This is a genomic window from Paenibacillus hemerocallicola, from assembly GCF_006265175.1.
Classification (GTDB): Bacteria; Bacillota; Bacilli; order Paenibacillales; family NBRC-103111; genus Paenibacillus_AB; species Paenibacillus_AB hemerocallicola.
Genome location: NZ_VDCQ01000005.1, coordinates 1 through 227,447, shown reverse-complemented (window position 1 = coordinate 227,447; position 227,447 = coordinate 1). Strand labels below are relative to the sequence as shown.

Below are 227,447 nucleotides of genomic sequence, written 5' to 3'. Positions count from 1 at the left end.
TTTAAGATTTTAGCGGTTACAACACGATTGTAAAGTCAACCGCTTCGCTTTCCGCACCTTTCCCCCACCTCTTTTTGTATGACAATTCTCTCTTTTTGACTTTTTCAACAACCAGATGTTTACATCTAATTCGAATTGCCCATCGTCTTGTTGAAGGTTCGGCAATGCCCCTCTTGTGTGAGCGTATCCGGGCGAAGCACTCAGCCTTGCTCCACTTCCGGGGGACCTAATAATAGTCCTGGTTCGTTACCGTCTCGAGCTTTTTCGTTTCCCCGAAAATCGATTCGGCCATTCTTACCGCCTTTAGCATGCCCATCGCTTTATTGACCGTTTCGTTAAATTCCATTTCCGGCACGGAATCCCATACGATCCCCGCCCCGGCTTGCACGTAAGCTTTGCCGTGCTTGAAAATGAGCGTGCGGATCGTAATGCACGTATTCAGATTGCCGGAGAAGCCGAGATAGCCGATCGCGCCGGCGTAAGCTCCCCTCGCCTCGTTTTCCAAGTCCGCGATAATTTCCATCGCCCGCAGCTTCGGAGCTCCGGATACGGTACCCGCCGGCAAGCAGGAAATGAAGGCGTCGAAGAAGTCTTTGTCCTCCCGCAGCTTGCCGGATACGTTCGAGACGATATGCATGACGTGAGAATACCGTTCGATTTCCATGAACATATCGCATTTCACGGTGCCGAATTCGGCCACCCTGCCGATATCGTTGCGGCCGAGGTCGACCAGCATCAAGTGCTCCGCCCGTTCCTTCTCGTCGGAGAGCAGCTCCTTCTCCAGCGCCTCGTCCTGCTCGGGCGTTTTCCCTCTGGGGCGCGTTCCCGCGATCGGTCGCGTCTCGACCCGCTCGCCGTCCACTTTGACGAGTGCCTCGGGCGAGGTGCCGACAATGACCTCGTCGTCCATTTTCAAATAGTACATGTATGGCGACGGATTCATCGTGCGAAGCACCCGATACACGTATAGAGGATCGATCTCCGTCTCGATATGGAACCGCTGGGAAAGGACGACTTGGAAAATGTCCCCGGCGCGGATGAATTCCTTCGCCTTCTCCACGTTGCCGATATATTGCTCCTTCGTCAAATTGGAATGTACCTCTCCCAATTCGATGTCCGACGGAATCGCATTTTGCTTCGTTTTCTGCGGCACCGGCTGCTGCAGCCGTTCGATCGTGGCGTCTATCTTGATGCAAGCCTGCCGGTACGCTTCGGCGATTTGCGCGTCGGTCGCATGCTTCTCGATATGCACGTTGCCGATGACTTTGATCTGCTGCTTGAAATGGTCGAACACGATGACTTGATCGCAGAACATGAATTCGATGTCGTTCATATTCAAATCGTCATGGCGGTGAGCCGGCAGCTTCTCGTAATATTGCAGCAGATCGTAACCGAAAAATCCGATCGCTCCCCCGGTGAACGGCGGGAAGTCCGGCAGAGCCGGGCTCGAATAGCCTCGCAGCAGCCCTTTCAATATATCAAGCGGCTTTTCTTCCACGACTTGGCGGACGCCGTTCAGCTCGATCTCCATCCGGCCGTGTTTGCCTTTCACCATCAGAAACGGATCCGTACCGATAAACGAATACCGGGCCCATTTGACGCCGCCCTCGACGCTTTCGAGCAGAAAGGCGCGTTGCTCTTCGTAAAAATGCTGGAATACGCGGATCGGCGTCTCCGTATCGGCCATCAGGTGGCGAACGACCGGGATCAGGTTGTGCGTTTTGGCGAGACGAATCACTTCATTCAGCTCGGGCGTATACATCGTCTTCATCTCCTTGGCGGCTAAGAGCCTGTAAAATGCAAAAAACCTCTACACGGGGTAGAGGTTGAGTACGTTCTGATCGCAGAACCAGGCAAATGCTCATACAACGGAAGCAACCGGAAAGAGGATTCGGTATTGCAAGCACACTACGCATGCTTAGCCGAAATCGACGAAATCCCGATTATCTTGGAACGAAACGGACGCTATCGCGCCAACCGTCGCCTGTTACCCGCTGCACTGAACTCCGAAACGCACTACCGGTCTGCGGCTGCGCTTCGCTGCCTTACACTCTACTCTGCTCGACTCGCTCAAAACTCTACTCTGCTCTCGACATGCTCTTGCTTTGTTAACACTATACTACAATCATGCGCCCGGGTCAAACGGTTTTGGTTCGGACTGCTGTCGTGTCGTACCTTCCGGATGCTCCAGATTAAGCACGAATCCATCCTTCGTTTGCTTCCATTCCACTCTAATGACGCCATATGGCGTCGGAATCCGGCCTTCCGCCTGATGAAAGACCGATATCACCGGCTCGATCCGGAATACTCGGAATCCGGGCTCAACCGGCTTGACTCCCAAAATGTAGGCATAATAAAAATAAACGGGAATGGCCGACCACCCGTGGCACAAGCTTCCGGCCTGCCCGAACGCCTCGGCTCCCTCCTTCGTCTCCCAGAAGCTTGTCGCCCCGCTATACAGCATATGCCCCCAATCGTCCGCAATCGCATCGAACACCATTTGGCCGTACGCTTCCGGCTCGTCAAGCAAAGCTTTGAATTTGAATAAAGCATAGCTTAGCGTAACCGGCACCAATCCGTTGTCTCGACCGGACAACCTTTTCCTTAACGGGGCCGCCAGCGGCTCCGGACAAGCTCGGGCGCATAAGGCCAGCGATTGGGTCAATTCCGCATAATGCTCGCCTTCGGTTCCCCCCAGATACGTGCGATAAGCGCGGGCGGCGGAATCCCAAAATGCTTCGTGTATCGCGGCTTTCACTCCATCCGCGGTTTCTTGATAGTGCCGGGCTGCCATACGGTTCCCGCAAGCGTGCGCCATTCTGCCCGCAGCCTCCAAAGCCATTACGAAGAACAGATTAAGCGGCGCGTCGAATCTCGTGCCTTGCAGCCCTTTGTAGTCTGGCGCAGTCGCGCTCGCTCCGTTAAGGCCGCGTTCCCAATCGTAGAAATTCCAATAGCTTGAGCTGCCGGGAGTCAGCAGCAAACCGTTCCGTATGTTGCCCATATGCTTTTCCATCATCCGAATTACGGTTCCGATCATCACTCCTGCCTGCCCGATATCGCCGCTGTACAGCAAATGCTCCTCCAATTGAACGATCCATATGAAGCTGAACGAAGGGATGGTGAACGGACTCCTCGCCGGAGCGGTCAGCTCCAAAAAGCCGTCCTCTTTAAGCCCTTCGCCGAAAAGCCGATTCGATGCGGCCGGAAAATCGTATTCGCCGAAGCAGTAATACCCGCACAATGCCTGATTTCTGGAATCCATGGCGTATAGAGCCTGCTCGCGCCATGGCGTATCCTCGTAATGCTCGTGCATGCACAAATGAAGGGTGCGCACGGCCACCTGCTCGATCTTCCGATGGAGCCGGTCCGGGCAGCAAAATTCGCCTTTATTTTGCACCGGATATTCAACTGCCCTCAGACCGGCATAGTAAAGCACGAACTTTTCCGTAACGCCGCTGATATGAAGCTGCAGATAGCGACCTGCCCATCGTTTCATATAATGGGTAAAGGTTTGCCGTCCTTTGCCGCAACGGTAACGGGTTGCGAAATGCTTGCCGCGGACCGACGCGCGGACCCGCAGATCGTCCAGATGCTCGCCATGGGCGATATCGAGAACAACACCTTCCTCCGCATCCAGCTCCAGCTCCAGAAAACCGCACTCCTCCCGCTTCATATCCAAAACGAGGTAAACGCCGCCGTTTTCATGAAACATTCCCGGTCTGATCGATAGTCCTTCCGACGAAGGAAGCGACAACGAACCGCCGACTTCGAATAGGGACCTGGACAGCCGATGGGACAAATAATCGCACTGCATCAATTCCGCCACGATGGCATCCGCTCCTGCGTTTTGTCTCTCATACACTCCCTGGGTCGTCACATGGGACCGGCAACGATTCTTCACATCCAGCTTTCGTATCGGACGCTCATACAAGCTTGGATAGATTGCGTCCGGCGCCGCTACCGTATCGAATCGTTTCCACTCCCCGGACATCCGGTATCCCGATTCGATCCAGCGATCGTTGTGCGCCGCATCGTACTCGAACGTAAAGCCCAATTGGGCCGTGCTCATCGGCATTTGCCCGGAAGTATATGCGGGCGATTGCCGGTAACTGGCATCGCTGCCGCTTCTTATCGTCATTTCTTCCGTTTCCAGCGCATAGATCAGACCGGGTCGGCCCTTTATATACTGAAAGCTGTTAACCCCTTGATAATACGCCAAGATGCATAGCACATTCTCCCCCTGTTGGAGCAGATGTCCGATCGGCAATCCATCGTAAGCTTTATGATCCGGAAAGTCGTCATACTGCCCGCTATCCGCAAACCTTCCGTTGATCCATACCGCGTATTCCGAATCTGCCGAAATATATAGCTGCGCATGCTCCGATGCATTCGACAACGTGAACTCATGACGGAACTCTACATATTGGTTGACATTGTCGCACCCTCCGTCGCTCCATATCCAGACCGACTTTTCTAACGGATTCATAGTCGAACTACCCCCATTTTCCACCATTGCCTTCCATTCGGAAGGGGCAGGATAATCCTGCCCCCACCGCTTGCCCGATCCATTCAATCGTTGGCGATTTCTCCGACATACAGATCGTCAAACCAAGCGGTACCGTTCACTTCCGTGTCGGACATCAGATAAACTTGCAAATACTTGGCTGTCGAAGCCGGCGTTACCTCCAGCTCGTAGTACGTCCACTCCGAGCCGGGCACAATCGCCTTCCACGTGTAGCCGATCGTGGACGAACCGTTCTCCCTGACCTGCCTCAACCCTATTGAGACATTGCCCGCGGAAGAGCCGTTCTTGACCCATCCTTTCAATACATGCTTGACTCCGGAGTCGATGGCGAGAAGATCGGAATTGATGACATTCCAGGCATTCGCCGCATCGGGCAGCAAGGAAACCGCATATACACCGCCATATACGGCATCCTGTACCCAGGCTCCTTTGCGCATCAACCAACCGGCCGGCCCCGTTCCTTGAACGTTAGCCTGCTCGAAGCCCGGATTGCTCAGCACATTTTTATCGACATGGACCCGGAGCGGCATCGACCGGACGACTTTCCCGTCCGCCTTCACCCGGATCGCCGCCTCGTACACGCCATCGGTAACGCTCATCGGCAAATATACCGTACCGCTTACCGTTGTTTGCTGATTTCCCGGCAAAAGAAATGGAGCGGGCAGCTGAACCGTCATTCCCGATGCCGATGCCGATGCCGATTCGAGCTCGACCTGAACATTCTTCGACACGTTGCTCTCGAGGCGCATTGTAAACGGGTAAACGCCGCCTTTATTCGCTTTTATCTTTTCAGGCTCCGTTGCCGCGTCAAGCAGATCCATATAGGGAGAATCTATAAACGTTTCGACTGAAATCGGGACTCCCGGATAGTCGGAATACTCGAACCCGATAACGACCTTCAAACGATAACTTTTTTGCGATAAAGGCTCCGCGATGCGGAATCCGAACGTCTCGGCAGCGGCTTGACCGCTTCCGAGCGGGGAAATAAGCCGGGTCATCGGCTCCAGAGCGAACGGCACCGGAAACTCCAGCGTTGCCCGAACGTTTTGCAGGGAGGATTCCGCTTCGTTGTGCAAGGAAAAGGACAGCTCATTCCATTCTTCCTGTCCGATCAACGGACCGCCTTCCACATGGAGTTCGCTTTGCGCATACGAGGCAGCAAGCGGACCCGCGTTCTCTCTTATTCGCGCGAGTGCCGTCAACATTTCCTGCTTCGCTGCGCCGCTGCCGTTCTGCTCGGCCCAATCCGACAATTGGTCGACCTTTTTCAAAGAATGAATAGCCGATCGGACGGCGGCATCAGGATCGGGAGCGACGCCATCCAAATTGTTCCGGATCGCGTTCAGCTTGGCTTCAAGCTGGTTCATGCGGGATGTCCATTGTGCGTCCGTGGAAAGCGCCGAAGCTTCGGTCACGATCCCCAATGCTTCCGAAATCATGTCCCTGTACGGGGTAACTCGGTACATGAGAGCTTGCATCGGGCCCAAATCGACGTTCAACTCATCGCTTTGCCCATTCATGACCGAGCGCGAGTCCCCGTGCAGCAATTGGGCGCGATAACCCGTGATGCCAAGCGGTATCGTCATTTGGCGGTTCTCTTCGCTCGTATTGACGGCCGCGACGTACAGAATATGTTCATGCTCCCACACCGCCCAGCGGCCGTCTTCCGTTTCCCCTTGGTCGATCAAACTACCCTCGGTCGCCAACCGGTCGAACAGCTCCAGTTCTTCCCGGAAATCGACCATACCGAGCCACAGCTCGGAATTGCGCAGCTGAAACGTATTTTCGTTGATTGCGTAATAGGCTATGCCCTGCAGACCGTTCAGCATCGATTGATAGGCCGCATTGCGTAGCTCGCCGATCGTCGGCAGGATCGGCCAATTCGGCGGATTGTACATCGCTTGCAAGACGTTCCAAACCGGCTTTCCTCCAGCCGCCTGCTTGGCCAAGGCGGTGCGTTCGCCGACCAAAGAGACCGGTGCGTACGGAATGGTGTACACGTCCGTGACCAAAATATCCGTCGCTTTGGCTGTCGTCGCATAATAAGGCGGCAGCGCTTCGACCATGTATGTCGGGTGCGCTTTATCGATCGAGCGAATCAACCGGTAAGCATCGGCAAGCTCATCCAGCGTTTTGCCGTTTGAGAACGGTTCGTCCATAACCATCCAGGCTAGCACGGCCGGATGAGTTTTGAACCGGGTTACGAATTGCTCGGTAAGCGACGCATTTTCTTTTACCATCATATTGTAGTACAACGGCACCATAACCTTCAGTCCGCTCTGCTCGGCGGCATCAAGCGCGCTCTGCAGCGCATCCGCATTATTCGTTACGATGCCTTGCACGGTATTGATTCCCGCTTCATCGAGATAAGGGTAGTCGGTCGGACGCACATGGTAGGCCGCTACGGGGAAAAACGGCTCCCCATCCACCATCACGGTTCCATCCTCCCGAAGCATCGTAGGACGGTCGAAGCGGTACACCGATTTCGTAACCGTTTCCAAAACCGTACTCGATTCATTCAGAAGACGAACCTCCACCCGGTATGGCTCCTCCTTGACCATCAGCGTCGGATCGAATGGGAAGCTCATCGGCTGCGCGGCATTGGCATGGGCATAAGTCGCAAGGACGACGCCGGTCGACTGACGACTTAGGCTTGCTTCCGCATGCAATTGGTCCAGCGGGACGTCCGGCGAGTAAAAGGCGGCCTCTATCTTGCCCTCTTCCGCATCCGAGTAATAAAAAATTTGGTCGGTCGTCACATCGATCATCGGCCTTTGCTTCGTCAGCACGAAGGAGACGTCGTCAAAATGTACGGTTCCGGCCCCGTACATCCGCAAGTAAAACAGGACAAGTCCAGCCTCCGGCGGTACCGTAAATTGAAACCGGAGATTTTGCCAATCGCCCGTCAAATCGCGGGCCAATATATTTTTCGTCATGTCGTATTGACTTAACCGGTTCGCGGGGGCTCTCGTTTGGCCTTTAAAATATTCGAATTTTACCCCGATTCCGCTGCCGGTTACGCCGGACGACTTCAACCAGACCGATACGTCGTATACCGCACCCGGCTCGATGAGCACATCCTGGGCGATCCAAGGATTCGTGGCCTGATTCGTTTCAATCCTGACGCCACCCGTACCCGAGCGCGCCGCCGCGGGAGTAAGCGAGATATCGGGATTGTTCCAGCCTCCCATCGCCAGCCAAGGAAGAGGCTTCCCTTCGGACGACTGTTCGAAGCTTCCGTTTTGCAGCATATCGTCACCGATCGTGTAGGCCGCTGCCCGCGGTGCTGCCGCTGTCAGCATAAGCAGCTGCAGCAGCAATGCGAACAGGAGTAACATCGCGATAGGTTTCTTTGCAAATATCGATCGCCAATCGGGCCGCCATGAATCGAATCCATTCATTCCAATCCCTCCGTCGTTTCGGAAATGGTCTCGCCGACTATTTTTTGAGCTTCGCGTCGGCTATCGTTTTCTCGGCCTGCTCCTGCGCTTCGCGTAATGCCGTATTCAAGTCCTTCTTCCCTTCCATCACTTGCTGCACATAAGGGGTAAATACTTTCTCCACCGACAGCAGGTACGAATTTTTCGTTACGGCCGGAGCGATCTGGTTGTAATACAACGCACCCCAGTTTTTGTCCTTGAACGGCGTATCCTGGGCGAACGACTTTTTCACCGCATCGCTGGTCAAGACCGGCATATTGCCTTTCTTTGCTTCGGCAATTTGAGCTTCGTCCGATGCCAAATATTTGATGACCTCCATCGCCGCGTCCTTGTTTTTGGCCATCGAGGTAATGCCGAACACGACCGGCATCGATTGCGAACCGACTTTCGGTTTGTCCTTGAAGGTCGGAAGGGCGACCAAATCCCAATTGATCGCATTCATATTCGGAATCGAGAACGGGAAGCTCGAATTGAACACAAACATGCCCAGTATCGGAGTATCGGTAAATTCAAGCCGGTACGGCAGCTTCTTTTTGCTTGTCACAAAATTTTGATAGCTCGGATTTTTCCCCGGCTGCAAAAAATACGTATCGATCAGCTTTTTCCAAGCATCGTCGAGAAATGTCGGCTTTTCCGTCTTCGCATCCACATAAGGAACGGAATATTGATTGTTGCCCAAAATATGTGCCGGAGATGCTGTAAATCCGATATAGGAGGTCCCCCCGTCTTCCCGGTCCAGCTTCTTGGCCAAATCCATCGTTTCATCCCAGCTCATTCCGTCTTTCGGATAAGGCACGCCGAATTTATCGAAAAGCCCCTTGTTGTAATACATGACCTGAATCATGTTGCTGACCGGCAGCGCATACAGCTTGCCGCCGCCCGACGTTTTCAATCCTTCGATCAATTGCGGCTCGAACGCGCCTAGATTGACTCCGTGTTTTTTGGCCAAATCGGTCATGTCGAATTGTAATTTGCCGCTTTCCGCCAATTCGAAGTAATAGGAATCGGTTTGAAATAAAATGTCGACACGCTGCCCGGTCGCGAGGAGGTCCTGCAGCGTGCTGCCCGCTTTGCTCTGGATGTAGTTGATTTTGTAGTCGGGAAATTTCTTGCGTATCCGATCCCCGTAGTTGGCGTCGAAGCTCTCCGCCGTTCCCCCGTTGTTCGTATGAATGACAAGCTCGACCGGTTCGGCGGGTACGTTTTCCTTCTTGCCGCTTCCGCTGTCCGGATCGGCATTCCCTTTCATCTGCCCGCCGCTTCCCGAGCAGCCGGACACAATCCATACAATTCCGGCGATAAATGCCGGCATCCAATAGACGTTCAATTTCTTACGCTTCGTTCCCACTTTTCATTTCCCCCAATTTCCATAATAGAACTGCATTCGTAACGGACAACCCGATCTTGCAACTTCGTGTTCTGCCTTACCTTACCGCTTACATCCCTCCAGCTTCAGAGTGCCGGTTCGGATTGCTACAGTGTTTAGAAATCGATTACCTGTCGGCAGCCTATAAACTGAATCCATGATCACCCCCGGGTTTCTTTCTACGTTCTATCATAATGCCAGGCCAAGGGCAGAGCTTTGCCGCAAAGGTCAAACGTTTTGTCATTTCGGTCAACGCATTTTTTACAGGCCAAGCAACCTCCGGCATTTTCCCGTTCCTGCCTGTTTCAGCAGCTCGAACAGCCGGATTATCGATCGATTCTCCCCCTTTTGTAACGTGGCAAGTATGAAATATAATAAGAACAAATCGGTTTGCTCCTTTGTCGTCCGGGTCGAACATTTTCATTTTTGTCGGGAGGAATCTGGGTGATGCGTCCGAGATACGTTTTGAAGGAAGAACTGACCATTCATAAACTGGTCACGTTTTATTACAGGGAAATGTCCAAACATTTTTATACGGGAGGGGAAAAGCACGACTTCTGGGAATTCATTTATGTCGATAAAGGCGAAGTCGAGTTTTTTACCGATCTGGGGACTTATCACTTGCGACAAGGGGATATCCTGTTCTTCATGCCGAATTTGTTTCACGGCGGCAGAGCCTTGAACAAGACGACCTCCAGTATCATCATCCTGTCGTTCGAGTGCGAGTCGGCCGGTATGTCCGTATTTGAGGGAGAGTGCCGATTCCGGCTGCAGGAGGACGAGTACCGCATTTTATCCTTTATCGTGCAGGAAGGCTTGCAAGCGTTCGACCCGCCCGTCAACTCGCCCAATATATCCGGATGCCCGCACGAGAGCGACGATGCCATGTTCGGCGGAGAGCAGCTCATCCGCAATTATTTGGAGATTTTATTGATTCGACTCATTCGCAGAAGAAAAGCGGAACGGAATGCCAACGGCACCGCTGCATTGGCCGGAGAGAAGCAGGGCGACGAATCGATTGCGAAAATGATCGGCTATTTGCAAAGCCATTTGGACCGGAACTTCACCCTCGATCAGTTATGCGACATATTCGCGATCAGCCGTACGGGACTGAAGATGATATTCAAGGTTCATACCGGCATCGGAGCGATGGAATATTTCAATCGTCTGAAGATCGATCGGGCCAAGCAGCTCATCCGCGAGGAAAACGGCAACTTCTCGGCCATCGCCGAAAGCTTGGGCTACAGCAGCATTCATCATTTCTCCAAGCAGTTCAAACGGATTACGAACATGACTCCGTCCGAGTATGCCAGATCGATTCTCGCTCGCACGCGCAGGATCGGCGGTTGAAACGAAAAAGCCGGCCCCTTGTACCCGATAAGGAGACCGGCTTTCGTAATCGTTCCGAAAATGGATGGAATATGGAAAAATCCTAGTAAACCGTTTTACCGGCTGCTGTTAAAATTTCGTCGCCTCGGACAAATCGGGACGAAGCTTGATCGCATTGTTCAAATAAACGTGCCGAATTTCCTTCTGTGATTTCTCGGTGTTGACGGATACCATAAGCCGTATGCATTTCGGCAAACCGCCGGGAACCGAAATTTCCAGCGCGCACATGAGCGGCACCAGCTCCCACCCTTGCATCTCGCGGATCACTTTGGCCGGAAACGCCGCGTCCAAATCTTGTGTCACCGTTACGAACACGCTCGCGATGTCCTCGGGATAGATGTTGTTGTCGGAGACGATTTGGCCGAGCAGCTCGGCCGTAGCATTCAAAATTTCCGTTTCCTCGTTGCGCTCGACCGTAATGGCCCCGCGTATTCCCCGTACGTACATGTCGGCTTAATCCTCCCTTTTCAAACGCTCAACGACTTCCCTCACCGACTCGATCGATACGGTCTTATTGATCTCGACCTTGCCGATTTCCGTCGGGATGATGAAGACCATGGTACCTTCCAAAAACTTCTTGTCATGCATCATCGCACTCATGATCGCATCCGTATCCATATGCGCGGGTATGCGCACAGGCAGACCGAATTTACGCAATATCCGTTCCGTCTCCACAGCGATCGAACCCGGATTGCCGAGCTTCTCGGACAACCGTGCCGCGCCGACCATCCCGATGGCGATCGCTTCTCCGTGCAGCAGCTCGCCGTAGCCCGCTACCGCCTCGAGGGCATGTCCGATCGTATGGCCCAGATTCAAGATGGCGCGAAGGCCGCCTTCCTTCTCGTCCTCTGACACGACTTTGGCTTTGACGCCGCACCCTATGTAGAGAGCGTGCTCCAATGCCTCCGAATCGAGAGCCAGCAGCCGTTCGGCGTTGGCGTCGCAGTATTCGACGAACCCCCTGTCGAGAATAAATCCTTCCTTTACGAGCTCGGACAGTCCTGCGCGGACTTCCCGTTCCGGCAGCGACTTCAGCGTGGCGATATCGTACAGCACGAATTCGGGCTGATGGAAGGCTCCGATGACGTTTTTCGCCAGCTTGTGGTTGACGGCCACCTTTCCGCCGACGCTGCTGTCGTGAGCCAGTATCGTGGTCGGGATTTGCACGAATCGGACACCGCGCATATAGCTCGCGGCGACAAAACCCGCCAAGTCGCCGACTACGCCGCCGCCCAAAGCGATGACAGCCGAGTTGCGGTCGAGTCCGGCTTCCAAGGCGACAGTAATAATATCCTCCATCACGGCGAGCGACTTCGACTTCTCGCCCGCGGCGACTACGGCAGTCGCAACTCGATAACCTCCGGCCTCCAGCAGCGACTTGACCTGCTCCAAATAAAGCTTGGCGATATTCGTGTCCGATACGAGCAGCAACGGCGACTTCGTTCCGATCTTATGCTTCGCAAGGGTCGTCGCAATGTCGTTCAGCAGACCATCCCCGACATAGATCGGGTACGATCGTTCTCCCAGCTCCACCTTCAGCTCTTTCATATTAGTAACGCCCCACTTGAGCGAGGTAATTGTCGTAGTTGGCGCGAATCTCTTCCATCGAATCTCCGCCGAACTTCTCCATGAACGCTTTGGCGACTTCCCATGCGACGACGCTCTCCATAATGACGCCGGCTGCGGGCACCGCACACGTATCGGAACGCTCCACCTGCGCCGAGAACGGCTGCTTCGTATCGATATCTACGCTTGCGAGCGGTTTGTACAAAGTAGAGATCGGCTTCATGACGCCGCGTACGATGATCGGCTCGCCTGTCGTCATACCGCCCTCGAAGCCTCCCGCGCGGTTCGAGCCGCGGCGGAACCCGCTGTCCTCCGCATACAATATTTCGTCATGGACCTTCGAGCCGCGGCGTTCGGCCGCCTCGAAGCCGATGCCGAATTCGACTCCCTTGAACGCCTGAATCGAAACGACCGCTTGGGCAATCCGTCCGTCCAGCTTGCGGTCCCATTGTACGTGGCTTCCGAGTCCGACCGGAACGCCTTCGACAATGACTTCCACGATACCGCCCAGCGTATCCCCGTCAGCCTTCGCTTGGTCGATCGCCGCGATCATGAGCGCTTCCGCCGCCTTGTCTACGACGCGAACCGGCGACTCCTCGGTGCGAAGGATCAATTCGTCGATCGGCAGCTCTTCGCGCTTCGCCACCGTCTCGCCGATCCGGATCACTTGACCGGCAATCTTGATGCCGAACTGGGCCAGAAACTGGCGGGCAATGGCGCCTACCGCCACGCGCACCGTCGTCTCGCGGGCGCTCGAGCGCTCCAAAATATTGCGCAAATCTTTCTGATTATATTTCAAGCCGCCGTTCAAGTCGGCATGCCCAGGACGCGGACGGTTCACGCGGCGTTTGCCCTCGCTGCCTTCCTCCACATCCTCGATGCTCATGACGGTCGTCCATGCTTTCCAGTCGTTGTTGGCCACTACGAGCGCAACCGGCGCTCCCGTCGTCTTGCCGTGACGCACGCCGCCAACGAGCTGAGCCGTATCCTTCTCGATTTGCATCCGTTTGCCGCGTCCATGACCTTTCTGGCGGCGGGCCAGCTGCTCGTTTATCGGCTCGCCCGTAAGCGGCAAATTGCTAGGCAATCCTTCCACGATCGCGGTCAGCTGCGGTCCGTGCGTTTCTCCTGCTGTCAAATATCTCATAAACGGTTGTCCCCTCTCATCCTGTTCCCCTAACGGCGCCCGGCAATAAGCTTTAGCGCTTTTACGCACCGAATTTCCTTTGCTAATTATAGTATAGCGTCCGGGGTTTGACAAGAAAGAGGGAGCTACAATTGTACGTGCGCGGAAAATGCCGGTGATAGAGAAAGTGTGAAAAAGAGTTGGCGCCGAAGGAACAACCCGAAAACCGCGCCATATTCGAGATCGCTATTTTTTCGCGGCAAACTCCCCGTCGATCGCCTGCTGCACTCTGGTTTGGACGGCCGACAAGCCGACGTCGACGGTTTTCCTGTCGTACAATATATCGTTCATTTCCTCTCTATAGATTAAATTGACTTGCTGAGCCAGCTGTTGCGGCCAGCCTTCGCCGCCCATTACGGTTGTATGCGCATAGAAGGCGTCGAGCTTGCGCCCCTCGAAGGCGAGCATCGTATCTTTTCGCGTCGATAAAAGGTGCGGCTTCGTTTTCGCAAGCTCGGCCGCCATGGCGGTTCCGGTAATTGTCTTGATCACTTCCCATGCGGCAGCCTTATTCGGCGAATCCGCGGCAATCGCGAACGGATCCGATATGAAGATTCCGAATGACGACTGACCAGTCTTGGCCGGATTAACCGGCTCGGTGACGATGTCCCACTTGAAGGAAGGGATCCCCAATCCGGCCGCTTCGGTCATCGTACCGAGCAGACTTGGATTGTAGAAGGCGAGAGCCGCCTCGCCGGATATGAACTTGTTTCGGAGCATAGCCTCGGTTTTGGTTACCGAGCCTTCGTTTTTTTCCGGGGGCAAGTACAATATACCGGATCGATAAGCATCGATTGCGGTGTTAGCTGCCGCCCGGGGGGCGCCGGACGTATAGTTCACGGTCCGCCTGTCTTCGCTGACAAAAGGCGCTCCTACGCCGTCCGCATAAAGAGAAACCATAGTTAACGGCGTCGTAATCGTATAGATCCCGTAATGCTGCTTCCCGTTCTCGTTGCGCACGAACTTTTTGGCCAATTCCATCATGCTCGCCCAACTCATATTATTCGTCGGATAGGCGACTCCAAGGCGATCGAACTTTTCTTTGTTATAGAACGTTGCCGTGGACATAAAGGTGGGCGACAGGTTGGTCAGCTTGCCGTTCCCCATCTGCCTCATTTGTTCCACGGCCAATTCCGTAAACACGTTCATATCGAACGCCTCCTGCTTGATGAGCGACGATAATTCCATCGCTTTCCCGGAATTGCTTAACTCCATGATCAGAGGCCCCCCGCTTAACAGATCGGGCTTCTGTTCCATGATTTTGGCCGAGTCGATAGGCATGGCGAAGCTGTTTGTCACTTGAATGGACGGGATTACCTGGAATTCGATATCCGGCAGAAGCTTCTTTAACGTATCCCCGTAGTCTCTCATAAATTGCTGCTGATTGAAGTACGCGACTTTCAATGTGGTTTTCACTTTTTCCGTCGGCGTTTTCATTGCGGGCTCCGCCGCTTCCTCGGTACAACCCGTGATTGCAAGAATAGAGATCAAGCCGATCACAGCGAATTTTCCGATCGAATTTGGACAATTTTTCATCGTATACCATCAACCTCCGTAAAATAAGCAAATATGGTTCGCTAATCATCAGCAAAAGGAGTTGTGCCAAGTACGCCATGTCATTCCTTTATTTCTTCATCGCAAATTCGTCCTCGACCGTCTGCTCCGCTCTTTTCTGCAAGGACGACCGCCCTTCCGCCACCGTCTTTCTGCCGTAAATGATGTTAGTCAGCTCTTCGGTCCTGAAAACGGATATTAGTTGGGAGAGTTGCGCGGACCAAAGGTTTAGCTGATTGCCGCTTATAGTTTCCAAACCGCCCAGCGCATAGAAAGCGTCCATCTTGCGTCCGTCTACGGTCAGTACGTGATCTTTGCGGGTGGACAGCACATAAGGCTTTGTTTTGACTATTTCGTCAGCCATCTCGGGTCCGGTGATCGTTTTAATTAAATCCCATGCCGTCTCCCCAGTCGGTATCACTTGAATGTCGATTTCAGGTCTGATTTTTTTGAAGGAATCCCCGAACTCTCTCATGAACTGCGATTCGCTAAAATACACAACCTTCAATCTTTTCTTAACCGTCTCGACCGGAACCTTTTATCACCGGCTCGCTTGGCTTGCCTGGACATCCCGTAAGCGCTGCCAAAACAGTTATGCCGGTCAATGAGCTTCTAGCATCCGATGTCGTTTTTGCATCGTTATCCCCCGTTCCTTTCGATATGGTACGCCCCCAATAATCTTGTTCAAGACTAACAACATATACAAATAATGGTATCATATTTGCGCCAAAAACTGTACAATTTGTTCCAAGCGAATCGGAGCCTTTGAACGTCTCTTCAGACCACCGCCACGATCTGCGAAACTCCCCGGAACACAAAAAAGCATGCCCCTCGCGGGACATGCTCTGCGATCATGATCGTTGCATTTGCTTGCGCTTCAGCCGTTGACGGGCTGCGGGTAGATCCGGGACGGCTCGGTCTGCTTCTGATCGTTCACCATGCCCATCACCTGTGCCGAATCGATCCCGAGAATTTGCGCGCACTCCTGGATTGTAATAAATCCGCGCCGGTACGCCATGATGACCTTCCGTTTATCCATAAGGGTAAAACCTCCTGATCGTTCTACGCCTTAGTATAGGAATATATGGAAGCAATTATACATGAGCGATCCGTTTCCGATAAATGAACGTATCCGCCGTCTCGAACTCGTACTGGCCCGGCGAGAAAATTTGCTCCGTGCTGCCGACGAACAGCAAGCCTCCCGGCTTTAGCGCCCGACTGAATTTATGATACAGCAAATGCTTCGCTTCTTCGGTAAAATAAATCATTACGTTGCGGCAGATGATCAGGTCGAATTGGGTGTCGAACGGATCGTGAAGCAGGTTTTGCTTCGAGAACCGGATCTGTTTTTTGAGCGGGTCGACGATCGAGAACGTCATATCTTTTTGGTGGAAATACTTCTTTATATATTTTGCCGGCACGTCGCGCAGGGAACGATCCGGATAAATAGCCCGTCTCGCCTTCTCCAGCGCCCCCTCGTCAATATCGGTCGCGAGCAGCTGCGACGATTCGAGCACCCCCAGCTCGGCCATGATCATGGCCAGCGTGTACGGTTCTTCGCCCGTCGAGCATGCGGCGCTCCAGCATTTGAGCCTGCGCGACGCGCGAGCCATCTCCGGTATGAACTTGCTCTCCAATATTTCCCACCGGTTCGGATTGCGCCAAAATTCAGATACGTTGATCGTCATTCGATCGAGAAACTCGTAGTACAGCTCTTTATCCCGTACCATCGCATCAAAAAAAGCCGAGAAGGATGCAAAGCCTTTCTTCGTGTATAACGTCGTGAGCCTCCGTTTCATTTGCGCTTCCTTGTACTGGGACAAGTCAATCGCCGAATATTGCTTCACTTTCTTAATAAACAAATTAAAATCCTGGTCTTCCACCCTTGTCACCCCTAAGAAGAATATGCGTTTGCATACAAAAATCCCGTATGCAGTTAATTCCATGCATACGGGACTTTTTCCTCCTTCGAAACGCGAACGGTGTCGAAAAAATGTTAAATCCATTTTTGGATCGTCTTCGAATAGTCGAGCAGCTCTTCCGGCTCGAAAAAGATGTTGATTTCCCTGACCGCGTTTTCCGGGGAATCGGAGCCGTGAATAATATTGCGGTTCGTATGTACGGCGAATTCGCCCCGGATCGTTCCCGGTGCCGCCTCGAGCGTATTCGTCTTGCCCATCATCTGTCTGGATAAAGCAATCACCTGATCGCCTTGCCATACCATCGCGAATACGGGACCGGATGTGATGAAGCTCATCAAATCGTCATAGTAAGGCCTGCCGTGATGCTCGGCATAGTGCGCCTCCGCTTTTTCCTTCGAAACCGTCATCAGCTTGCTCGCGATCAGCGTAAATCCTTTGCGCTCGAAACGGCCCACAATTTCTCCGATGAGGCCCCGTTGTACACCGTCCGGCTTGATCATCAAAAACGTTCTCTCCATACTATTACCCCTCCACTCCAGCAAAGTGTATCAACCAGTGTTGGCTGTTTGACCCGAAACCATACGCAGACGATAACCGTCAAGGATTGTATGCGTTCAATAAGAACGGTCGCCTATAAAATGGGCGATATCGACCAAATCTCTCTTGGCCCTTATGTCCGGCAGAACGGACAAAGCGTCGATCGCCCGGTCGATGTAACGGGAGGACAGCTTGTCGGCTTCCTCTATGTAAGGTCCGTTCCGGATCATCTTGAGGAACGGAGTCACATCCGTCTGTCCGTCGGCGATGCGAATGCGCTCGATCTCGGCGAGCAATACGCCGCGGATTTGCGGGTCTTCCAGCGCATAGAGCACCGGCAACGTAATGTTGCCTTGGCGAATGTCGCTGCCGGGAGGCTTTCCCAGTTCTTTCTCGGTTCCCGTCAAATCCAAAATATCGTCGCGGATTTGAAAAGCCATGCCCACATTATAGCCGAAGCGGTACAGCACGTTGTGCACGTCCTCGTCCGCTTCCGAGGCGACAGCACCGAGCTGACAGCTGATCGCGATCAGCAGCGCCGTCTTTCGCTTGATACGAAGCAAATAGTGGCGCAGCGTCTGATCCGTCCGATAAAAATAGCGGATTTGCTCGATTTCCCCGACCGTCAGCTCGACGATGGCCGAAGACAAAATTTGATGAATGCGCGGATCGTTCAGCTGCGCCGCAATGGTAAGCGCTTTGGCAAAAATATAATCGCCGGTATACATGGCGATACGGTTGTCCCATTTCGAACGAACGGTAAGCTGTCCCCTGCGGGTATCCGCATCGTCGATGACATCGTCATGGACGAGCGTCGCCATATGGATCATTTCGAGCGGAACCGCAATATGCTTGATTCTATGCAGGTCGTACCGCCCGAATTGGGCGGAGAGCAGAACGAAGACGGGTCGTATCCGCTTGCCCCCCGCCTTCAACAGATGAAGCGAAGTCTCCTTCAGCATCGAATGATCGGTATGAACGCTCTCCTCCAGCTCCCGCTCGACGTAAGCGATGTCTTTTTTCATACGTGCATAAATATCCAATAGTTTCATTACGTCACCTGGTTACGGAATTATCGGTCCACATATGGAGCGGAGCCGGCTCGGGCAGCAATCCAAGCTCGTTTGCGTAGCGGAAATACAAGCTCAGCCCCCGGCGCTGCGCCGGACCGAAATCATGACTCAAATTGCGGAAATAGCCGCGCCAATAATCCAGCGTTCCGCCGATCACGGCTTGCGCATGACGGACGATCGACTCCGGATTGTTCAAGCCGGCCGCCTTGCTTTGCATAAAAGCTTCGTGCACCGCCGCGACCAGCTCGGGATATTGCCGGATCGTCTCCTTGCGGACGGCCCATACCGCGAACGACATCCACTCTCCCGTATAGTGCTGCCAAAGAGCGCCCATATCGGACACCTCGTACGGAGCGTCGGTCCAGCTGGCACGGATCGCATCGTCGCCGATTAACAACGCGGCGTCCGCATGTTTCATCATTGTATCCAAAGACGGCGCCGCGTACACATAATTTGGAGTTACGCCGACGAATGCTCCGAGTATAATTTTAAGCAAGTTGACCGTGGTAGCCGAAGTCGTCGGCAGCACGACCGTGCAGCCGTCCAGCTCGCGGAGCGGCTTTTTGTGGAACAGCAGAAGTGAACTCACTTTGCCGTAGGCGCTTACGGAAAGCTCGGGAAAAAGCTCGTATCGGTCATGCGACTCCCCATAAGCAAAGGAAGAAATCGCTCCCATATCGACTTCCCCGGCCAGCATCGCCCGGTTTAACCCGGTCGGAACTTGCTCGATCCATTCCAGCTTCGAGCCGAATCTCTCGTGCGGAAAAAAGTGATAGATTGGCCAAACGTTCGTGTAATTGATTTTCCCGATGCGTATTAGCGAATCTTGCTGCATGTTCAAGCATCTCCCCATCGTTGAAACAATTCATTGTCGATTCCCATGTTGTCCATCACTTTGCCGACCATGAAGTCCACGAGCTCGTCCATCGAGAGCGGCTTGTGATAAAAAGCCGGCATGGCCGGGACGATGCTCACGCCCATCCGGGCCAGCTTCAGCATATTTTCCAAATGGATGGCGTGAAGCGGCGTTTCTCTCGGCGCCAGTATAAGCTTGCGTCCTTCCTTCAGCATCACGTCCGCCGCGCGCTCCAATAAATTGCCCGATGCTCCGTGGGCGATACCGGACAGCGTGCCCATGCTGCACGGCAATATAACCATGCCGGCCGTTCGAAACGAGCCGCTGGCTATGCTTGCTCCGATGTCGCCGATCGGATAATAGCGAGGCTTGAGCGCGAAACGCTCGAACTTCTGGTCCAGCGTCCTCTGGCGATGCGACGCCTCCCAGCCCAGCTCCTCGTGCAGCACCCGCCAGCCTGCGTCCGTTATGACGAGATGGACAGCCAGTTCCCGCTCGAGCAGCGCCTCGCACAGTCTGACGCCATAGACGGCTCCGCTTGCCCCGGTTATGCCGACTACCCACCCGTGGCGGCTCTTGCTTTCTACCATAAGTAGTGCACCACCAGATCGATGAATGTGAAAGAAAACACAACCACGCTCAAAACTCCATTCATCGTGAAGAACGCCGTGTTGAGCTTGCTCAAGTCGTTCGGGGACACGATGTAATGCTCATAGAACATAATGGCGTACGATACGAGCAATCCTACTAAATACCACCAGCTCAGCTCTGTCATCAGAAAGAGACTCATCAAGCCGATGGCCGTCATGACGTGGAAAAGCCGGGCGAGCAGCAAAGCCCGTCCAATTCCGAATCGGCTCGGAATGGAGTGAAGCCCTTCCTTGCGGTCATAATCCGCGTCCTGGCAAGCGTATATAACATCGAAGCCTGCCGTCCAAAATGCGACGCTGATATACAGCACGATGGCCGCCCAGTCGATATTGCCGGTAACGGCAACCCAACCGCCGAGCGGTGCGAGCGCGATCGTCAAGCCGAGAATAAGATGGCATGCCCATGTGAATCGCTTCGTGTAAGAATAAATTACGGTCATAAAGACGGCTATCGGCAGCAGCTTCATGGCTAACGGATTAAGATTCGCCGCGGCCCAGAACAACAGTACGAACGAAAGAATGATGAACAGCAATACCTCGATCGACGATAGCAGCCCCGCTGGAATGGCCCGATTCGCCGTACGGGGATTTTTTTTGTCTATCGCTTTGTCTATCAGCCGGTTAAGCCCCATTGCGGCGCTCCGGGCCCCGACCATCGCCAGGATGATCCAACCGATCTGCGGCCACGTGGGAAGAGCATCGAACCGAACGACAGAACCGAGCAGGGCACCCATGAAGGCGAACGGCAGGGCGAATATCGTATGCTCGAATTTGATCATTTCCAAAAAGATTTTTACTTTATTCCACAAGACCGGCACCCTCCCGTTTTCCTTTTACCCCGATATGAAGCGCGGCGACCCCGCCCGTGAGCGGATATGCGCGAACGTCCTCGAGGCCGATACGCCGGAATATGTCGGCAAGCTGTTTATGGTCCGGAAAATGAACAAGCGACTCGGGGAGCCACTTGTACTGCTCGTACCGTTTGGCGACCAGCTTGCCGATCAACGGGAGCACGCGTTGGAAATAAAAGTAATAAACCGATTTGAACGGCTGCCAGGTCGGCTTCGACAGCTCGAGGGATACGACAAGCCCCCCCGGCTTGACGACCCTCTCCATTTCCTGCAGCACCTTCTCCAGATCGGGCACGTTGCGCAGCGCGAAGCCGATCGTCGCGTAATCGAAGCTGTTATCCTCGAACGGCAGCTGCATCGCATTTCCGTGGATAAGCGATATCTGCTTGCTCATGCCCAGCTTGGCGATTTTCTGCTCGCCAAGCTCCAGCATGTTGCGGCTGAAATCGAGTCCGATCATCTTGCCGGTTCCGCTCGCCTCCGCCAGACTTACGGTCCAATCGCAAGTTCCGCAGCATACGTCGAGCGCGGTCGAGCCCGGCTTGACGTTCATATGCCTCATCGTGAACTTGCGCCATGCCTTGTGACGGCGGAAGCTGAGCAGATCGTTCATCAAATCGTATTTGGGAGCGATGTTTTCAAATACGGAGTGCACGAACCGTTCTTTTTTCGTCTTCATCTCCATTATCGGTTCACCTCACACTTCTTCCAGAGCCCGCGTAGCCGTCAGCGCCCTTGCAAACGGATCGCCGATCCGGATCAACTCGCTTACCAGTTTGTCCGAGTCGAACTGCCGGATCTTGTCCGACAGCAGCTTGAACTGGTATTCGAGCATTTGGAGCAAAGTCGCCCGGACGTTGTATTTGTGGAGAAGCGTGCGCAGCTTGCCCGGATCGGTCTCCCCATGCCGCAACAGCTTCTTCTCCTCCTTCGTACCGACTTGCAGCAAATGCCAAAAAGCCCACCCGGACCGAACTTCGTTCTCCCGATCAAGGCGGCGCAGCTCGTCCAGCAGCACTTCGCAGCGCGTATATCCTTGCAGCATATCGTGCCAGCTGTTCGGCTTCAGCCCTTCCAACACCCGGGAGAACGTCAAGTACAGCTGCATCTTGATGCTGACGGAAGCCTGTACGTACTCCTCCGCCGTCATTTTCCACTGCCGCATCCGGACGTATAGATTCATCTTCAGCTTGTTCACCTCGCAGATGGCTGACGCCAAATGCTTGGTCATCTCCACTTGGCCCGCTTGGGCGAGAAGCTGGTAAAAGTGGCTGCTGAAATAATCCCCCGCCAGCACTCTCAGCTGCCGGGAACGGGCTTCCTTCTTTTCTTTGCGGTCGTTCGTTTCCGATACGAGGTCATGCGTATCGAGTCCCATTTGGGCGAGAGACACGACGATGGCGTATAGCTCGCTTTTATCGACAAGATCCGTTCTTTTATTCAGAAACGCATACAATAGCTGACTGCGAAAATTCGGAAGCTCCGGCAGTTCCGTATTGTCCCGGATCATATCATATTCGGTGTAAGGTTTCGTCGCATCCGCAACCGAGTAACTGTTCATACATGCCTCCGTACCGCCGACAAGCGTCAAATTGCGTTCTTCCGTGCATCCAAATCATTATATCACAACAGCAAGCGCAGCGCACAATCTATTGTACATCGTCAGCGGCGATGCCGGTCAAGCCATTTATGCGTATAAGTAAGGCTAAAATGTGAACTTAAAAATTGCTCCTTGGTTTCCTTCACGGCCATGCCCGATTGAGCCGCGACACCGGGACTAAGATCGGACCGCTTGGCATCCATCGCCAGCAGCAGCTGCGGATTGCCCGTCCCCGCCGGCGCATGCTCCATCACGCGAATCAACAGCTGCTTCACGTTTTTCGTGCCCGCGAAGCCAAGACGGGCCAGCTCGTATAAATCGTCATAAATCAGACCGGTGGCCGTTTCATTCGGATTGGACTTCAAGTCCACCGATAATATCGTATCATTCCATTCGACGTGAGAAATATCCAAATGAAGCGGATGTCGGACGAACAAATCGACAAGGTTGCGGTCGGATAGGGCAAGGGCGGAATCGGTGCGGAACACGGGGGAGTCCGACCCGGCAGTCTGCACGGTACGGTCCAGCTTCGGCACTATGGAAAGCGCGGCGGCGAATCCGATGGAAATAAGCAAAGCGATCAACACCCGGTTATGCGATTTCACGACATATCCCTCCCGAAGCGGCTCTTCTCTTCATTGTACATAATAAAAAGGCAAGCTATGCCTGCCTTTTCGTACGAATTCGGATAAGTTATTCTTCGGTATTCACCGTGCCGTACCTCGTCATGACGATCGCTTTGCCGCGGATTTTCACCGCCGAAGTATGTTCCGTAAACTGCGCGATCATAATTTCCCCTTTGTCCAGCTTTTCCGTATGGTGAAACCTCGTGTCGTGACCGCGCGTCAATCCGATAACGTGTACCCCGTTTTCCTTGGCCTTGATGACGAAATAATCGCCCTGAACCGTCTCATTGCCCATGATCAGCTTCATCCTCTCTCTTCTCGTCTCGGCTAATGCCTGTTCCCGACTCTCTTCAATTCTTATCATGCGAAAAATAAAGGCCGATGTCAAACGTTCATTCGTCATAAAGACCACTTCCTCCGTGTATGCTCGGATACAAGGAAAAAGCGGCCTTCGCCTGGAAACGTGCTGCAGCCCTTACCGTTTTCATCAACTGAAAACGATAAGGGCTGCAACGAATATCGGAGTAACACGATTTGAACGTGCGACCTCACCCACCCCAAGGGTGCGCGCTACCAGGCTGCGCCATACCCCGACAGTAAAGCGCTGCGGAACGTTGTCCATAACACGGAATGTTAAGATTTCGTTTCTTCGGCAAAAATATATTACCACATAGTGGGGGATGTTGCAACCGGGATTCCGGATATCCCCCACTCCTCAGGATTAGCGGACCTAATTGTTCTGCGGTGAACCGTCCGTGCAGTGTAACTCCAATGACGGCGTGCCGCGTACCAAACCCGAATCAGTCCGAATACCCGTCCGGATGCGCCTGATGCCAGTTCCACGCGGTACGGATGATCGTTCCCAAATCGTCGTACTTCGGCTGCCAGCCGAGCACGGACCTGGCTTTGTCGGAGGATGCGATCAATACGGCAGGATCTCCCGCGCGGCGCGGCGAGACGTTGGCCGGAATCGGATGCTCCGTTACGCTTCGGGCGAGCTCGATCACCTGCTTGACGGAGAAGCCGGTACCGCTGCCGAGGTTGAATACGTTGCTCGAATGGCCGGCGCGCAAATGCTGCAGGGCAAGCCAATGGGCATTGGCCAAATCCATTACATGAACGTAATCCCGGATACACGTTCCGTCCTCGGTCGGATAATCGTCGCCGTAAATGCCGATCGCTTCGCGCTGACCGAGCGGTACTTGCAAAATAATCGGAATCAGATGGCTCTCCGGCTTATGATCTTCGCCGATCAGGCCGTCCGGATGGGCGCCGCAAGCGTTGAAATATCGGAGGGAAACGAACTTCAGTCCGTAAGCCCGGTCGCACCAGCGGAACATGTTCTCCATCGCCAGCTTCGTTTCCCCGTAAGGACTTTCCGGATGGGTCGGGGCCGTCTCTTCGATCGGCACCCGTTCCGGCTCCCCGTATGTAGCCGCCGTCGACGAGAATACGATTTTGTGCACTCCGTGCTCCACCATCGCGCTGGATAGCGAATATGTTCCGAACAAATTGTTGTCGTAATAGGCCAGCGGCTGCTGTACGCTTTCGCCGACCAACGAGCTCGCGGCGAAGTGAATGACCGCTTCGATTTCGTTTTCGCCGAATACCTTTTTCAAAAAAGCGGCATCGCGAATATCGCCTTCATAGAAACGCGCGGCCGATGATACGGCCGAACGGTGTCCCGTGCGCAAATTGTCTACGACGACAACCTGTTCGCCGTGGGACAGCAATTCAACTACCGTATGACTGCCGATATATCCGGCGCCTCCGGTTACGAGAATGGCCATGCTTAAGCTCCTCCTGACTCCCGATTAAACTTCCAGCTCCTTGGCCCCGTCCCCGATCTCGCAAACATAGAACGACGGCACGAGTCCGGTTTTGGCCGTATAGCGCTCGGCAACGGCGCGTTGGAACTCGTCTACCGCCTCGTTGCGTACGATGCTGACGTTGCAGCCGCCGAATCCGGCCCCGGTCATCCGCGTTCCCACGCAGCCTTCTACCGCGCTCGCTTCCTCATACAGCGTGTCCAGCTCGAACCCCGTCACTTCGTAAAGGTCGCGAAGCGATTCGTGGGAAGCGTTCATCAGCTTGCCGAACGTGACGAGATCTCCCTGCTCCAGACTGGCTCTCGCCTTCAGCACGCGATCGTCCTCCGTGACGACATGCTCTGCGCGGCTGCGGATGAGAGGATCCGGAATCGCGCTCTTGAGCTGCTCCCACTGCCCGAGCGACAGCTCGCCGAGGCTGCCCAAGCCGGGCAGTTTTTCCTTTAACCACTTTAACCCATCCTCGCATTGCTGTCTACGTTCATTGTATTTGGAGTCGGCCAATCCTCTGCGTTTGTTCGTGTTGGTGATGACGAGCTTGCAGCCGTCGATGCGGAACGGCACGTACTGATAGTCGAGCGTATCGCATTTGAGCATGACCGCATGATCCCGCTTGCCCATTCCGACCGCGAATTGGTCCATTATGCCGCAGTTGACGCCGACGAAGCGGTTTTCCGCACGCTGGGACAGCTTTACCAGCTCCAGCATCGGCACGTCGATTTGCGCCAAGCTGGAGAGCGCCAGCGCGGTTGCCAGCTCGATCGAAGCGGAAGACGACAAGCCTGCGCCGTTCGGCACATCGCCGAAGTACAGCAGATCCGCCCCATTCATTTTGGGCGCGTACGCTCCGTCTTCCAGCTTCAGCAATTCGGCCAGCACGCCCTTCGGATAGTTGGCCCAATCGTCCTCTTTACGGTAAGTTACATCGGATACCGCAACATCCGCCTCGGCGGCAAATTGCAGCGACCGGAACCGGTAGACGCCGTCATTGCGCGGCTTTACCAGAGCATAGGTCCCGAACGTCAGCGCGGCAGGGAATACATATCCGCCGTTGTAATCCGTATGCTCGCCGATCAGATTGACTCTCCCCGGGGCGAAGAAGCACCGGACTCCGTCGGCATCCCCGAACCGTTCGGCGAATGAACGGCGGAGCTCCCGTATATCGATTGTGGTCAAAGTCATCCCAATCTCCCTTCCTTTCGCAAATAGCGCTCGTACGCTTCTCTCATCCTGGGGGCCGTTTCTTCGACGGCCATCGGGTTCGCCGCAGCCCATGCGCCCATTTCCGACGAGGCGTACCATTTGATTTTATCTTTGTCGCGAAGCGGCGGATAAAACTCGATATGAAAATGATAGTACGGCTCGACGTCGTCGCCGTTGACCGGTCTTTGATGAAGCACCATCATATACGGAAACAGCTTGTCGAACAATTGATCCATAGTGCCGGTCGTGTCCTTCAGCATCTCGGCCAAGGATCTTTTCTCATCGGCCGTAAAATCGGGCAATGCCGTCATATGCCGCTTGCTGACGATAAATACCCCGTAAGGATAATCGGTAAAGTACGGAAGATAGCACAAAAAATGCTCGTTCTCGATAACGATCCTTTGCCGGAATTCCGCTTCGTTTTTATTCATGTCGCAGAGCAGGCAGCTTCCGTTCTCCTCATGGTGAATGCGGCAGCTCTCCAGCTCGGTTTTCAGCTTGAGCGGCATGTGCGAGTAAGCGTAAATTTGCCCGTGCGGATGCGGCATCGTCACCCCGCATTCTTCCCCGCGGTTCTCGAAAATCATCACGTACTGGTGGCGGGGATCTTTCGACAGCTCGACGAACCGTTCCGTCCATACGTCGATCAGCTTGCCGATATGCTCGACAGGCAGCTCGGGCAGCGTTCTCGTATGGTCCGGCGAGTAGAGGACGACCTCGCACTTTCCGTACGATTTCGCGGCTTTGTAAAGCGTCGTCTCCACCGGATCGGGCTCCGGAGGATTCGGGCTGAGAGCGGGAAAGTCGTTCTCGTACACATGCACGTCGTAGTGATCCGGCACTTTGCCGGAGCCCGGACAAAACGGGCAATAGCCTTTCGGCATATGCGGCCGGTTTTGCCGGTTCGAAGCGACCATGATCCAGTCGCGCAGCAGCGGGTTAAATCGTAATTCAGCCATTTGGCATCCTCCTGGCCCGTGGGGGCGAACTTACTTTATTAATTAATTTAATAAAGTTTGCATATTCTAATAGTACCCGCACTCCCTCCGAATTTCAACAACATTTTATCAAACATGACTTGTTGTCGATCTTATCGGCCTTTCCGCCTCTCGATTGCGCAATGCGACTTTATTAGTTATTCTAATTAAGATATATAATATGAACAGACGAGGCGGGATCGGAATGACGAAGCCGTTAATCGGCAGCTTTCAGTTGATGAAATCTTTGAACCGTTCGCTCGTCCTGACGACGATCCGGAATGAAGGACCGATCTCGCGCGCGGATATCGCGAAGCGGATTGCCCTGACGCCGCCGACGGTAACGAATATCGTAAACGAGCTGCTGGAAGAGAAGTTTATTATGGAGAGCGAGGTCGGCGCCTCGAGCGGCGGCCGCAAACCGATTTTGCTGAGGCTGAACTCGCGGTCGTTCTCGATCATCGGCGTTGACGTGGGCGTCAATGCGATCAAATCGATACTGACCGATCTCGATGCCGGCGTCATTCGCGAAAACCGCAGAAGCATGCCGCCGTGTCCGGACGCGGAAACGTTTCTGGCGGAGCTGAAAGCTTCCATCGACGATCTGATGGGGGCGGCCGGATCGGAACGTCCGGTGATCGGGATCGGGATCGGGATGCACGGCTTGGTCGATCCGCGGGAAGGAGTATCCGTCTTCGCGCCGAATCTGCGGCTGAGGAACGTCCCTATCCGTCAATCGCTCGAAGAAGCGTTTGGCCTTCCCGTTTATGTGGAAAACGACGTAGTAGCAATGGCGCTGGGAGAGCAGTGGTTCGGAGGCGGACAAGAAATCGATCATTTTATTTGCGTCAATATCGGGGTCGGCGTAGGCGCCGGCATTATTCTGAACCGGCAAATATTTCACGGTAGCAGCTACTCCGCCGGCGAGATCGGCCACACGACCGTCGATTTGAACGGTCCGCGATGCTCCTGCGGCAATTATGGCTGTCTGCAGACGCTCGTATCCGGTCCCGCCATCGCCGAAACCGTGCAAAACGAGATCGCTCTTGGACGGCGCAGCAAGCTCCAGCCATCGGCTGCCGGCAGCTTGCAGTCAATTACGGGCGAGCATGTGTACGAAGCGGCAATGGCCGGTGACGAGCTTGCCGTGGAAGCGTTCCGCAAAGCCGGCCGGTTGCTAGGCATTAGCCTGACGAACATGATTCATACGATTAATCCGCAAAAAATCATTTTGGGGGGCGGCGTGGCACTTGCCGGACCGTTATTGACCGAGCCTTTGGAGGAAACGGTGAAGGAGCGGGCTCTCGAGTCCTCCGTGCTTCATCTGACGATCGAGACGTCCACGCTCGGGCACCGCGCGACGGCCATAGGCGCCGTGACGATCGTCTTGAGCCGATTGTTTGCCGAGCCGCATTTGCCTAAGGAGCAGGTCGCCCGGTAATCCGGTCTGGCCGCCATCGCCCGGACAACGTGAAAAAGTGCCTGACGTGTAAGGACAGGCACTCGGAATTGCTGGAGATAGTTCGGATTGCGCTAGCTATTGCCCGTTATTGCAAATCATTGCGCGCATACGTCGCGCAACTGCTTGCCTGGCTTAAAGGCCGGCACTTTGCTGGCCGGGATGTCGATTTCCTCGCCCGTCTGCGGATTGCGTCCTTTGCGAGCGGAACGTTCACGAACTTCAAAGTTCCCGAATCCTACGAGTTGCACCTTATCCCCGCTTTGCAGTGCCTCCGTAATCGCTTCGAAAACGGCGTCCACCGCTTTCGTAATGTCCTTCTTGGACAAGTCGGTCGTCTCGGCCACTTTGGCGATCAACTCCGATTTATTCATGCCATTCACCTCCCCCCACGAGCTTTTGCCGTTATTCTCTGTGTTCACCGTTTCGCGCCAAAATATACGTGCCCGCGGCAAAAAAACATGCGGCCCTTCTCCGTTATGGAGAAAGGCCGCATCGCGAAAGCCCCGGTTACAATATGATGGCAATCAGGCCGCCCGAGCCTTCGTTAATAATTCTGCCAAGCGTTTCCTGCAGCTTGTAGCGCGCATTGTCCGGCATCATCGCCAATTTGCCCTGTATGCCTTCCCTTACGATGGAGTTCAGCGAGCGTCCGAAAATGTCGGAATCCCAAATTTTAAGCGGATTTTCCTCGAAGTCCTGCATCAAATAGCGGACAAGCTCCTCGCTCTGCTTCTCGGTGCCGATAATCGGGGCGAATTCGGACTCTACGTCGACCCTGATCATATGGATCGACGGCGCCGTCGCCTTCAGTCTCACTCCGAAGCGCGAGCCTTGGCGGATCAGCTCCGGCTCGTCGAGCGACATATCCTCCAGACTCGGCGGCGCTATGCCGTAGCCGGTCGTCTTCACCATCTCCAGCGCTTCGGCAAACCGGTCGTACTCCCGCTTCGCATGCGTGAATTCCTGCATAAGCTGAAGCAGATGGTCTTTGCCGCGAATTTCGACGCCGACGACTTCCATCAATATTTTATCGTACAATTCGTCCGGCGCGTACAAATCGATCTCGGCCACGCCTTGCCCCATGTCCATGCCGGCGAGTGCGGCGCGATCGATAAAATCGTACTCGTCGAACTGGCTGACAACGCGGTCCACGTCGCGCAGACGGCGAATGTCCTTGACCGTGTTGCGGACGGAATTTTCAAAGTGCGAACGAAGCCAGTGGTTTTCGCCCAGAACCATAACCCAGCTCGGCAAGTTTACGTTTACTTCGTGTACGGGGAACTCGTAGAGCACCTCGCGCATCACTTGCAAAATATCGTCTTCCGTCATCGTGGCAACGCTCGTCGCCATGACGGGAATGTCGTATTTGGCAGCCAGCTCGTTGCGGAGCTCGATCGTCTCCGGGCTGGAAGGCTTGATCGAGTTTACGATCAATATGAACGGCTTGCCGACTTCCTTCAGCTCGTTGATGACCCGCTCTTCCGCCTCCACGTAAGAGGAACGCGGAATTTCCGCGATAGAACCGTCGGTCGTGACGACGACCCCGAGGGTCGAATGCTCTTGAATCACTTTGCGCGTGCCGATTTCCGCCGCTTCCTGGAAAGGAATCGGCTCTTCGAACCATGGCGTCGTAATCATGCGAGGGCCGTTCTCGTCCTCGTAGCCTTTTGCTCCTTGAACGGCGTAGCCTACGCAGTCCACGACGCGGATGTTGACGTTCAGCCCTTCGGCGACATTCAGCCTGACGGCATTGTTTGGTACAAACTTCGGTTCGGTCGTCATAATCGTCCGCCCTGCCGCGCTTTGCGGCAGTTCGTCGGTCGCCCGGATCCGTTCGGCTTCGTTCTGGATGTTCGGAAGCACCAGCGTTTCCATGAACCGTTTAATAAACGTAGATTTCCCCGTCCGGACCGCCCCTACGACACCAAGGTAGATGTCCCCCCCTGTGCGTTCTGCGATGTCCTTAAAGATATCCACTTTCTCCAATGAGATCCCCTCCTAGGCAGGATAATGAACGAAGCAGATGTCGCAATCGGATTGTTGACGGCTGCCGGCCGTAGACTTACCTCGCAGTGCGACGATACTCGTACATGTTTTTTAACTACTAAAACTATATGTACTAGGTTTGACGATTATGATTGTTTCATTTTAAAAGTTTTGGTTCGCTTGCTCGCTTCGGAATCTATCGATCTACCAACCCCTTCAGCGGGAATACCACACCCCTTTATCACTGTATGTCGAGAGCAGCTCACATATTCGGGACATCGCGGGAATGTCGGTAAAGAAAACGAGAAAAGCCCCTTCGCGAAAAGAGGCTTCTCCGTCCCGGTTTTATTTTTTCTCGTCGGCAATCTGCTTCTTGATATCTTCTTCCGCCTTGCGCAGAGCGGTATTCACATCGTCTGGCCCGTTAGCGAGCTTGTCAACGATCTGACTGAACCGGGAACGGGCAATTCCGTCAAAGGCGGTTGCCGGTACCGGACCGGCGATTTTCTCGGATACGAACGCTTTCATATTCTTTCCTTTCAAAATATCGAGCCCTTGGCCGAATTCCGCCATAATCTGCTCGTTGCGCAGAACCGAGACGTGTCCCATCCGGGAGTTCCAGGACTGAATCTCGTCGGATACCAAATAGGCGAGCACCTCGAACACCTCATCCTTATATTTGCTCGTCGGAACCATCGCATAGAACGGAGCGTTCATCTGCGAGCCTTTGTCCTTCATTCCTTCGAAATGAGGCAGAGAAACGACGTCCCAGTCCAAACCTTTCTGCACGGCGGCCGGCAGCTGGTCGAGCGGACTCGGGCCGGCCATCATGGCCAATGTTTGCTTGCTGAAGAAATTGGCCGTATCGTCGCTGGCCGGCTGATTGCCCGGTATCGTATACAGACGGGTCATCGTTTCCAGCCATTTTTTCCAAGACTCATTGTTGACGGTCGGCTCGAACGTTTTCGGATCGACGAAGGGCAATCCCAGCTGGTTCCGGTATACGAGATTGAGCGCATTCAGCTTGATTCCTTTGTAGTTGACACCGCCGTCCTCTCTCGTCACCTTGCTCGCCAAATCGTAGATCTCGTTCCAGGTCATGCCGTCCGTCGGATAAGGGACGCCGAACTTGTCGAAGATCGTTTTGTTGTAGATCAACGTCGTATTGTTCAATTCATAGGGCATGAACAGCATTTCGCCTTTGGCCGAATACGAGCGGACCGCCTCCAGAACGCCCGGCGCAAACCGGTTCAGATCGAACTTGTGCTTCTGGATGTACGGCGTCAAATCGGTCATAACCTGCCACTTCATCGCCGCGAACACGCCGCCAGCCGAGCGGGCCACCGCGTCAAGATTCGTCCCGGCTCCGATAACGTCTTCCATCGTCGTGCCTTTTCCCGCTTCCAGCATTACATTCAATTTGATATGCGGAAACTTATTCTCTACCTTGCTTTTCTGTTCTTCGACGAGCTCTTTGGAATATCCGTTGTACAAAAAAGTAAGCGTGACGGGCTCCTTCGCGGCCTTCGCCGGAATATCGCCGACCTCCCCCTGTACGGCGCTTCCCGCCTTGCCGCCGCAAGCGGATAACATCGCGACTGCCAGAGCAGCCGGGATAATGGGCCACAGCTTGTTTGCTTTTTTATTTCTGATTCCGTTCAATGTCGTTCCCCCTTCGGTTGGACGTGCACAATGTTCGCGCTTTCATTGTACCGTCTTCGCCCAGGAGAATCTTTCCTATTTTTGATCACTTATTGGAGAAAATTTTTGATGTCCCCGAACGACCGGATGCGGCCGACCGTTCCGGCGATATTCGCAGCATTCTCCGGATCGCGACCGTCTTTCCATATTTGCCTATTTTCGCAAACGTAATCTATAATGCTTAACAAACGCCATTCGCATGGAAAGGGGCTTAATCGATGAGCGTGGATTTGAACCTGATCAATCATGTGCCGGTAGCGAACCGGATCGTGGAGCGGCATTTTAGCGAGTTTCCCGTCTATCTGCGCAAAGAGTCTATTAGAGCCCACCGATACAAGCTGCACGTGCAGCCGGGGATCGAATTCAATCTCAGTTTGACCGGAACGGCAACCTACGTGATCGGGGACCGCATCTACCGGACGGCTCCCGGACAATTGCTCGTCTTCCCCGGCTGTGTACCTCATCAAGTATTTGTCGACGACAACGCTGCCTACAGAAGAGCCGTTATTTGCGTCGACGATGCGACGCTGCGGCAAGGAGCATCGCCATATCCCGGTCTTCCGTCCACGCTGCATTGGTTCGATAACGATTGCTGCCGCCAATTTCAGCTGCAAATGAACAAGTTTTCCGCAATCAAACAAATCGCGCTCCTTATGCACAAGGAGCGGAAGGAGCAAAAAAAGGGCTGGCAGCAAATGCTGCTCGCCCAATTGCTGAGCTTGACGGTAATCGTGGAGAGAATGGTGGAGGAGCAAGCAGTCGCATGCACCCGCGCGGTGCCGCGATACGCTACCCGGGAATTGGCCGATCGGTGCTGCAGCTATATCGAGGCGCATTTATACGAGGATCTGTCCTTGAATAACGTGGCTCCGGTGTTTCACGTCAGCCCCGAGCATTTGACTCGGACGTTCAAACGGGAAAAAGGCGTAGCGTATTATCAGTACGTACTGCTGCAGCGCATACAAGAAAGCAAGCGGCTGCTGCTGGCCGGCGACGACACGTCCCTGACCGATATCGCGTACGCCTTGGGATTCGCTTCGTCCTCTCATTTCAGCCGTACGTTCAGAAGCGTGACCAATCAAACGCCGAGCGAGTTTCGCCTGCAGTCGCATTCCGGGACGCCGTGCTGAGACGCGTCTCAACGAGCGGACGGCTTGGGCTCGTTGTCCAACCAATAATAAGGAAAAGACTTCGCGGGAACGTACGGGGATTCGGCCACAAGCAGCGTCCTGAGATCGGTCGAGGCATCGGCTGTTTTCATCCCCTTCCGCTGCATCGCCTGCATGATTTCGGGCGCATAGTCGATGGCTACCGTTCCGTCCGCGCTGACCAAATAGCTTAAATACGTCCTGGAATACATACTTTCCGTCTGTGCCGCCTTTTTGCCGAGCTTGTCAAAATCGAGCCTGAACACGTCTTGTCCCGCAGGATTCCCTTTCGGGATTGCGCCGTTATTCGCTTTGGCGTACTCGTCTACCCATTTCTGGATATCTCCCGTCTTCTGGTAACCGGTCAAGTCGAGCAGCTTCACCTCCGGCTTGACGTCCGGGTTGACCAGCACGAACAAATTAGAGCCGCCCATCTCGAAGGCAGTGCCCGGCACCTGTCCCAAATACGGGCCGTGGGTCAGCTTTTTCATATCAAGCACGTACTTCTCGTAGATCGGCGTGCTCATCTCCGAATTTTTGATCGGCAGGATGCCGTTCTTTTCTTTGTACCGATCCACCGCATTTTGCACGACAAGGATGCTCTCCGTTGCGGTGACCTGATTTTCTTTGCGCATCTCCTTCGGATACATGCAACCGGATAAAACGGGAAGCAGCGCGGCCAAAGCGACGATGCCCGCTACCCTTCCGGCCAGCCGCCGCTCGCCTTTGCGGAATATGCGGGATGCTTCGGATCCATATCGAACTAACGCTTCACGGCATCTTGCCAGCGCCAACATCGTTTCTCCCCTTTCAAACCTATTGCGACTCGGATTACCATTGCTCTTCTTCCCGCTGCTTGGCCAATTGGGCGCGTACCGCCGCCTTCAACGGATCCTCCGGCACATGGACCGTACAGCTGCGCAGCGCTTTCGCCTGGCAAGCCAACCGATAGCCGCGTCCGATCAGCTCGCCCAGCTTCCTCTTCTCGTTGTCTCCCGGGGCGCTCAATCCCGTCCCGTCTTCCACCGTCACCTTGCACATGAGACACGCGGCGTTCCCGTCGCACCGGGTTCGGATGTGGACCCGGGCCTTTTTGGAGGCGTCGAGCAACGTCGTGCCGGGCTTTATCTGGATTTTTTTGTCATCGGGCAAAAATCGGATTTCAGGATTCATCCTCCGACCCCTTCCGGCCTGACGATACATGCAGTAAGTCGTTCAATCGGTCGGCATAACGCTTTCCGATCCGATTCGTTCGCAGCAGCTCGTCAAGTGCGGGCAAATGTCGTTCCGGGTGTCCTCTCATCGCTTCGGCGAGAGGCTCATAGCGGTCCCGCCGATCGCGGAGCACATTGAACACCAACTCGTGAACGAGCGGCATAAACCGGATCGTCGCCCCTCTTATAAGTCCCGCTTGCGCAAAGGAAGCGAGCAGCGATTGGACGCGGACCTCATATTCGCCTTCATCCAACCGCACCTGCAAACTGCCGACCAGCTCCACCTGAACCCCTTCTATCGAATAATGACTGAGCAAGGAACCATACATGCCCGTTTCGCTATAGGTCTGGTCGTCTATGGAGTATGGCGCAAGCGCCCGGTGGACCGTTTCCGCGCGGACTGCATCCACGTACACATCGAGATCGCGCGGAACGGCATTCAGCTCCACGCCCTGCAGCAGCACGCCGCAGCTTCCCCCTACGAGCCAGGTCGGCTCGCAATTCCCCAGCCGATTGCCCATGACGAGCAATGCCCGCAATACGGCTTCGGGAACGTTTGTCGTGTACGGTTCAAAAATAAGGTTTGTTTTGGACGGCAATCGTTCCATCGCTATTCACCTTCACTTGGCACCCAAGCCGATATCCCTGCTCTAGCTCCTCATCGTCCAAGCCGACAAGCTCCGCTTTCGTCGGCTCGTTCAAGTGTTCCATTCCGCTCAATACGAGACAACGGCAACGGGAGCATGTCCCGCGCGTGCAATTGAATCCCCAATCGACGTCCGCCTTCAACGCCAGCTCGAGTATCGTGCGTCCTATTGCGGCTTCCGTCGTTTTTCGCTTGGTCCGGCCTATCAACTCGATCAACTGCGTTCCCTCCGTCTTCCGTTATAAAATCGATAGCAGCATATACACGACGGACACCAGCAAGATGACGAAGGCGATCACGGACACAATGCCGCGTACGACGCCCTTCAGTTTGATTCTCGCAAACGTAATAATAAACGAAGCCAATACCATTAGCCCCATTCCGATGAAGGAGGCCCACATTTTATCCATACTGCTCATGCGATCACCCTATATATTAGTTCTATCGCCCCTGATTATAGCATTCCGCTACCCTTTTGTGAAATCGACGAATTCGCGAACAATGCCGCTTCGATCCGAAACGGCAAAGAACCGCAGGGGGAAATCCCGCGCGGCTCTTATCGTCCTTCCCCGTCACTTAGCCTTATAGGCATTCGCTCCGAAGGCAACGATACTCGAAAAAACGATATAATCGGTTCTGGTGGCGAACGGCCCCCTGTTCCCGCTCTGGATGAACGGATATGCACCCGTGCCGATTCCGTTGGAGCGATTCTCGTACCAAGCAATGAAATCGGCAGCTTCGGCGGCAGACAAATCGTATTCCTTACCATCTCCGCCGGCAAGCGATATGTTCAGAAGCACGCGGTCCGGAACGGCCGCAATCGGAACGGCGGCTGCAGCAGCGCTCGGCATACTCTCTCCGGCACCGTTTAGAGCCGTTACGATATAGGAATAAGTACTCCCGTTCGCCAATGAGCCGTCCGTATAGTAGCCGTATACGCTCTGACCGACGGTGGCGTAGCCGCCTCCGTTCGGCCCGTTTCTCTTGATGTTGTAATAGACGGCACCCGTAACGGTCTCCCATTGGAGCAGAACCTGGCCGTCTCCGGGGACTGCTGTCAGGCGGGCGGGCGCGGCCGGAGCCGATTGATACGGATATGCCCATACCGGCGCGGAGTTGGCGCTTTCTCCGAACTCGTTGAAGGCGGAGACCGTATAATAGTAAGGGGTTCCGTTGACAACCGACTCGTCCCGGAACTGCGTTCCGTAAACCGTTTGGACGACCGAATAAGGGCCGCCGGCGTACGGAGAACGTTTCACACGGTAGCCGGTGGCGTACAGCTCGGGATACCAATGGAGCTGCACGGCTCCGTCCGATCCGATTGCGCCGAGTCCGCCCGGAGCCAAGGGTGCGATCGGGGCAAGCGAACCGTATACGTCAAGCTCGTAAACCCGAATTGGCTGGCCAGGGTTGCCGGAAGTCAATCTTACCGATTTCACCTTGGACACGTCGATCGCGAACGGCGCGGCCGGGATGGTCGTCGACGCTCCTGCCGCCGCCGTCACCATTCCATACACATCGATCATGTACAGCTGGGCGTCCGGCGAATCCGCATAGAAGATAAAACCGGTCAAATCGACAGGTCGAGCGAAGCTCCACACGACCGATTCGTTCGATAAGGTTTCGAACGTCTGCCAATTGCCGTCCGTCGCGGCGAAATAAGGCGCCGAGGGAGGTGCGGCCGGAAGCCATCTCAGCATTCCTGGCGCGGGATTCGCATCCGCATAGGCGGACATCCCCGAGAACAACAAGCTTAATACGAGCGCGATCATACATACCGACTTTCTCATCCAGTTTCTCTCCTTATAAAATGAATTGTATGCGAAAGGAACATACGTTCTCATTATAGGAGACACCTTAAGAAAGGGACAACTTGTCGATACGGACGATTCGGACATAAACGTCCGACATCCATTCGACTGCGGAACCGAAAAAAAACAAGCCCCCAATCAGGAGCTTGCCGGCTTGCACGGATGAACTACTTCTTCATCATCATCTTCATCAGCGCTTCCATATTATTCGGATTCATGCCGCTTTTTTGCACGGCGCTGACGATCTCATTGACAGTCGACTCCGATACGGGCACCTTGACCATGCTCGATACTTGCTTGATCAGCTGCCGGAGCTGCTTCTCGCTTTGTACGGTAGACGGCTTGACGCCGCTTGCCAGCTTGTAGATGTCTTTCTCCGAGACGTTTTTGCCCGCTTTTTTCTTTACGGTATTGAGCACGTCCTTCGATATTTCTTTTCCGCTCATGCCAGACCTCCTCACGGTGACTTACCGTATTGTATGAGGTCGGCACCCGTAACGTGTAGGCGGTATTCCTTGTTAAAGTATCCATTTCTCGCCGAAAGCGTCGGCGATTTCTTCGATTTCATGGGTGCGGACCCGCCCCATCAAATGGCCTACCGCCAGTTGTGGCTCCTTGCCCGCAAACAGCACCTCGTGCAATTGATCGGTGATCGGCATCGACACCCCGTACTGCTTCGACATCGTATAAGTCGTCTTGGTCGTTTTGACGCCTTCGACCACCATCCCCATCGTACGCAGCACTTCGTCGAGCGGCTTCCCTTGGCCGAGCATGTAACCTGCTCTCCAATTGCGGCTGTGCTTGCTCGTACACGTAACGACAAGATCGCCGACGCCGGCAAGCCCCGAGAACGTCAAGGCATGACCGCCCATAGCCACGCCCAATCGGGCGATTTCCGCCAATCCGCGAGTCAGGAGAGCGGCTTTCGCATTGTCGCCGAAGCCTAGCCCGTCCGAGAGACCCGCTCCCAGGGCGATAATGTTTTTTAGCGCTCCGCCTACTTCGACGCCGGTCACATCCGGATTCGTGTACACCCGGAAATACGAATTGATAAGCGCGTCCTGCGCCTCTTCCGCAGCGTCCAGCCGTTCCGCAGCTACCACTACCGTAGTCGGGCAGCGCTGAATGACCTCCTCCGCGTGACTCGGACCGGACAGCACGACGAGATTGCCGGGATCGATCTGCGGCAGCTCTTCGGCGAGAACGGTCGTCATGCGTTTCATCGTCTCCGGCTCGAAGCCTTTCGTCGCATGGATTACCGCTGCCGTCGGCGACAAGTAAGGTTTGGCCTGGCGCGCCACTTCCCTCATGGCATGAGAGGGGGGCGCGAACACGACAAGGTCCGCGCCGGACAACGCTTCCTCCATCGATACCGAAGCGCCTACGTTCTCGGTCAGGCGGAAATCTCCGGTGTATTTCCGGTTCTGACGGTCCCGATTAATCTCGTCGGCATGTTCTTGAGTACGAGTCGTAAGTATCACCCGGAAATCATTATCCGCCAATACGGAAGCCAATGCCGTTCCCATGCTCCCCGCAGTGATGACAGCCGCTTTGCGTAAGCTCATCCCGCTTTCTCCTTCCCGCCGGACGACGCGCCCACCTTTTGACCGATTTTATTTTCCTTGCCTTTGACCAGCTTTACAATATTCGTCCTATGACGAACGATAGCAAACAAACCGATGAGCAGCGTCGCCCAGAAAATGTCGCTCGGAAAATCCATAAACCATACGAGTATCGGAATAAGTGCGGCAAATACAAGCGAGCCGAGCGAGACGTAACGGGTCAGCACGATAAGCAAAATGGCGGCGGCACCGGCGATTAAGGCCGGCACGATGCACAATGTCGCGGTTACCCCGATCGTCGTGGCGATTCCTTTGCCGCCCTTGAAGCCGAAGAAGACGGGCCAGTTGTGGCCTGCGATCGCGGCGAGTCCGGCCAGCACCGGTATATAGGAGACTTCCGCTCCGGCGCCCAGCCACTTGCCGATCCATACGGCCGCCACGCCTTTTCCCGCATCGAGCAGCAGCACCGCTATGGCCGGCCCGACGCCGATAACGCGCAGCGTGTTCGTCGCCCCCGCATTGCCGCTGCCGTGCTTGCGGATATCGATTCCTTTGAACCATTTCCCGTACAAAAAACTGAAGCTGATCGAGCCGAGCAAATAAGCCAGCAATACCGGAACGAACGTATGCACGAGCGACTTCTCCCCTATTCGTCGTCTGATTTTTTGCGCGTAAACAAGCGGATCGGCGTTCCTTCAAATCGGAAAGCCGCACGGATGCGGTTCTCCAAATACCGCTCGTACGAGAAGTGCATCAATTCCGGATCGTTGACGAACAGCAATATGGTCGGCGGTTTAACCGTAACTTGAGTCGCATAATTAATTTTGAGCCTTCTGCCTTTGTCGGTCGGAGGCGGATTAAAGGCGACGGCATCGGAGACGACGTCGTTAAGCAGATGCGTCTGAACGCGCATCGCGTGCTGCTCGCTCACCTCGACGACAACAGGCAGCAGCTTCTGCAGCCGTTGTTTGGTTTTGGCGGAGACGAATACGACCGGAGCGTACGTCATAAACAGGAAATGGTCGCGTATCTTTTGCGTAAACTGCTGCATCGTTTTATCGTCTTTATCGACGATATCCCATTTGTTCACGACAAAAATGGAAGCCTTTCCCGCTTCGTGCGCGTATCCGGCTATGTGCTTGTCTTGCTCGATAATGCCTTCTTCGCCGTTGATGACGACCAGTACGACATCGGCCCGCTCGATCGCATGCATAGCCCGCATCACGCTGTATTTCTCGGTCGTTTCATATACTTTGCCGCGCTTGCGCATGCCGGCCGTATCGATGAGCACATACTTCTGCCCGTCCTTCTCGAACGGCGTATCGATCGCGTCTCGGGTCGTGCCCGCCATATCGCTGACGATAACGCGCTCCTCGCCCAATATCGCGTTGACGAGAGACGATTTCCCGACGTTCGGCCTGCCGATCAAGGCGACGCGGATCGTATCTTCCCCGTATTCCTCTTCTTCCTTCTCGGGCAAATTATCCACGACTGTCTGGAGCAAATCGCCGATTCCGATTCCATGCGAGCCCGATATGCCGATCGGATCGCCGAAGCCGAGCGAGTAGAACTCGTAAATATCGTCCTGCCGTTTCAAGTTGTCCACTTTATTTACGGCCAAAATAATCGGTTTCTTCGCGCGGTACAAAATCTCCGCCACTTCCGAATCCGAGGAAGTCATGCCCGACTTGGCGTCGACCATAAATATGATCGCATCGGCCTCCTCGATGGCAAGCTCGGCCTGCATCCGGACCGATTTCAAAATCTCGTCTTCCCCGTCAATCTCGATTCCGCCCGTGTCAATAACGCTAAACGATGTGCCCATCCATTCCCCGATTCCGTATATCCGGTCACGCGTAATGCCGGGCTTGTCCTCTACGATCGCCAGCCGATCGCCGATAATCCGATTAAATATGGTCGATTTCCCGACGTTCGGGCGTCCTACGATCGCCACGATGGGACGTGCCATGCCGATTCAACTCCTACTTCATAATCCCCCCGGCAAAGGCAACGGACCCGCTAGCACGCTCCGCTTCCTCCCCGGGGATTCCCTGCTCAAAAAATGATCACGCCTACCATCATAACAAATTCGTCCTACAAAGTGAAGGAGTACCCGCATCCGCGCGGCAGCCGGACCGACACGAAATGACGGCGGCGTTCGACTGACGGTCAATCCTTGTGATCGACCAGGATCATCGTACCGTTCTTCAGATCATGGGCGTTGCCGTCCAATATTTTTTCCAATAAAAAAGCGACAGCCTGTTGTTCCTCCTCCGTTTCGACAATAAATATGGGGGCGCCGCCTCCCACCCGCTCCGGCATTGTCGAAACGACGGCTAAAATTTTCCCCATCGATCATGCACCGCCTTTCTTTGCCTGCGCCCCGGATTCCGAAGGCATTCTTACCGCGCTTTCCAGCAACGGCACCCTTAGCAGCACTTGTCTGGCTTTCTCCGCATCCCGCTCCTGCGGCAATACGAACAAAGCCAGCCGGCCGTCATTCATATCCAGCTTCCCTAGCGGAACGAGCGTCGGCTCGCCGGAATCCCGGTAAACGCCCAGAATCGTCGCCAAATCGTGCAGCATCGCCTGCCGTTGTCCCAAATTGGCCAGCGACACCCGGAAATTGCGGTTTTTCGGCTTCAGAATAAGGCCGAGCGCATGCTCGCGAATGATATCGCGATCGGCGGACAAGCCCACGTTCATTATATAGATATCGCCAACATACAAATCGGGCCCTTCAAGAATAACATCGGCTATTTCTACTTCCGCAGCATGAGATACCGATTTCCCCGATTTGAACCATTGGGAGATGAGAATGGCGGCGGTACCAAACACGCTCCCCCAGTAAGGGCCCCACAATATCGTGAACAGCGATCCGGTAAAGGCCGTAAAAATGACCAAATAATTGCGGCCTTCGAACACCATCGCGATCCCCTCGATATAGGTCCCGCCGCGAGGAACCAGCTCCATCTCGTCCAGCTTTGTCAACGTGTTACGCTCCATATTGCGCACATCGCGGAATTGTTGGGCCGCCACCGTCAGAAACGTAATGGCCGTATAATTTTTATCGAAGAGAGAAGGCACTGCTACGGCCCCCAAGGCAGCCGCTATGACGCCGAGTGAAATGTGGATGATCCTCCCGTGCGGGTAGGTCGGATATTGCCTATAGTCGGTCCGCAGCATAGTAAGCCTTGCCAGCATGCCGAATACGACGCCAACGATAATGCCGGCCGTATAACGGTGCTCGAACAATTGATCCGTCATTTTCTCAATCCTTTCCATCGCTCTACCAAGCTTTTGGATGCGGTTCGCACCGCATCGGTCGCATATTCTCCCGTCATGGAGAACATTCTCGCCGCAACGACGGTCAACCACCATTCGTCCTGAAAACGCAGCCCGCCGAACGGAATCGCCAATCGCTCCGGATGCACGATCCGGTAAAACGCGCAGCCGAACAGGAGTGCCAGACTAAGACAGGCAATCTGATCTTTCGCTTTCCGGATCAGCATGGACCCCAGCAGAGCAACGACGATTGCCGTTCCGGCCCAGCTTCGATAAGGAAGGAAGAACGGATCCAAATCTCCGAGATGCTTCAATAAATAATAGACAGACGCCAAAAACAGCCCGAGCGATACGTAGTGCAGCCCGCTTAATACCGACCGGTGTCCCAATAAGACGATTGCGATAACCAGTGAAAGCAGAGCGACCGTGCCGTTAATCTCGGTCCCGTCCAACCATTGGAAATGAAACAGACTCGAAATGCACCATGCGGTGAAAAACAATAGGATCGCATAATGGGGGATGCCTCGCAAAAGCGTTTGTCTCCATCCGCTTGCAAGCAAAATGAGCGAAATGGAAACGAGGATCAACGACAAAAAACCTGGATTCATCTCACATCACCTAAACGTTTGGATTGTTATGCTTGTTAGTATTTGTGAATCGTTCCCGTTTTAAGCAGATCGATGGAAAAAACGGAAGAAACGGCTTTGCCTGAATAAAAAGACAAAAAAAAGAAACGGTTTCTCGCGGAAACCGTCCCTTGCGCTTTTTATTTGAATTTGCTGAGCTTGTCGCCGAACCGTTCGCCGAGCGTCAAGTTCAAGCTTTCCCGAGGCGGAATCGGTTCGTTGCTGTGACTGCCGCGCGAACCGCCGCGCTCGCGATCGGATTTCCGCTCCGGCTTGGCTGGTGCTTCCGGCGCTTCTTCCGTTTCCTTGATGCTTAACGAAACGCGTTTCTCGGCAGGATTGAAATCGAGAACTTTAACGCTGACATCTTGCCCTTCCTTCAGCACCTCATGCGGAGTGCCGATGTGGCGGTGGGCGATTTGCGAAATATGAACGAGCCCTTCAACTCCCGGAGCGATTTCGACGAAAGCTCCGAAGCTGACCAGACGTTTGACCGTTCCCGTCACGATTTCGCCGGGTTGGAATTTATCGGCCGCTTGCTGCCACGGCCCCGGTTGGGTTGCGCGGATGCTCAGGCTGATCCGGTCGTTCTCAGGATCTACCTTCAATACTTGCACCTGTACTTTGTCGCCTTCTTGTACGACTTCGGAAGGCTGTTGGACGTGATGCCAAGCCATCTCCGAAATATGAACAAGGCCGTCGATGCCGCCGATATCGACGAACGCGCCGAACTGGGTCAGCCGTTGAACGGTGCCGTCCAGCTGCTGGCCGACTTTCAGCTCGCCCATCAGTTGTTTCTTGCTCGCTTCGAACTCTTCATCGAGCACGTCTTTCTGGGAAAGGACGACCTTATTTTTCTCGCGGTCAAGCTCTTTCACCTTCAGGCGGAGCGTACGGCCTTTATAATCGGCAAAGTCTTCCACGAAATGACGCTCGACCATCGAAGCCGGCACGAAGCCGCGAAGTCCTACGTCCACGACGAGACCGCCTTTCACGACATCCTTGACTTGGGCTTCGATAATCGTGCCGGCATCCAATTTCGCCTGCAGATCCGTCCAAGATTGCTCGCTGTCCACGGCGCGCTTGGATAGAAGCAGCTTTTCTTTGTTATCGTCCAGACTGAGCACCTTCAATTCGAGCTCCTGTCCGATTTCTACGGCTTCGGAAGCGTTGTCCAGGCTTACGTTGGACAACTCCTTGAGAGGGATTATGCCGTCGTATTTGTAACCAATATCGACAATGGCTTGGTTATCTTCAATTTTAACGATTTTACCTTTGACGACATCGCCTTTTTTGTAAGCTACTACATTGGACAAATCTTGATCTGCGGATTCCGCGGTTTCTTGAACTTTAATTTCTTCTGACATTTGATTACCTCCTCGACTGACAACCCTAACTGCTAACCAAACATATTGCTTAGTATAATTCCAAGATACCATTTCCATACGCGCGAATCAACGTATGGGGTGCGTCCGGAGCGGGAACGTTACGAATTGGCCTCGATCAATTTCCTTATGGATTCCATAATATGCTCGGTAGCTTGTTCCAGCGATTCCGAATTGGATGCTTCCCTCATGGCGGATAAGTCGACCGGCTTGCCGTATACGACCTTCAACTTGCCGAATAGCTTGTACTTCCCGATAATCGCGACGGGAATGACCGTAGCGCCGGAACGTACGGCCAAGCTCGCCGCCCCTTTTTTGCCCATGCCGCCTCCGCGCGTCCCCTCCGGGAATATGCCCAGTACGCCGCCTTCGCCGAGCAATTGCAGGGCGTGACGGATCGACTCCTTGCTCACGCCCCCCCTTTTGACGGGAAATGCGCCGAGATTGGCGATAAGCGGACCGAACAGCGGAACTTTGAACAATTCCGCCTTGGCCATGAAATACACTTTCCGCTGAAGCGGCGTACCGACGAGCGGCGGATCCAATGTGCTGATATGATTCGAGCACAAAATAACCGCTCCATCGTCCGGAACGTTAGACTGGCCGGACGCTTCGATACGATAAAAGGTTTTGAAGAAGACGCGGCACACCCATCTGCCGAATCGGTACAGCTTCGTCATTATCGGATCCCCTTGCTTGCAGCCGATTTCGCCAGCTCCAATATTCGCTCCGCCACTTGCGGAATGGACATCCCGCTCGTATCCACCAGTACGGCGTCCTCCGCCTGCACCAGCGGCGAGGCTTCGCGCTGCTCGTCCATTTTGTCCCGCTCGGCGATTTCCTTCTCCAACTGCCCGAGCGTAACGTCCTCTCCCTTGGCTTTCATTTCCAGAAATCGGCGCTGTGCCCGTTCCTTTACGCTGGCAGTCAGAAATATTTTCAGTTCGGCGTCCGGCAGAACGTGCGTTCCGATATCCCGTCCGTCCATTACGACGCCTTTAGCCTGCGCCATCTCCTGCTGCTTGGCAACGAGCAGACGCCGGATTTCCGGTATGGCGGAAACGGCCGAGACGTTTTTGTTGACCATGGCGGAACGGATCAAGTCGGTAACATCCCCGCCGTCCAGCAGCACCTGTTGGGATTGTTCGCCGGGGAGCAGCTCGATTCGCAACTCGGATGCCATGCGCGACAATTGCTCCTTACGCTCGGGAGAAATACCCGATTGAAGCGCTTTCCACGTAACGGCGCGGTACATGGCTCCGGTGTCGACGTACACGAATCCCAACTGCTTGGCCACAAGACGGGCAACGGTGCTTTTGCCGGCGGCTGCCGGACCGTCGATCGCTATATTAAATTTTTCCAACGGAAAGCGTCCTCCTTGCGGGTCGTTCTCGCGATGAAGTGGAAAAAAGCAGGCCATGCCTGCATCTCGATGAAAATTATACCACACCGACGGAATCGTTGCAAAAGAAGTCTCGTCCAAGCGCGGTCGGCCGGCAAAACGAAACAAAAAAATTACGGCCCTGAATCGGGGCCGCTTCGTTCGAACGGTATTCCTTCCAAACGTTCCACCTTTACCGCCAAATGCCGTACGGCCGGGATCGTCAGGAGCAGCTGCGCCGCCACGAGCAGAGCGATTCCGGCACAGATCGCACCGCGCAGCAGCCGTTCCATACGGTCGGACAATTGTACGAAACGCTCCTCGTATTCCTCGTCTCCCGCTAGCCGATTGTTATCCTGCCGTTTCTCGCTGCCGGACATTCGATGCTCCCACCGTTCTTTCGTTTTGAGAAGCAGTATGCCCTATATGCTGACTATTAAAACGGTCTTTCGTATCCCGTTACCTTTTTCGGAAATCGAGCTGGCGTTCGAAGCAATACCGGATGATGCGCTGCCGCTCCATGTCGACGATCTCCGTAAATTGGACCATGACGATCAGCTTGCCGCTCTCCAGCTGTTTGATCCGCACGATTTCCCCTTTGAAGTTGGCATGCTCGATCGTTCCGTTGCGATAAGGTACCAGCAGCCAGCAATTCAACATATCGTGCGTTTTGATCGGAATGCGGCTTTCGCAAAGAAACGATATGCCGCCGCCCCCCACGTCGTCCGTCATCGCCGTAAACATAATTTGCTCGGTCACCTTGACGGCTATCTCCAATTCGCCCGGCACCCGCAAAAAGTTGCGGCGCTGCACCTTCGTAATCTGGTCCGGTTCAGGCGGCTTGATCAGGACGAGCCGGATGACTTCCTCCTTGAAGCCGAGAATGACGGTGTTGAAATAATTTTTCACTCCGCCTTCCGTAATGTAGTGGGCGTTGATCTGATCTCCCGCATACAGCCTTTTCAGTTTGCCCGTCCCTACCTGCAGCGGAACTTCCATGGAAATATAATTCGCGTTGACGTCGGCAATACGCGATTTGTACACCAACTGGGCTTCTTCAGGGTCGATAGAATTCACTTGTATATATAAAATTTCATTCACCTTTGGAAGCACGTCAAAGGACCTCCCAATCCCGTATGTAATACTTTAGTCCTATAATTGCTGATGTAGTCCTATTATACCATGGCCGCCGCGAGATAGAACAACAAAATAATGAATAGCCGGCGGAAAACGGCAAGCCTAATGTTAAAGCAAAGAAGAGAAAGCCGTCAAGAAGGGCTTTCTCCCCGATATTGCCGAATGCATTATGAAGATACTTCCGCATCCGTCTGCTTCAGCTGCTCCACTTTTACTTCTTCGCCTGTGTCGCCATTGATATAGATCCGATACAACGAGCCGTTAACGCGTCCCGTAAACTGATAGCACAGCACTTCCTGATCGATATCGTTTTTGATAAGCGCGAGGGAGTCCCCGCTGCTCTGGAAGTTCGAATTCAACGACTTTTTCGCTTGCTCGAGCGACAATGTCGGCTTTTTCAGCTCGCGTTTTTTGTGCTCGAATATATAATCGGCGGCTTGCAGACCGACGACCTCCGCATTGTCGAGAGCCACTTTGACAGTCAATTTGTCCGGATACACGACAACGTCGTCTTGCTTGGCCGCGAATGTCAAGTTGGCGACATTTTGGAACGCGTCGTAGCTGACCGGCGTCAAGCCCTGATAGTCATGCGCATCCAAATACGACTGAGCCGATTGACGAGCCTGGTCCGGATTGACATTCGTCTCGCCTATTGCGCGGGAGTCCATGAACCAAATCAATTGGCCGCCTCTTTTCGTAAAATCCATGGCGACTTCGCTGCCGGTTTCATTTTTCGCCGACAAGCTGTAAGAATTATATTCCGTACCGTTGCCGTTCTCCACGACTCGCACATCCGTCAACGGCCGTCCGTTCATAAGCTGCTCCGCCTTCTGTCTGATCTCCTCTTCCGTCGTTTCGTTGCCGGAAAGCGCCGTATACGTACGCTTCTCGAACATGGCGGACATGGAAGGCCCCCAGTTCAGCTCCTCATATTCGCTAACCTTTTTGTCTACAGTCTGGAATCCGTCGATGATCGTATTGTCGAGCATTTTCTGTTCGGAAGCAAGCGCCGATTCCACATCCATCCAACGCAAGCTGCTCGCTATGACTTTGGTCTGAACATCGCGCAAATCATTGGTGATTTCTTTGGAATGCTCGTATAGGGCGGTCAACGTTTTCATTTCTTCATCATTCAACGGCTCGTTCGTCAAGTCCCGCACCGCCGCCCGATACGAAAAATTGGAAATGTTGCTCAGCAGCTCCTCCGTCTTGTTGAACGGCAGCAAAGTTAACGGCAATTGATTGATCTCGCTTTGCGCTTGACTGGTCAGCCTCCACACGTTAACGAGACCTTTGCGCTGCGAAGCGTACGATGCCGAATTCAGGGCGAGCGTGTTGCCGAGCTCGGTGTGCAGCTTGTCTACGTGAAACGATAAATCGTGGAACGCGCGCTGGTACTGATTTTCCGCTTTGATCAGGATCGAGTTTTTTTCCTGGTTGACTTGATACCCCCATAACACCGCTCCGATCAGCAATACGGTCATGATCGGGAACATAATGGCGCTCAGCCTTCTGTACATATTCAGCTAACTCCTTCCTTTTGCCACATTTGAGATTAGCTTTCGCCGGAGGAGATAGCTTTATGCACGAGGAAGATGCTCCATCACAGCTCACGGATGAAAACGCGAGAGCCTTCATTCCCGAACACAAAAAAAGAAGCCTTGCCGTATGCAGGGCTTCTACGTGCGTTACTCCATCTCGATGTCGAAGTCTAGCTGATTGTTGCACAAACATTGCTTAAATCCGGTTTCGACGCGTTCCTTATCTTGCCTGCCGCGCAAAACGAACTTTTCTCCGCAATGCCTGCACCGTATTCTCACTTTGACCCGCGCTGCTGCGTTCATTGAAACCTCCGAATGGCTTTTTCCACCTTTACTGGAAGTATGGCCCTTTTCGTCACGTTTTAATCTCTTCCTCTCGGCGAACGGCGCGAAAAGGAGACTTCGCATTAGCCCGATTAACGTTGCCCATGCCGCGAATCCATAAGAATACCATCAAAGGTACGATAAACCATATCCAATACGTCTTTGATTGAAGCAATATATAGTCGAACAGTCCGTGCCAAAAAATCGGAATCGCCAGCGATTTGATCAATAGCCAATTCGTGCGGGCGGGATCGCCGAACTTCGCTTTCCCCATATAATATCCCATCATGACGGCAAATAAAGCATGGCCCGATACCGGCAAAAAAGCTCGAAACAAAAGCGCCGAGAATGAAAACTGATTGAGCAGCGCATAAATAACGTTCTCCAGCGTAGCGAAGCCCAGCGATACGGACACCGCATAAAGAATCGCGTCGTAAGGCTCGTCGAACACCGTATGCTTGTATATCGCATAATATAAAATGAACCATTTCAGAAATTCCTCGACGGCCCCCGTTATGCCGAAAGCGAATAAAAAAGGATTTTCCCCCAATCCGACTACGAGAGTACGTTGGAGCACCATCGTCGGAAAAACGAGAAGAACCCCGTACAAGAAAACGCGGGCGACCATATGGACCGGCTCGGAGTGATACAGGTCTTTCAAGTAGAAATATACGAGTAGTGCGATACCTGGCGCCACGGCGGCCGTGATGACCGAGAGCCACTCCATACGTCTTGCCCTCCTTTCTGTGCTGAACATGGGAAAAAGCATCCGCAAAAACGTTCGTTTTCGAAGATGCTGTTTATCCGGATTCGAGCAAACTCGATTTATGGTGACCCGCGGATCATTTATGGAAATGCTCGCAAAGGACGCGGATCGCGGATTCGTCGATGACCCGTTTGCCATACTCGTCCAACACCGCAGTAGTCACCGAGGTGGCGTCCCCATACTCGGACAAAATGGCGATGAGCGCCTGATACTGCGGTTCTTCCATATGCTCGGGGTCGATTTGCAAAATCCACTTGTTCTTATAGGAATAGAGAACTCCTTCGGTAACGCCGATTCGCGACGCTACGTGGGAAGCTTCCAGCAAAAATTCGAAGTCATGAAACGCATACGTGATGACGTCGCTCTGCTCCAGCGTAACTTCCATCTCGTATACTTCTTCCGCTTCTTCTTCGTCAACCGGGTCCGACGCGTTCTGCACCTTGCCGCGGGTCACGATTACGACCATACCCTGTGCCTGAAGGGAGAACACTTCTACCGCGAGCGGTCCCGAAGCATCGAAGCCGAGCTCGGAATGAGCTTGCTCCATCATTTCGCTGAACAGCTCATGGACTTTCGGAATTTCGCGCCACATGTCCTCTTTCTGTATACCGCGCTCCGTTAGGTCGTCAAATGTCAGGAAAATCCTTATCTTATCCACACTCAAGCGTTCAATTCTCATGACAGGACCTCCCTCCCACTTCTGTGTTAACAGAGTATGATGCGATACGACGATTGGTGAGCCAAAGATATCGGGCATGTATAGACTATGTTACCATGTTTTTAAGGGTGATGCACTATAAAACTTCGTTATACTTTATCGTCCGGATGCCCTTTTTTTTGCCGGTCCGGAGAAGCGAATCCGTCATCGTTTTTTCCGGCCATTTCTATTTATTACGTTGCTTTTCATGATTCGTTTCGCTATGTATGGGTTAAAAAAACAAAGGTCCGGCTCATGGAAGAGACCGGACCGTTACCTTGCATATAGCTTATTGGGTCATGTACGATTTTTCCGATTTGTTCATGATTTCATCGACTTGAGTTTTGACGGTCGGATCTTTTTTGATCAGCTCTTCCACGTCTTCGAGTCCGGCGCCGTTCCATTCGGAACCGGAAAATTTGTTGCCGGTCGTGTGCGTTTGCGTCTTGCCCGATCTGGCCGTTTTGCCTGCCGATTGGTTCGAGCGATTCGACAATCCGGCGAATGACAACGATCTGCTGTTGTTGAAATAAACGACGGCGGCAGCGCCTACCAAGCCGCCAAGTAAAAATGCGCCCATTTTCATTGCTGTCCCTCCTGATTATCTTGTATGGCGATCACCGTTAGCTTATCCGTTTGACGGAAAGACAATGCTTTTTAAAAATTAGGAGGTGCAAATGAGTTTAAATTCATAGCGGATATGTAACAATATGGACAAAAAAGCACAACACGACAAAGGGAGGCGATGTGATGTTAACGATAATTAGACCGCTTGCCCTTATTATCGCTATGGCTGCACTGCTTGCATGGATACCGGCATGCCGGACAACCCCGGCGGCAGTCGAGCCGCTTGCCATTCCCAATCCTGCCGCTACCGGAGCTCAGGACCAGCCGCCCGCAGCCCAGCAACCGGAAACGGTTTCCGAACCGAATGGGCCTGTCCAACGCGAAATTGCCAAATCGTATAAAATGAACAAAAATTACGATATCGTTCCGATCGATCCGTCGGGCAACGGCAAAGTCGTCCTATTGTCATTCGACGACGGCCCTAAGGAAAAAACGCAGATCGACCTGCTTTTGGCGGCTCTGGATAATCATAAAGCGAAAGCGATTTTTTTCGTCAACGGGTATCGGGTTCAGAAGCAGCCCGAGCTGCTCAAGCTGCTTCACGAGAAAGGACAAGCGATCGGCAACCATTCCTGGGACCATATCGATTTAAAAAAAGAAAAAGCGGAAGAAATCGACCGTCAAATCAAAGATGTCCAGCAAATCGTCACGGCCACGATCGGCGAAGCCCCGAAGTTTTTCCGTCCGCCGTTCGGCTCATCGAACGATTATGTCAAGAGGCGGGTCAAGGACGAAGGCATGCTGTTCATGACTTGGTCCAACGGCTCGGAGGATTGGCTTTCCACGAACCAGAAGCCGGAGGGCGTCATCAAGCGGGTGCTCGAGCAGCTTCACCCGGGCAGCAACATATTGATGCACGAGCTGCCCTGGACTGCCGAAGCGCTCGACGAACTGTTGACTAAGCTGGAGGAGAAAGGTTATTCCTTCGTCGATCCCGACTCGATCGATACGGCCCTCTCTCCTTTTCCATCCAGTTAAAAAAAGTCCCTTGCGGGACTTTTTTTATATAAGTTTCAGTGTCCCGCAAAGCACCTGCATAAACATCGAGCAAAAGCGCCGCTTTGCGGTTTTTTTTATGCCTCCCCATATACCTGATACCAAAAAATGATGCCCATCGTAAGCAAAATAAGCAGTACGACCAGGCTCGCATGAAAAATGCGCGTCGCTTTGGCGTTGTCCGATGAATGGATGACGCGTCTGGGCGGAAGACGCATATCTTCTTCGCTCGGCGGCTTCTGCGTCGTATTCTCGGAATAGTCAGCCTTCTCCATCCTCTTCATCCTTCCTGTATCGTATCAGGCAGCCCATCACGAAGTCGATTATGAAATGAGCCGCGATCGGCGCCCAAAGCGAGCCTGTCAGCAAATACAATTTGCCGAGGCCATAGCTGATCGCGAATACCATCCCCGTCATCAACCAATGGCGCAAATAGCGGATATGGATCGCGGCGAACAAAATACTCGTCCAATACGGTCCGAACGCATGTTGAATCGCGCCGCGGAACAACAGCTCCTCGCATACGGCCACTATGAACGAAATAACCGCAATGTGCCATAACGGACGGCGCCCGAACAGCTTCTTGTTGATTCCCCCGTCGTCGGTCACTTCCTCCGGAACCCATCTGGCGATAAGCCAATCGAATACCAGCACTCCCGCCGCAAAGAGGGCCGCCCATCCCCAAACGGACAACCGTTCGGGCAAGCGGATCAGAGCAGTCAAATGTTGGGACTGAAATAAAACGATCGAAATGCCGAGAATAAATGTAATGGCTTGCGTCAAGTACAAGTTGACGAGAAGCATGGAATCGTCCAGCTCGCCAGGATCGACTTTGCGGATCCGGATGTTTCTGAAGTTTATTTTTTTCATGTTTCCTCCGGGATACACGGTTCACTTTTTGGGTAAATTCACCTATACTTATTTACAAAACTAGTCAAGGAGTCATGGCATGAATAAGCGTCTAAACCGTTCGGACTATTTCTTCTCGCTCACTTTCGTCTTTCTGCTCGTCTGCGTGGCCGGCGCTTTCTTTTTTGGAGTCGAGATCGGACAAAGTCGTACGGTAACCAAGTACGAGGCCATGGCGGCCAAACAAGAAGAAGCTTCCAAAAAGCCTGGAGCTTACGACCAGCAGCATCTTGTATCGTTTTATCATACGATCTATGCGCCTTACCGGGAGTTCAGCAACCGGTGGTTCGACAAGCTGAAGGAGCTCGAGCTGCAAGGAAACACTTCAGATGCGGCAGCTGCAATGAAAGATCTATCGAAAACGGCGGATGACAAGTACGACGCCATATCGAAAGCCGTTACGCCGGAAACGTCTCCGCTTCTCGGCGAAGCGCACCAAAATTTGCTGAAAGGCCTGAAGCTGTTTTCCGATACGGCGAAAAAGTATCAATCGAAAGCCAATTCCATTCACCCGAGCGTACTGCTGACGGAAATCGACAAAGACGCTTTTTTTCAAGGGGCCAAAACGTTTGCTCTTCAAGGCCAACAGCAATATTATAACGCAATCGTCAAATGGAACGAATCCGTCGAGCCGCAGGTGCAAGGCTCCAACTTGCTCGGACAATCCGCATTTACGCTAAAAGATTGGAGTCAAATGAGCCTGAATGTGAAAAATGTCGTAGTCGCCTCCATCCTGCTGAGCGAGAAACGCTATTTGCCGCTGTATCCGCAAGATTTGACGGTTCGCATCGACGAAATGATCACGAACGGTCAAGCCAAAAAAATGAATTTGAACGATATTCAGGCGATCGCCGATTTGCTGTCCGACACGAACGCGGCACGCAAAGGCGACTTCATTGCACGCAAGGACAAATGGTACGCCGAAGAAACGAAGCCGCAGCTCCCCTTCTTCTACGAAAACAAATAAAATGGCGTTTCAATTTTGCGGGTGACTCATTGCCTTCCATTTGAAGATATCGAAAAAAAACGCCGAGTTCAAGCGTATGCGGGCCGAAGGACGGTATTGGCGTCCGGACGCCCCGCAATATGTGTCCATTTTTTGTCGGTAAACGTTTTCCAACCTTTTCTGCTGTCACAAATATGTCTTAAAATAATTGACACCCCAAACCTGACATGATAAAGTAAGAAAAAAATGAAATCACTATTAAAATGAAAGATCAGAACGACAATGACGGAGAATAGTATAACTGAAGCCTACAGAAAGCCGGTGGTCGCTGCGAACCGGTGGCGTCCCTTATACGATCCACTCCCGAGTCGATGCGCGAACAGATTCTGTCTTAAGCGCAAACGGGAGAGCCCGTTAAAGCTCCCGGTCTACCGTCGATTAGACCGAGAAAGGCCGGGTGCGCGAGCGTCCGGCGAATTAGGGTGGCACCGCGAACCGAGCTCTCGTCCCTATATACGGAAATCCGTATTGGGACGGGAGTTTTTTGCATTTGTTTAACTCATACTGTAGGTAATCACAAGGAGGAGCATGAACATGTACAAAGTATTGGTATCGGATCCGATCAGCGATTTGGGATTGCAGCAGTTAACGGATGCAAGCGATGTGGAAATTGTCAAAAAGACGGGACTCGGCGAAGACGAAATCGTTGCCATTATCGGCCAGTTCGACGCGCTCCTCGTCCGTTCGCAAACTAAAGTGACCCGCCGCATCATGGAAGCCGGTACGAATCTGAAAGTAATCGGACGCGCCGGAGTAGGCGTCGACAACATCGATCTGGAGGCGGCTACCAGCCTTGGAATCGTCGTTATCAACGCACCGGACGGAAACACGATCACGACTTGCGAGCATACGTTTGCCATGATTATGGCATTGGCCCGTCATATCCCGCAAGCTTATATGAAAACCGTAACCGGCGAATGGGACCGCAAATCCTTCGTTGGCGTCGAGCTGCGCAATAAGACGTTGGGCGTGCTCGGGCTTGGCCGAATCGGAGCCGAAGTGGCCAAGCGCGCTATCGCGTTCGGCATGAGCGTGCTCGGCTACGACCCGTTCATGACGGAGGAGCGTGCGGAGAAGCTCGGAATCAAGCTGGCGACGGTGGATGAAATTATCCGGAACGCCGACTTTATGACCGTTCACACACCGCTTACGAACGAGACGCATCATATGATTGCCGGTCCTCAATTCGAGGTGATGAAAAAAGGAATGCGGATCGTCAACTGTGCGCGAGGCGGCATCATCGACGAAATGGCTCTCGTCGAGGCGGTCGATCAAGGCATCGTTCACGGAGCCGCATTCGACGTCTTCGAGAACGAGCCGCCGGCTGCGGATCATCCGTTCCTGAAGCATCCGAAAATTATCGTCACCCCCCACTTGGGCGCTTCCACGATCGAAGCGCAGGAAAACGTCGCGATCGACGTATCCGAGCAGGTCATTCATATTTTGCGCAACGAGCCGTTCAAAAACGCGGTCAACATGCCTCCGATTCCGGCAGAGCTGTTAAACAAAATTCAGCCGTATTTCAAGCTTTGCGAGAAGCTCGGCAATTCGCTCGCGCAAATGACCGACGGTGCCGTACGCGAAATTACGATCAATTACTCGGGGGAACTGGCCGATCTCGATACGAACCCGCTTACCCGTTATGTGCTGAAAGGCGTGCTGTCCCACCATCTGGGTGCCGAGCAGGTCAATGCCGTCAACTCGATGCATCTGGCCAAGCAGCGCGATATCAACATCGTAATCCAAAAGTCGATTTCGACCAAAGGCTTTACGAACCGGATCACGCTCAGCCTGAATACGAAGGTGGAAGAGCGCTGGCTGTCCGGCTCGCTGCTCGCGGGCTTCGGCGAACGCATCGTGCAAATCGGACCCTACCCGGTCGATATCGCTACCGAAGGCAATCTGCTGCTAATCTCTCACACCGACAAGCCGGGTATTATCGGCCGGGTCGGCACGCTGCTCGGCAACAACGACGTCAATATTGCGACGATGCAGGTCGGACGTACCGATGTCGGCGGCTCCGCGATCATGGTGCTGACCATCGACAAACAAGCGCCGAAAGTCGTCTTGGAGCAATTGTCCGGTATGCCTGATATTAAGCGGGTACGCGAAATTACGCTTGGCTAACGACAAAACGATGAAATTGTTTCACGTACAACAAGATTAGTCGCGGTCGTTCAACATATTCCTCCAAAAGAAATGTTAATCAGTGAAAAACGGTGATAAGAATACCGTCTATCGACGTATTTCGACGACGTCATTTTCGACTCCCCCGATACGATGCAAACAGGGATAGCCCGCTAATAGCGGACTATCCCTGTTTGATGATTTCGATACCTTATATTCTTATGCGGTTCGGAATTTTAATGAAAAACGTAGTGCCGGAGCCGAGCTCGCTCTCCGCATTGATCGTACCCTGATGCGCATCGACGATATTTTTGACGATGGCGAGTCCGAGCCCGGTCCCTCCCGAGGAACCGCGTGTCCGCGCTTTATCCGCCTTGTAGAAACGTTCGAAAATGTAGGGCAAATCTTCCCTCGGAATGCCCCGGCCTCTGTCCATGATTTCGATAAGAACGCTTTGCTCCGGAACGGTTTGCGGATTGACGCGTATTTCGATCACCGCGCCTTCCGGCGTATGGCGCACCGCATTGTCCAGCAAATTCGTCAAAACCTGCTCCAGCCTGTCTTCGTCCGCATAATGCAGCGTAATGCCCGTATCCGGATAAGACAGCTTCAGCACGATGCCGCGTTCCTTGCAGAGCGCTCCGAACTTGCGATGCACTCTCTGGATTAGCGGCTCCATATCGAACTCGCGAAAATGCAGCTCCATATGACCTGCTTCCATCCTAGCCAAATCCAGCAGATCCTTCACGAGCCTGCCCATCCGCAGCGATTCGTCGTGAATAACCTGGGCCAGCTCGCGACGCTCTTCCGGCGTCGCCGCGATATCGTCCAACAGCGCTTCGCTGTACCCCTGCAGCATCGAGAGCGGCGTACGAAGCTCATGCGAGACGTTGGCGACGAAATCCTTGCGCAGCTTGTCCAGCCGATGCTCTTCCGTAACGTCGCGGAGTACGGCCACCGTTCCCCGCAGCCCTTCCATCGAGTACAGCGGCGCCATGACGACGGAGTGTACATTGCTGTGCACGTGTATCGTCGACGTAATTTCTTTATTGCCGCTCACGACCGACGCAAACAACGATTGGAGCGGTCCCGGTGCGCGCGCCCCTTTCTCCAGCTGCTCGCCGCCTTCTTCCTCCCAACTGAGCGCACTCCATGCCTCGACCAGCCGCTCGCCTTGAGGATTGGTCAAGATCACTCTTCCGTCGGCGTCCAGCGTGATGACCGCATCCGTCATACTGCGCAAAACGCTGGTCAAATGCTCCTTCTCGTGGCTCAACGCGTTGATCGTCTCGTCCAGCCGACCGGTCATCTGATTGAACGCATTCGCCAGCTCGCCGATTTCATCGGAAGACGTTACCGGAACACGCGTCTTGTATTCGCCCAATGTAATAAAGTCGGCCGCCTTTTTCATTTGCAGCAATGGCTGCGTGATCCGGGTCGACAAGAAAAACGCGAACAGCGTCGTAAGCAGAAATCCGATTACACCCGCAATAATGAATAAGTTTTGAAAATAAGCCTGCGTGTAATCCAGAGATATTTGCGCCTGATACAAAATGACGACTCCCGTCATTTTGCTGCTGCCGGCCTCCCGCTGGGGAACGGCGACGGCCAAAAATCGTTTGCCCGAATGCGGATCGTAATAGATGGCCGGTGACGTTCCGCCCTCCAATACTTTCCCGAGCTTCTCGGGTTCGAACAAATCGTATGCACTCAGCTTCGGAATTTGCGTGACCTTGGAAGCCGGTATCGTCTCCTCCAGCCGGCTGTTCAACACGATCATCGCCGCATCCTGGGCGTCCAGCAATTCCGCAACCGCATTGACGTACGAAAACTCCTCTTTATGAAGCGTAAGATCGCCAGACACTTTCACCGCCATCTTCTGCAGGCTGCGCTCCTGATCCTTGGAGTTGGCGAAATTCGTATCGAGAAATTGTCCCATAAAGACGCCGTTGATCACGAGAACAACGGCGACTAATCCGATTATGGTCATCCACAGCTTGCCGACTACGCTTTTCCAAAGTTTCACTTTATTTCGGCACCTCGAGCTTGTACCCTACGCCCCATACGGTCGTAATCATCGAGGCCGCATCGGGCGATACTTTATTCAGCTTCTCGCGAAGCCGTTTTACGTGCGTATCGACGGTGCGCAGGTCGCCGAAAAATTCGTAGTTCCATACATCCTTGAGCAAATCCTCGCGCGAGAACACTTTATCGGGCGATGTGGCCAAATAATGCAGCAGCTCGTACTCCTTGGGCGTTAACGCCACTTCCTGCCCGCCCGCGGTGACGCGATGCGCGTCATGCTCGATGATAAGGTGAGGGAATACGATATTATTGCTCGCATGAATCGCGTCCTTCGCCAAGTAGGCGGTCGCCGAGGACCGGCGCAAAATCGCCTTTACCCGATAAATCACTTCCCGCGGGCTGAACGGCTTGACCACATAATCGTCGGCGCCGACCTCGAAGCCTTGCACCCGGTTGGCTTCCTCGCCTTTGGCCGTCAGCATGATGATCGGTGTCGCCTTCACCTGCCGAAGCCGGGCGCATACTTCCGTTCCGTCGATGCCCGGCAGCATCACGTCGAGCAGAATCAGATCGTAATCGCCCTCCAACGCTTTCGTCAGCGCCGTTTCCCCGTCCTCCGCCTCGTCGATGATGTACCCTTCCTTCTCCAAATACATCCGCAGCAGGCGACGAATCCGTTCCTCGTCGTCCACCACCAATATGCTCGCTTTCAAGTCAACCATGCACGTTCACCCTCCTTAAACCTTATACGCCCGCGTACGAGTGAAGACCCGCTATAATCAAATTGACGCCCACATTCGTAAACATGACGACGACGAAACCGATAACGGCCATCCATGCCGATTTGCGGCCCTGCCAGCCGCGCGATAGCCTGAAGTGGAGATAGGCGGTGTAGTATAGCCAAGTAATAAGCGCCCATACTTCCTTCGGGTCCCAGCCCCAGAACCTTCCCCACGCCTCGTGAGCCCAAATCATCGCGAAAATGAGCGCGCCCAGCGTAAACAGCGGAAATCCGATGGCGATCGCCCGGTAGCTGATTTCATCCAAATCTTCCGGATCCATCCCGCTTGTGGCCGGCTGGATCGCCGCCCCGATTTGCTTGCGCAAGATCAGTCGCAGCAAAACGTACAAGATCAGCCCCGCTATGAGCGACCATATAAACGTGTTCAGCTTGCGTCCGGCATTGATCCCGTTCATCCAGGAAGGCGCTTCGAACAGGGGCTCGGATATGCCGAGAAACGGCTGCATCGATTCGGCCGTACTGTTGAACGGCTTGACGATCGGCGGCAGCACGTAGTCCACGTTGCTCTTCTCCACGTATTCCTGGCCGTTCTGATCAATCTTCGTAACTTCGCTTACAAACTTCGCTTCATAGCCCATTCCCTTGAACACGAATACGGTGATAACGAACGCCACGGTCGTGAGCACGACGAAGATGACTACTTCCACCCCGCGACGCTCGCGGCGGTCCGCTTTCGACGTGCCTTTGAAATTGACGACGCGCAGCAAGTACATCAGCCCCGCGGCGAAGCCGACCGCGAAAAACGCTTCGGAGAATGCGGCCGTCGTAACGTGAATTTTCAGCCAGTAGCTTTGCAATGCCGGGATAAGCGGCTGAATGTCCGGCGGAAACACGAGTGCATAGGCGAGAATAATAACGCACACCGGCATCGCGAACATGCCGAGCACGGTTACGCGATAGATCGAATAGACGATGACGAACGCAAGGGCGATCATCATCGAGAGGAACGTCAGAAATTCGAACATGTTGCTGACCGGGATATGCCCCGCCGCATACCAGCGTGTAAAGAAATAGCCAAGCTGCGAGGCGAAGCCGACCAAGGTCAGCACGAGTCCGAGCTTGCCCCACCTTTTCGCGTGGGTCTCCGGATCGCGGGAGCTCCACTTTTTCCCCGTAACGGCGATACCGTACACGACAAACGACAGCGTATACAGGATAAAGGCTATCAATAGAAATGTTCCGCTTAACGATTCCGTATTCAAGTTTTGTTCACCTCATTGGACAACTGCTTCGGAGCGATTTCGATGCCCATCTTGTTCAGCATCCCCGCTACTTCGTTGCGCAGCCCGTACCAGTTTTTATTCGTATGCGCGCCCAGCGACATTTTGTTTCCTTCGTCAAATCGGATCCAGATGCGCCGATGCTGCCAATACAGCCCCATGACCACGCCCACCAGAAATAACCCCGCACCGGCAAAAATGTAAGGCAGCGCCGTATCTCTGCGGATGTTCAAATAGCTCGTGAAGTTGGCGATTTCGACATCGGCCATCGAATTGACGGAAATATCCCACTCGCTTCCGAAAGCCCCGTTGATTTTGTCCTGGCTGTATTTCTCTTTGTCGATCTCCCGGGGAAAGTACAAGTAAGCTTGTCCGTCCGCCGGAATTCCGGGCCCCGTAATCGTAAAGACGAAAGCCGGTGCGTTTGGCTCGTTGGATACCGTAATCGGAACCCCTTTATCGTTGATCGAGAAATCGGGGAAATAATCTTTCAGCTTAAGCTTGTAGGGTCCGGCATCGTACATATCGACCGGATTTTTCATCTTTAGAGTAAACGGGCCGTAAGACTGTCCGGTTTGCTTGTTTTTGAGCAGCGGCTTGACGGACAGCAGCCGGGGCGTCTGCGAATAATCGAACTGATAGGCGAGCAGCCCTTTATAGTTCAAGGGGTGATTGACGGTAATGCTTTGCCGGGTAAGCTCCTTGAGCTTGGGCTCGCCGTTCGTTCCGTCGCAATCGGCCGTACATTCGTACAATACCGCCTTCGTCTCGTAAAGCTTCGCGACCGTTTGCCCTTTATCGCGAAACTTCTCGGTCATTTCGTCCTCGGTATAAAACTCCACGTTGAACTGCTCGTTTTTCAGAAAATAGTGGGTTTCCGGTATTTTCGTCGGCTCGCCTTCGAGAAACCCGACATACTCGTCCAATTGCCAGCCCGGGAGCCCTCTCATCAAAACGGCGAGCAAAAAAATGATCAGCCCGATATGGTTGACGTACGGTCCCCAACGGCTGAATCGATGTTTCTCCGCGAGCAGCGCGGCGCCGTCCGTATGGACCCGATAGCCTTTTTTGCGCAGCTTGGCAGCCGCTTCCTCCACCCAGGCCTCTGCTTTCGCCGGCTCGGAACCGATCGACGGGATCGTGTCGGCGTAGACGATTTTTTGCCGTAAAATAAAGTTCAAATGTTTCCGAATTTGCTGCTTGCTGAGCGCGCGGTACAGCGGAAGCACCCGATCCAGGCTGCAGATGACGAGCGAGGTTCCGATGCACACGAGCAGACCGATAAACCACCAAGAGCCGTACGTGTCGGACAAACCTAGCTTGTAATACAGATCGCCCGTCCAGCCGTACGTGTCCTTGTAGTACTTGGCCGGATCGATGTTGAGAAACGTATTTTCCTGCGGGTATATCGATCCCAGTATGGAGCCGACCAGCGTGGCCAAAATGAGATAAATCGCTACCTTGACCGACGAGAAGAAATTCCATACCCGATCGAGCACGGACGGGTTCGCCTTCTGGGAACGACGGGCGACGCCGTCGTAACGCATTTCGAGCGGAGCGTCCCCCAAGTCGTCATAAAGCGGTTTCCCGCACGACTCGCACAATACGGTTCCCACATGATTTTGGTGCCCGCATTCGCATTTCGTGTTCACAATCACGGGGTGTATCGCTCCTTTACAGTTTCAGCATCGAACGGACCATCTGCTCGATGTAATCGTCATCCATTTCCAATACCGCGATTTTTACGATTTTACCTGCCGGATCGATGAAGAACGTTGTCGGGTAGTACCGGACCGCATACCGGTCCCTCATGCGCAGCTCCTTGTCGAACAGGATCGGGAACGTCACGCCGGTTTGCTTGACGTAGCTTTGTACGGTCACTTTGCTTTCGTCCAAATTAAGGCCGAGCACGACGAGCCCCTTATCTTTCCACTTCTCGTATTGCCTTTGGATGGCCGGCATTTCGCGGATGCACGGCTCGCACCAGGAACCCCAGAAATTGACCATAACTGCCTTGCCCCGATAGTCGGACAGCTCGGTCTTGGTTCCGTCGAGCCCTGTTAACGAAAAATCAGGAGCAGTGCTCCCTTCCCTCGGAATATCGTCCTTGGCGAACAGGCTGCTCCCTATCGTATATCCTCCGATCAGCAAAACCGCGGTCAATATGATGCCTTGAATCCATTTCTTATGCTCGCGCACCTGCGGATCACCTACATTTCGTAATATGAATGCGGCTACACCCATTATAGCGAAATCGTTCAAGAAAAAACGCCGTCATTCCGGACTTTTTTGAACATTATGTGACTGTAGAGCGCTCTCTCGAAGCTCCTCGATTTCCGCCTTGCCGAGCGCGCGGTGCTTGCCTCTCTGCAGGCCGGCCAGCAGCAAAGTTCCGAACTGGATGCGCTTCAGCTTGATGACCGGATACGAAATCGCCTCGAACATGCGGCGCACTTGACGATTGCGGCCTTCGTGGATCGTGATGGACACGATCGTTTCGTTTTTGTCCGGATTGATATCCACATACTCGACTTCGGCAGGCGCGGTGATGCCGTCTTCCAGCTTGATGCCGCCCCGCAGCTTGTCCAGCAAATCGCCGTGCGGCACCCCTTTGACCGTAGCGTGATAAGTTTTCGGAACGTGATGTCTCGGGTGAGTGAGCAGGTTGGCCAGCTCCCCGTCGTTCGTCAGGAGTAGAACGCCTTCGCTGTCATAATCGAGACGTCCGACCGGATATACCCGCTCCTTGACGTCCTTGATGTAGTCGCTTACGACATTCCGTCCTTCCGGATCGGAGGTGCTCGTAATGACGCCCTTCGGCTTGTTGAACAGCAAATATTGCATGCGCTGCCGGTTGATCGGTCGCCCGTCCACTTTTATCGCATCGACGGCGGGGTCGACTTTGGCCCCAAGCGTCGTTACCGTCTCATCGTTCACTTGCACCCTGCCCGCTTCGATATATTCCTCGCATTTGCGTCGGGAAGCTACGCCCGCCTGGGCCAATACTTTTTGCAATCGTTCCATTGAATGGTCACCTCAACCTAATGATAACCATCCTTTGGAGAAATCACAAGTTCGGACCATGGAAAGTGTTTCCCCGGACATTTGTCCGTATGCGAGATCAAATCGACAGGCTGAAATCCGAACGTCTCCGATATGCGCTGAACCAGTTTCTGCAAAATGAAAAACTGCTCCTCCATCAAGCCGGACACCGTTTCCTCGGGGCGTGAAAAGTCTCCCTCCACGCAAATATGGATTCGGGTCGGGTCGGTCGATTCGGATGCCGGGATAATCGTTCCGTCGCGCGTAATATAGAAATCGTAGCCTTTGCCGTTAATCGCCGTGCAGACGGACTGATGGATCGTGATGCCGGTCGGCCGCATCCGTTCTTCACCTCGCCTCTCCTAGAATACCAATGATTAGCTCCGCTGCCGGTTTGGAATGTGCCTCCGATCGTCGTTGTTTCCGGATTTTCCGATTCCGGATACAAACACGAACGCTAACGCTTCTGCGGCATTGCTCCAAACCTTCCGCTCAGTTAATCACCGGCATTCAAGCGCTGCTTCATTATATGGAGGCAGACGTCCGGTGGTGCGCGCGATTCCCGTCAAGCCGCCCAAAGCAAACAGGCCGACCCTTTTGTGGTCGACCCGGTTATTTCTTTATGTGCATCATCCGGCCGTCGTAAAAACGATCAAGCAGATGGCCACTGCCGCGACAAAGCCGACCAAATCGGAGAACAGTCCGACCTTGAGCGCGTACCTTCCCTTGCGGATGCCTACCGCTCCGAAATAGACGGTCAGCACGTACAAGGTCGTATCCGTGCTCCCTTGTATAGTAGAAGCGATGCGCCCGATCATCGAATCGGGACCGAATTGCCCGATCAGATCTGCCGTATAGGCCAAAGACCCGGAACCGGTAATCGGTCTCAGTATGGCTAGCGGCAGCACTTCTCCCGGCACGCCGACAAGCGCCAGCGCCGGCTTCAGCCAGCCGATCATCAAATCCATGGCGCCGGAGGCGCGGAATACGCCGATCGCCACCATCATGCCGACAAGGTGCGGAATAATTTTCACCGCCGTATCGAAGCCGTCCTTCGCTCCCTCGACGAACGATTCGTATACGGGCACTTTTTTGTATACCGCATACAGCGGAATGAGTACGATCAATACCGGAATAGCCCAAGCGGACATAACGGAGACGAGCGAGTACAAGCGCGATCATCCTTTCGGCACGGTTTTGGCGAGCAACCGCCTTCGGCACCATCGGTCGGCCAGTATGGCCGCCATCGTCGCAATAGCGGTGGCGATTAGCGTCGTACCGACGATTTCCGCTGGATTGGCGGAATTGTAGTTCATCCGGATCGCAATCAGCGTAGTCGGAATGAGCGTAATGCTGGCGGTGTTGAGCGCTAGCAGCGTGCACATGGCCGGACTGGCGGTATCTTTGTCCGGATTGAGCGTCTGCAGCTCCTGCATCGCCTTGATCCCCATCGGTGTGGCGGCATTGCCCAGTCCGAGAAGATTGGCGCTCATATTGGACATAATGTAGCCGACGGCGGGGTGGTCCTTCGGAATGTCGGGAAACAGCAGCCGGACGACGGGACGAAGCAGACGGGCCACTTTGCGCAGCAGCCCGGAATCCTCGGCTATCCGCATCATGCCGAGCCAAAACACGAGAATGCTGATCAATCCGAAGCTGATCGTGACACCGCTCTTCGCACCGTCGAATACCGCCTTCGTTACCTCCTCGATGTTGCCCTGCGCCGCAGCGACGGCAAATCCGGCAGCGATGAAAAACAACCATATCCAGTTAACGATACCGATCTCCCCCTCGCGTCAACCGTTCTACTCCCACAGGATGAACAATCTGCGTACGACCTCCTGCAACTGAAGCTGCCACAATAAGTAGCGCGAAACGTAATACTTCTCGCTCTCCTGAAAGCTCGAGGCCGATTGCTCTTTGACTGCGAGCTGCGGGCTGTTCTCGGCATATAGCGGAACCGAACCGATCTTCGTCCCCCCGAGCGTAAAGGTGAGCGTCCCCCGTTCCCCGAGCTTGTAGGAGGAAGAATTCGGATCCAGCAGCAGCGCGTCCTTGCGCACGGCGCCGCGCTCCTCCTCCAGAAGCGGATAAGCGAAAGATTGGCCGATGACGATAGGCATATTCTCGATCCGGTCGCCCTTCTTGACTACTTGCTCCGGCTCGTAATACCGGAAGCCGTAGTCCAGCAGCTTGCGGTGATCGAGCCAATCGTCGGGGTCATTCAGCGTCACGACCGCCAGCTGCTGCCCGTCTCTCGTAGCCGAGGAGACGAGACAGCGCTTGGCCAGCTTCGTATATCCGGTTTTGACTCCGTCCGCTCCATCGTAGATCGATAGCATTTTGTTTTTGTTCGACCATTTGTAGTCCCAGTCCTCATTAGGGTTTGGCGCCGTTTTCGATTTCGTCTTGACGATATCGCGAAAGACCGGATTTCTCATGGCGTAAGCGGTCAGCCTGGCCATGTCGTTGGCCGTGGAATAATGGCCTTCCTCATCGAGACCGCTCGGATTTTTGAACTGCGAACGCGCCATCCCGATCATCCCGGCTTTCTCGTTCATTAAATGAACGAAGCCTTCGAGCGAGCCCCCCACATGCTCCGCGATCGCCGTAGCCGCATCGTTGCCCGAACGCAGCATGAGCCCATATAGCAAATTTTCCAGACTCATCTCTTCCCCGGCCTTCAAATAGATCGAGGAGCCTTCCTTCCCCGCCGCCTTGCTGCTGACCTTGACCAAATCCGACAACGTCCCGTGCTCGATTGCCGTAATGGCGGTCATAATTTTCGTCAAGCTGGCGATCCGCATTTGCTTGTCCCCGTTTTTGGAAACCAGCAGCCGTCCGGATGATACGTCAATCAGCGCCGCACCCTCCGCGCTCGTATGCACGGCCGGCGGCGCGGCAAGCGTCACCCATGGGAAGACCAGCATCAGTATAAGCGACGCCCCGACGATCCGCAGCGCGATTTTGCCATACCGTTTCATGTTTCGCTTCTCACCCCGATCTTGGCGTCTGGCGCCGATTGGTACAAGTATATGCTTATCCGATACCGATATATGAACAGATTCGTCCGTTCGAAGCCGCTTGCGCGATGAAATTGTCCGAAATGGAATCCGCAAAACGACTACTGAGTTTTATTGCATCGCAATTTATAATCATGAATAGCAGTGATTTGTGATTTATTTCACATCATAGTCCAACCTTACCGGGTAATATTGCATCGCGACTCGCCTCCACATGCCGGCAACGGGAACGGACGGGGCGGACAGCGCCCGAATTAGATCGCCTCCTTGATCGGAATCCGAAACGACGAATGAAAAAATAGTGCTTTCGGTACCTTGTACTTATTGACTTTCCGGGGCAAACATGAATAAATAGTAAAAGTGACGACATTACCGGAAAGTGGGAAACTTCGTTGAACATCATTCGTCTGGAACGATCCGGGCCGGCAAGCGGCTCCGTCAAAATACAAGGATCCAAAAACAGCTCGCTCTCCCTTATGGCCGCTTGCTGCTTGTCCGATGCTCCGGTTACGTTGTCGGGCATTCCCGACATTTACGATATACGCGTCATATGCGAAATCGCCGATCGTATAGGGATGAAGACGGTGCGCCACCCGAACGGCGACATCACCCTCGATCCGACCAAAATCCATAACGCCGACATCGACAAGGAAAAAGCTTCTTCGTATAGAGCCTCCTATTATTTTGTCGGCGCCCTGTTGGCCAAATTCGGCAAGGTGAGCATCGGGTTTCCCGGCGGCGACAATTTCGTATCCAGACCGATCGATCAGCATGTGAAAGGCTTGACGGCGATGGGCGCCGAATTTTCTTTCCATGAGGATCATTACACGGTTACCGCAAAGAAGCTGACCGGCGCGGATATTTACTTCGACACGATTACGTCCGGAGCCACCATCAACTGCATGCTGGCTGCCGTTCTGGCGGAAGGCCGCACCGTGCTGCGGGGAGCGGCTAAAGACCCCGAAGTCGTGGACACGGCGATTATGCTCAATGCGTTCGGAGCGAAAATATCCGGCGCGGGCACGGATACGATCCGCATCGACGGCGTCCGATCGCTCGCAGGCGGACAACATACGGTTATACCCGACAGATTGATCGCAGGAGCATTCTTGATGACCGCGGGCATAACCGGCGGATCGGTAACCGTGACCGATGTCATACCCGACCATCTCGGCTCCTGCATCGCCAAATTGACGGAAATCGGACTGCAGTTCGAGTTTGGCGACCAAAGCATCACAGCGGTTTCTACGGGAACTTTGAAGGCTACCCGGGTGCGGACCGCAATGTATCCCGGATTCGCGACGGATCTGCAGCAGCCTTTGACCGCGCTCCTTACCCAAGCGCAGGGCAGAAGCATCATCAACGAGAAAATTTATCCGAAGCGGTTCCAGCATGTCGCCCAATTGCGTCGAATGGGCGCCGACATCGACATGCGCGGAAGCGCGGCGTTCATTCGCGGAGGGGCGCCGCTGAAAGGCAGCTGGGTGCATGCTTCCGATATCCGGGCCGGCACATGCCTCATACTGGCAGGACTCGCCGCCGACGGCCCTACTCATATAACCGGCGTGGAGCATATCGAACGCGGCTACGAAGACGCGCTCGCCGCTTTCCGCTCGATCGGGGTCCGGCTGAGCTTGGAGCAGGTCGATGCCGCCCATGCGGAAGAGAAGCTTAGGATCGGATCGGCGAAGCTATAGTTGTTGCCGAATATTGATCTGCGCGACAGAAACCCGGTAAATAATGAACCAAATTTTACTGACAATGACCCTATGTTCGCTATTAGTAAAATTCGGTTCATTATTGTCGGCACCTCCCGCACGTTCAACCTGCCCGACCTCCCGACCGACATTTCCGCTCATTCACGCCTTCCGAAACTCCTCCGACAGAGCCTTTCTTATCGCCTCTCGCCCGATATTGGATTAAAAACTTGCATGTAACGCCTATGATTTGGTGAAATACAGATTCAGATCGTCATCGACACAAACCTGGGCGCCGGGGAGTACGGGCTGTCCGTTGTACATCACGCCCCTGCCATCCGGTATATAGCCCCTTTTTGCATACATACGCTGTGCGCTTCCGTAGCTTTGATACAGACCGACGCCTATCCCGACGATTCCGTGTTGCTCCAATGCAAGCTTCTCGGCGGCTTCCATCAGCGCGTTCCCGATTCCCATTTTTCGCCTTGCAGGAATAACATTAAAATCGTTAATCTCCGGAATACCGTTCTCTGCAAAATACGGATATTTGGATAAAGCCAGAAGATGCAAGCTTCCTGCAAATTGCCCGTCGTGAAAAGCGAGCAGGGTGACTCTTTCGCCGTATTTATTTTCGTCCCAACACCTCTTGACGTAATCTTTGGGCTTTCTAATACGGTTCTCTGTGAAAACCCGGAACACGACCTCTACGTCTTTGGCCGTCATTTGCCTTATCTCGATCATCACAACACCCCATTGGCAAGATATATACGGATTTTACCATGCGAGCAGACGCGGCAGCCGTTCTTTTATAGCTATAACGAAACAATCCTTACGCCTGTACAACCATACAAACTTTCCTGCCGCTCTTGCATTTAATGTAAGACTAGGGAGAGGAGAAGTGATATCGTGGCAAATAAGAGAATTATGTTATCGACCGGTATTTTGCGTAGGCCAAAGAAAACCAGGTTTGCCCTGGCGGATATAGTCAACCTGAATAGGAGCCGTTCGCGAACCGTTACGATACAAGTGTTCGACTGGTCGACGGGGGCGCCGGTCCCTTTGAAGGTAAGTCCTTGCGGTACTAAAAGGTGTACGGTAACGGTACCTGCGAATAGGTCCGTTTTCTTGTTTGCGGATGTATCGAAAGTAGGCTTTAAATACGAGGTTCGCATTATGCAGCATGAGGATCGCAGGCTTATAACCAATGTATTTGGCGTAACGAAATCTCCTTTTACGCCTCAAGAAGGCGATACGGTGCTTCAACGCGATCTGGTGAGGATCCGTACCCGTTTAGCATGAAAGCCGGAATTGCTTGGGGAACGGGCGAGCCGTTGCGGCACCTGCCCGTTTCTGCTTTCGAGATCATCGTTCTCCGTTTTCCGCTTCCGCAATCGCCTTGTGCAGTACGCCTTCCACTTTGCCCAGATGCGACATCATCGCCCCGAAAGCCCGCGTCTCGTCCTTCTCCCGGATTGCCTCGAAAATGTCGGAATGCTCCCGCAGCAGCCGGTTCGCTTCCGCCCGTTCTCCGTAAAACCACAGCTTGCGGGACTCGCGCATACTGTCATGAAGCCGTTCGGACATCGACTCCATCATCGAGATGAGCAGAGAGTTGTGCGTTGCCCCGGCCAGCTTCAGGTGAAACCGGACGTCCGCTTCTTCCCCCTTCGCTTCGTCATGCAAGTACGTCTCCATCTGAAGCAGCTCCTCCTCGATCGAGCGCAAGTCCGCTCCCGTCCGGTTGCGTGCCGCGAGGGACGCGCACCCGGTCTCCAAAATTTTGCGCACCTCGAGCAGCTCGCGGATCGACTGCGCGTTTGCGAACAGCGCCGCGCCGTCCGCTGAACCCGGTTCCTTCGGCAGCTCCAAGCAAACCGTGGTGCCGCCTCCTTGCCGGATTTCGACAAGCCCCATCGCTTTGAGCGCGCTCAAAGCTTCCCGAATCGTAGAACGTCCAACGCCGAAGCTGGCCGCCAAATCGACGACCGAAGCAAGCTTCGTTCCCGGTGCGAACTCGCCGGACAAGATGCGCCCCTTCAGCTGCTCCATCACGAGCTCGTAGCCTTTAAGCGGCTTAACTTGATCGAATGCCATGAATAGACCGATCCCCTTCCGCACCGGACCAATTTCGCCGGAATTCCTTATACGGCTGATCCGAATTTACGGTGCCGCCCCGCTCCACATTTGGGGATTTCATATATACATCCATTCTATAGTAAGCTATAATGAGAGAAAAGTCATCTGATGACCTGATTAATTTTCAACATTTTAGGAGGACCGGGTATGCTGGAACAGTCTATTCGCGCCAAGCTCATCGATATTGTCGGCGCTTCGTGGTTTAAAGACGACATGGAAGCATTGGTCAGCTATTCGTATGACGCCACCCCGATGCAGCAAGCGCTGCCGGACGGGGTTATTTTTCCGTCTTCGACGCAGCAAGTATCGGGTATATTGAAAATCGCCAACGAGCACCGCATTCCGATCGTGGGACGGGGCGCCGGCAGCAATCTTTGTGCAGGTACGGTACCGCTCGAGGGCGGACTCGTGATGGTCATGAACCGCATGAACAAGCTGCTCGAAATCGACGCCGATAATTTGACCGCCACGTTCCAAACCGGCTTGAATACGAAGCAGTTCCATCTGGAGGTCGAGAAGCTGGGATTGTTTTATCCGCCGGATCCGAGCAGCATGATCATCTCCACGCTGGGCGGCAACATTATGGAATGCGCGGGAGGACTTCGCGGACTGAAGTACGGGACGACGAAGGACTACGTCATCGGCTTGGAGGCCGTTCTGCCAAACGGCGAAATTATCCGCACGGGCGGCAAGCTGTACAAGGATGTAGCGGGCTACGATTTGACGAAGCTGCTGGTCGGCTCCGAAGGCACTCTCGCTATCGTAACGGAAGCGACAGTCAAGCTTATACCGGCTCCGAAATACAAGAAAACGATGGTCGCCATGTATAAGGACATTTATGCCGCTGCCCGATCCGTCTCCGCTATCGTGGGCAACCGGATTATTCCCGCGACGCTGGAGTTTCTGGATAACGCCACGATCCGCGTCGTCGAGGGCTTCAACAAAATCGGACTTCCGATCGAGATGGAAGCGATATTGCTGATCGAACAGGACGGCTTGGACGAATCGGTCGTGGAGAAAGATATTATCGAGATCGTGCGCATTTGCAAAGAACAAGGCGCCGTTGAGGTAAAAATGGCCGCAGACGCCGCGGAAGCGGAGAAGCTGATGCTTGCCCGCCGCAGCGCCTTATCCACCTGCGCACGCATCCGGCCGACTACGATATTGGAGGACGCCACCGTCCCCCGTTCCAAAATCGCGGAGATGGTTATCGCCATCAACGAAATCGCCAAAAAATACAATGTGCAAATATGCACGTTCGGACATGCCGGAGACGGAAACCTGCATCCGACGTGTACGACCGATGCGAGAGACGCCGATGAAATCCATCGCGTCGAGATGGCGTTCGAGGAAATTTTCGAAGCGGCGATCGATTTGGGCGGCACGATTACCGGCGAGCACGGCGTCGGCGTCATGAAAGCCCCTTATCTCGAATGGAAGGTCGGAGCGGCCGGCATCGAGCTGATGAAGGGGATCAAGCAGGCGTTCGACCCGAACAACATAATGAACCCCGGCAAAATATTCGCCAAACAATCGCGGAAAAGAGTGGTGATCGATCATGGCAGCCGTTAACGACACAGCGCACAACCACCCTCCTTCCAACTGGGGAGCAACGCCTGAGAAGAAGCCGTTGAACCCGTTGGCCCAGACGATGAAGCTGCAGCTCAATTACGACGAGCTGACCAACTGCATGCGCTGCGGATTTTGCCAGGCGGCTTGTCCGACGTTTCTGGAGACGGGTCTCGAGGCCGCCTCTCCTCGCGGACGCATCGCCCTGATGAAGGCGGTAGTCGACGGGGTCATGGAACCGGATCAAACGTTCCGCGAGCAAATGGATCTGTGTCTCGGCTGCCGGGCATGCGAGCCGGTATGTCCGGCCGACGTCAAATACGGTCACCTGCTCGAGGAGACGCGTGATTCGCTGGAGCAATACGAGGAGCACCGCTGGTTTATCAAGGCCGCTCGCCGGGTCGCCTTCAAGGAGCTGTTCCCGAAGCCGAAACGGATGAAGCTGCTGGGCAAAATGCTCCGCACGTATCAAAAATCGGGGCTGCAGAAAGTAGCCCACGGTACTGGCGTCATGAAGCTGTTCCCGAAAAACATGCGGGAAATGGAAGCGATCCTTCCGGAAGCGTCCGGTCGGGGCGTCGTGGAAACTTTCGGTACGCGCGTACCGGCCAAAGGCCACAAAATAGCGACAGTAGGCATGTTCCGCGGCTGCTTGATGGACGTCATGTTCACGAATACGAATAAGAAGACGGTGGAACTGTTAAGCGAAGCGGGCTTCGAGGTCATCATACCGGATACGCAAAACTGCTGTGGCGCGCTTCACGCCCACTCCGGGGAGGTCGATCAGGCGAAGGCGCTCGCCAAGCAAAATGTCCGCGCCTTCCGCGAAGCCGGCGTAGATTATATCGCTTCCAATGCCGGCGGCTGCGGTGCGTTGTTGGTCGAATACGACCATCTTCTCCACGACGAGCCGGAATACGCCGATGACGCCAAATGGTTTGCCGCACGTGTAAAGGACGTAAGCCATCTGTTGCTGGAAAAAGGAAGACTGCCCGAGTTCGCGCACAAGGACGAACCCGGTTCGGACGGACAATCGTTTACGATCACCTATCAGGACTCCTGCCATCTGCGCAACGTCATGCGTTCGTCCAACGCCCCTCGCAACCTGATGAAGCGGGTAGCGAACGTCAAGTTCGTCGAGCTTCAAGGAGCGGACCGCTGCTGCGGCTCGGCGGGCATCTACAACATCGTGCAGACGGATATGGCCAATCAAATATTGGAGCATAAAATGGAGCATGTCAAAGAAACGAATGCCCATATGCTCATCACGAGCAACCCCGGGTGTCTGCTCCAAATGAAGCTGGGCATCGAGCGCGAGCGGCTTTCGGAGAAAATGGAAGCCGTTCATATCGTGGACTTTTTGTACGATCGCATAGCCGATAAGCAGCCTCAGCAAAAGCATTAACGATTGACGACACAACAAAAAGCGGCCCTTGAACTTCGGTTCAAGGGCCGCTCCGCTTATTAATCGATGGCGTTGGACTGGTTCGTAGCGAACAAAGTATTCGCGGGAGCCGCGCCGGGCATGGCGTTCGTATTCATTGCGGCGTTTTGGCTTTTGTTCGATTTGAGCATGCTTTGGATTTTGTCGACCACCTGAGGAGCTTGATCGATCAGCTTTTCATACAAATGCGTTTGGTTGTCCAGCGGAACGACCTTCACGCCTTGCAGTCCCACTACCAGAAATGCGATCGGCGTAATGGAAACACCGCCGCCGCTGCCCCCGCCGAACGGAAGAGCAACTTGCGCGTTTTGGGCATCCGTGCGCCCTTGTCCTTGATTTTGGTCGCCGTCCGAATCTACGGCGAACTCGCTCCCGCCGGCCGCGAAGCCGAACCCGACTTTGGAAATCGGCATAATGACGCTGCCGTCCGGCGTCTCCACCGGATCTCCGACGATCGTGTTCACGTCGACCATTTCCTTAATATTTTCCATTGCCGTCTTCATGAGTCCCTGTATCGGATGCTCTGCCATAATCCATTCCTCCTTAGCTTTGCTGCATGCTTGACATCCGTTAGGTTTGCCCGAAACTTCGGAATGTATGTGACGTTTAAGACAGCCGATCGGAAAATGTTCAGGAAGGCTTGAATAGCAGCTTCCGCCAAGTTTTCAAGCCGCCCTTGACGCGCAGTATTCGGTACAACAGTACAAAGACGGCGTATAGCGCATATACGGCTTTGATTTCCAAAACGAACATGCCTTCGGTGGAGAACTGCATCCGGTTGAATTGCGGCTGTACGCTTAGGACCGGCTTCGCTTCCAACCGGATATAACGGAACAGGAAGCCGAGCAACGATGTTTTCAACCCCCATACGATTCCAGTAGTGACCGCCGTATCGGCCGCATCGCCCAGACCGACCCGCGTCACCCAGCTTATCTCCGTGCAGACGGTTCGCGCCAGGACGCCTTTCGTCCATTCCAGCAGCCGGGCCGTATAGGCAAGCAGCTGTTTTGTCCTCTGAAAAAACTCTTCCACTTTATCACGCGTTATCGTTATGTTATCGTCACCTCTAAGTCCTTTGCCGCTATTGCGGTTCACGAGCTCCGTCTTGAGGCTTAGTCCGTTCTCCGCCCAATACATGACCGGTACGACGTACCTGAAGCGCATTAGGCCGTATAAGCCTTTGACATCCAAGGTGATGTGGTCGTCCCCTTCGGTATGGGAAAAACGGACCTTCAGCAACATATCGCTGAAAGCAAACAAGAGCATCCCCGCAACGAGAATGCCCGCGATCAACCCTAACCATATCATCGCGACCCGATCCTCCGTCATCCGTAAACTTCGGCAACAACAACCTTCCGTGTCCAAGTTTAGTATGACCTTCCTATCGGACCCTATACGTTCCCCTCCGTACCATCGGCATCATCGATCGTTAACTGGTGGCCGTCCAGCTTCTCGAACAGCATTCGCGTCTCTTCCTCGAGATCGTCGGGGTTTTGGAACAGCGCCGCTTCCGGCAGCTCGTGCAGTCCGGCCAAGCCGAAATATTCGAGAAACGGCTTGGTCGTTCCGTACAGGATCGGCCGTCCGATCGCCTCCGCCCGTCCCACTTCCAAAATCAGATTTTTCGCGACAAGCGTCTGCAAAGCCCGGTCCGCCTTCACGCCGCGTATTTGCTCGATATCGATACGCGTTATCGGCTGCTTGTATGCGACGATCGCCAACGTCTCCAGAGCGGCTTGGGACAAGCTGGAGCGTGTCGGCGACTGCGCCAGCTTCTCGAAATAGGGGGCATGAGCGGGCAGGGTCGTCAATTGAAAGGCGCCGGCGATCTCGACGATCTGAATGCCGCGCTCTTCCCTCCTGAAGTCTTCCGTCATTTCTTTCAGCAGTCCCGTAACCGAATGCGGCTGCAGCTCGAGAACATCGGCGATTTGCTTCGTATCGAGCCCTTCATCCCCGGCCGCGAACAGCAATCCCTCAATAATCGATTTCATCTGACGGTATTTCAATCGGATTGCCCCCCTCTCTTTGCTGGATGACGATGTCATCGAACAGACGCTGCTGGTAACAGACGATATGCTTCGTTTTCATCAATTCGAGCAGCGCCATAAACGTGACGACGATTTCTTCGCGAGTCATTTCATAATCGAACAGCCTGGAGAACATGAGCTTGCCTCCGCGTTTACCGAGCAGCGTTACGACTTCCCGCATCCGCTCCTTTACGGATATTTCGTCGCGGCGTATTTTCGTCACCGTGTTGCGGGATTTCGCTTTGCGCAGAGCCCGCTGGAAGGCGATGACGAGATCGGCCACGTCGAGACCTTCTACGGGATTCACTTCGACCTCCCGGACATAAGGGGTCAAATCCTCCGGCTCGCGCGTATAGATGAGGCTGCGGGCAAGCTCCTTGTCTCTCAGCTCTTCCGCGATCGCTTTATATTTCCGGTACTCCAGAAGCTTCTGCACAAGCTCTGCGCGAGGATCGAAATCGTCGTCGTCGAATAACATATCGTCCAGCTCCAGAGGAGGCGGCTTCGGGAGCAGCAGCTGGCTTTTGATGGCAAGCAGCGTAGCCGCCATAACGAGAAATTCACTCGTTACCTCGAGCTCGAGCTCCTGCATCGTGGAGAGAACTTCCAAATATTGTTCCGTTATTTCACTGATCGGAATGTTGTAAATATCGATTTCCGCCTTGTCGATCAGATGGAGCAGCAGATCTAGAGGACCTTCGAACGTTTCCAATTTGTAATGCGGTTTCATTCCAGGTCCACCTCTTAAGCAAGCGAATACAAGTTCATGATGATGCCCGTCAACGATTCATAACAGCGATTCAAGAGCAGCTGACCGAGCGGAGTGATCACGATCGTGATCAATACGGCCGTTCCCAGCTTCTCGTATTTCTCCAGGACCGTCTCCCACCGGTTCGGCATAAAGAGTCTGAGCCCTTTCCACAGATCCGTCGGGTACACGGGTACCAGATGTAAAATGAAAAACATCAGGTTGAAAATATACGCCCATTTGACAATACCTCGAATGAGCTCGGAAGCCCATAACGGAATCGTCTCGTCCATCGTCTGGAAAGGAACCGTAAAAAACACCCACCAAAGTAAGACGCCGAGCGCCAAGTTCGCTAGAAGCCCGCTCGCGTACACGGCCAGCGCCGACAGCTTCCGATTGCCCCTCAGCTTCTCGGGGGCGACCGGTACGGGCTTGGACCAGCCGAATGGACCGAACAGGCATGCCAGTACCCCGAGCACGCTCATATGCGGCACCGGAGACAGCGTCAGCCGCCCCGCTTCTTTGGCTGTCCGATCTCCGAGAAGCAAGGCGACAGACGCTTGTACCCCGTCATGCAGCAGTACCGCAATCATCAAGGCGATAACCCGGTACAGCAGCGAATCGAGGTGTATCCATTCCGATAACAACCGCTCAAACCCCCAGCTGCTTGGTCAAGTTGGCCATTTCGATGGCGGTTACGGCCGCTTCCCAGCCTTTGTTGCCGGCTTTCGTCCCCGCTCTTTCGATCGCCTGCTCGATCGAATCCGTAGTCAATACGCCGAATACCGTCGGCACTCCGGTCTTCAGACCGATGGCGGCTACGCCTTTGGCGGCTTCATTGCATACGTAATCGAAATGGGGAGTCGATCCCCGAATGACCGCGCCCAATGTGACTACCGCGTCGTACTTGCCGCTCTCCGCCATCTTCTGGGCGATCAACGGAATTTCGAACGCTCCCGGTACCCAGGCGATGTCGACTTCCTCTTCTTTGGCGCCGTGACGTTTGAAAGCGTCGAGAGCTCCGCCAAGCAGCTTGGACGTAATGAATTCGTTGAACCGCCCGACGACGACCCCGTATCTATATCCTTCGGAAATTAAATGCCCTTCGAAATGCGTATGTGCCATCGTTCTCTTCTCCTTTGTATGTTCGGATTCATATGTTTTGATTTTGTTTTTGAGGTGTTCTTTAAATGCCAGCGCCGTCATCGTGCTCGAAATTGAGCAAATGTCCCAGCTTCTCCTGTTTGGTGCGCAAATAAAGCCTGTTGTCTTCATTCGGTTCCATCTGGATCGGGACGCGGTCGACGATCTCCATGCCATAACCTTCGAGTCCGCGTATTTTGCGCGGGTTGTTGGTCAGCAGACGAATTTGGCGAACGCCCAAATCCTTCAATATTTGCGCTCCGATCCCGTAATCGCGCAAATCGGCGGCAAAGCCTAATTTAATATTCGCGTCGACCGTGTCGAATCCCTGCTCCTGAAGCACATAAGCTTTCAATTTGTTGATCAGGCCGATGCCTCGCCCTTCCTGACGCAAATATACGAGCACGCCCGAGCCTTCTTCATTGATTCTCTCGAGCGCCGCCGCCAGCTGGGGACCGCAATCGCACCGGTGCGAATGGAACACGTCGCCGGTCAAGCACTCCGAATGCATCCGGACGAGCACCGGCTGGTCGGGATCGATTTTGCCTTTCACAAGGGCGACGTGCTCCTGATTGTTCACTTCATTCGAATAGGCGATGGCGGCAAACTGGCCGTAATCGGTAGGGAGCTTGATCTCCACTTCGCGCTTGACCAGCTTTTCCTTCTCATTGCGGTAATGGATCAGATCTTTGATCGTGATCATTTTCAAATCGTGCTTGGCGGCTATTTCCACAAGATCCGGTACCCGTGCCATCGTCCCGTCTTCCTTGATTACCTCGCATATGACCGCGGCCGGATACGAGCCGCACATTCGCGCGAGATCGACCGCCGCTTCCGTATGGCCGGCTCTGCGAAGTACGCCGCCCTTCTTCGCGATCAACGGGAACGTATGTCCCGGCCGGCGGAAATCGCTTGGGCGCGTGTTCGGGTCGATCATCGCTTTTACCGTGCCGGCCCGTTCGTAGGCGGAAATGCCCGTAGACGTTTCGATGTGATCCACGGAGACGGTAAACGCCGTGCCATGGTAATCCGTGTTTTTCGCGACCATGGGAGGAAGATCGAGCTCCTGGGCACGCTCCTCGGTAATCGGCACGCATACTAGGCCGCGACCTTCCTTGATCATGAAATTGATCACTTCGGGTGTCGCCTTGTCGGCCAGCGCGATAAAATCGCCTTCGTTCTCGCGGTCTTCGTCGTCTACCACGATGATGACTTTCCCCAGCATCAAATCGTATATCGCTTCTTCTATCTTGTGCATTTTGACAGGCTGCATCTTTCTCACCTCTCCTGATAAGCTTCTCTCTATAGTCCCGCTGTCACATAAAGCCGTTTTTGGCCAAAAACTCCATCGTCAAGCCTCCGCCCGAGATACCGGCGGGATCTTCCTCCCGCCCCCGGAACGAAAGCAATCTGTCTATATATTTGCCTAGCAAATCATACTCGATATTGACCTTGTCACCAGGCTGCTTGTCGTAGAGCACCGTTTGCGCCAGCGTGTGGGGAATAATGGAAATCGTGAAAGCACGCTCGTCGACCATGACGACAGTGAGACTTATCCCGTCGATCGTAATGGAGCCGTGGGGAATCACATATTTCATATTGCTCGAATCGTCCGGCTCTACGCGGAACACGACTGCGTTCTCTTCCGGATGCCGGGATACGATCCTTCCGGGCGTATCGACATGCCCCTGCACGATGTGTCCGCCGAACCTGCCGCCGGCGGACATGGCTCTCTCCAGATTTACGCGGATACCCGGCTGTAGAAGCTTGAGCGTCGTTTTGCGGTACGTTTCCGGCATTACATCGGCGGTAAAGGATGAACCGTCGAATGCGATTACGGTCAAGCAGACGCCGTTAACGGCTATACTGTCGCCCAACCGTACGTCCTCCAATATGTTGGACGCCTCGATCGTCAGGATCATCGCTTGTCCCTGCTTGGCGATGCGCCGCAGTCGGCCGATTTCCTCTATGATTCCGGTGAACATGCCTCCTGCCTCCTTTCCAGTCGCGGGTAGCCCGTAATGCAGCAATCATTTCCGACCCGCTCTACGTTTACCCGTTCCAGAGCGATCGCGTCGGACATAAGATCGAAGCCCTGGAGCGCGAAAGCCCCCGGAGCATCCGCTCCTCCGACGATTTTGGGAGCGAGGAAAAGGACGATCTTATCGACCAGTCCGGCCTCGAGCATGGCGCCGTTCAGTCTGCTGCCCCCCTCCAGCAAAATCGAGCCGATTTCCCGCTCCGTCATGATGGCCATCGCTTTGCGCAAATCGACGCGGGGACCTTCCCCGCATTTGATGACTTCGACGCCGAGGGCGTTCAGGCGCAGCATCTGTTCGATGGAAGCCTGATTCGTCGTAAGGACGATCGTCTTCGTTTCCTGATCCTTGACGACACGGGAATCGAGCGGAATGCGCAGCTTCGAATCGACCACAAGTCTGACTGGCTGAATGGCGGCCACTTCCAGCCTTGCCGTCAGAAGCGGATCGTCGGCGATAACCGTGTCGACTCCGACCATAATAGCCTGATGCCGGTGACGGAGCATATGGACTTGGGCGCGGGAAGCTTCCCCGCTGATCCATTTGCTGTCTCCGCTTTTGGCCGCGATTTTCCCGTCCAGCGTCGTTGCCGACTTCAACGTAACGAAGGGCAAGCGGGAGACGATAAATTTGTTGAACATTTCGTTCAGCTCGCGGGCTTCTTGCTCCAATACGCCAACATCGACGCGAATTCCGTGACCGCGCAATTTCTCGATGCCGTTTCCGGCGACCTGCGGGTTCGGATCGGTGCACGCGACCACGACGCGGCTGATCTTCTCCGCTACGAGCCGGTCCGCGCAAGGCGGCGTCCGTCCGAAATAGCTGCACGGCTCCAGCGTAACGTAGGCCGTGCCTCCCTCCGCTTCCTTGCCGGCCATCAGAAGCGCGTTCACCTCGGCATGATGGCTGCCACGCTGCAAGTGAGAGCCGAGTCCGACGATTCGGCCTTCCTTGACGATGACGCAGCCGACGACCGGATTGATTCCGGTTTGCCCCAACGTTTTCTCCGCCAGCTGCAGAGCGAGCCGCATATAATACTCATCGTTCAGCATTTCCAACTTTTCTCACCGCCTATACGGGAAAGTGGGATGAACCGAAAAACAAAAACCCCTTTACGCGTCGTAAAGGGGCGGGATAGTTAGGACATTGCGACACTTGCGCGTAAATCAAGCATGCGCAAACAGACGTCCCGATCGGGCTGGACGTAGTCCCGCTGCGCTCGTGCGCTTACAGTGACACCGGCGATGATCCGCAACATCATAGTTACGGTCAAGACCAATTAGGCCGCATCAACGCGCGGCTACTATGTGAAAAAATGCACATATTCGTCGCGATATTGATGTGATCCATTCTGCCCGATTCCTTCTCCCATCCAGACTATACTGTCGGTCCCGGAGTTGCACCAGGTCCACCGGGCGAGACTTGCGTCCCGTCACGGGTCACGGACTAATCCGACCGATGCCAAGGACAAGATTGCCCCCTGCGCACAGCCGAAATCACCGCCGGTTGGGAATTTCACCCTGCCCCGAAGGAAAATCGTTGTATTGCTTTGTTGTCGTATTGCTCCGCAATGATCCGAATCGCTGGGATACCATGATTGTACGCCAATTGCGCACAAACCCGTCCCGAAGGGATCGAAGAAATTGCTTAGACCAAATAATAGCACTCGAGAATTGTTATTGCAACGTTTTCTTTTTGAAAGCTGCTTATCTTTGCTATTATCGCGGCTCCTTTGAAATTAGCCGGGATTTCCAGTACAATAAGAAAAACGTCTATCGACGTATTTCAAGGAGAGCGACCGCGATTTAGCGGTAGTTTTCCTTGGTTCAGAAACTCGCACTTCGTTTAAACGCTTTAGCGAAGTTAAACTTTCTGAATCGATAAGAAAAACGTCTATCGACGTTTCAAGGATGAGCGACCGCGATTTAGCGGTAGTTTTCCTTGGTTCAGAAACTCGCACTTCGCTTTAATGCTTTAGCGAACTTAAAAATTCTGAATCGTTAAGAAAACTTTGTACAAGCAAGGGAGGAAATCACAGTGGCAAAAAAAGGAAGCATCGAGCTGGAAAACGGCGAGAAAGTATTAATCGATTTTTATCCGGAGGAAGCGCCGAATACGGTCGCGAACTTCGAGAAGCTGGCAAATTCGGGCTTCTACAACGGCTTGACGTTCCATCGCGTTATTAAAGGCTTCGTCGCGCAAGGCGGCTGTCCTAACGGGACGGGCACCGGCGGACCGGGCTACACGATCGATTGCGAGACGGCCACCAATGTCAGCAAGCACGAGCGCGGCGCGCTCTCGATGGCCCATGCCGGCAAAAACACCGGAGGCAGCCAATTTTTCATCTGCTACCAGCCCCAGCCGCACTTGGACGGCGGTCATACGGTATTCGGCAAAGTGACGAAAGGGATGGAATACGTGGACGCGCTCCGCGGCGGCGACAAAATGAAAGAAGTCAAAGTTTGGGACGAAGCGTAAGCTTGATGCATACGAAGATCGACAAAACACGGCGCCCGATTGTCAAGGCGCCGTGTTTTTCGCATACTTTCATTTACAGCGTTCACCGACGGTCAGCCTAGATCGACTCCCCTCCGCCTTTTGACGCCTTCGCCAGCTTCATCGTCTGCAGCTTGATCGTCGTCGAAGCGATGATCAGCAGCATGCCGTTCAGGACGAATACGACAGGGATGGAGATCCACCCGCCGAGCGCGCCGCCTACGATCGGTCCGGCCATATTGCCCAGCTGATTGGCCGACTGATTGAGACTGAACGCTCTGCCGCGGAATTCGGGGCTCGTGGCTTTGACGATCAACGCATTCAGCGAAGGGTATACGGCGGCGAAAAATAGTCCGTACACGAATCTCAATACGCCGAAGCCGAATATGTTATGGAAAAATACTTGCAAAATATTGCCGATGCCGCCTCCGATCAAGCCGATCACGAGCGTATTGCGATACCCGATCCGCTCCCCGATTTTCCCCCACTGCGGCGCAGCCAAAATGGTCGCGACGCCTACGGCCGAGAAGATGATGCCGGAGCTGAGCGAAGCGTCGTTGTGCGAAACTCCCATTTTCAATACGTATATTGTCAATAACGGTTCAAGTACCATGACGGAGCTTGTCACGATCAAGGCTATGATCAATTGATTCATTAGCGGCGGATTCGATGCAGCCGCCTTCAAATCGTCCAGTACATGGGAGCGCGGGCGATTCCGGTTGAACGATTCTTCCTTGACCCCGAATACCGCGACCAACGCCGAGACGAGCACGACCGCACCGGACAGCAGAAACGCTTCCCGGTAGCCGACGAATTTGCTCATCATCCCTCCGACCATCGGTCCGATGACGCTGCCGGCCGCGGATGCGGTCGATATGATACCTAGCGCATAGCCGACTTTTTTCTCGGGGGTGTTCGTCCCGATCAGCGCGATCGCCGACGGTACGTACCCGGCAAGCAGCCCTGACAAGATGCGAACGGCGATCAGTTCATACGGATTGCGGACGAGAGCGGTCAGCACGTATACGGCGCAAAGCGAAAACCCGGAACGGATCAGCATCGGCCTCCTGCCGTATTTGTCCGACAGCGAACCCCAGAAAGGCGCGATAAGCGCTCCGGCCAGGAACGTAATGCCGAACGAAAATCCCGACCACAGCTCCAGGTGCGATTCCACGCCAAGATCGTTGTTGATATATAGCGACAAGAAGGGCACGACCATTGAAAATGCCATTCCGCAGAAAAATACGCCTACCCATAATACGATCAAATTGCGTTTCCAGTATTGTTCCACGGATGTTCACCTCTTTAATAAGAAAAACGAATGAATCGGCTTGACGCAGCTATTCGAGCCCGACACGAAAAAAGAACAACGCCTCAGTTCCCCGGAAATGCACTCTTTGCCAAAGGGACCGGCGCCGTTCTTATTCTCGTTATGGTTGTTCAGCTTCTAGCGACCGGCTGCTTGCGCATCCGCTCGGGTACGGTATCTTTGCCCGCCACGTCCTCGAACGTCTCCCGGCGGACGACGAGATCGGCTTCGCCATCCCGTACGAATACGACTGCCGGACGGCGTAGCCGGTTGTAGTTGCTGGCCATCGAATAATTGTAAGCTCCCGTGCAGGAAACGGCCAAAATGTCGCCGGCCTCCGTCGCCGGCAGCTCGAGATCGCGGATCAGCATATCGCCCGTCTCGCAGCATTTGCCCGCGATCGACACGGTCTCTTCGTTCGGATCATTGGCACGGTTCGCCAAAAGAGCCTCGTACTTCGCATCGTACAGCGCGGGACGCGGATTGTCCGTCATGCCGCCGTCAACCGATACGTATTTGCGTACGCCCGGTATGTTTTTCGTCGATCCGACCGTGTAGAGCGTCGTACCGGCGTCGCCGACGATGCTGCGGCCCGGCTCGATCCAAATTTCCGGGAGCGGATATTCGTGCTTGGCGAACAACGATTTGATCGAACCCGTAATCGCCTGAACGTATTGCGACAGAGGCAGCGGGCTGTCCCCCTCCACATACCGGATGCCGAACCCGCCCCCCAGATTGATAACGGAGAACGTAATGTCCAGCTCCTGACGGACCGTTTGGGCGAACTCCGCAACCCGCTCGGCCGCCAGGCGGAACCCGTCGACTTCAAAAATTTGCGAGCCGATATGGGAATGTACGCCGAGAATATTTACGTGCTTCAGCGCCAACGCTTCGCGAATCGCCTGATAGGCGGACCCGTTGCCGATATCGAAACCGAATTTCGTATCCGTCTGTCCGGTCGAAATGAATTCGTGCGTGTGCGCCTCGACGCCCGGCGTTACGCGGAATAAAATGTTCATAACGGCGCCTTTTTCTTTGGCGATTTCGTTCAGCAGGTGCAGCTCCATGAAATTGTCGACGACGATACAGCCGATCTTCGCATCCAAGGCCATCTCGATTTCCTCGGGCGTCTTGTTGTTGCCGTGGAAATGGATCCGGTCCGCCGGAAACCCTGCCCGCAGCGCCGTATACAGCTCTCCGTCCGATACGACGTCAAGCGACAGCCCTTCCTCCTCGGCGATCCGGCACATGGCCATTACGCAGAACGCCTTGCTTGCGTATGCGACCTGAAACTGGAAGCCCGTGGCGCGGAACGCTTCCACAAACTCCCGACAGCGCCTGCGAATAAGAGCCTCGTCGAATACATATAGCGGCGTTCCAAATTTGGCGGCAAGCTCGGCGGTATCGCATCCCCCGATTTCAAGCCGTCCAGCTGTGTTGATTTTACTCGTTCCGTGCAAATACATGTCCGGTTCCTCTTTCCCTGGATCGTAATGATGATAGCCACTTGTCGAAAGCTTTCTTCTAAATTACCACAGCACCGCCGCAATGACAATATGGCCCAATAGACCCCCGAACTCATTATGCGAAAGCGAATCGCCCTTTCGCAAGCCCCGCAAATCGGAAACAAGCCCGTGACTGGTCACGAGCTTGGCTCCGGCGAATCGTTTTCCGGCTGGCGCCTCTTGTCGATCGCCTTCGTAATGCTTGGGCGCATCTTGGAGGCGAGTATCGGTCTGCGGAATAGGATGGACAGCATCGCCTTCGCATTGAACGGAATAAACGGCCACATGTACGGGGTGTTGTAGGAGCGGGTCATGGACAGCCAGATCAGCCAGGCGGAAAACCCGATTACGAGACCCGGTATTTTAAATACCGCGACGAGCACGAGCATAGCCAGACGCACGAGACGGTTGGCCAGACCAAGCTCGTAGCTCGGCGTAGCGAACATCCCGACGGCGGCTACCGCCATATACATAATCACTTCGTTGATGAACAAGCCGGTCTTGACCGCGATATCTCCGACCAGAATGGCGGCGACCAAGCCCATCGCGACCGTCAATGGAGAAGGGGTATGCACGGCCGCCAGCCGCATCATATCCACCCCGACCTCGACCAGCATAAACTGGGCCAGCATCGGGAGCTTCCCTTCCTTCTGCGGACCGAGAAATTCGAGTCCGGGCGGCTTCAGCTCCGGGTTTTGCACGAGCAAGAACCAGAGCGGCAGCATGAACAAGGACATGAAGATACCGAAAAAGCGAACCCACCGCAAGTAGCTGCCGACAAACGGCGTCTGCCGATATTCTTCGACGTGCTGGATCAGGTGAAAAAAGGTCGTCGGTAAAATCATGACGCTCGGCGACGTATCCGCGAAGATGATGACATGGCCTTCGAGCAAATGCGAGCTGACGACGTCCGGTCGCTCCGAATAGCGGACGGACGGGTAAGGATTCCATCCTTTGCCGATGACGGCCTCCTCCAGCTGCTTGTCGCCGAGCGGAATTCCGTCGATCTTCACCTTGCCGATCTTATCGCGAAGCGATTCGACAAGCTTCGGATCGGCGATATCGCTAATATAGCCGATGCACACGTCCGTCTTGGTGCGTTCCCCGACTGTCATTAGCTCCAGCTTCAATCTGGGGTCGCGGATACGTCTCCTGACCAGGGTGACGTTGGTCATGAGCGTTTCTACGAAGCCGTCCCTCGCTCCTCGAACGACCCGTTCGAGATCCGGCTCCTCGATCGAACGTCCAGGGAAGTTTTTCGCATCGATAACGAGCGCGGTCGTTTCATTTTCGATAAAAAAAACGGTGGAGCCGCTCAAAGCGAAATTGACCGCTTTATCGAATTGCTCGACGGGCTCGACCTGGATGTGGGACACGTATTTTCGCAAAAAGCTCGTCAGCGTGTCCGGCACGACCTGCTCCCGTTGCAGATGAGACAGTCTCATGATAATATCCGTCAGGACGGTATCCTTCGCGAAGCCGTTCGCAAAGAAAAAAGCGGTTTTCTTCGTTCCGAACTCCATCACCCGAAAGACGAGATCGAAGCTGACGTTCAAGCCGGTTTTCTCTTCCAGTGCGCGCTCGACATCCTCTATCCTGTGCGGAATTTCATCCATTTCCTTCAGTCCGAGCTCTTCGTCCGTCATCAGCTCGCGGGCATCGATCTTCTCGTCCCCTTCGCGCTTACGCCCTACTTTCGTTATGCCGGACGATCTTTTTTTCATATCCGTTCCCATGTTGCGTCCTCCAAGTAGATGACATAGCCGTTCAAGTTCATAAGCGGAAAACGATCCATTCGAACAGCGAACCGGCCACCTTGCCCATCACCATCGCCATAAGAAGCCAGACGATATATCCGCCCAAGCCGAGACGCTTGGCCATGATCGGCAGCACATTCAGCACCTCGGTCAGCGCCCCTGCCAACATCCCGATAAAGCAGCCCGCCAGCAGGCCGAGCGCGGAGGCTAGAACCGGCGTGCCCCGTATTCCCCAGTCGAAAAAGTCGGCGAACGTCCAGAACATGACCCCCGCCACCATCGCGGCTTCGAAAACATGCACCTTGTCGAAAGTCCGAGTCATCTGGGCCAGACGGGGGACGATGTCGAGTACGATCAAAAAGGACACCATTCCGCCGCCGACCGCAAGTCCGCCTGATAGCCCGATCAATATCGCGGCCGCATTGCCCAGCAGCAAGCTCATGCCGAACCGCCGCCATTCGTTCCCGAGCCGCCGTCCTTATTCCCGTCAGGTACTCCGGCAGGCGGTTCGGAGGAGGCCGAATGCAGCATTTTTTTGTATTCCTCGGTTATGACATAATGGTTCAAGCTCTCCTGGTAAGAGAACATTTCAACCTCCAACGGGCTGGGCTCCTCGTTAAACCGCTTCTTGAACAATTGATTGAAGAACAGCACCATGCCCGCGCCGAGACCGAACGAATACGGAATTTGCAGCCAGTACGGATGCTCCGACCAGCGTCCGGTTATCATTTCATAGAGGCGCTGATGCACCTCCAACATGCTGACGTCTTCGTGAAAATTCATGATCGCGAGTCCCGATCCGACGAACAGCAGCAGCCAGACGATGGCAAGAGCAACCCGGTTCGGCGGCCTCGCCTTCGTCTGTACGTCGACCAGCACGTGGGGCTCGCCGAAATATTCGACCTTCAGCTGCGGATACACACTGCGAATCGTTTTGACAATATGCATCATGTCGATCAGGACGATATTGCCGTCAAGCTCGGCCGGCTTGAACAGCGGCAGCTCGAGCAGCGTACGCTCCATATCCGGATCGGCGAGCAGCTGGGCGACCCGTCCGAGCGTAACCGTCTCCCCGGGAGCAACCGAAGCCCGCTTGCGAAGCCGGATGTATAAGGTCGGAGTGAAGGCGCGTTCCATCGAATCGCTCCCTTTCCTTCATCAACTTTCCTTTAGTATGCGATGCATGGAAACGCGATAAACGCTCTATTTTTTGGCAAACGGTTAATAGCCCTGCCAAGCGGAGCATTTGCTTATACGGCAAAAAAACGTTTCCGTCCTTCGGGGAAGGCGGAAACGTTTTTTTTATGTACAAGTTTATTTATTGCGCGATCTGCTCGCGGATCGACTGCAATATTTTTTTCTCCAGCCTGGACACCTGGACCTGCGAAATGCCGAGTCGGCTGGCCACCTCGGACTGCGTCTGGTCCCGGAAATAGCGGAGGTAGACGATGAGCCGCTCCCGCTCCGACAATGTGCCGATCGCCTCGTTCAACGCCAGCTTGTCGAACCACTTCTCCTGTCCTTCGTCGGCGATTTGATCCATCAGCGTGATCGGATCCCCGTCGTTCTCGAACACGGTTTCGTGGATCGAGGTGGGAGGCTTGTTCGCTTCCTGCGCGAATACGACGTCCTCGGGCGTAATGCCCAAGTCGTCGGCCACCTCCTTGATCGTAGGCATCCGGCCGAGTCTTTTGGACAATTCGTCCTTTTTCTTGCGTACCTTATTGGCCAGCTCCTTGAGCGAACGGCTCACCTTCACCGTACCGTCATCCCGCAAAAACCGCTGGATTTCGCCGATGATCATCGGCACCGCATACGTGGAAAACTTCACATCATAGGATAAATCGAATTTATCCACGGATTTCAGCAGTCCGATGCATCCGATCTGAAACAAATCTTCCGGCTCGTAGCCGCGGTTCAAAAAACGCTGAACGACCGACCATACGAGGCGGATGTTGCAATTGACGAGCGTCTCCCGTGCGACCGTGTCCCCGGACTGGCTCAGGGCTATGAGCCGTTTCACTTCCGTATCGTCCAGGTACGTATGAGAAGCATGTTTCAAATCGACATCCATATGGCAGGACCCCTAGTTATACAGCGCTTTTTTTGATTCGATTTGCTTGACCATGACGACCTTCGTTCCTTGCCCTGGCTGGGAAACGATGTCTACTTCATCCATGAAATTTTCGATAATCGTAAAGCCCATGCCGGACCGTTCCAATTCCGGCTTCGAAGTATACAACGGCTGCCGGGCCAGCTCCAAATCCTCGATGCCTCTTCCGGTGTCTTCGACCGTCAAAGTAAACCGGTCACCTTCGATCGCGGCGGTAATTTTGATCTCCTCATCGGGGGAGTTGTCATAACCGTGAATGATAGCGTTCGTAACCGCCTCGGATACGACGGTTTTGATATCGGTAAGCTCCTCCATTGTCGGATCGAGCTGGGACACGAACGCCGCGACGGTAACCCGCGCGAACGATTCGTTCTCGGACAAGCTGGCGAAGGTCAGCTGCATACGGTTGTTTCGGCTCATGACACCACCTCCAAGCTGGATAAGGCTAGTCTCTCATTCTCTTGAATCGTCAAAATTTTAAACAGACCCGACATTTCGAACAAACGGTAAACCGCCGGATTGACATCGCAAACGACCATTTTGCCGCCTCTGGCCGTAATCAGCTTGTAACGGCCTAATATAACCCCGAGCCCCGAACTGTCCATGAAACTCAAATCTTTCATGCTGAGCACGACGTGATTGACATCGCCTCTCAAAATCGCCTCTTCCATCTTCACCTTCACCGTCTCGGCGGTATGATGGTCGAGCTCTCCCTTCAATCGGACGATCAACGTTCTGCGATGATGCTCCAATTCGATGTGCAAACTCAAGGCAGGCTCACTTCCTTTCGCGTTGTGATTATGATTTCTACGAAATGGTCGTATATTCCTGCAAGGCGACAAAACTAGAAGAAAACTGCTATTTATAGAAGATTCATGATATATTTCAACAACTTTTGCCCGAAATCGGGGGAATTCGCCATTTTATCGCATTTGATAAGGAGTTCCCGGATCCCTTAAGGGATCCGGGAACGATAGCGGTCACAATCAGTCCGCCATGAACAGCTTGAGCGACGTTCGTTTCAACAATTTCCACCAGTTTGCCTTTTTCACTTCAACAGGCGATTCGACCGGGAATTCGGAGACGATCCGATCTCCTTTGTAGACGACGAGCTTGCCGAGAGGCTGCCCATAGGCGATAGGCGCCTTTAGCTCGGGCAGCAGCTGGAGCTCGTGGCGGATATCCGCGCCGGCATCGCCCTTTTTCATGAGTACGCTGTATTGGTGCTTTGCGGTTATTTCGATTTGCGGCTGCTCGCCTTTTTCGACCCGTACGTTTCCGATGTGGTCGCCCGTTTTGAAGATCGGATGGCTCGTATATTGGGAGAACGCGTAGTCGAACATTTTCGTTACTTCCGCGTTGCGCGTTTTCGTGTTCGGTTCGCCCAGAACTACGGCAACGACCCGGAATGTATCGCGTTTGGCCGTAGCCGACAAGCAAAACTTCGCTTCGCTCGTATAGCCGGTTTTCAATCCGTCCGCCCCGGTATAGAAACGGACAAGTTTGTTCGTGTTGACGAGCCAAAACGGTTTCTCCGAATCTTTGCGCAAATAGTCTTGGTATAATCCCGTATATTTCGTAATCTCCTCATGCTTCAGCAGCTCGCGCGACATAAGGGCGATATCGTAGGAAGTGGTGTAATGGTTTTCCGCCGGCAGTCCGTTCACATTGACGAAATGGGTATTTTGCATGCCAAGCTGCTTGGCCTTCTCGTTCATCATGCCTACGAACGCTTCTTCCGTGCCGCCGATTTTCTCGGCCATCGCTACGGAAGCATCGTTGCCGGATGCCATCGCGATTCCTTTCAGCATCTCGTCGACCGTCATCTCTTCGCCCGGCTCCAGGAAAATTTGCGATCCGCCCATCGAAGCGGCGTACTCGCTCGTTCTAACCTTTTCATCGATCTTGATTTTGCCTTGATCCAACGCTTCCATGATCAGCACCATCGTCATGATTTTCGTGATGCTCGCGGGCGGCAGCTTCTGATCCTTGTTTTTATCGTACAAAATCGTGCCGGTGTCCGCATCCAGCAGTACCGCCGAGCTGGCATTCGGAGCCAGATCGATTTGCGGAGCGGACTCCTCCTTCGCTTTCCCCGTTTTGTCGTCCGCATGGACCGCAGGCATCACAAGCGCCATAGCCAGCATCGCACACGCAAACCGCGCAAATCCTCGTTTGAACATTAGATTTAACCCCTCCTGATCCGTCGTTGAAACGTGTTCCATTCGATTTCGTTGCCAAGATGGAATCGCTTCTAACCAGTGTTGACAAAAAAGGGGAAAAATAAACCGGCTACGAAGCCGGAATTTTGCATTTGGGCAGCCCCATTTGGCAATAACGGAACCAAGGTACGTTATCCGCTTGAATGCGACACTCGGTGGAAAAAATAAAGGAACCGTGATCCGTTATGCGGCCTCTGGGGAGTGAACTCACCTTATCATAGGCTCATTAACGGAAGTCGGTTCCTTTATTTGCGGGAAATAGCGTGCAATGAGACAAATAGCGGAAGCGGGTTCCGTTACCTAAGCGGCGTACCGTTACGGCAACTCCCTATCTGGCGTGTTACCTCCTACCATCTGCAACATAAAAAGTCCTTTGATCGCGACTAATCCTGCTTTTTCGGCGAAATTCTTGCTGTCTGCCGCAATCGGATTTTCTGCTTGTAAACGCCGGCCAGATCGATACAAATCGGCTTTAAGTCCAACCGGTCATCGGCCTTGAAAAAAAGGGTCAGTATTTCCTTCTCGTCGCCGTCGTAACGCTTATAATCCACATCGACGTATTCCATCGCCAATTTGTGCTTGCTTATCCCTTCCTCGAACAACCTCTTGGCAAAGTCTTTATCCAAGCTGCCCGCATGATGCTCGATCTGCATACTACCCGCTCCTCTCGGCAGTAGATCATTGTGCATACGTTTCGGATCAGAACGCCTGCATTGAATATGGGCATCGACTGCTCCCAACATGACATCGAACACGTCGGATAAACGAAGGGACCGATACTCCCCGAGCATGGCGAGAAATTCCTCTTCGTATCTGCTGCGCCAGGACGCCGGATATAGGCGCAACAGCCATTTCGACAGCTTCATATCGACACCAGCCTTTGCAGGCCGACAGCGGCGATTTTATTGACGCCGGTCAAATACTCCTTGAGCGCCGCCGCACCGCCGGGCGTGAGCCCGTACGGACGACGTCGGTCGTCCGATTCGAGCGAGCGGATCAATCCTCGCTTCTCCAATCTGGCCAGAGCGCCATAAAGCGTGCCCGGGCCAAGTCGCACGCCCGACAGCTCTTCTATATCTTCCATCATCGCATATCCGTGCTTGTCGCCGCCTGCCAGACTGGCAAGGATCAGCACGCTCGGATCCGCGAAACGGTCAAGATCGGCTATACTCATCCTGCACCTCCGGTTTCTAATTATTACGCGATACGATATATCGCATAACGTAATAATAATCCATTTTGTGGGAGTCGTCAACGGTACATTATTTACGCCGCACAAAAAGAAAAAAGCTTGATTTCTCAAGCTTCCGGGTCAATCTAAGATTCGATTACTTCCAGTCGCGATCCGGGCGAACGAGCAGGGGCGTTCCGCGCAGCTCGCTCAAATCGGCGGCACCTATGCCGAACATGGCGGCTCGCAGCTCGAACTCGATCCGCTCGAGCACAAGCGCAACCTCATCGGCCGAATCGACGCCGGCGCCGAGCAGCGAGCGACCGTAACCGGCGATATTCGCTCCGAGCGCGAGCGCTTTGGCCGCATCCACGCCATTCGCGAGCCCGCCGCTCGCGACGAGCGTACAGTCCGGCACGGCCGCTCTCGCCTCGACGATACATTGCGCAGTCGGGATTCCCCAATCGGCGAATGCCTCTGCCGCCGCGCGCCGCGTAGGATCCGTCGTGCGGAATTTCTCTACTTGGCTCCAAGACGTCCCTCCCGCACCGGCGACGTCGACAAATGAAACCCCTGCATCGACAAGGAGTCTCGCCGTTTCCCCGTCTATCCCCCATCCGACCTCTTTAATGCCGATCGGGATAGGCAACGTAGAGCAAAGCTGTTCGATTTGCCGAAGCAGCCCTTTGAAATTGATGTTGCCTTCCGGCTGGAACAGCTCCTGCATGCCGTTCAGATGAAGGACAAGCCCATCCGCTTCCGCAAGCTCGACCGCACGGCTGCATTCGGCCGCGCCGTAGCCGTAGTTCAATTGCACTGCGCCTATATTCGCGATAATCGGTATGGTCGGCGCGACATCCCGGATGCGGAAAGTCTCGGATAGCTCCGGGCGCTCCAACGCCGCGCGTACCGATCCGACGCCCATCGCCCAGCCTCGCCGTTCGGCCGCCTCCGCCAAGTTCCGATTGATCCTTGACGCTTCTTCCGTGCCGCCGGTCATCGAGCTTACCAGCAGAGGGACCTTCATGTCTCTGTCCAACCATTGCCAGGACGTATCGATTTCGCCGAAGTCGATCTCGGGCAGCGCCCGGTGACGAAACCGGTACTGCGCAAAGCCGGCCCCTCCCGTCTTGCTGCCGACCTCCTCCTCCAGACAAATCCGGATATGCTCGGTCTTTCGGCGTTCCGTGCTCATTATGGCTCCCCCTTCTATTCCCGAATCACCCTTTCCGCGACAAGCTTGTCCGAATGCGGCTCGGCGGTACGTGTCTCCTCCCAGGCGAATCGGCCTCCGGCCAATGAACCGGATCTAATCACTCGAGCTTCTCTACCATTTGTTCGACAAAGCCCCCCTCGATCTCCTGCCGATGTGCACGAACCTCAACGCCATTTTCGGCAACGGACGAAAGTTTGTAACATTCTCCGGCCTTTCCGTTCGCCGATTGGAGACAAACTGTTGCGGCAACCGAACATCTGTAGCGGAAGAGGGATTGCGCCAACCAGGCTCTCGTTTTAATACCGGACTCCCCGAGCTTGGCAGCGGCGTGACGAATCGCCGGATGCTGCCCGGCTTCAAACGCGAATGAGGAGCATATATGACTGTGCCTACCCGTACTGAGAGTTTCTTTCCGCCATCTCCTCGTCAAACCAACGCTCCCAGCTCCCCGGATCGCCCTTCAACACATACTGCTTATACGGATGCTTACCTTCCGCGAAAGCTTTGCCCCCCAGCACGAGGCGGATATCCGGATATTCCGCGGAAATGTTGTCAAACATCTCCACTGACGCGGCCAGAAAACGTTTGCCGGTCAACGAGGAGCATACATATCGGGCCTGCTTGCTGCCGATCGCCTGCAGTACGCCGTCCAAAGGCGTATCCGCTCCCAAATACAAAACCTCCATCCCTTGTCTGCGCAAATAAAGGACGAACAGCAGCAGTCCGAGCTGATGCCGCTCCCCCGCCGGACAAAAGGCGACCGCCCTCGGCAAATTGCCTTGGATCGGCAGCACCCGAAAAAAAGCGTGGAAGCGCTCATAAATCATATTGCTGACGAAATGCTCCTGCGCCACGCTGATTTTGCCGCTCTCCCACTCGTCCCCCACCTGATACATAATCGGAACCAGCACGTGGTGGAACATATCCTCGTAAGCATACAGCGCGAACCCTTTGTCGATGAGACGGTTCGCTTCCTCCGTCCGGTATTGGATGAGAGCGTCGTACAGCGGATTTTTAATCAGATCGAACGTGCTTCGAGGCAACTCCGCCACCGCCGCCGAGACCGTCGACGCAGCCGTCGCGGGTTCTCGCCGTTCCTCCTTGGCCTGCTTCAGCAATCTCGCCGCCTGACTGATATTGATGTCCTTCTCTTCCATCGCCCGCTTCAGCCAGCGCAAATCGTCGACATCTCTTTCCGAATACAGCCGATGGCCGCCCTCCGTCCGTTCCGGATCGACCGCGCCGTATCGGTTTTCCCATGCCCGTATCGTGACGGCCGGAATGCCTGTCAGCTTCACTACCGTTTTAATATTGTACATACAGCGACGATCTCTCCTTCCTCCGAACGAATTCCGCCCAATATTTATACAAATACTATACAGCATACGCATGCCGTTTACAAAATGACTTTGCCAAAACGAAAAAGACCGTCCCTTTCCAATCAGGGACAGTCCTCGATCTTACGTAGGGCTTTACTCGATGACGGAATGCACGACCGGAACCGGCTCGGGCTTGTCGGACACGATCGTATACGCGCCGATCAGCCGTTCGGCAATATCCTGGTTTTGCTCCCGGTTGCTGTGGATGACGGCGATCACATCTCCGAATTTGACCGGATCGCCCACCTTTTTGCGGAGCGATATCCCGACCGAATAGTCGATGGAATCTTCTTTCGTAGCCCGCCCTGCCCCGAGCAGCATGGCGGTCACGCCGACCGTCTCTGCATCGATCGACTGAACGAACCCTTCCCGTTCGGCCCTTACGCTGACATGCACCGCAGCTTGCGGTAGCAGCCCCGGATCGTCGACGATCGCCGGGTCGCCGCCTTGCGCTTCCACGAACTTGCGGAACGTCTCTACGGCGCGGCCCGAATGGAGCAGCTCGTCCAGTGCGCGTCGAGCCTCGTCGTAATTGCCGTAAGCTCCGCCCGCCACCGTCATATACGCGGCCAAAGTCAGGCAAATTTCCCTCAGCCGCGTATCGCCGCCGCCGCGCAATACTTCGATTGCCTCCGCGACCTCGTTCGCATTGCCGACCTCCGTGCCGAGCGGCTCGCTCATATCGGACAACACGGCGATCGTTCTGCGCTTCAAGCTTTTGCCGATCGACACCATCGTGGAAGCTAACGCCTTCGCATCCTCATACGATTTCATGAACGCGCCCGAGCCGACCTTCACGTCCAGAACGATGGCGTCCGCGCCCGAAGCGATCTTCTTGCTCATGATCGAGGACGCGATCAGCGGAATCGAATTCACCGTCGCCGTTACGTCGCGCAGCGCGTACAGCTTTTTGTCGGCAGGAGCCAGATTGCCGCTCTGCCCGACCAAAGCCATTTTGTTTTCGTTGACATTGCGCACGAACCGGTCGTTCGGCAGCTCGATGCGAAACCCTCGGATCGATTCCAGCTTATCGACGGTGCCGCCCGTATGACCTAGGCCGCGGCCGGACATTTTGGCGACCGGAACGCCGGCGGCGGCCACGAGCGGGACGACGATAAGACTCGTCTTGTCCCCTACCCCGCCGGTCGAATGCTTGTCGACCTTTATTCCCGTAATGCCGGCCAAGCTGACGACGTCTCCGGAATTGACCATCGCCATCGTCAGGTCGGCAATTTCCTCTTCGTCCATGCCGCGGAAAAAGACGGCCATCGCAAAAGCGGACATTTGGTAATCCGGGATGTCTCCCCGCGTAAAGCCTTGAACGGCATAATAAATTTGCTCCCGCGTCAAGCGTCCGCCGTCGCGTTTGTGCTGAATCAGATCTACCATTCTCATGTCCGCTGCCTCCTTGACCCGGCTGTCCCGTTCCTGCCGCTTGCTGCTATATGCTCACGACGCGTACGAACGATTTGACGAGAGCGGCGAATTTCGGCTTCGTCCGGTTCGCCACCTCCATAACCTGCTCGTGGGAAAGCGGCTCTAGCTCCTCGCCGATCGCCATATCCGTTATGCAGGACACGCCGAGCACGTTCAATCCGCAATGTCTGGCCGCGATCACCTCGGCGACCGTGGACATTCCGACTGCGTCTCCACCGAGCCTGGCGAGCATTTTCAGCTCCGCCGGCGTCATATAGGAAGGGCCGCTGATGCCGCAATATACGCCTTCCTGGAGCTCCAGCGCATTGCCGTCATCGCCCCGGATTTGGCTCGATATCCGATGAGCGAGCTCCCTGTACGATTTGTTGTACGCCTCGGACATGTCGGGGAAGCGCGGACCGAGCTCCGCCTCGTTTTTGCCGATAAGCGGATGATCCCCCGTCATGTTCAAATGATCGCAGATCAGCATCAGATCGCCCGGCCGGAAAGCACGGTTCATTCCTCCGGCAGCGTTCGTAACGACTAAAGCTTGAATGCCGAGCTTCCTCATCACGTATATGGGCGCAACGACTTTGCGCATCGGATAGCCTTCGTAGTAATGGAATCGTCCTTGCATGACGATGACCGGCTTTCCTTCGAGCGTGCCGATCACGAACCTTCCCGCATGACCTTCTACCGTCGATACAGGAAAATGCGGTACGTCCCCGAAATCGATTTTGACCGCATCCTCCACTTCATCGGCCAAATCCCCCAATCCGGAGCCGAGCACGAGTCCGATGGCAGGGAGACGGCCGCCGATCCGGGATCGGATGAAACCGGCCGCCTGATTGATTTGTTCCACATACGACAATTCCATGAAGTATACCCTCCTGCGCCTATAATAGTTCGAAGATTCCGCTGCGCGGAATAAGGTTTACAGCTTCGGGATAATGGCTGATACGAGACCGAGAAAGCTTTCTTTTACCCGGTCGGCGGTTTCCATGACCTCGGCATGGGACAGCTGGGCATCAAGAATCCCCGCGGCCATGTTCGTGATGCAAGAAATGCCGAGCACCTCGATTCCGGCATGCCGGGCGGCAATTACTTCCGGCACGGTCGACATGCCGACAGCGTCTGCACCGATCGTGCGAAGCATGCGAATTTCCGCCGGCGTCTCATAGCTTGGACCGAGCAGTCCTGCGTAGACACCCTCTTGCAGCTCCAAGCCCAGCTCGGCCGCAGCATCGCGGGCTATAGTTCGCAGCTCGGCGCTGTACGCCTCGGACATGTCGGGAAAGCGAACGCCCAGCGCATTCTCGTTAGGTCCGATCAACGGATTGCGGAACATGAAATTGATATGATCGCGAATAAGCATCAACTGCCCCGGGGCAAACGACGTATTGACGCTGCCGGCCGCGTTGGTGACGAGCAGCGACTTGACACCCAGCGCTTTCATGACGCGCACCGGGAAAGAGACGGTCGCTACGTCGTAGCCTTCGTACAAATGAAACCGTCCCTTCATCAGAACGGTTTTCTTGCCCCGGATCGAACCGACGAGCAGCTCGCCGGCATGTCCTTCAACCGTAGAAACCGGAAAATGCGGTATTTCTTCATAATGGATGACCGTTACGTCCTCCATCGCATCCGCCAGCACCCCGAGTCCCGAACCGAGAATAAGACCGACTTCGGGAGTATACGGGATTTCATCCTCGATAAACCGTACGGCCTCCGAAACTCGGTGTTCCATCGAAAGATCGCTCATGCAGTACCTCCCCGTCATTATACAAGATTGGCAAGAAAGCTCGTGCCATGCCCCGGCGCGGCTACGCCGAAATTGTCCGCCACCGTCGCGCCCACATCCGAGAACGTCGCGCGAATGCCGAGCGGGCCCGGCGTCCGCAAGCGCGGACTCCAGACGATCAGCGGCACATATTCCCGCGTATGATCCGTACCGGGATGGATCGGATCGTTGCCGTGGTCGGCCGTCAAAATCAACAGGTCGTCCCGGCCGATGGCGGCCATGATGTCCGGCAAACGGGCATCGAATTCCATAAGCGCCCGGGCATATCCGTCGGGATCGCGTCTGTGGCCGTACAAGGAATCGAAATCGACGAGATTCGTAAACGCAAGCCCGTGAAACGGCTGCTCCAATGCAAGAATCGTCTCCTCGATCCCATGTGCGTTGCTTTTCGTAGGCCTAGCGGCGGTTACTCCTTCGCCGGAGAAGATGTCGTTTATTTTGCCGATCGCGATACAGTCGAGCCCCGCTTCCTTGAGCCTGTTCATGACCGTCGGCTCTGGAGGCTTGACGGCATAATCGTGCCGGTTCGGCGTCCGCTTGAACGCTCCGGGCTGGCCGACGAACGGACGCGCGATGACACGGCCGACGGCATATTCCCCCATCGTCAGCCGTCGGGCGATCCGGCATGCTTCGTACAGCTCCTCCAGCGGAATGATATTTTCGTTCGCGGCGATTTGAAAGACGCTGTCCGCCGACGTATATACGATCCACGAGCCGGTCCGCAATTGCTCCTCGCCAAGCTCCTCGATAATTTCCGTGCCCGATGCGGGCTTGTTGCCGATTACGCTCCGCCCCGTCTCCCGCTCGAACAAACGGATCAACGGTTCGGGAAATCCGTCCGGATACGTTTGAAACGGGATCGTCACCCGCAAGCCCATTAGCTCCCAATGACCGGTCATCGTATCTTTGCCGACCGACACTTCCGCCATCTTGCCGTAATAGGCCGCTGGATAGTCGACTTCGTTAATTGTCTGCAATGGGGCTATATTCCCCAGACCTAACTTTTCCATATTCGGCAATGAAAAAGAAGGAACCCGTTCGGCAATATGACCGAGCGTATGGGCACCCTCGTCTCCGAAAACGGGGGCGTCGGGCTGCTCGCCGATCCCGACGCTGTCCAGTACGATTAATGCGATGCGCTGAAAAGTCAAGGTTGTTCCCTCCGCTTGGGCAATGTATCGGCCGACTGGCAAAACGGTTTTCCATATTATCTCACGACGCCGAAACGAATGCAAAAGAACCCCGTAACGTACCCGGGGCCCGACTCTGCTTGGCGCCTCAACGGACTCCCTCATTCTTGATGCCGACAAAAAAGCAGGCCCCCGGGCCCGCTTAAGTCATGTTCGCTCTCGGATGAGTGCGATCGTATATTTCTTTCATTTTCGACTTCGTTACGTGAGTGTACACCTGAGTCGTGGATATATCGGCATGGCCCAGCATCTCTTGAACCGACCGCAAATCGGCTCCGTTCTCCAGCAGATGAGTGGCGAACGAGTGACGCAGCGTATGCGGCGTAATTTCTTTGTCGATCCCCGCCTCCCTGGCATATCGCTTCATGATTTTCCAGAAGCCTTGACGGGTCAATCGGGTGCCCAGATGGTTGATGAACAACGCTTCCTCCGACTTTTCCTGACGAAGCAGGTGCAGCCTGGCCGATTCGATATATTGGCTCAGCCATACCGCGGCGATCCGGCCGAGCGGAACAATCCGTTCTTTCGAGCCTTTGCCCGTACAGTGGATAAAGCCCATTTCAATATTGACGTCACCGACATTGAGCGAGATCAGCTCCGACACCCGGATCCCCGTCGCATACAACAGCTCCAGCATCGCCTTGTCCCGCATGCCGGCGGCGGCAGTCGTTTCCTGTGCGTCAAGCAGCCGCTCGACCTCTTCCACGGTCAGCACCTTGGGCAGTCTCTTCTCCAGCTTCGGCGTCTCCATATGGACCGACGGATCTTGGACGATCAGTCGCTCCCTTACGAGATACTGGTAAAAGGCGCGAATGGAGACAATGTTGCGCGACAAGGTGGCCGGAGCGCGGCCAAGCTGCTTCAGCTCCTGCAAATATTGGACGATGTGGAACTTGCCCGTCTCCTCCAGCGACCGCACGCCTTGCTTATCGATATATCCCAAGTAGTGGATCAGATCCCGCTCGTACGATTCAAGCGTATTATGAGCGAGTCCTCGTTCCACGGTGAGGTAATGTATAAAGTTATGCAAATGTCTCTTCATCGCGACAAGTCGTTCCCCCAGTATGTCGTTCCTCTTGTTAACAATCTATTCAACATGAAGGAACGATTTCCTGCCGGAGACGAACAAAAGTTTGCCTCAACCATCATTCTCCGTACTTGTAAAAAAACAACAAGCGCTCGATCGCGGTTTTGGGCTCCATGGCCGATTCGTCCTGACTGAACACCTTCAACGCCTTCCCCATCGGCTCCCTGTATCGTCCCGCGGGCTCGATCCATCCTCCGACGATACGGAACAATTCGTACAGAACGACGGTCAGGATTACAAAAACCGCGATATATTTCGTCCGAACCCACCATTTTCTGAAACGGATAATCATCATGGCTTGTCCCCCGCCTGCCGTTAAGGTATTTATGCTCCCACGGTTAGGTTATGAGGGGAAGCGGCGATTTATGATTGTCCGCTATCGAGACGTACGGCAGCGCCACGGCTTCGGCGACCGCTTGATACGTAATATTTCCACCATGGGTGTTGACGCCCAGCCTCAGCATCGCGTTATCGCGTATCGCAATCTCGAATCCTTTATCCGCAAGCTCCATCACGTATGGCAGCGTCGCATTGGTGAGCGCCAAAGTGGAGGTGCGGGGCACCGCCCCCGGCATGTTGGCCACCGCGTAATGGATGACACCGTGCTTTTCATAAATCGGATCGCTGTGGGTGGTCACCCGATCGATCGTCTCGATTGATCCGCCTTGGTCGATGGCGACGTCGACGATCACCGCTCCTCTCTTCATCGTCCGGACCATCTCCTCGGAGACCAGCTTTGGCGCGCGGGCACCCGGAATGAGCACCGCTCCGATCAGCAGATCCGCTTGCCGGACTACGCCGGCGATATTGTACGGACTCGACATGAGCGTCTTTACGCGCCCCCCGAATACGTCGTCGATGTATCGCAACCGATCGCCGCTCCGCTCCACGATCACGACGTTCGCGCCCAACCCGAGCGCCATTTTGGCCGCGTTCGTGCCGACGATGCCGCCGCCCAGTATGACGACGTCCGCGGGCGGAACGCCTGGAACGCCTCCCAACAGCACGCCGCGCCCGCCGTAAAACCGTTCGAGAAAGTGCGCCCCGATCTGAACGGACATCCGTCCCGCCACCTCGCTCATAGGCGTTAGCAACGGCAGTCCTCCGCCGGGCTGCTGAATCGTCTCGTATGCGATGCCGGTCACCTTGCGTTGCACGAGCGCATGGGCCAGCTCCGCCTCCGCGGCAAGATGCAAATACGTAAACACAATCTGATTTTCGCGGAAATAGCCGTATTCCGACGGAAGCGGCTCCTTCACCTTAAGAATCAGCTCCGCCTGCCCCCACACATCTGCGGGATTCGATATGACCCGGGCGCCTTCGTTCCTGTACTCCTCATCCGTAAAGCCGCTGCCGAGTCCCGCACCCGTTTCTATCAGCACCTCATGCCCGGAATGGGTCAGCATGCGCGCCCCTCCCGGCGTAAGAGCTATGCGGAATTCATTGTTTTTGATTTCTTTCGGTACGCCTACGATATAACGATTCGCTGCAACCATCTGATCACCTCACGGTAGTGCTGGTTATGAACGGGCTTCCTTTCATAGCATGCGTTGGAAGTCTGCAAACTATCCTTCCTCCCCACCCGATCGGCACATTCGCCGCGAATGCAAAAATCCCCGGACAAGCGGGGTTGCCGCTGCCGGGGATTTCTAAATTACTCCGCTTCGGGAGGTAATGCTTTGTCTTTGCACCGGTGGCATATGCCTTGAAAGTCCAACCGATGGTCCAGTACCTTGAATTGGTATTCCCGCTCCAGACGTTCCTCGAGGGGCGTCAGCCAGTCCTCCATAATCTCGTCGACCGCCCCGCATTGCACGCATATGAGGTGGTGATGATGATGATGGTTGCTCTCGCTTCGCAAATCGTAACGGGCAACCCCGTCGCCGAAGTTCATTTTCTCGACGACATGCAGCTCGCTCAACAGCTCGAGCGTACGGTAAACGGTAGCCAACCCGATTTCTGGCGCTTTATCCTTGACGAGCATGAAGACGTCTTCCGCGCTCAAATGGTCCTCTTCGTTTTCCAATAATACACGCACGGTCGCTTCGCGCTGGGGTGTCAGCTTGTAGCCTTTGGACTGCAATGACTGCTTGATTTTTTCGATACGCGCTTCCATGTTCCTCCCCCTTTTGAGCGCATTCGCGTAATGCCAATTACCGTCGGATTCCCGCTCTCAGCGGTAATCGCCGCCATTTTCATTATAGGGGGAGGAACAAAACAAGTCAAACCTTTTAGAATCATTTTAATTGAGTCGGTTATTTGTTTTTGCTTTTATATTCTGCGATCTTTTTGACCGACTCTTCTTCGGCGCTCCGCAGAGCCGTGTTCAAATCCATTTTGTCCAAGGCGATTTGGTTGCCGAACGAAACGTATTGATTGACGAGATCGGTATCGTAGCCCGCTTTCGGAGGGATCGTCGCGAACTTGTTGAAGAACACCGCATTCCAGTTTCTGTCCTTGTACGGCGATTCTTTGCCGAGCTCTTTCTTGACCGTTTCGTTGTTCAGCACCGGCATGATGCCTTTGCGCGCCATCTCCGTCTGGAATTCGTCGGAAATCATATATTTGAGCACTTCCATAGTCGCTTCTTTGTTGCGTGCCATGTTCGTCATGCCGAAATAAGCCGGGTAAGATTGCGAGCCGATTCCTTTGTCTACCGTCGGAAGCGAGACGATATCCCAGTTGAGCGATTTCAGCTCTTGCTCCCAAACATAGATCAGGCTGGACAAATAGCCGAACATGCCTACGGTCTGATCTTTGACGAACATATTGATATCCGGAATTTTGTTGATTTTCTTAATGCCGTCGAGGTAACCGGGAACGCGCATCGGGTCCAAATAATAAGCTTGGAAATATTTTTTCCAACGCTCGTCTTTATTGATCGTAGGCGTATCGTTCGTCATGTCCGCATCGGGGATCGACATCGGATTCATCCTTATCGTATGGGTAGGCGAATGGGTAAAGCCGAAATATTGCGTTCCGCCGTCGTTCCGCGTCAGCTTTTTGGACATCTCGACCATTTCGCTCCATGCCATGCCGTCCTTCGGATATGCGACCCCGAACTTGTCGAAGAGCGATTTGTTGTAATAGAGCACCAGATTGCTCGTGAACACCGGCAGCCCGTAGAACTTGCCGCCCGACGCTTGCTTAACCGCATCGACTACGGTCGGGTCCAATCGGTTCAAGTCGATTTTGTGGGTTTTGATCATATCGGTCATATCGTATTGAATGCCCGCCGGGAAGGCGTTCGATTCGAAATTGCCGATCGATTGGAAGAAAATATCGAATTTCGTGCCGTTTGCGATCAAATCGTTAAGCTGAGTACCCGCGCCCGTCCGCTGAATATATTTGATCGTCCAGTTCGGAAACTTTTTGCGAAGCGCGTTGCCGAACCGGTAATCGAAGCTTTCCACGGGATCGCCGTTATTGGAATAGAACACGACCTCCGCCGGATCTTTCGTAATATCTTTCGTCGAAGTTCCTTTGTCTCCCGGATCCGCGGCCTTTCCGCCGTCGCTTCCGCTATTCGAGCAAGCCGCCAGCGACCCCGCCACGACTATACAGGAGAGCAGCATCATCATTCGTTTTTTAAACAAGAGAAATCCCCCTTATCATTTCATATCCGATTTTCCTTAAATGCCCGATGCGATAGCAATCGATTTCCAAAGGTCTATCAGGATTCGAATTTGGACAGAATCATTGAGCCCTTACGATTCGTAACCGCTTTCATTATGAGGATTCATGCAAGCTGGACGTCCGAAGTCGATCGTCTTTGCAGTATGAGGCCCGAAGTCTGACTTTTGTTCACCTCCTTGCAGCCGATTTTCTCGAGCGACCGTAAATCCGATTCCCGTAACAAAAATCCTCCTCGAGATTGGTTGAGAAATACCCTTGCTTCGATGAACGACCACTCATTGGGGTTGACGTCCGGATTGGCAATCGATTACTATTATGATTCCTTACGGAGATTATAGCAACCGCTTCCATTTCGAGCAACCCATTTTTTTCAAATCGTCCGTTGCTCCCGTTTTCACGTTTATTTGTGGCGCCCCCTTTTCATTTCCCTGATTCAAACCGATGAACTACCTACATTATTGCAACCATACCAATTAAAGTATTTGCACATTTTATCGCTTATTTTGCACTCCGCTTTGCAAAATACTTCTTGAAATCGATGAAATATTTATACTTCAGCAAGTATTTGTAAGCGATTACATTTAGAGCTTCCAGCCTCCCTCGCCTATGATGATTCGGTGATTTCAGACGCAAAGCCGCTTCGCGGAACAACATGAAACCTATACCGCTTTCGCATCTTTCTTATCCCATAATAAATCCGTTACAAAAAAATGTAAAGTTGTATTTTACGTAATTTATAAAAACAATTTGTAATCGTTACATTTTCCGCAACTATTTTTTATTTCCATCTCATGCTATGATATACGAGAGAACATAAGGTCGATTCGCGACCATATGGAAAGGGAGAACTCCGTGACTACTTTAAAAGATATCGCCCTAGCGGCCGGCGTAACGACCGCCACCGTATCGAGAGCGCTGAACGACGAGCCGGGCGTCAAGGACGCGACCCGCCATAAAATTATCACGATTGCGAAGGAATTGAATTATGCCGCCGGACTTGCCGCCAAACGGATATCGGGGACGAAAGCCAACAGCATCGGGATTATTTGGTATCCCCCGGTCGGACTGTTCTTCAACCATTTATGCAACGAAATTCAACGTCAAGCCGCTTCCCGCGATTATTATATTCTCGTATCGTTCGCCAAGCCCGAAGAAGCGATGCGCCAGCTCAACGAACATCAGGTGGAGAAAATCATTTACTGGTGCGGCACCGGATGGAAGCCGAGCCTGGAGTTTCTGCAGGAAAAGCAGCGATTTCAAGGCGAAATGCTAGTTATAGGAGGAGGAAGCGTTGAGGGAGCCCACCGCTTGGCGGTCGACCGGAAGGACGCGATCATGAAGGCGGTTCGGCATCTGGCCGAGCTCGGGCACAAACGCATTGCGTTCGTCGGAGTCGCAACCGACAAATTAATGGGGTACACGTTAGGTTTGCTCGAAAATCGGCTCGAATACGATCCCGATTATTTTATTAACGTTCATAACGCCCAGCTGCCGGAAGAGCACATCGCCAAGCTGCTGGTCCATAACGACAAAAGCTCGAAACCTACCGCCGTAATCGTAGACAGCCACGGTTATTTGTTCCCTTTCATCCAAATTATCCGGAAGCTGAAGCTGCGCGTTCCCGAGGACTTTTCACTCGTAGCGTACGAGACGCTGCCCGAGATGGAGAAGCTGCTGGATGTCCCGATCACGGCCGTTGGTCCAAGCTTTGAGCAATTGGCGGAGCAGTCGATCAAGCTGCTCTTGGACGTCTCTACCGAACAGAAGGAGTGCGAGTGGTACGACCAGACGCTGCCTTCGGAGCTGATCGTCCGTCCCTCCACCGCCGCGCTGACGGAATGAGAGAGCGTTATCCTGCCTGAGCGACCAGCATCGGCGTCACCCATTTGATCATGACCGGCGACAAATAGGCTTCGAACAGAGCTACACCGAACAACAGCGCCGCCATGCTGAACGCCATCGACGTATACCGGACGAACATGGGGTAGAGCGCACCGCGCTTCTGGATAAACCGATTTTTTACGATATATATGGAGAAGGCGCACGCCCCTACGCTGCACATGACGAGGGCCGGGATAACGATCAGGTTTTGCGGCGCAATCGAGACGAAGGCGAACAGCATGCCTTTCCACGACAAGGAGCCGACCAAATAACCGACCGAAAATCCGATCAGGACGCCTTTCAAAAAATCCAGAAGAAAAATGAGCGGCAGTCCGATAACGGATAACCCGAGCACCCAAATAAGCATGATCCATTTCAGATGAAGGGAGAACGACTCCCACAACGTCGTCTGGCCGCCGAATTCGCTGCCTTGATTGACGATCTGAATGAAGCTGTTGATGTGTCTTGCCATTTCCTCCTTCTGACCGGGCGACAGCGCGTTCACCATCAGCGCGCCGAAGACGACGCCCATGACGAACAGCACCGAGACGAACAAATAGAGCGGCAAATGGTCCTTCATATAGAGTCGCATCCGATAGTTTCGATTCATGTCGGCTTCCTCCCCTTGTCCTACTGATTCCAGCATATGTACAAGGGAAGGAAACTATGATTCCCGTTTCCGGACAAGCTTCACTTTTGGGAGCACTATGGCCTGGATACTTTCCCGTAACGCCCTCCGCCGCCGGCCTCGAAAGCAAGACTGCCTTCCCGAGCCCGGATGATGGCCGAAGCGATATCTTCTCCCGCCGCCTCCCGGATTTCCTGTGCGGATGCGCTGTGCAAAATATTCATTTCCGTTCCGAACGTATCCAGCATCGCTTGAAGCTTCTTTTTGCCGAGCCCGGGAATGAACTCGAGCGGCACTTGAAAGAAATAGGGCGGATGATGCGGTGCGATTTGTCCCGCCCCCCGGTCGGCGATTGCCCGTATCCGGTCCATGACTCCCCTGACGATTTTGGCGCTTCCGCAATACAAGCATCGGTCTACTGCCGTATCCGCTTCGTCGAGTACGGATTCGCATGAGTCGCAATATGTGCGGTGGTATTTGCCCAAGCGCGGATTCAATCCGTAGTTCGCCGCGACCTTGCGTCCTTCCTCGCGGGCGAGCGCGAGCTTCAATTCGTCGAAGCTCGGGTTTGCCATTAGCAGCCGGTTGTATTCCCGGCCGATTTTACCGAGCGAATGGGCGTCCGAGTTCGTCACGAACGAGTAACGGTCAAGCTCCGACAAGCAGCTTGCCATTTCCGTATCCGCCGACAGTCCGAGCTCTACCGCAGCTACCTTGTCGGGGTCCAGCAGGTTGGCGAGCGATGTTGTCCCGCTTCCATACACGCTTTTGTAGGGAGTGAATATATGTGCGGGAACGAGCAGGCCTCCGCGGCCGACGACTTCCTCCTGCAGCGTGCGCGCCGAAACGTATATGCGCTGGGAGCTAAGACCGACGTTTTTCATATGCGGACGCATCCATTCGGTAAACTCCCGCATATCTGCGATCGTAGGCAAATAGGCAAGCAAGTGGGCCGGTCCCATTCCCGGGTCTCTTACTTCGATTTCGCTGCCAAGCATGACTGTCGTCCGGTTGTACCGGATGCCCCCTCCTTGCTGCTCCTCCATCTGCCCGATATCCAGATAGTGCATGATTTCTTCCTGTACGGCCGGAGAATGGCAATCGATAATGCCGATCACTTCGATCCCTTTGCGTTCGGACGCTTCCTTGGCTATATTGTAAAACGTCAAATCGCGGCTGCCGCTTATTTTGACCGGCGCTCCCTTCTCGGTTCGTCCGATATGGATATGCAGGTCGACAAAATAACTGTTCATAGCGTATAGGAGCCGGTTAAGAGGTGCAGCTGCCAGGCGTATACGGCGGCAATCGTCTTCGCATCGCTAATTCGACCTTCCTTGATATATTGCTTGGCGGTATCGAGCGTAATGGCTTCGCAATCGAGAAACTCGTCCTCGTCCGGCTTCGCCGTGCCCGCCGTCAGTGTATCCGCTACGTATAGATGCAATATTTCGTCCGCGAATCCGGGCGACGTATAGAAAGAGCTGATGAGACGAACCTCGCCGCAGCTGTAGCCGGTCTCCTCCTCCAGCTCCCGCTTCGCCGCTTCCGTTTGATCTTCCCCCGGTTCCAGCTTGCCCGCCGGTATTTCCACCTGACTGCGCCCGAGCGCCTTCCGATACTGTTCGACGACGATCATTTTATTGTCGTGTATCGCCAATACCGCAACCGCTCCCGGATGTTTCACTACTTCGCGCGTAGCCGTCTCACCGTTGGGCAGCTTCACATGTTCGACTTGCAGGGAAATGACCTTGCCCTTGAATACCGGTTCCGTCTTGATTGTCACTTCTTCGTATTTGTAGCCGCTCATTCTTCCATCTCTCCAATCCGGTTATGTTCCTTATCGTTTCGCCTGTCCGCCGTCCGCAGTCATAGCTCGTCCAGTCCGCGCATACGTTGTTAGTATAACAGACTTTCAATCGGAAAATGAGGATGGGATGAGCGATGAAAAGCTATGTTACCGAAAAGCATCTCCGGCTTGTAGGCAAAGGATGGGAAGTACGCCAGCAGCTGCGCAAAATGTCCGGAGAGGCAATCGACGGCCAGTCGGAGCTGGCCGCGCTGCTCCCGATGCTCATCCAGGCGATCGAACGCGGGAAAGCGCAGCCTGAGCCGCAGCACACGCGCACAAATAAAACGACGGATCGTCGCGTAATCCCCTTCCCATCGTCGTAATGCCCGCCGGATACGATTCGAGGCAGCGCTCGACATCGTGCAGGCTAACTTCGCGAACCCATTCGATTTCGTGGCGCTCGGCACATCCGGACGAGGCAAGCTGCCGCCGGACGGCCTGTTTTTCCCGCTCGTCCCATTGTTCCGGCAGCGGGATTACCGCCGGTGTCAAGGCAAGCTTGCCGAGCGTTTCAAGCAAATGATCGCTGACCCCGGAGTGCCGTGCCCTCGTATCGGCAAAGCTGACCCGGGGAATGACGATCGGAGTCCCGCCGAGCGCCCGAACGGCATGCACCAGCTCCGCCATCTCCGTAGCCGTATGACCGAAAGGCGTTCCCGTCCCGACGATGCCCGGTCCCATCGCCGCAATGGCTATGTCCGCAGACTGTACGTGGCGTGCGGCCAGCAGCGCCGTATACTTATTGACCGCCTCGAGATCTCCCCCGTATGCATGGCCGTACGTAACCGTACCGCAAATCCACCCGGCTTCCTTTAATAGAGCGGCATGCCTGCTGAACGAGATCGGAAGCGCGCCGCCTTCCGTCATCACGTACGATACGCGAAGCGAATGCAGTGGACGGCTACTCCCGATCCATAAGGCGGCTGCCGGCAGCATGCTGTGCAACTCGCCGATCAGAACCGGCATTCCTTCTAGCGTGCGCGTCTCGGCGAATACCGCATGGTGCGGACTTGCCGGCTCCTCCACCGATAATACGGCCCGCTGCAACGACGTATAGCGCAGCTTCATAATATGTCCCGAATGATTCGGCGTACGGTCCGCATCGGTTTCCGGAATATCCGATTCTCCTGCCACCTCGGAAATAAAATGATACCCGCCGCTTCCGAGTCCCAGCTCTACTGCCGTGGCATTCATTTTCACCCGGTCTCCCAAGCGCAGTGGCCTTGAGACGTCCATATAATGTATGGCATGATTCGTACTACCGTCATCCGTCGCAACCACGACCTCCTGCACGACTCCTCTTTCCTCCGCAATACCTGCTACCGTTCCTCTTTTCCAAATGATCATGCTCTCTCTCCTCCAGCCAGACACAGCGTCAAACCGTATTCAAGTCCATCCTATGGATCGAGCGGCCGTTTTATGAGCATCGGACAGACGCGAAAAACCCCGTCTCCCATTGGAGGACGGGGCAAACGGGGTGACTGGGCTATTCCCAATTCAAACGGTTGCGATAGACGACCTGCTTGTCCCCTTCGGTTATTTCTCCGATGATCGCACCGTTTATGCCGTATTGGGACAAATGCTCCTTTACTTGACCGACAATGCCCGCGTCGACGACCAACACCATGCCGACGCCAAGGTTGAACGTCCGCTGCATTTCCCGTTCGTCCACGTTGCCGGCCTCGCGGATCAGCTTGAACACGGGCAAAATATCGATCGCGGATAAATCCACCGAGGCATTCAAACCCGGCGGGATGACCCGATTCAGATTGCCTTCGATGCCTCCGCCGGTAATATGGGCCATTCCGTGAAGCCCTTGGAGCCCGAAAAGCCCTTTCAAAGCATGGTAATAGCATAGATGCGGCTTCATAATCGCGTCGAGGAAGCTTTCCCCGCCAACCTGCTCCCCGAGAATGTCCGGCTTGCGGTCGATAATGGCGCGAACGAGCGTATAGCCGTTCGTATGGACGCCGTTCGAGGCGATTCCGAGCACGACGTCGCCTTTGCGGATCGCCGAGCCGTCGATAATGTTCGCCTTGTCCACGATGCCGACGATGCTCGAGGTCAGGATGAACGAGCCCGGCTCGAGCACGCCCGGCTGAATCGACGTTTCGCCTCCGGTCAGGACGCAGTCCTGTTCCTTGCAGGCCGCCGCCACCGCATCCACGATTTCGCCGATCGTCTCCTTCTCCACAGATCCGCAGATGATAGCATCCTGAACGGCGAGAGGCTTGGCACCCATGACGATAATATCGTTAATGAGATGGTTCACCATATCGTAGCAGACCGAGCGGATCCGGTTGTGCTGCACGGCCAGCTTCTGCTTCGAGCCCGGCTCCTCGGTTTTCATTACGAGCACCGGATGGTCGTATTCCGGAAATTTGAAGTCGAACAAGGACGCGAAAGCTCCCAGCGAATTGAGCACCCGACCGTCATTCGTCTCCAAGCTTTTGGCCATGTTTTGCTTCACTTCATCCGTATCGTCGATATTGATGCCCGCTTGCGCATACGTCAATTTTTGCTGTTCGCTCATTTGTACCCTCCTTTTACTGCTCCGTTATAGTGTGGCATCGGACCATGTCAATAAGGGGCTTGGTCAAATACTCCGTCCCTCCAACAGCCGCAATACGATCCGGATCGACTCGTTCCCGGGCAGCCACAGACGGGTATGCCTCGGAATCGCGTAGGCCTCCAGCAGCTCCGCGCCGGCTTCAAGCAGCTCCCCGAGCGTTAACGCTTCCTTCTGCAGAAGGCGCCCGTGCTCCAAAGGAATGAACACGACTCCTGCCACGTCGTCGTCCGGATTGACGTTAGCTTCCTCGGCCTCGCCGAGATACAGGCAAAAATAAACATATCGGCCGAAAGGGAGCCCCGGCCTGTACGGCTTGTCCGGATGCTTGCTCGTCATGCGCTCCAACAGAAACGGCGCGGTATTATCCGTACTTCGGACTTGGACGATTTCCCCCGTATCCATGTCATGGAAATAAGTGACATCGGATGAAACAAGCCTCACATCCTCATTTCCGAGCTCTTCTCTCGCCTCGCGGAGCGCGCACTCCAGAATCGATTCTCCCGGCTCCTGGCCTCCTCCGACTCCGCCTATTCTCAGTACCCCCTCCCCCAGCTCTTCCGGCATGCCGTCCGGATTCAATGTAATGGCCAGTTTGCCGTCACGTACCCAGACAATCCCGGCGCAAAAAGGCTGGTTGTCGGTCAAGGACAACACTTCGATCGTGCGCAACGGTTCACTCGTATTCGTCATCACAGGGTTCCTCCTGTATGTGCAGCGTCTTCGGCTTCTTTCTTTCCCATCATTTACTATACCATACGCTCGGTCAAGGAGAAGTGAACAAAAATAAAACGCCCGCGTAGGGGCGTGTAGTCGATATGGAAATGCTTATTTATTTGCTTGCGGTCTCCTTGACGATGGCTACGACAAGCTCGGAGATCGCCACAAGCTCGGAGATCGGCATCTGCTCCTCGGTCGTATGTATGTTCTCATATCCTACGGCAAGATTGACCGTCGGGATTCCCATGCCGTTAAACATATTGGCGTCGCTGCCGCCGCCCGTATGGAACGTCTTCGGCGTACGTCCGATCGATTCGATCGCCGTCATGGCCAGCTTTACGACCGGCGCGGTTTCATCGTATTTGTAAGCCGGGTAAATGACTTCGCTTATAAACTCTGCTTTGGCGCCCATTTCCTGCGCGGCCGACTCGCATGCCTGCTTCATCGACTCCAGCTGGCGGTCCAGCTTGGCTTGCTCGCGGCTTCTCGCTTCCGCCGCGATGTCGACCCGCTCGCACACGATATTCGTCGCGCCGCCGCCCGCAAAGCTGCCGATATTGGCCGTCGTCTCGAAGTCGATCCGGCCGAGCGACATGCGAGAAATCGCCTTGCTTGCCACCTGGATCGCGCTGACTCCGTCTTCGGGATTGACGCCGGCGTGTGCGGACCGCCCCTTGATCGTGATCTGGATGCGCGCCTGCGTCGGCGCGGCCACGGCGATTTCGCCGACTTTGCCGTTCGAGTCCAGGGCAAAACCATATTCGGCTTTCAGCTGCTCCGGCGGATTGGCCGCCATGGCCCGCGATCCGAACAAGCCGGATTCTTCTCCGGCCGTTATGACGAACAGGAGCTTTCCATGCGGAACACCTTGTTCTTTCAGCACTTGAATCGATTCGATCATGGCCGCGATGCCGGCTTTATCGTCGCTTCCCAGTATCGTCGTACCGTCGCTGCGGATATAGCCGTCATCATCCACCTTCGGCTTGATACCTTTGCCGGGCGTTACCGTATCCATATGACAGGTGAACAGAAGGGTCGGTGCATGCGTCTTGTCCGGCGTCGCCTCCAGCGTGCAGATCAGGTTGCCCGATCCGTGCCCGGTCGCGGCGGCGGTATCGTCCTCGTATACGCTCAAGCCGAGCTCGCCGAACAGCTTTTTCAGCGCAACGCTTATTTCCTGCTCATGCTTGGTCTCGCTGTCAATGCGTACCAGCTGCAAAAACTGCTCGACCAGCCGATTTTGTTGGATCATCTTACTTTCCTCCCTGCCATGGATTAAGGTACAATATACGTATGTCCTTATCGATTTCTAATATAACCTATTTCGAGGAGTTGAAAGCCTTGTTCGGCAAAACATTCGTCAAAGTGATGGTATACCTGATGTTATTCGCGATGATTTCCTCGGTTATCGTGTCGGCGGTCTTCATGTTCCTCTGATCACGGTCCGTAACTTTTCCGCTGTTCGGGCGGCTCACGGCGGCACATGCATCGCAAGGCACGGCTTAATACAGCTTCGTCTCGATCGAGTAGCTTTCCAGATTTTCCTTCACCCGCTGCAGAAACCGTCCGCATATGACGCCGTCCAATATGCGGTGGTCCAGCGACAGGCAAATGTTCGCCATCGAGCGGACCGCAATCATGTCATGTATGACGACCGGCCTTTTTACGATCGTTTCGAACGTAAGATTGACCGCCTGCGGGTAATTGATTATCGGATAAGATAAAATCGAACCGAACGATCCGGTGTTGTTGACCGTAATCGTTCCTCCTTGCACGTCGTCCAGCTTCAGCTTGCCCGAACGCGCCTTGCGCGACAGTTCGTCGATCTCGCGCGCGAGACCGGCGATATTTTTTTGATCGGCCTTTTTGATCACCGGGGTAATGACGGAATCTTCCGTCCCTACGGAAAGCGAAATGTTAATATCCCGTTTGACGATGATTTTGTCTACCGCCCATACCGAGTTCACGATCGGATAATCCTTGATCGCATTGACGACAGCCTTCAGGACGAATGCCAAGTACGTCAGATTGATGCCTTCCTTCTTCATGAACTCGTCCTTGATTTTGTTGCGCAGGACGACCAGGTTCGTGACGTCCACCTCGATCATCGTCCAGGCATGCGGAATTTCCGCAACGCTCTGACGCATACGGGTAGCGATCGTATTGCGGATCGGGGTTACGTCGATTATGTATTCTCCCCGTCCGTCGTCTCTGCGGCTCTCGACCTCGATTTTCGGAATCGGCGGCTCCTCGGACAAGTGCAGCCCCGTCGAGCGCACCGGCTGCTCGGGCGCTTTGTTCGCAACCGGAGCTTGGCTTGCGGGCGTTGCGACAGGGACTGCTCCCGCAGACGACGCACGCGCTTTCTCCGCTCCGCCCTCTTCGATAAATTTCAGTACGTCTTTGCGGGTAATTCGGCCTCCCAGCCCCGTTCCGTTAAGGTGCAGCAGGTTGATCCCGTGTTCGCTCGCAATCTGCTGCACCGCGGGCGAGTACCGGTTTCGCATCCCCGTATCGCCCGAGGGCGGGAAAACGGCCGGCGTACCGGCAGCAGAAGAGGACCCGGCCGCGTCGGTCTCCGATTGCTCCGTTCCATTGCTATCGCCGGATTCGGCGATCAACGCGACTACTGCGCCGACCGGCACCGTATCGCCTTCATTGGCCAGCAGCTCGATCAACGTGCCTTCTACCGTCGACGGGAGCTCTGCGTTCACTTTTTCCGTAATCAGCTCGCAAATCGGTTCGTATTGCTCCACGTAATCGCCCGGCTTCTTCAGCCATTTGCTGATCGTAGCCGAGACAAGCGACTCCGCAAGCTGGGGAATGACGATTTCGGTGCCTTGCGCCTTCGTTCCTTTCATGCGCTAAACCTCCCGGGTAAATCGCTCCGCGCGCAGCCGCCCCAATTGTCGGGCTTGCGCCGGAGCAAATTGATAGTTATCTAGAGCTTAGTACAAGGCGAGGTTGCGCATCGCTTCCTTCACTTTGTCCTTGTTGAGCATATAGTGCTTCTCGAGTACGGGACTGATCGGCATCGCGGGAACGTCCGGGCTGCACAGCCGCATAATCGGCGCATCCAGTTCGAACAGCAGCTCCTCGGCCACGATGGCGGACACCTCGGCGCCTACGCCGCCGGTCTTGTTGTCTTCGTGAACGATCAATACTTTCCCCGTTTTGGCGGAAGCCTCGAGGATCGCTTCCTTGTCCAGCGGCTGGATCGTGCGCAGGTCGAGCACGAGTGCGCTGATGCCTTCCTTCGCCAATTCCCCCGCCGCTTCCAATGCGAAATGAACGGTCAATCCGTATGTGATGACGGTAATGTCCGTACCGTCGCGCTTGACATCGGCTTTGCCGATCGGCACGATGTAATCGTCCTCCGGCACTTCGCCCTCGGCCAGCTGATAACATTTTTTATGTTCGAAATAAAGGACCGGATCGGCATCGCGGATCGCCGCTTTCAACAAGCCCTTCGCATCGTATGGAGTCGACGGGAAGACGATTTTCAACCCCGGAGTACCGAAGAAGATCGATTCGGTGCATTGGGAATGGTACAGTCCTCCGAAAATGCCTCCGCCGATCGGGGCCCGGATGACGACCGGACACGACCAGTCGTTATTCGAACGATAGCGGATTTTCGCCGCTTCGCTAATAATCTGATTCGTCGCGGGCAGCATGAAATCGGCATACTGCATCTCCGCGATCGGCCGCATTCCGTACATGGCTGCCCCGATTGCGACCCCGGCGATGGCCGATTCGGCAAGCGGCGTATCGAGCACGCGCAGGTCGCCGAACTGCTCGACCATCCCTTTCGTCGCGCCGAAGACGCCTCCCTTGTAGCCTACGTCTTCGCCGAGTACGAATACGTTATCGTCACGCACCATTTCCTCGCGCATCGCTTCTCGGATCGCCGTCAAATAGTTCACGACCGGCATCGGTTATTCCCCCTCTTCATCGGCATAGACGTGACGGTGCAAATGCTCCGGATCCGGAAAAGGAGCTTTGTCGCCGTACTCCGTCGCTTCCTTGAGCTCCGCGGTCAACTGTGCGACCAGGTTCGCGTCTTCCTCTTCGCTCCATATCCCGCATTCGATCAAATACGATTTGTAGCGCGGAATGGAGTCCTTCCCCCGGTGCATATCGATTTCCTCTTTAGTCCGGTAAGCGAGATCGTTATCGGACGTGGAATGCGGAGACAGCCGATAGGTCACCGCCTCGATCAGCGTCGGACCTTCTCCGCGCATCGCCCGCTCCCGCGCTTCCTTGACAACCCGGAACACTTCCAGCACGTCGTTGCCATCTACCTTCACGCCGGGAAAGCCGTACCCGATTGCCCGGTCTGCGATGGAAGCGGCCACTTGCTTGTGCAGCGGCACGGAAATCGCGTATTGGTTGTTCTCGCACATGAAAATGACGGGCAGCTTATGAACGCCTGCGAAATTGCAGCCTTCGTGAAAGTCGCCCTGATTGCTGGACCCGTCTCCGAACGTGACGAACGAGACGAACGGTTCGCCTTTCATTTTGGCCGCAAGCGCGAAGCCGACCGCATGCGGCACTTGAGTCGTCACGGGAGAGGAGCCGGTAACTATGCGCAGCTTGCGGTGCGAAAAATGGCCTGGCATTTGCCGGCCGGCGCTGTTCGGGTCGCCGGCTTTGGCGAACAGCGACAGCATCAGCTCCTTGGGCGTCATGCCGACGCTAAGAACAAATGCGTAGTCGCGGTAATATGGCAGAAAATAATCGCGGTTCCGATCGAGCGCGAATGCCGCGCCGACTTGGGCCGCCTCCTGTCCGATTCCGGAAACGTGAAAGTTGATTTTGCCAGCCCGTTGCAGCAGCAGGGCGCGTTCGTCATACTTTCGTGCGAGCAGCATGAACCTGTACATGTCGAGCGCTTGCGTGTCGGATAGGCCCAATTGCTTGTGCTTCGTCAATTGACCGATGGACATGGGGCTTCAGCCTCCTGGTCGGCCGAACGGATCGGGCGCTAGATCGCCCTCGCTCGCCGGATTAATGGTTATGGATCAAATATCGGGGTCCCCGGAAAGTACTGGGAAAAACTGCTAAGCAATACTTCACTTTTTGGGGATCGTCTTTAGTATCTGGTCCTAAGAGTTGACTCTATAAGTATATTATAATCGCTTTTGCTTGTGAATACAATTTGAACAAAACGGTCCCTATCCGGCTTTATCCGCCGATGGACAGTCCGTCCACCGACAGCATCGCTTCGCCGAGCGCCTCGGACAAGGTCGGATGCGGATGTATAACGCTGCCCACTTCCCATGGCGTCGCGTCCAGCAGCTTGGCGAGCGCCGCTTCCGAGATGAGGTCGGTCGCATGCGGCCCGATCATATGCACGCCGAGCAAGTCGTTCGTTTTCGCGTCCACCACGACTTTTACGAATCCGTCGTTCTCTCCCAATACGAGCGCCTTGCCCAGCGGCTTGAACGAAAATTTCGCCGTCTTCAGCTCGAAGCCTTGCTCGGCCGCCTCGCGTTCGGTCCAGCCGACCGATGCAACCTCGGGGCGGGTGTACACGCATCGCGGCACAAGATGGTCCGGGTGCTTGCGAGTCGGTTTACCCGCGGCATGCTCGGCTGCCGCGATGCCCTCGTGGCCTGCCGCGTGCGCGAGCTGCAGACCTCCGTTCACATCGCCGACCGCGTAAATGTGCGGTTCGGTCGTTTGCAGAAATTCGTTTACTTTGATGACGCCCTTTTCTATGCGGACATCCGTGTTCTCCAGTCCGATCCCGTCTGCATTGGCAATTCGTCCGACAGAGACGAGCATCGTTTCCGACGTCAGCGCTTCCGTTCCTTTGGCCGTCTCCACCGTCATCCGTACGCCATCCTCCTCTGTCGCAACGGAATCGACCAGCAGCTTCGCGCCGGTCATCACGCGGATGCCCCTCTTTTTGAACAAACGCTCCAGCTCCCTGGATATTTCCTCGTCTTCGGTCGGCAGCAGCCGGCGCTCCGCTTCGACGATCGTCACCTCTACGCCGAACTCCTGCAGCATCGTAGCCCATTCCACGCCGATGACTCCGCCGCCAATAATCGCGATCGAGGCCGGAAGACTTTCCATCTCCAGCGCATGGTCGCTCGTCATAATCCGCTTGCCGTCCGCCTCCAGGCCGGGCAGCATGGCGGGTCTGGATCCGGTAGCGATAATCAGCTGCGCAGGTACGAGCGTATCCGTTTCTCCGTCCTCCAGTTCAACCGCTACGGAGCCGCTCCTTGGCGAGAAGATCGACGGACCGATAATGCGACCGTTCCCCCGAATGACTTCGATTTTATGTTTGGTCATCAAATATTGCAGGCCTTTATGCAATTGCTCCACAATCGCGGATTTGCGCGACTGGGCTTTCGCGAGGTCGAACGAAACGGCATTCGCCATAACGCCGAACTCGTCGGCGCGCTTCATCGTGGCATATACTTCCGCGCTTCTCAGCAGCGCTTTGCTCGGAATGCAGCCCTTGTGCAGGCAAGTTCCCCCGAGCTTGTCCCGCTCGACGATCGCAACCGACTTCCCCAGCTGTGCAGCGCGGATGGCCGCCGAATAACCGCCGATACCGCCACCGAGCACGACCAGGTCGAATGTTTTGGACATATGATGATTCCTCCCGTCTTTCGAAACGATGCCTTTATTGTACCAAAAGCGAATTAGACATCAAATAGGATTCGAGATAAGATAGAAGAATGACTACTACTAGGTAAAGAGAGGTCCGCTTCATGAAAGACAAATTCCAGCGGTTCGTCGCCATTCTGCTGCTCATTATACCCGGAGCCGCCGCGACCTACGGCTTTCTTGCCATGAAAGACGCCCTGTTCGCGCAATTCGGGCCGGAGGACGAGAATCCGCATATTTTATGGGGCAAAATGCTGCTCGGCTTCGTCTTGTTCGCGGCCGGTGTCGCATTCATCGGCGGTTGGATTTTTTTCCGCGACCGCAAGCGCAATTATGTCGCTCCCCGTTTCCGCGCAAAAAAAAAGCGGTCCTAGTATGAATTCGGCACGGATTGCGCCAAAATCACATTAAAACCGTCAGCCTTGGTACTGATAACCTCCAGATGTCGGATTAGTATGGATTGGCGCATATAATGAGCCCGTAGACGGTCTGACCAGGCAAGCGGAATAAAAAGTTCCGCTATTCCTTCAGAGAGCCGCTAAAATGGGGCGTGGAGGAAGGATTAGTTCCTTTATTCACAGTTATATGGCCGTCTGAAGGTCGTTTTGCTCGAATAGAGGAACAAATAGTTCCGTTTGTACTGTTCTGTCGCATTTTACCCGGCAATAGAGGAACTTATAGTTCCCTTCCTATCAAGCAACGGAAATCAGACTCATGCAGGTACCGTCTAGGCGCGGCCGAACCTGTCCAGCCAACGGACCCACTTATGCCGCTCGATCCATGCCGTGATCGAGCTTCTTTCCGCTGTCCGGTGCATGGCGGCCAGCATGAAAAGCCCTGTCGCCTGCAGCCAGACGGGAGCGGCGATCGCCATTGTGCAGCCCAAGACGAACCCGAGCAGGTTGGAGCCGCAATCCCCCAGCATATGCTTTCCCTTCAAATCGCCGGGCATAAGGGCCAATCCCCCGGCTATGCTCGGCAGAAGCCATACGCAGCGGGTCCAGTCCGCACTCGCCGCTATCAGGATTGCCGCCCCGATATAGAATCCTTTCCATGCCCGCCCCGGCCGTACATCCAACAAATTCAGCGCATTGGCCGACAATACGATCGTTATCCAATCGACCAGCGATTCCGCAAAATTGCCGCTCTCGCGCAAAACGATCCATAACGCGGCGACTACGATTACGGCCGCTTTGACGACTCCCGTGGACAAAGTCCGGGTATCCCGCCATTTTCGCCAATGTCCTCCGAGTCCTTTCACCGTGCGGTCCCCTACGGAATCATCCAGCCACCCGACCGCGAATACGAGCAGGAACGCGGCCATAGGACCGCGAGCGATCGTATCCGCCGCCGGCGTACGACCTATCGAAGCCGTCAACTCCAAGCCCGTATAAAACGCGGCGAACAAGATGATCAAGACGACGCCGGTTCCGACAGGAATAATATCGCCTGCGTAGTTCGAGGACACCAAACCGTGCTGCCGCAAAAAGCGAACAACCGCGGGAAGCGCCAACCGGCCCAACAGATACAGGCAGACGATCGACAAAAACGGGATGATCATGGAACGGGCCTCATCCATCTGTACAGCATCGTCTTCCCGACAGCGAGCAGCTGATTGCCGCGGTGCCAAAAACCGGGCAGCGATTTTCCGGTTTCGCGGTGATGGAGCGGCAAAGGAATTTCGCAAATGCGGTAACCCAAGCGGGCCGCATCAATCGTCAAACCGACCTCGATGCCGAACCCTTCGGGCAGCCGGCCGACTTGACGGAGAAGTTGGCTTCTAACCGCACGCTGCCCCGACAAAGGGGCTTCGAATCGGAGACCCGTCAGCTTGAATATACCGCCGCCGGCGAACCGTTTTACGATACCGAAGCCTCCGCGCGCAGACGGAGCGGAAAATCGCGCTATCGCCATATCCGCGTCTCCGTTCAAAACCGGCTCCAGCAGTCCGGCCAAATGTACGGCGGAATGCTCCAGATCGGCATCCACGAACAAGACCACATCCCCGCTCGCCCGCGTCCAGCCGGAACGCAGCGCAGCGCCTTTGCCCAGCCGGCGGGTATGCTCGATGACGACAGTCGCCCAGCGGGCGGCTTCGTCGGCGGTCTTGTCCGTGCTCCCGTCATCGACGACGATCAACTCCGTCCATAGCGGGGAGGCAGATTCGCCCCGGATCCGGTGAAGTGCCTCCAAGGTTGCGCCGATTCTCCGTTCTTCGTTCCAAGCGGGGACGATAATCGATACCGTTGTTCCCATCTTCTCGCTCCTTCTTCCGCTTCATCCGCGTATCCGGCGGATCCTTTATCAGTTGCCGGATAGCTGCAGTCCGGGTATCATGTGCAGCAGCGGCTTTTTGGGCTGCTGCCACAAGCTCGCCCCTTTCGCATCGACCAGCTTGTGTCCGATCATCATGCGGACAAGCAGCGTGCTGGCCATGCCCGCCCGACCTTTCTCCAAAAAATCGACCGGCTGGCTGTGCGACCCTACGATAACGATCGTCACGGCGTCCTGCTCGAAAGCGATCCGCATCGCGACATCCTCGCTCGTCCCCGGCGCGGCTATCGTATCGCAGGGCAGTCCGAGGCGCCGAAGCCGTTCCAGTCCGGGAGCTTTGCCGTCCATATAAGCGTGGACGAGCAGCTGAGCCCCGCTATGAAGCGTCTCGTCCGTGACGCTATCCATGTCGCCAATGATTATATCCGGCTTATAGCCTTGATTAATCAACGCGTCGGCCCCGCCGTCAACCCCGACCAGCACCGGCTTCATTGCCATTATGTAATCGCGCAATGCGGACAAATCCGCCTTGTAGCCTTTTCCCCGGGAAACGATAACGACAGGCTTCGTTCCGATCTTTTTGCGAAGAGGCGGGATCGCAAGAGGCTTTCGCAGCATATCCAGTTCGTCCATCGCATAACGAAGCGTGTTTTCCGCAAAGTCGAGCAGCGTATGTCCAAAATTCCATTCCGCCGTCCGATTCGCCCCGTGCAGTTCTTCATAGCCGAACTCCTTGTACGGAACGGCTATATTTCGGCTTAGGAGCAACCCTTCGCTAAACTGAACTTTTTCACCATCCTGAATGTCGCCGAAATGCTCTTCGCCGATTTCGAATATGGGAATTCCGGCTTGCAGCAAGCATAACGGCCCTGCATGCGGAAATGTGCCCGTCATCGTCCTTGCAGCATTTACAATCGCTTTCACGCCCGCTTGCAGCAGACCTTCCGCGGCGGGCGCATCCAAATCGGCATGACGGATCAAGGCGATCTCTTCCGGCCGGACGGAACGGAGCAGCTGCTTCGTATTGGAATCGGATCGAACGGTACCTTCGATATCGGCTATCGGCCTCGCGCTTTTTGCCACCATACCGGTCCCTCCGCAGCGAATACATTGTGTCGTTCGGTATTAGTCTGGACAATTTGGACGGTCGTCATGCGCAAATGAGAAAAACCCCCCGCTTCTTTATAGCGGAGGGATGCTTTCCGGAATCATGTCCGGTTATAAACCTGTATACGATTTTCAGTACTTATTGCACTCTTGCTGCAGTTTGATGAACTGGACCAAAAATTCGTCCAACTGCTGGCTCATCTCCAGCACGGTGTCGTCCGCAAAGGTGCCTTTCTCCATGGCTAGCGCCACCAAATCCCCGCGAAGCTGCTCAATTGTCTCAGCTTCTTCCAACAATACCGCGTTCATGTGTTTTCATTCCTCTTTCGTATTTGATCTTTTCATGTCGTTTTTATTCTAGAAATCATTATAATACGATCCGCCCGTCGGTGTTTGTCACTTCTTGTCACGCACTTTTCAATTTTTTGTGAACATCGGACACGATCGTCCAGCATTCCGCTTAATCCGGCCATTAACAAGGGCGTGTTTCGAGTCGTATCCTTTCATCACGACACCATTCCCGTAATTGCCCGGGCATTCCCCAACTTTTATCTGAAATTAAGGTTCCGCCCGGTAGTTTTTGATATAGTGGGAAAAACGGCCGTCACCCATCATTTTCGTCCAATAGAAAGGGGTTCATACGCATGAAATCAAGAAAATCCAGTAGTACGAACAAGCTATGGATGGGGATTTCCATCGTCCTGTTCGTACTGCTTGCGGGAGTATCCGTATTTGCCTTTACGAAAGGCGGAGAACCAAAAGATACCGTTGTCGCGACCGTGAACGGAGTCGAGATCGGCAAGCAGCAGCTGTTCGACGAACTGATCCGCAACGGCGGCGCGCAAGTGTTGAACAATTTGATCAACGAAGAACTGGTCAAGCAGGAAGCGGATAAAGCCGGTGTCCAAGTAACCGATGCCGACCTGAATAAAGAGCTGGACTCGTTCAAGAAAAGCTTGTCTTTATCTTCGGACGAGGAATTCGACATGATGCTCATGCAGTACGGCATGACCAAGGACGAGCTGAAGAAGCAGATGCCGATGCAGGTGCGCCTGCGCAAGCTGCTCGAGCCGAAGACAGACGTCACCGAAGAGGAAATGAAGAAATATTATGACGAAAACAAAGAGATGCTGGCAACACCGGAGCAAGTGAAGGCATCGCACATTTTGGTTTCGACCAAAGAGGAATCGGAAGCGATATTGGCCCAGTTGAATACGGGCGCCGACTTTGCCCAATTGGCCAAGGAGAAATCGATCGATCCGGGGTCGAAGGACAACGGCGGAGACTTGAGCTACTTCGCGAAGGGAAAAATGGTAAAGGAATTCGAGGACGCCGCTTTCACCCTCCCCGTCGGCCAAATAAGCAACGTCGTACAAACGGAGCACGGGTTCCATATTATTAAGGTTACGGATAAGAAAGCGGCCGTGACGCCGACCTTTGAGGAGAAAAAGAACGAAATAAGGGAAACGCTGGTCATGCAAGAGGTTCAAGAGCTGTCCAACACCTGGATGCAAGAAGTAGCTGGTAAAGCGAACGTTACGAACACATTGCAAGACGTTTGACCATTGAGACATTTCCATGGATGAGTGTCAGGTGGAATCCCGTCCATTTCCGCGACTTAAATAAAAGCCGTTTCCTCCATGTCGGGGAAGCGGCTTTTGCATGAACGGGTTAAGATTTTAACGGCAATTCAATTTCTTTCCCCGCACGGGCGGATTCGTATATGGCCAGCACGATTTCTACAGCATCGCGTCCTTCTCTGCCGGTAATGAGAGGGGCCCGATTATTGCGCACGGCATCGATCATATCCTGAATTTGCACATAGGTCGTGTCCGCCGGCGGAGCGGCTTTGTCGTCTCCGAACTTCCGCCGCATATCCGCCTCTTCCGCCGCCATATCGTCTCCTCGTATTTTCCACTCCGTAATCAGGTTGTCCTTCATCGCGATTCCGCCGTCCGTACCAAAAATTTCGAGCGAGGTGCCAAACCCCGGATAAGCCGCCGTCGTGCCTACGATCGTAGCAAGCGCCCCGTTCCTGAACTTGACCAGCGCCACGCCCAAATCCTCCGTTTCGATCCGATGCGCACTCACCTGCGTATGACCGACTACGGATTGGACCGGACCCATCATCCATTGTAGCAAATCGATCGTATGAACAGCCTGATTCATCAGCGATCCGCCGCCGTCCCATGCCCACGTGCCTCTCCAGCCGCCGTTCTGGTCATAATATTCCTGGGTTCGGAACCATTTGACTTGCGCGTTCGCCAACATCGGCTTGCCCAGACGTCCGGCGTCGATGGCCTGCTTCATCTCAAGTACGGCGGGCATCAGCCGGATTTGGAAAATGCATCCGAGCTGCAGCTGCCGCGTGGCGAACGCTTCGATGGCGCGGTCGATCCGTTCAAGCGTTATATCGAGCGGCTTCTCCGTAATCGCATGCTTGCCCGCTTCGGCGATTTGCAGCAGCATCTCGGTATGAAGGCCGCTCGGAGTGCAGACGTGAACGAGATCGATGTCGTCGCGCTTCAGCATTTCTCCGAGATCGGTATAGGCGTCGACCTCATACTTGGCGGCGAACCGTTCCGCCGTTTCCTTGTTTTTGTCGCAAACCGCCAACAGCTCTGCGCCCTCCGCCCGGATAAGCGCTTCGATGTGTGCACGGCCGCGTCCGAGTCCGATGACGGCCGCCCCTACGTTCGATTTGTCCCGTTTCTTGTTCATATCGTGATATCCCCCTTCAATTTATGCAAAACGATTCCGTATAACCGCCTGCTCGTCCGCTTCGATCGTCGCCCTGCTGGCCGCTACGATGTCCTGGTGCGTAAACGAGCCCGGTTTGCCTTCCACGCGATCAAGAAAATCGCTCAATGCCGTAGACGAATCCGCATCCGGCTGCAAATAAATCCCGCCTTGATCCGGTCCGTCGCCGCGCGTGATGCGCAGCCGCGTCTTTTCTTTCCCTTCTGCCGGATCGTAACAAACTCCGTACTCCGCATACCCTTCCGTCCCCGCGATGACGATGCGGCTGTAGCGCCCGTCCTTGTTGTTCGCCGGCGTATGCCAATCCGCATACAGCTGGGCCGAGGTGCCGTCTCCCATCACGACCTGCACGCATGCGGCATCGTAAAAATCGGGGTATTCGGGCAAAATGGTTTTCGACATGACGCTTTGCGTCATCACGATCTCTTGGCCCGTCAGCCAGCGCAGCAAGTCCATATCGTGAATAAGCAGGTCGATGAGCACTCCGCCGTTGCGCTCTTTGGAGAAATGCCACGCATCGCGCGAAGCGGGCATCAGCTTGTGGGGACTGCTAATATAAATCGTAACGAGCTGCCCCAAAGCGCCCGACTCGATTTCCCTTTTCAATGCGGTCAAGTAGCCCCAGAATCGCTTCGGCAGCATCATTCCGATCTGAATCGCGCCGCGCCGGACGACGGCTTCGAGCCGCTGAAGTCCGGACCGGTCGGTAACGGCCGGCTTGTCGAGCAGTAGATGTTGGCCGTTCCGTTCGCAAGCTTCGATCAGATCGATTTTCTCATTGTTGACCGCCGAGGATCCGACAATATGTACGTTACGATTCAACAATTCCTCCGCACGCTCTACGATCGGAATGTTGAAACGTTCCGCATATTGGCGCGCAAGCTTCCAATCTTCGGGATCATATATTCCGGCGCAAGTATGCCCCCTGTCCAGCATATCCGCGATAAAGCTTTGAATGTGTCCGTGACGACAACCGACAACCCCAAACCGATAAGACATTCGCTACCGTCTCCCCGCATTTTCCGTATGTTTTGCTGCTTTCGTACTACAGAATAACAAAAAGGGCGTCGACCGTATACGTAACCGAAATGACATTTTCTTTGCTATTGTAAACCTTTTATCGATCGATTCATGACGGTTCATAACCTTTACTTATATCCTCCTTCGACCTAGCATGATATGATGGGGAGAGACGGGGGTGAAGCCGATGAGTCGGCAAGCAAACGGCTTTTTGTTCGAATTGGATCAGGGCGGTTGGATGCTCATAAATCCCGTAGCCCCTCATACATACCGGATCCGGCTGAACGATACCGGATTATTTCCCGAACCGGCTCTAGTCCGTTATGGCGTTGTCGGCCAGCCCCGCGATCGCGTTCCGTACTCGACTGAACGCGACGGAAATACGATCTCCGTGCATACCGAAGCGGCAAAACTGTGCGTCGAATCGACGGACGGACAATTTCGCTGGAACGATAGCGACGGGAACGCCTGCGTTTGCACGACCGAGGCTCCATGGTCCTCGGCTTCGGCCGGCTTCGGCATGCGGTTGGCCCTTCTCGAAGAAGAAGCGATATACGGACTCGGGGACGTGGCTCCCGACCGGATCGATCGGCGAGGCCAGAAGGCGGATATGTGGGTCGCCGGGACCAATTTCCATTCCCCGGTTCCGTTCCTCATGAGCAGCCGGGGTTGGGCCGTCTTGATGAATACTTCTTGGAAGCATTCCATCGACATCGGGAAGGAGAGCAAGGATCGTATTCTGATCTCCGGTCCGGAAGGCGAGCTCGATTTTTATCTTATTTGCGGAAACGGCTATGAACAACTGATGAACCGTTATACCGATATAGCCGGTAAACCTCGACTGCTGCCGATGTGGGCGTACGGCCTTCATTATTTTTGCAGCGTGGAATCGGGCGGCAGGCAAATTGTGGAGGATGCTCTGAAGTTCCGTCAAGAGGGGATTCCATGCGATCTGATCGGCCTGTCGGACGGCTGGACGGCCGCGGTTCCGGACGGCTCCGGAAGCGGACCCGGGGATACACGCCGCCTCGTTATTTCATCCGACCCGGGCAGCGAATCGTCCGCGTTCATCGATACGCTGCACAGGCACGGCTTCAAGCTCAGTCTATTGCTTTCGTGCGATCATGACGTTACCGCCTTGGAGGGACGGCCGGCAGACCTTCCTTCGTCGTCATCGGGCGGGGAAACGGAAAAAGCATGGTTCGACCAATTGCTCGCCTTTATCGACGACGGCGTCGACGCGTTCAAAGTTCCGAGTCAAAATCAGACGATTCCGCATCCCGACCGGCGCTACGCCAACGGAATGTCGGATAACGAGCTGCATAACCTGTATCCGATTTTGCTCGGCAAGCAAATGTACGAGGGCTACCGCGCAAAAACCGGCAAACGGCCGATGATTCACGCCGTGGTCGGCTATACCGGCATGCAGCAGTTTACCGCCACCGAATGCGGAAAATACGGTTTGCGGTCGACAGCCGTCATTTCCGCGCTAAATTCCGGTTTATCCGGCCATGTGCATACGGCGATTCATATGCACGTAGACGAGCCGGAAGGCATTCATGCCGGTTTTTTGCTGCCTTGGGCGCAAAACAATTCCGGCAGACATTTCCGCCATCCGTGCTTTCTGGAAGAAAAGCAGCGCGGGCTGTTCCGCTTGTATGCGCGTCTGCGCTACAGACTGTTGCCCTACTTGTATTCGACCGCGCATACGGCTTCGCTGACGGGTATGCCCATTGCCAGGGCGATGCCGCTCGCCTTTCCGGACGACCCGAATTGCCGCCGCTTGAGCAGCCAATACATGCTTGGCGCGGAATTGCTTGTGGCCGTTTTCACCAACCTCGTCTATTTGCCGAAAGGCGTTTGGATCGACTATTGGACGGGAGATCGCTTCGAAGGTCCGGCTGCGATCGATTACAAGGTGCCCGAGCATGCGGGCGGTCCGCTTTTCGTACGTGCGGGAGCGATTATACCGATGCGGCCGGATATGGACTTTATCGGTCAAACAAGCGCGGAACGGATCGTGCTGCACGTTTATCCGCATGGATTTAACGAGACCGTACTGCGCGAGGATGACGGCGTCAGCTTCGAATATGAGGATGGTCGGGTATCGACTACCCGCATACGATGCGAGGCAGTCGGAGATCGGATCGAGATTCGTATTTGGCGGCGCGGAGGAACTTATGTGGGTATGCCGCAGCATCGCGGCTACGAGGTGATCGTGCATACTGACGAAAAACCGGCGGCGGTTCATCTTGGTGGAGAACGGAGCTTGGAGCAAACGCCGAGCTCCGCTCGAAGAAATCCTCTGACCGGTTGGAAATTCGATCGGACCGCAGGCACGCTCCGGCTGTTTGCCGAGGAAGCACCGAACGACGGAGAGCCGCTCCGGATCGAAATCGGCTATCGTTCCCCGGAGCCGGAACAGTCGAACGTGCAAAAGCAAGACAGCGCCGAATCGCTGCCGCTTTCAGGAAGAGGCACGGACGAGACCCGCGACGATTCCGTCCAATGGCTCCATATCGCGTTGGACACCTGCGTCCTGGCCGAAGTTGAAGCCGCCTTAACCTCATGGTGGAACGGCAAAATGAACGTCTCCGGCTCGCCCTCCGACCATTGGCGGACGCACCTGCTCGACGGTTGTCTGCTGTTAATCCGCCATGCGGAACGTCGAGGCTGGAGCTTTGACGACGGCTTCGGTTCCGACATTGCCAACCCTCTGTCGCACGCGGACATCCGGGCTCCGGAGCAGGGCTTCTCGCTGCTGCTTCAATTGGCGGGAGAAGTGATTTCCGCGGCGAAGAGAACGGTCGAGTCGGTAAGGCATCCGATTATTCGCGAGACCGTCGCCCTTGTGCAGCGGGAGCTTCACAAGAAGCTGTCTTTGCAGGAGGCTGCCGACCGGGGCGGGATCCATCCCGTTTATTTGAGCCGTCTGTTCAAGAAGGAGATCGGTCTCCCCTTCTCCGATTACGTGCTTCAGCAGCGGATGCAGCGGGCCAAAGCGTTGCTCGAATCCGGCATGAAAGTATATGAAGCAGCGGCGGCGAGCGGATTTCAGGATGCCAGTCATTTCTCTCGCGTCTACAGCCACTATTGGGGGCAAGCACCGATCCATTTCCGCAACAAAAAGGAATGACAAACCAAAAAGCCGCAAAATCATCGGTCCATGTCGCATGATGATTTTGCGGTATTCTACGACAGCAGCATATTTCGCCTACAGAAGTACACGCCACGCGCGATCGTTGAACGATTGGCACCCAATCCTTCGTTCGCGATACCGCTTATCGAGACAATAGCGGAAATTGCGTATGCTATTGCACCGAAAAGCAGTGCCGTCAGCAAAATAAAGGAAAACGATTCCTCTATTCCGCTGTCAAGCACCTCTTTTCACACCGTGAGCTCGAAATAACGGAAGCATGTGCCGTTATATTCAGGAGTGTAGCGAAAATCGAGACAATAGCGGAATCCAATGCCGTTATATAAAGGCAACGCCTTGTCACGTCCTCCCCAAACTCGTATACGGATCATGTTGTCGTCGTTTTTAACGTTTACGGCAAATAGGAGTCTACGGGTTCAACCAGCAGCTGATTGTCTTTTACCATATATTTCACTCCAATCTGTTTGCCTTTTTGGAAATCCGGAATATGGACGACCGGAATGGCGGTTCTGATTACCGCATTTACGATTTCGCCGTTTTCTTTGGTCAAAGTCAAATCGAGCAATACGACCGGCTGTTCGTCAAGTCTCGAGTTCGTTTGCCGGATCGAGTTGATCGTCGCCCGAGCGTCGATCCCGTTCGTCAATATTTGTTTCCGTTTGTTCAATTCCGCTTTATTCGAGCGGATGAGCTTCATTGCTCTGACCATCGTAATGGAAGCTGTGAGGATGGATAATACGACAAGTGCAATAATAATCTTGGCAGTAGTGTCCATGACACACCTCCTCAATCCATTGCTCCGCTGTGCGAGTCCCGACTAGAATAGTAAAAAATGCCGCTCCTTTAAAGGTTTTTAAGGAACCAGTAAATTAGCGGCATTTTATTGTGTTCTAAAACTCCTTACCCTTTCACGACACTTTATGCTCGATCCTCAGCTTGTCCGCCACCATCGCGATGAACTCGCTATTGGTCGGCTTCGACTTGCTGATGTTGATCGTGTAGCCGAACAGGTGGCTGATGCTGTCGATATTGCCGCGCGTCCAAGCGACTTCGATCGCGTGGCGGATGGCGCGCTCGACACGGCTGGGGGTCGTTTTGTATTTGTCGGCAATGGCCGGATAGAGCGTTTTCGTAATGGCTCCCAATATTTCGATATTGTTGTACACCATCGTAATCGCTTCCCGCAAATATTGATACCCTTTAATATGCGCGGGCACTCCGATTTCGTGAATGATGCTCGTGATGTTCGCGTCGAGATTTCTGCCCTTCGTAATCGGTACGACATTCGGCTTCATCGAGATATGGGAAGTCATCGGACTCGTATTGGTGACAAGCTGACGAATCCGATTCGTCAAAATTTCCATATCGAAAGGTTTTAATATGTAATAGGAGGCGCCCAGCTGGACCGCTTTTTGCGTGATGTTTTCTTGACCGAACGCGGTCAGCATGATGATTTTCGGCTGCGGGTTCAAATTCATCTCGCGCAGCTTCTCCAGCACGCCAAGCCCGTCGAGATGCGGCATGATGATATCGAGAATGAGCACGTCCGGGGCTTTATTGTTGAGCTCGATATAAGAGAGCACTTCATTCCCGTTATATGCGACGCCGGCCACCACCATATCGTCTTGCTCGGAGATAAATTCGGAAAGCAGGTTAGTAAATTCCCGGTTGTCATCGGCCAATAACACTTCGATCTTTTGCAACATCATATCCTCCTTCAATTGTTGTAAAATGTGATGGTTTTATTCCACTACTAAATATTTTCGACAAGGCAGATCAATTTCCTTCTGTCGAAAAATTTTTTTCTTTTATTTTTTCGAAAAATCATCTATAATGAAATTTTTCTTTATTTTCTCTTATAGTTCGACAAAAAGGTAAAAAAATCTTAAGGCCCTTATCCGGCCTTAAGATTTTTTGCTCCATTCGGACTAATGACAACGCCGGCATCCTGCAGCATCCACTCGATAAAGCATCCGTAACCGGAGGTCGGGTCGTTGACGAACACGTGCGTAACGGCACCGATCATCTTTCCGTTCTGGATAATCGGACTTCCGCTCATGCCCTGAACGATGCCTCCCGTTTTATCCAGCAAGCGGGGATCGGTTATTTTAATGACCATCCCTTTCGTTGCCGGAAACTCCTGCTTGGACACATGCGTAACCTCGATATCGAATTTTTCGACCTTCTGCCCCGATACGACCGTATAAATTTGGGCCGGGCCTTCCTTGACTTCTTCGGCAAAAGCGACGGGAAGGGCCTCTTTCACCAAGCTGTGCTCCGGAGAAGCGAACATTTTGCCGAATATGCCGAACGCGGTATTTTTTTCGATATTGCCCAGCACTTTGCTTTCGTTGAAAAAGTTTGCGCGTTTTTCGCCCGGCTCGCCGTTTTGGCTTTTGGCGATCGAGGTGACGTTGGAGTGGACGATCTGACCTTCCCCGACGGAAATCGGCGTCTGCGTATCCATGTCCGTAATCACATGGCCTAACGCTCCGTATACGCCTTGATCGGGGGCATAGAAGGTTAACGTTCCGACGCCGGCGGCGGAATCGCGGATGTAGAGACCGAGACGGTACGCTTTATCCAACGTATCGTAGGCCGGTTTGATTTCCGCCCGAATATGAGTATCATTGCGGCGTATTTTCAGCGACAGCGATCTGGATTGCTCCCCTGCTTTCTTGACGATTTCGGCGACCTTCGAGACGTCGTTGATGTAGGTGCCGTCGATTTCCTGAATCAAGTCGCCGACTTGGATTTTCGCTTCTTCGCCGGGCGATGCTTTCTTGTTGTCCGCCACGTTCACCAGATGATGGCCTACGATCATAATCCCGTCCGATTTGATTTTGACGCCGATCGTTTGCCCGCCCGGAATGACCTTCAGATCGGGCACGACATTGACTTTAACCGTCTTGAGCGGGATTTTGCCGAACAACCGCAGCTGCAGCTCCGTCTCCCCGCTTTGGGCCGATTCCAGCGATATGGGCTCATTCAGATCGACTTGGAACGAATGCCGGGAATTGCCGTTTACTTTGACGACATTGGGATCGACCGTTACTTGCGCATGCACCGGCATCGATAAATGAAGCTCTTTGCCTTGACCCGTAAACAACCTCAATTCGTTGGGAAACGATGCGAAGCTTTGAAAAGGAGTGGAAATACAACCTAAACAAACGAAGAAGACGAGAATAAGACCCATCAATCTTTTCCTTTTGTCGGTGGTCAACTCTGGTCACGCTCCTTTACGCATAGCTGCCTGACTGGGCGTTTTCGCCGTTCGCGTACCTATAAGGTAACCGTGCCCCAACCGTTTTATAACTGAAAATGATGCCACTGCTAGGGGTATTTTTCACGCACTGGTGTTCATTTTCTTTTCATCGGCCAGCTCGATCATTTCGCGGGCGTGATTCATTGTCGTTTCTGTAACCTCTACGCCGCCCAGCATGCGGGCGAGCTCCCGTACCCGATCCGAATCGCGCACGTCTTCTACGGAAGTAAACGTACGGTCGCCTTGAACCGTTTTTTGGATTAAATAGTGCGAATCCGCCATGCATGCCACTTGGGGCAGATGGGTAATCGAGAATACTTGGCAAAACCGCGACAGCTCCGACATTTTCTCGGCGATCGCTTGAGCCGCACGTCCGCTCACCCCGGTATCCACCTCGTCAAAAACGAGCACGGGTATTCGATCCACCCGGGCAAAAATCGATTTCATCGCCAGCATTATGCGCGACATTTCTCCGCCTGATGCAATTTTCGCCAAAGGCCGAAGCGGTTCACCGGGATTGGGGGAAATAAGAAACTCGGCTTCGTCCAGCCCGTTTCGCGACAAATGAGCCGTACCCCCGGCATCCAGGTCATCGCTTCGACGAAAGCTGACGTCAAAGCGGGTCCGTTCCATATGGAGTGCCTTAAGCTCGGCTTCGATTCCTTTGGCCAACAGTTTGGCCGCGTCCTGGCGCAGCTTAGACAGCTTCGAGCCGACGCCAATAAGCGCTTCCTTCTCGCGTTCGAGATCCCGTTCGATCCGTTTGATCGTTTCGTCCTTGTTCTCGATCAGCAGCAGCTCCTGCTGAATCCGTTGCGCATAAGCGATCATTTCCCCGACATCGTCGCCGTATTTGCGTCTAAGCGATCCGATTAAACTAAGCCGGTCTTCGATTTGCTCCAGCCTCGCGGGGTTGAATTCGATTCCGTCCCGGTAATCGCGCAGTTGGAATGCGGCGTCTTCCAATTGGTAATAAGCCGACTGCATTTGCTCCAGCAGCGGATTCAGCTTGGCAGAATCGACGCCTGCGACGTCGCCGACCCGTTGTATCGCTTTCGCGATTGCCGATAACCCCTTCGATCCGTATAAAACGTCGTATGAGTCCGCTACGTTCTGAAAAAGCTTTTCCGCATTAGATAGTTTGCGCTTTTCTTCCGATAACGATTCATCTTCGCCGATTTTTAACGATGCGGCCCCAATTTCCTCGATTTGAAACCGGTACAGGTCGGCCATCTGCAGCGCTTGCTTGCTCGTTTCCTCCAAATGGCGAAGCTCCTTCCTCAGCTCGGTATACCGGTCGTACGACTGCTCATATTGCAGACGTACCGGAACGATCCGCTCCGAATCGAACAAATCGAGCCAATGAAGGTGGGCTTCCGTCTTCATCAGCGACTGATGCTCGTGCTGTCCGTGAATATTGACCAGCCATTCGCCTACTTCGCGGAGCATCGTCAAATTGACGAGCTGCCCGTTGATCCGGCTCGTGCTCTTGCCCTGGGATGATACTTCGCGGCGGATAATCAGATGCTCGTCGCCGACCGTTTCGATACCGATTTTCGCAAGCGCCTCGTATGCCGGGTGGCCTGGCGGGATATCGAACTGAGCCTCGATCTCCGCTTTCTCGCAGCCATAGCGGATCAGCTCCGCCGATCCGCGTCCGCCCGCAATCAGACTGAGCGCGTCAATGATAATCGATTTGCCCGCACCCGTTTCCCCCGTCAATACCGAAAAACCGTTTCGAAACGAAACGGTTACATGTTCGATGACGGCCAAGTTGCGAATCGTCAATTCCGTAATCATGATTTACCCTCCCCGGTTTCGCATGGGTTATCCGAGCATTTCCAAAAATTGTTTCAAGACGTCGGCGCTTTGCTTTTTCGTTCGGCAAATAATCAAAATCGTATCGTCGCCGCAAATCGTCCCCATTATTTCCGTCCATTCCAGGCTGTCGATCAGCGATCCGAGCGTGTTGGCCGTGCCGGGCATACATTTCATGACAACCAAATTTTCCGTAAAATCGATATGCACGAAATGATCGGCCAATGCCCGTTTCAGCCTTGGAAGCGGGTTCATCTTCTGCTCCGCCGGCATTGAATATTTGTAGCGGCCATCCTCGAGCGGAACTTTAATAAGGTGCATTTCCTTAATATCGCGGGAAATCGTCGCTTGGGTTACATGAAATCCGGAACCGCGCATCTCTTCCACCAGCACGTCCTGGGTTTCGATTTCTTTGCTCGTAATGATTTCCCTTATTTTGAAATGACGCTGGGCTTTCATGGACAACCTCCGTTAGTTCCGTTCGACGTCGAACGTAATTTTCCGTATGGAACGAATTTCCGGATCCACATACAACACTCCGGCCGCTTCCGGATATAACAAACTGAATACCAACAATCTTTCCCGGATGGCGCTCGCGCTCATCTCGAGCGGCTGCCGCTCTCTCGCCAGCTTGACTATGTACATCTCGTCATCCTTGAGCACGAAAGCGTCGACGAACAGCCGGCTCTCCATTTCCTGCTCATCCAGCGTAACCGTTATGGGCAGCTTCGTTTTGCCCGCCACGATTTCGTATCCTTGCGTATTCAACAGACGGACCGCCTCCTCGGACGGTACGAATATTTCATCCTGACGCGGAATCGCAAGCGATGGTCTCGGTTTATGGTACCATAGTCGTCCCCGAGCGTAAAACCATACGATTGCGACTACGATCAGCAGCAGTACGACAAACGTGTCGCCGGTTCGCATCGCCGATCCCTCCATGTTGAAACATTCTAGAGGCAGGCGGAAAATCCTTTCGGAACGAGTAAAAAACTCACCTGATTCGATGAGTTTCGGCCAGTCTGGGGATCGGCAAAAAGACCGTCGGTTTATACCGGCGGCCTATCGTTCAAAACGCCCCCGAAGCGGCGGCAACCGTTTCCTCGATAAGAAGATTCCGGTCCTGTACGGATAAAGAGGCGGGATCATTTCCGTTCTTGGCGAGCAAAACCAGAAATTCGATATTGCCTTCTCCCCCGGTGATCGGGGAATACGTCAGACCCATAATGCCGAAGCCGGTATCGGCCGCAAACTGCAATACCGTCCGGAGTACTTCGAGGTGGACGTCGGAATCGCGGACGACACCGGACTTGCCGACCTTCTCTCTCCCCGCCTCGAACTGGGGCTTGATCAACGCCACCGCTCGGCCTTCGTCGGCCAGCAGGGAATGGAGAGGCGGTAAAATGAGCTTCAACGAAATAAACGAAACGTCGATCGAAGCGAAAGTCGGCAGCGGTCCTGCAATATCGCCCGGCTGCGTATATCGGAAATTGGTGCGCTCCATCACGCACACCCGGGGATCGTTCCGCAAGCTCCAGTCGAGCTGATTGTAGCCAACGTCAATCGCGTACACGTAGGATGCGCCGTTTTGCAGCGCACAATCGGTAAATCCTCCTGTCGACGCCCCAATGTCGACCATGACGGCTCCGTGCAGATCGATGCCAAACGTACGGATCGCTTTCTCCAGCTTCAAGCCGCCGCGGCTGACATAAGGATGAACCGCGCCTTTGACGCTGATTCGCGAATCCCGCGAAATTTTCGTGCCGGCCTTGTCGATCCGCTCCTCGTCGACGAACACGAGCCCGGCCATGATGGCGGCTTTCGCCTTTTCCCTGCTGTCGTAATAAGCCTGCTCGACCAATATTATATCGAGCCTTTCTTTGTTGGAAGACATGAATGACGCTCCTACCTGGACTTTAAGCCGGCCGCCTGCCGCTTGCGGGGCAGCATCGCTTTCATTTCCGTTACGATCCGCTCCGGAGTCAATCCGACTTCCTGACGCTGCTCCTTCGGACTCCCGTGCTCTACGAAATAATCGGGAATGCCGATAGGCTTGACCTTGACTCCGTAAATACCGCGGCTGGCATAAAACTCCAATACCGCGCTGCCGAACCCGCCGAGAACGGCGCCCTCTTCAAGCGTCAATAAGTGATAACCGTCCTCGTACAGACCGATCAGCATATTTTCGTCCAGCGGCTTCAGAAACCGCGCATTGACGATTCGCGGATTAATCCCGTCGCTCTTGAGCAGCTCCGCCGCACTGGCGGCCAGCTCCAGCATCGGCGCTCCGGAAGCCAATATCGCAAACTTCTCGCCTTCGCGGACCGTTTCCCACGAACCGATCGGAATCGGCTTCAATTCCTCGTCCATTTTGACGCCTACGCCGTTCAGACGCGGATATCTGACTGCAATCGGACCTTCGTTGTAGTCGAACGCCGTTTTCATCATGTGACGCAATTCATTCTCGTCCTTCGGCATCATCAGCACCATGTTCGGAATGCTGCGCATAAAGGCGATGTCGTAGACGCCCTGATGGGTCTCCCCGTCGGCGCCGACGAACCCTGCGCGATCGATCGCAAAGACGACATTCGTATTTTGGCGGCATATATCGTGTACGATCTGGTCATAAGCGCGCTGCATGAACGTTGAATATACCGCGAAGACAGGCTTCATGCCTTCCAGAGACAACGCAGCGCATAAGGTAGCCGCATGCTGCTCGGCAATGCCTACGTCGAGCATCCGTCCAGGGAATGCATCGGCAAACTTCTCGAGCCCCGAGCCTTTGGGCATAGCGGGGGTAACCGCCACGATCCGTTCATCCTTCTCCGCCAGCTCGATCAAGGTGTTGCCGAACACGTCGGTATACACCGGAGGTCCGACAACCTTGACGAACTGCCCCGACTCGATCTTGTACGGACCGCCGCCGTGCCACGCATGGGAATCCGCTTCCGCCGGCAAATAGCCTTTTCCTTTAACCGTAATGACGTGAATGAGAACGGGACCGTTTACTTTCTCGGCCTGCTTGAACGTCTCAAACAGCTGGGTCAGGTTGTGACCGTCGACCGGTCCGAAATATTTGAAGCCGAGCTCCTCGAACCATACGCCCGTCACTACCAAATATTTCAGGCTGTCCTTTAACCGTTCGGCCGTTTTGGCGAGCGTTCCGCCTATGGCCGGTATTTTTTTGAGCAAATGCTCGAATTCTTCTTTTACTTTGTTGTAATGCTTGTCGGTGCGGATTTTATTCAAATAATTGTGCAGGGCGCCGACATTGGGAGCGATCGACATTTCGTTGTCGTTCAGAATCACGGTCATATTTTTACGCTCGTGTCCGATATGGTTCATCGCTTCAAGCGCCATGCCGCCCGTCAAAGCTCCGTCTCCGATGATGGCGACGATCTTGTTGTCCTCGCCCTTCAAATCCCGGGCGATTGCCATTCCCATGGCGGCGGACAGCGAAGTGCTGCTGTGGCCGGCTTCCCAAACGTCATGCTCGCTTTCGGACATTTTCACGAACCCGCACAAGCCTTTGTATTTGCGCAGCGTGTCGAAACGTCCTTTGCGCCCGGTCAATATTTTATGGACGTAAGATTGATGGCCTACGTCGAATATAAACTTATCCTTCGGGCTGTCGAACAAATAGTGGAGCGCCAGCGTCAACTCGACAACCCCGAGATTCGGGGCGAGATGACCGCCGGTTATCGATAATTTTTCAATGAGAAAGCCGCGTATTTCTTCAGCCAGCGTCTCCAACTGGGGAACGCTCAGCTTCTTGAGATCGGCCGGGCTATTGATTTGATTTAGAAGCACGTTTGTGCCCTCGCTTTCCGTTCGACTTAATGTTTACGCCCGTCAGGCTGTCGGGAAGGATGAACGTTCGACTACCGGCCGCGCAATGCCGCCTGCGATCGGGGTCGAAAGCGTTCTTCCCCTTGCCATACAGTCAACGGTCGCAGCCGACACAAGTCCGGTGAGCAGCATGCCTTAGCGGTGTTCCCTGCTAGTATTGCCCGCTTGCGTCGTATCCACCGAACTTCATATCCAACATTATACCATATCCGCGAATTAACGCTCAACGAAGTTGTCGAAACCCGGCGTTTCCTGATCGGACAAGCATCGCAAAACAGCGCAAAACGGCGGAAAACGCGAATGCGCCCCGCCAGCCTCTAATGGTCCCTCTGCATCAAATAATCGGCAAGCTGCAGCAGTCTTTCCGGATCGGGAATCTCCGCGCGAACGATCGCTTCCTTACCCTGCTCGGTCAGCTCCTTGACTTTTTGGCGCGAAGCGTCCAAGCCGATGAAATACGGGTACGTTACCTTTTGCATTTTCTCGTCGCTTCGAACGGCTTTACCCAGCTTGCTCGCGTCTCCGACGACATCCAGAATGTCGTCTTGGATTTGGAAAGCAAGCCCGATATTCGTTCCGAACGTTTCGAGCGCCTGCAATTGACGTTCCGTCGCTCCGCCGATGCGGCCTCCGGCCTTCAGCGAAAACACGATCAAATCGCTCGTTTTGTGCAAATGGATATACTCCAGCTCTTCCAGCTTCGTCAGCCCTTGTTCTCCCAGCATATCGGCTACTTGTCCGCCGACCATTCCCCGCGGACCGGCATACTCGGCCAAATCCTCGATTACGGCCAATACCCGGTCCGCGGAAATTCCGTGCTGACGGGCCGTTCTCGCCGCGGCGAAAAAAGCGTGAGTCAGCAGGGCGTCGCCTGCCAGTATGGCCGTCGCATCGCCGAACATCTTATGATTGGTCAGCCGGCCGCGTCGATAATCGTCGTTATCCAAGGCCGGCAGGTCGTCGTGGATGAGCGAATACGTATGTACCATCTCCACCGCGCAGGCGACGGGCAATGCCGCGTCCGCCGAGCCGTTGCATGCTTCCGCCGCGGCGATAACCATAATGGGTCTCATCCGCTTCCCGCCCGCCATAAGCGAATAGTCCATCGATTCGCGCAGCACGGCCGGAACCTGCCATTCCGCGGGCAAGCAGGCGGCGAGCTCCCGTTCGATCCGCTCCGCATGACCCTTGATATAGTCCTTAATGGACGGATAACACATGTATCCAATCTCCCTTTAGTCCGAAGCCGGTTGGAACGGCTTTTTTACGAAGTTTCCGTTTTCTTCCAGCAGCGTCTCGATTTTCTGTTCCACCTGCTCCAGCTTTTGGCCGCATAAATGCGACAGCGCCATACCCTCCTGAAACAATTCGATCGCCTTCTCGAGCGGTACATCGCCGCTCTCGAGCTTGGAGACGATCTGCTCCAGCTTGTCCATGGCTTGCTCGAAGCTTACTCCGTTTTCCGCCTCTGCGTTACTCATCCCCGTTCCTCCTCCATTCCCCACACGTGACAATCGAGCTTGCCGTCCGTCAGCCGGATCCGGATCATATCGCCGGGTTGAACCTGGCTGACCGATTTGATGATCCGCTGCTGCTTCTCATCATAAGCAAGACTGTATCCCCGCTGCATCACCTTGAGCGGACTAAGCGCATCCAGCTGGCGCAGCTGCACCGTATAACGGTGACGAGTCTCCTTGTATACCGCCTGCATCGACTGAAGCAGCTGATGACGGGCTACGTCGATCCGCTTCTTGGCGAAGCCGAGCTGCTGCTTCGGATTGTGGGCCGACAGCTTGCGCTCCAGCTTGATCGCCGACTCCCGTGACGCGGAAACCTTCTCCCGCAGCCGGAACGCCAGCTGCTCCCTCAGTCGGTCGAGCCGTTGGGCCGGCTCTTGCAGCTGCCTTCGCGGTTGCGTCAGCACGGGCGACCGGCGCAGCCGGTTCAATTGCTCCTTCTTGACGGTCACCTGCGCCGACAATCCTTTGAGCAGCCGCTGCGACAAATGGACAAAATGCTGCTTCAATTCCAGATGATGCGGCACGGCAAGCTCCGCTGCAGCCGTCGGCGTAGCCGCCCGCAAATCGGCGACGAAATCGGCGATCGTGAAGTCCGTTTCGTGACCGACCGCCGAGATGACCGGGATAGCCGAGCCGAATATGCTCCTTGCGACCATCTCTTCGTTAAACGCCCACAACTCCTCCAGCGAGCCTCCGCCGCGGCCGACGATCAGCACATCCGCTTCGCTATGCCTGTTCATCGCGTCAATAGCCCGCGCGATGCTTGGGGCGGCTTGCGAGCCCTGCACAAGCACGGGATACAGCAGAATGGACGCCGACGGATAACGTCTCTGCAATGTTGTAACGATATCCCGAACGGCCGCTCCCGTAGGCGAGGTGATTACGCCTACCGTTTGCGGAAATTTCGGAATCGCTCTTTTCCGTTCCGACGCGAACAGCCCTTCGTCCCCCAGCTTTTTTTTCAATTGCTCGAAGGCCAAATACAAGTTGCCGATCCCGTCCTGCTGCATGTGGGTCACATACATCTGGTACTGACCGTCCCGCTCGAAGACGGAAATGTTTCCCCTGGCTATTACTTTGGAGCCGTCGCGCGGAATGAAACCAAGCCGCTGGTTGTTGGAGGCGAACATGATGCATTTGACCCGGCTGGCCGCATCCTTGAGCGTAAAATACATATGTCCGCTCGAATGGTGCGTGAAATTGGACAGCTCGCCTCTTACCCACACATCCTGAAGCACCGAATCCCCTTCGAGCTTCATTTTGATATATCGCGTCAAATCTTTAACGGACAATACTTTATCCGGATTCTGCATCGCTTATCGTCGTCCTATCCCGCTTCGCTTATTTGCGCAGCGCTTTAGCGGCCTGCAGCGTATTTTGCAGCAGCATTGTGATGGTCATCGGACCTACGACTCCCGGTACCGGGGTAATAGGGCCGGCCGTGTCGACAACATCGTCGAAATCGACGTCGCCCGCAAGCTTGCCGTCCTCCAGCCGGTTAATGCCGACATCGATGACGACCGCTCCCGGCTTCACGAATTCTTTGGTGACGAATTTCGGCTTGCCGATCGCAACCACAAGAATATCCGCTTCGCGGCAAAGCTCCTTCATATTCTCCGTGCGCGAGTGGCAGATCGTGACCGTGGCGTTTTCGCGCAGAAGCAGCATCGATACCGGTTTGCCTACGATGTTGCTGCGCCCGATAACGACGGCTTTTTTGCCGGAAATCGTCGTTCCCGTCCGCTTGATGATTTCGATAACGCCTGCCGGCGTGCAAGGAAGCAGGCTCGGCTTGCCGATCGAAAGGTTGCCGACGTTGATCGGATGAAAACCGTCCACGTCCTTCTCTATCGCAATCGCATCGATTACCGCGTCCTCGGATATATGCTTCGGCAGCGGAAGCTGCACGAGTATACCGTGTATGTTCGCAGCGCGGTTCAGCTTGTCCACCAGCTCGAGCAGTTCGGCTTGCGTCGTTTCCGCCGGCAAACGATGCACTTCGGAGTATATGCCTACCTGGTCGCACGACTTGGCTTTATTGCGCACATAGACGGCCGATGCGGGATCTTCTCCCACCAACACGACGGCAAGGCCGGGGCGAAAGCCCTCTGCCGCCAGAGCGTCCACTTCTTCCTTGATTTTGCCGCGAATGTCGCCTACAAGCTGTTTCCCGTCAATAATATGCTGGGACATCCATGTTCCTCCCTCTGGTCCATCTTCGAAATAGCAACGTCATTGCGTCGTTTCATAATTGCTCTTGATCGTATCCAGTTCCTTGATCAGCTTGCCCAGCACGCCGTTAACGAATTTTCCGGACTCGTCGGAGCCGAACCGCTTCGCCAGCTCGATCGCTTCATTGACGACGACCTTTGGCGGAACTTCGGTGCCGAACAGCATTTCGTAGGCTGCGAGCCGCAAAATTTGCCTGTCTACCTTGGACAGCCTGTCCACTTTCCAGCCGGTCAAGTAGGCGCTAAGCGTCTCATCTATTCGTTCCTTATTGCCGGACGTCCCCTCGACCAAGCCGGTCAAATAAGGCGTACCCGCAACATCCCCGTCGCCGACGGCCAAATCGGCTTCATTGTCGCTCCGCGCTTCCTCCAGAACGGTCTCGATCGCCAACTCCGGCGATACGTCGTTCATCTCGATGTGGTACAAGCTTTGCAACGCGATTTCCCTGGCCAATCTACGCTTCATCGCGCGAATCATCCTCCTGCCTTCTATCCGAACGCCTCTGCGTTCAATATACCACAAAATCATGCGTACAAAACAGAAGAAGGCCGTTTCCTAGGTGGAACCGCCTTCCGCCGTTAACGAAACCATCTCCAACGATCCGCAAGTCTGCTCAGCTTGCTTAGCCACTCGTCCGCGTTAAACCGGAACCCGTTCGCGTCGTACTTGCCGCCCGCATAAGCGCAAACCGCAATAATAAATGCAACGATCAGCATGTCCCAAAATCCGAAGATCAAGTATATGATGCCCAAAAACAAGCCAGAAGCGACGCCGATCAGGCGGCCTTTGTGCCGTTCCCACAGCTCGTTCCACATCGCGCAAGCCACCTCTATTCGACTCTGCTTTTAAACGCCTGGGATTGCATGACGTTGGCCACGAATACGGAAACGCCCGCGACGGGGATGCCCGTTATTTCCTCGATATGGTTTTTGACCGACCGCTGCATGTCTTCCGACAGCTCGGGTATCGAGCTTTCTCCGTCTACCACGGCCCGTATCACGATATCGAGCCCCGCATCGCTTACCGATACTTTGGCCTTCATATCTTTCACGCCTCTAACGCGGCCGGCCGACTTCAACGCCAAATTCTCGACCGTCTCCAGCGAGATGCGGATATCTCCAAAATCGGTTCTTTGATCGATCGAAGGCACTTGACCGCGCCCCCGACGTACCGAAACATAGAAAAACCGGCACGTTACGAGCAGCACGAACAGGCCGATCGCGATCGCCGGATAGGCGGTGGAGCCTTCGTAATACAAGTTGCGAACAAAGTTCCCGGACGTCTCGATCGGTACCCATCCAAACGATGCGGTCAAAAAAAAGACTACGCTGATTCCGATAATCAGCGTATACAAAAAAAGCAGCAACCGGTCCAATACTTTGATCACGCTGGTCCGTCCCCTTCCGCGTAAGCGGGGCCGACGAGGCCGTCCCCACGGACAGCCTCCGTCCCCGTGACGAGAGCGAGCCCGTTACTTGACTCGCTGCACCGCCGTTTCTTCTTCTATTGGTATTTGCTTATCCGTCGTCTTGAACTGAACGTCATGAATATGTACGTTAACCTCTACGACTGCCAATCCGGTCATCGACTCGATGGTCTGCTTCACATTGCGCTGGATGGCGCTCGCCACCTCGGGAATCCGGTTGCCGAATTCCACGATAATCGATACGTCAACGGCGGCTTCGCGTTGCCCGACTTCCACCTTGACGCCTTTTGACAAATTTTTGCGGCCGAGCAATTCGGCGATGCCCCCGCCAAAACCTCCGCTCATCCCCGCTACGCCCTGCACTTCCACGGTCGCGAGTCCCGCGATCACCTCGATCACTTCCGGGGCGATTTGAATCGTTCCTATATCCGTCTTCTCGAATTCCGTAGCCAACGTGCTCATGATCTCAAACACCTCCCAGACGTCTTGTCTATACTATTACTATACCATTTTGCCATTTTTATGACAAACGATACGGAACGCCGGCAGTTGTCACGATTCGGGATCGTTCACGTCGTGCTCCTCGAGAAATTTGATATCGAACGTTCCCGCCTGGAACTTCTTGTGGTCCATCAGCTTCAGATGGAATCCGATCGTCGTATGGATGCCCTCGACGGCGAATTCGCCAAGCGCCCTGCGCATCCTGGCAATCGCCTCGTCTCGGGTTGGCGCCCACACGATCAGCTTCGCGATCATAGAGTCGTAGTGCGGGGAAATCGTATAGCCCTGATAAGCGCCGCTATCCACGCGGACGCCCGGACCGCCCGGCGGCAAATAAAATTGGATCTGCCCCGGAGACGGCATGAAATTGCGCTCCGGATCTTCCGCATTGATCCGGCACTCGATAGACCAGCCGTTGATGCGTACGTCCTCTTGTCTGAAGGAAAGCGGCTCTCCTTGCGCGACAAGGATCATTTCCTTGATGATATCGATGTTCGTAATCATCTCGGTCACCGGGTGCTCGACCTGAATGCGCGTATTCATCTCCATGAAATAAAAATTGCCGTCGGCACCGAGCAAAAATTCTAGCGTGCCCGCTCCGGAATATTCGACGGCTTGCGCCGCCCGGACGGCTGCCTGTCCCATGGCCGCGCGAATTTCGGGCGTGAGCACGGGGCAAGGCGCTTCTTCCACAAGCTTTTGTCTGCGCCGCTGCACCGAGCAGTCCCGCTCGCCCAAATGAACGACGTTGCCGTGCTTGTCGGCCAATATTTGAATTTCGACGTGCTTCATGCCCGTCAAATATTTTTCCAAGTAAACGCCCGCATTGCCGAACGCTTTCTGCGCTTCCTGCTGCGCGGTCGTAATTTGCTGGACGAGCGACTCCTCGTCGTCGGCGATCCGGATTCCTTTGCCTCCGCCGCCGGCCGTCGCCTTGATGATGACCGGGTAGCCGATATCCCGCGCGATCCTTACGGCTTCGTCCAAATCCTGGATCAGGCCGTCCGAGCCGGGAATAACCGGAACATTCGCTTCCTTCATCGTTTGCTTCGCTACCGCCTTGTCCCCCATCTTGCTGATCGCCTGCGGGGAAGGTCCGATAAACGTAATGTTGCATTGCTCGCATATTTCCGCAAAATCGGCATTCTCAGCCAAGAAGCCGTATCCCGGATGGACCGCGTCGGATTCGGTCAGCGTCGCCACGCTCATCAAATTCGTAAAGTTCAAATAGCTGTCCTTCGACAAGATCGGACCGATGCAGTACGCTTCGTCGGCCAATCGGACGTGAAGCGAATCCCGGTCGGCCTCCGAGTATACGGCAACCGTGTAGATGCCCAGCTCCCGGCAGGCGCGAATGATGCGGACCGCGATCTCGCCGCGGTTCGCCACCAAAATTTTATGAAACGTCATGTCCGCATTATCCTCCATTTATTCCGGTTTCACCAGGAACAAGGTTTGTCCGTATTCGACGAGCTGTCCGTTTTCCACGAGGACGTCGACGATTTCCCCTTTCACTTCCGCTTCGATCGGGTTCATCAGCTTCATCGCTTCGACGATGCATACGGTCGTTTTCTCGCTGACGCGGTCGCCGATTCCGACGAAAGGTGCCGCGCCCGGCGCCGATGCCGAGTAGAAGGTGCCTACCATGGGCGAAGTAATTTTGTGCAATCCCACGCTAGGATCGACGGCCTCCGGCACGCTCGCCTCCTGGGTCGGTACCGATTGTACTTGGGCCGGGGCCGCGATGGATGGTGCCGTTATGTAAGAGTTAGGATGAACCGCCGGAGCATGCGTCACGACGACGGATTCGGTTTTATTCGGTTTACGGATTAAAAGGCGCGAGCCTTCGTTTTCGATTTCCAGCTCTTGCACGGTCGTCGTATCGACCAGTTTGATCAATTCTTTGATTTCGCTTAATTTAAACATCGGTTTCACTCCTTCAACGATTGTGAAGCGCTTGCTCGGACGGGCAATGCTTGTATTATATCACAACCGTCAATCGCACATAAACAAGTTTATGACGAGCCGTTTCGGAGAACCGAAAGACCCCTGGCTGCCCAGAGGTCCTTCCGTCGGTCCGGCGGTATTCCGCCCTTTCGAGCGCGCAAGCCTTATTGCAAATATTGTACGGATACTTTGTCGGGCGTTACGCCAAGCTCCTGCATGACGAGATCGACGATGCTGACCCCTTGGCTTTTCTCCAGCTTGGCCGCTTGAACGACCACTTTCCATTTGCCGCTTTCCTGCAGGACGACGGCATTTTTGAACTGTTTGGCGAGCACGTCTTCCAGGTTCGTTACCTTCTCGTCCTGATCCTGCAGCTTTTGCAATTCGGCGAGCGCTTTTTCCACTTCTTCCGTCGACTTTTTCGAATCCAGGCTGACGGTCATCCATTTTTCCGTTTGCTTCGCCAGTTCTTCATTCCGCTTCATTTGGGTGGATGCAAAGTAGTCGCTGCCGGAAGTCGCCTTGGCCGTTACTTGCTTCAATACTTCTTCGTCTGTCTTGGGCTTGCTCGTCGTTGCAGCCGCGTCTCCTTGTGCAGCTTTGTCCGTTGTTGCAGCTTTGTCGGTTGTCGCCGCTTTATCCGTTGTTGCCGCTTTAGTATCCGTAGCCGCTTTGTCCGAGAGCGGGTTTGTTTTCGTCGTCGTTGCGGCGCCCGTCGCGATCGTGTCGACTTTGATTTCGTTGCCCGCTGCCGTCTGCTGCTTTGTCAGATCGAGATCGTTCACGTCTTCCGTGAACAAGTAATACGCGGAGAGCACCACCATCAAGCTAAGCATCGATACGAGCCAAACCGTTTGTCTTTTCGTATTCATCGATCGTTTCCTCCTCTAAACTTATCGTTATGGTAGTTCGCTGCCCGCTGCCGTCTATTGCTTCCGGGGCAGTACGGATATCCGGTGCGCGGGAACGTCCAGTCCCCGGCCGACCGCTTCCGCGATCATTTGCTTGACCGTCAAATTTTCGGCTCCTTTGGCGACGACGACAACCCCCCTTATGCGCGGTTTTATTTTTTTTAACACGATCGGAGTTTGACCGCCTGACGCTTCATAGAGGACTACCTCTCCGCTTCGTGATATTTCGGTGATGTGGCGGGTCGATCCGTTCTGGTCTTTCTCATTCGTAATTTGTTGGGTTTCCTTCGTATCGGAATGAACAATCGTTTCTTCGGTCGACTCGATCGTAACCAGCACTTCCACATCGCCGATCCCGACTACTTTTTGCAAAATATCTTTGATTGCTCCTCCGTACGCATCCTCGTAATCGCGAAATCCGGATCTTTCGTTGCCGGCTTTGCCCGCGAATGCTTGCTGGGTCTGCGGCTCGGGCGCTCCGCCCGGATCCTCCTGCGGCTGCTCGACCGTCTTGATGTTCAGGAACGAGTTGAGGATCATCAAGGCTACTCCCAGCAAGCCCAGCAGCATCAGCCAGCGGAACGTGCCGACCCTTTTGGGGCCGCCCGGCCCTCCTCCGACTTTCTGCTCCAGCCATTGCAGCCATTTTGCCAAATGAGCTCACCTCTCATTCCTAAAGCTCGGTCTCGTAGAGCAGCGTAACTTGGTCCCGATTCAACTTCCATTGCTTGTTCAACTGCTCGAATATGCGCTGCTTGGCGGTAATTTGTTCGGGCGTAAGCTTGCCCTCGTCCGGCTTGACCGTCGCCGCTCCTATCCGAATATCGATATGGACGGGCTCTACGGCACCGATCGGCTTGCGGCCGGCCGCCTCGCCCTGCGGCTTGGCAGCGGCCGGTGCTGCTTCTATATGATTAAGGACCACCTGCATATGGTTCATGCTGGGCGTTCCGTTATTGTCATAGCTCATTTGCAGCTTGACTTGTTTCACCCGTACTTGCTCCGAATCTCCGATGCTCTGCTGCAGCTCGGCTGCCAATTGAAGCTCCATCAGCCGCTGCGCTTCCGTCCGGTCGTTTTGCCGCCATCGCTCCGCATCCTGCATAATCGCTTGAAGCGGCCTCATCGACTCGAACGATGTTCCGTCGATCGAGCGGCTGCCGAGCTGTTCGACCGAGGCGAGCAATTTTTGCGAATCCCATTTTTGCTGAAACAACGTCAGGATCGGAGACAAAAGCGTGAGTAAAATGAACAGCCCGAGCACGGTCCTTACATAGCGCTGAAAAGCATTGTTGGGTAGAAGCAGATCGACGAAAGCCGCGAACAGGACGATCAAAACGATTTCTCTCAGCCAACCGCTCAGCCAATCGATCATGAGTGCGGCTCCTTTGCACGAATAAAGTCGAATCGGTGAAAACGTTCAGCGCATCATGACGGACACGTTTCCGACCGTAATCAGAATCGTTACGGCGAGAAAAAACATGAAGCCTACGGCAGCGAGCGCCGCGAATACATAAATGAGGCTTTTGCCGATCGTTTGCAGACAGCTGATGATCGGATTCGATCCGAGCGGCTGCATAACCGCTGCGGAAACGTTGTAGATTAGCGCCAGCGCCATAATCTTCATCGCCGGGAAGGTGCACAGGAAGACGATGATGGCGACTCCGGAAATGCCTACCGCATTTTTTACGAGAAGCGATGCTCCGATTACGGTCTCCGAGGCGTCCGAGAACAATCTCCCGACGACCGGCACGAAATTGCCGGTAATGTATTTGGCCGTCCGGATCGTTACGCCGTCCGTAACAGCCCCGGTTCCCCCCTGTACCGAGATGACTCCGAGAAATACCGTCACCATAATGCCGAGCGCCGCAACGCCGATCCTCCGAAGCAAGTTGGCCAGCTGCGTCACCTTGTACTTGTCGCTGATCGAGCTGACGATATGAAGCACGGCGGAGAAGAACAGCAGCGGGAATACGACCGTGTAGATCAAGGTGCCCACCGCATGGATCATGAACACGATAAGCGGATGCAGAACCGCTACCGTCGTCACGTTGCCCATCGCCCCGAGCATCGTCAGCATAAGCGGGATCATCGCGATCATGAACTGGATCATGTTCGTTATCGCCGTCTTGGCGTATCCGATCGCCACGCTGAAGCTGTTGATCGCGATCAGCAGCAGCACCATGTAGGAAATCGCATAGGCGACTTTGCTTACATTGTTTCGTTCGAATGCGCTCTGCAGTGATTCCAATATCATGCTGAAGACGGTCAGAATGACGATCGATGCGAGTAATTTCCCTCCGATAATGACTTCATGGAGGAAATATTTGCCGATCGCAATGCCGATCGACTTCAGGCCGAAGCCCTCGCCGCCCATGACCAGATCCATGAAGCTCGGCGTTTTGTTCTCGGGAAAGTACCCCCCGTACTCCTTCATCAGCTGCTTCCAGTACCCTTCCACCTTTTCCGTCGGCAGCCGCTCCGCCTGCTCCCGGACGATCGTCTCGGTCGGGGAATCCGCGTGGACGACCGTGCCGGCGAGCATGATCCACAGGAAGAGCATGACGGCTGCCGTTCTACGCGATCGTTGCTGGATCAAGCGATTCATCTCCCGTATTCGATTCGTCTCCTCAGGCGGGCAGCAGCTTCACCACGGTTTCGATAATGACCGAGATGATCGGAATGGCCATCACCATAATAAGCACTTTGCCGGCCAGCTCGATTTTGGAGGCGACCGATTCGAGCCCCGAATCGCGGACGATTTGCGCACCGAATTCGGCGATATAGGCGATTCCGATTATTTTCAACACCGTTTTCAGAAACATCACGTTGATGTTCGTCTGGGCCGACAGCTGTTCGAGCACATCGATCACCGCGGAAATTTTGCCGAGCAGAAACAGGAAAATGTAAATTCCGGTAATCGCGACCAGCAAAAAAGCGAACAGCGGCTTATGCTCCTTCAGGACGAGCGTCAAAATCGCTACAATAAATCCGAGGCCGACGATTTGGATCATTTCCACCCGGGAACACCTACCCTGCGGTACCTCTATACAGCATGAAGCTTCGGATGACCTCGCTTGCTACTGGAATAAGAAGATCGTTTTGATTTCCTTGAACAGATCGTCCAGCAGACTCACCACCATGAACAGGACGACGACGAAGCCGATAACCGTCACCCAGTGCGCCATATCCTCTTTCCCCATTTGCTTCAGGACGGTATGGATCATCGCGATGATGATGCCGATGCCGGCGATTTGAAAAATCGCGTTCACATCCACATTCATTACCCGCACCCCTTCTAGTACATCAGAATGACGACAAATGCTCCGGCCAGCACCCCGAGGCTTCTCCACATTTTCTCGTAGCGCCGCTGATCGTCCCAGGCGGCTTGTTCCTCGGCCTGCAGCAGACTGACGGCCAGCCGCAGATGCTTCGATTGATCGTCGCGGTCGCTGATGCCCAAGGTAAAGCTCAACTGGCTCAACACTTCCCGTTCATTCGATGATAGGGCGGTTTGTTTCCAACAGGCGCTGACGGCCTCCCTCCAGCTTTCGCCCGCCGTCTTGCCTGTAGCCGTAAGCAACGGCTCGGCGGCCATCCGGAACAGGGCGGCCAGCTGCGGCTCCAGTTGGGCGGCAATGCGCAGAAGCGCTTCCGGCAGCGGCGTATAGCCGTATGTCATTTCCGTCTCGAGCCGCTGCAGCGCATGGATCAGTTGGCGTATTTGCCTCGGCCGGCGGGCGTAGACGCTCGCTTTGGAGAAGCCGATCATCGTTCCCGCGGCCAGGATGAGAATGGCGCCGAACAGCTTGATCATGGGGACCTCCCGCCGTCGCCAAGCTCGGCGGCGGCCAGCTCGGCCACTTTTCGTCCGAAGGCGTCCCATACGATGTAACGCGAGCCTGAGCGACGGCTCCTCGAGAGCTCGACAAGTCTTGCAAATACCCGATCCTCCAGCATGCGCTTCATAACGGGTCTGTCACGGACGTCGCCGACGCTGCGACCGTGTGCCGTGGCGATGACGCGCACGCCCGCGTGCAGCGCTTCCTGTAGCGCCGAAGCATCCTCGGGGCGTCCGATCTCGTCTACGATGAGCACGTCGGGCGACATGGAGCGTATCATCATCATCATCCCTTCGGCTTTCGGACATCCGTCGAGCACATCGGTTCGCGGACCTACGTCGAATGCCGGAACGCCCTTCACGCAAGCGGCGATTTCCGACCGTTCGTCCACGATGCCTACCCGCAGCCCGGGTCGGGCGAGCTCGCCGCCATTCCTTTCTCCCGCACTGATCAGTCGGGCCAAATCCCGGATGAGCGTCGTTTTGCCTTGGCGCGGAGGCGAGATGACCAGCGTCTGATGGATCGTTCCGACCGACTCGTCCCATATTGCGGACAATAGCGGCTTCCCTAGGCCGGGGAGCGCCCGGGCGATGCGGATGTTGAAGCTGGCGACATCCCGGATATGCTTTACCTCGCCGCGCTCCAGAACCGTTTTCCCCGCCAGGCCGACCCGATGACCGCCCGCGATCGTAATGTAGCCGCGTCGCAGTTCCTCTTCGAACGTATACAACGAATGGTTGGTCAGCAGGTCGAGCAGCTTCAGCCCGTCCTCTTTTGAAGGTCGGTAGCCCGCATCGGCTATGTCGGTAAACGCCCCGTCCGGCGATACGAAGCGGGATTCCCCGTCGACGACGAGCTCCAGCGGCCTCGACTCCCGGATCCGGATTTCCTCGAGGCGATTGCTCGCCGTGCCCGGCAGCCTTTCTAGCATTCCGCGAATCCGCGCCGGCAGAAAAGGTAGAATCGCATGCATTGCGGCACCTCCCCGGTTTGTCCGGGTTTACTCTCATCTATATGCCCGGACAGGCGGTTTATTCCCTATTTTTTCAGAATGCCGATAAAGATGCAGGTTACGCCGAGCCCGACCCACAGCATCTTCGTAAACGACAGCTTCTCGGCCAATCCTACCAATCCGATCGTCGTCGTTAATAGAAGCGTCATCGGGCCGACGATAGCGAGACCCGAATTGACCAGCAGCGCTTTGTCCACCTGGTTGAGCCTCAGCATGAGCAGTGCGGCGATAATTTCCAGACTTCCGGACATGAGCCGCAGACTGGCCATGCCGAGCACGATTTTGTTGATCATCGGTTGTGCTCCCCTCCTCTTCGGGCGTTTCGGGCGAGCGGGACTCTTCCCCTCCTCGTCCGAAACGACCTTTTCCCCATGTTATGCGAGCAAGTCCCATTTTAGGCATGCCGGCACCACGCCCCGGGCGAGTGCATATATTGCTCCCATACATCATACAAATCCTTAAACAGTGAGGAGATTTGTTTTATGGACGTTACTTCACGGCTGGAGTGGCACCCGCTGCTGAAAGATCCGACCGCATGCCGGTCCGTCAAGCCGCGCACCTGCGGCCTAACGATGGTGATGGACAAAGGTCTGGGGCTCCACGCTTTCGAAGATTTGCTCCAAACATCCGCGCCATATATCGACCTTCTGAAGATCGGCTTCGGAACTACGCCGCTTTATCCGACCGACCTGCTGAAACGGAAACTGGAGCTGGCGCGTCAGCATCAAATCGCCATCATGCCGGGAGGCACCTTCTTGGAGGTTGCCGTCGCGCAGGACGCGGTCCCGGATTTTTTCGATACGATTCGACGGCTCGGGTTTACCGCAATCGAAGTTTCGGATGGAACGATCGAATTGGAACGGTCGGTACGCAACGATCTGATCCGGCGGGGACGTGAAGCAGGAATGACGGTGTTCACGGAGTACGGCAAAAAGCTGTGGGGGTCTACGATCAACACGGAACAGCTGCTGGAAACCGTCCTCATCGATGTTCAGCAAGGAGCATCGCTCGTAACGATCGAAGCCCGGGAATCCGGTGCGGGTGTCGGCATTTTCGACGCCAACGGACAATGCCGCGACGAGGAGCTTCATAATATAGTCGGCCAATTGCCCGACCCGAAGCGTATTTTGTGGGAAGCGCCGCAAAAGCAGCAACAAATTGATTTGTTGAAAGCGCTTGGGACATCCGTCAATTTGGGCAACATCGCGCCGCAAGACATTTATTCGTTGGAATCGCTGCGCAGGGGACTTCGCTCGGATACGTTTTGCTTCCCCCAAAAGTGAGGCGATGCTCAGAAGTCTCTCTCGGGAGGCCCTCCTAATCATCCAGACAAAATAGGGGCTAAGCATGGACACGGAAGTCGTATTGCTCCATCGCGCCAGTTGGCGAATAGTGAACCAATTTTACCAATTTTGCTTATTTGTGATTTTCTTGGCTCTCGCCGAAATTGCACATCCATCAAACGAATGGCGCAATGAGGCTCACTATTAGTGAATTTTGGTTCATTCATCCTTTTTATAAAGCGAGGGATCAGACATGCAAGTGGACGTCATCTCGAACGTAAACGAAGCAAGATCGGATGACTTCATTCAGAAGACGGTCATCGTGATCGATGTGCTGAGGGCCACGAGCACGATCGTCACGGCGCTCGCGCATGGCTGCTCCGCGATTGTACCCGCTGAAACGGTCAATCAGGCGATACAGCTTCAACAAGAAGGAGACTTGCTCGGGGGGGAACGGTTTTGCAAAAAGATCGCCGGCTTTCACTACGGCAATTCTCCCGCTGAATATTCGACTCCAGCGATTGCCGGCAAACGGATCATCCTCACTACAACGAACGGAACCAGAGCCATTCAGAAATCTCAGCGGGCGGGCCGGCTGCTGTCCGGCTCCTTGTTGAACGCCGAGGCGTGCGCCAAAGCGGCCTTCAGTCAGAAACGGGATGTCGTAATCGTCTGCGCGGGTACACAGGATGAATTTTGCTTGGAAGACGGCTTGTGCGCGGGACTATTGATCGTATACTTAATGGAATACGGAGGCGATAAAGTGGAAGCGAACGATCTCGGCATGGCGATGAGACATGCTTATGAAGCGGTTCGGGATCGGATCGAAGACACGCTGCTATCCTGCTCCAGCGGCAGAAGATTGAGCAAAATCGGCCATCGCGACGACATCCTGCATTGCTCCCAATTGAACCGTTACGACCTCGTCCCCGTTTGGAGAGACCAATCGATGATGCGGTTCTAAACCTCTTGTCCTTTCATACAATAAGTACGAATGAAAGGCTGTCTTGCTTTCGTTTCGTACTAGGCAAGCATAAGACGGGCAGTCTTGCGCGCTTTGCTTGCGTGCTTATGTATCGGCACACACTCCAGAAGGACAAGGGGTTATTCGTATGAACGGCGAACTTCTGCTATTGTTGTTGATCATTGTCGGCATGGTCGGGCGGTCTCCGATCATTACGACAGCGGCTTGCGTCCTGCTCGTAGTCAAGCTGATTCATCTGGAACGTTATTTGCCGTCCATCGAACGAAGAGGCCTCGAGCTGGGCCTCTTATTTTTAACGATGGGCGTATTGGTGCCTTTCGCCAGCGAGCGGATCTCGACCAAGGACATCATGGCCGTGTTTACGTCATGGCCGGGAATTATCGCCTTGATCGGCGGCGCCATCGCCACCTATATGAACGGAAAAGGGCTCGATTTATTGAAGGTGGATCCGCAGTTGATCGTAGGTCTGGTTATCGGCTCGATCTTCGGAATCATTTTCATGAGAGGGATCCCCGTCGGGCCGCTCATGGCGGCGGGCATAACGGCTCTGCTGCTGAAAATCGCCACCTTTCTGTTCGGAAAATTTCCTTAAGTCCGCGTGAATTCTCGTTGAATCCACAACACTCTTGTGGTAGTGTATCAGAAGAGTCAGTTTAGGAGGAGACGTCATGGCTTTAAAAGTGTGCAAGTTCGGCGGCACATCGCTAGCTTCCGCCGAGCAATTTCGCAAAGTGGCCACCATTGCGCTGGCCGACGATGACAGGAAAATCGTAGTTGTATCCGCTCCCGGAAAACGAAACAAACCGGACACGAAGGTGACCGATTTGCTGATTGCCTTCGCCGAAGCGAAGTTGGGCGGCTCCGGTGCGGAAGCGGTGCAGCAATCGATATTGGACCGTTTTGCAGGCATTATCGAAGGCTTGGAGCTGCCCCGAGAGGAATTCGAAACGATCGCGACGCTGCTCAAATCCCGTGGCGAAGGAAACCGCAATCACCGCGCCCGGTATATCGATTCTATCAAAGCTTTGGGTGAAGAATTCAGCGCCCGCCTGCTTGCCGCTTTTTTGCGCAAGGAAGGGCACGATTTCATATATGTAGATCCGAAGGAAGCCGGACTCGTTCTAAGCGACGAACCGGGCAACGCTCAAGTTCTGCCGGAGTCGTATGAGCTTTTGCGCCCTCTGCGGGACAGCGCTCACCGTATTATTTTCCCGGGCTTTTACGGATACGCGAAGAACGGCAATCTGGTTGCCTTCCCCCGCGGAGGCTCGGATATTACCGGAGCTATCTTGGCCGCAGCCGTGCATGCGGACGTATATGAGAACTTTACGGACGTGGACAACGTGTTCGCCGCCGATCCGCGAATTGTCGAGAAACCGGCCGCGATTCATGAAATGACTTACGCCGAGATGCGCGAGCTGTCATATGCGGGATTTTCCGTCCTGCACGACGAAGCGCTGCAACCGGCATTCAACGCCAAAATTCCGGTTCATATCCGGAATACGAACAATCCGGAGTCGCGGGGAACGTTAATCTCTCTCGAACGCAGCAACCACGAGCTGCCGGTAGTCGGCGTGGCGGGCTCTTCGGATTTTTGCGCCATTTTCTTAAGCAAATATTTAATGAACCGCGAAAAAGGATTCGGCCGCCGCCTTCTGCAAATTATCGAAGACGCCGATCTGTCCTATGAGCATACTCCGTCGGGAATCGACCATATTTCGGTCATCATCAAGGAGTCGACGTTTACTCCGGAGGTGGAGAAGCAGGTGCTCGAGCGGATCCGCACCGAGCTCCAGCCCGACAAGCTGATCGTACAGCGGGGAATCGCGCTGATCATGATCGTCGGCGACGGCATGAGCAAGCAAATCGGCGTCGCCAAACGCGCCACCGGCGCTCTGTCCGACCACGGCGTCAATCTCGAGATGATCAACCAAGGCGCCTCCGAGAGCAGCATCATGTTCGGGATCCAAAGCGGCGACATGAACAAGGCGATCGTCGCCCTGCACGACGCATTTTTCAATACGTGATCATAATGATCAGCTCTGTCGGGCCTCCGGCAGAGCTGATTTCGTTAGTTAGCCAGCAGCAGGGAACCAGTAACGCTCATTTGAGCACTATCCGCGCCAGTTTGCCTTCTCGCACCCGAAATAACGCCGGTTTGTGCATTCCTATTGTGGAGGAACCCGACAGTATGCAGTAATCTCCGTAAGCTTCGTTTCGCCGACTGATTGAAAGCTGCGTTCAAAAAGTCAACGGCCGATCGCCGTTTAATCGATATAAACATATTCTCCGATTGCCGGAAGCCGGGATGAACCACTTTTTATCGATTAAGTCCGCAATCAGCCGGCTGCCTTTCGTTCTGCCTATCCCAAGATAATGGAACAGCTCGCCTGGCGCCACCTTGCCGTTTTGCCGATACGCAAGCCGGATTGCCTCCTTCTCCAGAATGGACAAGTTTTCTCCGGTGCGGTTACGATCCCCGAACAGTTTGCCGAAGAGCTGCTGCAGCAATTGTTGGCAGTGTCGAGGCCGCTCCTTTACGTCGTCGTATGTAAATCGGATTACGATCCAGCCGTCGATCACCAGATGATTTTGCCGGGTCAGTTCGTCGGAAAATTGTCTGCGGTCGGCATCCCGGCGATGCGGTCCATATCCGTCGATTTCGATGCACACCTTCGCTCCTTCCCGGATATAGGCGAAGTCCAGATAGCGGGAACCATCTTTGAAGTCGGACACTTCATATTCCGGATGCAGCCGGTCATAGCTTGTAAAGGCTGGCCACCAAACCGATTCGGCAAACAGCTTCTCGGCATGGCCGTGTCCTTCCTTCAAACGTCGAAGCCTCTCGCCCTTTCGATTCCCGGCATGTTCCCGGGTCCATATTTCGTATGCCGATCCGCTTACCATATTGAAACTCCTCCTCCTCGAATGTATCAATAAACAAACCGCAAAAAACAAAAAAGCACCCTTTCAATTAGAAGGATGCTTTCCTTGTCGGTTTGCTTGTACAGCTTAAGCGCGCGAAATGTATTTGCCGTCGCTCGTGCTGATCAGAAGCGTGTCGTTTTCGTTGATGAAAAGCGGCACTTGCACGTTCAGGCCGGTTTCGACCTTCGCGTTCTTCGTAGCGCCCGTAGCCGTATTGCCTTTGATGCCCGGCTCCGTCTCGATTACTTTCAGATCGACGCTGTTCGGCAGGTTGATGCCGAGAATTTCGCCGTGATAGCTGACGATGTTGATCGTCATGTTTTCTTTCAGGAAATTCAACTCCCATTCGAGCTGGGATGCCGGAAGCGTAATTTGGTCGTAGGTTTCGTTATCCATGAACGTATGCTCTTGGCCGCTTGCATACAAATATTGCATGGCTCGGTTCTCCACATGGGCACGGCCTACGTCTTCGCCGGCACGGAACGTTCTTTCCACCGTATTGCCGTTGCGCAAGTTTTTCAGCTTCGAACGGACGAAGGCTGCGCCTTTCCCGGGTTTTACGTGTTGGAAATCAATTACGGTAAAAATATCGTTCTCCACCTCGATGGTCAAGCCAGTGCGAAAATCGTTAACAGAAATCACAATCGTTTCCTCCTAAATAGTTCTGGATCGGTCCTATCTAAAAAAAGATTCACTAATCGATGATAATAAAGTCTTTTGTCGATTGTGTCAATCTTTGGACTCCCGTGTTCGTTACGACAACGTCGTCCTCGATCCGGACGCCGCCGAATCCGGGCAAGTAGATGCCGGGTTCGACCGTGACGGTCATTCCCGGGGTCAGCACGGTCTCGCTCTGCATCGAAAGTCTGGGCGCTTCGTGGACCTCCATGCCCAGTCCGTGGCCGGTGCTATGGCCGAAATGATCCCCGAAGCCGTGGCGCTTAATGATATCGCGGGTCAGCGCATCCGCTTCCTTGCCGGTCATACCGGGCCGCATATGCTCGAGCGCATTCAATTGCGCCTCCAGCACGATATCGTAAATTTGCCGGTGCTTTTCGGTCGGCTTGCCCAGCATGACGGTACGCGTAATATCGGAGCAATATCCTTTATAATAAGCGCCGAAATCGAACTTTACAAATTCCCCGGACTTCAGCACCCGGTCGCTCGCTTTACCGTGCGGCAGCGCGGATCGTTCTCCGGAGGCGACGATCGTTTCGAACGATACCCCGGAAGCGCCATGCTGGCGCATAAAAAACTCGATTGTCAAGGCGACGTCATTTTCCGTTATCCCCGGCTTAAGCGTCGTCAGCAGATGGGCGAACGTCTTGTCGGCCAACTCCGCCGCTTCCCTCATGACCTTCAGTTCCGATTCGTCCTTCACCATCCTAAGAAGCTCCACCAACGAATCGGTTGGCACGAGCCGGATGTCCGCCAAATCGGCCGCATAAGATACGTATGAAGCATAAGTAATATGCTGCTGCTCGAAGCCCAGCTCCCTGACGCCTGCCCGGTTCAGCAGCTCCCTGACCGTCGCGGATACTTTAGGCTGATGCTCGACGACTTCGAAATGCTTCGCTTGAGCGGGCGCTTGCGCCATATACCGGAAATCGGTCAGCAAGTACGCCTTGTCGGCCGTAATGAGCAAATACCCGGACGACCCTGTAAACCCGGACAAATACTTCCGGTTATGTTCTCCGGTGATGAACAGCGCCTCCAGCTTCCTTTCGAGCATAAGCTTTCGCAATCGGGACAGTCTGGCTTGTTCCATCAGGAGCTCCCCTTTTCTTCAAGGTGACGGTGCAGCGCCAACAATCCCAACTCGTAGCTGGCAGCCCCGAATCCGGCTATTTGGCCGACGGCTACGGGAGCGATGACCGACACGTGCCGAAACGGCTCTCTTTTATGAATATTGGACAAGTGGACTTCCACCGTCGGCAGCATAACGGTAGATATCGCGTCACGAAGCGCGTAGCTGTAATGAGTAAAGGCGCCCGGATTGATCAGGATCCCGTCCTTCGTCCCGAACGCGCCGTGAATCCGGTCGATCAGCACGCCCTCATGGTTGGACTGATGAAACTCCAGGTTAACGCCGATCGGTCCGGCCAATCCGGCAAGCCGCTCTTCGATGGCGGCCAACGTTACCGTCCCGTATATGCCGGGCTCCCGGATACCGAGCATATTCAAGTTGGGGCCGTGCAGAACCAATATATTGTACAATCTAACCACCACCCCGAATCGGAAGAATCGAACCGAAGCCATTTTACCATAAGTTTCCCCGCTTTGAGAACTTTTTTTTGGAATGGCACGGTTCGACAACCTGGACTGTTTGCATAAATAAACTTATGCAGCCGCCTAGCATTAAAATTTGCTATTGCCAGGGAGGCAAAAGCTCGACAGTCTCTAGGTCGTTACGGAAGGCTCCCTTTCCCGTTCATCGGTAAATTCGAACGAGATCGAAAATCCGATGAACAACCCCCACAGCAAAAATAAACAGGCGTCTGTTACGATCGTATTCCATTCGTACCGGTATATCCATTTCATCATGCCGGTCGACGGTCCAACGAGCAAGTACAGCAAAGCCCACCACGCCGCTCCGTAAGCAAGCCCCGTCCAATGCCCCACGACCTTGCGAAACAGCGCCGCGTAAAGCAAAGCGGCGGCGATCGAAAATACGATGAAGGCCAGCCATCCCATCCAAAAACCGGCGGTCGTATTCATGAAAGACGGCGCGAAAAACGGTTTGGCCATAAATGTTGCCGGTATTTTCGTAAACTTGAAATAGGTTTCGACCGCTTTGACCGCTCCCCAGATCAGCCCCGCGAAAAATCCGATCTGCAGCGCAAATGACCACACGCCCGTAGGCTCCTTCCGCTCTGGGCCCATTGCTCGTTGATCCATGACTTTTCGTCCTTTCATTGCCAAAGTTAGCTTTAGTATGCGCATTTCGGGGTGAACTAAACGAGTGGCGTTCCGCGCCGGAATTCGTTACAATGAATATATACGAAATCCATTCTCAGTCGAAGGAGGGTGACCTCATTGTCTCAAAATCAGGCCGTTTACGGCGGTCAGGCGGTTATGGAAGGCGTCATGATGGCCGGCAAAACCGTCAATGTAACTGCGGTTCGCCGTAAAAACAATCAAATCGAATTTTTCGAGGTGCCCCGCAAAGATATTTCTTGGGTGAGCAACCTCAAAAAAATCCCGCTGCTTCGCGGCATTGTAGCCATTATCGAATCGAGCGCCAAAGGCGCGCAGCATCTGAACTTCTCCGCGGAAAAATATGCCGAGGACGAGGGCGGAGCCGAAGAGCAGCCTTCCAAAAAACAAGGCGGATTCGGCAATGTTTCCATGATTCTCGGTGTTGCCGTCGTAGGCGTCTTATCGTTTCTGTTCGGTAAATTCGTGTTCACGCTCGTACCGGCCTTTATCGAGCAGCTGTTGTTTCAGAACTTGTTCGAGAATCAGATTTTGCACAATTTGCTGGAAGGCGTCATCAAAATCGTTTTGCTGCTCGGGTATATTTACTTTATCTCGCTGACGCCATTGATCAAGCGGCTGTTCCAATACCACGGCGCCGAGCATAAGGTAATCAGCGCCTACGAAGCGGGCAAAGAGCTGACCGTCTCCAACGTACAGAAATTCAATACTTTGCATTACCGGTGCGGCAGCAGCTTTATCGTATTTACCGTCCTCGTCGGAGTGATCGTATACTCGTTTTTCGAATACGATAACTTATGGGAGCGTTTGTTGCTTAGGATCTTGCTGCTGCCGCTCGTCATCGGTCTCTCGTACGAAGTACTCCGATTGACGAACTCGGTAAGGGAAACGCCGGTGCTGCGCTATCTCGGCTACCCCGGATTGTGGCTGCAAAAGCTGACGACCAAGGAGCCGGACGACTCGCAGGTGGAAGTATCGATCGCCTCGTTCGAACGGATGCTGGAAATCGAACGGGAATTGCTGCAACACCGGAATGCGGCCAATGCAGGACAGGCGGTTTAGGAGATAGGCATATACGCTGAAAGGGGGAAGCTGCATTTGAAACGGCGCATACATCCGCTTTTTATTCTCATTCTCGTCTTGATGGCTATCGGCATCTTTAGCACGATGATGTCCAACCCGTTTAATCTGATCATCGCGATCGTTATATTCGGAGGCATATTCGTCCTCTATAAATATCCGCCTGCCCGTTGGCGCAAATCGAAGCAGCGCAAATCGTCACCCTCTTCTGCCGGAAAGAAAACGAAAGAAAAACGGAAAAACATCCCGTTTCGCGTCATTCAAGGAAACAAGCGGGATGACGACGAGCCGCCGGAGAAGCCATATACGTATCATTGACCATAATGAAGACCCGGGATATCGATCCCGGGTCTACTTTTTCGACAACATTATTTTGTTTAAGCCGGTCGTCCCTTCTGACCATCCCGAATAAGATGATTGAACGTTTGGATATAGTGCTGGTGCGACCATTTTTGGAAATAAGCTTTGGCTGCCGCATATCCCGCGTTGAACAGCTCCAAGCTTTTCTCGGGCTTAATATCGAAGTCGGTCAGCCTTACGCCCAGCGTCGGGATTTTGATCGTACGGAACCGGTTTTTCTCTTCGATGTACCGTTCATCGTGCGCTTCCATCATAGTCGCAAATAGTGCCTGAAACATCGACAACGGTCCGACAATGGTACGGGGGCTGTTCGATTGCTTCCCTACAAGGTGGAATCCGAGTGTGGGAATTAGCTCGCTCTCCGGTATTTTGCCGTTCTCCTCGTCATAGATCCAGAGCGGGAAATTGCTTAACAGCCCTCCGTCGACGATATAAATGAACTGATCGGCGAAGGATTCCCCCTTTTTGCGTACCTTTGGCGTTTTCCGCAAGACGACGGGGTCGAAGAAATAAGGGATGCTCGTGCTCATCCGGACCGCTTTCGCGACAGGCAGCTGCTCCGGATCGATTCCGTATTGGGCGATGTCGTCGGGAAGCACAAGCAGCTTTCCCTGCGAGATGTCCGATGCGATGATTTTCAGTTTTCCTTTGGGCAAATCGGCGAAGGTTCGCACTCCTTTTGCAGCGAGCTTCTCCGCGATCCATAACTCGAGACGCTGACCCGAGTAAAGACCCTTTTTGATCAATATTCGCGCGGCGGGCCCGACGATCGGCAGCTGATGCAGCCAGGAACGGGTCAGAAAGTCCGTAAAGGGCGTCTCCAATATAATTTTCTTCAGCTCGTCGGCCGTATATCCGGCAGCCAACAACGACGCCACAATCGCACCTGAGGAGGTGCCGGCGACATGACGAAATTTGACTCCGTACTCCTCTGCCGCCTTAATCGCTCCGACGAGCGCAATCGCTTTGACGCCCCCTCCTTCGAACACACCGTTGACGATCATGGTTGTCACCCTTCCGCAGCCGTCTTTAGCGATTAACTACTAAAGAACTGTATGCGGTACCGGTTTGTTCGTATGACACCCTCGGCTCCATAGCGGCATAAATGCGAAAACGCCCCGTTTGCCCCGCCTTGCGGGACACTCGGAGCGTTTAATCAATCGGTTATTCCGATTCCAGCTCGTTGCGAATATTCATCAATTCCGTTACGCGTTCCGGTTGCCGTTGGAAATACTCGACGAGCACTTCGATGCAGGTGATCGAATCCCAGCTCAGATGATGCTCGATTCCTTCGACATCCTTATAAATGTTCTCCTCCTGAACGCCGATCAGTTGGAGGAAGCTTTCCAGCAAATGATGCCGGTCGACGAGTCGTTTCCCCATCTTTTTCCCTTTGGAAGTAAGGACAAGTCCGCGATATCGTTCGTAAATCAAGTAATTGTCTTTATCCAGCTTCTGAATCATTTTCGTAACGGACGAGGGATGAACTTCAAGCCCTTCGGCAATGTCGGACACTCTGGCATATCCTTTTTCGTCGATCAGCTTGTAAATCTTCTCCAGATAGTCCTCCATGCTCGGTGTCGCTGCCAAAAAGACCCCTCCTCGGTTCCGGTTTGCCAAACCTTATTAATGATACACCGATTAACCGGACAAAGCAAGTTTACCCAGTTAACCGATATAAGAACCGATAATAAGGAGGCCATTGACGTCCGGAGGAACGGTGCCGCGGCATGCGACATCGATTAAACGAGCCGCGCTTGACTGCCTCCGCCGATTTCGACGATTTTGCCATTCGCCGAAATCCAAACCGGACGGGCCGACGGGTTATACACGAACGAACGCGAGGCGGAAAATTGCAGACGCTGAAACGCTTTGAAATAATCGACGATTTCGATATTTGTCGCATACCAAATGTCGGTTTGACGGCCGGCCCTCTCGCAAAATGCCTCGATCACGTCCCAATTGTTGTCGTTGTCGAACTCGTAGCTGTGGCCCCACACGTACATCATGTACAAATACTGGACTTTTTGCAAGGATAGGAAGTTGTCGGCCACGCCAATCAGGTTTTGCTTGTGATGACACGTTGGTCTCCATTCGTACCAATCGTCGGGTATGGCGAAGCCGCCCGTGCTGTGCGTAACTCTGGAATATTCGATTCCCATGTAAGGGAGCATCTCTTTAATCAGCTTGTTGTATGAGCCGTTCGGATAGGACAGTCCTCTCACCGTATAGCCGGCAATGCTCTCCAAGCCTTTCCGGTCTTCCATAATTTCGTCGACGATTTGCTCCTTGGGGCATCTGGCAATGGTCGGATGATTCACCGTGTGGGCGGATATTTCGTGCCCCTCGTAAAGCGAAGAGATATCTTCCTGCGGGATTCTGTCGTTCGATCCGAACAAACCGGAATTCAGGTGGAATGTACCTCTGATTCCGTGGCTGTTCATGATTTCCACCAATCTCCGGTCGGCATTTCTGCCGTCGTCGTAGCTTAATGTCAGCACTTTGAACTTGCCTTCGGGGAACGTCATTAACACTTTCGTCATCTGAACTACACCTCAATCGGATATCGGCACCGGATATGCCAAGTTTAATAGACCGTCGTACGACTTATGACTTTATCATTCTATCATAACGAGCGATTGAGTTGGTACAATTTAGTAGACGCTCGGAAGCCAAATTTGCCGATCACTGTTATGTCTCGGACAAGACTCGAAGCATACGCCCAAGGGAACACTATGGCGAATCCGACTACATTCATTCCTGCAAAGGAGATGACTCCTTGACCACCGAGCTGCTGTCCCCTCCGGTCAAAACGAAAAATACGCTTCAATTCGTCCCGGAACTCGTCTATTTCGAACCGGATTCCTTGCATTATCCGAAAGGCCGGCGCATCCATGAATGGGCCGTCTCGCTGGGGCTGCCCATTCGCATGACAAGCTCGCACAACCGGATTACCGGCTTTCCCGGAGATAGCGATTCGGAAAAGTACAAAATCGCCAAACGGACGCTCGTCGTAGGCGTGCGGAAAACGTTAAAATTCGATACGTCCAAGCCTTCGGCGGAGTATGCCATTCCGATCGCGACAGGCTGCATGGGGCATTGCCATTATTGTTATCTTCAGACGACTCTGGGGGCCAAGCCGTATATTCGCGTATACGTCAATATGGACGACGTTCTGGACGCGGCTCGGGGATATATTACGGAGCGGGAGCCAGAGGTTACGCGTTTCGAAGCCGCATGTACGTCAGACCCGGTCGGCTTGGAGCATATTACCGGATCGTTGAAGGAACTGATCGAATTCATGGGCGAACAGCCGCTGGGACGGCTCCGGTTCGTCACCAAATTTCATCACGTCGATTCGCTGCTGGATGCGAGGCATAACGGAAATACGCGGTTCCGCTTCAGCGTGAATGCCGATTATGTCATTCGCCATTTCGAACCGGCCACCTCGACTTTTGCCGAACGAATCGAAGCTGCCGGCAAAGTGGCGAGAGCGGGATATCCGCTCGGATTTATTATCGCCCCGATCATATGGCACGACGGCTGGGAGGATGGCTACAGCGCCTTGCTGGAGAAGCTGAGGGCCGCCGTACCGGAGGAAGCGTCGGACGGGCTGACGTTCGAGCTGATCCAGCACCGGTTTACGAAGACGGCCAAAACCGTCATCCTCCAGCGCTATCCGAAAACGAAGCTGGAGATGGACGAGGCGAAGCGCAAATACAAATGGGGACGCTGGGGTCAGGGCAAATACGTGTATCCCGACGAACAGGCTCACGCTTTACGCGAATTTATTACCGAGCGCATATTCGAGCAATTTCCGCAAGCCAAAATCGAATACTTCACTTAGCGCGCAATTGAAAAAAACCGCTCGCTACCGAGCGGTTTTCCCCGATTAAAACTTCAGCCAATCCGGCGTCCGTTCCTGCAGCCAGATCGTAATCAAAATCATTTTATCGAAATAAAGCAGCGCGGCCATCAAGATCATCAATCCTCCGCCTATTTTCATGAGCAGCGAAGAATAACGGACGATCCACTTCGTAGAGCCGATAAAGAAGGCAAGTATGAAAAACGGGATCGCGAACCCGACGGAATAAGCGGTCGTCAATTGAAACCATGTGCCCGGCTCCGTAGCCGCGAGCAGCAAAATCGACGAGAGGATCGGACCGACGCAAGGCGACCAGCCTGCGGCAAAGCCCATTCCTACGACCAAAGAGCCAAGGTATCCGGCCGGCTTCGATTTCACTTGCAGCTTCCGTTCCCGCATCAGCCATTGCGGTTGGAACACGCCGATCAGAAACAAGCCCATGACGAAGATGAGAATGGCCGACAGCTGGCGAATGATATCCCGGTAGTCGTTGAACCAGTCGGCTACAAGCCCGACCCCGAACCCGAGCGAATAGAAGATGATCGAAAACCCGAGTATAAAAAACAGCGTATGCCCCGTCGTGGCCAGCCGCACTTCCTTCTTCGTCCGGTCTTCCTTAAGCCTCTGTACGGAAATACCGGTTATGTAGGACAAATAAGAAGGATACAGCGGCAGGCAGCAGGGCGATATAAATGAAGCGAATCCGGCCCACAGCGCGATCCAAATGTTGACTTGAGTCAAGCCGTCCCCTCCTCTTCAAGCAATTGTACGACTACACTTTGGCGCCGCTGCGCCCCCGCACGAGCAGCGTGACGATCAGCAGAGCGATCAGCATCAGCACGACGGTTGCGCCGGGTGCCCAGTTCCAAACGCCGGCCGCGACAAGTCCGCCCACAACGGCAATCTCCGAATACACGAGCGCGATCCATACCGAATGCCGGAAGCTTTTGGCCACAGCCAAGCTGCATGCGACCGGAACCGTCAAAAGCGCGGATACGAGCAAGGCTCCGACGATTTTGATGGCCACGCCGATCACCAGCGCCGTCAGTATGGTCGTCAGCAGGTTCAATGCGCGAAGCGGTATTCCACTCACGGCCGCCGCGTCCTCATCGAACATGATCAGAAACATTTCCTTGAAAAAAACGATCAGCATGCACATCACGACCAGCGTCACGGCCAGTACGAGCCACAAATCGGTCCAGCTGAGCGTATAAATGCTGCCGAACAAATAGCTGGTTACGTCCATGTTGAACCCTCTGCCCAACGTAAACAAAAACGTGGCCAGCGCCACTCCCCCGGACATAATGATGGCAATGGACAATTCCGCATACGTCTTGTACGCTCTGCGGAGCCGTTCGATCGCGAACGAGGCGAGAATGGAGAACAACAATCCTACTGCCAGAGGATACACGCCGAGCAGGAAGCCCAACGCGACGCCGGCGATCGAGACGTGGGCCAGCGTATCGCCGATCATCGACAACCGTCTGAGAACCAGAAAAACGCCCAAAAGCGGCGCCATTCCCCCGATCAGAATACCTCCAATCAATGCCCGTTGAAAAAAGTATTCCGAAAAAATATCCAATAGTATTCTTCTCCCTTATCGTGCCGTTAACGGTTCGGGTTCATCGGCAAGCCGAAGGTCGCGTAGGCTGTGCGCCAGGTTTGTCTCGGCGCAATTGTCAAGCTCGTGCGAATGCTTGACGAAAAATTTCAACTTTCCGCTAGCGTGGGCCGGCTCATAACCGAGATACGCATTCATCATATCGAGATCGTGCGATACCATCAGAAATGTGATATTATGCCGCTGATGCATATGCCGGATCATATGAAAGAAGCTTTCCTGCGTCTCCGAATCGATGCCGACCGTCGGCTCGTCAAGGATGAGCAGCTCCGGACTGTTCACCAGCGCCCGGGCGAGGAATACGCGCTGCTGCTGTCCGCCCGACAATCGGCCTATACGGCGATCGGCAAGCTCCTCGATGCGCAGCGCGTGCAGCGCATCGTCGCATTTTTTCAAATCGTCGCGATTTATCCGCTTGAACAGCTTCTTGCGTCCGTATAAGCCGGATAACACGACTTCCCGGACGGTAGCGGGAAATAGCGGGTTGAACGCGTTCTTCTGCGGAACATACCCGATCCGCTCCCAATCGCGAAACTGCGGCAGCGGCGTTCCGAACAAGCGAACCTCTCCCTGATCCGGCTTCAGCAAGCCGACGATCATCTTGAGCAGGGTCGTTTTGCCGGCTCCGTTCGAACCGATCAGGCCGACGAAATCACGCTGCAAAATGTCGAAGTTCAACCGATCGATAACGGTCCGCTGCTCGTACTGAAATGAAACGTTCTGCATAGAAACGACCGGCAGGTGACAATGTTCTCCCGCCGGTCGGGTCGATTGCTGCATGGATGGCTCTCCATTCGCGCTTGAAATGGTCATGTACTCCTTCTTTATTGTAATGCTTTCAATAAATTTTGCAAATTGTTCTCCATAACCGTCACGTAATTGTCACCGGCCTTCGCCTGCTCCTGAGTGAGACCTTCGAGAGGGTTGAGCACGAGCGTTTCGATTCCCGCGTCCTTCGCCAATGTTTTGGCCATTCTGTCGGACACGAGCTCCTCGAAGAAAATATATTTGACCTGATTGTCTCTAACGAATTTATTGATCTCTTTCAAGTCTTGCGCCGTCGGCTCCGAATCGGCGGACAGTCCCATAATCGGCATTTGCGTCAATCCGTAGTCGCGGCACAAATAGCCGAACGCCTGATGGGATACGACAATTTCCTTTTTCGGCGCCTTCGCGAGCGATTGCGTAAACTTGGCGTCGAGGTCGGACAGCTGCTTCCGGAGCGTCTCGTAGTTCGCTTCGTAGTACGATTTATTCGCCGCATCGGCTTGAACGAGTCCGTTCTTGATGTTTTCAGCCATTTTCAGCGCCGATTTCGGACTTACCCATACGTGCGGGTCGACGTCCGAATCGTCTTCCCCGTGTCCGTGTTCATCCTTGCCCTTCGTTTTCTTCTCGTCGTGGCCATGGTCGTCTTCATGTGCGGCCCCGTGGAGCAGTGCGATGCCTTGGCTCGCCTCGATGACCGATACGCCGGAATCTTTCTTCAAGCTGTCTAGAAAATCGTGAACCCAGCCTTCGAATCCGGCGCCGTTATAGACGAACAGCTGCGCCTTGCTCATATTTTTCAAATCGCGGCTTTTCGGCGACCAATCGTGCGGCTCCACCCCGGCCGGGACCAAATTGATCACGTTCGCTTTATCGCCGCCGATTCGGCTCGCGAAGTCGTAAAGGGCATAAAACGTAGTAACGACATTGACTTTTCCGTCGGATAACGTTACATTCGACTTGCCGCCGCAGCCTGTCATAACGGCCGCCAGCACCAGCATAACAATGAGAGAGACGATTAAGCGGACCTTGCTTCGGTTCTTGTTCTTCATATTGGTTACTCCCCTCCAGGCAAACCGGTGAAACGAATTTGTAAATCGTAACTATTTCTATTTACAAATGTGATTATAAAATTCCACCGGTCGGGTTGTCAACCTAAACTTTTCGCAACAATTAGCTTCCGCATGCAAATAACGCCTCCTCAACCTTGTACGGGTCGGGAGGCGTTACGATTTTGCCGCGATCTATTTGACGATCGAGCCGACGGGAATGTCTTCCGCTACGGTAGCCAGAGTCAGCCGGTCGCCTTCCGAAGCGGCCAGGATCATCCCTTGCGACAGCTCGCCGCGCAGCTTGACCGGCTTCAGGTTTGCCACCAGTATTACTTTGCGGTCCACGAGCGAATCGGGGGAATAGTACTTGGCGATGCCGGATACGACTTGACGTTTCTCATAGCCGAGATCGACCTGCAGCTTCAGCAGCTTGTCGGCTCCTTTGACAGGCTCGGCGGCCAGCACTCGGGCGACGCGCAGCTCTACCTTCATGAAGTCGTCGATGCCGATTTCCTCTAGCGCGTCCGATGCGGCTCCCGACTCCTTCTTGCCGGATTCCGTCGTCGGCGCACTCGCCTCCGGAGATGCGGCAGGCGGCGTTCCGCCCATCGATTCGATCAAATACGCGACCTCCTGAGCCACTTCCAGACGAGGGAACAGCGTTTCGCCTTTTTTCACCTTCGTCCCGGCCGGCAATAAACCGAAAGTGTGTACGCTATCCCACTCCGTCAGCCGCCCGTCGCCGGATATCCCGAGCTGGTCCCATATTTTCCGCGGCGTGCGGGTCATGAAAGGCTGCAGCAGAACCGAAGTGATGCGCAGCGATTCGGCGAGATGATACAGCACCGAGCCAAGCTTCGGACGGGAGGCTTCGTCTTTTACGAGCGCCCAAGGCTGCGTTTCGTCAATATATTTGTTCGTCCGTCCGATCAGCTGCCAGATGGCCGCGAGAGCGACGGAAAATTCCAGCTTCTCCATCGCCTCTTCCATTTTCGCAACGGCCTGACGTACCGTCTCCTGTAAAGCGGCGTCAAATTCGGTTGCTTCTGGAAGCAACGGCTGAATGTCCCCGTTAAAATATTTGTCGATCATGACGACGGTCCGGTTGAGCAGGTTGCCCAGATCGTTGGCCAAATCGAAGTTGATCCGTTCGATAAACCCTTCCGGCGTAAATACGCCGTCTTGTCCGAACGGAACGTCACGCAGCAGGAAATAACGCAGCGCGTCTAGACCGTATCGCTCGATCAGCAGCACCGGATCGATGACGTTGCCTTTCGATTTCGACATTTTCCCTTCCTTGGTCAGAAACCAGCCGTGCGCGAACACTTGCTTCGGCAGCGGCAGATCGAGCGCCATCAGCATGATCGGCCAATAGATCGTATGGAAGCGGATTATGTCTTTGCCGACGAGATGAACGTCAGCCGGCCAGTGGGAACGGAACTTCGCTCCGTCCGACTTGTAGCCGAGCGCCGTAATGTAGTTGGACAAAGCGTCGATCCATACATAGATCACGTGCTCCGGATGGCCCGGTACTTTAATCCCCCAATCGAACGTATTGCGGGATACGGCCAAATCGTCCAGCCCTTGGTTGATAAAGCTGATCATCTCGTTGCGCCGCGTGTCCGGCTGGATAAAGTCCGGATGCGCCTCATAATATTGCAGCAGCCTGTCGGCATATTTGCTTAACCGCAAAAAGTAGTTTTGCTCCTTGACTTTCTCGACGGGGCGGCCGCAGTCCGGGCAATTGCCGTCGACCAGCTGGCGCTCCAGCACATACGATTCGCAGGGCGTACAGTACCAGCCCTCGTACTCACCAAGGTAAATATCGCCCTGATCCAGCAGCTGCTGGAATATTTGCTGCACCACCTTCGTATGGCGTTCTTCCGTCGTCCGGATGAAATCGTCGTACGAGATGTCCAGCTTGCTCCAGAGCGATTTGATTCCGGTGACGATGCCGTCCACGAAAGTCTGCGGCGTTACGCCTTTCTCGGCCGCCTTGCGCTCGATCTTCTGCCCGTGCTCGTCCGTCCCCGTCAAATAAATCACATCATAGCCGCGGAGCCTTTTGTACCGCGCCATCGCATCCCCCGCGACGGTCGTATAAGCGTGTCCGATATGCAGCTTGTCGCTCGGATAGTAGATCGGTGTCGTCAAATAGTACGTTTTCCTGCTGTCGCTCATTGAATATGCTCCTCCTCGTTATGGTCGTAAAAAACACAAAGACCCCCGTCCACATGGGACGAGAGTCGAAAGCTCACGCGGTACCACCCAATTTTCCCCGCCGCATGAAGATGGCAGGGCTCAGTCAAGTCCGATCCGGACTTGCCCCCGTAACGCTGGCGTGCGTCGCGGTCTGACCGGTCTGCGACAGACGGCTCGACGGCGATTCCTCCCGGACCATATTCGGAAGCGACCCTATGCCGGTTCTCACCAATCCCGGCTCTCTGCTATAGGAGCGGACTTCTTACTCATCCGTTCAATGGAAACGTTATGAAGTTACACCCATTCTACGCAAACGCCGCATGTCATGTCAAGTCGGCTGCCGCCCTTCTCCGTTCTCCATGTCGCGGGGCGGAACCGGATCGAAGCCTCCGGGATGAAACGGGTGGCATTTGCAAATGCGCTTTACCGCCATCCAGCTCCCTTTGGCCGGTCCGTACTCCTCGATCGCTTCGAGCGCATACGCCGAGCAGCTGGGGTAAAAGCGGCAAGTAGGCGGCTTTAGAGGAGAAATCCACTTCCGGTAAAAGCGGATCGGCATTTGCAGGGCGACGCGCATTCCTCGCCCGGTCGTCCCGTTTGTTCGTTCCGCGATCATGTTCACCCTCCATCCGATACGGCTTCATTCTCCCTATCATAGCACGATGCGAAAAAAAGGGCGACTCCCGCACCGGGGAACCGCCCTTTCCTCATATCCGTTCTTACTTCTTGACCTCGTATACTTTGTACAGCTCGTCGAGCAGCAAGTTCGCCGCCTTCACGCCTCCGGCCGTATTCCAGATCGTGTCGCTTACCCGGATCGCCTTTTTGTTTTTGACTACGTTCAGGTTGTTCCAGAGCGGATCCTTCACCCACTCCTCTTCCATCTTGGTCGCTTTGCCGTCGCCGGTCTCGTACGTGAAATAGAACAACAGATCGCCTTCCATATCCGGAATCCGTTCCTTCGTCACATCGTCCGCGAACGTCTCCTTGTTCTGCTTCTCCGGACGTGCGATTCCGACCTGCTTGAAAATGACGCCCGCAAACGTATCATTATAATAAATCCGTGCCGTGGCCGGCATAAACCGGACGAGCGACACTTTTTGCTTCAGCTTGTCTCCGGCTTTCGTCTTCAAATCCTCGATCCGTTTATCGAAATCGGCCAGCACTTTATCGCCTTCCGCCTTCTTGTTCAGCGCTTCGGCATACAATTTGAAATTGATTTTCCAATCGCCGCGAAGCTCGGCGGAATAAACGGTCGGAGCGATTTTCGACAGCTGGTCGTATACTTTCTCGATGCGCATTTTGTTGCCGATGATCAGGTCGGGCTTCAGCGCGGCGATTTCTTCGATATTAGGCTGGCTTTCGGTGCCGACGTTTTTGACGCCTTCCATCTCGGCCTTGATATGATCGTACCAAGGTTCCCCGGTCCACGATTTGACCGCGCCCACCGGCTTGACACCGAGCGCGAGCAGCGCTTCGGTCCCTTCGTTCGTCAGGATGACGACCCTCGAAGGCGTTTTCGGGATCGGCGTTTCCCCCATGGCGTGCTTGACCGTATAGCCTTGGCTTGCGCCCGATGCATTATTTTGAGCAGGCTCTGCCGCTTTCTTGTCCGAACATCCTGCCAAAACTACCGTCGCTCCGACTACGGCGGTCAACACGGCCGTCCCCAAACGGTTCCATCTCCAGTTCATTGCGTAACTCCCCCTCGTATCCTATGCAATCATCCGACTTCGTGAGAATGATTATCATTAACGAGATAAAATATTACACGTAGTCGGCGATTGTGTCAATGACAAAAAAATGACAAACGGAATTTGCGATTGACATGCATTTTTGCTTAAACAAAAAACGGCATAAATGATGAGAATGACTCTCAAACTCATTGACATAATCGTCACATTCCCCTACACTGATCGAAGAAGATATATTGCCTTACGATCGTCGGGAAAGAGGAACTTTATGCCATCGGTTTTGAGAAGCACTTCCGGCAAACTGCTGGGAATCGCCGCGGCGCTTCTAATACTCGCAATTGCTCTCTACGCAAGCATCGTATACGGAGTGATCGTCACGAGCTGGAAAACGGCCGTAGACGCATTCCTACATTATAACGGCTCGAATGAACATATCGCCATCAAGGAGCTTCGCGTGCCCCGCGCCTTGATCGCCGCCGCGGTCGGAGCAAGCCTGGGCATCGCCGGCACGCTGCTGCAGGCGTTGACGAAAAACCCGCTTGCCGATCTCGGATTGATGGGAATCAATTCCGGCGCCGGACTTGCGATCGTGTGCGCCGTTACTTTTTTCTCTGTCAGCTCGCTGGGCGATTATACGTGGATCGCATTCATCGGAGCCATCTTGAGCGGAATCGTCGTGTACATACTGGGCTCCGTCGGCAAGGAGGGCCTCTCTCCTCTCAAAGTAACGCTGGCGGGGGCGGCCGTGACGGCGCTCGCTTCGTCGATGATTCACGCCCTGCTCCTGATCGATAAAAAGAATATGGAAGAAGTGCTGTATTGGCTCGCCGGCTCGGTCCAAGGCCGCAAGCTCTCGCTGCTATGGGACGTTCTCCCGTACATGTCGGCCGCATGGATCGGCGCATTGGTTATATCCGGTCCGATGAATACGTTGATGCTCGGAGACGACGTAGCGAAAGGACTCGGTCAACGCACCTTGATCGTAAAAGCGGTCGCAGGCGCCATCGTCATGACGCTGTGCGCAACGTCGGTCGCCATCGCCGGACCGATCGCCTTCGTCGGGCTCGTCACCCCGCACCTATGCCGATATTTGGTCGGCAACGATATTCGCTGGATGACCCCTTACGCCGCATTCATCGGCGCGATTTTGCTGATCGCGGCCGATATCGCCGGACGGTTCGTCGCGATGCCGGGCGAAATGCCGATCGGCGTCATGACCGCCTTGATCGGAACGCCGTTTTTCATTTTCGCGGCGCGCAAGGGGTGGTCGAAGCCGTGAGCAAATATATTCCGTTCCGCAGCAAGACGCTGAGGGCTTCGGGCCTAATGGACAAACGGACGTTGTCCGTAATCGTCATTCTGACCGTCATAGCAGTCGTTGTAGCTATTGCCAGCGCAGCCATCGGGTCGTTGCGAATCAGCCCGTTGTCGGTCGTCCGGATATTCCTTGGAATGGGCGATCAGGCCGAAGCGACGGTCGTGCTGCAATTCCGGTTGCCGCGAATTATCGTAGCCATGCTGATCGGCATGCTGCTCGCCGCTTCCGGGGCGATTTTGCAAGGCATGATCCGCAACCCGTTGGCATCTCCGGACATTATGGGGATAACCGGCGGGGCATCCGCGGCAGCCGTCGTCTTCATTACGCTTCTTCCCGCCGCAAGCGTCCGGTATTTGCCGTTCGCCGCCATATTGGGTGCGGTGGCCGCTACCGCCATCATCTATGTGCTCGCCTGGAAAAAGGGCGTGTCGGCCATGCGTCTGGTTCTGATCGGCATCGGTATCGAAGCGACGATGAAGGCGGTCACGACGCTGTTGATCGTCAGAAGCCAATTTTATGCTTCGAGCAAGGCTCTGACCTGGCTGACCGGTACCGTATACGGCTCCAACTGGAGCAACGTGTTCGTATTGCTGCCTTGGACGCTCGTGCTGCTCCCGGTCGCCTTCTTCATGGGGCGCACGTTGAATGTCCTCCAGTTGGGCGACGATACGGCCGCCGGGGCAGGCAGCAAGGTCGATCGGGATCGTCTCTTGCTGCTCGTTCTATGTGTCGGTCTGGCCAGTGCAGCCGTGGCAGTAGGCGGGGCGATCGGATTCGTCGCCCTGCTGGCGCCACATGCGGCGCGCAGACTGGTAGGCCCGTCATTCGGAGGGCTGCTGCCGGTTTCCGCGCTGATCGGCGGCATTATCGTAGCCGCCTCCGATTTGATCGCGAGAACGGCTTTCGCTCCGCTGGATTTGCCTGTCGGCATTTTCACTTCGCTGATCGGCGCACCGTTTTTCTTATACTTGCTGTACAAAAACCGCAACGCCTGAATCGGGCGGCAGCGATACTTATGCAATTCGGCTATAGATTGTTGGAGCTTTGGGCATTGACGGACTCGGCGCCGTCCACATCCATCCGGGGAGGATTGACTTATGATAGCTCTTGAAACGAACCGGCTGACGCTGTCGTACGGCGAACAACCGATCATTGAAAACCTGGACTTGTCGATACCGAAAGGGAAAATCACCGTCCTGATCGGCGGCAACGGTTCGGGCAAATCGACGCTGCTCCGTTCGATGGCCCGCTTGCTGAAGCCCGACGAGGGCGCGGTACTGCTGGAAGGAGCCCCCATCGCCAAAATGTCCACGAAGGAAGTGGCGAAGCAGCTGGCGATATTGCCGCAAGGGCCGACGGCGCCCGAGGGGTTGACCGTCCTTCAGCTCGTCAAGCAAGGCCGGTATCCGTACCAAAACTGGCTGAAGCAATGGTCCGAGGAAGATGAGCGCATGGTGAAACTCGCCTTGAGGGCGACCGGGATGAACGAGCTGTCCGAACGGCCCGTCGATTCGCTTTCCGGCGGACAGCGGCAGCGGGCATGGATCGCCATGACGCTCGCCCAAGGAACGCGGACGATATTGCTCGACGAACCGACAACCTATCTGGATTTGACGCATCAAATCGAAGTGCTCGACCTGCTGTTCGAGCTGAACGAGCTCGAGAATCGGACAATCGTGTGGTGCTGCACGATATCAATCTGGCGTGCCGGTACGCCCACCACATCGTCGCGGTCAAAGACAAGACCGTATTCGCGAGCGGCAGCCCGGAAGATATCGTCGACGAGCAGCTGATTCGTCACGTATTCTCCATGGAATGCCGGATCGTCCCGGATCCCGAATTCGGTACGCCGATGTGCGTTCCGCTTGGAAGAGGCCGCGACATTGCCGCACGGAAGCAAGCGATCGTCTCGGCTTGAGCTTGCTGCGGCTCGGCTCCGCTGAAGCTGTCACCTCGATATGATGATGTATCGGGTTATGCCTGCCTGCTACTAGCGATCCCGCTTCGGATTCTCCTCGATGACGAAAGAATTGCCCGCTCGCTCGCCAGCGTGTACAACTGGCTCATGGTCTTACTGTCTTGTGCAGTCCCAGTAATCAGCCTGCAAATGTGCATCTGAATATTGAAATAGCCTGCTTAAAAAACAATTTGAATGCAAAAGTGCATGCTGTTTCAGAAAAATCAACCATTTTATTCCATTTATCAAAAAAACACATGCACTTTTGCACTTGCATCGATAAAACCTGATGAATCTGAATGATCAACATGCACTTTTACATGCAAGTTGTCGTTTGTGACCTATTCAAACGCAAAAACTCTCCGGCCCTAGGGACAGGAGAGTTTTTTTACTTAGTCAGAAGTATATTTCTTTGCCTTGCTCGGCGGACTCGTATATGCCGCACAGCATTTTCATCATCTCGACGCCATCCTCGACCGGACTGATCGGCGTTTTGCCGGTCAGGCAGCAATCGACGAAGTGGTCGATTTGGTTTTGGAACGCTTCTTTCACGTTCAGGCCGAGCGAATTTACTTGCGGAGTCACATTCAAGATCGTATCGTACTTTTCCGAAATGATGGCAAGCTCCGGCTCGATCTCGCAGCCGCCCTTGTCTCCGTACAGCTTCGCGGAAATTTCGTTCTGCTTGGCGTGCAGCGTAAAGCTGACGTCCACCATGAGGGAGGCGCCGTTCTCGAAGCGGATGACCGCGTTGGCCAAATCTTCGACCGTGTTCTTGGAGGCGTCGTAATCCGCCGCTTTATAGAAATTCAAATGCTTGACGTTGGACCGGTTGCCGAGCTTGTTGTACGTATTGCCGCTGATCGATTTCACCTTCGGCCGGCCCATCAAATACCAGCATACGTCGATCATATGTACGCCCAGATCGATCAGAGGACCGCCGCCGGAACGGGACTTGTCCGCAAACCAGCCGCCCGGATTGCCGAGTCGGCGCAGACAGGACGCCTTGGCATAATAAATGTCGCCCAGATCTCCGTTGTCGATAAATTGCTTCAGCAATTGCGTGTTCGAGCCGTAACGGCGAACGAATCCGACCTGGACGAGCTTGCCCGTCCGGCGAACCGCTTCCTGTACGCGGAGCGCTTCCTCGACCGTCGTGCTGAGCGGCTTCTCGACCAGCACGTGCTTGCCGGAGTCGAGTGCCGCAATGGCCAGATCGGCGTGAGTATTGTTCCACGTGCAGACGCTGACCGCCTCGAGCTCGGAATCGGCCATCATATCGGCGATGCTCGTATACACTTTGGAAAAGCCGTATTTTTCCGCCAAGTTTTTCGCGCGCTGCTCGTTCAGATCGCATACGGCGTACATTTCGACGTTCGGGTTGCTTTTGTACGAGCCCATATGCAGCTCCGAAATCGAACCGGCCCCGATGACGCCTACCTTCAACTTCCTCATGACTGTCTCCCTCGCTTCTCCATGATCGATAACCTACTTTATAATAACGGAGATGAATGGCGGAGACAACCGTTTAATGACTCGTACGACTGTATGTATAGGCGATTCGCATCGCCTTTATAAATAACCGAGAATAATGCCGGCCGTCTCCTCGATCGCCTTGTCCGTCACGTCGATAACGGGGCAGCCGAGCCGCTTCATAATGTCGTGGGCGTACTCCAGCTCCTCGGATATGCGCTGCAGCGTAGCATACTTGGCGCCGTAGGGCAATCCGACAGCCCGCAGCCGCTCCGTACGGATCTTGAGCAGCTGCTCGGCGTCCATGGTGAGGCCTACGACGCGATTGCCGGGGAGCTGCATCAGCTGCTGCGGCGGCTTCACCTCGGGTACGAGCGGAAAATTGCCGACTTTGTACCCTTTATGCGCCAAAAAAATGCTGAGCGGCGTCTTCGAAGTGCGGGATACTCCGATCAGCACGATATTCGCCTGCAGCAGCAGATTCGAATCGCGGCCGTCGTCGCATTTGACGGCGAACTCGATCGCCTCGACCCTGCGGAAATACGCATCGTCCATTTCGTGCAGCAAGCCGGGCTTGCGCTTCGGCGAATCGTTGAACGTATCGATAAACGCCTGCATCATCGGCCCCATAATGTCGACCGCGCGCACCCCGAGCCGGATCGACTCTTCCTTCATCATCTCGCGCAGCTCCGGCTGGACCAGCGTAAACGCGACGAAACCGCCGCTTCTCGCCGCATCCTCCGCTACCGCACGAACTTCATCCTCGTTTTTGATATGGCTGACCCGCTTGATTTTGACCTGATGCGCATCGAACTGTCGAATCGTCGCCCGCACGACCGCTTCCGCCGTCTCGCCGACCGCGTCCGAGCAAATGTATATGAATTGCTGCCGTTCCTCGCTCATTTCCGTCCCCCTATCGATTACATGTCCACGGCGCCGGTTAAACCGACAAGCAGCTTCGTCATCGTCGTTTTCGTTATGCGGCCGATCACTTCCCATTTGCCGGGATCGTCCGGATGCGGAACTACGACCGGAAGGCTGTCCACCTGATGATGGATCATTTTGCGGCCGGCTTCCAGCACCGTTTCATCGGGCGTCGCCACGATGACGTTCGGATGCCGTGTCATGACGAGGCTGACCGGCATCGTCGAAGCGCCCGGATTGCCGAGCGTGACCTTCAGCAAATCTTTGCGAGATATGACCCCTACCAGCGCGCTGGACTCGTCCGCCACGATCAGGCTGCCCACGTTCTCCATGAACAGCGTGACGACCGCATCGTGCACGGTGGCCGACTCGCGGATGATCACCGGCAGCGATTGTACCGATTTCACCTTAAGCTGGGCGGCGTCGGCAGCTCCCTTCTCCTCCGGCGCCGCGGTCTGCCCCGGAAAATAGCCGACCTTCGGCTTGGCGTCCAAATGTCCGAGCATAACTAGCAGCGCGAGGTCGGACCGGATGGTCGGGCGACTGAGTCCGAGCATTTCCGCGATCTGTTCGCCCGTAATCGGCGCGTGCTGCCGGACGAGCCGAACGATTTCCAACTGGCGTGGCGATAATTGCATGGCGGCCCCCTTCCTCGAACGGAAGCCGAAAGCTATGCGCTTTCGGCTCATTCATTCCTTAATCCTATCCTCTATGTTAGCTCGTAAACGGAAAAGCTGCAAGCGGCCCGCATGAACCGGCCGATTATGCTTCCGTTCCCGCCAGAACGGCTTCGCGCTTAGCGGCATTCGTTCCTGCAACCGGCCCGAGGGCGATACGGGCTTGAGCGGCCGCGATTCGCGCGAGCGGAATGCGGTACGGCGAACAGCTGACGTAATCGAGACCGGCGGCATGGCAGAAAAAGATCGATTTCGGATCGCCTCCGTGCTCGCCGCAAACGCCGGTCTTCAGATCGCCGCGCACGGCTTTGCCTTTGCGCAGCGCCCATTCGATAAGCTGCCCGACACCGTCGCGGTCCAACGTCTGGAACGGATTGTCCGGAAGCAGCTTGTGATCGACGTAATGGCTCAAAAATTTCCCTTCCGCATCGTCCCGGCTGCAGCCGTAAGTCATTTGCGTCAAATCGTTCGTCCCGAACGAGAAGAAATCGGCGCACTCGGCGATTTGATCCGCGGTCAAGGCAGCCCGGGGCACTTCGATCATCGTGCCCACCTTGTATCGGCACGAATCGGCTTGATCGCCCAGTATGCGTTCAGCCGTACGCTCGATCCGTTCCCGCACAAAACGAAGCTCGTTGACGTGTCCGACGAGAGGCACCATAATCTCGGGAACGACTTTCACGCCGACCCGGATGCATGTAAGCGCGGCGCGGAATACGGCTTCCGTCTGCATGTCGTAAATTTCCGGGAACAGGACGCCGAGACGGCAGCCCCGCTGGCCGAGCATCGGATTCGCTTCGTGCAGCGAGCGTACTTTGCGCAGCATCGCCTCCAGCCCGGCCAACTGAGCGCGGCGTTCGTCTGCCGCATCGGCGCCCGCGCCGATTTCGGCGGCCAGCTCGGCCGTTCGCTGCCTCAGCTCTTCGGCATTCGGCAAAAATTCGTGCAAAGGCGGATCTAGCAGACGGATCGTCACCGGAAGTCCGTCCATCGCCCGGAACATCCCTTCGAAATCGTCCTGCTGCATCGGCAGCAGCTTGGCGAGGGCAATTTCCCGCTCCTGCTTCGTCTCGGCCAATATCATTTCGCGTACGGCCGGAAGCCGGTCCGGTGCAAGGAACATATGCTCCGTACGGCACAGCCCGATCCCTTCGGCTCCGAATTCGCGGGCTTTGACCGCATCGGCCGGGTTGTCCGCATTGGCGGCTACGCCGAGCGTCCGGATCCCGTCTGCCCAACCGAGCAGCTGAAGCAGCTCGGCCGACATTTCGGCGGAACGAAGCGGAACTTCGCCCAGAATGACGCGCCCGCTCGAGCCGTCAATCGACACGGCGTCTCCGTCACGGATAACGACCTCCCCCGCCCGCATTTCCCGCGCCTCCATATCGATGCGCAGCTCCTCGCAGCCGCAGACGCACGGCTTGCCCATGCCCCGCGCTACGACCGCAGCGTGGCTCGTCATGCCGCCGCGGCTCGTCAGCACGCCTTCTGCGGCGAGTACGCCGTGGATGTCCTCCGGCGTCGTTTCCGCGCGGATCAGAATGACCCGCCGTCCAGCGCGAGCCCGCTCCTCCGCCGTATCGGCGTCGAACACCGCTTCACCCGTAGCCGCCCCCGGCGATGCCGGGAGGCCGGTTGCCACTACGTCAAGCTTCGCGTCTGCCGGAATGGCCGGATGCAGCAATTGGTCGAGATGGCCGATCTCGATGCGGGCGATCGCTTCCTCCTTGGTCAACAATCCATCCCCGACAAGGTCGGCGCTAATTTTCATGGCCGCTTGCGCCGATCGTTTGCCTCCGCGCGTCTGGAGCAGGTACAGCTTCCCGTGCTCTACCGTAAATTCGATGTCCTGCATATCCCGGTAATGCCGCTCCAGCCGCTCCGCCGTCTGCTTCAAGCTGGCGTACACGCCCGGCATTTCCTTTTCCAGCTCCGCAATCGGCAGCGGCGTTCGGACGCCCGCTACGACGTCTTCCCCTTGGGCATTGGTCAAATATTCGCCGAACAATACGTTTTCGCCGGTCGAAGGGTTCCGCGTAAACACGACCCCGGTTCCGCAGTCGTCCCCTTTGTTGCCGAATACCATCGCCTGGACGTTCACGGCCGTCCCCTGCTCGTCGGGAATCCGGTTCACCTTTCGGTATACTTTCGCCCGGGCGTTGTTCCACGAACGGAATACGGCATCGACCGCCAGCCACAGCTGCTCGTCGACCGACTGCGGGAACGGCTTGCCGCATGTTTTGACAATGAGCTCTTTATATTTCTCCACAAGTTCGATCCAGCCTTCGGCCTGGACGTCCCTGTCCTGTTCCGCGCCGACCTTGCGCTTCAGCTCGTGCAGAAGCTTCTCGAACCGGATCGGCTCGATGTTGAATACGACGTTGCCGAACATTTGAATGAGCCTGCGGTAGCAATCGTAAGCGAACCGGCCGTTTCCGGAAGCGGCGGCTATTCCCCGCACCGTCTCGTCGTTCAAGCCGACATTGAGAATCGTGTCCATCATGCCCGGCATCGAGGTCACCGAGCCGGAGCGAACCGATACGAGAAGCGGTTGCGCGGCGTCACCGAATGCTTTCTGCTGCTTCGTCTCCAGCTCGCGAAGCGCCGCTTCCACCTCCGGCACGAGACCGTCAGGCATTCTCGCGCCGGAAGCGTAGTAGGCTCGGCAAGCTTGCGTCGTTATGGTGAAGCCGGGAGGAACGGGCAGCCCGGCATTGGTCATTTCCGCCAAATTGGCGCCCTTGCCGCCCAGATCCGCCTTCATTCCCGCATTTCCTTGCTCGAACGATTTCACCCAATTGCCGCCGTTCGTGTTGGCGCTAATCATGCCGTCATTGCTCGCTCCGCTACCGTTACTCATCGTCCGCATCCCCCTGTCGTATCCCGTTCCGGCATGATTCCTCCTGGCAGCAGCCATACAGGACCGTCACCTTCTCGGTTTCTACTTCATCAATCCAACGGCCGCAATGCTGACAAACGATAAGACCCAACTTGACGCTTTGACCGATCGGTTTCATGCCGGATCGCCTCCATTTTTCGAATAAGTTATTTTTTTCGCAAAATGCAATGAAAAAACCTTATATAATACATACCATACAAATAATTATGACGCAATATATATTTATCTATATCCTCCTACAATTTATTCCGTTCTCTCGCGAATATTCGTGTTCAATCGCAGGACAAGTCCTGAATACATCTGACTCCGCAACCGAAATACAACTTGTGGGGAAACAAGCAAAAAACCGGGGAGCTGTCGGCTCCCCGGCTTTTACGAACGATTATTTATGACGTCACATTGACCATTTCATCCACACTCAGCTTAAGCTGGTTTTCCGCAAACTCCCGATACATCGGATGCGATCCGACCAATTCCTTGTGCGTCCCGATCCCCGTCACGACGCCTTTCTCGATAAAAACGATACGATCGGCATCGATCACGGTCGACAGCCGATGGGCAATGACAAGCGTCGTCCGGCCCTCCATCAAATTGTCCAGCGCCTGCTGCACGGCGACCTCCGATTTGCTGTCCAAGCTCGATGTCGCTTCGTCGAGCATCAACAGGCTCGGGTCTCTCAGAAGCGCCCTGGCGATGGCGATCCGCTGCCGCTGGCCGCCGGACAGCTTGATGCCCCGTTCGCCCACCTCCGTCTCATACCCGTCAGGAAGATCGCGGATAAACGTATCGGCATACGCCATTGACGCCGCGCGTTCCACTTCATCCGTCGATACTTCCCGGTCCGTACCGTAGCATATATTATCCCGGATCGTTCCCGCGATAATCGGGCTGTCCTGAGACACGTACCCGATCCGCTTTCTCCAGTGCTCGAGCGACAGCTCCCCGATCGGCTCCGCTCCGAACCGGATCGCCCCCGATTGCGGCGAATAGTATCGCTCCAGCAGCGAGAATAGCGTCGTTTTGCCTCCTCCGCTGGGACCTACGATCGCCGTCACTTCCCCCGGCTCTATCGTAAAGCTGACGCCGCTCAGCACCGGCTCCCCGGGCTTGTAGGAAAAAGCTACTCGTTCTAGAGAGATGGGCAGGTCCGCAGAGGGGACGGGACGTCCGGCTTCGGCATCCTCCTCCTCCTCGTTATGCAGGACGGCGACGATCCGTTCGGTCGCGCCCATTGCCTTCTGGAATTGGGTGAAAAACTGCGTGATTTGCGTCGCCGGCATGACGATCTGGAACAAGTACAGCAAAAACGCTACAAGCTCGCCCGCCGTCATAAGCCCGGAGGATACCCGAACCCCTCCATAGCCGATCAAGGCCACGACGAGTCCCATGATGACCAGCATCATGATCGGCATGATCAATGCCTGGACTTTCCCTTCCCGGACGCCGAACCGGTACAGGCTCGTGATGCCGTCCTTGCCATTCTCGTATTCGCGTCGCTCCGCGTTCGACGACTTTACGAGCCGGATTTCCGACAGCACCATATTCAGCACGGATGTAAACCGCGCCGTCTCGTCCTGCATGCCTTTCGATATTTTGAACATTTGTTTGCCTAGCGGGGCCATGATGAGAACCGTTACGGGAATCGCCACGAGCATGACGAGCGTCATTTTCCAATCCATCACCAGCAAAATGACGATGGAGCCGATCATCGAGATGACTCCGTTCAAAGAACCGGACAAATGCTCGGTTATAAGTCCCCGGACGATGCCCGTGTCATTCGTCATCCGGCTCGTCAGCTCGCCGGTTTGGCTGTTGTCGTAATACGAGACGGGCAGGACGAGCAGCTTTTTCCACAATTTATCCCGAATTCCGGCGACGATCCGGTGCCCCGTCCGGCTGAGCAAATAAATGGATACTCCGCCGGCTACGGTCTGTATGAGAAACGCGGCAACGAGCAGCACGATATGGAGCGGCTGCAAATTGTCGAGCGAGAAGCCGTCGACCATATTTTTCGTAAACAGCGGGATAACGAGACTGACCCCCGTACTTGCCAAGCTGAGAATCAAGGCGATGGCGAGCTGGAGCTTGGGCGGATTCGCTCCGCGGATCAAGGCGACGAATTGCCTCCAATTCCCTGTCGATGGTTTGGTATCCATATATCTGCACTCCATTTCTTATCCGAATAACGACAGCTTACACTCCTTTTGTGAACTGAATATTAACGAAACCGCAATGTTGCCCCGCCCCAGACGAGAACGCGGAAGGGCGATAGCACATACACATAGGATAAGACCGAAAAAGGAGGGATCATGCATGAGCCAAACGAATAATCGGGGACATTCGGCCGGAGACGGTCGGCAAAACGTCGATTGGGTACAATTCGAGCGGTTGATGGACGATTTGCTGCCGAACGTGGTGCCGGGGATGAAGGGCGACCCGATATCGCGGATCGGGCATTTCGTGCGAGGGGTTATGGAACGGGCGAAGCCCGATCCGGATTCCGCGTCTTCGCATGAACGGAAGAGCGCAAATTCGATGCTGTTTCGAACGGACGTGACCGAAACCGAGCGTTTCGTCAAAGTGAGAGTCCACGTACCGGATTATGTCGACCCGCGCAAGCTTCAGTTGTTTATAAACGGTCAAATATTGAAAATCGAAGGTCCGCTCGGCAACAAGCAGAGCGTCAGCCTTCCCGCGCCGGTCGGAATGAAGTCCGGTCAAGCGGTGCTCCGGGAAGGCTCGCTCCATATCCGCCTGCGCAAGCGAAGCGTGCCGCCGTTCAAGGAGGTTTACATCCAATTTCCTTGACGGCTATTCCGCGTCCGCCTGCTTCGGCCGTGGAATCGAAGTCGTTACGTAGTTCTCCTTCAGTTGATGCTTGGCCAAATACAAGATTTGTCCGAGATGCTCGGAAAAGTGGTTGGCGCATTGGTTCAGCACCTCGAATACGGTCGTCTCCCGGTCGCGGACCGGCATCGTGCGCAGCCACTCCTCCGGCGTCAGCTTGTCCAGCGCTTCGTCCAGCAAGCCGAATGTATAGTCGATGGAGGCCAGCAGCCGGGCTTTGTCCGAATAGACCGACGTCTCGAACTCCGACTCTCGGTCGCGAATGTCGGGCTCGCCGAATATGCCGGCGGAGATGCGCTGGCGCACGTTTCCTTCAATATGGACGATCAAATTGGCAATGCTGTTGTCTCCTTCGTCGGGACGCCAATTCAACTGCCGATCGGACAGCTGCCCGACCGCCTTTGTCATCCGTTTGCGGATTTCCGCACATTTTTGCCGCAAATACGTTTTGGACAGGCCGTAAAAGTCCATTCCGCCATCTCTCCTCGCTAACTGCGCATTTACTCTATATGGTAAACGTTTCACGGTGAAAAAGAAACAGAGGACCGGAACGATTGTCCGGCCCTCCGATGCTCAAATTTCCCAATTGTGCCATTCCCGCTTGCGCTTCTCGCTGTAATTCAGCCAATTCAACGTTTTGTCGTACAGCTCGCGCTTGCTCTCTCCCGAAGAATAAGTATGATCCGCTTGGAAGATGTGTTCCATGTCGCACTGCCCGTACGTACGCATCCAGAACAGCTTCTGGTACAGCGAGCAATAGTCTGCCGGTATGACCCGGTCCGAGGTGCCGTGGGCCAAAAACACGTCTCCGGAAAATTTGCGGATTTGCGCAAAAGGCTGGTGCGCCGCGAGCGAGTCGAAAAATGGGGGGCGGAACGTATACCCCATGTAATCCGCCGTCCCGTAACGGACGGCGTCGTCATACGTATTCTGGCCCACGATCCGGAGTATGTCGTTGAACGGATGAGCTACGGCGGACCATAGCAGCAGCGTCTTCACTCTCCGGTCCTGAGCGGCCGTCAACAGGGCAACCGCCCCTCCGAGGCTATGGCCGAGCAGCGATACCCGATTGATATCCACATAATCGATATCGAGCGCATAGTCCAGCACGACGCGGGTTTGCTCGATCAAGGAATCCAGGCCGCCTTCTCCGTAATCGCCCGTACTTTCTCCGCAGCCCGCATAATCGAAGCGAAGCACCATATAGCCGGCGGCGGCAAACTTGCGCGAGGCGTTGACGAACAGCCGATCCACGCCGATCCGGCTGCCGATGAAGCCATGGCAAATGACGATAAGCGGACAATGTCCCCCTTGGTTCCCTGTTTGCTCACCCGCCGTAGCCGGGTAATGCAATGTCGCTTTCAACTCGATCGAACCGTGTTGTATCGTAATTGCCCGTTCCATCGTTACGTCTCCTCCTTGACGGTCGTTTGCGGCGCCGCCTTCTCTATTCTAAATTTAATAATTCCTATATGTTTACTATGATTTAAATGTATCATTTTGCATTCCGTTCTGTCAATCCATTATTTAACGAACATATGGCCCGATATCCGCACTTGCATGCGAACGCCGGGCCATATGTTTGTCACAGCCTCAACCGGACGGCGGTTCCAAGCTCGATCGATTCGTAGGCGGCTAGTGCAACCGCCGTGGAACGCAAGCCGTCCTCGCCCGTTATCGGAACTTCAGTGCCGTTGCGGACCGCCTCGACGAAGGCTCGTACCATGTATCCGCTCATGCCGTCGCCCCAATAGGACCATTGCATTTTACCGAGCTCGTCGCTGTATAGCTCATTGACTTGGCCGAGCGCATTCACATCGATCACGCCTTTCGTCCCGATCAAGCGCATTGTGATATCCCCGCCGATCGGAAACGACTCGGCTCTGGACCAGCTCGGGTCAAGTACAGCCGCCACTCCATTTGCAAACCGGACATGAACGATGCCGGCATCGTCGACGTCCAAGTCATCGTGAAACAGCGTTCCGGATTCGGCGTACACTTCCTCGGGCTCGGATTGCAGGAACCAGTTCATCAAGTCCGTCACATGCACGGTATGATCCATAACGGCTCCGCCTCCGGACAATTCCTTCCGGATGAACCAGCGACCCGGCATACGGCCCCGGTTCGTCGCTTTGATCGCCATGATGTCCCCGATTTCCCCGCGCTCCACAGCAGCCTTTGCCTGCCGTACCGCAGGCAAATACCGGCAAGGAAGCGCCGTCATCAGCTGCACCCCGTTCACCCTGCACGCCTCGATCATCCGTTTCATGTCCTCGACCGTTATTCCGAGCGGCTTCTCGCACAGAACGTGCTTCCCTGCCGCCGCGGCGTCCAACGTATACTTCGTGTGGAATGCATTCTCCGAGCATATGACGACCGCATCCGCATCCGTCGTCTCCAGCAATCGTTTGTGGTCTTCGAAGTACGGGATTCCGTTCTTGTCCGCATGATCCGCTACCCTCTCGGGCTGATTATTGAAAATGCCTACAATCTCGACGTCGGGTATGGCCAGAAGTTCTTTCAATATGCCGTTAGCGTGGGAATGGGCGAAGCTGATCATGCCGATTTTAACCTTCTTCATGCCACCCCGCCCTCCTTCGTGCCGGTCGGCTCCGCTTTTGCCAATCTGACCGGCTGTCCGGTCGTCGCCGATTCTAACGCGGCGCAGGCAATCCGTACCGCTTCCTTGGCGTCTCGGACCGTTACGAGCGGCTGCCCGCCCGTACGTATGCATGCGATGAAATGCTCCAGCTCCAGCTTGTACGGATCTTTGTACATCGGGCTTTGCGGGATTTCCACCCCTTCGTTTCCGGATTGATCGGAAGAGACCCGATGCACGACAACCGACCTGGAGCTCCCGTTATCCGCGCGCAGAATGCCGTTCTGACCGGCAAACTCCACCGATGTAGCGAAAGGTCCCGGGTAACCCCACATCGCTTCCAGATTGGCGATTGCCCCGCTGTCGAACCGAAGCGTCGCCGACGCGTATTGAACGCCAGGCGACTTGCGCACGATTGCGAACACGGTATGTACCTCGCCTAATACGGATCGCATAAAATCGATATCGTGTATCATCAGATCGAACACGACGCCACCGCTCCTCGATTCGTCGGCGAACCAGCTCCCGGCAGGCGGATGAAGGCTGAACCGCTTCGCGTGCGCCACGCCGATCCGACCGATCGCACCGTCATCCGCATGCTTGCGCAGGTTGGCGTACTCCGGAAAAAATCGCAGCACGTGTCCGACATACAGCTTCACGCCGTGTTTCGCGCAAGCCTCCTCCATCCGATCCGCTTCAGCGGTTGACAAGGCGATCGGCTTCTCGCAGATGACGTGTACCCCTTTCTTCGCAGCCATAACCGTATACGGTTCGTGCAGATGGGTCGGCAGCGCAAGCAGGACCGCATCCAGCCGTTCGCTTCGCTCGAGCAGCTCCTCCCCGCTTGCGTACCAGCGGGCGCCCAGCTTCTCCGCCTCCCGTGCGGCTGCCGGCGACGTACTGGAAACCGCCGAGAGACGCACCCCTTCCATACGCGACAAATGGCCGGCAAATAGCTTGCCCATCGTTCCGAATCCGATTACAGCAACTTCCAGCTCCTTCATGCTCGTTCTCCCCCGCTATCGGATCATCTCCGCCAACGCATCGCGAAGCGTCCCTTCTATGCTTTCCTCGAACCTTCCCGGCATATGGAAGTAATAGGTAGACAGCACCGGCTCGTAGCCGCCGTATCCGATCTGCTTCTTCGTCGGCACGTAACCGATCATTCCATTTGAATAAGGAACAGGCAGCACGGTTCCGGCGGTTTTTTCCTTGATCCATAATCCGTATTCGACCACCACTTCGGCATTCATCGTAAGCAAAGAAAGTCCTTGGGCAATGTCGAGTCTGTTCATCTCCACGACTAGCTCCGTCGGCCGCTCCCCCAGCTTGCCGATCATTTCGGCCGCCCACTCGTCATAGGGAGATTCCCCTTTGGCCGCGATGGTCTGCAGCTGCTCCAACGTTTCCAGCGGCTTGAGAGGCAACGGCACGCTGCCGGCTCTCCCGGCAAGTCGTACGGGCTTCATAGACTCCATCGGTGCGTCAAGGACGCCGGTAACGGTCTTCGCAAGCTGCAGCCCGAAATAATCGATAATGTCGTAATCGTCGGTAAGCGAAGGCGGAGCGCTCGATTTATAAATGTTGATGTCGCCGCATGCGCCCTGTAAAAAGAGGCATACCGCATCTCCGTCCAAGCTCTCCTCGAGCGACTCCATCGCCTTGCCGGAAAATTCGGACGACACGTAATTCTCGCTCGACGTAACGGGATGGCAAGCGTAATGGACGATTACGGCTTTCGTCTCACCCGACGCTGCGCAAAACCGTACGACCGCAACCTCGGGGTCCATCGGACCATCCGTATTCGGTCCGCCGACGATGTGTCCGTTCCCGTATTTGCGACGCTGAACTCCGATGCGCGACTGCCCGGCCCCCCGTTCGATCGATACGGGTTCCGCATTGGCTACGGCGATCGCGATCGCTTCGGCCAGCTTGCCCTCGAGAAATTCGATATAGTCCGCATCGGCCTTGCCAAGCAGACGGTGAAACCGGAAGCTGGTCTGCGGTCCGGAATGGCTATGCGTTCCATTCAGCACGATCGATTCCGGCTGAAGCCCCCATTTTTCGAGCAGCATGCTCCGGATATGAGGCATCCGGTCCGATCCCCACCAGAGCAAATCGGCGGATACGATAACCGCATTGCGGAACGAGCCGTCGTCCTGCCGCTGGCGCAAATAAAGCGCCCTCAAATAAATCCGGCTGCGAATTCCTTCGTACGGCTTGTTTTGCCTGACCGCAAAGCCGGCCAACGGCACCGCCGTTTCCGGCGTAATATCGACTTTGGCGCATCCGAGCTCCAAGTTCATATCGGTTTCCCCTTCCAATCCGGCGTATTGCGATCCGGTATTCGTTTTCCGACATCTATGTTACCGGACTGAACGGCAGGATGCATGCCATTTTCATATCGCGACTGGACATTTTATGGTGCGCTTTCCGATATTTTGTGTGACGGAACGGCAAAAAAACGGCTGCGGTTTCGTTCCGCAGCCGTTTTTCTATCGAAGGGATCAGTCGGTTTTAAATGTGATCTTTTTGCCAAGGGCGGTCGTCGTCTGCTCCGCGTAAGCGTCGAAGATCGCTTTCGCCTTGTACTTGATCAGCAGCTCATCCAAATATTTCGGCCAGTTCGACGAATCTTTGTCCTCGAACAGCGTTTTGATTTGCAGGGCGCGCATTTCTTTGCGGTAAGCCCCGATATCGAGTCCCGTCGGCGGCGCCACGTTGGTGCCCAGTTCATAGAACTTCAGCTTCTTGAACACTTCGAGGATGGCGCGGTCATGATCCGACTCGCGCGGGTCGACGATTTGAAGTCCGATCGCAGCAGGGTCTTTGGCATTATAGGAGAAGATGCTTCCCCATACTTCAGTAAAGTTGCCGTTCGACACGATATCCTTTTGGATCGCATCCGGGACGAGCGTAATTTTGTTGCCTTCTTTTTTGTAATGTACGCCTTCCTTGCCGATGTTCGCAAGCAGCCAGCCTTCCGGACTGGCGAGCCAGTCGAGAATTTCGATCGTACGCTTAGCTTTTGCCTCCGATGTCTTGGCGTTTATAAGGAACGGCACGCCAGGCAACGGGGAGTACGACACCGGCACGTCGCCGGCAATATGGAACGCCTCGAATGTGGCGTTGGCATTGCCCGTAATTTCGCGCGTTTTCTTCTGCACGCTGTTGTTCGAGCTTTCGAACGCAATGTCGCGTGTGCTGCCGAAGAAAATGCCGACTTTCCCCTGCTGCACTTTGTTGATGTTTTCGCCGGCCTTGTTCAGGAACCAATCCGGGTCGATGATTTTCATGTCCAGCGTTTTGCGGATATCGTCAAGCACCTTCGCGGTACGCAGGTTCGTGCCGCTGTCGACGAGATTGTTGTTTTTGTCGATATAGAAGCCCGGCGTCAAGCCGTTTTTGAACCATTCCGGCATATCATTCGGGATAGTCGTCCCGGAGCCGACTGTCGTGAAGCCGTAAGTGTCGTTTTTGCCGTTGCCGTCCGGATCGTTGAACGTGAACGCTTTCATGACGGCGATCATTTCATCATAATTCGTCGGCACCTTCAGCTTCAGGTTAGGATCCTTTTTATTGAGCGCGTCGATCCAGTCTTTACGGACGTAGTACGCTCCGAAATAGCTTTTCGGAAACGGTACGGGAGCCCGCTTGAATACGCCCTGCACCTGATAACGCTTCAGCTCTTCGGGAGTAACCCATTTGAAATAGTTCGGCATGTTTTCCGCAGTCACGTATTTGCTTAAATCGGCTACCACGTTATCCATAATATAACCATTGGATTTGGCGCCGTCCGCATGAAACATATCGGGAGCATTTCCGGCGGCCAGAAGCAGGTTCAGCTTGTTCGAGAATTCCTCGCCCATTGCCATGTAGTCCAGCTTCAGCTCGACATTGAATTTTTCCTCGATCGTTTTCTTGATAAAATCCTTATCGCCGCTTGGCAGGTTCGAGCTGTTGGTCGGAACGGCCGTCATCCAATAAAGGGAAAGCTTTTCTTTTTTGGCCGCGTCCGTGGAATTGCCGTTGTCTGCGGCCGGCTTCGGCTCGGTTTTGCCGCATGCGCTCAATACGAGTGCCGCCGCTACGGCAAGGACCGCTATTTGTTTAAATTGTTTTCTCAATTTGTAGACCTCCCGGATGTCTGTTGTGGATAGTACGATACGATCACATGTTGGTGTAACCCTTTCCATTAACCGCTTACAAGAAGGCAAGCGGTCGCTTGCAGCTATAAACTCACCTCCGGACCGTAGTATGTCTCGGGTATCACTAATCTGTATTAGACATGTATACGAAGGGCCGCAGTCAGCTTACCTCTACACTATAAAGATTTGTCCGCCACAAGTCCACCTGCAATTATTTGCAGTTCGGCGGCTTGATCGAGAGGAAGTGATCAAGCTGTATTTTACATGTATATTATATTACAATTGTTTCTTCGATTTGAAAAGAAAAATTTTGTCGGATCTAAGAAATGCGCACTGCCTCCGGACCGTGCTTGCCATGATAGCCGCCTGTTTGGAAGTTAGCTTTTTAAAACCTGTATGATAGTTGTTATGTTTATTTTACTATAACAAACGAGGGATTGTCCATTCAATAGGCCAAATATTTACATCATCGCGAACCGAACCGGCTGCCCATCAGGACACGAACGTTGGAAAAGCCCGACCGCTGTGCCTTATCGTAAGCTTCTTCAATATGCAGCTCGACGGCTACGCTTCTGCCGTCTGTGCGGATAGGCAAACAAACGGATGCTTCGTCAGGAAGCACAGTCTGAGTCCGCAAGGCAGCGTCCGGGCTTCCATATTCCATCCACCCGAGAGAAACCAGCTTCCCTCTGCCGAATCCCGATAACGGAGCATCGTAGTCTATTACGGCTTCCAGTACGAGTCCGCACGGAACTAGCGGCACATTGTGCCATTGCGAAGCATAATGATAGGCCAGCGATTGAAATCCCGACCGGGACGGATGCACATTGTCGACGAACAAAGCCGGATTCACCCCGTATCCGCGGTTCCGGTCCATGGACCATTCGTAGAAATCGACTACGGAAGCACCATAGTCCGGTAATGTGGCATGCATCCACCGATTCATTCGCACAATTTGTTCGCGCATTTGAGGCGTAGCCGCATTATGCTCGCCCATATCGGAGAATATACATATTATGCCGCGTTGCCGCGCATCTTTGGCCATTTTCAGCAAATGCTCTTGTATAAACGGATCTTGCTTTCCTTGAAACACATCGTTAATTCCGGCGATAACGAACACGGCATAGGCTTGATCGGGCAGCGTGAGGTCACCCCTTGCGTCCGCCGGGTCGAACTTCTCGCCGAGAACGTCCCTTCTCCATCTTGCCCATACTTGATCCGTCCGCTGGCCGCCGATGCCGTGATTGAACCAATGCATTCCCGTAATCGCGCCGAACTCGTATGAAAGCTGTCCGGGCATATTCCGATGAAGCTCGTTGAAGCCGGGCTGACCGTCTTTTTTCAGACGGCCGAACGTATGCGGCACTCCTTCGCTGATGCTGTCTCCGATCACTACGCCGAAGGGCAGGGCAAAACGAAATGCCGCCTCCGGGACCGGGGCGACGAAGCCGTTCAGCCGGGCCGGATCGTCGCTGATCAGCCCGGTGTTTCTACGGTTCGGTTGTGCAATAGCCGCGATGGTGTCGCTCTGCGGGTCGTGCGCCGTTTGCAACGTTACGATACGATTCATGGTTTCTGTTCCCCTTTCCAACCTGCTCTCCGTTTTATCGTATCTTATCGGCAAGGGACAGAAAAGCCATTTCTTTATTGACTAGCTCTTTAATCTGTTATCTTTCGGCACGATGAGGTCGTATAGCGCTGTGTATGGACTAATGAAACATGGTCTTCACCCTTCCGACGTATTACTTAAAGTATACAAGAAAAAAGGCACAGCGCCCTCAAAATATTAAGCGTCTGTGCCTTTTCATTTAATGGACTTTTTCAGTGGCCCCCATACCGAAGCGCTCCTTTTTTTCAATGCTCATTTCTTAAGCTCTACAGGAATGTTAACGTAATGCATGGATGTCTTTTTTTAGATAATAATGAGTGTGACTTCCAGCATTTTGTATCGTACCAAAAACTTCATAGCCTTGTTCCTTGTAAAAATCCACCGCTTGGAAGCTCAAAGTATCTAGCTTTATAAAATCGCATTTTTTATCTTTTGCAATTTGTTCCGCTTCCAAGAGAAGTTTCTTCCCATATCCTAACTTTCGATAGGCGTCATCTACAAAGAGAATCTGTACCTCTAACCAATTCCAGCATATTTCACCCACTAGCCCACCATAAACATTCCCATTGGCATCTTTCAAATACAGGTTTACGATTTGAAACCTGTCCTTCAAATCGTCTGGGAAATGCCTAAAATTATATTCAATCATTTTGGTTAGGATATATGACTTGGCGGAATCATTAGTCTGATTAGATATATGCAATTCCATATACGTACAACTCCTGTTCAATTCGAGGTATAGTTTAGTATTAGTACATCATAAACAACCACAATTTGGTGTTATAGAGAGCTTTTATATTCAAGCTAAACTGCCCGTACCTCGCATTCCTGTAGGGCGTTAAATTTAAGCTTTGCAATTAAACGAGCGCCTCGGTACGATGGGAGTACGCAACGGGTCATAAATCCGATTTTTATATAATGTTAACAGAGGCTATTCCACCACAAATTCCGAATAGCTCTATTTTCTTGCCATTCCCCGCATCCTCACATCCGACACATCTATGATTAAATTTCATAAATTAGGGCATGAAACCGCAAGGCGCAGCTCTATACGCGCAAAGGCGATGGCGCTGCCAGCTAATCGGCAGCGCCTTTTTATTTATGCCGTAACATATTTGGCTCAACTCGAGTTTCAACACGTTCGGCCCGTCATGGCCGTCAGTATAATATTAATTGGCGTACAAATTTGACCCTGAACAAACGTCATCTGGTTGCAACAGGAAAAATGGCTTTCGGCAACCATTATCTTGGAGCACTTTAAACTGCCAGTTCAGATTCGCTGTGCTTAAAAATTTGGCGATGAGCACTATATCTACGCTATAACGCTACGATCATAGACAGCCACGGTCGCGCGCAGCTGATCGAGTTTTTTGTCTCTGTCACCATGTCTCGTGAAATTAGATCTATAGCGTAGAATAGTAGAGAAGATTGAGGCCGTTATACACAATATGCACCACGACCCCGGGCCAGATCGAACCCGTCTTACGGAACAGTATGCCCGTCAGGATACCGGCCATGAATGCGTCGAACAGGATGACGTTGAATCCATGAACGACGCCGAAGATCGCAGCGCTGCCGACCACGCCGGCCCATGCTCCGTAACGGTTCAGCGCATTGGCAATAACGCCACGGAATACAAACTCCTCGCCGAGCGGCGTGAGGATGGCGCCAGTGATAATCAGAACGAAGAGTGAGAGCGCGCCACCTTTCGCCGCCGTCTGGAAGTCCGCTTGGTTGTTCGGCTCGGTGATGAAGTGAAAATACACCCCCTCTATAACGAAGCATCCGCCGAACGCGAGAACACCGAGAGCGGCTCCCACAAGCAGCCATTTCCGTTCGGTCGCCCGGAAACCGAAAGCGCGCAGATTGCGAACTCGCAGGGCATAGGCTGCGAACAAGGCGGCGAGGCCAACGAGACCATTGACTACACCCCCGATGTTAATTCGCAAGATGGCTTGCTCGTCAGGGATTTGCGTCATCCAAAGAGCGAGCATAACAATGCCGATCAGATAGAAACCCAGTGCAGTTAGGATCTCTGGCCAGCCAGGTCGGGCTTGGGGCATACTGGACGTGGAAGGGCTAATTACCTCCATGAGTTCCTTATCAGTCTCAGACAATTTTTGAACATTTTTCACGGGTATACACCTCTTTGCATCGTTAGGCACTGAAGCAGACCATCGTATCACCTATACGCTAGCTGCGGCGGATGAAGTCAAGCAACAAGCCTTCACAGAAGTAACTTTTCCTACTTTGAAAAAAGGTTAATGGACGAGAAAATCGCTCACTTGCTCTTCAAAGATGAGTCGATGATCCGCGATTACCAAGCGCTTCAGCATACGTGGGTTCTCAAAGGCAAGCAACGTGTCATCCAGACAACAGGCAAACATCGTGGTGTTAAACGATCACAGCCGTCCCGCTTACGGCGACCATCAGCATGCCATCGCGAATGACTTCATAATCAATGTCGACTCCGACAATCGTATTAGCTCCCATCCCTGAAGCTTTCTGAGTCATCTCAGCAAATGCCGTATCTCTCGCTTCCTGAAGCTTGCCTTCGTAAGCGCCCGAGCGCCCCCCTACGAGGTCGGTAATCGAAGCCTTAAAGTCTCTGAATACGTTGGCTCCTATAATGACTTCACCGGTGGCAATGCCCAGATACTGCCTTATCGGGGAACCTTCAATAGTTGATGTAGTGGTTATAATCATATATTATCCTCCTCAATTGGCCTGGCTATATGGTAATACTTTTGTTGCTGTTTTCCGCTTCAGGCCCCAACCGGCCTTTTTTGGGATGAGCTCCTAATGGACGCTGCCAGCTTGGTTCAGCATCCACTTACCGGTATCCTCAATGACCTCGGCTCAACATGTCCAGGAGTGTTCATCCCGTACATTCTGGAAAGCGCCCCATTAGAATAAACCGGTAACCTCCCAAACGTGTTTGTCCACAGGCGGCTTGACCCCGGTAGACTTGCTATTGACCGCTGGCTGGTTCGACGAAGCCGAGGCGGAGAACGAAAATGACGACATGAATACAACAAGAGCGGCGGTGACTAGGGACGATCTTCTCATAAACCAGTCCTTTGTATGTTCGAATAGTTTTCTCACCCCTATCCTACCAGCCCCAATGAAACAGAACCTAAACGGATTGACAAACATCAGCTTAATTTCGCTCCCGCCGTTTAGGTTCTGTTAAGGTGATTATGCTACTATGTAAATGGGTGAAAACAATGACAAGTCTAGCCGATTTTAAAATCGCAATCGTCGACGACGAACCTTCGATTGTCACGATGCTGCAAATGGTGCTTCGCAGGGAAGGGTTTCATCAGCTGCACGCAGCTTCCACCTGTGCAGAAGCTCTCGATTTAGCGAAGCGTGAAGCCCCCGATATCATCCTGCTCGACATTATGCTCCCCGACGGCAGCGGCCTGGAGCTCTGCTCCAAGCTCCGCAAATACGGAAATCCGCATATTTTGTTTCTGACGGCCAAGGCTTCCGATCTCGATGTCCTGCGAGGCTTCGCTATGGGTGGGGACGATTATATCACGAAGCCCTTCAATCCTCTGGAGGTGGCCGCAAGAATTCAGGCACGCATACGCCGGCTGGAGCCAGAAACCTCGACGGCCAATCCGGCGAAACGGACCGATCCGGGGATTTATCGGTTTGGCCGCTTCACCGTCAACGAGGCGGAGGGCGAACTAATCGTAGAGGGACAGCCAGTTCCTTGCCCCGCGCAGGTGTTCCAGCTGCTGCTGCACTTCTGTAAGTTTCCCGGCATCGTATTTTCCAAAACACAGCTCTACGACAAGGTTTGGGGGATCAACGGACAGGGCGATGATTCGACGGTAATGGTGCATATCCGGCGCATACGGGAGCGGATTGAGATCGATCCCGGCAATCCGAAGCTGCTGCTTACCGTACGCGGGCTTGGCTACAAGCTGGTGAAGGAGGAGCCTCAGGAGCGATGAAGATCCAACAGCGCATGGCCTTCCACTTCACGTATCAATTGATTTTTTATGCCCTGCTTATGGTGGCTATTACTCTACTTGCCTGCGTCTTGTTTTTCCAGAACATGACGAGTAATGAGATACGCCGGAACTTTCCGGTTGGCGTCCTGCAACAGATCGCTCAAGAAGCTCATTACAAGGACGGGACGATTCAGATCACCCCCGAGTGGGACAAGCTCATCGAGGAAAAAGGCATGTGGCTTCAGGTTATCAGTGCCGAAGGAGAGGTGATCTACGCCGTCAATACAACTCCCCATCATACGCTGCCGGCCTCCTACTCCATCGCTCAACTGCTCGATATCCAAGAGACACGGACGTTTGGGACGTATGCCGTACACACTCAGCTTAATTTTGCTTTCCAAGACCCGCTTCTGTATATGCTGGGCTATCCTAGTCCTGACCTTGACCAGCTCGTAGCCTGGTTTGATGCCTACGGGCAGCATGGAATCGTGCGTAGCGAAGCGGTTTCCCACTTGGACCGGCGGCTGCTCGAAACCGGCAGCTATCTGCAGGTGATCGACCCCGAGAGCCAAATCGTACAAGGCATCGGCGATAGAACATACGTGCAGAAGGCGTATCGACAGCTGGATATCCTGGCCATCCAGCAATCGCCCAGCAACTATGATACGAATATTGTCGCCCATCGGGACAAGCTGAGCGGAATGACGTGGATTCTCTATACACCCCATGCAGCGGGAGCCCCTCTGAAGCATCCTGTGATGGAAAAGGCAACGCGTGGACTCGTCTGGATTACAGTTCTGATCCTGCTCTTAGCGCTGCCGATCTCCATCTGGCATGGCTATCGCTACGGTCAGCCGTTGATTCTGTTCGCAGGCTGGTTCGAACGTATGGGCCGGGGACAGTACGACCAGGTACTGACCGCCAAGGACATGCGCAAGGTATTCCGCCGCAACGGCATGATGCGAATCTGCTACAGGCTCTATAAGGAAGTGATTCAATCCTTCTATCAGATGGCCCATCAATTGGCGCAAACCGAGAAGGAGCGCGAGAGGCTGGAGAAGGCGCAAGCGGAGTGGATGTCGGGAATTTCACACGATCTGCGCACGCCCCTGGCCACAATTCAAGGCTATGGGTATATGCTGGAGAGCTTGCCTGAACAATGGAGTCACGAGGAGATGCGAATCATGGGATCGACGATTCGGGAAAAGGGGGAATATATGCTTGAGCTGATTTCCGACTTTGCTATGATTCATCAGCTCAAGCAGGGAGATTCAATCATGGAGCTTCGAAAGATGGATTTGGATGAGCTGGTTCGCTGCTCCGTACTGAAGTACGTCAACGATGTCACGATGTCCGGGTATCAGTTTCTCTACATTGGGGATGAGCGTCCCCTACTGGCAAAGGCAGATGAGACCTGGCTACGGAGGCTGATGGACAACCTGCTGTCCAACGCCGTAAAGCATAACCCACCGGGCGTGGTCGTCACCGTCTCTGTCGGCATGATGAACGACAAGGCATACATCCGAGTAATTGATAATGGCAAAGGGATGGACGAGGAAACACTGAATCATTTGTTTAATCGCTACTACCGGGGAACGAATACTGAAGAATCGACGGATGGCTCCGGACTCGGAATGAGCATCGCCAAAACCATCGTGGAAGCACACGGCGGCGAAATCCATGTGCAGTCCAAAGTGTGGCAAGGCACGAAAATTGAGATCATATTGCCCTGCTGAGATGACGGAATTCCCCCTTTTAAGCCAGGTGAAATGGTTGAACGATAACCAAAAGCCGGCATGGATGGGCTGCTCATCCATGCCCGCCCCGTCGATGGCGAGCGATTGTTTCTTTCCCATACATGCGCAAGTTGCCGGACCGCTTTTCCCAGCGAGTCCGGCAGCCTTTCCCTTCTTCCTCAATTGGCTCATCTTTGCCGCAAAGTAAAACGTGCTGACACTCCCGCGAGGGTCTCCATTTGCAAAGCCGCGCCGCGCAATTTCCTTAGAGTGTGTCTTCAAACCTAATTTAGCCATAGCAAAATAGAGGCCAAAGATAAAAAGGCCGCAAAAGTGCAGGAAAGCTTATCATATCGAGTAGCCAACCTGCGATAATGTTTGAGCTTGTTGAATAAACATTCCACCAGATGGCGTTCTTTGTAGAGCCACCAATCGCATGTTCGCTGAACTTTGCGGTGTTTGCGACTCGGAATGACCGCGGTCGCTTGTTGCTTCACAATGAGTTCCAAAATGTTGTTCATGTCATAACCTCGATCTGCAATGACAGTCTTGCCGGCGAGATCCATCTCTTGAGGCATTTCAAATCCTTTTACACAGTCGTGACTATTTCCAGCAGTCAGGTCAAAGCGCAACGGATTACCCAGCGCATCCACAATGGCATGGATTTTGGTCGTTATTCCTCCTCTGGAGCGTCCGATGGCCTGGAATTGCTGCCCCCTTTTGCACCCGCGCCATGTTGGTGGACGCGAACGATGGTAGCATCGATCATAATGTTTTCGAAATCAGGAGATATGGACACATGTTTCAGAATTTGATCCCATATTCCCGCCATCTGCCAACGGCGGAAGCGTGTGTACACCGTTTTCCAAGAACCATAATGTTCGGGCAAATCCCTCCATGGGGCTCCCGAGCGTGCTACCCAAAGCATCGCATTTAGCATCATGCGGTTATCTTTCGCAATTCGTCCACCTTGACGTTTTCGCTCAGGTGGAAGCAAGTCTTTGATTTGATCCCATTGATCGTCGCGTATCTCGTATCGTCTTCTCATAGGATAAGTTTACCATGTTTTATGGTGATTTTATAGTTTGAAGACACGCTCTAAATAACGGCTTGAGCGATCGGGGACGCCTTTACGGAATGCACCGTCATAACAGCCGCATCGATGACCCGGCAAGCATACCCCCATTCATTGTCGTACCAGGCGAGCAGCTTCAGCTGATTGCCGGATGCCGCCATGGAAAGTCCGTCAATTGTCGCCGATTTGTCGCACCCGATGTAGTCGGCCGATACTAGAGGTTCCTCGCTCCAGTTGACGTACGCCGAGTAGGCTTCGCCAGCTGCCGCCTTCTTCAGCGCCGCCGCCGCCGCTTCGCGATTTACAGTCTCTCCGAGCTCGACCGTCATATCGGCAAGCGATACGTTCGGCACCGGGACACGCAGGGACACTCCTTCTACGACAGGAGCCAGATGAGGAAGAACGCCGGATAGCGCTTTGCCGACTCCGGTCGTTGTCGGAACGATCGATTGGGTGCACGCCCTGGCGCGGCGCAAATCTTTATGCGGATTGTCCATATGATTTTGATCGTTCGTGTAAGCGTGCACCGTCGTAATCCAAGCCCTCCTCACCCCGAACAGCTCGTCAAGCATGCGCAATACGGGCGCGACGCAGTTCGTCGTACAGGAAGCCGCGGATATGATCCGGTGCCTCGACGGGTCATATAGATGATCGTTCGCTCCCATGACTACCGTCAAATCCATGTCCTTGCCCGGCGACGTAATGATAACCCGCTCGGCTCCGCCTTTCATATGGTTGGACGCGCTCTCCCGGTCCGTAAACTTTCCGGTAGCGTCCAACACGAGACCGACTCCCAAATCCCCCCATGGGATCAGGCCCGGATCGCGCTCGGAAATTACTTTTACCGCCTTCCCGTTAATGACGAGGTCTCCGTTGTTTGTAGCGATATCGGCGTCCCAGCGTCCGTGCACCGTATCGTATTTGAGCAAATGGGCTATAGACGGCGCCGGATGGGAAGCATTCACGACCCGTATATCCAAGCTTCCCTCGTCAAAAGCGCGGCGGATCAACAGCCGGCCGATTCTTCCCAGTCCGTTAATGCCAGTTCCGATGGTCATCGCAAAAGCCCTCCTCAACGAATAAAAGTATTTATAATACGTACTATAACATAATTTAGTGTGTTTTAAATAGGTTATTTTTATATTTAGTGTGTATTATTTGTGCCGAGACGACAATAAGCCCGTTAAAAAACCCGCCTCCCTCACACCCGGGAAGCGGGTTTTCCTCATTTATTTCATTAATTTGTTTACCGTCACCAGCAGCTCGTCGATAATATCCTGGTCGCCTTCCCGGATCCGGTCGACTACGCACGATTTCAGATGGCCTTCGAGCAGCAGCTTGCCGACTCCGTTCAGCGCCGCCTGGATCGCCGCGATCTGATTCAGCACGTCGTCGCAGTACGTATCTTTCTCGATTAACCCCTTCACGCCGCGAATTTGCCCTTCGATCCGGTTAAGCCGGGTTGTCAAATTGCCCTTCAGCTTGTCGGAATGATGGCTTTTTCGTCCATCCGCTCCATCCGTATGGGAACAAGCATCGTCCGCTTGATGTATCGTTGATTTATCGTTCATGGAATTCGACCTCCTTCTATATATGTATGATACCCTCCCCCCGTACCAACGTCAAGTGGACCGGATGAGGGACTGATACCGCCTTCGAGGGTGTCCGCACAATGGTGGCTTCAAACCCGTCAAGCCCCGCCGTCGTTGACAAAACAACGCGATCATTGTAATGTGAAGAATGAACCGAATCGATACGATCACTGGGGGTGCCCGAAATGCGGGCTGAGATGAAGGATGAGACCTTCGGACCCTTTGAACCTGATCTGGAGTCATACCAGCGTAGGGAAGTGGTGCCGCAATCCGATACTTGACCTTATTCGATCGAGCGTCGAACGCGCACCGCCCTAACGGGCGGTTTTTTTCATTTATCCGATGTTTTGGAGGTTGATAGGCCGTTATGCATGCGGACGAAACGTCAAACCGGTATTCCCGGCAAATGCTGTTCAAACCGATCGGCCCCGACGGGCAGCGGAAGCTGGCCGAGCGGTCCGTTCTCATCGTCGGCATGGGCGCGCTCGGCACCGTCCTGGCCAATCATATGGTGCGTGCCGGTGTCGGCACGGTCCGGTTCGTCGACCGCGATTACGTCGAAGCGAGCAATTTGCAGCGGCAAATGCTGTATGACGAGGACGATGCGGCGGAGTCGATACCGAAGGCGGTCGCGGCCCGTCGGCGGCTGGCCAAGATCAACTCCGGAATCAAGCTGGAGGATATCGTCGCCGATGTGTCCCCGGGCAATATCGAAAATCTGCTCGAAGGCATCGATCTCGCCCTGGACGGCACGGACAATTTCCAGACCCGATATATTCTGAACGACGCCTGCTACAAGCACGGCATTCCATTCGTTTACGGCGGCTCGGTCTCCTCCCGCGGCATGAGCGCCATTTTCGTACCGGGACATACGGCGTGCTTGCGCTGCCTGATCCAACCGACGGAAGGTTCCGGAGAAACATGCGATACGATCGGGGTCATTGCGCCCATCGTCGATATCGTAGCTTCCTATCAAGCGGTGGAAGCGATCAAATATTTGGTCGGGGATCACGCGGCGCGCAGGAAAAGTCTCGTCACGATGGACGTATGGCACAATCACTATTACGAGATGAAGCTTCCCCCTTCCCGGCCGGATTGCCCCGTATGCAGCGGCAGCCATTACCCTGCGTTGGAGCATGACGAAGCCGGCAACGACTTTACTTCGCTGTGCGGACGGGAAACGATCCAGATCCGGGCGCGTTCCTCATTCGACCTGGCCGTTTGGCGGGAAAAGCTGGAAGCCGTCTCGATCGTACAGACGAATCCGTTTCTATTGAAAGCGGAGCTTCCGGAAGGCGAAAGACTCGTCCTGTTTCCCGACGGCAGGGTGCTGATTCAAGGCACGGAAGACCCGGTGCGGGCGAAAACGTTATATGCCCGGTATATCGGATTATAACCATGGCACGATCCAAGGAGGATAACGCAATGAAAGATTTCAAGCTGTACGCGATTACCGGCGAACAATTCCATCCCGGCCGGACGATGCTGGAAGTGATGGAAGAAGCGATTCAAGGCGGCTGCGATATCATCCAGCTGCGCGACAAAAAAAGCCCAAAGCGCGAAGTTCTGGCAAAAGCAAAGGCGCTCCGCGAGCTGACGCGGCGTTACGGTACGACATTTATCGTTAACGATCATATCGATATCGCGCTTGCTGTCGATGCCGACGGCATCCATCTCGGCCAAGACGATCTTCCGCTGGCAGATGCCCGCAAAATCGTCGGCGATAAAATAATCGGCATCTCTACGCACGCGATCGAGGAAGCCCGTCAAGCCGAGCTGGACGGAGCGGACTATATCGGAGTCGGTCCCATATTTCCGACGAAGAGCAAGGAAGACGTCGTTGCTCCGGTTACGACCGCATATGTGAGTCAAGTTGCGGCCGAAATCGGCATCCCTTTCGTTGCGATCGGGGGCATCAAGCTGCACAATGTGGATCAGGTGCTCGAAGCGGGAGCGACGCGCATTTGCGCCATCAGCGAAATTGTCGGCAGCCCCGACATCGTCGGAACGTGCAAATCGTTTCTCGCCAAAATCAATGCGTCCAACGCACAGCTTCGCACCCGGCCGTCGCGATAAATGCAAACCTGGAGGCAATAGCATATGAACCTAATCGTCAACGGACAACCCCGCTCGTTCGAATCGGGCACGGTGCATGACTTGCTGCGCTCATACGGTCTGGAGCAAAAAATGGTCGTCGTCGAAATCGACGGTACGATCGTCCCGAGAGAGGCATGGGAAGCGACGGTGCTTCGTGAAGGCCTGAACATAGAGCTAGTCCATTTTGTCGGAGGAGGCTGAACACGTTATGCAATTGGATCAACTCGTCATCGGCGGCACGGCGCTGAATTCCCGGTTTTTCCTCGGCACCGGCAGATATCCGAACCCGTTCGTGCAAAATGCGGCAATCGAATCGTCCGGTGCGCAGGTGCTGACGTTCGCGATTCGCCGTATCAATCTGGATGCGCCCGAGGAGGATGCGATTTTACAGCATTTCGAAGGCAAATCGTTCACTTACTTGCCGAATACGTCCGGCGCCCGCACGGCCGATGAAGCGGTACGGATCGCGAGACTGGCCCGCGCCTCGGGCATCGGCAGCTGGATCAAGGTGGAAATCAGCGCCAACGAGAAGACGCTGCTCCCCGACCCGATCGAAACGTTAAAAGCGACGGAGCAGCTCGCATCCGAAGGCTTCGTCGTGCTTCCTTATACATCGGACGACCCTATTCTGTGCAAACGGCTGGAAGAGGCCGGAGCGGCGGCGGTTATGCCTGGCGGAGCTCCGATCGGCACCGGCCTCGGCATTCTGAATCCTTATAATATCGGCTTGATCGTAGAGGAAGCGTCCGTTCCTGTTATCGTCGACGCCGGGCTCGGCTCGGCGCAGGATGTCGTACAAGCCATGGAGCTTGGCGTAGACGGCATCCTCATGAATACGCCGGTCGCCAAAGCGAAAGATCCGGTCCGCATGGCGCTCGCGATGAAGCTGGCGATCGAGGCAGGACGTCTATCTTACTTGGCCGGGCGCATTCCGAAGAAGCGGTATGCTTCCGCGAGCAGCGGTTTGGAGCAGCTGATCTCGAATCCGAACAAATAAATCGCGACAGAAGCATCTTCCATTCAACAACAAGAAAGCTGGTCTGATCATGACACAACACGTAATGGTACTCGGCGGCGGCGTTATCGGCTTGTCGTGCGCTTTCGAGCTGAAGCGGCGCGGTTTCGCCGTCACCGTACTGGAGATGGGCAAATGCGGCGGCCAAGCTTCCGGCGCGGCGGCCGGCATGCTCGCCCCCTACTCCGAAAACGTGGAGGAGCCTGACCCGTTTTTCCGGCTATGCTTGCAAAGCTTGCTCTTGTATCCCGAATGGCAGCTTGCCGTCAAAGAAGCTTCCGGTCTCGACTTCGAATATTCGGCAACCGGAAGCCTGTATGTGATGTATCATGAGGCAGACATGCTCGCCATGAAGTCCCGCAAGCTTTGGCAGGACGAGCATGACGCCGCAAGCGAGCTGCTGGACTCGGCTGAGCTGCGGAAGCTGGAGCCTTTCATCGCACCCGAAGCGATCGGCGCTCTGCGCTATCCCGGAGAATCCCACGTGTACGCGCCAGGCTATGTCAAGGCGCTCGAAGAGGCATGCAGACGGACCGGCGTGTCGATTCGCGACGGCTTGGAGCGGATCGATATTACGAGATGGCGGGACGGAGTCGAGGTTCAAGCCGCCTCGACCGGCGAAACGTATCGCGGAGACACGTTAGTCGTATCGAATGGAGCATGGGCCGGACTGATGGAATCCGTATTCGGCATGGCGATCCCCATCTATCCGATTCGCGGACAAATATGCGCCTACGAAACACCGGATATGCCGGTTCGCCACATGGTATTTTGCAGTCAAGGCTATGTCGTGGGCAAACGGAACGGAACGCTTGTATGCGGCGCTTCCGAGGATATCGCCGGCTTCGAGACGACCGTGACGAGACGCGGCATCGCCCGGCTGGAAAGCTGGAACGGCAAGCTGTTCCCGTTCCTCGGCGGCATGCGCCCATTTCACGAATGGGCCGGTCTTCGTCCCGCCACTCAGGACGGCTTCCCGCTGCTCGGCAGGCTGAGCGTGTCGGATTCCGTCTTGTTCGCGGCGGGACATTACCGCAACGGCATCCTGCTAAGCCCGGCAACCGCCGCAGTCGTGGCCGATCTGCTGGAAGAGCGCGTCGCGCCCGGACTGCCGCTCCAAGCGTTCAACCCCGAGCGGTTCAGCTTATAACTTGCCGCGACCGGGTACGGTCCGGTAATCAGGAGGTATCGATAACATATGACCCTATTCAAAGCGATGACGATTGCCGGCTCCGATTCCGGCGGCGGAGCCGGCATACAGGCCGACCTCAAGACGTTTCAGGAGCTCGGCGTATTCGGGACGAGCGCCATTACCGCCATTACGGCCCAGAACACGTTGGGCGTTCAAGGGGTATACCCGCTGCCTCTTGAAGCGATCGGCCAGCAGATCGACTCCGTCCTATCCGATATCGGGACGGATGCGGTCAAGACCGGGATGTTGTTCTCTGCGGAAATTATTACGCTGGTAGCGGAGAAGCTGAACCGCTACGGACCGTTCCCGCTCGTAGTCGACCCCGTCATGATCGCCAAAGGCGGGGCCGCTCTGCTGCAGACGGAAGCGGTAGAAGCTCTGCGGCGGCATCTGCTCCCGATCGCCACCGTCATTACACCCAACGTACCGGAGGCTTGCGCCATTCTGGGTACCGAGGACATCCGCGACGTCGAGCATATGATCGAAGCGGCGCGTCGGCTGCACAAGCTCGGACCGCGCTACGTATTTTTGAAGGGCGGCCATTTGGACGGCGATGAAGCCGTCGACGTGCTGTTCGACGGGACCGAGCCCATTTTGTTCCGTTCTCGGCGCATACGGACGAAGCATACGCACGGCACGGGCTGTACGACCGCATCGGCGATCGCAGCCGGACTGGCCAAAGGGCTATCGATGGCCGACGCCGTATCCGAGGCAAAACGGTTTATAACGGCCGCCATCGGCTCCTCCCTGGCGATCGGCCATGGAATAGGCCCGACCAATCACGCCGCCCTGCGGCAGCAGGACCAAGGAGGGAACCTGGCGTAACCGTCAACGATCGCCGCCGCATAGCCTGCTCTTAAACAACTACGACAGCATATCCGCTTCCTGTCCGGAAGCCTCTCGATATAGCGGGTGCAACAGGTGGCCGTAAATAGAGGAACTGTATTCCGTAATTGCCCCAATTTTCGTTGCATACTTTCAGATAACGGAACGGGCTTCCGTTATTCCGATCTTCCGGGGTGAAAATGGGAGTAAGCAGCGGAATAGCGGAGCGTTTTTCCCTTATTTTGCAACCAACAAGGGAAATCGGGGCAATAGCATACGCCAGTTCCTCTAATAGATGGACTCGCGGTCCCGCAATACGGTTGACCGTCCCCCGGAATTGCCCATAGCCTCCCAGAATGCCGCGAAACCCGGCAAAAAGGCTCGATCGGCTGTGCGAGCTGCGCGCGGTGTGGGCGCTGCGAGCCGGCGAAGACAGCCAACCTTTACCGTTCATCCGGTACGAGTACTATTGTTCGCAAATGCTGCCGCCATTAGAAAAACGCCACCGACCGGAAAAGGGTCAGCGGCGTTTTTGGAGTTAGAACGGGTTAGCTTTCCCCCGGACCGAACTATAGGTTCATACTTCCCAATAGTCCAGCAGAACGCGAATCGCTTGCTCTTTCTCGTCATACGAGACACTGGCGCCCAGCCACTCGGCAACGGACCGGCACGGTACGTATACAACGTCATCGTGCAAGCGGACCGTACCGTCCAGCACTAACGGCTCCCCGTCCGCATCGGCTTCCTTGCTGCCGATCGTAAATCGGATGGATCCCCACGGGTCCGTCAGCGTAACTCGATCCCCGTCGTACTCGATGTCCGCATACAGTTCTTCGGCGAGCAGCCACAACGGCGCATAGGCGATCCCGTCTTCGATGTAGGCCCCCGTCAAGTCCGGAGAGTTTTTATCCTCGACCGGAATGTAGAACATATCCAATTCCGGCTCCGGCATGCTCGGACGTTGCGCCTCCAGCAGCTGACCCAGCAGCGAGTTCGGGTCTACGAGCTCGGAAAGCTCTTCGGTTGGTCCGCCCTGTCCGACAATGAACGGGGAAGCTCCAGGGTTCAACACGTCCGCCTTGACCGGCTTGTTGATGTCCCAAATCTCGGATTGCATCTTCACCTGCACGGAAGCGATGCCGGCCGTATCGATACCCTTCGGGGTGACCGACAGCTCGACCTCGGACTTGCGGAGATTGAACGTGCGGTCAAAATACAGCTTCGTGTTGACGAACGTTTTGTCGTTCAGAACCGCCTTAAGCGGATTGTCGTCCGAGCGGTTCAGCGTATCTACGCCGATCATGCCCGCGAACATCAATTCCTTGAGCGTCGTATGTATGATATCGATGGCCAATTCCCGATCCGAGGCCGCATCCAGAATGCTTTCCAGCAAAGCGGTGCGGTCCGGTAGTCTCGAGAGCATCGGCGATTCGCCCAGCAGCTCGTCATTTTTGAGATGCTTCTCGATGACCGGCCAGAGCACATCGTACAATTGACCGACCAGCTGTTTGAAATTGGCTTCGTCCTTCGTCATATTGCGCAGGAACGTTTTGAGCAGCGGAATCATTTCCGTGCCGTTCAACGTCGTTTCCAGCTTATAGACGTTCACTTGCTCGCCGTGTATCGATTCGTTCGTCGACAGCACGTTGATCGTTTTCGGATTGGGCAAGTTGTTGACGATAAAAGATGAGATCAGCTTGTCGATGCCCTTTTCCTTGTAGCTTTTCAATAATTGGTCGCGGATTTCCTTGAATGCCAAGTCCGCTTCCTCCGAGCCGCCCATGTCGTTCAAGCCGTACGGAAGCACGATCGTTTTCTTCGCGCCCTCCACCTTGATTACGATTTGATCCGGGCCACCGAACATTTCGAAAGGAATAGCGCCTTTCGACAGCTTCAGCTGCCCTTTGACGGAGACGCGCTCCCGGCTTTCCATTTTGATTTGCTGAAGCTCCAGCGAAGCGTCGTTCAGCAGCTCGATCATCGCTTTCGTGCGCTCGTCGGGCATCGTGTTCGGATCTTGCTTGAGATGCAGCGAGATGCTGGCGCTTTGCTGCAGCGAAGTCGTATCCATGCCGCTCAGCAAGGCGCGATTCAAATCCAGCCCTCCGAGCGATTGGCATCCCGCCACAAGCAAGACGACAAGTATCAGCCATATGCCATGACGCTTAACCTTCCATTTCTTAATCATACTCATCTCCCGGTAAAAAGTATTGGCTCGTGCCGCTGCCGCCTATTGCGGGCGAACACGAAGGTCGCTTTCCGCAAGCTCTGGAACGGAAGCTAGTATAACATTCTCTGTCAAAATGACTTATCCTGCTAGAGTTGGTTCCGAACCTGCATAGTTTGCGAAAATACGACTTTTTTCCTATGCCTTTGACTGACCGCGTTCATGCCCGGATAATCAAAAACTGTATTGCACTGAATCGTTAATAAACCGGCAGGCCTTGTCATCGGCCTGCCGGTTGCTTGCCTCGAACGATTATGCTTTCCGATGCAGACGAAGAGCATTGCAGACGACGGAAATCGAGCTTAGCGTCATTGCCGTCCCGGCCATCCATGGCTCGAGTACGCCGGACGCCGCGAACGGGATCGCCAATACGTTATAGACGAGAGCGAACAATAAATTTTGCCGGATATTCGTGATCGTCATGCGGCCGATCCGCACCGATTCCGGTACGCCGGTCAAATTGCGCTTCAGCAGCGTGACGTCCGCGGCTTCGATGGCCATGTCCGTACCCGAGCCGACGGCGATGCCGATATCGGCGGCTCCGAGCGCGGCGGCGTCGTTCATGCCGTCGCCGACCATGGCTACTCTCCGCCCGTTTTGCTGAAGCTTGCGCACGACCGCGACCTTTCCTTCCGGCAGCACGTTGGCGTACAATTGCCGGATTCCCATCTCCGCGGCGATCGCCTTCGCGGTCCGTTCGTTGTCGCCCGTCATCATGATGACGTCGAGCCCGAGCCGGCCGAGCCGCTTGACCGCTTCCTTCGAGGTTTGCGGAATCGTGTCCTGCAGAGCCAGGAAGCCGGCATACCGCCCGTTGACCGCGACGAACAGCACGGACATCCGGTTCGCCTCCAGCTTGCCGATCCGCTCCGGATCCTCCCGGGGCACAACGCCTTGCTGCTGCAGCAATTGTCTCGTACCGACATACACTTCCCTGTCATCCGCCACGGCCCATACTCCGTAACCGGGTATCGCTTCAAAATGGACCGCTTCGGGAACGTCCAAGCCTTCGCGCACGGCGGCAGCCACGATCGACCGGGCGAGAGGATGCTCCGAGCTCCATTCCGCCGCCGCGGCAAATCGCAGCAGCTCCTCCCGGGTACCCGAAGCGGCGCTCAGCTCGATCAGCTTCGGCGTCCCGTCGGTAATCGTACCGGTCTTATCCAGAATAACCGTATCGATCCGGTGCATTTGCTCCAAATGCCGGCCTTCCTTGAACAAAATGCCCTGCTGCGCCGCTCTTCCCGTGCCGACGAGCACCGAGGTTGGCGTCGCGAGCCCGATTGCGCACGGACATGCGATAACGAGCACCGTTATGGCCCGAACAACTGCGGTCGCCGTATCCGAGGATTCCGCCACATAGTACCAATACGCGAACGTCCCTGCGGCAAGCGCCACGATGACCGGGACGAACACGGAGGCGATCCGGTCCGCCATCCTTTGAATGGACGGCTTGGAGCTTTGCGCCTCCTCGAGCAGGCGAACCATCTTCGCGACCGTCGATTGGTCGCCGACCGCCATCGCGAACACTCTGAGCGCACCCGTCTTGTTGATCGTACCCGCTATGACCAGGTCCCCGGCCCGCTTGTCGGCGGGATCGGTCTCTCCGGTAATCGGCGCTTCGTCCACGATCGAGCTCCCTGAGAGGACTCTGCCGTCTACGGGTACTTTTTCCCCCGGCCGGATCAACACCGTATCTCCCGCCTTAACCTGCTCGAGCGGAACTTGAACCTCTTCCGATCCGCGCTGAAGCGTAACCGTCTTCGACTGCAACTCGTGCAGACGGCGGATTGCCGTAAGCGTCCGTTTTTTGGCGAGCGCCTCCAGCCATTTGCCCAGGTGGACGATCGTAATGATCATGGCGCTCGACTCGTAATAGAGCGGGACATGACCAGCGTGCGGGTCCGCCCCATGCATCGGGCCGTGCCCCGAAGCGGAAGTGGCCGTCAAATAGTGGCTGTAGAAAAAAGCGACGGACGTACTCAGAGCGATCAGCACGTCCATATTCGCCGTCCGGCCGCGAAGCGCCCTGAATGCGCCCGTATAGAACTGCATGCCGAATACGAACTGGACGGGTGCGGCCATCGCGAACTGAAACCACGGATCCATCAGCAGATCCGGCATCCATACGCCGGACGTAAACGACCAGTGGCCGAACATCGTCCACAGCAGCGGCAGCGTGAACAGCGCGGACAACAGGAAACGGTTGCGCAGACGGTTCCTCTCCTCGTCCCCGTCCCGTTCGTTCCCGCCATCTTCCTTCGCGACCGGCTGCAGGCCATAGCCGAGCTGCCTTACCTTCTCGCCGATTTGCTGAGCGCCGACCTTGTGACGGTCGAACGCTACGGACATGCGCTCCATGGCCAAATTGACGGTTACCCCGTCAACCCCTTCCATCCGGCCGAGCGACTTCTCGATCCTCGCGGCGCAAGCGGCGCAGGTCATCCCGGTTACCCTGAACGTGGAACGCTCCATTAACAGCGGTGGGGTGCCGCTCATCGTCATCACCTCGATCTTGACAAGCGTTACACCCCATGTATATGGATTTCATTCCCGTTTCATGCTGGCCCGATCGGGCCGTTTTTGCCCGAATCGTTCTCTTAGGCGAACTTTCTATCCCGTATTTCTGGTCGAAAAGATCGAGCCGGCCCTCCAGCACGCAGGTGACCGTCTCCATCCCGCGGTGCGGATGAACGCCGAACGAGCCTTTCCGAAACCAATCCTCGGCCAGCAAAAGAAACGAATCGTATTGCTCCCAGTTGCCGGGCTCAGCAGCAGCCCGTTCGAGTGAATCGGGCTAATAGGGCTCTTTTGCGGCGAGCGCTCCTTTCCGCCCAATAGCGGAACCGGCGTATGTTATGGACCTGAAAAGCAACACAGACCGCACAATAACGGAAAACGATTCCTCTATTCCGCCATTAGCTCCCCTTTTTCAATACATGAGTTCGAAATAGCGGAAGCCTGTGCCGTTATATTCTGGAGTACGATGATATTCGAGACGATAACGGAACTCAGCGCCGCTATTTATCAGGCAGCGTGTTTTCACGCCTCTCGCCCGCCAGAACGCCTCCAGCTTGTATGCGAATGATGCGGCAGCAGAAAAAAAGGCCGGACAGCGTTTCGCAGCCCGACCTTGCGCTTATTTATCGAACAAAGAACGATACCGGCCCAAGCCTTCCTCTTCCAGCTTGTCCTTCGGCACGAACCGGAGAGCGGCCGAGTTGATGCAATACCGCAGGCCCGTCGGCTGAGGGCCGTCCTCGAACACGTGTCCGAGATGGGAATCGGCCTCCTTGCTTCGCACTTCCGTCCGGATCATGTTGTGGGTTACGTCGACATGCTCGTTGACCTGCTCGCCTTCGAGCGGCTTCGTGAACGACGGCCAGCCGCAGTTCGAATCGAACTTGTCCAGTGAGCTGAAGAGCGGCTCGCCGGATACGATATCGACATAAATGCCTTCTTCCTTATGGTCCCAGAAAGGATTGCGGAACGGCGGCTCGGTTCCGTTGTTTTGCGTCACTTCAAACTGGATCGGCGTGAGGCGGTTTCTCAGCTCCTCTTCCTTCTTCGTATCCTTCCAATGGCTCTTCACAAAGTCCGCACGCCCGGAGCCTACATAGTAAGCTTGGTACCGGACCGGATTCGTTTTGTAGTAGCCTTGATGGTAATCCTCTGCGGGATAGAATGTCTTGGCCTCCATAATCGGCGTGACGATAGGCTTTCGGAATTTTCCGCTTTCCGCCAATCGCTGCTTCGACTGCTCCGCAATACGTCGCTGCTCTTCATTGTGCACGAAGATCGCCGCCGTATAGGAATGGCCGCGATCCGCGAACTGGCCTCCGGCATCGGTAGGATCGATTTGCTGCCAGAAAAGCTCGACCAGCTTTTCGTAAGGAAACACGTCGGGGTCGAACGTAATTTGCACCGCTTCCACATGTCCCGTCTTATCGGAACACACTTGCTCGTAGGTAGGGTTCTCCACATGCCCGCCGGTGTAGCCCGATACGACTTTCATGATTCCCGGCTGTTTGTCGAATGGCTTCACCATGCACCAGAAGCAGCCGCCCGCAAAGGTAGCCTGCTCGTATCGTATGTTCTGCTCGCTCAAAAGAATCATCTCCTTCAACGTTTGCTGCAATGAATCGTTCATTTCGATATAGGACGTGTTGATCTATTATACCATTATTGTATGCGTGAACCTATCTATATACATATTTGCGCTTGGAGCTTTGAATCGATACGATCGGGCCCAAAAGAAAAACCGCCTCTCGGCGGTCCATCCAACGATCCGAAGATTCGTTGCAACTTTGGCGGGAGAGTCCCATAATGCCAAAGTTACACTTTCGCCGCCTTGAAAGGATGCGCTGTCAAACCATAATTGAATAGTCGAGATCGTTGTTTGGGTAACGGACGTTTGAAACGTTTGACCTATCGGCTGTATGGAAGTCGCCGTATCGCTAGCCAGTTGATCCAATCCAAGCTGGCTATTCGTCGCGTAGGTTGGCAACAAATTAACCTTGACCGCGTGATTCGGATCAATCTGATGAAGTCTTTTTGCTGCATCCTCCAACTTCGTAAAGAGAGCGGAAGAAGGTTCGTCCCAAAGACTATAGCCTAGTAGTGCAGGGTGTGCTTGATAGTGATTCGCCAAATCGTCCAGAAGTACCGTGGATTGCGTATTGCCGTCGCTATAAGGACGCTCCGGCTGATAGAAGCGAATCTCGAAAGCCAAATCGGTGCTTTGTGGCACACCATTTACATAAGCCTGTCCCCCTTCGTAGACATCGGCGTCACTGGTTTTCAATAAGCCTACGTTGTTCGGGCTTGTCGTTGCAAATTCCATATAGTATGACGCATTGCTGTCCATAGTAAGATTTCGCGGAAGAAGCAATTCCGGATGAGTCGTCTCCGATGGGCAGGTGAAGATCCGGGAAGCGTTTGCAATCAATTGATTTTTGGCGGGACTGTCGTATACGCTTAGTGTTACCGTTGCCCCGGCGGGACAGCTGGTCCCGTCCAATTGAAACTCCACCCGTTCCATGATCCACCCTGTTCCTGCCGTTGGCGTCGTAAACGTTTGGCCGATTCGGATATCGTTTCGCAAATACGAACCGCTCCCGGTCGTCGCCTGCTTCAGCATTTCCGTCTTCCAGTGAAACCCCCAGTCGTCAACGAGAATTTTGATCCCATGAGCTTCTGCCAAATTCAGAGCTTTCTCGTTTGTCGTCTTCGTTACGTTCTCATTCCCGCCAACGATTACATTAACATTCATGTTCTGAATTTCGGCATAAGTATTCATGTTGGCTTGCGATGGATGCGGTGGAACAGTAATTCTGATAGAGAACGGATCAACCAGAGGCGGCGAGGCAAAAAGGATCGAACCGAACGCGGTGGACAATAGAATCGAAACGGTCAGGGAGCCAATTATTTTTTGGCGGAAACTTGGAAAAGGCACACATGAAATCTCCTCCTCGAACGATATGATAATCAGCTTTCAATTTCCTTACTTTCCTTGCACCGACTTCGCTTCCGCAACCGCTTTATCCGCAGCTTCAGCCGCCTCCCGCATAATCGTGTTCATATCTTTCTGGCCTTTCACAATTTCCTTGATCGTCGCAATATAGATGTTCTCCACTAGCAGTTCGTATTCCGACCTGTAAGGCATCGGAGCAAGCTTATTGTAAAACACAGCCTTCCAATTTTTATCCTTGAACGGACTGTCCAGGCCAAAAGCCGCTTTCACCGACTCATCCTTCAGAACGGACAGCACGCCTTTTTTGGAGTAAGCGGTTTGGTTTTCCACCGAAGTGATATATTTGATTACTTCCATAGCCGCATCTTTGTTTTTGGCGATCGATGTGATACTCATGCTAACGGCCGTCGCTTGCGATCCGACACCGTTTAATTCCTTGTAGGTAGGGAACGCAACCATATCCCAATCGATTTTCTCCATATCCTTCGGAACGGCGTTTGGAAACTCGGAGTGAAAATGAAACATGGCGATTTCCTTCGTATTGGTAAATTCCAGCCGGTATGGCAGCGCATTTTTTTCAATGATTCTAGTTCTGAGAGCGTTGTCAAAATCATGATCCAAAAACGTGTCTTGAATAACCTTTTTCCAAGTTTCCTTTTCGAATGTCGATTTTCCCGTATTCGGGTCCAGGTACGGCTCCGAGAAAGGATTCGTTTTGAGCGCAAATTGCGGGAAACCGACAAAACCGTAGTATTGCTGATTCCCCTCCTTGCGCGTCATTTTTTGCGACAAGCCCTTCAACTCATTCCAAGTCATCCCGTCTTTCGGATAAGGAACCCCGAATTTATTAAACAGTTCCTTGTTATAAAATAACATCGAAACCTGCATGCTGGCCGGCAGCATGTACAGCTTTCCATTGCCGGCCTTTCGAATCCCTTCCATGACGGTAGGCTCGAACTTGTTCAAGTCCACCCCGTGCTTCTTGGCCAAATCGGTCATATCGTACTGCAGCTTGGAATCCACGAGAGGCTCCAGAACATAGTCGAACACATTGTAGATGATGTCGACCCGCTGGTTGGCCGCGATCAATTCCGGAATAGTCGCCCCTTTTTCTTTCCGTATATACTTGATCGCATAGTCGGGAAACTTGGCCCGTATGACATCCCCATATCTCCCGTTAAAACTGTCTTCCGATTCCCCGGCATGGGAATAAAAAACGAGCTCTACCGGCTCCTCCGGTTTGTTTGGACTGCTTTGCTCCTGATTAAGCGTCGTCCCGGACTTGTCGGCTCCATTCGAGCATGATGTCAACAGTGCCCCGTTTAGAGCCATAAGAAGCATTAATGAAACCCTTTTTTTCATAGTTAAGCCTCTTCTCTTCCATTTTAGAATTTTGTTTGCGCTTTCGTTATTCACTTTATAAAACTGCGGCCGATTGTACCATTGGCGATATGGACCGCCAACTTGTTGATTCGGCCAAAATCGTAATAATTACAAATTTATTGCAAAAAAACTACGACAGCATCATCCACATACAACCTGAAGGCGTTTTGATGGACATGACATGACGTTGCCCGAATAGAGGAACTACATTCCGTTATTGTCCCGAATTCCGTTACTCGCTTGAAGATAACGGAACAGGCTTCTTCTATATCGAGCTTTCGGGGTGAAAATGATCCTGAACAGCGGGATAGCGGAACGCTTTTCACTTATTTTGCACTCAACCACGAGAACTCGGGTCAATAGCATACTCCTGTTCCGCTATTTGTTGGACTCGCGGTCCCGCAATGCGCCCCCGGCAGAGGCAGCGGGCTTTCACCGAACATGCGCTATTCCAATTACCCACCACGTACGCGGATTGTGCCGTCGCAGAAAAAAAATCCCCGCAGTACGCGGAGATCATCGATTCTCGTCTCTATATTTTCCTGGTGAACACCCCACTTCCCGTGTAAACAATTTACTGAAAAATGCGGTGTCCTCATACCCTACCTTTTCGGCCACGACGGTAATAATTTCATCCGTCTCCGCCAGCAACCGCTTGGCTTTTTCCAGCCGGATTTTGTGAACGTATTCGATCACGCTGGAACCCGTATGACGATTGAACTGCCGGTTCAACTGACGGACTCCGATATGAAATAGTTCGGAGAGAGAGGATAACGTAATTTTCCGGTTATAGTGCCGTTCCACGTACCCGCATATGCGATGAACGATCAACTCGCTTGGCGAACCGCTTCCGGAATTGTTTTTCCGTTCATTGTAAATGCGGGACAGCAGAATGAACAACTCCGTCATTCTCAATTGAATCAACGCCTGAAAGCCGGGGCCTTGCCTGCTTATCTCCCAATGGAGCTCCTCCAGGATCGATTGCGTCTTTTCCGACGCCTTGCCTCGCAAATTCAGCTTATGATTGAATCGGGCGTCCCCGTTCAAAAAGGGTTGGACATAGAAAAAGTCGAGGGAATCGGAAATACGCAATTCACTCAACAGCGAGGTCGGAATAAAGCCTGGCTCGAACAAGCAGTTTATAATTTCGATTCTTTGATCGTTCTCCGTCACATAACCGTGTTTCTCACCCGGATTTATAATAAATACATCCCCTGCTTGCATCTCGTAGGAAATGTCTTGAAACAAATGAGTGGCCTGTCCCTCCGCAACATATATCAACTCCACAAAATTATGTACATGGAGACTTGGCATATTACGCGTATCGTGTTGGTTTCGCTGAATCCAGAACGGAAAATTGCGCGGATGAGAATACTGGTCCAATGATTTTATTTTCATACGACGACACCTCGTATTATATCGATCCTGGGCAAAGCGGCAATTCCCTGTTAGCAGCGAAAGCAATTCGAGTGTAACACATACGATTCGTTATGCACAGAACATATCGTTTTCTTTGCCTTCCGCTTTCGGTACATGGGGCAAAGCTTGGGCAGCCCTGCAGCCTTGCCTACACAAGCCCCGATTCTATGATAAAATACTAGAAAATACATCCAGACGGGAGAGAACCTATTCATGGCTGTCCAATTGCAAAACGACTGGGCTCCGCTGCTCGAGACGGAGTTCGCGAAGCCCTATTATTCCGAGCTGCGCAGCTTCCTGGCCCAAGAATACCGCAGCCGCACGGTATATCCTGACATGCACGACATCTTCTCGGCGCTTCGGCTAACCGGATATGAACAGACGAAGGTCGTCATTTTGGGTCAAGATCCGTACCATGGTCCCGGCCAAGCCCACGGGCTCAGCTTCTCGGTCAAACCGGGCGTTCCCGCTCCCCCATCTCTGCAAAATATTTTCAAGGAGCTGCACGACGATCTCGGCTGTAATATTCCAAACAACGGTTACCTTGTCAAATGGGCCGAGCAAGGCGTGCTGCTGCTCAATACCGTACTGACCGTTCAGGCGCATAATGCCAACTCGCATCGCGGCAAAGGCTGGGAAATGTTCACCGACCGCATCATCGAGCTGTTGAACGAGCGTGAGAAACCTGTCGTATTCGTGCTGTGGGGCAGTCCCGCCCAACAGAAAATGCAGCGGATCGATACAACGAGGCACTTCATTATCCGCTCGCCGCATCCGAGCCCGCTATCCTCTTATCGGGGATTTTTCGGAAGCCGGCCGTTCTCGCAAGCAAACCGTTTTTTGCGGGAACGCGGTCTCGGCGAGATCGATTGGCAAATACCGAATTTGTAAACCGTCATTCATTCGATAGAATTACAGAGGTGGGGAGCCTGTGAGCGTCGGACGCATCATCCGCGCTTTCCTGGATTCGACCCGATCGGAGCTATTTGCCAAAGACCGGTCACGGAGCACATGGTGAACCGGACGGTATCGATCTTTTTGTCCGAACAAAATAATCGTTGACAAATCCGTATGGGGCATAAAAGGGTATGCAATGATGATGGCGAAGGAGAAATTGCCGTGAACGAAGAGATCGTTCAGTATTATGTCGTGAACCGGGAGCTGTCCATGTCCCCTGGCAAGCTGGCAGCCCAGGCGGCTCACGCGGCTACGTTGACATCGGTCGATTTGCTGCAGGGAGACGCCTCGCAGTTTCCCGCTCCCGAGTATTTGCAATGGTTTGTCGAATGGTATCGCGGCGGCATGAAGAAAATCGTGCTGAAGGGAGCGGCCGGGGATTTGGAAAAGCTGGTCGACCTCGGATTTTATCCGATTCGGGACGGCGGGCTTACGGAAATTCCTTCAGGCTCTTTAACCGTCGTCAGCTTGCCGCCGATGCCCAAATCGAAAGCTCGGTCCTACGTGTCGGGCTTGAGCTTGTGTTAACGACTCCGCAACCGAGGTGTACTTTCATTGAATCCGATTCGCAATTCCGCTAAAGCGGTCATCGTGCGCGAACGCGCCCTATTGCTCACGAAAAATAAAGATCCCGAAGGTTATTTTTACTTGTTTCCCGGAGGCGGCCAAGATCCCGGAGAGGAGCTTGCGGCTGCGGTCGTCCGCGAATGCATGGAGGAAATCGGATGTCCGGTTGCCGTAGGCGAGCTGCTTCACGTGCGAGAGTATATCGGGAAAAACCATCAGTTTGCCGACTGGGATGCGGATATCCACCAAGTGGAGTTTTATTTCCGCTGCGAATTGCTGTCTGCGGACGAGACCGCATTTGCCGGCAGCAACCCGGATTCCGACCAGGTCGGCGTGGAATGGGTCGATATTGCTCGGCTGCACGAAATCCGGCTGTTTCCCGAGACGCTTAGCCGCTTTATACAAGCGGGAACGCAGGCGCCTTGCTATTTGGGGGACGTCAATTAACCATTTTTCAGTGCCCTGAAGACTAAGTCTCACTTCCGTCTTCCATTGAATGCGAGGGGAGCCTTTCTATATGAAGAGAATTATAGTCATAGGCTGCTCCGGATCGGGAAAATCGACGTTCTCCCGTCAACTCGGTGAGAAGATCGGGTCCAAAGTGTATCATCTCGACGCTTACTATTGGAATCCCGACTGGAAAGCGACCGATCCGGAGACGTTCGATTCGATCGTAACCGGGCTCACAGCAGAGGACGAGTGGATCATCGACGGCAATTATTCCCGTACATTGGATCTTCGCCTCAAGCGATCGGATACCGTCATTCTGTTCGATTTCCCCCGTTCTATTTGTTTATACCGCGCACTCAAACGGAGATTTCAGTACCACGGACGAACGCGACCGGATATGGGCGAAGGGTGCCCGGAGAAAATCGATTTCGCTTTTCTCCGATGGATATGACATTTTCGGAAGCGGAACAGGCCGAAGCTGCTGGCCAAGCTGGAGCAGGTCAGGTTGAGCCAAGACGTAATCGTGTTCCGGAGTCCGCGGGATGCGCGGGACTATTTGTAGGAAACGGCCTCCGTCCTAAATCGTATCGCCGGACAACCGGATTATGAACATAGGTTTATTATTTATGAATCCAAGTTCATTATTTCCGCCCAAAAAAGCGCTTGGCAACAAATAATGAACCGAATTTTACTAACAGTGAACACAAGTTCAGCAATAGTAATATTCGGCTCATTATTTGCGGAAATCCGCCTAAACCCAGCATAATAGCGCAATGAGGTTCACCGAAGCCTCGTCTGCGCCGGAGAACGGCACGACCGTTTCCGGCCGACAGCTTCTCCATCTCCGCTGCAAAAACGGCGGCGGCTTTGCCGTCATAAGGGGTAACGATGCAGGCTTTTGCAAAACGCTTCGGAAAAAATGCAACGCCTTTGTCGTATCCGCACGCAATAGCGCAGGAGATGCGCATAAAGCTTCGCCGCCTTCCAGGCCGCGATGTTTTATGCGTTGGTCTTCATGACGTAAACCGTCAGCGTATGGGCCCCCAAATCCACAGCCGATCCTGTTAGGTTAGCATATACCACAGTCACAGTGTCGTTCGCAGTGACGGTGCCCGTCACCAGAAGGCCCGCCGTGCTAACCGATACGGACACAAGGATCGCATCCGCATCGGAGACGCGGCATCCTGCCACCGTGACGGTCGTTGAAACGGAGGCTCCCGATACCATGCTGTCCGGATCGAAGGACTTTGAGCCCTTGAGGCGCTCGTCCCTAATTACGACCGCATTGTTTGTCGTACCCGCAAAGTCAGGCGAGTTGTTCACATGGATTGAGTTTCGATCAAATGTGACGGTCGTGGTGCGGAAGTCGTAGTTACCTGCGTCAAGCACAGTGGTTCGCGAGCAATTGTCCAGGACAATTCCACGCGCCCCTACGGTGAGGTTCACGAACTCGAAAACGTGCACAGACTCGCCCGCCTCCGGCGCGAAGATGCAGTCTCTCGCAAAGCACGTCGCCGTGCCGGTCAGGTAGACAAGCGCAGTCGTGCCGTTTCCGAAGTAGCCTGACAGAGACAAGCGAACGTGCTTTCCCCATACGCCGAAAAGCGACTTCTTGGTCGATGGCTGGCGTTCGACGATACTTCCGCCATCAACCCTCAGTTCAATAAAGATCGACGAAGAAACTCCAAGCGCGCTTATCTCCTGCTTGCCGGTGTGCGATGTGCTGCAACATACAACATTGTTATTTCGCACCGTGTTATTCACAAGCGACACTTGGTTTGTCTTCAGCCAAGCGCCCCTTGCGGGATTTCCGGCGACACCGGCCTCGAACCTGATGGGCAGATTTACTTCTTCAAACGTATTGTTTTCGAATAGTTCATTCGATCCTGACGTGCGTATCCCCACATTGCTGATGTTGCGGAAATAACAGTTGCGTACCGTATGATTGTCGAATCGGTAGCTGCCCGCCTCATTGAAGTCCAAGCCGTTGCTGTCATCTACGTAATCGAAAATGCAAGAACTAATGAGGCCGCCGCCGGATTCCCAGTTTACCGCCCCCTTGGTGAAGAAATAGAAATGGCTGTTGCGCATCTCCGACGACGGATGGCAGTTTAGCACATTTAGTGCTGACGATGACCATTTGGTGCTTGGATTGCCATCCCGCGCCTTGGTGGCATACAGTCGGTTGATCTTCAGGACCGTTCTGGCGTCGTCTGACTGCACCTGCAGCATTTCTCCGGGAGATGATCGCAGGGTGCAGTCGTCAATCCAGACGTGATCCAGATTATAGAGAAGGATCTCCATATTGCGGGCATCAAGCAGCAGAGTCGGGGCGGCGATGCCGGAGCCTGTTGTGTAACGGCGGTTTGACCCGCGCGTCATCACAATGTTCTCCATGATGACCTTGGAGTTTGCGGGAGACGCCGGCCCCCTGAAATCGATTAGCGGCGTCCCACCGATCATCGGATTCGCCGGACTATTCTGGCCGTTGATGGTCATGTTCTTCAGCGTCACGGACGGCGCATCGGCCGCCACCGAATAGAACACGTTTTTGGTCCAGTAGATCGGAGTGGCGTTTACCGAGTGCGTCCCCCACGCCCCAAAGTCTCCGAGGATCGTCGCGCCGCCAAGGTCAATCTCGATATCATCGGTAATCTGGAGCTCGACAATCTTGAATTGCTTTATCGAGTTCTTGCAGACTATGCGGTTAAAACCAAGGAACTGCGACAGGGAGATGGCTGCGGCGAATGCCGTTGTGGCGTCGGATCCGTCACCCGCAGCGCCGAACCAGCGCACGTCGATTTCGTCATAGACACGCACCCAGGCGCCTGCAGTGACGGCAATGGCATCGGCTTTTATGAAGATACCCTCGGCAGTGTCGGCGGCGATATGCGCAGAATAGTCGCCAGCGGTCCACTCAAAGATACCCTCGCGCCCCGACACACCAAGGAAGGCAAGCGTAGTCACTGCGGTATCAAGTGCCTTTAGCTCAGTCCTGCTCGCAACGGTGACGAACGAACAGCAGTTCGAATCGAACGAATCCGCCGCCAAAAAATCGGGCGGACCTTTGCGGCCGTAAACTTCGCCACTCACCGGTCTCCCGGCAGCGAACGACGTGCCTAACGTTCCTCCGATCACGCTGCCCGCGGCCAAGGCCGCCCCGGCTATGCCGAGCGACGACAGCATCGCCCTTCTCGTGAGCAACGGCAGCTTGCCGCCGGTATCCAAACCCTTGTCTTCTTGCATTTCATCCATTTCTCGCCGTTCCATCATGTACGCCGCCTCTCGCTTCAATTGGATTTTTGTATGCGTTTACATTATATTGGTTTCATGCGCCTTCCACCGTTTGTATTCAATTCCCATTTTCCTCGAACTGAATTTGTTTTAGGATATTCGACTCCATTTGTTTAACCGACTGCAAATATATTGAAGGAGACATCTCGTGACCCCTTCAATTTTTACTTTCTTAACTTTCAGGAAAAACTTCTGATCGAAGCCTTCTCGGAAGATGTACATTCGTGCTTCAGCGGTAGCTGTTATTTATTATGAATCGGTTGGAGGGTCCCATATGATTCGAGCGGCAACGGATCAAATATGAGACAAGTTTTAGACTAAGTCAATTGGACTTCGCTCCCACCTCCGATCTCAACGATTTTGCCATTCGCTTGAATCCAGACCGGGCTTGCCGACGGATTGTATACGAAAGAACGCGATGCGGAGAACTGAAGCCGGTGAAACGACTTGACATAATCTACGATTTCGATGTTGGTGGCGTACCATATATCGTCTCGGCGTCCCGCACGGGCGCAAAACGTCTCGATCAACTCCCAATTGTTGTCGTTGTCGAACTCGTAGCTATGCCCCCATACATACATCATATATAAGTACTGGCTTTTATTGGCGGCGAGGAAGCTTTCCGTCAAGTGCAATAAGTTTCGATTGCGATAATGGTGGCAAGTCGGCTTCCACTCGTGCCAATCGTCGGGCATTCCGAATCCACCCGTACTTTCCGTTACTCTCGAGTACTCGATCCCGAGCATAGGAAGTATTTCTTTAATCGCTTTGTTGAAAGAGCCGTTCGGATAAGACATCCCTCTTACCGTATATCCGGCTATACTTTCGAGTTCCATCCGGTCTTCCATAATCTCGTGTACGAGCTGCTCCTTCGGGCATCTGGCGATAGTCGGATGCGTCACGGTATGCGCGGAAATTTCATGTCCGCGGAACAGCTCGGCTATATCCTCCCGAGGGACCCGGTCTTTAGCGCCGAACAAGCCGGAATTCAAGTGAAACGTTCCTTTGATTCCGTAGTCGTTCATCAACTGTACCAATCTCCGGTCAGCATATCTGCCGTCATCGTAGCTAAGCGTTAGCACTTTGAATTTGCCATGGGGAAAAGTCATCAATACTTTCGTCATCTTCGAAAAACTCCTCTATCCGGATATCCGTAAATCAGACGCGGCCAATCGTTCGCGATGCGTAACGCTTTCATTTTATCTCAGGACCTATGATATCCTCGTCAATTTGCTCGCTTACAACCTGTTCGAACGCTTCAAACGCGATTGCTACGAGCCAGTCCATCAACGTTATACGATCGCTCGATTTCATCAGGAATTCTTTCAATGCGCAGCGATCCCCATACATCACAGTCGCTCCATAGTCCTCAAATTGGTTCAAAACTTCGCTGGGCGCCATACCTGGAAGTGTAGAAACTCTAGTGGCGCAATTGGAATGAATTCTTGAACTCGCGCTTTCTCTCACGAACCTTGATACTAGAAGCTTTAGAAATTCAGGATCTTTTAAGAAAAGTCGCCATTAGGCGACCTTTCTAAAAGGTTATACGAAGCGGTTGGGAAGGTCCCATTCGATACGAGCGGCATACACGCTGTTGTCGGCACCCCATAACGAGATCAGTCCGCTCATATGCGGCGCCGATTCGAAAGGGGCCAGCTCCTCGGCCGTATGCGTCAGAAGCAGCCGCCGGTGCATCTCCTTGCCGGACGCGCCGCCGTTCTGCATCCACTCGGATACGGTGACCCAAGTTTCCCGCTCATTCACGTTTACGACTCCGAAGTTGCATAGACGAGCCCCCCGTTCCGGGACCAACACGCGTTCCGACGAGCGGACCAAACAAAGCCGTTCCGGATCGACCTCGGCGATAAACAAAGGAGCCCGGTGTCTGAAAATGTGATCGTTGTTGTCCGTCTTTCTCGTATAGACCAGGAACAGTCCGTCGCTATGCGTTACCCAATGCTGCTGGGTGTTGTACGTGAGTACATCGCTCCCGTCGTCCCAAGTCCATTGTTTCGGTTCCCCGAAATGCAATCCGTCCGCGCTTCGCGTCACGGCGCCGTGATCGTCGGCCCGCAACGTCAGGAAAAATCCCCCGCCGAACCGGGTCAAGGATGGCTCCGCATAGCCGCGACCCTTCGGAACGGTGAGCTCCGTACCGTGCTCGATATATTGCAAGGCTTCGCCGTCAAACCGGCAACGAACGACCGTGGAGCAGCAGAATTGCCGATCAATGCCCGGTTCCTTCGCCGATTTCAAGTAATAGACGGGCAGCAAAATATCGCCGTTTTCCAGATCGAAGCGCTGAGTCGATCCCGCACCTGACGCAAATAACGACGAAGGCACCGCCATTTCCCGCCAATCGGTCCAGACCCGACTTTTGGGATCGTATACCGCATATGCCGTTTTGCGAATCGTCCTTATAATCTCGTCCCCTTTATAGGTTACGGTATGACCGATGCCGAGCAGCTTTCCCGACGCTTCATGCCAACCGGGAGTAAAATCGCAGATCACTTCCATGAGTCCGTCATGCAGCGCGCGTCGACCGAGCGACGGCTGTTCGACGGGAGGAGACCACGTCCGCCCCCCATCTTCGGAGCTCATCCCGGTCAATGCATAGAAAACATCGCTGCCGGTCAAATCGAGCGGAGACATGGTCAATACGATGGACGGCTTCTCGCCCTTCACGATGCCGGCTCGCGGATGCGTTCGGCAATAAACTTGACCGGGAACGAACCCGGAGCAGATCGTGTCCAGCCGAATGTCATATCCGGAACTCGCCTTCGATTTCTCGCACATCATTCGATCATTGCCTCTCTATTATCGGTTTCATCGGCCAACGGTTACTTGCCCGCGGAGATTTGCGCTTCGATCGCTTTATCTGCCGCTTCCGCCGCCTGTCTAAGCGCAGTGTTCACATCGGCGACGGTTCCGGCCGAAAGCTTCTCCATTTCCGCTACAAAAGCGGCGTTGGCTCTGCCGTCATAAGGAGTAACGGTGTAGGCATCGGCAAAACGCTCCGGAAACCATCCGGATACATTGATGTTTCTTTCTTGCATCCATGCGTTGTCCTTGCTGTATTCCGCACGGATTTGCGGGTCGTCAATAACCGGCAGGGAGCCGCTCCCGATTCTGGCTTGCTGAAGCTGGTACTCTTTGGAGGCCAAAAAGGCGATAGCTTGAAAAGCCTCATCCTTATGTTTGCTTATGCTCGTCACGCCGAAGAAATTCGGAATCAATCCGCCTCCGACTCCGGGTTTGTCGGGAGATACCGGAAAGCTTGCGACGTCCACCCGTCCGTTCCAGTCCCGACTCAGATTATTGGCCGTCAGCATCATGGCGGCCGTTCCTTTTGTAAATTCGTCGAATTGATTTTTCCATCTGGCGCTTTCCGCATCCACTTCGTTGCCCGGAATATTGTAAAAACGGATCAAATTCGAGACAAGCTTTTGCCACTTCTCGTCCTTGGCGAATAAGGCTTTGTTCGTTGCGGGGTCGACCAGACCGGCGCCCATCGGATTAAATGTAGCCATGTAAGTCCAGCCGATCGCAAGCCCCCTGTACTTCACACCGCCTTCGGTGCGGGCCATCTTTTTGGTCAAATCATACAATTGATCCCAAGTCAAACCTTTCTGGGGATACGAGACCCCGAATTTGTCGAACAGATCTTTGTTGTAGTACAAATAGAGGCTTCCGACCGCGACGGGCAACCCGTAAAGAGCGCCTCCTCCGAGTCCTTTCAGGGAATCGACCGCCTGCGGAACCAACGAATTCAAATCAAAGCGATTCCGTTTGATCAGATCGGCATGATCGTATTGCAGCCCGAATGGTTGCAACGATTGCGACACATTGGACAGACTCGCGTACAACACATCGATAGGCACTCCTGTAGCGACGGCATCCGCAAGCGTTAGCCCCTCCGAACCGTTAGCTTTGGAAGTTTGATAATATTTCATTGAAATATGCGGATATTTCTTCATGATTGGATTTCCGATAGTTTCCATAAACCGTTGCTCGCCATAGTTGCCGCCCGAGTAGTAAAACGATAATTCGACAGGCTCCGTGCTCGGCTTCTTCTCTTCCGGACTCGCTGACGACCCACCTTGGCCGCCGGCGCAAGCCGTCAAAAGCAATGCCGGCAAAACTGCTGCAGCGGAAAACCGTAAGTTAACAAACTTTCGCATGGTTGAATCCCCCTCTATTTTGCTTGTGTCCATTTTGACGTATGCCGCTCCTCGGTGCCTGATCTCGCGGGCAACGGTTATTGTGGGAGCGCCGTTACATGTGCAAGTCGGCCTGCCTCCTTTCATCTTAATGATATGCCAGCATTGAATGCGGTTTCAATCTGTCCAATCGCTCTTCTTTTTAGCCATTTGTGCCGGATGTCTAACAAAGCTTGAGGAGCCATTATGCCATTTGCTACCTTGATCTCAAGAAGCTTATCACTATTGTGGGTAAAGGGGGGCAACGCGAGTGACAATCGATGTGGGCATATATTTATGTGATGGATAAAGTCCAAGGAAGCACCATTATCCGATAACTGGCATGAATATGTATGGCGAAACCGGTGGGGGGAATTGAAGGAAAAATGCCTGCGACTCCTTCCGGGAAATGACCTCTGAAATCTGGCCGCCGAACACCCGAACTCTCGATCCCCACTTTAGAAGCCAGCTTCAGGCAGGCGCCGGCCGTTTCCACAGCGGATTTCATCGGCTTGGCCGGCCTGAGCGATAAAGCCAGGCACGGGATCGATACTCCCGATGCCTCGCATTCCGCCCGGACCGAAGCAAAGTGTTCTGGTGATGCCGTCAAACTCGACGCCGTGCGCATGATTCGTGTCGGTACACAATCTCCACGCCATCATAGCCATAACGGCGAGCCGTTGCCGTCAGTTCCTGAAAAAATAATTGCGGTGCCGAAAACGAGAAACTCAACACGAAGGGCCCGCTTAAAGCCACTCATAGTTGTTCGAGAAACCGCTCCAGTGAGTCGATCGTGCGGTCCGTCTTTTTCTCGAACGAGCAGGTTGCCAGCAAGGCGGCGACTTTTTCCCGCGGGAGCCATGCCGTCAAGCTTTTGCCGAGCGCGGTATGGTAAATCGCCCCCCGCTGGCCGACCGCGCCGGACAAATATTGGCGGTGATCCGGCTCGACATGGACGAGATAAAGGACGGCGTCTTTGTCCAGCACCGCCAAATGCGTCGTCAAGCCGGTGCGCTCGACGAGCTCGATCAATATTTTTTTCCTTTCTACGGTCAAGTCGGTCGAGTTCGTATAAACAGCCCCGAGCTCGAACGACAGGATGGAGTCGTCTCCGGCGATTTGATGTTTGATAATGCCGTTGCGGTGAGTGCGCGGAGGTTTCCGGTTTTGCTTTAGGAAGTCATCTCCTTCGGGTAAATAGTGTCTCGTATTGCCGCATCTTCGCGATCTCCCGCGGAAGATGATCTTCATAAGGCTCCCAGTTGATCCATTCGCCGCTGATGTAGCCGTCATAGCCGGCCGCAAGCAAAATCCGCACGACCTCGGCATGATCGATTTCTCCCTCGCCCATCGGGCGGAATTGCAGTTTCTCCAAGGTAAGCAATCCGTCGTGAAAATGAACATGGCGGATCCACGACTTGAGGCGCTGAAACGAATAGTCGGGTGAACGCCCCCCTCGTCTCTGCGTATGCATAACGTCCCATGTAACCGCGATATTCGGATGATCCACTTCGGACATGATTTCCGCCATTCTATCGGGATCGTACCAGGCATCATGGGTTTCGATACAGACCGTTACCCCTTCCGACTCAGCCATGGAAGCGAGTTGTCGCATCGACCGGATCAGAAATGCCTGTGACTCCTCCCGGGAAACGCCCTCTGGAATCTGTCCGCCGAACACCCGAACTCTCGGAGCCCCCACTTGAGAAGCCAGCTTCAGGTAGGCGCCTGCCTCTTCCACAGCGGATTTCATCGGATTGGCTAGCTTGAGCGTTAAGTCCAGACCCGGAATCGATACTCCCGATGCCTCGCATTCCGCCCGGACCCGGGCAAGGTGTTCCGGTGATGCCGTCAACTCGACGCCATGCGCATGATTCGCGTCGGTACGCAGCTCCACGCCATCATAGCCGTAACGGCGAGCCGTTGCCGTCAGTTCCTGAAAGGATAATTGCGGTGCCGAAAAGCTCATAAACGCGTACTTCATAGTCGTCCTTTCCTTTCCGATACAGAAATGATCTTCCCGGTTCGTGCCGAATCACACATCAGATCGAGCGCCAGCTGCGCCGAATAAGCTTGCTCTAGGCCTGTAGAAGGAGATCTCCGCTCAAGAATGGCATTCGTAAAATCCAGCAGCGGACCATCATGGAGTATGCCCCAATCCTCGTCTCCTTCCCAGATAACCGTCGACACGGTACCGGTTCCCGGAACGAACTTGCTTGCGATGAGACTGTTCTTCCTGGCAGTGGTCATTTGCAGCGTGAGCGCACCATGGCTGCCGATGATCTGCCAACTTTCCTCCGCCGGAGCAGCCGCATATTCGCCGCGCTCGAACGTGACGACGGCGCCGCCCTTGCAGCGGATCAGACCTGTGCCGTGCGTCTCCCCGTCCGCCCCGGCACCGGTATACGGGAATCTGTCCGGGTCGGTGCCCCAGGTCTGCGCCAGCGCTTCCACCGGCTCCAGCTTCCATCCCGTAATCCCGAACAGATAATCGAGATCGTAGCAGCCCCAGTTGAACCAAATACCGCCGCCATTCATGTCGATTCGGTATCGCCATGCCGGCGGCTCCTTCTCGGGGGGACGCCCGGCAGACTTGACCGCCCGACAGCGAATGACGCGAAGCTCCCCGAGCTGGCCGGACTGCAGATACTCTGCGGCGGCCTGCGCGTGCTTCAGGAAACGGAACCGGGAGGTGCAGAACGCGACGACACGGTCACCCTGAACATCCCGGATGCGTTCCAACTCCGCCGCACGAGTCGCCGACGGCTTCTCAATCAGCACGTGCTTGCCCCGACGCAGAGCCTGGACAGCCAATTCCGCCCGCCCGGCGGCCGGCGTGGAGAGCACAACTGCGTTTATGTCCGGCTGCGCGAATAGCTCGGCAGCATCCGTAAACCGTTTCGGAACCCCGTATTCCTTCGACACGGCCTCAGCCGCAGCCAAATTCAGATCGGCGACGGCGCCGATCTCAATCCAGGACTTGTCGCGGGCCGCATCCAGATGCTTTCTCCCGATAAGGCCGCACCCTACGACACCTAATCTGACTTTTCCTTCCATGCCTCTCACTCTCGCCCTTCTTGTCATTTTAAATGGATGCGTTTTCCCGTCAATGCGGCCTTCCGGGTCGCTTCCACTAC

223 protein-coding genes, 1 tRNA gene, 3 pseudogenes, 2 riboswitches and 2 other annotated features are annotated in these 227,447 nt (G+C 54.4%); of the genes and pseudogenes, 40 read left to right on the top strand and 187 right to left on the bottom strand.

What is annotated here, in order from left to right:
- Window positions 1-226: 226 nt before the first annotated feature.
- From trpE to FE784_RS05775, 4 genes are all read right to left on the bottom strand, one after another.
- Window positions 227-1,762 carry an anthranilate synthase component I gene (trpE, locus tag FE784_RS05790; RefSeq protein ID WP_139601178.1) on the bottom strand — a complete coding sequence of 512 codons (1,536 nt, stop codon included), beginning with the start codon at window positions 1,760-1,762 and terminating at the stop codon, window positions 227-229.
- Between the two features lie 363 nt (window positions 1,763-2,125).
- The gene (locus FE784_RS05785; protein ID WP_176705984.1) at window positions 2,126-4,489 is read right to left on the bottom strand and encodes a family 78 glycoside hydrolase catalytic domain; all 2,364 of its coding nucleotides are present in this window, start codon (window positions 4,487-4,489) and stop codon (window positions 2,126-2,128) included.
- A gap of 83 nt (window positions 4,490-4,572) precedes the next feature.
- Window positions 4,573-7,929: a carbohydrate binding domain-containing protein gene (locus FE784_RS05780; protein ID WP_139601176.1), complete on the bottom strand. Its 3,357-nt coding sequence runs from the start codon at window positions 7,927-7,929 to the stop codon at window positions 4,573-4,575.
- 37 nt (window positions 7,930-7,966) lie between these two features.
- Window positions 7,967-9,316 carry an extracellular solute-binding protein gene (locus FE784_RS05775; RefSeq protein ID WP_139601175.1) on the bottom strand — a complete coding sequence of 450 codons (1,350 nt, stop codon included), beginning with the start codon at window positions 9,314-9,316 and terminating at the stop codon, window positions 7,967-7,969.
- 465 nt (window positions 9,317-9,781) lie between these two features.
- On the opposite strand from FE784_RS05775, the gene FE784_RS05770 reads away from it, so the two are divergent.
- Complete coding sequence (locus tag FE784_RS05770) at window positions 9,782-10,684, top strand: helix-turn-helix domain-containing protein (RefSeq protein WP_246131920.1); 903 nt, start codon at window positions 9,782-9,784, stop codon at window positions 10,682-10,684.
- A 108-nt stretch (window positions 10,685-10,792) separates the two neighbouring features.
- On the opposite strand, the gene aroH is transcribed toward FE784_RS05770, so the two are convergent.
- The 20 genes from aroH to galT form a co-directional block, all read right to left on the bottom strand.
- Window positions 10,793-11,170: a chorismate mutase gene (aroH, locus tag FE784_RS05765; RefSeq protein WP_138878382.1), complete on the bottom strand. Its 378-nt coding sequence runs from the start codon at window positions 11,168-11,170 to the stop codon at window positions 10,793-10,795.
- A gap of 6 nt (window positions 11,171-11,176) precedes the next feature.
- On the bottom strand, window positions 11,177-12,271 hold the full coding sequence (gene aroB / locus FE784_RS05760) for a 3-dehydroquinate synthase (protein ID WP_139601173.1): 1,095 nt from the start codon (window positions 12,269-12,271) through the stop codon (window positions 11,177-11,179).
- 1 nt (window position 12,272) lies between these two features.
- Entirely contained in the window at window positions 12,273-13,436 is a 1,164-nt protein-coding gene (gene aroC / locus FE784_RS05755; protein WP_139601172.1) for a chorismate synthase, read from the bottom strand.
- A gap of 225 nt (window positions 13,437-13,661) precedes the next feature.
- Entirely contained in the window at window positions 13,662-15,011 is a 1,350-nt protein-coding gene (locus FE784_RS05750) for an ABC transporter substrate-binding protein (RefSeq protein WP_139601171.1), read from the bottom strand.
- Window positions 15,012-15,099: 88 nt separating this feature from the next.
- On the bottom strand, window positions 15,100-15,504 hold the full coding sequence (locus FE784_RS05745) for a hypothetical protein (protein WP_139601170.1): 405 nt from the start codon (window positions 15,502-15,504) through the stop codon (window positions 15,100-15,102).
- Window positions 15,505-15,906: 402 nt separating this feature from the next.
- The gene (locus FE784_RS40680) at window positions 15,907-16,068 is read right to left on the bottom strand and encodes a hypothetical protein (protein WP_176705982.1); all 162 of its coding nucleotides are present in this window, start codon (window positions 16,066-16,068) and stop codon (window positions 15,907-15,909) included.
- A 55-nt stretch (window positions 16,069-16,123) separates the two neighbouring features.
- A complete protein-coding gene (locus tag FE784_RS05740) occupies window positions 16,124-16,912 on the bottom strand; it encodes a CheR family methyltransferase (RefSeq protein WP_139601169.1) in 789 nt (262 codons plus the stop codon).
- Window positions 16,913-17,025: 113 nt separating this feature from the next.
- A complete protein-coding gene (ndk, locus tag FE784_RS05735; RefSeq protein WP_139601168.1) occupies window positions 17,026-17,469 on the bottom strand; it encodes a nucleoside-diphosphate kinase in 444 nt (147 codons plus the stop codon).
- 96 nt (window positions 17,470-17,565) lie between these two features.
- Complete coding sequence (gene hepT, locus FE784_RS05730; protein WP_139601167.1) at window positions 17,566-18,540, bottom strand: heptaprenyl diphosphate synthase component II; 975 nt, start codon at window positions 18,538-18,540, stop codon at window positions 17,566-17,568.
- Window positions 18,541-18,544: 4 nt separating this feature from the next.
- Window positions 18,545-19,396 carry a menaquinone biosynthetic enzyme MqnA/MqnD family protein gene (locus tag FE784_RS05725; RefSeq protein ID WP_139601166.1) on the bottom strand — a complete coding sequence of 284 codons (852 nt, stop codon included), beginning with the start codon at window positions 19,394-19,396 and terminating at the stop codon, window positions 18,545-18,547.
- 2 nt (window positions 19,397-19,398) lie between these two features.
- Window positions 19,399-20,007 carry a UbiX family flavin prenyltransferase gene (locus FE784_RS05720; RefSeq protein ID WP_139601165.1) on the bottom strand — a complete coding sequence of 203 codons (609 nt, stop codon included), beginning with the start codon at window positions 20,005-20,007 and terminating at the stop codon, window positions 19,399-19,401.
- Window positions 20,001-20,876: a UbiA-like polyprenyltransferase gene (locus FE784_RS05715; protein ID WP_139601164.1), complete on the bottom strand. Its 876-nt coding sequence runs from the start codon at window positions 20,874-20,876 to the stop codon at window positions 20,001-20,003. Before FE784_RS05715 ends, FE784_RS05720 begins: the two co-directional genes overlap by 7 nt.
- Window positions 20,866-21,603: a demethylmenaquinone methyltransferase gene (locus tag FE784_RS05710; protein WP_139601163.1), complete on the bottom strand. Its 738-nt coding sequence runs from the start codon at window positions 21,601-21,603 to the stop codon at window positions 20,866-20,868. The genes FE784_RS05715 and FE784_RS05710 overlap by 11 nt, the downstream gene beginning before the upstream one ends.
- Window positions 21,604-21,615: 12 nt before the next feature.
- Complete coding sequence (locus FE784_RS05705) at window positions 21,616-22,479, bottom strand: heptaprenyl diphosphate synthase component 1 (protein WP_139601162.1); 864 nt, start codon at window positions 22,477-22,479, stop codon at window positions 21,616-21,618.
- Between the two features lie 101 nt (window positions 22,480-22,580).
- Complete coding sequence (locus FE784_RS05700; RefSeq protein WP_139601161.1) at window positions 22,581-23,123, bottom strand: hypothetical protein; 543 nt, start codon at window positions 23,121-23,123, stop codon at window positions 22,581-22,583.
- A gap of 88 nt (window positions 23,124-23,211) precedes the next feature.
- Window positions 23,212-23,439 carry a trp RNA-binding attenuation protein MtrB gene (gene mtrB, locus FE784_RS05695; protein ID WP_139601203.1) on the bottom strand — a complete coding sequence of 76 codons (228 nt, stop codon included), beginning with the start codon at window positions 23,437-23,439 and terminating at the stop codon, window positions 23,212-23,214.
- 224 nt (window positions 23,440-23,663) lie between these two features.
- Window positions 23,664-23,737, bottom strand: a tRNA-Pro gene (locus FE784_RS05690).
- 207 nt (window positions 23,738-23,944) lie between these two features.
- The gene (gene galE / locus FE784_RS05685; RefSeq protein ID WP_139601160.1) at window positions 23,945-24,934 is read right to left on the bottom strand and encodes a UDP-glucose 4-epimerase GalE; all 990 of its coding nucleotides are present in this window, start codon (window positions 24,932-24,934) and stop codon (window positions 23,945-23,947) included.
- A 24-nt stretch (window positions 24,935-24,958) separates the two neighbouring features.
- Window positions 24,959-26,155 (bottom strand): galactokinase, encoded by a 1,197-nt coding sequence (locus tag FE784_RS05680; protein WP_139601159.1) that lies wholly within the window; start codon window positions 26,153-26,155, stop codon window positions 24,959-24,961.
- Window positions 26,152-27,135, bottom strand: a complete 984-nt coding sequence (gene galT / locus FE784_RS05675; protein ID WP_139601158.1) for a galactose-1-phosphate uridylyltransferase — start codon at window positions 27,133-27,135, stop codon at window positions 26,152-26,154. Before galT ends, FE784_RS05680 begins: the two co-directional genes overlap by 4 nt.
- A gap of 223 nt (window positions 27,136-27,358) precedes the next feature.
- On the opposite strand from galT, the gene FE784_RS05670 reads away from it, so the two are divergent.
- Window positions 27,359-28,594 carry an ROK family transcriptional regulator gene (locus FE784_RS05670; RefSeq protein ID WP_139601157.1) on the top strand — a complete coding sequence of 412 codons (1,236 nt, stop codon included), beginning with the start codon at window positions 27,359-27,361 and terminating at the stop codon, window positions 28,592-28,594.
- A 116-nt stretch (window positions 28,595-28,710) separates the two neighbouring features.
- Here the strand turns inward: FE784_RS05670 and FE784_RS05665 are convergent, their stop codons facing one another.
- The 3 genes from FE784_RS05665 to FE784_RS05655 all read right to left on the bottom strand — a co-directional run bounded on the left by FE784_RS05665 (window position 28,711) and on the right by FE784_RS05655 (window position 32,263).
- Window positions 28,711-28,986, bottom strand: coding sequence for an HU family DNA-binding protein (locus tag FE784_RS05665; RefSeq protein WP_139601156.1), 276 nt, complete (start codon window positions 28,984-28,986; stop codon window positions 28,711-28,713).
- 136 nt (window positions 28,987-29,122) lie between these two features.
- Window positions 29,123-30,601: a stage IV sporulation protein A gene (spoIVA, locus tag FE784_RS05660; RefSeq protein ID WP_139601155.1), complete on the bottom strand. Its 1,479-nt coding sequence runs from the start codon at window positions 30,599-30,601 to the stop codon at window positions 29,123-29,125.
- 345 nt (window positions 30,602-30,946) lie between these two features.
- Entirely contained in the window at window positions 30,947-32,263 is a 1,317-nt protein-coding gene (locus tag FE784_RS05655) for an ABC transporter substrate-binding protein (RefSeq protein ID WP_139601154.1), read from the bottom strand.
- A gap of 257 nt (window positions 32,264-32,520) precedes the next feature.
- Between FE784_RS05655 and FE784_RS05650 the strand changes: the two genes are divergently transcribed.
- Window positions 32,521-33,432: an AraC family transcriptional regulator gene (locus tag FE784_RS05650; RefSeq protein WP_139601153.1), complete on the top strand. Its 912-nt coding sequence runs from the start codon at window positions 32,521-32,523 to the stop codon at window positions 33,430-33,432.
- Between the two features lie 8 nt (window positions 33,433-33,440).
- Here FE784_RS05650 and FE784_RS05645 read toward each other — a convergent pair whose 3' ends face one another.
- The 23 genes from FE784_RS05645 to FE784_RS05540 form a co-directional block, all read right to left on the bottom strand.
- Window positions 33,441-34,244, bottom strand: coding sequence for a hypothetical protein (locus FE784_RS05645; protein WP_218103750.1), 804 nt, complete (start codon window positions 34,242-34,244; stop codon window positions 33,441-33,443).
- Between the two features lie 37 nt (window positions 34,245-34,281).
- Complete coding sequence (locus FE784_RS05640) at window positions 34,282-34,623, bottom strand: 2Fe-2S iron-sulfur cluster-binding protein (RefSeq protein WP_139601151.1); 342 nt, start codon at window positions 34,621-34,623, stop codon at window positions 34,282-34,284.
- Window positions 34,613-35,272 carry a nucleotidyltransferase family protein gene (locus FE784_RS05635; protein WP_139601150.1) on the bottom strand — a complete coding sequence of 220 codons (660 nt, stop codon included), beginning with the start codon at window positions 35,270-35,272 and terminating at the stop codon, window positions 34,613-34,615. Before FE784_RS05635 ends, FE784_RS05640 begins: the two co-directional genes overlap by 11 nt.
- On the bottom strand, window positions 35,235-35,528 hold the full coding sequence (locus tag FE784_RS05630) for a 2Fe-2S iron-sulfur cluster-binding protein (protein WP_139601149.1): 294 nt from the start codon (window positions 35,526-35,528) through the stop codon (window positions 35,235-35,237). The genes FE784_RS05635 and FE784_RS05630 overlap by 38 nt, the downstream gene beginning before the upstream one ends.
- Window positions 35,529-35,549: 21 nt before the next feature.
- Entirely contained in the window at window positions 35,550-35,729 is a 180-nt protein-coding gene (locus tag FE784_RS05625; RefSeq protein WP_139601148.1) for a DUF2768 family protein, read from the bottom strand.
- A gap of 153 nt (window positions 35,730-35,882) precedes the next feature.
- Window positions 35,883-37,100: a fibronectin type III domain-containing protein gene (locus FE784_RS05620; RefSeq protein ID WP_139601147.1), complete on the bottom strand. Its 1,218-nt coding sequence runs from the start codon at window positions 37,098-37,100 to the stop codon at window positions 35,883-35,885.
- 188 nt (window positions 37,101-37,288) lie between these two features.
- Window positions 37,289-37,567, bottom strand: coding sequence for a stage VI sporulation protein F (locus FE784_RS05615; RefSeq protein WP_139601146.1), 279 nt, complete (start codon window positions 37,565-37,567; stop codon window positions 37,289-37,291).
- Window positions 37,568-37,639: 72 nt separating this feature from the next.
- Window positions 37,640-38,686: an NAD(P)H-dependent glycerol-3-phosphate dehydrogenase gene (locus tag FE784_RS05610; RefSeq protein WP_139601145.1), complete on the bottom strand. Its 1,047-nt coding sequence runs from the start codon at window positions 38,684-38,686 to the stop codon at window positions 37,640-37,642.
- Complete coding sequence (plsY, locus tag FE784_RS05605; protein WP_139601144.1) at window positions 38,683-39,315, bottom strand: glycerol-3-phosphate 1-O-acyltransferase PlsY; 633 nt, start codon at window positions 39,313-39,315, stop codon at window positions 38,683-38,685. Before plsY ends, FE784_RS05610 begins: the two co-directional genes overlap by 4 nt.
- Window positions 39,316-39,329: 14 nt before the next feature.
- Window positions 39,330-40,652 carry a ribosome biogenesis GTPase Der gene (gene der, locus FE784_RS05600; RefSeq protein WP_139601143.1) on the bottom strand — a complete coding sequence of 441 codons (1,323 nt, stop codon included), beginning with the start codon at window positions 40,650-40,652 and terminating at the stop codon, window positions 39,330-39,332.
- 200 nt (window positions 40,653-40,852) lie between these two features.
- Window positions 40,853-41,035, bottom strand: coding sequence for a capping complex subunit for YIEGIA (locus tag FE784_RS05595; protein WP_139601142.1), 183 nt, complete (start codon window positions 41,033-41,035; stop codon window positions 40,853-40,855).
- A gap of 3 nt (window positions 41,036-41,038) precedes the next feature.
- Window positions 41,039-41,950 carry a YIEGIA family protein gene (locus tag FE784_RS05590; protein WP_139601141.1) on the bottom strand — a complete coding sequence of 304 codons (912 nt, stop codon included), beginning with the start codon at window positions 41,948-41,950 and terminating at the stop codon, window positions 41,039-41,041.
- Window positions 41,947-42,576, bottom strand: coding sequence for a YphA family membrane protein (locus FE784_RS05585; RefSeq protein ID WP_139601140.1), 630 nt, complete (start codon window positions 42,574-42,576; stop codon window positions 41,947-41,949). Before FE784_RS05585 ends, FE784_RS05590 begins: the two co-directional genes overlap by 4 nt.
- A gap of 158 nt (window positions 42,577-42,734) precedes the next feature.
- Entirely contained in the window at window positions 42,735-43,961 is a 1,227-nt protein-coding gene (gene rpsA / locus FE784_RS05580; RefSeq protein ID WP_139601139.1) for a 30S ribosomal protein S1, read from the bottom strand.
- Between the two features lie 119 nt (window positions 43,962-44,080).
- The gene (locus tag FE784_RS05575) at window positions 44,081-44,659 is read right to left on the bottom strand and encodes a lysophospholipid acyltransferase family protein (protein ID WP_139601138.1); all 579 of its coding nucleotides are present in this window, start codon (window positions 44,657-44,659) and stop codon (window positions 44,081-44,083) included.
- Window positions 44,659-45,342 (bottom strand): (d)CMP kinase, encoded by a 684-nt coding sequence (gene cmk, locus FE784_RS05570; RefSeq protein WP_139601137.1) that lies wholly within the window; start codon window positions 45,340-45,342, stop codon window positions 44,659-44,661. The genes FE784_RS05575 and cmk overlap by 1 nt, the downstream gene beginning before the upstream one ends.
- Before the next feature lie 152 nt (window positions 45,343-45,494).
- The gene (locus FE784_RS05565; protein ID WP_139601136.1) at window positions 45,495-45,740 is read right to left on the bottom strand and encodes a hypothetical protein; all 246 of its coding nucleotides are present in this window, start codon (window positions 45,738-45,740) and stop codon (window positions 45,495-45,497) included.
- Between the two features lie 79 nt (window positions 45,741-45,819).
- Window positions 45,820-46,473 (bottom strand): flagellar brake protein, encoded by a 654-nt coding sequence (locus FE784_RS05560; RefSeq protein WP_139601135.1) that lies wholly within the window; start codon window positions 46,471-46,473, stop codon window positions 45,820-45,822.
- 191 nt (window positions 46,474-46,664) lie between these two features.
- Complete coding sequence (gene ypeB / locus FE784_RS05555; protein WP_139601134.1) at window positions 46,665-48,017, bottom strand: germination protein YpeB; 1,353 nt, start codon at window positions 48,015-48,017, stop codon at window positions 46,665-46,667.
- A gap of 168 nt (window positions 48,018-48,185) precedes the next feature.
- Window positions 48,186-48,341 carry a hypothetical protein gene (locus FE784_RS40675; RefSeq protein WP_176705980.1) on the bottom strand — a complete coding sequence of 52 codons (156 nt, stop codon included), beginning with the start codon at window positions 48,339-48,341 and terminating at the stop codon, window positions 48,186-48,188.
- 52 nt (window positions 48,342-48,393) lie between these two features.
- Window positions 48,394-49,089 (bottom strand): glutamic-type intramembrane protease PrsW, encoded by a 696-nt coding sequence (gene prsW / locus FE784_RS05550; protein WP_139601133.1) that lies wholly within the window; start codon window positions 49,087-49,089, stop codon window positions 48,394-48,396.
- A gap of 115 nt (window positions 49,090-49,204) precedes the next feature.
- Complete coding sequence (locus FE784_RS05545) at window positions 49,205-49,807, bottom strand: genetic competence negative regulator (protein WP_139601132.1); 603 nt, start codon at window positions 49,805-49,807, stop codon at window positions 49,205-49,207.
- A 307-nt stretch (window positions 49,808-50,114) separates the two neighbouring features.
- Window positions 50,115-50,411 carry a hypothetical protein gene (locus FE784_RS05540; RefSeq protein WP_139601131.1) on the bottom strand — a complete coding sequence of 99 codons (297 nt, stop codon included), beginning with the start codon at window positions 50,409-50,411 and terminating at the stop codon, window positions 50,115-50,117.
- Window positions 50,412-50,575: 164 nt separating this feature from the next.
- Between FE784_RS05540 and FE784_RS05535 the strand changes: the two genes are divergently transcribed.
- Entirely contained in the window at window positions 50,576-51,430 is an 855-nt protein-coding gene (locus FE784_RS05535) for a polysaccharide deacetylase family protein (protein ID WP_139601130.1), read from the top strand.
- Between the two features lie 95 nt (window positions 51,431-51,525).
- On the opposite strand, the gene FE784_RS05530 is transcribed toward FE784_RS05535, so the two are convergent.
- Together FE784_RS05530 and FE784_RS05525 are read right to left on the bottom strand one after the other, a co-directional pair.
- On the bottom strand, window positions 51,526-51,723 hold the full coding sequence (locus FE784_RS05530; RefSeq protein ID WP_139601129.1) for a hypothetical protein: 198 nt from the start codon (window positions 51,721-51,723) through the stop codon (window positions 51,526-51,528).
- Window positions 51,710-52,318, bottom strand: a complete 609-nt coding sequence (locus FE784_RS05525) for a CPBP family intramembrane glutamic endopeptidase (RefSeq protein WP_139601128.1) — start codon at window positions 52,316-52,318, stop codon at window positions 51,710-51,712. Before FE784_RS05525 ends, FE784_RS05530 begins: the two co-directional genes overlap by 14 nt.
- 79 nt (window positions 52,319-52,397) lie before the next feature.
- Here FE784_RS05525 and FE784_RS05520 point away from each other — a divergent pair, with 79 nt between their 5' ends.
- Both FE784_RS05520 and serA read left to right on the top strand, forming a co-directional pair.
- A complete protein-coding gene (locus FE784_RS05520) occupies window positions 52,398-53,324 on the top strand; it encodes a hypothetical protein (RefSeq protein WP_139601127.1) in 927 nt (308 codons plus the stop codon).
- A 252-nt stretch (window positions 53,325-53,576) separates the two neighbouring features.
- Window positions 53,577-53,817, top strand: a binding site (T-box leader).
- An 80-nt stretch (window positions 53,818-53,897) separates the two neighbouring features.
- On the top strand, window positions 53,898-55,490 hold the full coding sequence (serA, locus tag FE784_RS05515; RefSeq protein WP_139601126.1) for a phosphoglycerate dehydrogenase: 1,593 nt from the start codon (window positions 53,898-53,900) through the stop codon (window positions 55,488-55,490).
- A 211-nt stretch (window positions 55,491-55,701) separates the two neighbouring features.
- On the opposite strand, the gene FE784_RS05510 is transcribed toward serA, so the two are convergent.
- The 10 genes from FE784_RS05510 to FE784_RS05465 all read right to left on the bottom strand — a co-directional run bounded on the left by FE784_RS05510 (window position 55,702) and on the right by FE784_RS05465 (window position 65,563).
- Window positions 55,702-57,516, bottom strand: coding sequence for an ATP-binding protein (locus FE784_RS05510; protein WP_139601125.1), 1,815 nt, complete (start codon window positions 57,514-57,516; stop codon window positions 55,702-55,704).
- A gap of 1 nt (window position 57,517) precedes the next feature.
- On the bottom strand, window positions 57,518-58,237 hold the full coding sequence (locus tag FE784_RS05505; protein WP_139601124.1) for a response regulator transcription factor: 720 nt from the start codon (window positions 58,235-58,237) through the stop codon (window positions 57,518-57,520).
- 22 nt (window positions 58,238-58,259) lie between these two features.
- Window positions 58,260-59,519: a cytochrome c biogenesis protein CcsA gene (gene ccsA, locus FE784_RS05500; RefSeq protein WP_139601123.1), complete on the bottom strand. Its 1,260-nt coding sequence runs from the start codon at window positions 59,517-59,519 to the stop codon at window positions 58,260-58,262.
- Window positions 59,516-61,195 (bottom strand): cytochrome c biogenesis protein ResB, encoded by a 1,680-nt coding sequence (gene resB / locus FE784_RS05495; protein WP_139601122.1) that lies wholly within the window; start codon window positions 61,193-61,195, stop codon window positions 59,516-59,518. The genes ccsA and resB overlap by 4 nt, the downstream gene beginning before the upstream one ends.
- Window positions 61,196-61,211: 16 nt before the next feature.
- On the bottom strand, window positions 61,212-61,736 hold the full coding sequence (gene resA / locus FE784_RS05490) for a thiol-disulfide oxidoreductase ResA (protein ID WP_139601121.1): 525 nt from the start codon (window positions 61,734-61,736) through the stop codon (window positions 61,212-61,214).
- Window positions 61,737-61,811: 75 nt separating this feature from the next.
- Entirely contained in the window at window positions 61,812-62,561 is a 750-nt protein-coding gene (locus tag FE784_RS05485) for a pseudouridine synthase (protein ID WP_139601120.1), read from the bottom strand.
- 17 nt (window positions 62,562-62,578) lie between these two features.
- Window positions 62,579-62,920: an N-acetylmuramoyl-L-alanine amidase gene (locus FE784_RS05480; protein ID WP_139601119.1), complete on the bottom strand. Its 342-nt coding sequence runs from the start codon at window positions 62,918-62,920 to the stop codon at window positions 62,579-62,581.
- Between the two features lie 288 nt (window positions 62,921-63,208).
- Window positions 63,209-63,751: a spore maturation protein gene (locus FE784_RS05475; protein ID WP_139601118.1), complete on the bottom strand. Its 543-nt coding sequence runs from the start codon at window positions 63,749-63,751 to the stop codon at window positions 63,209-63,211.
- A gap of 6 nt (window positions 63,752-63,757) precedes the next feature.
- A complete protein-coding gene (locus FE784_RS05470; RefSeq protein WP_139601117.1) occupies window positions 63,758-64,357 on the bottom strand; it encodes a nucleoside recognition domain-containing protein in 600 nt (199 codons plus the stop codon).
- Window positions 64,358-64,384: 27 nt separating this feature from the next.
- On the bottom strand, window positions 64,385-65,563 hold the full coding sequence (locus FE784_RS05465; protein ID WP_139601116.1) for a D-alanyl-D-alanine carboxypeptidase family protein: 1,179 nt from the start codon (window positions 65,561-65,563) through the stop codon (window positions 64,385-64,387).
- Between the two features lie 431 nt (window positions 65,564-65,994).
- Between FE784_RS05465 and murA the strand changes: the two genes are divergently transcribed.
- Window positions 65,995-67,299 (top strand): UDP-N-acetylglucosamine 1-carboxyvinyltransferase, encoded by a 1,305-nt coding sequence (gene murA, locus FE784_RS05460; protein ID WP_139601115.1) that lies wholly within the window; start codon window positions 65,995-65,997, stop codon window positions 67,297-67,299.
- Window positions 67,300-67,542: 243 nt separating this feature from the next.
- Here murA and FE784_RS05455 read toward each other — a convergent pair whose 3' ends face one another.
- Both FE784_RS05455 and FE784_RS05445 read right to left on the bottom strand, forming a co-directional pair.
- On the bottom strand, window positions 67,543-68,040 hold the full coding sequence (locus tag FE784_RS05455) for a GNAT family N-acetyltransferase (protein WP_139601114.1): 498 nt from the start codon (window positions 68,038-68,040) through the stop codon (window positions 67,543-67,545).
- A 621-nt stretch (window positions 68,041-68,661) separates the two neighbouring features.
- Entirely contained in the window at window positions 68,662-69,393 is a 732-nt protein-coding gene (locus FE784_RS05445; protein WP_139601113.1) for a FadR/GntR family transcriptional regulator, read from the bottom strand.
- A gap of 189 nt (window positions 69,394-69,582) precedes the next feature.
- Here FE784_RS05445 and FE784_RS05440 point away from each other — a divergent pair, with 189 nt between their 5' ends.
- Together FE784_RS05440 and FE784_RS05435 are read left to right on the top strand one after the other, a co-directional pair.
- The gene (locus tag FE784_RS05440; RefSeq protein WP_139601112.1) at window positions 69,583-71,007 is read left to right on the top strand and encodes an FAD-binding oxidoreductase; all 1,425 of its coding nucleotides are present in this window, start codon (window positions 69,583-69,585) and stop codon (window positions 71,005-71,007) included.
- Complete coding sequence (locus tag FE784_RS05435; RefSeq protein WP_139601111.1) at window positions 70,994-72,409, top strand: (Fe-S)-binding protein; 1,416 nt, start codon at window positions 70,994-70,996, stop codon at window positions 72,407-72,409. Before FE784_RS05440 ends, FE784_RS05435 begins: the two co-directional genes overlap by 14 nt.
- A 59-nt stretch (window positions 72,410-72,468) precedes the next feature.
- On the opposite strand, the gene ytfJ is transcribed toward FE784_RS05435, so the two are convergent.
- The 9 genes from ytfJ to ribD all read right to left on the bottom strand — a co-directional run bounded on the left by ytfJ (window position 72,469) and on the right by ribD (window position 79,460).
- A complete protein-coding gene (gene ytfJ / locus FE784_RS05430) occupies window positions 72,469-72,978 on the bottom strand; it encodes a GerW family sporulation protein (RefSeq protein ID WP_139601110.1) in 510 nt (169 codons plus the stop codon).
- 100 nt (window positions 72,979-73,078) lie between these two features.
- Window positions 73,079-73,756 carry a DUF2953 domain-containing protein gene (locus FE784_RS05425; protein WP_176705979.1) on the bottom strand — a complete coding sequence of 226 codons (678 nt, stop codon included), beginning with the start codon at window positions 73,754-73,756 and terminating at the stop codon, window positions 73,079-73,081.
- An 83-nt stretch (window positions 73,757-73,839) separates the two neighbouring features.
- Entirely contained in the window at window positions 73,840-74,457 is a 618-nt protein-coding gene (gene scpB, locus FE784_RS05420; protein WP_139601108.1) for an SMC-Scp complex subunit ScpB, read from the bottom strand.
- On the bottom strand, window positions 74,426-75,208 hold the full coding sequence (locus FE784_RS05415) for a segregation and condensation protein A (RefSeq protein WP_139601107.1): 783 nt from the start codon (window positions 75,206-75,208) through the stop codon (window positions 74,426-74,428). The genes scpB and FE784_RS05415 overlap by 32 nt, the downstream gene beginning before the upstream one ends.
- Window positions 75,209-75,222: 14 nt before the next feature.
- Complete coding sequence (locus FE784_RS05410; protein WP_139601106.1) at window positions 75,223-75,873, bottom strand: site-2 protease family protein; 651 nt, start codon at window positions 75,871-75,873, stop codon at window positions 75,223-75,225.
- A gap of 4 nt (window positions 75,874-75,877) precedes the next feature.
- Entirely contained in the window at window positions 75,878-76,351 is a 474-nt protein-coding gene (gene ribH / locus FE784_RS05405) for a 6,7-dimethyl-8-ribityllumazine synthase (RefSeq protein WP_139601105.1), read from the bottom strand.
- A gap of 61 nt (window positions 76,352-76,412) precedes the next feature.
- The gene (locus tag FE784_RS05400; protein ID WP_139601104.1) at window positions 76,413-77,642 is read right to left on the bottom strand and encodes a bifunctional 3,4-dihydroxy-2-butanone-4-phosphate synthase/GTP cyclohydrolase II; all 1,230 of its coding nucleotides are present in this window, start codon (window positions 77,640-77,642) and stop codon (window positions 76,413-76,415) included.
- 43 nt (window positions 77,643-77,685) lie between these two features.
- Window positions 77,686-78,354 carry a riboflavin synthase gene (ribE, locus tag FE784_RS05395; RefSeq protein WP_139601103.1) on the bottom strand — a complete coding sequence of 223 codons (669 nt, stop codon included), beginning with the start codon at window positions 78,352-78,354 and terminating at the stop codon, window positions 77,686-77,688.
- Window positions 78,336-79,460 (bottom strand): bifunctional diaminohydroxyphosphoribosylaminopyrimidine deaminase/5-amino-6-(5-phosphoribosylamino)uracil reductase RibD, encoded by a 1,125-nt coding sequence (ribD, locus tag FE784_RS05390; RefSeq protein ID WP_139601201.1) that lies wholly within the window; start codon window positions 79,458-79,460, stop codon window positions 78,336-78,338. The genes ribE and ribD overlap by 19 nt, the downstream gene beginning before the upstream one ends.
- Before the next feature lie 304 nt (window positions 79,461-79,764).
- A riboswitch (FMN riboswitch) is annotated at window positions 79,765-79,945 on the bottom strand.
- 500 nt (window positions 79,946-80,445) lie between these two features.
- Here ribD and FE784_RS05385 point away from each other — a divergent pair.
- Window positions 80,446-80,886: a peptidylprolyl isomerase gene (locus FE784_RS05385; RefSeq protein WP_139601102.1), complete on the top strand. Its 441-nt coding sequence runs from the start codon at window positions 80,446-80,448 to the stop codon at window positions 80,884-80,886.
- Window positions 80,887-80,983: 97 nt separating this feature from the next.
- Here FE784_RS05385 and FE784_RS05380 read toward each other — a convergent pair whose 3' ends face one another.
- The 22 genes from FE784_RS05380 to FE784_RS05275 form a co-directional block, all read right to left on the bottom strand.
- Window positions 80,984-82,195 carry an MFS transporter gene (locus FE784_RS05380; RefSeq protein ID WP_139601101.1) on the bottom strand — a complete coding sequence of 404 codons (1,212 nt, stop codon included), beginning with the start codon at window positions 82,193-82,195 and terminating at the stop codon, window positions 80,984-80,986.
- 149 nt (window positions 82,196-82,344) lie between these two features.
- On the bottom strand, window positions 82,345-83,679 hold the full coding sequence (lysA, locus tag FE784_RS05375) for a diaminopimelate decarboxylase (RefSeq protein WP_139601100.1): 1,335 nt from the start codon (window positions 83,677-83,679) through the stop codon (window positions 82,345-82,347).
- A 176-nt stretch (window positions 83,680-83,855) separates the two neighbouring features.
- On the bottom strand, window positions 83,856-85,454 hold the full coding sequence (locus tag FE784_RS05370; protein ID WP_139601099.1) for a spore germination protein: 1,599 nt from the start codon (window positions 85,452-85,454) through the stop codon (window positions 83,856-83,858).
- 37 nt (window positions 85,455-85,491) lie between these two features.
- Complete coding sequence (locus FE784_RS05365; RefSeq protein ID WP_139601098.1) at window positions 85,492-85,917, bottom strand: stage V sporulation protein AB; 426 nt, start codon at window positions 85,915-85,917, stop codon at window positions 85,492-85,494.
- Window positions 85,914-86,612 (bottom strand): stage V sporulation protein AA, encoded by a 699-nt coding sequence (locus FE784_RS05360; RefSeq protein WP_139601097.1) that lies wholly within the window; start codon window positions 86,610-86,612, stop codon window positions 85,914-85,916. Before FE784_RS05360 ends, FE784_RS05365 begins: the two co-directional genes overlap by 4 nt.
- A 181-nt stretch (window positions 86,613-86,793) precedes the next feature.
- Window positions 86,794-87,549, bottom strand: a complete 756-nt coding sequence (gene sigF, locus FE784_RS05355) for an RNA polymerase sporulation sigma factor SigF (protein ID WP_139601096.1) — start codon at window positions 87,547-87,549, stop codon at window positions 86,794-86,796.
- Window positions 87,550-87,561: 12 nt separating this feature from the next.
- Window positions 87,562-88,008 carry an anti-sigma F factor gene (gene spoIIAB, locus FE784_RS05350; RefSeq protein ID WP_139601095.1) on the bottom strand — a complete coding sequence of 149 codons (447 nt, stop codon included), beginning with the start codon at window positions 88,006-88,008 and terminating at the stop codon, window positions 87,562-87,564.
- Window positions 88,005-88,358, bottom strand: a complete 354-nt coding sequence (spoIIAA, locus tag FE784_RS05345) for an anti-sigma F factor antagonist (RefSeq protein ID WP_139601094.1) — start codon at window positions 88,356-88,358, stop codon at window positions 88,005-88,007. The genes spoIIAB and spoIIAA overlap by 4 nt, the downstream gene beginning before the upstream one ends.
- Before the next feature lie 216 nt (window positions 88,359-88,574).
- A complete protein-coding gene (locus FE784_RS05340) occupies window positions 88,575-89,771 on the bottom strand; it encodes a D-alanyl-D-alanine carboxypeptidase family protein (protein WP_425465530.1) in 1,197 nt (398 codons plus the stop codon).
- A 422-nt stretch (window positions 89,772-90,193) separates the two neighbouring features.
- Window positions 90,194-90,676 (bottom strand): PSP1 C-terminal domain-containing protein, encoded by a 483-nt coding sequence (locus FE784_RS05335; protein ID WP_139601093.1) that lies wholly within the window; start codon window positions 90,674-90,676, stop codon window positions 90,194-90,196.
- On the bottom strand, window positions 90,673-90,984 hold the full coding sequence (locus FE784_RS05330; protein WP_139601092.1) for a PadR family transcriptional regulator: 312 nt from the start codon (window positions 90,982-90,984) through the stop codon (window positions 90,673-90,675). Before FE784_RS05330 ends, FE784_RS05335 begins: the two co-directional genes overlap by 4 nt.
- A gap of 154 nt (window positions 90,985-91,138) precedes the next feature.
- On the bottom strand, window positions 91,139-92,176 hold the full coding sequence (gene fni / locus FE784_RS05325; RefSeq protein ID WP_139601091.1) for a type 2 isopentenyl-diphosphate Delta-isomerase: 1,038 nt from the start codon (window positions 92,174-92,176) through the stop codon (window positions 91,139-91,141).
- A gap of 410 nt (window positions 92,177-92,586) precedes the next feature.
- Window positions 92,587-93,516, bottom strand: a complete 930-nt coding sequence (locus FE784_RS05320; RefSeq protein WP_176705978.1) for a MerR family transcriptional regulator — start codon at window positions 93,514-93,516, stop codon at window positions 92,587-92,589.
- Window positions 93,517-93,669: 153 nt separating this feature from the next.
- Window positions 93,670-94,971 (bottom strand): pyrimidine-nucleoside phosphorylase, encoded by a 1,302-nt coding sequence (locus tag FE784_RS05315; protein WP_139601089.1) that lies wholly within the window; start codon window positions 94,969-94,971, stop codon window positions 93,670-93,672.
- Window positions 94,972-95,017: 46 nt separating this feature from the next.
- The gene (locus FE784_RS05310) at window positions 95,018-95,869 is read right to left on the bottom strand and encodes a purine-nucleoside phosphorylase (RefSeq protein ID WP_139601088.1); all 852 of its coding nucleotides are present in this window, start codon (window positions 95,867-95,869) and stop codon (window positions 95,018-95,020) included.
- A 57-nt stretch (window positions 95,870-95,926) separates the two neighbouring features.
- Window positions 95,927-96,754, bottom strand: a complete 828-nt coding sequence (locus FE784_RS05305) for a purine-nucleoside phosphorylase (RefSeq protein ID WP_139601087.1) — start codon at window positions 96,752-96,754, stop codon at window positions 95,927-95,929.
- A 17-nt stretch (window positions 96,755-96,771) separates the two neighbouring features.
- Window positions 96,772-97,944: a phosphopentomutase gene (locus FE784_RS05300; RefSeq protein ID WP_246131912.1), complete on the bottom strand. Its 1,173-nt coding sequence runs from the start codon at window positions 97,942-97,944 to the stop codon at window positions 96,772-96,774.
- Between the two features lie 181 nt (window positions 97,945-98,125).
- Window positions 98,126-99,025, bottom strand: a complete 900-nt coding sequence (gene xerD / locus FE784_RS05295; protein ID WP_139601086.1) for a site-specific tyrosine recombinase XerD — start codon at window positions 99,023-99,025, stop codon at window positions 98,126-98,128.
- Window positions 99,026-99,128: 103 nt separating this feature from the next.
- On the bottom strand, window positions 99,129-99,365 hold the full coding sequence (locus tag FE784_RS05290; protein ID WP_139601085.1) for a DUF4227 family protein: 237 nt from the start codon (window positions 99,363-99,365) through the stop codon (window positions 99,129-99,131).
- A 43-nt stretch (window positions 99,366-99,408) separates the two neighbouring features.
- Window positions 99,409-100,566 (bottom strand): alanine dehydrogenase, encoded by a 1,158-nt coding sequence (ald, locus tag FE784_RS05285; RefSeq protein ID WP_139601084.1) that lies wholly within the window; start codon window positions 100,564-100,566, stop codon window positions 99,409-99,411.
- Window positions 100,567-100,724: 158 nt separating this feature from the next.
- Entirely contained in the window at window positions 100,725-101,186 is a 462-nt protein-coding gene (gene fur, locus FE784_RS05280) for a ferric iron uptake transcriptional regulator (protein ID WP_139601083.1), read from the bottom strand.
- Window positions 101,187-101,325: 139 nt separating this feature from the next.
- Window positions 101,326-102,666, bottom strand: coding sequence for an ABC transporter substrate-binding protein (locus FE784_RS05275; RefSeq protein ID WP_139601082.1), 1,341 nt, complete (start codon window positions 102,664-102,666; stop codon window positions 101,326-101,328).
- An 892-nt stretch (window positions 102,667-103,558) separates the two neighbouring features.
- Here FE784_RS05275 and FE784_RS05270 point away from each other — a divergent pair.
- On the top strand, window positions 103,559-104,548 hold the full coding sequence (locus FE784_RS05270) for a LacI family DNA-binding transcriptional regulator (protein ID WP_176705977.1): 990 nt from the start codon (window positions 103,559-103,561) through the stop codon (window positions 104,546-104,548).
- A 7-nt stretch (window positions 104,549-104,555) separates the two neighbouring features.
- Here FE784_RS05270 and spoIIM read toward each other — a convergent pair whose 3' ends face one another.
- The 3 genes from spoIIM to FE784_RS05255 all read right to left on the bottom strand — a co-directional run bounded on the left by spoIIM (window position 104,556) and on the right by FE784_RS05255 (window position 107,022).
- A complete protein-coding gene (spoIIM, locus tag FE784_RS05265; protein ID WP_139601080.1) occupies window positions 104,556-105,197 on the bottom strand; it encodes a stage II sporulation protein M in 642 nt (213 codons plus the stop codon).
- A gap of 95 nt (window positions 105,198-105,292) precedes the next feature.
- Window positions 105,293-106,468 (bottom strand): endonuclease Q family protein, encoded by a 1,176-nt coding sequence (locus FE784_RS05260; protein WP_139601079.1) that lies wholly within the window; start codon window positions 106,466-106,468, stop codon window positions 105,293-105,295.
- Window positions 106,465-107,022, bottom strand: coding sequence for an NUDIX hydrolase (locus tag FE784_RS05255; RefSeq protein ID WP_139601078.1), 558 nt, complete (start codon window positions 107,020-107,022; stop codon window positions 106,465-106,467). The genes FE784_RS05260 and FE784_RS05255 overlap by 4 nt, the downstream gene beginning before the upstream one ends.
- A 134-nt stretch (window positions 107,023-107,156) precedes the next feature.
- On the opposite strand from FE784_RS05255, the gene mciZ reads away from it, so the two are divergent.
- Window positions 107,157-107,387, top strand: a complete 231-nt coding sequence (gene mciZ, locus FE784_RS42780; protein ID WP_139601077.1) for a Z-ring formation inhibitor MciZ — start codon at window positions 107,157-107,159, stop codon at window positions 107,385-107,387.
- Here the strand turns inward: mciZ and FE784_RS05245 are convergent.
- The 8 genes from FE784_RS05245 to lpdA all read right to left on the bottom strand — a co-directional run bounded on the left by FE784_RS05245 (window position 107,287) and on the right by lpdA (window position 116,959).
- Window positions 107,287-108,411, bottom strand: a complete 1,125-nt coding sequence (locus FE784_RS05245; RefSeq protein WP_139601076.1) for a DUF3866 family protein — start codon at window positions 108,409-108,411, stop codon at window positions 107,287-107,289. The two genes, mciZ and FE784_RS05245, sit on opposite strands and share 101 nt — an antisense overlap.
- A 139-nt stretch (window positions 108,412-108,550) precedes the next feature.
- A complete protein-coding gene (purM, locus tag FE784_RS05240) occupies window positions 108,551-109,597 on the bottom strand; it encodes a phosphoribosylformylglycinamidine cyclo-ligase (protein WP_139601075.1) in 1,047 nt (348 codons plus the stop codon).
- A gap of 63 nt (window positions 109,598-109,660) precedes the next feature.
- Window positions 109,661-110,326, bottom strand: coding sequence for an NUDIX hydrolase (locus FE784_RS05235; protein ID WP_139601074.1), 666 nt, complete (start codon window positions 110,324-110,326; stop codon window positions 109,661-109,663).
- 139 nt (window positions 110,327-110,465) lie between these two features.
- The gene (locus FE784_RS05230; protein ID WP_139601073.1) at window positions 110,466-111,605 is read right to left on the bottom strand and encodes a M20/M25/M40 family metallo-hydrolase; all 1,140 of its coding nucleotides are present in this window, start codon (window positions 111,603-111,605) and stop codon (window positions 110,466-110,468) included.
- A gap of 250 nt (window positions 111,606-111,855) precedes the next feature.
- The gene (locus FE784_RS05225) at window positions 111,856-113,214 is read right to left on the bottom strand and encodes a dihydrolipoamide acetyltransferase family protein (RefSeq protein WP_139601072.1); all 1,359 of its coding nucleotides are present in this window, start codon (window positions 113,212-113,214) and stop codon (window positions 111,856-111,858) included.
- An 87-nt stretch (window positions 113,215-113,301) separates the two neighbouring features.
- Entirely contained in the window at window positions 113,302-114,285 is a 984-nt protein-coding gene (locus FE784_RS05220) for an alpha-ketoacid dehydrogenase subunit beta (protein WP_139601071.1), read from the bottom strand.
- A gap of 3 nt (window positions 114,286-114,288) precedes the next feature.
- Window positions 114,289-115,299 (bottom strand): thiamine pyrophosphate-dependent dehydrogenase E1 component subunit alpha, encoded by a 1,011-nt coding sequence (locus FE784_RS05215; protein WP_139601070.1) that lies wholly within the window; start codon window positions 115,297-115,299, stop codon window positions 114,289-114,291.
- Window positions 115,300-115,537: 238 nt separating this feature from the next.
- The gene (gene lpdA, locus FE784_RS05210) at window positions 115,538-116,959 is read right to left on the bottom strand and encodes a dihydrolipoyl dehydrogenase (protein ID WP_139601069.1); all 1,422 of its coding nucleotides are present in this window, start codon (window positions 116,957-116,959) and stop codon (window positions 115,538-115,540) included.
- 122 nt (window positions 116,960-117,081) lie between these two features.
- On the opposite strand from lpdA, the gene FE784_RS05205 reads away from it, so the two are divergent.
- Complete coding sequence (locus FE784_RS05205) at window positions 117,082-117,351, top strand: DUF2627 domain-containing protein (RefSeq protein ID WP_139601068.1); 270 nt, start codon at window positions 117,082-117,084, stop codon at window positions 117,349-117,351.
- A gap of 353 nt (window positions 117,352-117,704) precedes the next feature.
- On the opposite strand, the gene FE784_RS05200 is transcribed toward FE784_RS05205, so the two are convergent.
- From FE784_RS05200 to FE784_RS05185, 4 genes are all read right to left on the bottom strand, one after another.
- On the bottom strand, window positions 117,705-118,538 hold the full coding sequence (locus tag FE784_RS05200; RefSeq protein WP_139601067.1) for a hypothetical protein: 834 nt from the start codon (window positions 118,536-118,538) through the stop codon (window positions 117,705-117,707).
- On the bottom strand, window positions 118,535-119,233 hold the full coding sequence (locus FE784_RS05195) for a glycosyltransferase family 2 protein (protein WP_139601066.1): 699 nt from the start codon (window positions 119,231-119,233) through the stop codon (window positions 118,535-118,537). Before FE784_RS05195 ends, FE784_RS05200 begins: the two co-directional genes overlap by 4 nt.
- A gap of 48 nt (window positions 119,234-119,281) precedes the next feature.
- On the bottom strand, window positions 119,282-120,337 hold the full coding sequence (gene steA, locus FE784_RS05190) for a putative cytokinetic ring protein SteA (RefSeq protein ID WP_139601065.1): 1,056 nt from the start codon (window positions 120,335-120,337) through the stop codon (window positions 119,282-119,284).
- Between the two features lie 153 nt (window positions 120,338-120,490).
- Window positions 120,491-120,667, bottom strand: coding sequence for an aspartyl-phosphate phosphatase Spo0E family protein (locus tag FE784_RS05185; protein WP_139601064.1), 177 nt, complete (start codon window positions 120,665-120,667; stop codon window positions 120,491-120,493).
- Window positions 120,668-121,002: 335 nt separating this feature from the next.
- Here FE784_RS05185 and FE784_RS05180 point away from each other — a divergent pair, with 335 nt between their 5' ends.
- Complete coding sequence (locus FE784_RS05180) at window positions 121,003-121,920, top strand: peptidylprolyl isomerase (RefSeq protein ID WP_139601063.1); 918 nt, start codon at window positions 121,003-121,005, stop codon at window positions 121,918-121,920.
- Window positions 121,921-122,029: 109 nt separating this feature from the next.
- On the opposite strand, the gene FE784_RS05175 is transcribed toward FE784_RS05180, so the two are convergent.
- The gene (locus tag FE784_RS05175) at window positions 122,030-123,079 is read right to left on the bottom strand and encodes a Gfo/Idh/MocA family protein (RefSeq protein WP_139601062.1); all 1,050 of its coding nucleotides are present in this window, start codon (window positions 123,077-123,079) and stop codon (window positions 122,030-122,032) included.
- Window positions 123,080-123,100: 21 nt separating this feature from the next.
- Window positions 123,101-124,117, bottom strand: coding sequence for a Gfo/Idh/MocA family protein (locus FE784_RS05170; RefSeq protein ID WP_139601061.1), 1,017 nt, complete (start codon window positions 124,115-124,117; stop codon window positions 123,101-123,103).
- Between the two features lie 208 nt (window positions 124,118-124,325).
- Between FE784_RS05170 and FE784_RS05165 the strand changes: the two genes are divergently transcribed.
- The gene (locus FE784_RS05165) at window positions 124,326-127,274 is read left to right on the top strand and encodes a helix-turn-helix domain-containing protein (RefSeq protein WP_139601060.1); all 2,949 of its coding nucleotides are present in this window, start codon (window positions 124,326-124,328) and stop codon (window positions 127,272-127,274) included.
- A 412-nt stretch (window positions 127,275-127,686) separates the two neighbouring features.
- On the opposite strand, the gene FE784_RS05160 is transcribed toward FE784_RS05165, so the two are convergent.
- From FE784_RS05160 to FE784_RS05030, 27 genes are all read right to left on the bottom strand, one after another.
- Window positions 127,687-128,070: a hypothetical protein gene (locus FE784_RS05160; protein ID WP_139601059.1), complete on the bottom strand. Its 384-nt coding sequence runs from the start codon at window positions 128,068-128,070 to the stop codon at window positions 127,687-127,689.
- A gap of 133 nt (window positions 128,071-128,203) precedes the next feature.
- Window positions 128,204-128,998, bottom strand: a complete 795-nt coding sequence (spo0A, locus tag FE784_RS05155) for a sporulation transcription factor Spo0A (RefSeq protein WP_139601198.1) — start codon at window positions 128,996-128,998, stop codon at window positions 128,204-128,206.
- A 191-nt stretch (window positions 128,999-129,189) separates the two neighbouring features.
- Window positions 129,190-130,491 carry a SpoIVB peptidase gene (gene spoIVB, locus FE784_RS05150; protein WP_139601197.1) on the bottom strand — a complete coding sequence of 434 codons (1,302 nt, stop codon included), beginning with the start codon at window positions 130,489-130,491 and terminating at the stop codon, window positions 129,190-129,192.
- Window positions 130,492-130,641: 150 nt separating this feature from the next.
- Window positions 130,642-132,360, bottom strand: coding sequence for a DNA repair protein RecN (gene recN / locus FE784_RS05145; RefSeq protein WP_139601058.1), 1,719 nt, complete (start codon window positions 132,358-132,360; stop codon window positions 130,642-130,644).
- A 27-nt stretch (window positions 132,361-132,387) separates the two neighbouring features.
- Window positions 132,388-132,837, bottom strand: coding sequence for a transcriptional regulator AhrC/ArgR (gene ahrC / locus FE784_RS05140; protein ID WP_139601057.1), 450 nt, complete (start codon window positions 132,835-132,837; stop codon window positions 132,388-132,390).
- A gap of 12 nt (window positions 132,838-132,849) precedes the next feature.
- Window positions 132,850-133,305, bottom strand: a complete 456-nt coding sequence (locus FE784_RS05135; protein WP_139601056.1) for a hypothetical protein — start codon at window positions 133,303-133,305, stop codon at window positions 132,850-132,852.
- Window positions 133,306-133,447: 142 nt separating this feature from the next.
- Window positions 133,448-134,272 carry a TlyA family RNA methyltransferase gene (locus FE784_RS05130; RefSeq protein ID WP_139601055.1) on the bottom strand — a complete coding sequence of 275 codons (825 nt, stop codon included), beginning with the start codon at window positions 134,270-134,272 and terminating at the stop codon, window positions 133,448-133,450.
- A gap of 11 nt (window positions 134,273-134,283) precedes the next feature.
- Window positions 134,284-136,188 carry a 1-deoxy-D-xylulose-5-phosphate synthase gene (dxs, locus tag FE784_RS05125; protein ID WP_139601054.1) on the bottom strand — a complete coding sequence of 635 codons (1,905 nt, stop codon included), beginning with the start codon at window positions 136,186-136,188 and terminating at the stop codon, window positions 134,284-134,286.
- Window positions 136,189-136,544: 356 nt separating this feature from the next.
- Window positions 136,545-137,447 (bottom strand): polyprenyl synthetase family protein, encoded by a 903-nt coding sequence (locus FE784_RS05120; protein ID WP_139601053.1) that lies wholly within the window; start codon window positions 137,445-137,447, stop codon window positions 136,545-136,547.
- 15 nt (window positions 137,448-137,462) lie between these two features.
- Window positions 137,463-137,708: an exodeoxyribonuclease VII small subunit gene (xseB, locus tag FE784_RS05115; RefSeq protein ID WP_139601052.1), complete on the bottom strand. Its 246-nt coding sequence runs from the start codon at window positions 137,706-137,708 to the stop codon at window positions 137,463-137,465.
- A complete protein-coding gene (gene xseA, locus FE784_RS05110; RefSeq protein WP_139601051.1) occupies window positions 137,705-139,060 on the bottom strand; it encodes an exodeoxyribonuclease VII large subunit in 1,356 nt (451 codons plus the stop codon). The genes xseB and xseA overlap by 4 nt, the downstream gene beginning before the upstream one ends.
- 28 nt (window positions 139,061-139,088) lie before the next feature.
- On the bottom strand, window positions 139,089-139,940 hold the full coding sequence (gene folD / locus FE784_RS05105; protein WP_139601050.1) for a bifunctional methylenetetrahydrofolate dehydrogenase/methenyltetrahydrofolate cyclohydrolase FolD: 852 nt from the start codon (window positions 139,938-139,940) through the stop codon (window positions 139,089-139,091).
- Between the two features lie 39 nt (window positions 139,941-139,979).
- The gene (gene nusB, locus FE784_RS05100) at window positions 139,980-140,444 is read right to left on the bottom strand and encodes a transcription antitermination factor NusB (protein ID WP_139601049.1); all 465 of its coding nucleotides are present in this window, start codon (window positions 140,442-140,444) and stop codon (window positions 139,980-139,982) included.
- A 113-nt stretch (window positions 140,445-140,557) separates the two neighbouring features.
- On the bottom strand, window positions 140,558-140,794 hold the full coding sequence (locus FE784_RS05095) for a DUF2273 domain-containing protein (RefSeq protein ID WP_139601048.1): 237 nt from the start codon (window positions 140,792-140,794) through the stop codon (window positions 140,558-140,560).
- A 14-nt stretch (window positions 140,795-140,808) separates the two neighbouring features.
- Entirely contained in the window at window positions 140,809-141,366 is a 558-nt protein-coding gene (gene amaP / locus FE784_RS05090) for an alkaline shock response membrane anchor protein AmaP (RefSeq protein ID WP_139601047.1), read from the bottom strand.
- 84 nt (window positions 141,367-141,450) lie between these two features.
- The gene (locus tag FE784_RS05085) at window positions 141,451-141,867 is read right to left on the bottom strand and encodes an Asp23/Gls24 family envelope stress response protein (protein ID WP_139601046.1); all 417 of its coding nucleotides are present in this window, start codon (window positions 141,865-141,867) and stop codon (window positions 141,451-141,453) included.
- 90 nt (window positions 141,868-141,957) lie between these two features.
- Window positions 141,958-143,316, bottom strand: a complete 1,359-nt coding sequence (accC, locus tag FE784_RS05080) for an acetyl-CoA carboxylase biotin carboxylase subunit (RefSeq protein WP_139601045.1) — start codon at window positions 143,314-143,316, stop codon at window positions 141,958-141,960.
- 18 nt (window positions 143,317-143,334) lie between these two features.
- Window positions 143,335-143,832: an acetyl-CoA carboxylase biotin carboxyl carrier protein gene (accB, locus tag FE784_RS05075; protein WP_139601044.1), complete on the bottom strand. Its 498-nt coding sequence runs from the start codon at window positions 143,830-143,832 to the stop codon at window positions 143,335-143,337.
- Between the two features lie 185 nt (window positions 143,833-144,017).
- Complete coding sequence (locus FE784_RS05070; protein WP_139601043.1) at window positions 144,018-144,725, bottom strand: SpoIIIAH-like family protein; 708 nt, start codon at window positions 144,723-144,725, stop codon at window positions 144,018-144,020.
- A 54-nt stretch (window positions 144,726-144,779) separates the two neighbouring features.
- A complete protein-coding gene (gene spoIIIAG, locus FE784_RS05065) occupies window positions 144,780-145,418 on the bottom strand; it encodes a stage III sporulation protein AG (RefSeq protein ID WP_246131910.1) in 639 nt (212 codons plus the stop codon).
- 19 nt (window positions 145,419-145,437) lie between these two features.
- The gene (spoIIIAF, locus tag FE784_RS05060) at window positions 145,438-146,139 is read right to left on the bottom strand and encodes a stage III sporulation protein AF (RefSeq protein ID WP_139601042.1); all 702 of its coding nucleotides are present in this window, start codon (window positions 146,137-146,139) and stop codon (window positions 145,438-145,440) included.
- Between the two features lie 45 nt (window positions 146,140-146,184).
- The gene (gene spoIIIAE / locus FE784_RS05055) at window positions 146,185-147,372 is read right to left on the bottom strand and encodes a stage III sporulation protein AE (RefSeq protein WP_139601041.1); all 1,188 of its coding nucleotides are present in this window, start codon (window positions 147,370-147,372) and stop codon (window positions 146,185-146,187) included.
- Between the two features lie 22 nt (window positions 147,373-147,394).
- Complete coding sequence (gene spoIIIAD, locus FE784_RS05050; RefSeq protein WP_139601040.1) at window positions 147,395-147,784, bottom strand: stage III sporulation protein AD; 390 nt, start codon at window positions 147,782-147,784, stop codon at window positions 147,395-147,397.
- Between the two features lie 60 nt (window positions 147,785-147,844).
- Window positions 147,845-148,048, bottom strand: coding sequence for a stage III sporulation protein AC (gene spoIIIAC, locus FE784_RS05045; protein WP_110840056.1), 204 nt, complete (start codon window positions 148,046-148,048; stop codon window positions 147,845-147,847).
- Between the two features lie 14 nt (window positions 148,049-148,062).
- Window positions 148,063-148,581, bottom strand: a complete 519-nt coding sequence (spoIIIAB, locus tag FE784_RS05040; protein ID WP_139601039.1) for a stage III sporulation protein SpoIIIAB — start codon at window positions 148,579-148,581, stop codon at window positions 148,063-148,065.
- Window positions 148,578-149,579 carry a stage III sporulation protein AA gene (gene spoIIIAA / locus FE784_RS05035; RefSeq protein ID WP_139601038.1) on the bottom strand — a complete coding sequence of 334 codons (1,002 nt, stop codon included), beginning with the start codon at window positions 149,577-149,579 and terminating at the stop codon, window positions 148,578-148,580. The genes spoIIIAB and spoIIIAA overlap by 4 nt, the downstream gene beginning before the upstream one ends.
- A 65-nt stretch (window positions 149,580-149,644) precedes the next feature.
- Window positions 149,645-149,911: a YqhV family protein gene (locus FE784_RS05030; RefSeq protein ID WP_139601037.1), complete on the bottom strand. Its 267-nt coding sequence runs from the start codon at window positions 149,909-149,911 to the stop codon at window positions 149,645-149,647.
- 189 nt (window positions 149,912-150,100) lie between these two features.
- Here FE784_RS05030 and comA point away from each other — a divergent pair, with 189 nt between their 5' ends.
- From comA to FE784_RS05010, 4 genes are all read left to right on the top strand, one after another.
- Complete coding sequence (gene comA / locus FE784_RS05025) at window positions 150,101-150,901, top strand: phosphosulfolactate synthase (RefSeq protein ID WP_139601036.1); 801 nt, start codon at window positions 150,101-150,103, stop codon at window positions 150,899-150,901.
- A 253-nt stretch (window positions 150,902-151,154) separates the two neighbouring features.
- Window positions 151,155-151,865 carry a 2-phosphosulfolactate phosphatase gene (locus FE784_RS05020; RefSeq protein ID WP_139601035.1) on the top strand — a complete coding sequence of 237 codons (711 nt, stop codon included), beginning with the start codon at window positions 151,155-151,157 and terminating at the stop codon, window positions 151,863-151,865.
- 148 nt (window positions 151,866-152,013) lie between these two features.
- Entirely contained in the window at window positions 152,014-152,478 is a 465-nt protein-coding gene (locus FE784_RS05015; RefSeq protein WP_139601034.1) for a DUF441 domain-containing protein, read from the top strand.
- Between the two features lie 76 nt (window positions 152,479-152,554).
- The gene (locus tag FE784_RS05010; RefSeq protein WP_139601033.1) at window positions 152,555-153,913 is read left to right on the top strand and encodes an aspartate kinase; all 1,359 of its coding nucleotides are present in this window, start codon (window positions 152,555-152,557) and stop codon (window positions 153,911-153,913) included.
- 214 nt (window positions 153,914-154,127) lie between these two features.
- Here the strand turns inward: FE784_RS05010 and FE784_RS05005 are convergent, their stop codons facing one another.
- The 5 genes from FE784_RS05005 to FE784_RS04985 form a co-directional block, all read right to left on the bottom strand.
- Window positions 154,128-154,793: a DNA-binding response regulator gene (locus FE784_RS05005; protein WP_139601032.1), complete on the bottom strand. Its 666-nt coding sequence runs from the start codon at window positions 154,791-154,793 to the stop codon at window positions 154,128-154,130.
- 105 nt (window positions 154,794-154,898) lie between these two features.
- Window positions 154,899-155,456: an elongation factor P gene (gene efp, locus FE784_RS05000; protein WP_139601031.1), complete on the bottom strand. Its 558-nt coding sequence runs from the start codon at window positions 155,454-155,456 to the stop codon at window positions 154,899-154,901.
- A gap of 52 nt (window positions 155,457-155,508) precedes the next feature.
- Window positions 155,509-156,582, bottom strand: coding sequence for a M24 family metallopeptidase (locus tag FE784_RS04995; protein WP_139601030.1), 1,074 nt, complete (start codon window positions 156,580-156,582; stop codon window positions 155,509-155,511).
- On the bottom strand, window positions 156,582-157,031 hold the full coding sequence (aroQ, locus tag FE784_RS04990; protein WP_139601029.1) for a type II 3-dehydroquinate dehydratase: 450 nt from the start codon (window positions 157,029-157,031) through the stop codon (window positions 156,582-156,584). The genes FE784_RS04995 and aroQ overlap by 1 nt, the downstream gene beginning before the upstream one ends.
- Window positions 157,032-157,214: 183 nt before the next feature.
- Window positions 157,215-157,712, bottom strand: a complete 498-nt coding sequence (locus FE784_RS04985; protein ID WP_139601028.1) for a YqhR family membrane protein — start codon at window positions 157,710-157,712, stop codon at window positions 157,215-157,217.
- 177 nt (window positions 157,713-157,889) lie between these two features.
- Between FE784_RS04985 and FE784_RS04980 the strand changes: the two genes are divergently transcribed.
- Together FE784_RS04980 and FE784_RS04975 are read left to right on the top strand one after the other, a co-directional pair.
- Window positions 157,890-158,813 (top strand): DUF1385 domain-containing protein, encoded by a 924-nt coding sequence (locus FE784_RS04980; RefSeq protein ID WP_139601195.1) that lies wholly within the window; start codon window positions 157,890-157,892, stop codon window positions 158,811-158,813.
- A gap of 36 nt (window positions 158,814-158,849) precedes the next feature.
- A complete protein-coding gene (locus tag FE784_RS04975; RefSeq protein ID WP_246131909.1) occupies window positions 158,850-159,149 on the top strand; it encodes a hypothetical protein in 300 nt (99 codons plus the stop codon).
- Window positions 159,150-159,208: 59 nt separating this feature from the next.
- On the opposite strand, the gene FE784_RS04970 is transcribed toward FE784_RS04975, so the two are convergent.
- The 3 genes from FE784_RS04970 to FE784_RS04960 form a co-directional block, all read right to left on the bottom strand.
- Window positions 159,209-160,195: a patatin-like phospholipase family protein gene (locus FE784_RS04970; RefSeq protein WP_139601027.1), complete on the bottom strand. Its 987-nt coding sequence runs from the start codon at window positions 160,193-160,195 to the stop codon at window positions 159,209-159,211.
- Window positions 160,196-160,355: 160 nt separating this feature from the next.
- Window positions 160,356-160,763, bottom strand: a complete 408-nt coding sequence (mntR, locus tag FE784_RS04965; protein ID WP_139601193.1) for a transcriptional regulator MntR — start codon at window positions 160,761-160,763, stop codon at window positions 160,356-160,358.
- 170 nt (window positions 160,764-160,933) lie between these two features.
- Complete coding sequence (locus FE784_RS04960; protein WP_139601026.1) at window positions 160,934-161,734, bottom strand: polysaccharide deacetylase family protein; 801 nt, start codon at window positions 161,732-161,734, stop codon at window positions 160,934-160,936.
- A 236-nt stretch (window positions 161,735-161,970) separates the two neighbouring features.
- Here FE784_RS04960 and splB point away from each other — a divergent pair, with 236 nt between their 5' ends.
- Window positions 161,971-163,038 (top strand): spore photoproduct lyase, encoded by a 1,068-nt coding sequence (gene splB / locus FE784_RS04955; RefSeq protein ID WP_139601025.1) that lies wholly within the window; start codon window positions 161,971-161,973, stop codon window positions 163,036-163,038.
- Between the two features lie 45 nt (window positions 163,039-163,083).
- Here the strand turns inward: splB and FE784_RS04950 are convergent, their stop codons facing one another.
- From FE784_RS04950 to FE784_RS04920, 7 genes are all read right to left on the bottom strand, one after another.
- Window positions 163,084-163,797, bottom strand: coding sequence for a cytochrome c biogenesis CcdA family protein (locus FE784_RS04950; protein WP_139601024.1), 714 nt, complete (start codon window positions 163,795-163,797; stop codon window positions 163,084-163,086).
- A 31-nt stretch (window positions 163,798-163,828) separates the two neighbouring features.
- On the bottom strand, window positions 163,829-164,638 hold the full coding sequence (locus FE784_RS04945) for a metal ABC transporter permease (RefSeq protein WP_139601023.1): 810 nt from the start codon (window positions 164,636-164,638) through the stop codon (window positions 163,829-163,831).
- 15 nt (window positions 164,639-164,653) lie between these two features.
- Entirely contained in the window at window positions 164,654-165,403 is a 750-nt protein-coding gene (locus tag FE784_RS04940; protein WP_425465531.1) for a metal ABC transporter ATP-binding protein, read from the bottom strand.
- Between the two features lie 98 nt (window positions 165,404-165,501).
- The gene (locus FE784_RS04935; protein WP_218103749.1) at window positions 165,502-166,497 is read right to left on the bottom strand and encodes a metal ABC transporter substrate-binding protein; all 996 of its coding nucleotides are present in this window, start codon (window positions 166,495-166,497) and stop codon (window positions 165,502-165,504) included.
- 192 nt (window positions 166,498-166,689) lie between these two features.
- Window positions 166,690-168,678: a methionine--tRNA ligase gene (metG, locus tag FE784_RS04930; protein ID WP_139601022.1), complete on the bottom strand. Its 1,989-nt coding sequence runs from the start codon at window positions 168,676-168,678 to the stop codon at window positions 166,690-166,692.
- A 51-nt stretch (window positions 168,679-168,729) separates the two neighbouring features.
- Window positions 168,730-168,986: a binding site (T-box leader), on the bottom strand.
- A gap of 41 nt (window positions 168,987-169,027) precedes the next feature.
- A complete protein-coding gene (gene yidD / locus FE784_RS04925) occupies window positions 169,028-169,276 on the bottom strand; it encodes a membrane protein insertion efficiency factor YidD (RefSeq protein ID WP_218103751.1) in 249 nt (82 codons plus the stop codon).
- Window positions 169,277-169,418: 142 nt separating this feature from the next.
- Complete coding sequence (locus FE784_RS04920) at window positions 169,419-170,393, bottom strand: ABC transporter substrate-binding protein (RefSeq protein ID WP_139601020.1); 975 nt, start codon at window positions 170,391-170,393, stop codon at window positions 169,419-169,421.
- A 268-nt stretch (window positions 170,394-170,661) separates the two neighbouring features.
- On the opposite strand from FE784_RS04920, the gene FE784_RS04915 reads away from it, so the two are divergent.
- The 3 genes and pseudogenes from FE784_RS04915 to FE784_RS04905 all read left to right on the top strand — a co-directional run bounded on the left by FE784_RS04915 (window position 170,662) and on the right by FE784_RS04905 (window position 173,629).
- Window positions 170,662-171,672, top strand: coding sequence for a FecCD family ABC transporter permease (locus FE784_RS04915; RefSeq protein WP_139601019.1), 1,011 nt, complete (start codon window positions 170,662-170,664; stop codon window positions 171,670-171,672).
- Entirely contained in the window at window positions 171,669-172,706 is a 1,038-nt protein-coding gene (locus tag FE784_RS04910; RefSeq protein ID WP_246131908.1) for a FecCD family ABC transporter permease, read from the top strand. The genes FE784_RS04915 and FE784_RS04910 overlap by 4 nt, the downstream gene beginning before the upstream one ends.
- 102 nt (window positions 172,707-172,808) lie before the next feature.
- Window positions 172,809-173,629, top strand: a pseudogene (locus tag FE784_RS04905) (ABC transporter ATP-binding protein).
- 435 nt (window positions 173,630-174,064) lie between these two features.
- Here FE784_RS04905 and FE784_RS04900 read toward each other — a convergent pair.
- The 6 genes from FE784_RS04900 to FE784_RS04875 all read right to left on the bottom strand — a co-directional run bounded on the left by FE784_RS04900 (window position 174,065) and on the right by FE784_RS04875 (window position 181,797).
- Entirely contained in the window at window positions 174,065-175,123 is a 1,059-nt protein-coding gene (locus tag FE784_RS04900; RefSeq protein WP_139601018.1) for a Gfo/Idh/MocA family protein, read from the bottom strand.
- 117 nt (window positions 175,124-175,240) lie between these two features.
- Window positions 175,241-176,044 (bottom strand): pyruvate, water dikinase regulatory protein, encoded by an 804-nt coding sequence (locus FE784_RS04895; protein WP_139601017.1) that lies wholly within the window; start codon window positions 176,042-176,044, stop codon window positions 175,241-175,243.
- A 17-nt stretch (window positions 176,045-176,061) separates the two neighbouring features.
- On the bottom strand, window positions 176,062-176,703 hold the full coding sequence (locus FE784_RS04890) for a helix-turn-helix transcriptional regulator (RefSeq protein ID WP_139601016.1): 642 nt from the start codon (window positions 176,701-176,703) through the stop codon (window positions 176,062-176,064).
- 124 nt (window positions 176,704-176,827) lie between these two features.
- Window positions 176,828-179,569 (bottom strand): pyruvate, phosphate dikinase, encoded by a 2,742-nt coding sequence (ppdK, locus tag FE784_RS04885; RefSeq protein ID WP_139601189.1) that lies wholly within the window; start codon window positions 179,567-179,569, stop codon window positions 176,828-176,830.
- A 25-nt stretch (window positions 179,570-179,594) separates the two neighbouring features.
- On the bottom strand, window positions 179,595-179,759 hold the full coding sequence (locus FE784_RS04880; protein ID WP_246131907.1) for a GapA-binding peptide SR1P: 165 nt from the start codon (window positions 179,757-179,759) through the stop codon (window positions 179,595-179,597).
- 268 nt (window positions 179,760-180,027) lie between these two features.
- The gene (locus tag FE784_RS04875; RefSeq protein WP_246131906.1) at window positions 180,028-181,797 is read right to left on the bottom strand and encodes an ABC transporter ATP-binding protein; all 1,770 of its coding nucleotides are present in this window, start codon (window positions 181,795-181,797) and stop codon (window positions 180,028-180,030) included.
- Window positions 181,798-181,954: 157 nt separating this feature from the next.
- On the opposite strand from FE784_RS04875, the gene FE784_RS04870 reads away from it, so the two are divergent.
- Window positions 181,955-182,449, top strand: coding sequence for an Hsp20/alpha crystallin family protein (locus FE784_RS04870; RefSeq protein ID WP_139601014.1), 495 nt, complete (start codon window positions 181,955-181,957; stop codon window positions 182,447-182,449).
- A gap of 3 nt (window positions 182,450-182,452) precedes the next feature.
- Here the strand turns inward: FE784_RS04870 and FE784_RS04865 are convergent, their stop codons facing one another.
- From FE784_RS04865 to FE784_RS04825, 9 genes are all read right to left on the bottom strand, one after another.
- Entirely contained in the window at window positions 182,453-182,959 is a 507-nt protein-coding gene (locus tag FE784_RS04865; protein ID WP_139601013.1) for a DUF1572 family protein, read from the bottom strand.
- 102 nt (window positions 182,960-183,061) lie between these two features.
- Window positions 183,062-183,892, bottom strand: coding sequence for an alpha/beta hydrolase family protein (locus tag FE784_RS04860; protein WP_139601012.1), 831 nt, complete (start codon window positions 183,890-183,892; stop codon window positions 183,062-183,064).
- 181 nt (window positions 183,893-184,073) lie between these two features.
- Complete coding sequence (locus FE784_RS04855; RefSeq protein WP_139601011.1) at window positions 184,074-185,069, bottom strand: Gfo/Idh/MocA family protein; 996 nt, start codon at window positions 185,067-185,069, stop codon at window positions 184,074-184,076.
- A complete protein-coding gene (locus FE784_RS04850; protein ID WP_246131905.1) occupies window positions 185,066-186,091 on the bottom strand; it encodes a Gfo/Idh/MocA family protein in 1,026 nt (341 codons plus the stop codon). Before FE784_RS04850 ends, FE784_RS04855 begins: the two co-directional genes overlap by 4 nt.
- Window positions 186,092-186,106: 15 nt before the next feature.
- On the bottom strand, window positions 186,107-187,393 hold the full coding sequence (locus FE784_RS04845; RefSeq protein WP_139601010.1) for a neutral/alkaline non-lysosomal ceramidase N-terminal domain-containing protein: 1,287 nt from the start codon (window positions 187,391-187,393) through the stop codon (window positions 186,107-186,109).
- Between the two features lie 201 nt (window positions 187,394-187,594).
- The gene (locus tag FE784_RS04840; protein ID WP_139601009.1) at window positions 187,595-189,214 is read right to left on the bottom strand and encodes a type 2 periplasmic-binding domain-containing protein; all 1,620 of its coding nucleotides are present in this window, start codon (window positions 189,212-189,214) and stop codon (window positions 187,595-187,597) included.
- A gap of 487 nt (window positions 189,215-189,701) precedes the next feature.
- Window positions 189,702-190,805: an SGNH/GDSL hydrolase family protein gene (locus FE784_RS04835; protein ID WP_139601008.1), complete on the bottom strand. Its 1,104-nt coding sequence runs from the start codon at window positions 190,803-190,805 to the stop codon at window positions 189,702-189,704.
- A 316-nt stretch (window positions 190,806-191,121) separates the two neighbouring features.
- Window positions 191,122-191,553: a GNAT family N-acetyltransferase gene (locus FE784_RS04830; RefSeq protein ID WP_139601007.1), complete on the bottom strand. Its 432-nt coding sequence runs from the start codon at window positions 191,551-191,553 to the stop codon at window positions 191,122-191,124.
- Between the two features lie 694 nt (window positions 191,554-192,247).
- Window positions 192,248-192,979: a CPBP family intramembrane glutamic endopeptidase gene (locus FE784_RS04825; protein ID WP_246131904.1), complete on the bottom strand. Its 732-nt coding sequence runs from the start codon at window positions 192,977-192,979 to the stop codon at window positions 192,248-192,250.
- A gap of 49 nt (window positions 192,980-193,028) precedes the next feature.
- Between FE784_RS04825 and FE784_RS41810 the strand changes: the two are divergent.
- Window positions 193,029-193,243, top strand: a pseudogene (locus FE784_RS41810) (hypothetical protein); the annotation flags it as partial.
- Here FE784_RS41810 and FE784_RS04820 read toward each other — a convergent pair.
- Window positions 193,239-193,550, bottom strand: a complete 312-nt coding sequence (locus FE784_RS04820; RefSeq protein WP_038585821.1) for a YbjQ family protein — start codon at window positions 193,548-193,550, stop codon at window positions 193,239-193,241. The pseudogene FE784_RS41810 and the gene FE784_RS04820 sit on opposite strands and share 5 nt — an antisense overlap.
- 521 nt (window positions 193,551-194,071) lie before the next feature.
- On the opposite strand from FE784_RS04820, the gene FE784_RS04815 reads away from it, so the two are divergent.
- On the top strand, window positions 194,072-194,809 hold the full coding sequence (locus FE784_RS04815; protein WP_139601006.1) for a response regulator transcription factor: 738 nt from the start codon (window positions 194,072-194,074) through the stop codon (window positions 194,807-194,809).
- Window positions 194,806-196,545, top strand: a complete 1,740-nt coding sequence (locus tag FE784_RS04810; RefSeq protein ID WP_139601005.1) for a HAMP domain-containing sensor histidine kinase — start codon at window positions 194,806-194,808, stop codon at window positions 196,543-196,545. Before FE784_RS04815 ends, FE784_RS04810 begins: the two co-directional genes overlap by 4 nt.
- Window positions 196,546-196,829: 284 nt before the next feature.
- Here the strand turns inward: FE784_RS04810 and FE784_RS04805 are convergent.
- The 3 genes from FE784_RS04805 to FE784_RS04795 form a co-directional block, all read right to left on the bottom strand.
- Window positions 196,830-197,593 (bottom strand): IS5 family transposase gene (locus FE784_RS04805; RefSeq protein WP_139601004.1). Its coding sequence is split into 2 segments (ribosomal slippage): window positions 196,830-197,257 and window positions 197,257-197,593, totalling 765 coding nucleotides; the frame shifts between segments, so codons are not numbered across the junction.
- Between the two features lie 50 nt (window positions 197,594-197,643).
- Entirely contained in the window at window positions 197,644-198,678 is a 1,035-nt protein-coding gene (gap, locus tag FE784_RS04800; protein WP_139601003.1) for a type I glyceraldehyde-3-phosphate dehydrogenase, read from the bottom strand.
- 171 nt (window positions 198,679-198,849) lie between these two features.
- Window positions 198,850-199,191 carry a metal-sensitive transcriptional regulator gene (locus FE784_RS04795; RefSeq protein ID WP_139601002.1) on the bottom strand — a complete coding sequence of 114 codons (342 nt, stop codon included), beginning with the start codon at window positions 199,189-199,191 and terminating at the stop codon, window positions 198,850-198,852.
- Window positions 199,192-199,374: 183 nt separating this feature from the next.
- Window positions 199,375-199,485: riboswitch (TPP riboswitch) on the top strand.
- A gap of 94 nt (window positions 199,486-199,579) precedes the next feature.
- On the opposite strand from FE784_RS04795, the gene FE784_RS04790 reads away from it, so the two are divergent.
- From FE784_RS04790 to thiD, 6 genes are read left to right on the top strand one after another with little or no spacing between them, the layout of a single operon-like run.
- Window positions 199,580-200,608 (top strand): ThiF family adenylyltransferase, encoded by a 1,029-nt coding sequence (locus FE784_RS04790; protein ID WP_139601001.1) that lies wholly within the window; start codon window positions 199,580-199,582, stop codon window positions 200,606-200,608.
- A gap of 29 nt (window positions 200,609-200,637) precedes the next feature.
- Window positions 200,638-201,288: a thiamine phosphate synthase gene (gene thiE, locus FE784_RS04785; protein ID WP_139601000.1), complete on the top strand. Its 651-nt coding sequence runs from the start codon at window positions 200,638-200,640 to the stop codon at window positions 201,286-201,288.
- A 24-nt stretch (window positions 201,289-201,312) separates the two neighbouring features.
- The gene (gene thiS / locus FE784_RS04780) at window positions 201,313-201,510 is read left to right on the top strand and encodes a sulfur carrier protein ThiS (RefSeq protein ID WP_139600999.1); all 198 of its coding nucleotides are present in this window, start codon (window positions 201,313-201,315) and stop codon (window positions 201,508-201,510) included.
- 7 nt (window positions 201,511-201,517) lie between these two features.
- Window positions 201,518-202,306: a thiazole synthase gene (locus FE784_RS04775; RefSeq protein ID WP_139600998.1), complete on the top strand. Its 789-nt coding sequence runs from the start codon at window positions 201,518-201,520 to the stop codon at window positions 202,304-202,306.
- 49 nt (window positions 202,307-202,355) lie between these two features.
- Window positions 202,356-203,474 (top strand): glycine oxidase ThiO, encoded by a 1,119-nt coding sequence (thiO, locus tag FE784_RS04770; RefSeq protein ID WP_139600997.1) that lies wholly within the window; start codon window positions 202,356-202,358, stop codon window positions 203,472-203,474.
- Window positions 203,475-203,522: 48 nt separating this feature from the next.
- On the top strand, window positions 203,523-204,341 hold the full coding sequence (gene thiD / locus FE784_RS04765; RefSeq protein ID WP_139600996.1) for a bifunctional hydroxymethylpyrimidine kinase/phosphomethylpyrimidine kinase: 819 nt from the start codon (window positions 203,523-203,525) through the stop codon (window positions 204,339-204,341).
- A gap of 577 nt (window positions 204,342-204,918) precedes the next feature.
- On the opposite strand, the gene FE784_RS04760 is transcribed toward thiD, so the two are convergent.
- The 6 genes from FE784_RS04760 to FE784_RS04730 form a co-directional block, all read right to left on the bottom strand.
- Window positions 204,919-206,529: a copper amine oxidase N-terminal domain-containing protein gene (locus tag FE784_RS04760; protein WP_176705976.1), complete on the bottom strand. Its 1,611-nt coding sequence runs from the start codon at window positions 206,527-206,529 to the stop codon at window positions 204,919-204,921.
- Between the two features lie 291 nt (window positions 206,530-206,820).
- Complete coding sequence (locus FE784_RS04755) at window positions 206,821-209,067, bottom strand: heavy metal translocating P-type ATPase (RefSeq protein ID WP_139600994.1); 2,247 nt, start codon at window positions 209,065-209,067, stop codon at window positions 206,821-206,823.
- 640 nt (window positions 209,068-209,707) lie between these two features.
- Window positions 209,708-210,676: a peptide-methionine (S)-S-oxide reductase MsrA gene (gene msrA, locus FE784_RS04745; RefSeq protein WP_139600992.1), complete on the bottom strand. Its 969-nt coding sequence runs from the start codon at window positions 210,674-210,676 to the stop codon at window positions 209,708-209,710.
- A gap of 66 nt (window positions 210,677-210,742) precedes the next feature.
- Window positions 210,743-212,023, bottom strand: a complete 1,281-nt coding sequence (locus FE784_RS04740; protein WP_139600991.1) for a hypothetical protein — start codon at window positions 212,021-212,023, stop codon at window positions 210,743-210,745.
- A 48-nt stretch (window positions 212,024-212,071) separates the two neighbouring features.
- Window positions 212,072-213,403, bottom strand: a complete 1,332-nt coding sequence (locus FE784_RS04735; RefSeq protein WP_139600990.1) for an ABC transporter substrate-binding protein — start codon at window positions 213,401-213,403, stop codon at window positions 212,072-212,074.
- 537 nt (window positions 213,404-213,940) lie between these two features.
- Window positions 213,941-214,822, bottom strand: coding sequence for an AraC family transcriptional regulator (locus FE784_RS04730; protein ID WP_139600989.1), 882 nt, complete (start codon window positions 214,820-214,822; stop codon window positions 213,941-213,943).
- Between the two features lie 234 nt (window positions 214,823-215,056).
- On the opposite strand from FE784_RS04730, the gene FE784_RS04725 reads away from it, so the two are divergent.
- From FE784_RS04725 to FE784_RS04710, 4 genes are all read left to right on the top strand, one after another.
- Window positions 215,057-215,734 carry a uracil-DNA glycosylase gene (locus tag FE784_RS04725; RefSeq protein WP_139600988.1) on the top strand — a complete coding sequence of 226 codons (678 nt, stop codon included), beginning with the start codon at window positions 215,057-215,059 and terminating at the stop codon, window positions 215,732-215,734.
- A gap of 228 nt (window positions 215,735-215,962) precedes the next feature.
- Window positions 215,963-216,328 (top strand): aminoacyl-tRNA hydrolase, encoded by a 366-nt coding sequence (locus FE784_RS04720; RefSeq protein ID WP_246131903.1) that lies wholly within the window; start codon window positions 215,963-215,965, stop codon window positions 216,326-216,328.
- 27 nt (window positions 216,329-216,355) lie between these two features.
- Window positions 216,356-216,814, top strand: a complete 459-nt coding sequence (locus tag FE784_RS04715) for an NUDIX domain-containing protein (RefSeq protein WP_139600986.1) — start codon at window positions 216,356-216,358, stop codon at window positions 216,812-216,814.
- Window positions 216,815-216,884: 70 nt separating this feature from the next.
- Window positions 216,885-217,268, top strand: coding sequence for a P-loop NTPase family protein (locus tag FE784_RS04710; protein ID WP_246131902.1), 384 nt, complete (start codon window positions 216,885-216,887; stop codon window positions 217,266-217,268).
- 190 nt (window positions 217,269-217,458) lie between these two features.
- Here the strand turns inward: FE784_RS04710 and FE784_RS04705 are convergent, their stop codons facing one another.
- The 3 genes from FE784_RS04705 to FE784_RS04695 form a co-directional block, all read right to left on the bottom strand.
- A complete protein-coding gene (locus tag FE784_RS04705; RefSeq protein ID WP_139600985.1) occupies window positions 217,459-217,785 on the bottom strand; it encodes a hypothetical protein in 327 nt (108 codons plus the stop codon).
- A gap of 31 nt (window positions 217,786-217,816) precedes the next feature.
- Window positions 217,817-220,090, bottom strand: a complete 2,274-nt coding sequence (locus FE784_RS04700; protein WP_218103748.1) for a right-handed parallel beta-helix repeat-containing protein — start codon at window positions 220,088-220,090, stop codon at window positions 217,817-217,819.
- A 338-nt stretch (window positions 220,091-220,428) separates the two neighbouring features.
- A complete protein-coding gene (locus tag FE784_RS04695) occupies window positions 220,429-221,235 on the bottom strand; it encodes a polysaccharide deacetylase family protein (RefSeq protein ID WP_139600984.1) in 807 nt (268 codons plus the stop codon).
- Window positions 221,236-221,290: 55 nt separating this feature from the next.
- Here FE784_RS04695 and FE784_RS42775 point away from each other — a divergent pair.
- Window positions 221,291-221,552: pseudogene (locus FE784_RS42775) on the top strand (IS1380 family transposase); the annotation flags it as partial.
- Between the two features lie 101 nt (window positions 221,553-221,653).
- On the opposite strand, the gene FE784_RS04690 reads toward FE784_RS42775, so the two are convergent.
- From FE784_RS04690 to FE784_RS04670, 5 genes are all read right to left on the bottom strand, one after another.
- Window positions 221,654-222,910 carry an exo-alpha-sialidase gene (locus tag FE784_RS04690; RefSeq protein WP_139600983.1) on the bottom strand — a complete coding sequence of 419 codons (1,257 nt, stop codon included), beginning with the start codon at window positions 222,908-222,910 and terminating at the stop codon, window positions 221,654-221,656.
- Window positions 222,911-222,951: 41 nt separating this feature from the next.
- Window positions 222,952-224,292: an ABC transporter substrate-binding protein gene (locus tag FE784_RS04685; protein ID WP_176705975.1), complete on the bottom strand. Its 1,341-nt coding sequence runs from the start codon at window positions 224,290-224,292 to the stop codon at window positions 222,952-222,954.
- A 774-nt stretch (window positions 224,293-225,066) separates the two neighbouring features.
- Window positions 225,067-225,561: an IclR family transcriptional regulator domain-containing protein gene (locus tag FE784_RS42770; protein ID WP_425465529.1), complete on the bottom strand. Its 495-nt coding sequence runs from the start codon at window positions 225,559-225,561 to the stop codon at window positions 225,067-225,069.
- The gene (locus tag FE784_RS04675) at window positions 225,491-226,294 is read right to left on the bottom strand and encodes a sugar phosphate isomerase/epimerase family protein (RefSeq protein ID WP_139600980.1); all 804 of its coding nucleotides are present in this window, start codon (window positions 226,292-226,294) and stop codon (window positions 225,491-225,493) included. The genes FE784_RS42770 and FE784_RS04675 overlap by 71 nt, the downstream gene beginning before the upstream one ends.
- The coding region (locus FE784_RS04670) for a Gfo/Idh/MocA family protein (protein ID WP_139600979.1) at window positions 226,291-227,447 on the bottom strand (1,157 nt) is incomplete at its 5' end. The genes FE784_RS04675 and FE784_RS04670, both read right to left, overlap by 4 nt.

Coding starts and splice junctions, on each gene's coding strand:
- trpE (WP_139601178.1), bottom strand. CDS start 1,762: ATGTATACGCCCGAGCTGAATGAAGTGATTCGTCTCGCCAAAACGCAC.
- FE784_RS05785 (WP_176705984.1), bottom strand. CDS start 4,489: ATGAATCCGTTAGAAAAGTCGGTCTGGATATGGAGCGACGGAGGGTGC.
- FE784_RS05780 (WP_139601176.1), bottom strand. CDS start 7,929: ATGAATGGATTCGATTCATGGCGGCCCGATTGGCGATCGATATTTGCA.
- FE784_RS05770 (WP_246131920.1), top strand. CDS start 9,782: ATGCGTCCGAGATACGTTTTGAAGGAAGAACTGACCATTCATAAACTG.
- aroH (WP_138878382.1), bottom strand. CDS start 11,170: ATGTACGTACGGGGAATACGCGGGGCCATTACGGTCGAGCGCAACGAG.
- aroB (WP_139601173.1), bottom strand. CDS start 12,271: ATGAAAGAGCTGAAGGTGGAGCTGGGAGAACGATCGTACCCGATCTAT.
- aroC (WP_139601172.1), bottom strand. CDS start 13,436: ATGAGATATTTGACAGCAGGAGAAACGCACGGACCGCAGCTGACCGCG.
- FE784_RS05750 (WP_139601171.1), bottom strand. CDS start 15,011: ATGAAAAATTGTCCAAATTCGATCGGAAAATTCGCTGTGATCGGCTTG.
- FE784_RS05745 (WP_139601170.1), bottom strand. CDS start 15,504: ATGAGAGAGTTCGGGGATTCCTTCAAAAAAATCAGACCTGAAATCGAC.
- FE784_RS40680 (WP_176705982.1), bottom strand. CDS start 16,068: ATGGATAAACGGAAGGTCATCATGGCGTACCGGCGCGGATTTATTACA.
- ndk (WP_139601168.1), bottom strand. CDS start 17,469: ATGGAGAGAACGTTTTTGATGATCAAGCCGGACGGTGTACAACGGGGC.
- hepT (WP_139601167.1), bottom strand. CDS start 18,540: ATGAAACTATTGGATATTTATGCACGTATGAAAAAAGACATCGCTTAC.
- FE784_RS05725 (WP_139601166.1), bottom strand. CDS start 19,396: ATGCAGCAAGATTCGCTAATACGCATCGGGAAAATCAATTACACGAAC.
- FE784_RS05720 (WP_139601165.1), bottom strand. CDS start 20,007: ATGGTAGAAAGCAAGAGCCGCCACGGGTGGGTAGTCGGCATAACCGGG.
- FE784_RS05710 (WP_139601163.1), bottom strand. CDS start 21,603: ATGGAGATGAAGACGAAAAAAGAACGGTTCGTGCACTCCGTATTTGAA.
- FE784_RS05705 (WP_139601162.1), bottom strand. CDS start 22,479: ATGAACAGTTACTCGGTTGCGGATGCGACGAAACCTTACACCGAATAT.
- mtrB (WP_139601203.1), bottom strand. CDS start 23,439: ATGGGCAATGAGACGGTTCAGGGCGATTATTTCGTCATCAAGGCCAAG.
- galE (WP_139601160.1), bottom strand. CDS start 24,934: ATGGCCATTCTCGTAACCGGAGGCGCCGGATATATCGGCAGTCATACG.
- FE784_RS05680 (WP_139601159.1), bottom strand. CDS start 26,155: ATGACTTTGACCACAATCGATATACGGGAGCTCCGCCGTTCATTCGCC.
- galT (WP_139601158.1), bottom strand. CDS start 27,135: ATGGCTGAATTACGATTTAACCCGCTGCTGCGCGACTGGATCATGGTC.
- FE784_RS05670 (WP_139601157.1), top strand. CDS start 27,359: ATGACGAAGCCGTTAATCGGCAGCTTTCAGTTGATGAAATCTTTGAAC.
- FE784_RS05665 (WP_139601156.1), bottom strand. CDS start 28,986: ATGAATAAATCGGAGTTGATCGCCAAAGTGGCCGAGACGACCGACTTG.
- FE784_RS05650 (WP_139601153.1), top strand. CDS start 32,521: ATGAGCGTGGATTTGAACCTGATCAATCATGTGCCGGTAGCGAACCGG.
- FE784_RS05640 (WP_139601151.1), bottom strand. CDS start 34,623: ATGAATCCTGAAATCCGATTTTTGCCCGATGACAAAAAAATCCAGATA.
- FE784_RS05635 (WP_139601150.1), bottom strand. CDS start 35,272: ATGGAACGATTGCCGTCCAAAACAAACCTTATTTTTGAACCGTACACG.
- FE784_RS05625 (WP_139601148.1), bottom strand. CDS start 35,729: ATGAGCAGTATGGATAAAATGTGGGCCTCCTTCATCGGAATGGGGCTA.
- FE784_RS05620 (WP_139601147.1), bottom strand. CDS start 37,100: ATGAGAAAGTCGGTATGTATGATCGCGCTCGTATTAAGCTTGTTGTTC.
- FE784_RS05615 (WP_139601146.1), bottom strand. CDS start 37,567: ATGAGCGGAAAAGAAATATCGAAGGACGTGCTCAATACCGTAAAGAAA.
- FE784_RS05610 (WP_139601145.1), bottom strand. CDS start 38,686: ATGAGCTTACGCAAAGCGGCTGTCATCACTGCGGGGAGCATGGGAACG.
- der (WP_139601143.1), bottom strand. CDS start 40,652: ATGGCACGTCCCATCGTGGCGATCGTAGGACGCCCGAACGTCGGGAAA.
- FE784_RS05595 (WP_139601142.1), bottom strand. CDS start 41,035: ATGGGGAAAATTTTAGCCGTCGTTTCGACAATGCCGGAGCGGGTGGGA.
- FE784_RS05590 (WP_139601141.1), bottom strand. CDS start 41,950: ATGACGGATCAATTGTTCGAGCACCGTTATACGGCCGGCATTATCGTT.
- FE784_RS05585 (WP_139601140.1), bottom strand. CDS start 42,576: ATGAATCCAGGTTTTTTGTCGTTGATCCTCGTTTCCATTTCGCTCATT.
- rpsA (WP_139601139.1), bottom strand. CDS start 43,961: ATGTCAGAAGAAATTAAAGTTCAAGAAACCGCGGAATCCGCAGATCAA.
- FE784_RS05575 (WP_139601138.1), bottom strand. CDS start 44,659: ATGACGAAGCTGTACCGATTCGGCAGATGGGTGTGCCGCGTCTTCTTC.
- FE784_RS05565 (WP_139601136.1), bottom strand. CDS start 45,740: ATGTCCGGCAGCGAGAAACGGCAGGATAACAATCGGCTAGCGGGAGAC.
- ypeB (WP_139601134.1), bottom strand. CDS start 48,017: ATGTACAGAAGGCTGAGCGCCATTATGTTCCCGATCATGACCGTATTG.
- FE784_RS40675 (WP_176705980.1), bottom strand. CDS start 48,341: ATGAACGCAGCAGCGCGGGTCAAAGTGAGAATACGGTGCAGGCATTGC.
- prsW (WP_139601133.1), bottom strand. CDS start 49,089: ATGGAGTGGCTCTCGGTCATCACGGCCGCCGTGGCGCCAGGTATCGCA.
- FE784_RS05545 (WP_139601132.1), bottom strand. CDS start 49,807: ATGAGAATTGAACGCTTGAGTGTGGATAAGATAAGGATTTTCCTGACA.
- FE784_RS05540 (WP_139601131.1), bottom strand. CDS start 50,411: ATGAAAATGGGCGCATTTTTACTTGGCGGCTTGGTAGGCGCTGCCGCC.
- FE784_RS05535 (WP_139601130.1), top strand. CDS start 50,576: ATGTTAACGATAATTAGACCGCTTGCCCTTATTATCGCTATGGCTGCA.
- FE784_RS05530 (WP_139601129.1), bottom strand. CDS start 51,723: ATGGAGAAGGCTGACTATTCCGAGAATACGACGCAGAAGCCGCCGAGC.
- FE784_RS05525 (WP_139601128.1), bottom strand. CDS start 52,318: ATGAAAAAAATAAACTTCAGAAACATCCGGATCCGCAAAGTCGATCCT.
- FE784_RS05520 (WP_139601127.1), top strand. CDS start 52,398: ATGAATAAGCGTCTAAACCGTTCGGACTATTTCTTCTCGCTCACTTTC.
- serA (WP_139601126.1), top strand. CDS start 53,898: ATGTACAAAGTATTGGTATCGGATCCGATCAGCGATTTGGGATTGCAG.
- FE784_RS05505 (WP_139601124.1), bottom strand. CDS start 58,237: ATGGTTGACTTGAAAGCGAGCATATTGGTGGTGGACGACGAGGAACGG.
- FE784_RS05485 (WP_139601120.1), bottom strand. CDS start 62,561: ATGGAACGATTGCAAAAAGTATTGGCCCAGGCGGGCGTAGCTTCCCGA.
- FE784_RS05480 (WP_139601119.1), bottom strand. CDS start 62,920: ATGCGGCCGACCGGCATCACGATCCATCAGTCCGTCTGCACGGCGATT.
- FE784_RS05465 (WP_139601116.1), bottom strand. CDS start 65,563: ATGAAACGGTATGGCAAAATCGCGCTGCGGATCGTCGGGGCGTCGCTT.
- FE784_RS05455 (WP_139601114.1), bottom strand. CDS start 68,040: ATGATCGAGATAAGGCAAATGACGGCCAAAGACGTAGAGGTCGTGTTC.
- FE784_RS05445 (WP_139601113.1), bottom strand. CDS start 69,393: ATGGCATTCGATCAAGTTAAGCCGCTTAAAGGCTACGAGCTCGTGATG.
- FE784_RS05440 (WP_139601112.1), top strand. CDS start 69,583: ATGCTGGAACAGTCTATTCGCGCCAAGCTCATCGATATTGTCGGCGCT.
- FE784_RS05435 (WP_139601111.1), top strand. CDS start 70,994: ATGGCAGCCGTTAACGACACAGCGCACAACCACCCTCCTTCCAACTGG.
- ytfJ (WP_139601110.1), bottom strand. CDS start 72,978: ATGGCAGAGCATCCGATACAGGGACTCATGAAGACGGCAATGGAAAAT.
- FE784_RS05425 (WP_176705979.1), bottom strand. CDS start 73,756: ATGATATGGTTAGGGTTGATCGCGGGCATTCTCGTTGCGGGGATGCTC.
- FE784_RS05415 (WP_139601107.1), bottom strand. CDS start 75,208: ATGAAACCGCATTACAAATTGGAAACGTTCGAAGGTCCTCTAGATCTG.
- ribH (WP_139601105.1), bottom strand. CDS start 76,351: ATGGCACATACGCATTTCGAAGGGCATTTAATTTCCGAAGGATATAGA.
- FE784_RS05400 (WP_139601104.1), bottom strand. CDS start 77,642: ATGCAGCCTGTCAAAATGCACAAGATAGAAGAAGCGATATACGATTTG.
- ribE (WP_139601103.1), bottom strand. CDS start 78,354: ATGTTCACCGGAATCATAGAGGAAATCGGCCGACTGCGGCGCATCGCC.
- ribD (WP_139601201.1), bottom strand. CDS start 79,460: ATGCTGAACGATGAGTATTATATGCGGCTCGCTCTGCAGCTGGCGGAG.
- lysA (WP_139601100.1), bottom strand. CDS start 83,679: ATGTATTTGCACGGAACGAGTAAAATCAACACAGCTGGACGGCTTGAA.
- FE784_RS05370 (WP_139601099.1), bottom strand. CDS start 85,454: ATGGGAACGGATATGAAAAAAAGATCGTCCGGCATAACGAAAGTAGGG.
- FE784_RS05365 (WP_139601098.1), bottom strand. CDS start 85,917: ATGAGCTTGCTGCTGGGCAATGCGGCCGCGATATTGATCGGGCTATCA.
- FE784_RS05360 (WP_139601097.1), bottom strand. CDS start 86,612: ATGGAACGCGCCTTCACTCCGACCTTATACATCCGGCTTCGCAAGCGG.
- sigF (WP_139601096.1), bottom strand. CDS start 87,549: ATGGATGTCGATTTGAAACATGCTTCTCATACGTACCTGGACGATACG.
- spoIIAB (WP_139601095.1), bottom strand. CDS start 88,008: ATGAGCCGAAACAACCGTATGCAGCTGACCTTCGCCAGCTTGTCCGAG.
- FE784_RS05340 (WP_425465530.1), bottom strand. CDS start 89,771: ATGTTCAAACGAGGATTTGCGCGGTTTGCGTGTGCGATGCTGGCTATG.
- FE784_RS05335 (WP_139601093.1), bottom strand. CDS start 90,676: ATGAAGCTGTCGAAATGGCTGTTGCGCCTATATCCGGCGTCCTGGCGC.
- FE784_RS05330 (WP_139601092.1), bottom strand. CDS start 90,984: ATGAGTATAGCCGATCTTGACCGTTTCGCGGATCCGAGCGTGCTGATC.
- fni (WP_139601091.1), bottom strand. CDS start 92,176: ATGAGCACGGAACGCCGAAAGACCGAGCATATCCGGATTTGTCTGGAG.
- FE784_RS05320 (WP_176705978.1), bottom strand. CDS start 93,516: ATGTACAATATTAAAACGGTAGTGAAGCTGACAGGCATTCCGGCCGTC.
- FE784_RS05315 (WP_139601089.1), bottom strand. CDS start 94,971: ATGAGAATGGTAGATCTGATTCAGCACAAACGCGACGGCGGACGCTTG.
- FE784_RS05310 (WP_139601088.1), bottom strand. CDS start 95,869: ATGGAATTGTCGTATGTGGAACAAATCAATCAGGCGGCCGGTTTCATC.
- FE784_RS05305 (WP_139601087.1), bottom strand. CDS start 96,754: ATGAGCGATCTTTCGATGGAACACCGAGTTTCGGAGGCCGTACGGTTT.
- xerD (WP_139601086.1), bottom strand. CDS start 99,025: ATGAAGAGACATTTGCATAACTTTATACATTACCTCACCGTGGAACGA.
- FE784_RS05290 (WP_139601085.1), bottom strand. CDS start 99,365: ATGATGATTATCCGTTTCAGAAAATGGTGGGTTCGGACGAAATATATC.
- ald (WP_139601084.1), bottom strand. CDS start 100,566: ATGGTTGCAGCGAATCGTTATATCGTAGGCGTACCGAAAGAAATCAAA.
- fur (WP_139601083.1), bottom strand. CDS start 101,186: ATGGAAGCGCGTATCGAAAAAATCAAGCAGTCATTGCAGTCCAAAGGC.
- spoIIM (WP_139601080.1), bottom strand. CDS start 105,197: ATGAATCGAAACTATCGGATGCGACTCTATATGAAGGACCATTTGCCG.
- FE784_RS05260 (WP_139601079.1), bottom strand. CDS start 106,468: ATGAACAGTTATTTTGTCGACCTGCATATCCATATCGGACGAACCGAG.
- FE784_RS05255 (WP_139601078.1), bottom strand. CDS start 107,022: ATGAGCGGCTACAAATACGAAGAAGTGACAATCAAGACGGAACCGGTA.
- mciZ (WP_139601077.1), top strand. CDS start 107,157: ATGAAAAGCTATGTTACCGAAAAGCATCTCCGGCTTGTAGGCAAAGGA.
- FE784_RS05245 (WP_139601076.1), bottom strand. CDS start 108,411: ATGATCATTTGGAAAAGAGGAACGGTAGCAGGTATTGCGGAGGAAAGA.
- purM (WP_139601075.1), bottom strand. CDS start 109,597: ATGAGCGAACAGCAAAAATTGACGTATGCGCAAGCGGGCATCAATATC.
- FE784_RS05235 (WP_139601074.1), bottom strand. CDS start 110,326: ATGACGAATACGAGTGAACCGTTGCGCACGATCGAAGTGTTGTCCTTG.
- FE784_RS05230 (WP_139601073.1), bottom strand. CDS start 111,605: ATGATCCAACAAAATCGGCTGGTCGAGCAGTTTTTGCAGCTGGTACGC.
- FE784_RS05225 (WP_139601072.1), bottom strand. CDS start 113,214: ATGAAAGGAACGAAGGCGCAAGGCACCGAAATCGTCATTCCCCAGCTT.
- FE784_RS05220 (WP_139601071.1), bottom strand. CDS start 114,285: ATGCCGGTCGTGAACTATTTGACGGCGATCCGAGAAGCGATGCGCGAG.
- FE784_RS05215 (WP_139601070.1), bottom strand. CDS start 115,299: ATGTCCATCGGTCAATTGACGAAGCACAAGCAATTGGGCCTATCCGAC.
- lpdA (WP_139601069.1), bottom strand. CDS start 116,959: ATGTCCAAAACATTCGACCTGGTCGTGCTCGGTGGCGGTATCGGCGGT.
- FE784_RS05205 (WP_139601068.1), top strand. CDS start 117,082: ATGAAAGACAAATTCCAGCGGTTCGTCGCCATTCTGCTGCTCATTATA.
- FE784_RS05200 (WP_139601067.1), bottom strand. CDS start 118,538: ATGATCATCCCGTTTTTGTCGATCGTCTGCCTGTATCTGTTGGGCCGG.
- FE784_RS05195 (WP_139601066.1), bottom strand. CDS start 119,233: ATGGGAACAACGGTATCGATTATCGTCCCCGCTTGGAACGAAGAACGG.
- steA (WP_139601065.1), bottom strand. CDS start 120,337: ATGGTGGCAAAAAGCGCGAGGCCGATAGCCGATATCGAAGGTACCGTT.
- FE784_RS05185 (WP_139601064.1), bottom strand. CDS start 120,667: ATGAACGCGGTATTGTTGGAAGAAGCTGAGACAATTGAGCAGCTTCGC.
- FE784_RS05180 (WP_139601063.1), top strand. CDS start 121,003: ATGAAATCAAGAAAATCCAGTAGTACGAACAAGCTATGGATGGGGATT.
- FE784_RS05175 (WP_139601062.1), bottom strand. CDS start 123,079: ATGAACAAGAAACGGGACAAATCGAACGTAGGGGCGGCCGTCATCGGA.
- FE784_RS05170 (WP_139601061.1), bottom strand. CDS start 124,117: ATGTCTTATCGGTTTGGGGTTGTCGGTTGTCGTCACGGACACATTCAA.
- FE784_RS05165 (WP_139601060.1), top strand. CDS start 124,326: ATGAGTCGGCAAGCAAACGGCTTTTTGTTCGAATTGGATCAGGGCGGT.
- FE784_RS05160 (WP_139601059.1), bottom strand. CDS start 128,070: ATGGACACTACTGCCAAGATTATTATTGCACTTGTCGTATTATCCATC.
- spoIVB (WP_139601197.1), bottom strand. CDS start 130,491: ATGGGTCTTATTCTCGTCTTCTTCGTTTGTTTAGGTTGTATTTCCACT.
- recN (WP_139601058.1), bottom strand. CDS start 132,360: ATGATTACGGAATTGACGATTCGCAACTTGGCCGTCATCGAACATGTA.
- ahrC (WP_139601057.1), bottom strand. CDS start 132,837: ATGAAAGCCCAGCGTCATTTCAAAATAAGGGAAATCATTACGAGCAAA.
- FE784_RS05135 (WP_139601056.1), bottom strand. CDS start 133,305: ATGCGAACCGGCGACACGTTTGTCGTACTGCTGCTGATCGTAGTCGCA.
- FE784_RS05130 (WP_139601055.1), bottom strand. CDS start 134,272: ATGTCTTCCAACAAAGAAAGGCTCGATATAATATTGGTCGAGCAGGCT.
- FE784_RS05120 (WP_139601053.1), bottom strand. CDS start 137,447: ATGTGTTATCCGTCCATTAAGGACTATATCAAGGGTCATGCGGAGCGG.
- xseB (WP_139601052.1), bottom strand. CDS start 137,708: ATGAGTAACGCAGAGGCGGAAAACGGAGTAAGCTTCGAGCAAGCCATG.
- xseA (WP_139601051.1), bottom strand. CDS start 139,060: ATGCAGAATCCGGATAAAGTATTGTCCGTTAAAGATTTGACGCGATAT.
- folD (WP_139601050.1), bottom strand. CDS start 139,940: ATGTCCCAGCATATTATTGACGGGAAACAGCTTGTAGGCGACATTCGC.
- nusB (WP_139601049.1), bottom strand. CDS start 140,444: ATGAAGCGTAGATTGGCCAGGGAAATCGCGTTGCAAAGCTTGTACCAC.
- FE784_RS05095 (WP_139601048.1), bottom strand. CDS start 140,794: ATGTGGAACGAGCTGTGGGAACGGCACAAAGGCCGCCTGATCGGCGTC.
- FE784_RS05085 (WP_139601046.1), bottom strand. CDS start 141,867: ATGAGCACGTTGGCTACGGAATTCGAGAAGACGGATATAGGAACGATT.
- accC (WP_139601045.1), bottom strand. CDS start 143,316: ATGACGTTTCATAAAATTTTGGTGGCGAACCGCGGCGAGATCGCGGTC.
- accB (WP_139601044.1), bottom strand. CDS start 143,832: ATGTTTAAATTAAGCGAAATCAAAGAATTGATCAAACTGGTCGATACG.
- FE784_RS05070 (WP_139601043.1), bottom strand. CDS start 144,725: ATGAATACGAAAAGACAAACGGTTTGGCTCGTATCGATGCTTAGCTTG.
- spoIIIAF (WP_139601042.1), bottom strand. CDS start 146,139: ATGATCGATTGGCTGAGCGGTTGGCTGAGAGAAATCGTTTTGATCGTC.
- spoIIIAE (WP_139601041.1), bottom strand. CDS start 147,372: ATGAATCGCTTGATCCAGCAACGATCGCGTAGAACGGCAGCCGTCATG.
- spoIIIAC (WP_110840056.1), bottom strand. CDS start 148,048: ATGAATGTGGATGTGAACGCGATTTTTCAAATCGCCGGCATCGGCATC.
- spoIIIAB (WP_139601039.1), bottom strand. CDS start 148,581: ATGATCAAGCTGTTCGGCGCCATTCTCATCCTGGCCGCGGGAACGATG.
- spoIIIAA (WP_139601038.1), bottom strand. CDS start 149,579: ATGCATGCGATTCTACCTTTTCTGCCGGCGCGGATTCGCGGAATGCTA.
- FE784_RS05030 (WP_139601037.1), bottom strand. CDS start 149,911: ATGATCAACAAAATCGTGCTCGGCATGGCCAGTCTGCGGCTCATGTCC.
- comA (WP_139601036.1), top strand. CDS start 150,101: ATGGACGTTACTTCACGGCTGGAGTGGCACCCGCTGCTGAAAGATCCG.
- FE784_RS05020 (WP_139601035.1), top strand. CDS start 151,155: ATGCAAGTGGACGTCATCTCGAACGTAAACGAAGCAAGATCGGATGAC.
- FE784_RS05015 (WP_139601034.1), top strand. CDS start 152,014: ATGAACGGCGAACTTCTGCTATTGTTGTTGATCATTGTCGGCATGGTC.
- FE784_RS05010 (WP_139601033.1), top strand. CDS start 152,555: ATGGCTTTAAAAGTGTGCAAGTTCGGCGGCACATCGCTAGCTTCCGCC.
- FE784_RS05005 (WP_139601032.1), bottom strand. CDS start 154,793: ATGGTAAGCGGATCGGCATACGAAATATGGACCCGGGAACATGCCGGG.
- FE784_RS04995 (WP_139601030.1), bottom strand. CDS start 156,582: ATGGAACAAGCCAGACTGTCCCGATTGCGAAAGCTTATGCTCGAAAGG.
- FE784_RS04985 (WP_139601028.1), bottom strand. CDS start 157,712: ATGGATCAACGAGCAATGGGCCCAGAGCGGAAGGAGCCTACGGGCGTG.
- FE784_RS04980 (WP_139601195.1), top strand. CDS start 157,890: ATGGAAGGCGTCATGATGGCCGGCAAAACCGTCAATGTAACTGCGGTT.
- FE784_RS04970 (WP_139601027.1), bottom strand. CDS start 160,195: ATGATCGTCAACGGTGTGTTCGAAGGAGGGGGCGTCAAAGCGATTGCG.
- mntR (WP_139601193.1), bottom strand. CDS start 160,763: ATGGAGGACTATCTGGAGAAGATTTACAAGCTGATCGACGAAAAAGGA.
- FE784_RS04960 (WP_139601026.1), bottom strand. CDS start 161,734: ATGACGAAAGTGTTAATGACGTTCCCCGAAGGCAAGTTCAAAGTGCTG.
- FE784_RS04940 (WP_425465531.1), bottom strand. CDS start 165,403: ATGCAGAACGTTTCATTTCAGTACGAGCAGCGGACCGTTATCGATCGG.
- FE784_RS04935 (WP_218103749.1), bottom strand. CDS start 166,497: ATGAAGAACAAGAACCGAAGCAAGGTCCGCTTAATCGTCTCTCTCATT.
- metG (WP_139601022.1), bottom strand. CDS start 168,678: ATGAGCGACAGCAGGAAAACGTACTATTTGACGACACCGATCTACTAT.
- yidD (WP_218103751.1), bottom strand. CDS start 169,276: ATGCGCGTCGCCCTGCAAATGCCGATCCGCTTTTACCGGAAGTGGATT.
- FE784_RS04920 (WP_139601020.1), bottom strand. CDS start 170,393: ATGAACTGGAGATGGAACCGTTTGGGGACGGCCGTGTTGACCGCCGTA.
- FE784_RS04915 (WP_139601019.1), top strand. CDS start 170,662: ATGCCATCGGTTTTGAGAAGCACTTCCGGCAAACTGCTGGGAATCGCC.
- FE784_RS04900 (WP_139601018.1), bottom strand. CDS start 175,123: ATGAGGAAGTTGAAGGTAGGCGTCATCGGGGCCGGTTCGATTTCGGAG.
- FE784_RS04895 (WP_139601017.1), bottom strand. CDS start 176,044: ATGAGCGAGGAACGGCAGCAATTCATATACATTTGCTCGGACGCGGTC.
- FE784_RS04890 (WP_139601016.1), bottom strand. CDS start 176,703: ATGCAATTATCGCCACGCCAGTTGGAAATCGTTCGGCTCGTCCGGCAG.
- ppdK (WP_139601189.1), bottom strand. CDS start 179,569: ATGATTAGCGCCAACACGAACGGCGGCAATTGGGTGAAATCGTTCGAG.
- FE784_RS04880 (WP_246131907.1), bottom strand. CDS start 179,759: ATGAAACCGATCGGTCAAAGCGTCAAGTTGGGTCTTATCGTTTGTCAG.
- FE784_RS04875 (WP_246131906.1), bottom strand. CDS start 181,797: ATGGATACCAAACCATCGACAGGGAATTGGAGGCAATTCGTCGCCTTG.
- FE784_RS04870 (WP_139601014.1), top strand. CDS start 181,955: ATGAGCCAAACGAATAATCGGGGACATTCGGCCGGAGACGGTCGGCAA.
- FE784_RS04865 (WP_139601013.1), bottom strand. CDS start 182,959: ATGGACTTTTACGGCCTGTCCAAAACGTATTTGCGGCAAAAATGTGCG.
- FE784_RS04860 (WP_139601012.1), bottom strand. CDS start 183,892: ATGGAACGGGCAATTACGATACAACACGGTTCGATCGAGTTGAAAGCG.
- FE784_RS04855 (WP_139601011.1), bottom strand. CDS start 185,069: ATGAAGAAGGTTAAAATCGGCATGATCAGCTTCGCCCATTCCCACGCT.
- FE784_RS04850 (WP_246131905.1), bottom strand. CDS start 186,091: ATGAAGGAGCTGGAAGTTGCTGTAATCGGATTCGGAACGATGGGCAAG.
- FE784_RS04845 (WP_139601010.1), bottom strand. CDS start 187,393: ATGAACTTGGAGCTCGGATGCGCCAAAGTCGATATTACGCCGGAAACG.
- FE784_RS04835 (WP_139601008.1), bottom strand. CDS start 190,805: ATGAATCGTATCGTAACGTTGCAAACGGCGCACGACCCGCAGAGCGAC.
- FE784_RS04830 (WP_139601007.1), bottom strand. CDS start 191,553: ATGGAATTGCATATATCTAATCAGACTAATGATTCCGCCAAGTCATAT.
- FE784_RS04820 (WP_038585821.1), bottom strand. CDS start 193,550: ATGATTATAACCACTACATCAACTATTGAAGGTTCCCCGATAAGGCAG.
- FE784_RS04815 (WP_139601006.1), top strand. CDS start 194,072: ATGACAAGTCTAGCCGATTTTAAAATCGCAATCGTCGACGACGAACCT.
- FE784_RS04810 (WP_139601005.1), top strand. CDS start 194,806: ATGAAGATCCAACAGCGCATGGCCTTCCACTTCACGTATCAATTGATT.
- gap (WP_139601003.1), bottom strand. CDS start 198,678: ATGACCATCGGAACTGGCATTAACGGACTGGGAAGAATCGGCCGGCTG.
- FE784_RS04795 (WP_139601002.1), bottom strand. CDS start 199,191: ATGAACGATAAATCAACGATACATCAAGCGGACGATGCTTGTTCCCAT.
- FE784_RS04790 (WP_139601001.1), top strand. CDS start 199,580: ATGCATGCGGACGAAACGTCAAACCGGTATTCCCGGCAAATGCTGTTC.
- thiE (WP_139601000.1), top strand. CDS start 200,638: ATGAAAGATTTCAAGCTGTACGCGATTACCGGCGAACAATTCCATCCC.
- thiS (WP_139600999.1), top strand. CDS start 201,313: ATGAACCTAATCGTCAACGGACAACCCCGCTCGTTCGAATCGGGCACG.
- FE784_RS04775 (WP_139600998.1), top strand. CDS start 201,518: ATGCAATTGGATCAACTCGTCATCGGCGGCACGGCGCTGAATTCCCGG.
- thiO (WP_139600997.1), top strand. CDS start 202,356: ATGACACAACACGTAATGGTACTCGGCGGCGGCGTTATCGGCTTGTCG.
- thiD (WP_139600996.1), top strand. CDS start 203,523: ATGACCCTATTCAAAGCGATGACGATTGCCGGCTCCGATTCCGGCGGC.
- FE784_RS04760 (WP_176705976.1), bottom strand. CDS start 206,529: ATGATTAAGAAATGGAAGGTTAAGCGTCATGGCATATGGCTGATACTT.
- FE784_RS04755 (WP_139600994.1), bottom strand. CDS start 209,067: ATGAGCGGCACCCCACCGCTGTTAATGGAGCGTTCCACGTTCAGGGTA.
- FE784_RS04735 (WP_139600990.1), bottom strand. CDS start 213,403: ATGAAAAAAAGGGTTTCATTAATGCTTCTTATGGCTCTAAACGGGGCA.
- FE784_RS04730 (WP_139600989.1), bottom strand. CDS start 214,822: ATGAAAATAAAATCATTGGACCAGTATTCTCATCCGCGCAATTTTCCG.
- FE784_RS04725 (WP_139600988.1), top strand. CDS start 215,057: ATGGCTGTCCAATTGCAAAACGACTGGGCTCCGCTGCTCGAGACGGAG.
- FE784_RS04710 (WP_246131902.1), top strand. CDS start 216,885: ATGAAGAGAATTATAGTCATAGGCTGCTCCGGATCGGGAAAATCGACG.
- FE784_RS04705 (WP_139600985.1), bottom strand. CDS start 217,785: ATGCGCATCTCCTGCGCTATTGCGTGCGGATACGACAAAGGCGTTGCA.
- FE784_RS04700 (WP_218103748.1), bottom strand. CDS start 220,090: ATGATGGAACGGCGAGAAATGGATGAAATGCAAGAAGACAAGGGTTTG.
- FE784_RS04695 (WP_139600984.1), bottom strand. CDS start 221,235: ATGACGAAAGTATTGATGACTTTTCCCCATGGCAAATTCAAAGTGCTA.
- FE784_RS04690 (WP_139600983.1), bottom strand. CDS start 222,910: ATGATGTGCGAGAAATCGAAGGCGAGTTCCGGATATGACATTCGGCTG.
- FE784_RS04685 (WP_176705975.1), bottom strand. CDS start 224,292: ATGCGAAAGTTTGTTAACTTACGGTTTTCCGCTGCAGCAGTTTTGCCG.
- FE784_RS42770 (WP_425465529.1), bottom strand. CDS start 225,561: ATGAAGATCATCTTCCGCGGGAGATCGCGAAGATGCGGCAATACGAGA.
- FE784_RS04675 (WP_139600980.1), bottom strand. CDS start 226,294: ATGAAGTACGCGTTTATGAGCTTTTCGGCACCGCAATTATCCTTTCAG.